Source organism: Mesorhizobium sp. USDA 3734 (assembly GCF_056279665.1).
In genome coordinates, this window is the sequence record NZ_JBWCCW010000001.1 from 5,260,507 (window position 1) to 5,491,192 (window position 230,686).

Consider the following 230,686-nt stretch of genomic DNA (forward strand, 5'->3'; position numbering starts at 1 on the left):
GCGATAATAGATCAGCAATGGCCATTTGCAGACGTGGTCTTCCCGCTGCCCGATTCTCCGACGAGCCCAACGGCCTCTCCGGCCCGGAGCGCGAAGCTCACGCTGTCGATCGCACGCGATGAAACACCCTTGAGCCCATAGTCCACAGAGAGGCGGTCGACTTCCAGAAGCGGAGGCTTCTGTTGGGAGGAGTTTGTCATGGAATTATCCGCCGCCGTGGATTGAACGTGTCGTCGAGGGCATTGCCAATGAGGACGAAACTAAGCGAAACCGTAAGCGCGCATAGCCCGGGGGCGCCAAGATACCACCAGGCTCCAGCAGTGGCGGCGCCGGCGCGCTGAGTCTGTGAAAGCAAAGTCCCCCATGAAGGCTGCAACGGATCGCCAAGCAAGAGCGACGTCTCGACATAAATCGCGCCGGCGACGACCCAGGGCACCATTCGCTGCAATTTGCGGCACGAGATTGGGCAGGATGTGCCGCACCATGATGTTAAAATTGCTGCTGCCAACAACGCGCGCGCGATCAATGAACGTTCGCTCCTTAAGCGACAGTGTCTGGCTGCGAACAACACGCGCGACGAACGCCCAGCTTGTCATGCCGATAACGACAATGATCACAAAAAGAGAAGGACGGCATGACAAAAAAGAAGTCCCGTCAAGCGCATAAGCCAGACGTCAACCCTGCTACCATAGTAGCCAGCCGACATGCCGATCGTAGTGCCGAGGATGAGGCTGATCACAGTCGCCAACAGCGCGATCGTGAGGGATATGCGAGCACCATGGACGACGAGATTAAGCACGTCCCGACCCACCTCGTCGGTCCCAAGCAGATGCTGGCTTGATGGCGGTGCGAGGAAGTCACCAGTTGCGGTGGCTACAGTCCCAAGCGGACCCACGAGAATATTGGGCACGGCAGCCAGCACAAGGAACAACACCAGACACAGCAGCCTGAGCTGAGCCCCACCGTGGCCAAGGAATTGGAATAGAAAGGCCTTGATCGCTCGCGCCCGACTGCGCGGGGAATATCGAACACACTTTCACTCATTGCCGGACTCGCGGATCAAGAGGGCCGTAAGCAAGATCGGCCAGGAGGTTTGCAACAACGATCGAAGCACCAAGCAACAGGAATATCCCCTGAAGGACTGGATAATCTCGCGCATTGAGTGCCTCGACCGTGAGGCCACCAATCCTCGGCCAGGAGAACACGGCTTCGACCGTAATAGCACCGGCGACCACGTAGCCAAGGTTCAGCGTCAGAGGGTCACGACCGGTAGCATTGCGTTACGGAATGCATGACGCATCAGCATCTGACCCCCGGTAAGCGCCTTAGCCCGGGCGGTCACCATGTAATCCTCAGTAACGACGTCGCTCATTGCGGCACGAGCGACCACGACGTATTGGCCGATGAGTCCAAGGGACACCGCGGTGACCGGAAGCGCGAGATGCCGCAAGTAGTCGAGGAACCTATCAGCGGAACCGATGCTAGCGCCGGGTGAATAGATACCATAGGCCGGAAGCCATCCCAATGTCGTGCTGAAGATCACCACCAGGATGATCCCGAGCCAGAAAGACGGTGTTGACCGTCGAGGTCCGACAGGAGCTCGTCGAATTTGTCATTCGACCAGTACGACGTGTTGTCGATGCCGATGCGCTTGCTGCGGGCGAAGCGGAGCAGCGAGCCAGGAAAGGCAGACGGCCAGCTGTTGGAAATGAGCAGGTCCCAGCACCTCCGCCGCCATTCGTCGGCGCTGCCGTGCGGGCACCGAGCGCGCCGGACTCTAGCTGGGTCACAGATACCGGAATGCCAATCTGTCCCAACCATCCAGCGACGAGCTGCACGGCCGCGATTGGAATCTCGACGTTGCCCGAGCCGTTCCCGGTGAGCAGTTCGCGCTGGAAGCTGTTGCCCTCCTTGTCCTCCCGGGCGCCGTCGCCGTTCGTATCCCGGTAGCCGGCAGCATCAAGTCGGCGGCCCGCCTCGGCGAGATCGAAGTGGCGCCTGATGTCGCTCAGGTCCGAATAGTAATCGGCCGCAACGGGTGCGATCGCTCCCACGCCAGGGTCGGCGACCCCGTGGAAGGCTCGATCGACGATAGCCTTCTGGTCAATCGTATAGCCAATCGCATCGCGAAACGCCGGATCCTGTAGGGCCTTGGTGCTGCCTCCCCCGTCCCCCCGCGGTGTTAAAAGCCAAGTAATTCCGCTGCGGAATGCGCACTTGACCGACCCTGATGGCGGGATCCTTGGATAAGTTGGCCATTGGGCATACGTCAGGTTCATGCCGTACTCGAGGTTACCGCTCTTCAGACTTTGTGCGATGGGATCAGGCGTACTGAAGAAGCTGAAGATCATGCCGGCGGTCGCAGGCTTCCCCGTACGAAAGTGCGGGTTCGGTGTGAGACGAGCAAATTGACCCTGGTGAAACTCCGAAACGATCATCGGCCCCGTGCCCACCAGCGGAGGGTCATTGCGGAAGGGACCGAGTGCATCGGCGTAGCTAACATCCTTCCAGATGTGCTCAGGAACTATCAGCTTGTAGTTGTCAATTGGCCATCGGGTCGGCACCTTACGATTTGCAAAGTCTCGTCGTCGACGGCGGTAATCGAGTCGACGAGATCAAGGCCGCTAGTGTTGTTTTGACGGGCGATTAGCTCGTGGGGCGTGCCTATAGAGCCGCGCAAATAATTGTAGGTAAACGCGGCGTCTCTAGCCGTGGCGGGCTGTCCGTCCGACCACTTCATGCCAGGCCAGATCTTGAATGTCCACGTGACGTTGTCGTCGGCAACGGACCACTCCTTCGCGAATCCCTTCCGGTCGGGGTGGCTCTGGGCGTCCCAACCGACCAGCAAGTCATAGACGAAGATCAACGGCCAAAACGAGGACCAGGTGGCGAACGGATTCAATGTGGGGGGCGATGATTCCGCCCATGCGCACGATGTTATCGTCGCACGACGAGGCGGCAAATGCCGTGGAACTCATAATCCAAGGCGCAGCCGAACCTACCAGCATTGCCTGCACGACCGCACGGCGACTGAGTGGCCACTCGTTCATTCTGTCTTCCTTTGAAGCTACTTCAATGAGGTCGCGTCGAGAAATTGTCATATTCTATTCCCCTTTTTGGTCTCTTTTGCGTAATCGAGGGACTGGCTGACCAATGGCAGGTTCTACGCAATCACAGCCTCTTCCCTTTACTTCACTAGGCTCCCAGCTCGGAGAACCGCTTGCATGTTGCAGCCAGTTCGTCGATCGCGGATTCGTCGTCTTCGCTAGGATTGTCCGCGTCGGCGGAAAGCCCTGCCGCAGCGGTCGTCTGAGAGATTTTCACCAGATTTCTCTGTTCCCCGACGTGCTGGTTGTTAATATCATTCGGATGCAATACCCTCGGCGACGATTGATCCCGACCAACGGGGCGGAATCAAATAGACTGCTTCAATAACAGCTATAGGTCTGCTGAATGCAGGCAGTACTGCGAGCCGTTTTTCTTAGCGCGGGTTGAGGCAACCGGCGGAGGCGCGGAGCCTTCCATCAGCACAGCGTCGGAGCCGGTTGCGGTGATGATCTCGGCATAGGCTGTCGGGGTCTGGTAGCCGAGAGAGGAATGGGGCCTTGCGGTGTTGAAGTCCTCCCGCCATTCGGCGATGGCGCCACGGGCGTGGTCTAGGCCGAAGAGCAGGCTCTCGTTCAGGAGCTCGTCGCGCATTCGATCGTTGAAAGATTCGACATAACCATTATCCGGCATGATGTTCTCGGTGCCAGCGTTTGTTCGGTCGTCAGGTCGGGTAGGCTTGCCGCATCCGGGCCACCGGCACCGGGAGCACGCAAGTGCGGGCAGGCCGTCGTATGCAGATGGACTGAGAGTTCGAGCACATTAGCTGGCCGCCCCTACGACTCGCCCGGATACGCTGCGAGCGCGGATCCGTATTTGTCGTGTTGCGCGCTGGCTCCCTGTTCGTGACCAACGATGGAGGGAACCGTGCGGTATTACGAATGGGACATCCACCGCGTAGCCGCCGAGGTCGTGTCGCTTGACGGCGAGATCGTCAAGCTCGGCCGCGTTCAAATGCTGCGCGACAAGCTTGAGGAGTTTTCGCCAGTAAGGAACTCACCCACGATGATCATGTAGTGATCGAGCCGACCGGCAATGCCGCGGCCGTCGCTGAAGTGCTTTCGCCCTATGTGGATCGCATCGTGATCGCCAATCCCAAGCAGGTGCACATGATCGCCCATGCGAAGGTGAAGACCGATACGATCGACGCCACTGTCCTTGCGAAGCTCTACGCCTCGGGTTTTCTGCCGGAGGTCTGGTCCCAGACCCTGAGACGCTTGCGCTTAGAAGACAGGTCACCAGGCGGACACAACTGGTTCGCCAGCGTTCGCGGTTGAAGAACCTTATCCAGTCAATCCGCCCATGCCGCCTCGACCATCCGCAGGCAATGTTTGCCTCGCCAGCCATTTGCGCGAAAGGCCGAAGACTGTGGAAAAAGCCGCCGAATGAGAAGAGGGGGCTATTCTACAACATCCGTCTGCATCGGCTTGTCTGGCGCGATGTAGTGCCAATCGATCCCGCGATCCTTTGACCATGCGAGGATGGCGTTCGAGATGAACTCGGTGCCATGGTCGGAGAGGATCATGCGCGGCTGCCGCGGTGAGCGATCAGTTCCGTCAGTTCACGGGCAACTCGACGGCCGGCGATCGAGGTGTCCGGGATCGCGGCCAAACATTCGCGCGTCACCTCGTCGACGATGTTGAGCACACGGAAGCCGCAGGCGAACTGGTCATGCACGAAATCCAGCGACCAGCGCGCATTCGGCTTTGCCTCGACCAGGATTGGCGCCCGCGTGCGTCGCGCCCGACGCTTGCGCACCGTCAGTCCTTCCTCGCGGTAAAGACGATAGATACGGTTGATCCCCGATATCTCCCTCTGCCGGCTGAGCAGAATTAACAGCCGTCGATAGCCGAATCGCCGGCGCTCGTTCGCGAGGTCACGCAGGCGACCATGCAGCTCCGCCTCTAGCGCTCGGCGAGACTGGTAGCGGATCATCTTACGATCCGCGCCGACGAAGGAACAGGCCCGACGCTACGCTCCGATAGTCCCATGACGGCCTGCAGATGCGCGACGGCTTCGCGCTTGGCGGCGGGCCCTACCTTTTTTGATAGAAGCTAGCGCAATGCCTAGGCTTCGAGCATCTGGCCTGCGAGCACCTTCTTCAGCTTGGCGTTCTCGTCTTCCAAGGCCTTCAGGCGCTTGGCGTCGGATACGTCAATCCCGCCATGCTTGGCCTTCAGTTATACAGCGGTTCTGCACGAGCATGAAGCGGGTGCGAAGGAGCGCGATCTTGCCCGCAAGCACGGGACCTCCGAGGCGACGCGATGATCTGCTCTTCCGTAAACCGCTTTCTCTTCATCAGTCCGTCCTTCAATCAAGGCTCGGACTCTAATCACCGGTTGGCGAGCGGAGAGCGGCGTCCCTCTAGGCATCGACTACCGTCAGTGTCGTGTCATGAAGGGTAAGGATTTCGCATCCTGTCTCAGTGACCGCCCATGTCTCACTGAATCCTACTCCCGGGGTCCCTGGCATTAGTTCCCCGACTGGTGAATGGAACGTCATGCCAGGTTTCAACTCCAACTCATTACCTTCGCGTATGTAGCAGAGGTCTTCGCACCACGTAGGGGGTGCCCCCGATCCAATTGAATACCCGTATACGGCTGGCTCCGGCCAAACTTCTCTCAAGCTAATGCTCACTTCCCGTGCGACCTCGTGAATGGTTCGTCCCGGTCTAACGGCACCAAACAGGACGTTGAGACCCTCGTTGATTACCTTGGCCTGTTCCCGTGCGACCTCTGAATGGTTCGTCCCGGTCTAACGGCACCAAACAGGACGTTGAGACCCTCGTTGATTACCTTGGCCTGTTTCTCTACTCCCGAAGACGGCTTCCCGATTGCGACGGTATGATAAATCGCACTGGTGTAGCGCTGGTAGGCGGCCCCGAATTCGAGGACCACCGTATCCCCCAGTTGAAGGGGCGTGCGCTTGAAACTCGCATGGACTATGCCACTCCGGTGACCCGCCGCAACGATTGGCTGCGTGCTGAAAAACTCGCTGCCTTCACGGACCATCGTCTCATAGAGCGTGGCGGCAATCTGATTATCAGTGACCCCAAGCTTGATCACGGGCAACGCTGCGTCGAGGCCCTTTTTGGTGATTCTCCCCGCCTGGCGCATGTAGTCCAGCTCAGCTGGTGATTTGATCATTCGGGGCTTCGCAACCACTTCCGAGGCATCGACAAAAGTAGCCCCAGGCAGACCACGTTTCAGGCCTTCATAAAGATCAAGGGTAAGGCCGGGCCTTCTCCGCTCAACGCCAATCCGCCTCCCTTCCAGCTTCCGCTCTTTCAATATGCCCACGAGCTTGTCAGCTTCTCCTCCCTCGGCCCAGCGAACGCCTCGAATGTCTGATACCCAGGAAGTAAGCAAAGCGGGAGCGAACTCCAAGTGGGCCATATGAAGAATTGGCTCCCCCTGGCGAGGTAAGATCATACACATATACCAACACGAACCAAAACTTTGGTAGCCACTCAAATAGCTTAGGTTCGGCGGGTACGTGATAAGAAGGACGTCAAGGTCCTCCTTATCCATGACCTTCCTGACTTCTTCAATGCGATGGCGAAATTCCGCCTCCGGAAAAGCTAGCTCCTTTGAAACTGGACTGCTCGTGCGAATTTTATAAAACTGGTCGTTATCCATTCGAAGTTTCCTTGATCTTCTTTTCAGGTTAATTTCAACCGATTGGGGAATGGCTACCCACGCAGAAACCGCCCAAGTTCAAGCATTTGCGGAACAGTGATCACGTCGCTAAATGCAGAGGTGGCCAGCGGGTGGGACGCGAACAGCGCAATCACCATCTCTGCTCCTGGCGCGATATATAGCCGCTGACCGTGAATGCCCTGAGCTTCGATGGCGCTAAACTCGTCGTGCGGAACCCACCACATGCTGCGGTAGGAATAACCGGGCATGCCCTTGTAGGTGAACTTTGCCCGGTCTCCACCGCGCCGGATGTCGTCTATGACTGACGCTGGAATGATTTGCTTGCCATTGCATTCGCCTTCTTGCCGGATCATCTCGCCGAAACGCCAAGTCTCGCAAACTTGCGTACAATCCCCCGCTGGCAGATGGCATCCCGTAGCCAACATGGTTTGGATTCCTGACGGCGGGCTAGCAGCCATCGTCTTCATTGGAAGTTAACCTGATACCACCTCTTGTTTAAACTACCGTTCTGCGACCATCACCTCTTGCCCGGCACCACCTGCGCAGGTGCGGCGATTTCAGGCGCCGCGGGTTGCTCGCTTTCGCCGACGGTCGGAGATGGTGTGATCGACCAATGGATCAAGTCGATGGCACTCCGAAGTACTGCCTCAGTCCCAGCAGTGGTCGCTGAAGCAGCGATGACATATCCGATGCGGTCTCGCCAATCACCTTTCCTGACGATCGGCTTCTTGGGTTCGGCAAACAGTTTAACCTCGGCGACACCTGGTATAGCAGCCGCCTGATTTTCGCCCTCAATCCAATTGAGGATGCCATCGCGATCAGGAATCAGGGAGCGCGCGGCCGCAGCGTGCGAATGCCTTTTGCACAAATTCCATTCATCGCCGACGACAAGCTTGATATGTTCGGTGATGAGATCGACGCCGTAAGCCAACTTAACCAGTTGAGGAGTGGGCGTAGCAGCAAGACGTGGATTGACTTCAATGACGACTGGGCCATGCTTGGTCCATCGGAGATCAATGTTCGTTGGGCCCCAGCCAAGGCCAAGAGCCCGTAAGCACCCCATCGAAACATCGGCGATACGTCTATGCTCGTCATCCGTCAGCACGGCTGGATATGTGTACTCACGACAGACGAAATGCGGTGGGTGGCCGAAGTCAGCGGCAGCTATTCCAAAAACGTCATTTCCCATTACGTCAACGCTGTAATGAGAGCCTTGTGCGAATTCTTCGACCAGTATCTTTGGCGAAGATTGCGATATGTGCTGCCCCCTCAACAGATAGGTGGCATGTTCGACCAACTCATCGAGGTTGCGGCACAATCGGACGCCGGTGCTGCCAACGCCAACGATTGGCTTTAGAATTACCGGTAGTCCGATCTCCGCGGCGGAGCGTTTTACATCAGCCTCATTCGCTGCCAGGCGAAAAGCAGGGATCGGAACAGCGGCCGCTAGGAGCTGACGTTGAACGGACTTGTCGCAGCATCGTTCAACGGATGCGGGGCTTGGTCCCGGCAAATCGAAATGCCGACAGAGCTTGGCAACCATCACATAGACCGACTCAGCCGGGCTGGGAAAGCCAGTAATACCGGCAATGTCATGAGTTGAACGTATCCGAGAACATTCCTGGATCAGTGCATCGAGATTATCTGTATCGACACGGATTGCCTCAACCCCTTCCGACGCAATGTAGTCATACTGAGCCGGGTTAGCCGACAGGGTAATCGGATGGAGATTAAGACGACGGGCCGCTCGAACGTATAGCAAACCATAACCCGTTTTACTGCCTTCAACCAAGATCAACGCTCTTCTTGCCATCGATTCCTCCGATGTTGCGTTTTGTGCGGCGGTCCGAGCGCAAATCGGCATCAGGCGTTCAGACGACCCGCTACTCAGATTGAAGTGAAGGTACCATCGTCGGCGATTGAGAGGTGCAAAGTTCTGTAAAGTTTATTTTGAGGTTTTGTTGCCGCGGCTAACTTTTTCTCGAAATCCTCAGTAGTGACGGCATTGCAGGGCTCATGCCCGGTGCCTGCCACGCACCGAGCGAAGCAGAGACGTAGACGGGTTCGGGCCAATGCCATATTGGCGGTGATGTCCGGTTGATTTGGCGAAGGCGAGCTTGGGCGTTTTGTTTGGAAATTATGTTGGCTATGTCAGTTTGGCTATGTCAGTCATGACTTTCAATGAGCAATCGCCCTGAGACGATGCAGATAGGTGGCGAGGCTGAGTTTTTCGAGCGAGGCCCTGCGTCGAACAGTATCACTTGCCCAGATTTCCGGCAGATAGAGCTGATAGGCAAGTCGGCAGGCTCGCCTGTTCGGCTGCCGACAGACTGACGCGACCATCGAGTTCGTCCTGTTTGCCGAGTTGCCCGCAAATACTGCCGCGACCCCAGCAACCCTATTGAATGTTTGCCTTTCTTGGAAAGCCGGTGTCGTCGACGATGCAGGCGCGGATCGGACCCCGACCTCAAGGGCGGCAGAACCTGTGCCTTCACGATGCCAAATACGGCATCATCCGACCAATCCACCTTAGCGACAAAGTCACGCAGATACTGGTGCGCCGTCCGGAGACGTAGAATAGGCACTTAACAACCTCCATCCATGTAAGAAGTTCATGCAGAAATGCAGGAACATCAGCGACCATTATTGCGAGCACATGCGCTGGTACGAATAGGTAGGAGCCGCTCAGTCCTGTTCGGTCGGAAATGGTATGATCGACCAATCGATGAAATCGACGGCACGCTGAAGAATCGCCTCAGTCTGCGCGCGGCTGGGTGAAACCGCGATGACATATCCGAGAGGATCGCGGTAATCACCCTTCCTGACGATCGGCGTCTTAGGTTGAACATAGAATTTGACCTCGGCGACGCCTGGAACAGCGGCTGCCAGCTTGTCCCCATCGATCCAGTCGAGAGTGCCGTCGATACCAGGAAGTAGATTCCGCCAAGCCGCAACGTGCGAATGCGTTTTGCGCAAATTCCATTCATTGCCGATGACAAGCTTGAGGTGCTCGGCTATGAGATCGACACCACAAGCCAGCTGAATGTGTTGTGGGCCGCCACCAAGACGCGGATTGACTTCAATGACCAGTGGACCAATATCAGTCCACCTGAGTTCAATGCAGGTTGCCCCCCAGCCAAGGCCGAGAGCGCGCAAACAGCTTACCGAAACATCGACTATACGTTTATGCTCGTCATCGGTCAGAGAGGCTGGAAAGATGCCCTCACGAAAGACGAAATGCGGCGGGCGACCGAAATCAGCGGCCTCAATCCCAAAGATCTCATCTCCCATTATATGAACGATACAATGGCGGCCTTGCGCGAATTCTTCGACTAGCACCCTGGGTGTACACCGCCATGTGTGACTCCCGCCGAACAGATAGGTCGTGTGTTCGGCCAACTCGCCGGCATTGAGGCTCAATCGACGCCGCTGCTGCCGACGCCCACAGCTGGCTTAAGAATTACTGGTAGGCCGATCTCCGTGGCAAAGCTTTCAACCTCCGTAACGGTAGTTGCAAGCGATAGGCCGGTATTGGAACACTAGCCTCGGCGAGGAGCTGACGTTGAGCGAAATTGTCGCAGCATCGTTCAATCGAGGCAGAGTTCGGTCCCGGCAGCCCAAAGTGCCGGCACAGCGTGCCAACCATCGCGTAGACTGTCTCGTCGGCGTTCGTGATACCCGCAATGTCGTAGATCGTATTTAGCCTGAAACATTCGCGGACCAGCGCATCGAAATTATTTGTATCGATCCGGATTGCATCAATCCGTTCCGCCGCACCATAGTCGTACTGGATTGGATTATCCGACAGATTGATTGGAATAAGTCCGAGACGCCTGCCGCTTGGACGAACAGCAGACCGCTGCTCCTTGTACCTTCAAGCATGACAACCGCTTTTTTCATTCGCGTCGATCCCTGTCCTTGTGGTTCGATGGTCTGAGCCGTAAAGTTTTAGCCGTGCCTAACCTCACACTTTGCAGCGAAGATAGCATCATCGCCGATCTGCTTTCGTGAAGATTGTATGAATTGGTTTTGACGATCGAGCTGTGCCAACAGCACTGTTCGTCGGGACTCGCTTGAAGCAAAATCCTGTCTGCGAAAACGGGAGTGGCTGATGCAGCGGTTCGTTCGCCAGGCGCACCTCAAGGCTTCGCCAATGTCTTCTCGGCCGTCCGCAATCTCTTTGTTCCGCCTCACTCGAAACACTCAGCCCTCGCCACGCGTTTGCATCATCTCAGGGCCATTGGAATTGGAAATGCTCGTGACTGACGTAGGCACATGATTTTCAAACAAAATGTCGAAGCTCGCGTTCGCCAAGTAACCTGACATCACGGCCGCCATTTATCGGCGCTCACCGGAGCTTAGTGATTTCGCCAAGCACGGATCTTGCAAATGTACGTGCGGAGGTGTCGAGCGGATCGCTGGACAAGGAGCGGCAGATGCCTGAAAATGTTCCGCAAAGGTGGAGGTAGAGAATGATCCAAGTGCGGCGCCGTTTTGTCTGGGAGATCGACTGGAACCTCCTGAGAACGTTCACGGTCATCGTGCAGGAAGGAAGCCTGACCGCTGCCGGAGATAAACTGTCCCTGTCGCAGCCCACAATCAGCAACGCGCTGCGACGGCTCGAGGAGCATTTGGTCTGCCATCTCATTGACAGAAGCTCGAACTATTTCAAGATCACGCCGGCGGGAGAGACACTCTACGGGGAATGTATGGCAATGTTCGAGATCGTCGCGGGACTGCCGGAACTCATGGAGAAGGATCGAAACCACGTTTCCGGCCACGTCGACATGGCTTTCGCCAGCCATGTCGAATGCCCCTTCCTCGATACTTTCCTTGCCGACTTCCACAAGACCCATTCGCGCATCACATTTTCCACAACGGTTTCCTCCAGCAGGTCTGCCGCTGAAGCCGTGCTTAACAGTGAAGCCGCCCTCGGCATTTTCCTCACGCAGGAGAAGCTCGATGACCTGGAATACACCCCGCTCTATCGCGAGCATTTCGGCTTCTTCTGCGGACCAAACCACCCGCTCTTCCAACGACGGATTTCTGGTTTCGATGAACTGAGGAGGCTCGACTATGTTTCCTTTACTACCGACGAGCTTTCAGGAGCTCTGGCGCCCGTCGCCGCATTGCGCAAGCAAGAGCAGCTAAGTGGGAAAATTGTGGGGCAGTTCACAAATCTCGAAGAGGTGAAACGCCTGATCAAGGCGGGTTTTGGTTTCGGTCCGCTGCCGCTTCACGTCGTCGTTCCAGACGTGGAGGCAGGGCAGCTCTGGCAACTTCCGCCCTACACGAATCCGCCTTCTGTGGAGGTTTATCTCGTGACGAAGCGCACTGCCAAGCGCACCCGCGCCCAATCCACCTTTCTCGAGGCGCTGTCGGCGGCAATCGAAGCCATCCCCCTCGAGAACCGGACATACCCACAATCCATGAGCGGCTTTAAGCATGCCGAAGTGTAGCGTGTCGCAAGATCTATAGCATCTTTGATTGGGGATTCACGCGATAGGTCTCATTCACTGTTCCGGCGATTTGCGAGCAGGTGATACTGACGAGGAGCCTGAGCGCGGACCTTCGTGGACGCGTCATTAGGCCATTGAAGACGGGGGTTCGACGCGGAAGTAACGGCACCTACTATCGCGTGCCGGCGATCCGCGACGGATACTACATGCCAATGCTGGCGACTGCGGATCTGGGTGCGCGCAAATATCGCTTCGCCGGCGCGGCGCAGGATGAACTGGTCAGCCACAAGCGCACCGCCGCCGTCAGGAAGCGGGACGCTTCGCCGAGGAGGTTTCTATCTTCGGCATGGATTCGAACCGGCGAACGATGAGACGAGCTACAGGCTCTATGGCCCGGCATTCGAGGAGTTTTGTCGCAGCGGAAACTAACGCCGCTCTCGAGGCTCAATAGCGCGCTCCAAAAACACAAGGTGATGAGCTACGCGCGAATGAAGAAGCAGGAAGCAATACTTGCGGCCGAGGTTGACCCTGGCTCACGCCGCCGGGGTGGTCGATGCCGGGGAGAACGAGCTCTACGGCCGCAAGCATGCGATGAGATGCCCGATGGGGCGCCAACAAGCGGAAGCGGCTTCAGAAGATCCTTGGGCCAAGAGGTGGAAGCAAGGCGAACGCGTCCAAAATGTTACACCGCCTTCGTGAAAATCATTAAGTTTAACCCGATGGCGGATAGGCGTGCCTGCCGCTCTTGAAGTCTGAGACCATATAGCAGCCTGTATCCACTTGCCGAATGGCGTCCGGTCCGATCATCGCCTTCCCGTGCCCGCCCGGGATGTCGAGTATGTAGCTCGGCTGGCACAGTCCCGAAATCCGGCCTCTCAGGCCTCCGACCAGAGTGCGGCCTTCCTCGATGGTCAGGCGGAAATGGCTCGTGCCGGGGGCGAGATCCGGATGGTGCAAGTAATAGGGCTTCACCCTCGTCTCCACGAAGGCGGTCATGAGTGCCGCGAGCGTGTCGGGATCAGCGTTGACGCCCTTCAACAGCACAGACTGGCTGATCATGACGATGCCCGCATCGACGAGCCGGGCGCAGGCGGCGCGCGCCGCGGGCGTCAACTCGCGCGGATGGTTGGCATGGAGAGCCACATAAGCGACTTTTCCGCTCGCCTTCAGGGCCGCAACCAAAACCTCGTCAATCCGCTCCGGCTCGACCACGGGGACGCGGGTGTGGAAGCGCACGATTTTCACGTGATCGATGCCGGCCAGCCGCTGCATGATTTCCCCGAGGCGGCGGGGCGAGAGCATGAGCGGTTCCCCACCGGTGAGGATCACCTCCCAGATTTCAGGATGGCCGGCGATATAGGCAAAGGCCTCGTTCATGGCCTCGGGCGAGAGGGTGCCGAGCCCCTGCGGACCCACCATCTCTCGACGGAAGCAGAAGCGGCAATAGGCCGGGCAGACATGGGCGGCTTTGAGGAGTACCCGGTCGGGATAGCGGTGGACGATGCCCTCGACCGGACTGTGCGCGAGATCCCCGATGGGATCCTCACGCTCTTCGGATGTCACTTTCAGCTCGGCCGCAGCCGGCACGAACTGACGCGCGATCGGATCGTTCGGATCGTTCCGGTCGATCAGCGCGGCCATGGCGGGGCTGATCGCGATGGCATAGCGCTCGGCCACGGCGTCGATACCAGCAAGGTCTTCAGCCGCGACGAGGCCGGTTTCAACCAGCTCCGCCGGCGTACGGATGGGACGAGCGTTTATCGGCTTAAGTTGATGGTGCTGCCCTGACATGTTGCTTTCTTTCCTTCCTTCGTTTCAGCGACCGCGATATCTCTCTCGCCATGAATGCCAGTCGGCAGTTCCTGCCGCTCAACGAGAGAACTTCAAGAGTCGTGCCAACTGCGCAGAAAGTGCCTCAGAAGAAATGTTCGGCAGCTTATTCAATGGCTTCCATGAGCGTGCGGCAGGACGTCGAGCCGCGCAGCACGTAAACTAACCCACAAAGCCGACAAGGAGGTGTCGGACCCAACGTTTTCCATGGATGGCTGAGTTCTGTTGCAAACTTTTGCATTACCGCTTATCGGGCAAAGCCCTTCAACGCTGCTTATAGTCGCAAACCAACGTTGCTATGTGCTTACAAAGCCCATTGCTGTTTCGGTTGATGGCGGGCAGCGATTTCGGAGGATAATGGGCGCGCATTTCGCGAAATGATGGGCAGCACTTTTGTGGGATCGTAGGCGAGTCAGGTCGAGACTGATGATAGAATTTCTGGCTTGAGGGAGGGGCGAGGTGCCGACGGAAGACTGACCATGTGGAGAATACGGCGTGGTGCCCTGCTGGGCGGGTGAAGCGACGGGCGCTGGCGCGGAGCCTTTCGCATACCGCAGCGCGACAGTCGCGGATTAAGGTGGTGGCGAACGCGGCCGGTGTTTGCCAGGCGATTTGGGAGTGCGGCCGCGCGGTGTTGTAGTCGGAGCGCGATGGAGCGATGGCTACGCACTCCTAAGCCAGCCAAGTAAACAGCGTCTCGTTGAGCAGTTCATCGCACGTAGGCCGGTAAAGCTTTTGATGAAGCCAATATCCGGCATGTTGTTCTCGGTGGCAGCGTTTGTTCGGTCGTCAGGTTTCGTTAAGCTTGGCGCATCCGGGCCACGGGGCACCGGGAGCACGCAAGTGCGGGCAGGCCGTCGTATGCAGATGAACTGACAGTTCGAGCACATCATCTGGCCCGCCGCTTCAGCGATCCACAGAGGCTTGTCGCCTATCTTGGCTTCAATCCCAGCGTGCGGCAGTCCGGCGAGGGGCCAGCCTATTACGGGCGCATAACGAAGCAGGGCCGAGGGCACGCATGGGGAATGCTGGTCCAGGCGGCATGGGCGGCTGCCGCTAACCGGGTCCTCTGCGCGCCTTCTACAAGCGGATCGCCTCGCGTCGGGGGAAGCATATCGCGGCCGTCGCCACCGCGCGCAAGCTTGCGATGATCATCTGGCGCATGCTGAGCAAAAATGCCGACTACATCTGGGCCCGGCCGGTCTTACTCGCCGCAAGTACAGATCGGTCGAGCTGCGTGCCGGCCTCCCTACGGGCCATGCTAATGCTAGGCGCGGCCCCGCCTTCGACTACAACATCCCGGCCAAGCAAGCCGAAGAACGATCCCGAATGGAGAAGGCGGAAGCTGCATACACAGCAGCGACTTCCCATGGCGAAGGCTGTGGAAAAAGCAGCCGAATGAGACGAAGAGGCTATTCTACAATGCCGCGGTTCTGATCAGCCTAGGAGAGAATGGCGTTCGAGGTGAACTCGATGCCATTGTTGCTGACGATCATCCTCGGCCGGCCGCGCTCGGTGATGAGCCGGACCAATTCGTGGGGCGACCCACATGCCGTGAGAGACGTATCAAACGATGAGTGCCAGGCACTCTCTCGTGCAGTCGTCGACGACGGCCAGGATGCGGAAGCGGCTCCCGTCGGTGAGCTGGTCCGATACGAAGTCGAGCGACCAGCTCTCGTCGGGTCTCAGCGGCACCAGCATCGGCGCCCCGGTCCCGATCGCCCGCCTACGGCCGCCACGGCGGCGAACGGCAAGCTTCTCCTCCCGAAAGAGCCGGAACAGCTTCTTGTGATTCACGACCAGGCCCTCCCGCCTCAGCATCACAAGAAGACGCCGGTAGCCGAACCGGCGACGCTCCTGCGCGATCGCCTACATCTGCTCGCGAAGCTGGCGGTCGTCCGGCCTGCTGGTCTCGTAGTAAATCGTCATGCGGCAACAGCCGATGGCTTTACACGCCCGCCGTTCGCTCATCCCGAAGCTTTCCTTCAGGCGAGCGACAGCTTTCCGCTTGGCCGCGGGCGTCACCATTTCGTTCCCTCAAGTCCTTCAACGCGGCATTGTCGAGCATGGCGTCGGGCAGAAGCCGCTTGAGCCGCGTGTTCTCGTCCTCCAGCGCCGTCAGTCGCCGAGCATCGGAGACATCCATCCCGCCGAAGCGGGCCATCCAGTTGTAAATCGAGGCGTGGCTGATCCCGTGCTTGCGGCACAGATCGGCAACCGACACCCCGGCCTCATGCTTCTTCAAAATTCCGATGATCTACTTCTGTATTCGGTGTCCTCCAGTCAAGGCGTGACGATTGATGCAGGTTCTTTGCTTCTGTTCGCGGTCGGCACGCAGCCGCCGGTGTCTGTGGGTCCGATCGGTTCAAAGCTCTTCGGCGTGCTCGGGAACCGGCAACGACAGATCATGCGAACTCGTCCGGACCGCGCCCTGCATCGAGCGTCGCTAATCCGTGGACGGCTCAGCCTAAGCTGCCGACCAACGGAAATCCCTGTTCGTCAATTACTGCCATTCGTTTGGCCAGGCCGACCTTCGCGCATCGGGCAGCCTCTCGATTGGCAATCTTCATTGCCCCAGCCTTCATGCTCGTCCATCGGGTCGTCGGGCGCAGGATGACGTTGGCCGCCTGGGACAAGGCCGTTCGCGTCTCACTGTCACCCACTTTGGTGATGCGACCGACCCTGTCGACTTCAGACTGGTATCTTCGCGATGTGAGGCCGAGATACGCACCGACCGACCTAGATCGGCGGAAGCAGTGCTGTGGCAGGGGAAGGTGGTCGGTGACCCGGATGCTGTGACGGCTGCACTTCGGTGATGGCGGGACGATCTAGTTCGCGTTGGCTTGGAAGCCGGTGCGACATCGGAGTGGATCGCGGAGACTTTGTCGACGAGGGATTCCCTGTCGTGTGTCTCGAGAGTCGACATGTCAAAGCGGCTCTGGGCGCGATGACGTTGAAGACGGACCGGAATGACGCGAAGGGATTTGCACAGATTGTGCCCAAAAGGCAGTTCATCTGAAGTCCGCTGCCGGCCAGAGGCTGCGCACGCTCACCGCGCGCGGAAGGCTGCCGTCAAGGCGTGGCCACTGCCAACGAGCACGTCATCCGAGGCTTGTTGCGCCGCTTAGGATCATCGATCGTTGCCCTGTAGGTGAGCGCGGTAGGGTCCTATGCCAGGCATGGTCATGAGGCGACGGCAGATGGGATCCACTCGAACGCTCTCAGGACGAGCCGGTGCAGATCCGCCAGGTTCTCGCGCAGACACCTGTGCATCTGCAGGAGCGGTTCAAAGATACCCAGCAACAGCCGATCCGCTCCGACCAGCTGTCGAACCCTTGCCTCGAACCGAACGCGCGTGACGGCGCCAATCTTTAGCCCCAGCGGACGCCGCCCGACCTTTATTTTGCCGTCGGCATCTTCGGTGCCATCCAGCACCTTGCCGGCATGAAGGATTCGAAGGTGATCGTCGCCATCAACAAGGACGAGGAGACGCGATCTTCCAGGGTCGCCGACTGTGGCCTCGTCGCCGATCTCTTCGAAGCGCTGCTGGAATTGTGCCGGTCAATTTGAGAGCGCGTGACGCGCGCTCCGTTGAGGAGCCCGTCAAACAGTATTTCTGAGCATCGTCCCTGAGAGTACGCCGCTCAGGATTTGGAGCAGACGGCGCCTGGGCCGTCTGCTCTGATTGAATAGAACTTGAGAAAGAGGAGAAGTATGGACCTTGCCCCTCTGCTCTAATCCGGTTTGAAGCTCGTGCTGGCCCATCGAGAGAACCAGGACATGAAACATAGCCGCTTCTCTGAAGGATGGGGTATTCGGTTCAGCTCGCTGAACGCGTGGCCCCTTTTCGGATTATGACGGCATAAACGCTCATGCCGATCTCCTCTTGCAGGTTCGGCTCTGAGCATCAGACGAACGCAGGTCAGCTCTGGACGGTCTCAGAGAGCTTGTTCTCGACAAAGCTCGACAGGCCGGGATTGGCCGCCGCCTGAACCGTCTCGACCGGCGCGGAACCGCCCTCGAGTGCTGCCTGGAAGGAAGCAGTGCGCACCGTGATGACCTTCTTGGCGTCACCCGACTCCACCGTCTGGATGGCGTTGCCGGCATAGATTTGAAGGTGTCGGGCGACACGACTTCGATAATTTCCAATAGCTGGGCGACATCGAGCAGGGCTGCCACGCGGGGCGCGACGTTCTTGCCCGATGATGTCGCCGGCGCGACGATCGTCTCCGAACCGATCTGTAGCGTCGCCGAAAACGCCTTGGCAGTCTGGTCGAAAGGCGCCGCGTTGTCTTGTTCGGCATCAGAAGCATTGTCATTTTTGTCCCTTCCTGGCCTTACAGCACGCTGGCTTCGTTTTTTTCAGCTTGTTTACCAGTTCGGCGACCCTCTTGACCTTGACGCCCGCCTTGCGGCCGCCCGGCTCCTCGGTCTTGATCACCTTCAGCCGCGGCTTGACGTCGGCGCCGTAGTCGGCCGGGCTCTTCTCGTCTAGAGCACGTCCTGTTTAATCCGGTTCATATCCTGCGGCTTTGAAGTAGTTGGCACATTCGGCTGGGGTGAAGAGGTCGACCACCGCGCCGACCGAGTCCCACAGAGCCTTGATAGTTCTCTCGGCCTTTGCTCGCAGCAGCGCCTTGAGTTTGGCGAAGGCGTTCTCAATCGGATTGAAGTCGGGACTGTAGGGCGGCAGGTAGAGCAGGCTCGCGCCTGCGGCCTCAATCGCGTCGCGCACGCCGGCGGTCTTGTGAGCGGGCAGGTTGTCCATGACAACTACGTCGCCCTCCGCCAATGTCGGGACCAGCACCTGCTCGACATAGGCCAGGAACACGTTGCCGTTCATAGCGCCGTCGTAGACGAAGGGCGCAGTCATGCCCGTCAGCCGCAGCGCTCCGGTGAAGGTCGTGGTCTTCCAGTGGCCATGCGGCACGCCGGCCCGGCAGCGCTCGCCGCGCGGCGCTCTTCCACGCAGGCGGGCCATCTTTGTGGAGAGGCCGGTCTCGTCGATGAACACGAGCTTCGCCGGATCAAGATCGAGCTGGCCGTCGAACCAGTCCCGGCGCCGCTTCAGCACGTCGGGGCGATTCTGCTCCAATGCGTGCGCGGACTTTTTTTGAATGTCCAGCCGTGGCCGCGAAAGCCAGGCGCTCAAGGCACTGCGGCTGATCCGCACCGACTGCTCGGCGACGAGTCGCTCCACCATCTCGTTCAGCGTGATGTCCTTGCGTTCCTCGATCAGCCCGACGATGAAGGCTTCATGCGCATCGAGGCTGGAGGCGCGGCGGCGGCCCTGCGGGCGTGGCGCCAGTTCGCCGATCTTCGCCCGCGCAACCCAGCGGATCGCGCTGGACACTCCCACGCCGAACCGCGCCGCCGCTTGCCGCGCCGACATGCCCTCGCCCGAAGCCTTCAAAACCCGCGATCGAAGATCCCCGCTCAATGCTCTTCCCATCGTCCACCTCCATCGAGGTGGATGTTGAATCAGCACAAAACGCAGCTGTCACATCACAATCGATTCATCGATCACAGGACGTGCTCTAGCGGCTTCTTCTTGGCCTTCATGATGTTGGGCAGCGACGCGTAGCGTGGCTGGTTCAGCCGCAGATCCACTGTCACGATGCCGGCATCTTCAGTTCAGCGTCTGCAGGCCGCCATCGACCTCGCGCGTTACCGTGGCCTTGTTACCGTCGAGCACGATCTTGGAGGCGAAGGTGCCCTGCGCCCAGCCGAGAAGTGCCGCCAGCCTATGGCCGGTCTGGTTGGAGTCGTCGTCGATCGCCTGCTTGCCTAGAATGACGAGACCGGGCTTTTCCGCCTCGACCACGCGCTTCAGCACCTTGGCGGCGCCCAGCGGCTCAGTCTGCTCATCGGTCTTGACCGGGTGGCGCAATCGGTGCCCGTGGCGAGCGCGTTGCGCAAGGTCTCCTGTGCCTGCTGCGGCACGAGCCGGCCTGCCCAGCCTTCCGAATACTCTAGCGATAGCACTAATACCGTGCCCATCTGGTGCTGGCCCAACCACGTAACGTAGCCGACTTAAGCATCGTCGGACCAAATTGGGGCGTGAACTCGCACGGCACCCAGCGTAGGCTCGGTGGTTTGAAAAGCAACAATCCTGGCGAACTGAGTGTCTGAATCAGCCTCCCCAAGTACAACAGGGAGATACGCGTTCACATCCCGCCCCATCGGGCGACCCCGTGGCGGTTAGGGGTGGAGACCTAATAACTCGCCGGTTCTTTTAGGCATCAGCTAGATTAGCTAAGCTAGGTTCCGCTCCCTTTGCTGAGCACTAATTTCAGCACAAAATCTCTGGGCGCGGATTATCCCGTTCGCGGTTGTCTTGCCGCTTCGTGTCTGATGACATGTTCTTGAGTCAGCCTAAGCAACCACAGTCTTCAAAATCACAAAAACTGTCAAATCGCGCGCCAACCAGCTTGAACGTGGTTTCATCGGTGGAAGGAATGAAACCGTGGCGCTGATAGAACTTTACGGCACCGTCGTTTCCGTCGTCGACGGTAAGTCGCATGTGCGTGCTGCTCCCTTCGCGCGCAATGCGCGCGACCTGACGGAGAAGTCGCGCGCCAATCCGCTCGCCTCGGTACTGCTCATCGACGAAGAGGTCCTGGATATACAATCCAGGACGACCAATCCACGTGGAGTAGTAGGGAAAGAACAGGCACATTCCGACAGTTTTTCCCTGAATCTCAGCAAACAGAACTTTGAAGTGCGGATTTGGACCGAACCCGAAACTCTCCAAATCTTGCAGGGTTGTTTGAAAGCGCGCCGTGAGGCCTAACGAATCAGCAAGCCGTTGCAGGATGCCATGAATAGCTCCGCAATCTTCCTTGCATGCAAATCGATATGTAAGGTTTGCGTTCTCAATTGCCATGGCGGAAACTCTTCATGACGAGATCGGTAGGTTCAACTCACGCGCCAATCGGAGGAGCATCGCACCAAGCATACCAACGATCTCATCGACTTGTTCTTTCGTGGTGATCATAGGTGGGCATACTAGAATGTGGTCGCCATCAACTCCCCCACGTGTCCGGCGCGAATAGATGATCAGCCCTAGGTCATAGGCGATATCGACCGCCCTTTGATATGCGTTCAACTCCTTAGGCAGGGGCGCCATCGTTTCGCGATCGGAGACAAACTCAGCGGCGAGCAGAAAGCCAAGCCCTCGCACATCACCAATGAAAGGAAATCGCTCCGCTAACCGTTCCAGTTCAGCCTTCAGCTGGCCGCCGACAGTGGCAGTATTTTCGACAAGTGCTTCCTGCTCAATTTCGTTGAGGACGGCAAGCCCCGCCGCGCATGCCAAAGGATTTCCGGCATAGGTGAACCCGTGTTGAAAGCCCCCAGACGCCTGTACCGCATCAACGATCTGGTTGCTGGCAACCATTGCGCCCAGCGGCATGTAGCCGGAACCGAAACCCTTTGAGAGCGCGATCAAGTCCGGGACGCATCCCCAGTGATCTCCACCGAGAAATCGACCAGTGCGCCCGACGCCGGACATCACTTCGTCATGGATCAACAAAACGCCGTACTTGGTACAGATATCGCGGACGCGCGAATAGTAGGCGTCCGGCGCGACGAGGGCGCCCGTGGATGCCCCACCGATCGGTTCCATTACGAAACCCAGCACTGTTTCAGTGCCTTCGGAAAGAATTTTCTCCTCCAGCATGTCGGCGTACCGTTCGCCGCGCTGTTCCATGGAGAGATTGTCACGGTCAAGATATGCAGTCGGCGCAGCTATCTTCGGCATCTCCTGGAGCATAGGAGCGAAAGGCTTTGTGAGGGCATCGTACCCAGTGACTGCCAACGATCCGAAGGTAGCTCCATGATACGAGGGAAACCGCGAGATAATTTTGTAGCGGGTGGTCTGACCGATCGCTAGCGTGTATTGGCGGGCCATTTTGAAGCAGGTCTCGATCGCCTCTGATCCGCCCGAAACGAAAAAGAGCTTCTTTAGGTCGCCAGGCATATGCCCTGAAGTACGTCGTGCTAGCTCCTCCGCCGGCTCGTTCTCGAAATGCAGACGGTAGGCGAAGGTCGCCCTTTCCATCTGGTCCCGCATGGCATCAAGAACACGCTTGTTACCGTGGCCGATGTTCATAACCATCGCACCACTTGAACCGTCTATGTAGCGCTTCCGGTTTTGATCCCAGATGTAAATCCCCTCCGCTCGCTCAACGAGCGGTCGTCGCGGTTTTGACTGATAAAAGAGATGAGACGGGCTGGTTTGCAAAGCATGACCGAACATGGGGGAACCTGCATTTGGTCTGAAATCGACTGCGACAGCAATTCGCAACTCCAACTCCGTGGAAATTGTTGTCCAATGGCCTAGATCGCGATGACCATTCTCCCCAACCGAGCCGTATGAAGCAAATAGATAGAATATATACGGCCCATTAATTGGGGGAATGAGCGACTGCATGAAACGGTCGACAAGACGTCCACCCTCGGGGCGCTCGATCAAACCTGAAATGTACCCTAGCGAGTGACCCGAGCCCTGTAAACTGCATTGGCACCCCAGGTTTTCGCATATTCCATTCATTTAACCCTAAGCCACTCTCCGAGTTCGAATAGTTTTGGCGGACGCTTCTGCGTGAAAACATCGCCCATTGCGGCAATTCCTGCCGCCATTGTCATAACGTTGTTGTTGAAGGTCCCGGGCATCTTGCTTGCAAAAAGATGCATAATCTCACCCTTTCCGCCGGATGCGCCAAAATGCATCCCGCCGCCCACATGTTGCCGAGCGCAGTTAGATCGGGATCAATACCAAGGCGGACTTGTTGCCCACCGCCGACATGTCTAGCGCAACGATCGGGATCGATCCCGTGCTGGAAAGTGGAATTCACTGCAATGGTAGCCGCCGCTAAAAGACCATTATCTTCGCCCGCATGGTCGCAACGCGCGCTGAATTTATGGGCATCATATTAACTTCGCTCCCAATGTTACAGACATGATCAGTAACCTCTCCACCAGAGCAAGAGAGAGCCTGTAAGGGCGGCCGCTATGATTGACCGGCGCAAACATATTGGTGTCGAGCAGGTCGGAAATGGCGACATCTTGCTCACACTTGCGATCTGACTCCGTCGGACTGCCGAAAGACTCATCCAGCGATACTGCGGTCACGCGAAAATCACTTGAGGCTGCACACCCTCCTTTTAGTGCGTCGGCAACACCAACTTCCTTCCGCCAGGATGTGGCTCCCCCCGAAACTAGTCCGGCGACAGCCACGCGCCTGGGAGGCTAGGAGTCTGACCTCTGTAATAAGACCTGCCGAGGCGATCGGTGGCGGCAAGCGTTTTGGCGTGGACGCTGGATTGGCTCCGCTCGGGCCGCAGTTGTGTGACAATGGTTGCTCCGTTCAGGCTGGTTTCATCGATCTTTGCGCCCCTGCCAGCTTGAGGATGTTGTGGACGGTAATAGCATCGCCCACTCGGCGGCAACCTTGTTCAGCCCCCGCATCAGGAACTGGTGGAAGCCGCGGGCGTGCTTTATCTGGCCGAAGACGGGTTCGATGGTCTGTTTGCGCAAGCGATAGGGGTTTCCGAATCCGTCCGGCGCAAGCGCTCGCGGATCTGCTCGCCCTCCGCTCCCTCGGCTTTGCCGCCGTCGCTGGCCGCCTCGCCATGCTTCTGACGGCCCGTTGCGATGAAGGCCTCGATCTGGCGGTCCTCCGTGGAGCTACGCCGAACGCTTAGCGACCTCCCCGCCGCGCTCGCCAGGTCGACCAACGCCCGCTTCTCGGTGCAACTCCACAGCCTTCGTTGCCGCACGCGCCCCGGGCACCGTTGCAAGATCTTCGGCCGCCGCGCCGCCGCTTAGCTCGGCGACCAGATCGCCCCTTGCATGTTCCAATGTCATGGCCCAAACTCCATGTTCATCGGCTTATTGCAAGGTGCCTGGGCGCATCGCTTACTCCACAAGACGGTGCTGGACGAGTTTCTACCGGGTCGCCTTCCTTCCTTGTCACGGCCCCGCTGGCGAAGGAGAAAATGATCGCTGCCTGATCCTATCGGACAGGCAAAACCGACCATTCTCAGACGCCAACTGTCTGATCAAGTGCAAACTTCTACAGATTATATCCGTGACGACCGGCCCTTCGGCGGTCGTGCACCGCCCGCCGCGCTCAACAGCTGCCGCGACCGGCATTGTCCCCGCTGCCAATCACTGGCCCGCGCGCAATGGCCGGAGCGGGTTAGTCCAAACCTGCTTATGCCGCGCGCGGCATAAGCAGGTTTGGATCAGCGAGGCGATGACTGCCCAGTGTTCGGCGCCGCCGTCAGAGCCTGCGAAGAGCGCGTTCTTGCGGTTGAGCGCCATCTCGGGGTCATTCTGCCCATGTTGGGCAGGAGCTCGAGGTCCATTACCGTTGGCACCCGTATTTCGGACGTCGGCTTCGCTGCGAGAACAGCGAAGAGCGCGCCGACGGCCGGATCATTCATGTCGTCGTCGCGCCCGGTCATGTCATTACCGCTCCGGCCTGGATGATCGATCCCGTGGCTTGCGCGGCGATGGACCTGGGCCCCCCGCGCGTATCGCTTGCCGCGCTGCTTGAGCTTAACAAGCTCTTGATCGAACGCCGTTTCCGGCGAGGCTCTCCGGATGGTTTCACCCATCGCGGAGGCGCATCATGAGAACCCTGCCACCCCCGACACGATCTCTCGTGGTCGTTCGCCAACTCAGCTTGCCGCTCGACTCGCAGAAGCTGAACGGGCTGAGTTCAGCCCAACGGACCATAGTGATCGCCCGGCGCCAACGTACTGATGGCCGCCGCCGGCGTGGCAACGGAGGAGGAGAGCTGCGATGACGAGCGGTAATCTGATTCCGACTGCCGTCCTCAAGCGCAAGGCCGTCGTCTATGTGCGTCAATTCACTCAGGCGCAGGTCCAGCTCAACCTTGAGAGCCAGCGTCGGCAGTATGAGCTTGTCGACGTCGCGCGGCGTTGGGGATTTCGCAAAATAGAGGTGATCGACGAGGATCTGGGACGAACCGCAAGCGGGGCTGTGGAGCGTCCCGGTTTCGAGCGCCTAGTCGACGATCTGTGCACCGGCCATGTGGGCGCCGTGCTTTGCCTGGAGGCGTCCCGCCTGTCGCGCAACGAGCCGGACTGGCATCGGCTGCTCGAGTTGTGCGGCGAAGTCGATGCACGCGTGATCGATCTGGACGGAGTCTACGATCCGGGATTGCCGAACGACCGCCTGCTGCTGGGTATGAAGGGCAGCATCAGCGAGTTCGAGCTCGGCGTGCTGCGTGCCCGCATGTACGAGGCCGCCCGCGCCAAGGCACAGCGCGGAGAACTGCGCATCTCCGTGCCCTTCGGCTATGTCTGGCACCGCGATCACGGTCTCGGGTTCGATCCCGACATGCGCCTGCAGGAGACCATTCACCTGATATTCGCGCGCTTCCGCGAACTCGGCAGCGCGCGCCAGGTCCTGATCTCGATGATCGACGATGGCGTGCATTCCCCAGACCCTCCGACGGCAAGAAGATGGTGTCCTTCGACTGGGTTCCGATCCGCTACCGCAACGTGATCTCGATCCTGAAGAACCCATTCTACGCCGGCGCCTATGTCTATGGTAAAAGCGAGAAGCGCACTGAGATCGTCGATGGCCGCGTTCGCAAGAGCTAGGCCATTACAAGCCGGCTAGCGAGTGGGCGGTGGTGCTCAAGGACCATCACGAAGGCTACATCGGATGGAGCGAGTACGAACGAAACCAGGAACTGCTCGCGGCCAACGCTTATGGCAAAGCCGGCGGCGTCAAGTCGGGCCGCGGCGGTCGCGCGCTGCTCCCGGGTCTCATCTCCTGTGGTCGATGCGGGCGAAGACTGGTTGTCATGTATGCCGGACGCGGCCAAGGTTATCCGGTATATCGCTGCGAGCGCGGCAACCTCATGATGGCACAGGCGCGATGCATGTCGTTCAACGACTTTCGCACCGAGGCGGCGGTGGCCCGCGAAGCGCTGGAGGCGGTTGCGCCGATGGCGATCGAAGCGGCGTTGGAGGCTGAACGGATGCAGCTGGAGAGCGAAGCCAAGCGGCGGCAGATGATCGAGATGGACCTGCAGCAGGCGCGCTATGAGGCATCGCTCGCCGAGCGGCGCTATGCCGCTTGCGACCTGGAGAACCGGCTTATTGCGGCCCAGCTCGAGAGGAGTTGGGAAGCCACGCTCAGGCGCGTGGAGACCTGCGAGGCCCGGCTGAGCGAAGTCCAGTGTGTGGAGCCTGTCGACGCGGTTCCGGACTTCACGGGCCTCGCCCAGGATCTCGAAGCCACCTGGAATGCGCCGGGTGTCGACATGCGCTGTCGTCAGCAACTGCTGCGCGCGCTCATCAAGGACATCGTGGCGGATGTCGATGACGATGCGCGCGACGTGATCTTGACCACCCACTGGCATGGAGGCCAGCACTCGCAGGTACGGGTTCGCAAGCCCAAATCCGGAGAGCATGGCCAGCGTACGCCTGAGGAGGCTCTGGCGATCATGCGATCCATGGCAACCCGGTGGTCGGATGCCGAAATCGCTGCCACACTCAATCGCATGGGCATGCAGACCGGTCAGGGAAAGACCTGGACCGCGCGTCGCGTCCAATCGCTGCGCACGGTGCACAAGATCAGCGGCTATCGCTCTTCCGACAAGAATGGCGAGTGGCTCACCATGTCGGATGCGGCCGCGAAGCTCGGCGTGTCGCACGTCAAAATCCGCCGGTTCATCAGGGATGGCCTCTTGCCGGCCGAGCAAGTCATGCGCGGCGCGCCCTACCAGATCCGCGCCAGCGACCTCGAAAACGAACGGATCAAGGCCGATTTGGCGCGCAATACTCCGCGTCGCATCCACGACGACAACCAGGAATCGCTGTTTTCCGCCATTTGAAAGGAGGTGCATAATGAATCAGTCTTCGCGATCGGACGGATCGAGCGTTCGACGGTGTTGCTGTCGATCTCGATGCGGCCGTCGTCAAGGAAGCGCGAGAGGCCTTCCCAGCGCGAGAGCGTGTAGCGGATCGCCTCGGCGAGCTTTGTCTTCTGGCTGATCAGCCCGAGCTTTTCGCGAAGCCATGGTTCGAGTTCGACGACGATCGGGCGGCTCCTGTCCTGGCGCACGACACGGCGCTGCTCGGCCGATCGTCCACGGACGTCGTCTTCGACGCGATAGAGTTCCGCGATCCGTCTCAGCGCCTCGCTGGCGATTGGCGCGGGACCGGCCGCGGCGAGCTCGTAGAAGCGCCGGCGCACATGTGCCCAGCAGAAGGCGAGCGTCACGCCGCTCTTGTCGGCGAGCACGCGATAGCCGCCATAGCCGTCGACCTGCAGGATTCCGGCAAAGCCCACCAGATGAGCGATCGGACGCTCGGCCTTCCGGTCCGGCGCATAGACATAGGCGACGCCCGGCGGATCGCTCCCCTCCCATGGTCGGTCATCGCGGGAATAGGCCCAGAGTTGACCTGTCTTGGTCTTGCCGCGGCCGGGATCGAGCACTGGCGCGGTCGTCTCGTCGGCGAAGAGTTTTGGCGAGGACTTCAGCTTGCCAAGCAGCCGCTCATGCACCGGACGCAGATGCCAGGCGGCGCGGCCGACCCAGTCGGCGAGCGTGGACCGGTCGAGATTGATGCCCTGCCGGGCATAGATCTGCGCCTGACGATAGAGCGGCAGGTGGTCAGCATATTTTGAGACCAGCACCTGGGCGACCGTCGCCTCGGTCGGCAGGCCGCCCTCGATCAGCCGGGCGGGCGCCGGAGCCTGAACCATTACATCCTTACAGGCGCGGCAGGCATATTTGGGCCGGCGCACGACGATCACGCGCAGCTGCGCCGGAACGATGTCGAGCCGCTCGCTCATGTCCTCGCCGATCCGATGCAAGCCATTGCGGCAGCACGGGCAGGCATGATCCTCGATGTCGACGACCATCTCCACGCGCGGCAGATGGGGTGGCAGCCCGCCGCGGTTCGCCCTGCGCTTGGCGACAGGCGCCTGACGTTCGCCAAGAGCGGTCTGTGCCTGCTCTTCGTCACCGGCGGCCTCGATCTGTTCGGCCTCTTCGAGCCCCAGCAGCAATTGATCCTCGGGGAGCGTCTCGGCACGCCGGCCGAAGCGATGACGCTGCAATTCCTTGATGATCTGAATCAGACGGCATTCTCGACGTCGCGCGCCAGGAGGAAGCTGGTCAGCCGTCATCGCCATGAGCGGATCAGACCATATTCGCCGACAGTCCGCGACAGCGGAATCCAGGCTGATTCACTTCGTCGCGGGTCAGCCCGCCTGGGCTGGAACGCGAGTCCGGCGCGCCTCGTGGACTCGCCGCCAGTCGAGACCTTCGAGCGAAGGCCTACAGGAATATCCCTGTTGGTGAGTCCGACGAAATCGGGCGAGCTGGTCCGGGTTCTGGCCACATCATCCGCTTTACGGGCGATCCTTCCGCCTGATCCGCCGAGTGGCGCATGGAGGTGGCAACTTTCCACGATCATATGAAGTCGAGCATCGTGATGGATCAACATTGCTGATCGCGGTGGCAGCAACGCAGAAGTATGTAGATGACGCGAATCAGACTAAATTGAGCGTCGAGGCGGTTCGGGATCTTGTCGCGATGGCGGAATGTCTCGAAGGTCATGACCATAGACCCCAAGAGCCTGTGGGCGACGCTGTCACCAGCTTTGCGGCGTCAAATCCTCGACGACGTCGCCGCGGTTCTGGCGGAGGTGTCCCGTGAAGTCCGAACTGGTCAAGCCAACCCATCTACCTTCATCTTGACCTCAAGTTCCGTGACCGCGCCGCCTCGCCAGACAATGCCATACCCCGTGCGCAATGATCTCGGCGGGATTCATTGCTTCCGTTCCCAGTGTATATGCTGACCCGGATGTTCCGCGCTCAGCGTCTCCTCGATGTTGTTCTCCACCCAATCCACCAGCTTCGGGTATTTGGCCTGCCATTGGCGATCCATTGCGCCAGGTCGCGCTTGACCTCGGCTAGGTCGCGCCGGTCATAGAACCATCTGAGCTCCATCAGGCAGTCGTCATCGACCTTGCGCGGCACATAATTGAGCGCGCTTCTGAGGAAGTGCACGTAACAAGCGTTGCCAGACTGCCTCGGGCAGGACTTCCCGGATCGCTGCCCTGAGCCCCGGATGGTCGTCGGAGACGACAAACTCGACGCCGGCGAGCCCGCGCTACTTGTCACGAACGCGCGCCGTCGAATGGCTTTCACGGTTGGCCAGCTCGACACCGAGCACCTGGCGCCGGCCCTCCCAGTCGACCCCGATCGCCACCAGCACCGCCTGGCTGGCGATCACGCCGGCCTCGCGCGCCCGCTCGTAGCGCGTCCAAAATGAGATAGGGATAAGGTTCGGCAAGCCGCTGCTCAAAGAACGCCTTCAGCGCCTCATCCAGCCGCGCCGTCGCCTGGCTCACCGTCGAGGCCGAGGAATGGCCGCACAGCTCCTCGGTGATCGCCTTGACCTTCCGGGTCGACACGCCTTGCACGTACATCTCGACCAGCGCCGACACCAATGCCTTCTCCGAGCGCTGATAACGCTCAAACAACTCCGTCGAGAACCGGCCGGTCCGATCCTGCGGAACCCGAAGCTCCAGCACGCCAACCCGCGTCACAAGCTTGCGTTCGTAATAGCCGGACCGGTAACCAACCGCTCCGTCGTCCGCTCGCCTTTCTCGGCCCCGATCGCCTCCGTCATCTCGGCTTCCAAAGCCTCCTGCACCACAGTCTGCAATACCTTGCGAAAGCCATCCTCATCCGACAACAGAAACGCTTTCAACTCGCCTCTGCTCAGTCTAACTTCTCGATTGGTCATGGCACTTACCCTTCCACGGGAATCGGTGATCGCAACGTCACCAGCGTGCCATGGCCGCCTCGCCTCAGGGCAAGGCTGTTCTCTCTCCAGAGCTTTTTGCAGAACCTCAGGACACTATCTGAATGCGGACAGTACTGCGAACGGTACCGTCGCCTTAAGTCGGCGTGAAGGTTGGCGTCGTGGGTAGCGTCATGACCGAACGTCCTGCCGACCCCGCAACTCAATCTCTACAAGCGCCATCGCTTTCCGGCTGAAATCATCAGCCCTGCGGTGTAGCTCTGCTTCCGCTTTCCGCTCAGCCTTCGCCATATCGAGGACATGCTCGCCGTTCGCGGCATCGCGTCTCCTTCCAGACCTTGGGCGAATGGCAGGCAAGTTCGGAGCCGCATATGTCCGCCAGATCCGACGGATGTTCAAAGGCGCCTTTGCCGACAAATGGCACCTCGATGAGATGGTCGTTTCCATCAAGGGCAGGAAACACTATCTGTGGCGAGCGGTCGATGCAAACGCCCATGTTCTCGACGCCCTTGTGCAAGCCGAAGAGACCGTAAAGCTGCGCCGAGGCTGCTGCGAAAGCTGCTCAAGCAACATGGCATCGCGCCACGCGTCATGATTACAGACAAGCTTCGTTCATACGGCGCGGCAAAGAACGAACTCATGCGGTCAACACGATCCGGACCCGTTGCCCACTCATCGGCAGATCGGCGAGACGCCGCTCGTAACGGCTGTGGACTCGATCGGTGGCCGTCCGCAACCCGGACAGATCGCCGTCTGCGCCCGCGGACGCGCCGAAATCAGCAAGCCCACCGCGTCCAACGCGGTCGCCTCGACGACGAACCCGCGCGGGACAAACCCTGACGTGGGGAGCATTTGGCCCATGCTGTTGATTCTCCTCATTGAATCAACGTGAGCGACACCGCGATTTCACCAAAAGTGAGTCCGAGGCAAATTGGACGTCGGTCCGGCGTCAGTTTTGGAAGCCGTTTGACACATCAATCCGCTGATAGCTTTACAGTGCCAGTTTGAGGTCGTTATTGCGACGGGTGGTTACGTCTGCATATTCGATCATACAGGTCGCCGAACGTCGACGCCTCAATTATATCCTCCAATTGCGGCGATCTCCAGCAGTCGCTTTTCTCCAATTGGGCTTGGAGTTCTGCTGCGATAAGGCTGTCTCCACCAACATCAAAGAAGTTATCGCTCCAGCCTATTTCTTTGTCGCCCATAAGATTCCTGACTTCATCAATGAAAAAGCTCCTCGGATCTGTCAAAACGTTATCCTTTCCGGCTTCGACTTCTTCTTTTGGCAGAGATATTTTCTCTTCATCTGTCTGCCCGACTGGCGTCGTGAACACTTCCTCCCCTTTGCGGCTCGCGCTCCCCGGGCTGCCGCGGAACCGCAGGCTGATCGTCCGGCCAGCATCGGTGACCGTCGAATGAGTACGTTGGAAGGGGAATGCGACGCCGAGTACCGAACGGTTCCAATTGATCACTTGCCCGTTTCCAATCCACCGCAACACCTGCGGCCCACAGTGCCCCAAGGCATTCCAGAAGGACATGGCGGTCAGTGGACGCTTCATCGTTCTCGTCGCGCGCGGCTGGGACAATCGATGGAATTCGGGTCTTGCGATCCTCCGGGTTGATCGCCCCATGTGCGAAACGTGCCAGATTGCGCGACGGGCCAAGGTCAATGAGTGCAGTTACACCAGCCGCGACCATAGTCTGGATAGAGCGATCGAATCGGATAGTCTCAGTCGCGTGCCCACTCCAGTGGCTCTCCGGCAAGGGTACTTTCACGTCATGCAGAGATCCTGAATTCAGAGCTATGGCGACATTCGGCAGACCCTTTTCGAGCTTGCGGACCTGCGCGTCGATGATGTCAGTCGCTCGTTTCATCAGCGGAGAATGGCTGGGGACACCAGCTGAATTAAGGAGGTTGTTGGGGATCTGTCGCTGTTCGAGACTTTCCTGAAACCTTTCCAGAAGTTCCCGCTTGCCGGTGAACACGACGCCGGTATTTGAGTTCACGACACCGACGCCGATCTCGCCAGCTTCAGCTCGATCACGCCAGTCGTCCTCCGTGAGAATACGCTCAGCCCCGTCTGGGCCGCATCCGGCCGCAAGCATAGCACCGTCGACACCAAGATTCGTCATCGCGCGGCTCCGAACGACCGTCAACCCAACAGCATCTTCTAGTTTTAGAATGCCCGCTAGGGTGGCCACGACGCATTCGCTCATGCTGTGTCCGACAAGATAACCGGGCCGCACTCCAAACAGTTCTAGCAAATGCGCCATGGCGTATTGCACGGCGAAAATCATGACATTGATTTCTTCGAAGGAAGCCGTCCGGTATGCGTCGTCTTCCCCAAACATGACCGTCTCCAGGTCACGATCAAGAACCCGGCGACTAGCGGCGGCACAAGCCAGAAAAGCATTGCGAAAGTCTGGCACGTGATCAAAGAGTTCCTTGAACATGCGCGTGTGCTGCACTCCGCAGCCCGGCACCATGAACCCAATCGACGGCGAGGAAAGGGCCCGATCAGCCGCACGATCCCCCTCTTCTTCTAACTTGGCGATGGCCATGTCCAAGTTGCGCGCCACAACGACGGTTCGATGATCGAATTGGCACCTCGCCACGCGCAGCGTGTGGGCGACGTCACCGAGATCGATATCGCGGTTGCGCCGCAGGAACACGGCTAGATTCCGGCAGGCCCGGCGTAGCGCCGAGGGTGTCTTTGCCGATAGGCAAAGGGCGTGAGATCCCCGCGAGACCGATCCGGGCCAAGCCCTGGCGTTGTCACTGTTCCATTCCTGCAGCACGACATGGCAGTTGGTTCCGCCGATACCGAGGCATGTGGCTCCGGCAGTTCGGAGACGTCCCTGCGGACGGGGCCAGGGTCTGAGCTGCTCATTGACGAAGAAGGGCGTGTCTTCCAAACCGAGATCTTCGTTCAGCCGGTTGATTTTGATGGTCGCGGGGATTACTCCATGCTGAAGGGTAAGAACTGTCTTGATAAAGCTCGCGACCCCTGCGGCGATGTTGGCATGGCCGATATTCGGTTTAATGGACCCCAGCGCACAGGCATTGCCCGTTTTCTCTTGCCCCGCGAAAACCTCTGCCAGAGCGCGAACCTCGATCGGGTCGCCGATCTTGGTGCCAGTCCCATGAGTTTCGATATATTCCACATCTTCAGGGCCGAGCGCCGCAGAGGCAAGTGCTAGACGCACAACTTCGGCCTGGCCTCGCGCGCTAGGCGCCGAGAAGGACGATTTGGCGCGGCCATCGTTGTTAATGGCACATCCTTTTACCACCGCGTGGATCGGGTCGTTCGCCGCAAGCGCGTCTTCAAGGCGCTTGAGAACGACGACCCCTAGGCCATCTCCGAGCACAGTGCCACTGGCATCGGCATCAAAGGCTCGGCACACGCCGTCCGAAGAATTAATGAAGCCCTTGACAAACTGATACCCCGCTTGAGGAAAGGTGATACTCGAGGCGCCTGCCAGCGCCATGTCGCAATTGCCGGCCGCGAGCGACTGCGCGGCGACCGCGATCGCCACTAACCCAGTTGAGCATGAGGTTTGCACCGCAATGCTTGGGCCGTTAAGGTTCAGCATGTAGGACACGCGCGAGGCAAGGTAATCCTTCTCGTTGCCGAGCTCCGTCAGGAAAGCTAGCGGCGCGTTGGTGGGATCGCTGAGGCCGCCCTTCAAATGGTGCAGTAGATAGAGTGGGGAAGAAGAACCTGCGAACACTCCGGTCCGGCCTTCATGCTGGGTCGGCGCATACCCGGCCGACTCAAGTGCCTTCCAGCAGCACTCGAGAAACAGGCGATGCTGCGGGTCCATTAACGTTGCCTCACGCCTCGAAAGGTTCCAGAAATCCGGATCGAAAAGGTCCACATCGTTGAGATGCGCGCCCACGCGCACATAATCGGAGCGCTTCAGGACAGCCTCCGGAATGCCGCGGGCCTTAAGCTCCTGCTCGGAGAGCGGGGCGATCGAGCAGACTCCTTGGCAGAGGTTTTCCCACAGTGCATCGACTGTTTCCGCGCCGGGGAAACGCGCGGCCATACCAATCACCGCAATGTCCATACCGGGGCCGCGTCGCCCTTCGAGCGCCTTACTCTGCGCCCTGCCCGTCGGGACTGGCGGTGTTTTGGAGAGCTTCCGGTTTTGGGGACGTTCCTGCTCGCCGCCGCGCTTGCGGAGAAGAGCCACGAGTTCTTTAAAGGTCGGGTTGAGGAAGACCTCCACTACGCGGAGGTCCACCTTCAGACTTTTGCGAAGTTGCGTGCAGAGACGCGCAGCCAGGAGGGAGTGTCCGCCGCAGTCGAAAAAGTTGTCGCCCGGATCGGCAGCCTCAGCCGGGAGGAGGTCGCGCCAAGCTGCGAGAAGTGCCGATTCGACCTCGTCAGCACCTTTCACTGGGGGGCACGGCTCTTTCGCGAGGTCGCGGAGGCGCGACCGATCAAGTTTCCCGTTGGCCGCAATGGGCAATTCCGTCAAGGCAACGAACTCTGACGGCATCGCGTAGTGCGGCAGCTCAGACTTCAAATGCGCTCGCAACGCAGCCTCCCAGCCCTTGCACCCGTTGCGCAAGACTACATAGGCGATCAGTCGATCAGGCTGGCCGGTCGTCGCATCGAGCTCCGGCAACACGGCGGCGGAGCAGACTCCGGAGTACCGAAGCAAAGCAGCTTCAATCGACCCGGGCACGACGCTAAAACCTCGGATTTTCACCATGAAAGCGCAGCGCCCGATAATCTCCAGTTGGCCACCGGGCAGCAGGCGGCCAAGATCGCCGGTGCGGAACATCGTGCCACCAGCTCGGAACGGGTCCGGAAAGAACCTTTCCCGTGTCATCTCCGGGCTGTCGAGATATCCATGAGCCAAGACATCGCCGCCGACGAAGACTTCGCCCAAGAAGCCCAGTGGGACGGGATCGCGTTGCTCCCCGAGGATATAGACACTGACGTTGTGCTGAGGCGGACCGACCGGCACGACCTTTTGTAGTTTCGCAGGATCGATCTCGCTCAAGTCAATATGTGTAACATCATGTGCCTCCATTGCGCCGTAGTAATTGATGATTCTGACGTGGGGCAGCGCATCTCTCACACCCGCAAGCAACGCTGCTGTTAACACCTCGCCTGATAAATAAATCAATCGGAGATCCGGAAGGCGGGAGGGGACGTCAAGCAAGCCGCTGCTGAGAACCACATCCAACAGTGAAGGGGTCAGCAATATTCTCGAAATTCGATTTCGTTCCAGGTAGTCGACCAGCTGGTGCGGATCGTAGATAACGTCGTCAGGGATCAGATAGGCTGGAATCCCGGCGAGGATTGGGCGCATTATCTCCAAGAAGATATTGACCGCCTCCCGCTCATCAGGCGCATATGGCAGCGCGCAATAGCGCCACTGGTAAGAGGATACAGCGCTTCGGTGAGGGCAGACGACCCCTTTTTGTTCGCCAGTCGTGCCAGACGAGAATCCAATCTGGGCCGGCGCATCGAGATCCACCGCGTGCGGATTGGCCGGACTGGCCTTGCCGAGTTGTGCTTCCCAACCCTCGTCCAGCGACAGCGCAATACCAGACCAGTCAGGCGGAAGCTTAGCTGCGAAACGGTTGTTGGTGATAACGATTTCAACACATGCTTTTTCAAGTATCCGCAGTAGCGCAACCATGGGCTGCGCCTTGTCAAGCCTGACGTAAGCAGCCCCTGTCTTAAGGATACCGAACATCGCGACGGCGTATTCAGGTGAAGTATCCATCAAGATACCGACGCGCGAACCTTGGCTCTGACCATGTCCGAGGAGGTGCCTGGACAGAACCTCGCTCAGGTCGTCGAGCTCACGATATGTCATGGTCGCAGCCTCTGACACGACGGCGGGACTGTCGGGGGTGAGAGCCGCTTGTTTGCGGAATTGCTCATGCAGCGTTAGGTTAGTATAGGGGAAGACCTCGCCGTGTTGGATGGAAGCTGGAAGTTGTCCCTTCACCTCGCCAACTTCGCGTAGTAGGCTAGACACCACCTCCTCTGTCATGGAATGGGTGAAAAAGTGATCGCTATCAAACATAATCCGGGCGAAGCGCGACGTTGTAAGCCGACGCCATTCGTCTAGGTCATCGGCATTGATCATTTCGTCTTGAACTCCCCCCATCGCGGTGATTGCCGCGCCGAGAGGCCTTGGTAAGTTCCGGTCGTAGGTCTCCACAAGTTCGAAGTCGGCCCGCAGCGGTGGCAAAATGAAGTCCTGTAGGAGTACCTCATTTGCCAGCGCTTCTTTGGGGACCATGCCAAGGATACGGATCACATCGGTTAACTTGTCGTCCGTGTATCTATACATGGGCGGCTCATCCGGGGGCAGATCCGCCGACGGGTGAGCAGACACGACAACATGGAAGGGAGATGGCCGACCGGCCTTCTCCAGGGAGCGGGCAATCTCGTAGGCCACGAGGGCACCTGCACTATGACCGAAGAAAACAAAAGGCATACCGCTGTACGCCTGGAGCGCCTCAATGACCATGGGTACCAGTACGTCCATGCTGCGGATGGCGGTCTCCGCTGACCGTTTGCCGCGCCCGGGAAGATCCAGGCAAATAAGCTCAACGTCGTCGGGGAGATATTCAGACCAATTACGGAATGACTGTATACTGCCACCTCCATGAGGGAAACAAATTATCCGATACGACGGATCAAGTGAACTCTTTACGACGCTAAGCAGCGGTTTGGCTTTACCAGGAATTTGTTCCATATCTCAAACTACTCCATTAAGATTCCGCCCGAAATAACCATCTCTAAGCGGATGTTATTGATTTGCACATATTCTTGTCTGATGTATATCTTTCTGCATAGACATGTGGAACGAAGTAATTTGCATACTATTCCTCAAGGAAGGCCCACAGTTTATACGCCGCAGCGCAGTGACGTATTCTGTAGATATCGCACCTAATCTACAAAGTATCTGGCCGCCCGCATAGCCGTTGCGAGCGCTCACGATAACGAAACCGTTCTAGTGCGGCTTCCTCAAGTGCGGTCTGTCTATCCAGGTTCGTGACAGCTCCTCCCATAGGCAGGATGGGTGTGAAAGGGGTGGGGCGCGGTCTCGTGGCTGAAGGCACAACCTGCACCTCGCCGCTATGCGGGCTTTGGCTATCGAACAGGCCAACGCACCCAGAGTCTGCGCTATTGCCCCCATCATCGAAGACCATGACGCATTCGAGTTCGTAGGGCTTCTCGATGATCAGGCGGCTGACGTGGGTTCGGTCGCCAGACAAAAACTCGAATGAGCGTATCCGAAAGTCGCTCAGCGGGACGTATTCTAGCGGAAACATATTTCCACCCCTCGGGTTGATCCCGTCCGACGGGATCAGGGAGGATTCTTTGACTGGCTGATGCCGGTCTTGCATCGAAGTTCTCCAGTGTAAGCCGTCAACGTTCCTCAAGATACGGGAGGAACTGGCCGAAACGGAATGGTTCAAATGTCAACAGAACCATAACAGCAGCACGAGGCAATCAAAAGGTGGTTTTTGCGAACTTTACGTTACATTGCGTAAAGCTATTTAGCTACATTCGTTATTTTCATAGTATTTTTGAAAAGACTAGACAGGTAGGCTTAATAATTATTCTCAAAATATTGTTCTATCCAACATTGTATTTTAAACGAATATACCTCGAACGGCTCCATTCAAGCTTCCGACCATCTGTGCGTTAGATTAGCATGGCTATAGACGTGGGGAGGTAGATGATGAAGTAGCGTCTCGCCAGCGACTGTCAGCCGTGTTCTGCGCCGGTTGGGCTTGAACAAGCTGAGCGTCTTGGAGCCGGAGCCCGTGCGCCGCTATGAACGGGAGCATCCGGGCGAACTCATCCATCTCGACATCAAGAAGCTCGGCCGGATCGGCTCCGTGGGACACCGCATCACTTGACGGCAAACTGGCGTGGTCAGCCGCCACCTCGGCATCGGCTGGGACTTCGTCCATGTCTGCATCGAGGATGCTTCGCGTGTCGCTTTCGTCCAGGTCATACCCGATGAGCGCAAGGGGAGCGCTGTCGCCATCGAGCGGGTGATGACCGGTAACGCTCCTGCTACCGGTCAAAGTCTTTCCGGGCAGCCTGCAAAAGTCTTGGTCTGCGTCAGATCTTCACCAAGCCCTACACTCCCAGGACCAACGGGAAAGCTGAACGCCTCAATCCGACAAGCTTGCGCGAATGGGCCTGCGCTCGCGCCTACAACACCTCGGAGGAGCGCAACGCCGAACTGCCACGATGGCTTCACCGCTGTAGTTGGCATAGACCGCATGGCAGTATCGGCTCAAAAACACCCATCAGCCGACTCGGCCTGACCGAGGACAAGCTATTGAGGCTCCACAGCTATCTCAGGCGCGCGTCACCATCGCCCTGTGGCGCGCCGACTACTACAACCGCGCGGCCGCACTCCCAAATCGGCTGGCAGACACCGGCCGAGTTCGCCACCACCTTCAATCCGCGACGGCCGCGCTGCGCTATACCAAAGGCTCTGCGCCAGCGCCCGTCGCTTCACCCGCCCAGCAGGGCACAACCCGCGCCGGAAACGAACTCAAAACTTGATAGAAACTGGGGGCAACGTCAGGTGAGTTGGCAGCAACGCGCTGCGCCGGCTCGAGGAGCATCTGGTCTGCCATCTCATTGACAGAAGCTCGAACTATTTCAGGATCACGCCGGCGGGGAGACACTCTACGAGGAATGTATGGCAATGTTCGAGATCGTCGCGGGACTGCCGGAACTCCGGCCACGTCGACATGGCTTTCGCCAGCCATGTCGAATGCCCCTTCCTCGATACTTTCCTTGCCGACTTCCACAAGACCCATCCGCGCATCACCTTTTGCACCACGGTTTCGTCCAGCAGGTCCGCCGCTGAAGCCGTGCTCAACAATGAAGCCGCCCTCGGCATTTTTCTCACGCAGGAAAAGCTCGACGACCTGGAATACACAGCGCTCTATAACGAACATTTCGGCTTCTTCTGCGGACCAAGCCACCCGCTCTTCCAACGACGGATTATTGGTTTCGATGGACTGAGGGGGCTCGACTATGTTTCCTTTACTACCGACGAGCTTTCAGGAGCTCTTCACCGCCGCCGTCTTCGCGACCCTTGTGGGCGCTGGTGGAAAGTCCTGAGATTTTTCACCAGATTTTCCTGCTCCCCGACGCGCTGTTTGTAAATATCATTCGGTTGCAACGCTGCCAGCGAAATTGATGCGCCGACCAACGAGGCGAATCAAATAGACTGTTTCAATTACCGCGAGCCTTTTTCGTGCCAGGAGAGCCCCCCCGCGGCACTCACGGGCCCGATCGGCGCCGAACTGCGTCGCGCGCCAGCGCCATAGGCTCGCGCAATGATACCCATCCAATTTTTCTATTTGCGCGGCGCACGCCCGCGGGCAACGATCCGGAAGTCGAGCCGCGCCGCAGGTGAAAACATGCCGGCTGCGGCGACAGACGGAGATTTTCATGCGGCGAGTAAAGCGGCTACCCGGCAACGATCCGACCTGCGGATGGCTAAGCCAGTTGCCCGAGCGGTCGACACGTCCGACGTTGAACGGCACGCAAAAGGCGGATTGGGTGGTGGTGGGCGGCGGCTACACGGGCATGGCCGCGGCGCGGCAACTCGCGACGCTCAAATCCCACGAGCGCATCATCCTCCTGGAGGCCAACCGCGTGGGAGAAGGTGCAAGCGCGCGCAACTCCGGTTTCCTTGTTGATGCGACTCTCAACGAAGGGACGGGCACGGTGTCTGACGTCGAGGTCTTCCGGCAAAAATACAGACTCGCCCTCGCCGCCATCGCGGAAGTCAAATCCTCGTCGACGGGTACGGCATCGATTGCGACTGGGATGCGTGCGGAAAACTCTATGGCGCCCGCGACCCGCGCTACCTCGACAGGCTTGAGAACTTTGCACGCCTCCTAGGCGAACTCGGCATCGCCAACGAGGTCCTGACCGGGACAAGGCTTCGCGATCACATCGGCACCGGCTTCTACACGACTGCCGTATGGACGAAGATGAGCGTTATGCTGCAGCCCGCCAAACTCGCGCGAGCCTTTTCCGACAATTTGCCGCCATCGATCACGGCCTACGAGAACACGCCTGTCATCGCATGGCAGTCCAGCAATGGCGGGTATCGACTGAAGACGCCTTCCGGCGAGGTCGTCGCGCGCAACGTCATCATGGCAGTCAATGGATTCATGCCCGAAGTCGGTATTCGCCAGGACCGCAGCTTCGCCCTGCAGCTTACGGCGAGCATGAGCCGTCCCTGACGGACGGCGAATACGCAGCGAGCAGTGCGCCCAAGCCGCATGGCCTTCTGTCTGCCGATGCCATCGGAGCGACGATCCGGCTGACACGCGACCAGCGCATCCTCGTCCGGAACACCTGCGAAGTACCGCGGCGCATGTCACTGGATCCCACGGCGCTTGTCCGCCGAAAGGCTGATCATGCCCGCACCCTCACGAAGCGGTTTCCGGCGCTAAGCCCACAAGTTTTCACCCATTCCTGGTCGGGCATCGTCTGCCTGAGTACGAATGGGCATCATGTATTCGGCAAGGTAGCCGACGGACTGTTCGTTGCCGGATGCTACAACGCCAACGGGCTTGGCCTTGCCAATCTCCTGGGGCGTGAAGTTGCCAACCTCGCCGCCCGTCAGGACAGCGAATGGATACCGCTGATCGAACAGCGCAGCCGACCACAGCGCTTGCCGCCGCAGCCGCTGCTCGGCTGGGGCGCACGCCTGCGCCTCGCCCGCGACCGTTTCCTCGCACGCAGCGAAGCGTGAGAAAAGGGAGATCACCCATGAACTACGATATCACTTATGACGTATCACTTATTATTGAGCCCGGCCCACGCTACAGCCAGGCCATCGTCCATAACGGCATCGTCTATCTCTGTGGCCAGGTCGGATCTCCGAATACTTCCATCACCGGACAGACCGAAGGAGCACTTGCCAATATCGACCGTTTGCTGGCCCTGAGCGGTTCCGATAAGTCGCGCATCCTGCAGGTGACGATCTGGCTCACCGACATGAAACACTTGGCAGAAATGACGGCCGCCTACGAGAAGTGGATTCCGCAGGGGTCCGTGCCGGCGAGCGCGAGTGTCGGCTCGGCGCTCGTCGCGAACTACGACGTGGAAATCATGCCAACGGCGGCGCAGCGCCGCACCGCATAGAGATCCGGGCTACAATGACCCTAGACGCAGCTATCGCGCCCGAGGGCACCGAAGTCGAAATCTCGATGAAGACGCTTGAGTTCACTCGAGAGAACTGGGGTGCACTTGGCCAGCACAATGGCAATGTTGGCCTGTTGCTGCCCCTCACCGCTCCATTTCTATCGCTACCTTGTCGATAGGATCGGACGCAAGTGGCACTGGCAGGACTATCTTTGCCTGAGCGACGCAGAATTAGCTGCCCGCATCCATGGACCGCAACGCGACATACGTCTGCTGATGATAGAAGGCGCGCCGGCAGGCTTCTTTGATCTCGACCGTCGCGACAAAGAGGCCGTCGAGGTTGTCTACCTCGGCCTGATGGAGCACGTGGCCGGGCGCGGGTTCGGCAAATGGCTACTCTCCGAGGCAATCGCGGCGGCCTTTTCCGGGATGTGCGGCGCATCGTGCTCAAGACCTGCTCGCTCGACCATCCGGCGGCGCTGGCAATCTACCAAAAGGCCGGCTTCCGGATCGTCGCAGACGTGCCGATGGCAATGCGACTTCTGACGCTGGATCAAAGGGCAGGGGAATCGCATTTGAGTAGATGGGAAATGGCTTGCCAATTGGCGGGTTGTGGATTCTTGGGAGGACTCCGTTATTGTGGAGTTCTCGATGGAAACGATCCAGGCTGTGTTCGGTCATCTCGATCCGCGCGACCAGAACGCTCGACACGATTTTTGCGAGATACTGTTCATTGCCTTCGCCGCGATGCTGTGCGGCGCCAAGACTTGTTCCGACATCTTGCGCTTTGGGCAGGAAAAGGAAGCGATGCTGCGAAATGTGCTCACTCTGGCGCATGGCATCCCGTCGCACGACACCTTCTCGGCGCTGTTTCGCAAGCTTGTCCCTACGGCGTTCGCCGAGGCCTTCGCCGGCTTCATGCGCCATGTCGCGAGCGCTTCCGGCGGCGCGGGGCAGATCGCCCTCGACGGCAAGTCGATGCGTGGCGCCTTCGAGAAGGGCCGCCAGTTCGCGCCGCGCATGATGGTGTCGGCCTGGGGCGCGCAGTTGCGCATGACATTGGCGGCCTTGCCGGCACAGGGCGGCAACGAGGCCAGGGCGGCCATCGAACTGTTGCGCCTGATCGACCTGCGCGGCGCCGTGGTTACGGCCGATGCGCTGCATTGCTCGACCCGCATGGCCGAGGAGATCACGCGGCGCGGCGGCGACTATGTGCTGGCCCTGAAAGGCAATCAGGGGCTGCTTCTGGCCGATGCCGAGCGCCTCATCGCCGGCCGCCCAACGCGGCGCTGGCCGTTACCGAGGAGGTGGGCCACGGGCGCCTGGAGCGACGGGCGGCGCGTGTCGTGCGTGCGCCGGGGCTTGGCCGCAAGCACGGCTTTGCCGGCCTCGCAGCCATCGGCGAGGTCAAGCGCACGCGTGTGATCGATGGCAAACGGCAGGAAGAGTGCTGTCTCTATGTGCTCTCGCGACCGATGTCCGCCAACGACCTGCTCGCCGTCGTGCGCCGTCACTGGGATGTCGAGAATGGCCTGCACTGGCAGCTCGACGTAGTCTTCCGCGAGGACGACTGCCGGACCAGAAAGGATCACGGCCCCGAAAACCTCGCTCTGCTTCGGCGATTCTGCCTCAATACCTTTCGAGCCGACAGCAAAAAGGACACCATGCGTGGCAAAATGATGCGTGCAGGCTGGAACGATGCTTATCTCTTCCAGCTCATGACTCAAATGCGATAGCCCTGGATCAAAGGGGGGCGATCCTACTTCGGTGAGCAGGTGAGACCCGCCTGATCGTCTCATCACCTTCGCCTCAACCGAAGGGCACCAATCGCAATCGGGGCAGCGCCATTGCCTTTCGAAATGGCTTCATTCAGCAGACTTCGAAAAGTGCCGCAGCACCCTGCCCGCCACCGATACACATGCTGACGACCGCTAACTTGGCCCCACGGCGCTGGCCCTCGAGAAGTACATGTCCCACCAGACGGGCCCCGGTCATGCCGTAAGGATGGCCGAGCGCGATACCGCCGCCATTGACGTTGAGGCGTTCGGCCGGGATCTCCAGGCGATCGGTGCAGGCCAGGACTTGCGCCGCGAAGGCCTCGTTAATCTCCCATAGATCGATATCATCAATTCCCAGCCCATGGCGCGCGAGAAGTTTCGGGATCGCAAGGATGGGGCCGATGCCCATCTCCTCGGGCGCGCAGCCGGCGACCGCGATGCCGCGGAAAATTCCAAGCGGCTTCAGGTTTTCGCGCGCGGCGGTTTCGACATCCATGACAACGAGAGCGCTTGCACCGTCCGAGAGCTGACTGGCATTGCCGGCCGTCACATACCGCCCATCCTCCAGTGCGGGTTTTAGGGCCGCTATTCCCTCATAGGTGCTATCGCGCGGGCCTTCATCCCTGTCCGCAGACAGCGTCCTGCAGGACATGGCGCCGCTGTCACGATCCTTCACCAGTTGTGAGACGACGATCGGAACGATCTCCGCATCGAACCTTCCCTGCCGCTGCGCATTGAGGGCGCGCTCCTGGCTCTGCACGGCGAAGTGGTCCTGACGTTCACGGGCGATCCCGTACGTTTCGGCCACCCGCTCGGCCGTCTGCAGCATCGACAGATAGTAGAGCGGGTAGGATGCCTCCACTGCCGGATCACGTTCGCGATACCGGTTCATGTGCTCATTCTGCGCAAGACTGATTGATTCAACCCCGCCGCACAGGACGACCCGGCTGCTGCCGGACGCGACCTGCATCGCGCCGGCCGCTATGGCCGACAGGCCGGAGGCGCACTGGCGGTCGATGGTCATGGCGGCGACCGAGACCGGGAAGCCGGCCGCGAGAATGGCGTGGCGCGCGACATTGACGCCGCTCGTCCCCTGGGTCACGGCGCAGCCGAGTATGACGTCGTCGACCATGCCCGGGTCAATGCCCGCCCGGGTGACGGCCGCCTTCATGGCATGGCCGGCGAGCGACGGCGCCTCGGTGTTGTTGAAACAGCCGCGATAAGCCTTGCCGACTGCCGTGCGTGCCGTTGACACGATGACTATGTCCTGCATCCCTAAACCCTTTCGATCGGTTCGAGCCCGCACCAGGCAGCGATGAAGAGCGCAATCGACTGCGTGACACGCTTTACGGAGTCGAGGTGTACGCGCTCGTCGTAGCCGTGGATGCGCTCTGCGACCGGCCCGTACACCAGCGCCGGCATGCCGGCGTAGAGACCGAAGTAGCGTGCATCGGTCGTGGCGGTGATCGGCGTGCGCGCCATGGCGGATCCGTTGACGATCTGGTGCATGGCAGCCAGCAGCTCTATGGCATTCGTCGCCGCCTCGGAGCAATCGCGCCCCAGACTGTAACCCTCCGCACGGAAGCCATGGCAGATGACCTCCGGCGGGTTCTGCCGCAGATAGTCGGACCTGTCCGCAGCCGACGCGATGCATTGCCGAAGCTCCCGCTCGGCCGCGTCAATATCGTCTCCCGGATAAATCGCCATGCGTACGTCGAAAGTCGACCAAGCCGGAACGCTCGACGCCCAATCTCCGCCTTCGATTCGTCCTATGTTGAGGTTCAAGGGGTGATCGACGCCTTCAAACTCCGTCGGCCGACGCGCTGCGTCGTTCCACCGCGTCTCCAGCTCTCGAAGCGCAGAAATCAGGGGGAGTGCCGCTTCGATCGCGTTTACGCCTGCACTGGCATGGGCAATGTGCGAGGGAATGCCATTCAGCCGTACCTGGAGCCATAATACACCAATCTGCGCGCTGACGAGCGCCTCTCCGAACGGTTCGGGAATGAGCGCGGCATCGGCTGTGTACCCCCTTTGCAGGCACGCGAGCGCACCGTTGCCCGTACACTCCTCCTCCACGACGAATTGCAGGTAGCAATCGGCAGCCGGTCGAAAGCCGAGCGAGGCAAGGGCTTCTAGCGCAAAAAGATTACACGAGAGGCCGGCCTTCATGTCGCCAGCGCCGCGCCCGTAAAGCCAATCCTTCTCGATATAGGGTTCGAACGGCGGATTGCTCCACATGGAAACCGGACCGGTAGGTACCACGTCCACATGTCCGTTCAGGATAAGGCTGCGCCCCCTGCGGCTCCGGCTGGTGCTTTTCCCGACCACATTCAGCGCCTGCGCATAAGGCTCGAGCACCGGCGAGAAGCCGGGAAGATCGACAAGATCTTGCTCGTTGATCTCCCAAACGTCCGTCTCGTAACCGCGGCTGCGAATCGCGTCCGCCAAATAGAGCTGAATCGACTGCTCATGGCCGCGTACGGATGGAAAGCGGCAGAGTTGTTTCAGGAAGTCTGTTTGTCGATCGAACGCGCTGTTCACCGCGTGCAGGACGGTCTGGCGAAAGTTCGAATCCATTAGATCCTCAATTGAAAACGACAGGGGGGTGCGGGATTATGAACGGTGCACCGGTCTTGGCCTTCACCTCTTCGACCGAAACGCCAGCAAACAGTTCGACAAGTTCAAAGCCGCCCGATGACACGTCGACGACGGCAAGGTCGGTGATGATCCTGTGAACGCACCGCTGAGCAGTCCGAGGCAGTGTGCATTGATCTACCAGCTTCGGTTTTCCGGCCTTGTCCACGTGTGTCGTCAGCACGACGACGCGTCGTGCCTTCTGGGCCAGTTCCATCGCGCCCCCTGTCCCCGGCGTGAACTTTCCCGGTATCATCCAGTTGGCGAGATCGCCGTTGCTCGCAACCTCAAACGCCCCCAGCATCGCGAGATCGAGATTTCCGCCGCGGATGATCGCGAACGAGACCGCACTGTCGAAGTAAGAAGCACCGGCCAGCGTGGTGATATAGTTGCCGCCCGCATCGATGAGGTTCCGATCAGCTGCGGTATATTCCGCCCGAGGGCCCATGCCGGCCACTCCGTTCTCAGAATGAACGCACACCGTTGTCGAGGGGGCGACATAGGCCAGCACCTTCGTAGGCAACCCTATGCCGAGATTGACCGTGTCGCCATCATTGAGTTCGAGCGCCGCACGGCGCAGCATCATTTCACGAGCGTCGGACGACATTGTATGCCTCGCTGATAACGCGGAGACCGACGATCCTTTGAACGAACGGCCCAGGTGTATGAATATCGTCGGGCGCAAACTCACCGAGCGCGACGATTTCCTCCGCCTCGACGACCGTTGTCCCGGCGGCCATCGCCATGAGCGGCGAAAAATTGCGCGCCGTCGCGGCAAATTTCAAATTGCCGAAAGTATCTGCCTGCACGGCATGAATCAAAGCGTAGTCCGCTTTAAGTGCAGTTTCGATCAGCGCAGTCGCGCCGTCTATGTCAATCGCAGCCTTGCCATTCTGCAGCATTGTGCCAATCCCTATGTCGGTCACGATCCCCAACAAGCCAGCGCCGGCGGCGCGGATGCGTTCGGCCAGAATGCCCTGAGAGTTGAACTCGACCTTCAGTCGGCCGGCATTCATCTGCTCGACCGCCCGCGCGTTCAGGCCAATGTGCGACGCGATCAGTTTGTCAACGAGACCGGCCTTCAACAGAAGGTCAATGCCCATCCCGATCTCGTTTGCGTCGTTCTTGATAATCGTGAGGTTCTTGGGCCCCTGACGCACCAATTCTTCCAGCAGGGTGAAAGGCGTTCCCGGCACGCCGAAACCGCCGATCATAATGGTCATCCCGTCACGTATTCCTGCAATCGCCTCTTCTATTTCCGTTAGTTTGTTACGCACCCAATTCTCCCATCCGGGCTGCCTCCGACAAATACTTCATGGTCACGCCTCCCCTCCCTGGCACAATTATGGATTGTGAGAACATCATGCCGAAGAGGATAGAAGCAAATAGATACCGTGAACGGAGTATATAAGTTTCGACAATGCTGGGCGGTCGACGCTCGCGATTTCTCGGCGCTGCACCGGATTTTAGAGACGGTTTTGAAAGTCGTGTCCGGGCTATGGGCAGATCGCGACTGTGATTATGGATGGCCCGCCTCTCTTTGGCTGCCGATTTTCCTGGTAGAGTGTAGAATGGCTCTGTGCATCCCTGTCGAAGACAACTTTCCACGGTCGTGTCCACCTTGTTCTCTTGTCCCTTCTGTCAATGCGTCGAACGACTTCCAAAAGACCCCTAATCCGGCGTCCAATTTTTGCACGCCGATTTTGCCGGTCAGCACGCGTCAGTCGTCACCACACGGCATGCCTCTTCGCGGCCGTCGCGATTCAGGCGAAGGTTGGCCGCTGCGACAGAACGTCTCAAACACGCTAACCTCAGCCTGACGCAGCCGTGTGCTCGGTCCCCGAAACCATATTGGGCGCCACATGCCGCTTAGTTGGGTCATTCAAACTGCCATCGATTTTGCTCGAGCGGCCTCAACGGCATCGCTCAGTATGCGTTTGGCGCGCTGGGGATCTAACCATGCCGCCTGCGCATCTGGAGAGAGAGACTGCAAAGGATCCGGATATGTGAACAACTGGTTAGGCCGGACAGATGGAGCCCGGTACACAGCAATCCCTGTTTGTCTGTCATAATGCTCGAAGCTGTGGACGTCGCGTTTCCCCCCGCCTCCCGGCGTGTCGACAACGAACAATGGCGTGTTATAGCCAGCCGTGATCCCGCGTAAGGCTTTTTCTAGCTCACATGCTAGCCTTGCCGAGCACCGCATGTGCTCGATTCCGTCTGACAAGATCACAACTATATACGTAGTACGGCTGAATATGTAGGTGTAAGAGTTTTTTGACTAGCTGTTTCATAACCTCGGGATCGTCATTGACACCAGCCAGCAGAACCGACTGATTGCGCATCCTTATTCCCCGCTTGAAAAGAAGCTCTGCAGCCGCAATCGTGTAGTCGGTGATTTCTCCAGGATGGTTGAAGTGGGTGTGAAATGAAATCTCTACGCCCTGATCCCGGCCAACATCGCTAATGTTAACAAGAGCATCAGTCCATTCGTGATCGCTTGTGACTTTCATAGGCAGTACAGCGAGGCCTTTCGTCGCGAATCGGATGCGGCGAATTGAGGGGATGGACAGAAGGCCCATGCCGACCGCCAAAAGTCGGGAAGGTCTGAGCCGAAAGCAGTCTCCTCCCGACATCTACTACGTCAACGATGACTGGGGTCGCACGAAGATATGCCAGGATAGTATCCCACCGCATCCGGAATGGCGACGCCCTTTTCTTTGAGACCAATTCCCTGTCTAGACCCACGCTGTAACTGCGGGTGCAAAAACGACAATAGACCGGGCAGCGATCCGTTGCGAGTAAAAGCGCCTTGTCATGATAACGATGCACCAGTCCATCAACAGGTGAACTTTCTCGTTCATGTAACGAATCCATTTTTTAATAACGGGTGAGATGGAAGAATTTCGCTTCCAACAGGAATGAATCGCTTGCGGATTGGGTCATGAAGGAAGTTCGACCAGTCAATCAAGTTCAGCACATAAGGCGTGATCCGCATCGCCATCGGCGCACGCGCGAGGCCGAGCTCGATGTCTCGCATCAGACAGCCGTCGGCGTCGACCCCCATCCATTCGCGCAACTGGTCAACGCGAGTAACAACATGGCGCTCTTGCCATGCAGCGTCAGCGAACTCGTGCCTCACCTCATGCGCAATACGGCTCATCGGAACTTCGCTCGAGCTGAAAAGAGGAAAGATGCTGATCTCTTGGATGGCGCCGCCGTCAATCGGCAGCTTTTCGCGACCTCCGACTTGACGGCGGCAACAGCATAGCCGGTGAGCCTGATCATGGAGGGTTCTCCCAGTCGCTGACACGTTTGCCGATATCGGCGCATGAATCGTGCCAGAGAAGACAATCTTTTTAAAACAATAGCATAGCGCTAGTACTGCTATTCGCATGTCCGACTTTGTCGGACATACGACAGCGAGAAATCGCTGACCAACGCGAGAGTTCCCGTCGCCTCTGAAGGATCCTATCCGGATGGGGGGCGACGAAACGCAGCCTTCGGCTTCTTTGACAATCCGCGTGTGTCCGAAGATAGCGTTCTCGCCGACCATTTCGCCGCGGCCGCGGCGCGCGTTTCTGCGAGTGAAGGACCATCGTTATCCTGCAGGAAACGACCGAATTCAAAATCGGCTTCACCAAAACCATCAACGTCGGGCACGACGAGGCCGGGCGGCCCCGCATTCGAGCCTGGTCGTCACCTCACCGGCACGCCCCTTCTGTCTTACGGCGGCGAAGTTCTGGACCCGAACCAAGGGAACGCTCGCGCTCAAGCGCACATCAAATCCCACGCGCGTGCCGATCTAATCTAGACGAAGACGAAGGAGAGCTACCGCTGGGGGAGAACCTGCGCCAGTCCATCGCGCTTGCACGAAAACAGCTCGCGGCACTGTCCGCATTCAGCAGACCTATAGCCGTTATTGAAACAGTCTATTTGATTCCGCCCCGTTGGTCGGGAATCAATTTCGCTGACGGTGTGCATCCGAATGATATAACAAGCAGCGCGTCGGGGAGCAGAGGAAAATCTGGTGAAAATCTCCCAGACCATCACCGTTGCCGCAGGGCTTTCCGCTGGCGCCGACAAGCGTCGCGAAGACGGCGAAATCCTCCGGGTGCGCATGCCCAAGGGATGGACATTGTACGATCCACGTCTGGCGTGGATGCTGGTCGCGCCGGTGCTGTTGCTGCTGATCATTTTCCTGGTGCTGCCGATCGCCCTGATGGTGGTCTACACCTTCTTTACCTTCGTGACGGCCGGTGTGGAGGAAAGCACGCTGACGCTGGCAAACTGGCACGAGTTCCTCACCGACAGCTACTATCACGGCTTCCTGTTGAAGACGCTGAGGGTCGGCGCGATGACGGCGCTGCTCTGCGGGGTGTTGGGCTATTTCCCGGCGTATTTCATCTGGGCCACAACCTTCAAGCACAAGTGGCTGCTGTTGCTTCTGCTCATCGTGCCATTCTGGATCAGCTTCACCATCCGCACCTTTTCCTGGATTAACATCCTGGGCGAACAGGGCGTCATCAACGTTGTGCTGCTGAAAGCAGGCATCATTAACGAGCCGTTGCCGATGCTCTACAACGAGGGCGCGGTCACCGTCGGGCTGCTGCACTTCCTGCTGCCCTACATGATCCTCAACGTTTATGTCAGCTTGGAGAGCATCGACCGCACGCTGATCTCGGCGGCCCGCTCGATGGGCTGCACCAGCGCGCAGGCGTTCCGCGAAGTCACATTGCCGCTGTCGCTGCCCGGCCTGGCCGCGGGCCTGTTGCTCTGCTTCGTGCTGGCCGCCGGCAGCTATGTGACGCCGCAGCTTCTCGGCTCCGGCCGCGACGCGCTGTTCGGCAACCTGATCTCCGAGACCATCATGGGCGAGCTGAACTGGCCGATGGGCGCCACGCTCTCGATCGTGCTTTTCGTGGTGCTCGGCTTCTTCGCCGCCATCTACACCCGTTACATGGGCATGTCGCAGATCGTCAAAGGACTGGGTGGATGATGAAGCCTAGGCAAATGAAGGCGGAGCGGCGCAGCAAGGAAGGCAGATGGGCCTGGCGGCTTACCGGCTTCGTCACGCTCTGCGTTTATATCTTCATGTTCGCGCCGATCGTGGCGACAGTGATCCTGTCGTTCAACGCCTCGATGTTCGGCGGCTTCCCGATGACCGGCTTCAGCCTGCAATGGTATGGCAAGCTGATGGCCAATGAGCAGGTGCTGGCCGCCTTCCGCACGTCGCTGTGGATCGCGCTGGTCACTGCCGCCGCCACCACCGCCATCGGCGTCGTCACGGCGTTTGCGCTCGTGCGCTTCGAATTTCCCGGCAAGCAGGCGCTGAGCACGCTGGTGATCCTGCCGGCGCTGGTGCCGGAAACCATCCTCGGCGTCGGCCTGTTGGTGCTGATCAAGGCGATCGACCAGCCGCGGACCCTGCTTCTTCTGGTGTTGGGCCACATCCTGCTCGCCGTGCCCTATGTGGTGCTGATCACCCAGGCGCGCATGGTCGGCATCCGGCGCGTCTATGAGGAAGCGGCGCTTTCGCTGGGCGCCTCGCGGTTCTCGTCCTTTCGCGAGATCACGCTGCCGCTGCTCGTCCCGGCCATCGTGGCGGGCGCGTTGCTCGCCTTCACCATTTCGTTCGATAACGCCTCGGCCAGCCTGTTCTGGCGGCCGGCCGGCGTCGAGACCATGCCCACCCAGATCCTTTCGATGCTCAAGATCTCGATCAGCCCGGAGATCAACGCACTCGGCACCGTGATGATCCTGGTGACCGTCGGCATCCCACTGATCGGCGGCCTGATCCTTCGAAGCCTCACCCGGTTCAGAAAAAAGCAACGTAAATGGGAGAACTGCAATGAAACTGACCAACACCAAACGACTGGAGCGGCTCAATGACCGCTATGCGAACGGCGATATCAGCCGGCGCTCGTTCCTGACGTTGGCGGCGGCGGCGGCCGCCGCCACCGGATTGTCCATGCCCTGGATGGGACGCGCGCTGGCCGCTGTCTCGGAAGTGCGCTTCGACGGCTGGGGCGGCGTGGTGCAGGAAGCCATCGATAAATACGCCCTCCAGCCCTACTCGAAGAAGACCGGTATCAAGGTGGTCCAGGGTACGTTCGGCGACGAGAATGAGATTATCACCAAGATCAAGACCTCGAGCCCGGGGGACTTTCAGGTCGTGCATTCCTCCGGCATCGACTACTACATCAAATATGTGAACGGTGGCTACAACTCAGAGATCAACGAAGCCAACATTCCCAACCTGGCGAATGTGCTGCGGCCGATGATCGCGCCCTTCCGCAAGCTGACGCCGAAGCTTTCCGGCGTGCCTTACGACTACGGCACCACCGGCATCGCCTACAACACCAAGGTGATCTCGCCGGAGGAGGCGAAGGAGAAAGGTGCCGGCCTGCTGCTCGACAAGAAATATGTAGGCAAGATCGGCGCCGTTGCCGGCATGCAAACGCGCATCTGGTACGCGGCTCTGGCCACCGGGCAGGACCCCAACAACATCAAGGACATGGACACGATCTGGGCCAAGGTGCGCGAGACGCGCGACCTCGCCAAAAAGTTCTGGAGCTCCGGCGCGGAACTGATGGATCTGCTGTCGAAGGAAGAGATCGTGGTAACCGATGCCTGGTCGGGCCGCGTCGCTTCCTTGCAGAACCAGGGCCATCCGATCGGCTATCTCGATCCGGTCGGTTCCCTCGCCTGGATGGAGGACATATTGATCCTGAAAGGCTCGCCGATGGGCGAGTGCGAGGAACTGATCAACTTCATGCTTGAGCCGGTGACCGCCATCTCAGTGGCCGAGGCCCAGGGCTATCCGCCGTCGCTGGATCCGACGAAGGTCAAGCTCACCGAGAAGATCAAAAAGCTGCCGGCCTTCGACCCGACAGGCATGATGAAGTCGTTGACCTTTGCCGATCCGGTCTATTGGGCGACCAACGGCGAGGCGTGGACCAAGCAGTGGAACAGGATCTCGAAAGGTGCGTGAGTGCGTTGAAACCATGCAGGCGTCCCGGCCGAGCTCGGCTGGGACGGGCCTTTCGATCGCAGGTGTCGAACGCCCGGCGGTAGAGTTCCGCAACATCGACATCGCCTATGGCAAGTTCGTCGCGGTGCGCGATTTCTCGCTGTCGATCCGCAAGGGCAGCTTCGTCACGCTGCTCGGGCCGTCAGGCTGCGGCAAGACGACGATCCTGCGCTCCATCGCGGGGCTGGTCGACATTTCGGGCGGCCAGATCATGATCGACGGGCGGCGAGTCGACGACGTGCCGATCTATAAGCGCAACATCGGGCTGGTGTTCCAGAGCTATGCGCTGTTTCCGCACAAGAGCGTGTTCGACAACGTCGCCTTCGGCCTGAAATACCACGACGTGCCCAAGGCTGACATCGCGCGTAAGGTCGGCAAGGCGCTGGAGATGGTCAGGCTTCCTGGTAGCGAAGCGAAACTGCCCTCGCAATTGTCGGGCGGGCAGCAGCAGCGCATCGCGCTCGCCCGCGCCATCGTCTTCGAGCCCCAGGTGCTGCTGCTCGACGAGCCGCTGTCGGCTCTCGACGCAAACATGCGCGAGGAAATGCGCGTCGAAATCAAGAAGATCCAGAAAGAGACCGGCATCACCGCCATCTTCGTCACGCACGACCAGGAAGAAGCGCTCTCCATGTCCGACCGGATCGTCGTCATGAACGCCGGATCCATAGAGCAGATCGGTACACCGGAGGAGGTCTACGAGACGCCAGATACGGCTTTTGTAGGCGATTTTCTCGGCAAGGCCAATATGCTTACTGGCACAGTTAGCAAATCCGACGGGTCAACCGCTGCGGTAACCCTCGCGGCGGGACAAACGGTCAAGGTCGTTTCGCCGAAGCCACTAAGTCCCGGCGCTGCAGTTACAGTCGTGGTTCGGCCACAGAAGTTGTCTTTGGGATCGGGCGCGATGGCCAGCCAGCTGTCGGGTCGCGTCGTCTCGACGTCGTATTTGGGCGGGAGCGCGACCTACGAGATCGACATCGGCGGCAAGAGGCCGGTTCGAGCAAACACGCAAATTAATGGCCAGGTTGTTCGCGAAGGTGAGACAATCAATATCGGCTTCGACCCTGCCGGCTGTGTTCTGCTGGACGAGAAGGGAGTCCGCATTTCGTGAAGGCGAAGTCGGCCTCATGGCTCATTCGGCGGGCCGCCGATGAAAGTATACTCGGGGGCGAACTCACGTGCATGAGGTCCAAACAATTGATACGATACCAAAGTAGGAGTTTTTGATGTCGCGGAAAGTCATTGTCACGTGCGCAGTCACCGGCGGGGGTTCCGCAGTGCTTGCGAAGCATCCAAATATCCCCAAGACGCCATCGCAAATCGCGGAGGCTGCACTGGAAGCTGCAAAGGCTGGGGCTGCGATTGTGCATATTCACGTCCGTGACCCTGACACGGGGGCTCCATCAAACCGAATTGAGCTCTATGAACAAGTTGTTAAAACGCTCAGGGACGCAGCGACGGATGTCATCATCAACTTAACCTGTGGGATGGACGGCGAAATTGAACTTGATTCTTTGGATCCTTTAAAAATAGGAAAGACTGGCACACTTAAGAGCGCAATTGGACGCTGCTCCCATGCCGTCAAACTTCAGCCTGAGCTGAGCACCCTGGATTGCGGAACAATGGCTTTTGGGGAGCGGATTTTTGTTGCGCGTATGTCCGATCTGCGGGAGATGGCGTCACTTATGCGCGAGGCTGGTGTCAAGCCGGAGCTCGAGTGCTTCGATCTAGGCCACATTGAAACGGCTAAACAGCTTATAAAGGAAGGTACCATCGACGGTCCGCCACTCTTCCAGTTTTGCCTGAGCACCGGTTATGGCGCCCCAGCCACTGCGACTGTAATCCAAGCAATGAAAGAGCTTTTGCCGAAGGGCGCTGTTTGGGGCGGGTTCGGTTGTGGCATCGATGAAATGCCTGCAGTTGGTCAACTGGTAGCGATGGGGGGACATGTACGCGTGGGCTTGGAAGACAACATCTATCTCCGGCGCGGCGTGCTGGCATCGAATGCTGACCTAGTCGACAACGCCGTCGGGATCATCGAGCGGATGGGAGCTAGCGTCGCTTCACCGGCTGAGGCCAGAGCGATCCTTAATGTAGTGAAGCATGCTTAGTCCTCCCTCACTCAGCATGCACACAGATGGAAAAGGACCCCCAATTGAAGCTTCAAGCGCCTCGTTTTGATAAATTTGGAGAACTAGTATGAAGCCCTTAATCTCCCTCAGAGGCCGTCGCGCAATTGTTTCAGCGGCAGCTTCCGGCATCGGTCGGGTTATCGCTGAAACACTGGCGCAGGCGGGAGCTAGCGTCGAGGTCTGCGATGTGAATCAAGAGAAGATTGCGGAAGTCAACAGCAGCGACACCGCAGTTAGGGCATCTTACTGCAATCTAGCAATGCCGGACGAAATAGAACGCTTCTTCGCCGACGCCGTTAAGCGCCTAGGGGGTGTGGACATTCTCGTCAACAACGCAGGTATTGCCGGCCCAATCGAGACCGCAGAAACCATGACCTTGGAGTCTTGGAACCAGACCCTAGCAATAAATCTAACTAGCCACTTCCTCCTTGCACGCCTCGCGGCGCCCCTTATGCGGCAGGTTGGCGGTGGAGCAATCGTCAACATATCTTCGACAGCTGGATTGGAAGGGTATGCTCTGCGATCTCCCTATAACGCATCAAAATGGGGCGTCATTGGGTTGTCCAAAAGCCTTGCGAAAGAATTAGGGCCGTCGCATATCCGTGTAAACGTCATCTGCCCCGGCTTAGTTGAGGGTGAACGCATAGAACGCGTGATCGCTGAAACAGCTGCAAAAGAGGCGGTCGAACCGGCGGAAATGCGCGCTCGCTTCCTTGCTGAATCCTCCATGGGAATTGGGGTTCTGCCCGATGATATCGCAGCCATGGCCCTCTTTCTAACATCGGAAGCGGGAAAGCGCATGTCGGGTCATGTGTTCATCGTCGACGCTGACACGATGTAAGGGGTTGTCTAGTTCGAACATCGGCGGAGATAGCGAGGCGGGTAGAAATAGCCTGCGCTGTTCACTTCCGCTGGATTGCCGCAGGTAACGCCGTACTCCGTCGTATGGCAGGGGAGCCCCTATCTACTACATCACAGCCCTACATCGCATGGCGAGTGAACCCGTTGCTAAAGACACTGCGTTTTGCGGATCAACCTTTTGATGTTAATGGAGAGTATAAATGACTGAGCAGAAAGCACCAGGGATTGCGCACGGGATCTCCAAGATCACTTGCATCGGCGGTGGGCTGATTGGGGCTGGTTGCATTTTATGAGGGCAGGATTACGCAGGTACGGGATCCCAGTTCGGGTGGCTACAAAATTGCCGCTGACGTTAACTGCCATAGTGCCCGCGAAATCAACCTCCGAGACAGCCTCAGGTGCTCCGACAGGTCCGGCAGTGCCCACGTTGTTTACCAGGATCTCGAGTCCTCCCAATACCGTGGTGTCCAGCTCCATCATCGCTGCCAGTCCATCGATATCAGCAAGGTCGCAAACCGCAGCCAATAATCCTTTCAGATTGGGCAAATAGATGGATGCGACCCAAAAATTTGCAACAATGGTGACCGACGATCTTATCGACGGATTTGGGCACATGAATATGGTGCACTATCTGGACGCGTTCAGTAGAGCTGCGGATGTACGGCTCGACGCTGCGATACGTCTAAGTCCGGATGGCTCGATGATCTCTGGCCTCGTCACCGCCGAAGCGCGGGTCGCTTACAAGAAAGAAGCGATGCGCGGCGACGATTTGCTCCTCACTACTTGGATAGCCGACCTTGACGAAAAACGAGTCCATGTCGCGCAAGCGATGGTGCGCGGCGACGGAACATTACTGTCGACAGCTGAACAGCTTTTCCTGAATTTCAACCTGCTATCGCGCCGCGTAGAACCATTCCTACCAGTTGTGATGGCCGAGCTTAGACGCCGTGTCGAGGCGGACAGTGGTACATTTGATCCGGGCATTGTCAGTCGCCGAATGGGCATACCGAGAATAGTATGAACTTACCTGATCTTCGTCAGTCTGTGTCGGCGGCACCTTCATGTGTGTTCGTGAGGAACGATCAAATCTGAGACGGCTGATACGACCCTTTCAGAGGTTACGCTTGAATCCAGCGATCACGAGCACGCGGCGGGTTCGAGGTGTCCACCGGCTCCGTTGCTTGGGGTGAAAAACTCGGATCGTGGCGAAAGCTTTGATACCACGAGACCGTGAGCGCGCAGGCGATACGCCGGTCGTCAGTGGGCTGAGCGGCCGATCAGGCTGACGAAATCGTGGGCGCGCCAACACGCCACCAGCCCGATGACCGTGAGCAAAGCCACAAATCCCTAGGCCCGTAAAAAGCGAAGCGAGGCATTGAGGGGGCGCATTGCCTCGCGTTGATTGTTACCGATAAGGTCCCCGTCCCGAGGGGATGAAGCCGTCGTTGTCATCCTGGTTCGGGGATGAATGGCGAGGCGGGGTTAGCATGGCGACACGGTCGGAATTGGTCGATGCGATTGGCGACCAATATCGATCGAGTTGCCGGGCCAACAAGCAACGGATTCTGGATGAGTTCGTCGCAGTCACCCCAATATCACCGCAAGCATGCGATCCGGGGGCGATGTCCCGTTGTCTGCATATAAACGCGTTGAGCGGCCGGCTGACCACGGCCACGGCTTTCCATTGCGCCGTACGCCTCCGGCGAGGGCCGTCCTGCGCGAGCATGGCACGATAGCGAGGCTGCGCTCTTATGGTCGTCCTTACGAGCGTAGTTAGCAGCACAGCATGAGCCATGTGACGATATTGACCGGGCCTGAGCGTCGTCGTCGTTGGAGTCAAGAGGATCAGTGCCGGATACTGGCCGCGGCATTCGCGCCCGGGGCAACAGTGGCGGCGGTAGCGCGTCAGTACGATGTCGCGACCAGCCTATAAGTGGCGCCGCACGGTGAGAGCGCGCGCGACGGGCTTTGCCGAAGTTGTCTTGGTCCGAATGAGCCTGTCGCCGCTTCGGTGTCGGCGGCATCACCAGCGGTGATCGAGCTGGAAGTCGCCGGCAAGGTCTATCAGTTCCTGCTGGTGCCGTGGACAGGTGCGTGCAGCCACATGCCGACGCCGCCGCCCAATCAGATCGTCCTCGTCACGCCCGCCCGCCCCTACAGGGCAGCTGCGGATTCCGCTGACCGCGCCGCCGACACTGGCGGCGGCGATGGCGAAGGCGCTGGGCGTTCATGATCCCGGTTCCGAGCCAGGTGCGGATTTGGTTGGCGGTCAGCCGGACCGATATGCGTCGCGGGATGCAAGGCCTCGCTCTGCAGGCTCAGGATTGCGCCATGGCCTGCAGTCGGTGAATATGTGTAGCGAAAGCGGAGCGTTTTGAGCGGGGCGGGACCAAGAGATTGCGCAGAGCCGACAAGATCAAAACGAAGCGTTGCAGTGCTCCTGGTGATCGGAAACCTTGCATCATCCGCTCCCGTTTTCGCAGCGGCACATATGCATTCTCCGGCCGGTTGTTCAAATCCCTTGTGCGACCAATGCTCGACGTCCGGCATCACCTGTCGCCTGGCTGCTCCATAGGAGCGCAACGATGGCGATTGTAGCTGACGGTCGCGGTGTTCATGACATCGGTCTATGCTGCAAGTCCCTGAACGCGAGTTAAGTTGATAACGCCCGAACGTGGAACACCGTTCGCATAAAGGCTTGAACAACCGGGCGGAAATTCTCACCTGCCGTTCCAAAAACGGGAACGAACGCGACAGGGTTTCCGGTCGGTCGTCATTGCAGCATTTCGTGTCGATCTTCTCCGCCAAGCGACAACACGTGACTTGAGAGTGGCCTTGATTGGAAAGCGGCGCTTCACGAATTTTTGTAGCGCTGCAGCGACGCCTTTTTCACCTCGCTCATGATCCAGGCTTCCATTTGTTCCTGCTCAGGCCCCTCAGTAAGCAGGGTTTCGACCATGTCTATGGGAACTATGACCGCTCCGTCCTGATCGACGACGATCATGGTCATCAGGAAAGATCGCCACGCCTCCGCAGCTCACCGGCTGCTGCCAGGCCACGAAGGTCAGTCCTGCCACCGAAGGCGGCGCAGCGTAGCCATTACACCACACGGGCAGCCTAGTGCCGAGGACACCATCGACGTCGCGCATTACGCCATCGGTCGCCAATGCCGCGACGCCACGTTTGACCTTGCGCGCACACAGTATGTCGCCGAGGATCCCAGCATCGGTCACGCCCATAGCATCCACGACTACGACGCATCCAGGCGGCATGTCCTCAATCGCCGCCCGCGCTCGATATTGGAGAAGCCCAGGACGCTGGGATGGCGAGATCCTCGCGCGCCGGCACGAAGCGTAATGTAAAGGCGGGACCGGCGATCCGCGGCTGGCCGGGCAACAGGGGTTTCGCGCCTCGAACCCAGATGTTCCTGAGACCTTTTTGAGCAGGATGGTTGTGATTGTTGCTGTTGATATGCCTTTGAGGGCTTCGATGTCCTGATCGCTGAGTGCCATGTAAGTCTCCATCAAATGCTCGGGATGAGGCCGCCGTCTACACGGACGACGCTGCCGGTGATGTAAGATGCGCGCCGACTGGCCAGGAAGGCGACAACATCGGCGTATTCTTCAGGGTCGCCGTAACGCCCAAGCGGTATCGAGGCCTTGCTTTCGCTACTGACGCTTTCCACATCGCGTCTTTCGCGCTTTGCCTTCTGTTCATCGAGGGCCTTTATGCGCTGTGTAGCTATCCGTCCCGGTATCACGATGTTGGAGGTAACTCCGTCCAGGCCCACCTCGCTGGCCAGCGTCTTCGACCAGCCACAAGCGGCAGTCTAAGTGCATTCGACAAGCCTAAATTGGCGATCGGCGCCACGACTCCCGAAGAGGTAGAGGTGACTACACGCCCCCGCGCTTGCGCATGCTGGGCAGGACGGCGTCGGTGAGGGAGATCACCGAAAGCACCAGAACCTCGAAATGCTTCAGCCACGCCGAGGGCATCAGCGCGACCACACGACCAATATCCTTGCCGGCGCCGGCGACCAGCACCGATTATCCGGAAAACTCTTGCGAAGTCATGAGGTCAGTTCACCGGTGCGTTTTACCTGCAGATGATCGGCGCAATCAGAATAGCGAAGGGTCATAGGCGTGCGCCGCTTTGCCTGTCAAAAATGTGAGCCCGGCGCGGATCGATCTTCAGTCTTACTTCTTCACCAGGTCGGACCGTAAGTCGATCCTTGACGATAGCGTCGATAGGATCATCGCCAAGTTTGGCGAATATCTGTGTCTCGGAGCCGGTCGGCTCCAGCACCGAAACCGTTGCCGACAAACCGTCGGGCGCGATGTCGATATGTTCGGGACGTATGCCGTAAATGACCGGCTGGCCGCCCTGCGCCCTCGCCCCGTCAGCCGGCAGCACAGATCCGGTATCCGACACAAATATCTGCCTGCCGTCCTTCGAATCGACCTTGCCCTTGATGAAGTTCATCGCCGGCGAGCCGATGAAGCCGGCGACGAAGACGTTCCCCGGATTGTCGTAAAGATCGAGTGGTGCGCCGACCTGTTCCACCTTGCCGTCCCGCATCACCACGATCTTGTCGGCCATGGTCATCGCTTCGATCTGATCATGGGTAACATAGACAGTCGTAGTGCCGAGGCGTTGATGCAGTTCCTTGATTTCGACACGCATTGCAACACGAAGTTTGGCGTCGAGATTCGATAAAGGCTCATCGAACAGAAAGACTTGCGGGTCGCGCACAATGGCGCGTCCCATAGCCACACGCTGGCGCTGTCCGCCCGAAAGCTGTTTCGGGAACCGGTCCAGCAGCTTGCCCAGATCGAGAATTTCAGCCGCCTCGTTCACCTTGGCATCGATCTCCGCTTTCGGCCTGCCCTTCATTTTGAGCGAGAAGCCCATGTTGTCGGCGACGTTCTTGTGCGGATAGAGCGCATAGTTCTGGAACACCATCGCTATGTCGCGGTCTTTTGGCAGAACATCGTTCACCACCCGGCCGCCGATGCGGATCTCACCGCCGGATATCGCTTCGAGACCGGCGATCATGCGTAACAGGGTGGATTTGCCACACCCCGATGGGCCGACTAGGATGACGAACTCGCCATCGGCGATATCGACATTCACACCATGGATGACCTGGACGCTTCCGTAGCGCTTGACGATGTTCCTAACGGTGACCTGAGCCAACTGGCATCTCCTCTACTGTGGCAAAGCGGTCTGCATCTTGTCTTCAGCCCTTGGGCAGATGCGGCGATTTCATCTCAACACTGTCTTCGAATTCGAACGTGCGTGTGATTAGCGGGTTCACCTCAATTGCACCTGAAGAGAGCACGGCTACGCCGCGTGGAAAACATGCTCATAGCGGAACACGTGTTCGGCACGTGCTTCGCGCACCATCGCTTTGCCGACGTCATCGGCGATCTGAATATGACGTCGAGTTCTATTGGGCTGAACCATGCGGCCTCCTCAAGCCGAGTCATTGCTATCACACGGCGTGTTGGCTAGCAATATTCGGATATTGCATTGTTGCAATAAATGATTTAGCGTGCACCTGCTTCTTTACCGACTCCATCGCGATGGCGGCGAAGATAATCACGAGGATTCGCATGACCATAAGATTGCTTCACCAGACCGACCTCTTTCGTCCCCATATCGATCCGGACGATCACTGGGACCTCGCTTGCGTTTATGCTCTTGCCGCATCGGGCCAACTCGAGCTCGGCGGCGTACTGGTCGACTTCCCGCCCGATGATCCGCCAGGCGTCAGTCCGGACGTCACCGGCATTGCGCAGCTAAGCTACCTCACGGGGTTGCCAACCCACATGGCGGTCGGCTCCTCCGTTCCCTATACCCATGACCGGGCGTCGCTTGCTGCCCTTCCCAGACGCGACCGCGCCGGTGCGGAGTTCCTCCTCGACTATCTCCGCGACAGCGAAGGGCCGGCCTACATCAGCATCGTGGGCTCCTGCCGCGACCTCGCCATTGCGGCCAAGCTTGATCCGGATCTTTTCCGTAACAAATGTGCCGGGATCTACCTCAACGCAGGCACGGGCCATCCCGATGTCGCGAAGCAGGGAGGGACAGAGTACAATGTTGAGCTCAATGCGGCCGCTTACGCCGCCACGTTCGACATCCCGTGCCCGATTCATTGGATGCCATGCTTCGAGACCCTGAGGGATTACACGGAGAGAAAGGTCGAGCAGTACGGTACTTTCTACCGTTTCAAGCAGAGCGACGTTCTGACAAAGTTGTCGCCCGTCCTGCAAAGCTACTTCACCTATTCCCTCGAGGCACGAACGGATGCGCGCTACCTACAGCCGCTGCTGGCGCCGCGGGGCGATGCATCGAGCTACTTGACCCTCCGTGCCCATCGCGACATGTGGTGCACCGCCGGCTTTTTCCACATGGTGTCCCAAGCCGTGGACAAGGCGGGCAAGATTATTGCGGGGTCCAACGCAGACGATGCCATTTTTGGCTTCCGCCCCGTCGACATTAAGTGCGATCGGAATGGGGTGACGACGTGGACGAACGCCGGTGCGGACTCCAATCGTTTCCTGTTCGAGGTGAAGGATACCGATAGCTATGCTAGCGCCATGACTGTTGCCATGGCGACGTTGCTGGGGAATATTCGTTAGCCGTAAGCCGAACCAGTGGTTGCCACTTCCAATTAGAAGCCTTTCCGCCGTTCTCGCGAATGAGTGGTCGGGTTTCTGGCGCAGTAGCGGCGGCCCTCGCCGTTGCCGCGAAGCGAACGAGTCGGCGCTATCAACGTGTTATCCTGGCTGCGTTGCGGCGCAGACAGGAAGCTGGTGCAGCGCCCCCAGTTGCCCGCCCGCCCTCCGGCCCACGTCTCGAGATGCGAGGTGCCGTCGCGACGGGCGCCTCCTTCGTTCAAGCTATGGCTCTGCGGTGGCTTCCGGCGCCAATGGAGAACCGCTAAGTCAAACTCCAGCTCAATCACGAGCAGTTCGAGGTCGCGTACTAAGGGAGGAAATTGGCGGGTCCGTCGCTAGATCTTCGAAAGGTTCGCTACGTCTTGGCGGTCGTGGAACAAAGGCAGCTTTGACAGGCGGCCTCGAAGCTCGATATCCCGCAATCGACGATCTCTCGGCGTGTGGCGCAGTTGGGAACGAAGCTTGGGCATTTCTATCTGCGACGTACTACCAGGGCGTGGGGCTGACGCCTGCCGGCCAACGTTTAGTTGAAGGCGCGCGGGTGCTTTGCACTTCACGAATGCATTAATCACGCAGAGATGCTGAATGCGCCGAGCCCCCTCTGCCGAGCGGGGCTGAACGCCTTCGCGGAAAATCAGTCGGCGAGGGAGGCGGCGTTCAGAGGATGCGAGGTCGTGCTTTCAGACGAAGAGCGCTACGGCATCTTGTCGAGAGCCGCGAAGATCGATGTCACACACTGTCCCTCCGTTTACCGCCACGATGCCCGGTTTCATTCCGCCTGCGGCGGCCGAACCGGAGGTATCATAAAGGATGGCGCATTGAGGTCCCACGCGAATAAATCTGTGCACGGACACAAACCGCGTCCTTGGGGTCTTTCGCGGCAGTCGAACACTCGACTGCACCCAGAGCTAGATTCTGCAACTGAAGGGCGGTCGGCCAGCCTGACCGACCTCAACGCGGAAGAGGTTGCCGGACTCGGGAAATCGAAGAAGTTCATCAGACGATTGCCTGGTTCGCCGTGAGGTTATGAACAGTGCTCTCAGATCTTCGCCGCCAAGTGCCACACAGGTCGGGGCCATACTCGGCATATCCACGCGATCTGTTAGGTGACCGTTTCGATCGATACGAACGACACAGCCGCCTCGTAGCCTGGCGCTCCAGTAGCCCCCTTCAATGTCCACGGTGGCGCCATCAGGCGATCCCGGGGCGATGTTGGGGCCTGCCAGCGGGCCTATCTCGGCAAGATCCGAAAATTGCGGAGCCAGGGCGAAACGCCGGATGGTGCCTTCCGTTGTGTCGGTGAAGTACATGATCCGGCCGTCGGGCGAAAAAGCCAGTCCGTTGGCCGCCGCTACGCCACCGAAGAGCGTGACGACCTCGCCATCGGGAGCGACGCGATAGACGCTTCCGACTGGCTCACGGCTGCGTTCATTGTATGTGCCCAAGACGATCCCGCCGTAGGGATCGATCGCGGCGTCGTTGACACGGGTTTGCGCAAGACACGGCTCGATCTCGGCCACTTGTGAGAAGTGGGTGAAGGTCGGGTCCGTGATAACAATAGACTTAGGAAAGCCAAGCAAGAAGCCGCCACGCGCGCGTGGAAAGACGAACGCAGCACGATTGGGAAGTTGCCGCACTGCTGCAACCCTCCCGTTGTCGTCCCAGCGGAACACGCACTTTGCTTCAATATCAGTCCACCATAGGCTCTGGTCCGATGCGCTCCAGTTGCATCCTTCGCCCAGCAGGTTGCGGCAATCGAACGCCGTGTACGCGTGATGAAGCCGCATTCACTTTGCACTCTGCAGATTCCGCTTCCGCAGTTCGGCAGGATCGACAGCGAAGGGTTCGAGCTTTTCGTGTTCGAACACCACCCCATGTCCGGGTGCCTCAAATGGTAAGGCCACTCCGTTCTCGAGGCGAAGCGCCGTCTGAAGCACGCCCATCTCGGAGAAGCTTCCGCCGTGCACGCATTCGAGGATGTCCGCGTTGTCGATCGCACACATCACCGCGACGGACAGTTCGGACATGTAGTGGGGCGCCATGGTGCGGTGGAAGGACGCTGACAGATTGGCGATCTTCAGCCACTCGCTGATACCTCCGACGCGGCACACGTCCGCTTGGACGACGTCGACGGCGTCGGCCTGGAGATAATCGGCAAACTGATGCCGCGTATATAGACTCTCGCCGACCGCAATGGGCAGCGCTACGAAGCCGCGGAGGTCGGCGTGCCCGCGAATATCCTCGGCATGGAGAGGCTCTTCGATCCAGCCAAGATCGAACGCTGCGAGCTTCTGCAGGCGGATCATGCAGTCGGCCACATTCCAGCGCTGATTGGCATCGACGAACAGTCGTCGCGTGGGACCGATCAGTTTCTTCACGGCTACGATACGATCGAGATCTTCTTCGGCGTTGTCTCGACCGATCTTGATTTTCACCGCCTTGTGGCCCGCTGCCAGGAATCCATCGACCTGGTTGAGTAGAGCGTCGCTGTCGAGGAAGAGGTCTATGCCACTGCCATAGGTGGGGATGCTGTCACGCCGCGCGCCGAGCAGACGGAATAATGGAACGTCGTACCACTTGGCCGCGATATCCCATAGCGCGATGTCGATCGCGCCCAATGCGAGGGTGTTGATGCCGCCGGTGCCGCTGCGATGCAATTGGCCGTGGAGAAACGACCAAAGCCGTTCGATCTGTCGCGGATCTTGTCCGACAAGCATCGTTCGGCAATAATCATCGATCAGGGCGAGGACGGCGCTTCCGCCGATCCCTGTCGTGTAGGCAAAGCCCTCGCCAACGATTCCGGCGTCTGTGGTGACCCGGGTGATGATGAATTCGAGGTTCGCGACGCGGTGTGTGGCGTCCTCCCAGGAGACTGTCGGCGGTATGTGATAGAGACGCGAGGCGACATCGATGATCTTCAAGGCACGGTCCTCCCCGCCATCGTGAGAACCTCGGGGTTCGACAGATTGCCGGGTTTGCCGGCCAAGACCCGTTGCAGATTTTGCACAATGCTGCGGGTGTGACGTACGCGCATTTCCTCGGTCCACGCGGCGATGTGAGGCGTCGCAAGGACGCGCGGATGAATAACAAGCGGATCCCTCGCCGAAGGCGGCTCCGTGTCAAAAACGTCAAGCGCGGCACCAGCGATCTGTTCGCGATCCAAGGCTCGTAGTAGCGCGCCAGTGTCGATGAGTCCTGCCCGACCGGTGTTGATGATATATGCGCCGCGCCCCATCCGATCGAGCTTATCTGCACCGATCATGCCGCGCGTTTGCGTGCTGAGCCGCGCGTGCAACGTCACGATCGCCGAGCGTGCCAGAAGTTCGTCGAGGGAGACCGGTTCGACCCCGAGGGTTTTCAACTCGGCGGTATCGACGTAAGGATCATGGGCGATGATACTCATGCCAAAGCCGGAAAACTTCTCGGCGACGACACGACCGATTGCCCCAAAGCCGACGATACCAAGTGTGCGACCATGCAGCTCGATGCCCGTGAATGCGAGTTGGGGAGAGCCCGCGCCGCGCCCCCACACCGTGCCACGATAAAAGTTCTCCCCGACGTCGAAGTCAGGGGAGCGGGACCTAATCCATGCAGCGGCAGGGATAAGGTGTCGAGTAAGCCCCAGCGCGAGAGCAACCGTGAACTCTGCAACCCCGTGATCCGTTCGCCCGACAGTGTGCAAGACGGCGATCCCCCGCGCCGTGGCGGCCGCCACATCGATGTTCGCTTGCGGGGCCGAGCGCACTGACAGGATGGCGCGAAGGTGAGGTGCGGCAGCCAGCAGTTCCTCATCGAAACACTCGTATCCCGCTATCACCACTTCCGCACTAACTATTGCGTCCATTAGCTGCTTGCGATTGCCGAACCACTCGCCGGCTGCCCAGCCGAGCAACTTGAGCTCACTCATTTCGCGGAGCGAGGCAATACCCTCAGGGCTGAGGTCTGCTGTGGCCAGGACGCGAGGTCGGCCACTGACCAATCTGATGGCGGCTGTGCTACTGGGCATCTAGGAGATAAACCGGGTGATCGTTATTTTCGTATTGCGCGGTCACGACAGGAACGATCGTCGATTCGTTGATGCGCGCACAGAACTCCACGTCGTGCTGCCGACCATTGACAATGAAGCGGCGCCCGGTCATCGAGCTCAGCAACACCTTCACGGCATTATTTTGTGAGGTTGTGAAGCCGCGAGCCAGCGACGCAGAGTCGTCGAGTTCAACAGCGCCATCCTTCGCAAATTCACAAAACTGTGAAACGATCATTCCGGCGCAATAGCTATCTTCAATCGCGATACGTGAGTTGCGCAGTTGGCCCGAGCAGATGATCGTGATGTCTGCATTGCGCGATGACGCCTCCGCGAGCGCGCGCCGGGCAACCGCATCCAGGTTTCGCAGCGAACCAATCAGCACCAAAGCCGCACCTTCTGCCGCGAGAATGGCTGGCGTGCCATTGGCCGTTGCCAGCATCGCAGAGCGGCCCAACAGATCTAGTCGGGACAGGAGGGACGGCGAGGGCTCATGATCGAATCCAATGGGTGGGGATCCATCATCCTGCTCCGCGCAGATAACGCCATTCTCGCCCACGGCGGCGCGCGCTTTGGCGACATCCGAGCGAAATCCGCCGACAAACACACGTTTGCTGCCAGCGTCGAAAAGTCCGACGAGAGCTGTCGTGGCGCGGATCACATCCACGATAATGCACACGTCTCCGACAATAGCCAGTGGACGGGTGGGAAGGAAAGCAACCTTAATCTTCATGCGCAAGCGGTTCGGTTTTTCATCAACTCTGCAATCTGTCTCTCATCGGGCAATGCCGGAACCACAAGCTTTCTCGTGACTGCGAGGGCGCCCGCGGCGGTGCCGCGGCGAACGGCGTCAGCGAGGGTCAATCCACGCGCCAGCCCTGCAGCGAGTGCCCCGTTGAATGCGTCTCCGGCCCCGGTAGTGTCGACGACGTCGACTGGGTAGCTCGCGATCTTGGTCAGTCCGTCGGGGCCGGCAATCAAGGCACCATCCGTTCCCAGCGTCATGACGACGTGCCCCACACCGAGGCCGCGCAATCTTGCCGCCAAATCGGCGTCGGCCTGCCTGTCGTCCGCGTCGAGCCCCAGCAGGATGCGCGCTTCTGACTGGTTCGGCGTGAGGATGTCAACGTCAGCAAGGATCTCCTTCGGGAGGGCGCAGCCAGGTGCGGGATTAAGGATAGTCGTCAGGCCCCGCGCCTTGCCGATGGCAAGCGCGCGGGCCGCCGTCTCGACTGGAATTTCGAGCTGCGTGAGTAGGATGGCCGGGCTCCTCCAAGAGGCGGCGAACGTTTCGACATCGGTCGCCGTGAGCCGCGCGTTGGCGCCGGGATCGGTGATGATGCGGTTCTCGCCTGCGGCGTCGAGAATGATGATCCCGGCCATCGTGGGTGTTTCGGCCGTCTTCACCACCGCCGAGCAGTCGACGCCTTCGGCGCGCCAGAGTTGCAGTGCCTCGTCACCGAATTTGTCGGCGCCAACGCCCGCCAGCAGTTTGCATCTGGCACCGAGTCGCGCAGCTCCGATAGCCTGATTAGAGCCCTTGCCGCCATTTCCGAAGGCAAACCCCGACCCCAGCAGGGTTTCGCCCGGCGCTGGCACGTCGCCTACAATCCAAAACGCAACTCCGTATGAGCCGACGACATAAACTTCGCAGGTGGACATCATCTCCTCCGGCCGATCAATTGGCGTGGTTGAGCGATCGAGGCGCACTTGCGCTCGATCCAGCCGGTGTAAATGTAGCGATCGGCTCGGTAGGACGAGGACGAAAAGTAAATAGCGCGATCGGCCGTGTCGAAGGCGGTACGGTCGATTTGCAGCACCGCAGTGCCGCTCGGCACGTCGAGTGCTTTTGCCAGTCTGGCACGCGCGGTGCCGGCCCTTATCTCCTGCCTCGCTCGCGCAAGAGCCACACCAAGCTGCCGCTCGATGACCGCGGTGAGAGAGGTGTCGTCAAGGTCGAGCTTTTCCATCTGGCGCCCGATCGCCGCGATGAACGAAACTGTCTCAACCGCTACGACCTCGTCGTCGATCGTTCGCACGCGTTCGATGGTCAAGACGCTCTCAGCGGTCGGCACGTTAAGTGCGGCTGCAACCACGGCGTCAGCGGAACGCCAGTCGACCGTCACATGCCGAGTACCGGGCCGGAATCCGCGCGCTACGGCTTCTTCCGAAAATCCTGAAAGAGTAAGCAGGTCCCGGCCGATGTGACGTTTCGCAACAAACGTCCCTTTGCCAGCGCGTCGATATAGCAAGCCTTCACCGACAAGGGCGAGCACCGCCTGGCGCACAGTGCTGCTGCTGAGCTCGTGCTGCTTCATCAACTCCATCTCAGTGGGGAGTTGATCGCCAGCATCGAAGACGCCGCTTTCGACCTGAGACCGAATGATATCGGCGAGCTGAATATGAAGTGGAGTTCTACGGGGCATGAACCATGCGGCCTCCTCAAGCCGAGTCATTGCTATCACACGGCTTGGGTGGGTGGCAATATTCGGTTATTGCATTTTTGCAAGGAAAGGCCTAGTTCAGGGTTTCGGAAGTCAGGAGGCCGTCGCATGACTTCCATCCTGATTTGCCGCGCGGCGCCTGATGAGGGCCGTACGCAATGGCAGGGCATGGTGTATGTTCGATGACAGTCTTCGATTTGGGCCGCTGCATTAGGTCAATCGCTCGAAGATGACGTTGATGTCAGTCATTGCAGCAAGGCGATATGATCTGCATTCCATCAGATGGATGATCTGAGCCCTGTTGCCCTCACTTGGCTCGCATTGGACGACTGCAGGTCTGATGCGTTCGTAGTCAATGGCCTTAATGAGATCGTGATCCAGTCCTTCGCAATCAATCGATAAGAAATCGACCTCATTGGCATATGGGGTCAATAGTTCATTGATGCCGATCGCGCTGACCTCGATATGTTCTCGGATACCTCCTATACCGTTGAAGTCGCCGAAACTTTCAACATGTGCCTGATCCACTGAGGAAAGCTCATGGGCGTTTCCGATGAAGAGCGTGGCAGACGCTTGCGGAGCGGGCAAGACAACGGATCGCACGAGAATGTCTTCCGGGCGCGCAGTGCGGATCAGCGCTTCCAATTGCGGATTGGGTTCAACCAGAACACCTCGTGCGCCTCTTTGGTACATAAGAAAGGTACTTGAGGTAGAAATGGGGTGATTAGCGCCGATCTCGACATAGAACACACTGGCCCAAGATCTTTGGCTCTTGCAGAGTTTTGCAGCCAAGATTCCCTCGACAATAACGTCTTCTCCGGCTTGTGCGTAACTAGCCGGCGCAAAGTGCTTGATCCGAGAGTTCGGCAGATTGAGCCTTGTGACCTCTTGGTTTATGGACTGGTTTTCAAACTGGGACAGCATAGCTCGCACTCCGATGTAACCTGCGATGTGGGACGGACCGCTACGACCGGTTTGTCGCAGCGGCTCTTGCTGATCATTCCAGCAATCGCCGTGCCACGTGCGGGATGCGGTGCTCCTTACTTAGCAAGAGTGAGCCACGCGCGCCCGCTGGAATGACCGCGACACTTTTGTCGGGTTCGCTACTTCGGCGCCACCAACGTCTGGCGACTTGCCGTAGTGGTTCAGTGTTCAGTGCTTCTTTTGCAATGTTCAAACGGCTGAATGGGAGTGCAAAGAAGCCTGATCCGAGGATCCGAGGCCAATTATGCGGCAAGAATTTCGAACTGCTACACCAGGGACGGATTCGGACTGAAGGCGTATTTCGCCTGTCGCTTGCCCATCATGTGGACCATCTCGATGCCGTTTAAGATTTCGCGGCTGAGGCTGGTGATTTGGTGATTTGAAGCCAAGCAGTGACCGGATGCGGCGATGCGGCGTGACCTGAGACCCTAATCTCCTCCGGTTTGAGGGAGAGTTTTGGGTTTCATTTCTGGCCTTAGGCAGTCTGTTTTTCCATTGTGGATTTCAGTGCGAACTCGGCCGGTGTCATGTCGCCGGGCCGAGTGTGGTCGGTAATGGTTGTAATCCTCCTTCATGAGTTGATGGCGCTGCGGGCCTCGGCGAATGTCGAGAACAGCGGGTCATTGAGGCATTCGTCCCTGAAGCGTCCGGGCATTTTGCATGGGCTTTCCGGGTGCGATGTAGTGCCATTCGACGCCAGTCTGCTGGCACCATGGCAGGATCGCCATCGAGGTCAGCTCCGTGCCGTTGTCGGAGACGATCGTGTCCGGTCGGCCGCCAGCGGATGACGGCGTCCAGCTCGCGCACCACGAGCGGCCCAGACAGCGAGGTGTCGGCGACCCCGCGTTCCGCTTCGCATCGGGCGCCACCAATAATGGGATGTCCGCCCTGTCCTCCTCGCTCATCATGCGGAGGTCAGATCAATGGAGGGAAGTAGCATGGCGCATCGCAATTTGCCGCGACCCGCGGCTGTCTAGGGAATCGATATTGGCAAGAACATCTTCCACGTCGTTGGCCTGAGCTGCGACGGCACGCCTGTTCAGAAAGCTCGCTTTCGGCGAGACACCCCTTCTGCAGTTCTCTACACGCGCAGATCCGAGCATAGTCGGCATGGAATCCTCCGCAGGTTCACAGTGGCTCGCCCGGAAGGAATGCAGGCACTTGTCACACGGTGCGCTTGATCCACGCGCAATTCGTGAAGCCCTACGTGAAGTCGAACAGGAACGACATCATCGACGCTGAGGCCGATCGCGGAGGCTACGACGCGGCCGACAATGCGCGCCAAGGCGCTGGATTGTTCAAGCTTGACCTGCCGTATGCTTTGAACGACGAGGAGAACGATTTGGCGCCGACAATGCGCCGGCTGCTGGGCGATTTAAACGCCGATCTCTCTCGCCTTGAAGAGCGTATACGCCAAGTGACGAAGGAGATCAAAGCGATAGACGATCGAGAGGACGTCGCACGCCGACTGATGACAATCCCTGGTATCGGCGCATTAGGTGCGACTGCGTTGCTCGCCGCTATCGGCAACGGGCGGCAGTTCCGCACAGCCCGTGATCTAGAGCGGGATGAATTGAGTCTGAATCGAAAGGGGATCGGACGAAGCCGCTGACGCGGCATTTGGCGGGTCGGTTTGCGGATGAAGCTTCGGTTTTGAAGGATTGCTGCTGTTGAAGCGCAATCTTGAGAACAGGAGCAATAAGATGGCCGAGATGAGCCCGCTTCGCCGGCGCATGATCGAGGACATGACGACATCCCGGCCCGGAAACAGCCAGCCCTGCGGCTTTGCCAGCCGCCAGTAGACCCGCAGGATGCGCAGAAGCTGCGCCGATAGGATCACCGTGCGGTCCTTGCCGCCCTTGCCGTGCTCGACCCGGATCGCGCCGCGTCCGCTGTCGATGTCGCCGACCTTCAGTAGACAGTCTGCAAATCGACCCATCGACGTTCAGCGCTTCATCGCCGTGAAGGAAACTGATCAGGTCGATCTTCAAGCGCTGCATCGGATCCAAGACCAAATGATCGGCTCCAGGACTCGCTTGATCAACCAGATGCGGGCTTTCTGCCTCGAATACGGCATCCCTTGCGATCCGCAATCTGTCGCCGGCACGCAACAATCCTACGTGCACGCAGTGGCGAAGTTCTCCCGCTACTTTGGCCGATCCCCGGACCGGCTTGACCTGGAGGACGTCGCGCCTTCCAGGTGTACCTGATCTCGACCGGAATCTCGTGGCCAGCGCTAAACCAGACGGTGTGCGCACTGCGGTTCTTTTAGGGCGTGACGTTGGGTCATGCGGAGATCCCTGAGCGGATCGCCTATGCCCGCGCTCCACGCACGCTGCCGGTGGTTCTCAGCACCGACGAGGTTGTCCGCTTTCTCGAGGCGGTGCCGAGCCTGAAGACGCGCACCGCCCTGACGACGGCCTATGCCGCGGCCTTCGAGGTATTGTACTCGGCCTGCCGCTCGGCGCGTGCGGCCGCCGGCATCGACAAGCGCGTGACGGTCCACACGCTCAGGCACAGCTTCGCCACGCATTTGCTGGAGAACGGCACCGACATCCGCATCATCCAGGTGCTGCTTGGCCACAATAATCTGTCCTCGACCGCGCGCTACACCAAGGTTTCGAACCGCCTTATCCGGCGCACGACAAGCCCGCTTGACCGGCTGAACATCGAAGTCGTGCCGCCGGGCTGATCGTTTCCGCCCATGTCGGCGAGACTGGAGGTGGCGGATATCTTCCGCCGCCATGGCGAGGCGTATCGGCAGGCTCATGACGGCCATCTCGGACGCGTCGAGCGCCGCACGATGAGCGCCATCGAACTGTGCCGGACCGCCGAACTGGGCGGCCATGTGGAGGGCTGCCGGTCCTGCGGGGCGATCCGCGTGGCCTACAATTCCTGCCTTATGGGCAAATCCAGTAATGGGGAGCCGGGATGTCGGTATCGATATTTTCGGTGAATTGTAGCGCTCTTTGTCTCCATAACGGAGCGGTCCTGCGCCTCCGTCGACTCGGCCACCGATGGCCGGTCACAAACGGAGACGAACATGTTGGAGACTTACTTCTCGGCATCGAAGCTGCTTGGGCATCTGCGGATCGGGCCAAGCGGACCATACCTTGACGATTTCGCAGCTGCGCTCGAGCGGCAGGGCTATAGTGCTGGCACGGCCGCGCATATTTGCGGGCGGCAGCGCACCTCGGCCATGTCGTGGCTCGGCAAGGGGCAATGCCCAGCGACATTGATCTGGCGGTGTTCAGCGAGCACTTGCGTACTTGTCGATGTCCGCGCGCCATGGGAGGGCGTCGCAACCACCACACCATTTTCGGCGCCAGGCTCTTTCGCCAGCACCTTGTCGAAATCGGCGTTTGCCAGTCCGCCGCTGCCGCATTGCGGCGTGCCGAGCCGTGCCTGGTGGCTCACTTCAAAGTGTGGCTGCGCAAGCACCGCGGGGCGTCCGATCCCACCATCAAGCTCTACGCCCGCGACGCCGCCCAATTGATGGCGGCACTCGGGGACGATCCAGAAAGGTGGGAACCAGCCGCTATTCGCAGCTTTTTCCTGGGTCGCGCGAGCCATTGCGGCAATGGAACCGTCGAGAAGTTGACGACCAGCCTGCGTGCGTTCTTGCGGTATCTTGCCGTCGAAGGCCGCTGCCGAGCAGGTCTCGCCGATGTCGTTCCTGGCTATGGCGGCTTGCCGCTTGCCGCGATATCTGGCGGCGGAGCAGGTGAACCGGCTGATCGCGGCATGCGATGGCGAAGTCGTTGCGCGCCGGCGTGATCGCGCGATCGTCCTGCTCTTGGTGCGCCTCGGACTGCGGGCCGGCGACGTGGCGCAACTCCGCCTTGACGACATCGAGTTGGAGACGGGCTCGCTGCGGGTCTCGGGCAAGTCGCGCTACGAGGTGCGTCTGCCGCTTCCGCAAGATGTCGGGGATGCGATCGCCGACCACCTCGCGTGTCGCCCTTCGACCTGCCCGAGCGATCATGTGTTCCTCCGCAATATCGCGCCGTTTCGACCGTTCCGGAACGGTGACGGCATCTCGTCGCTGGTGAAACGCCTCATGCAGCGGGCCGGCATCGTGGCGCCAGGAGGCGCACGTCCTGCGACACACGGCGGCGACCGAGATGCTGCGCCATGGCGTTCCGCTTGAGAAGTTGGTCCTGCGGCACCGAAGCATCGACACGACGCCCGTTACGCCAAGGTCGATGTCACGCTCCTGAAGCAAATCGCGCAGCCCTGGCCGGAGGTTCTCTGATGTTGAAGGCCATCGAGACTTATCTGGCGCTCCGCCGTGCCACGGGATTCGCAATGCTGAATGCGGAATATCTGCTCAGGAGCTTTGCCGCCTTTGTGACCGAGCGCGGGCAAACGCATGTCCACACGCAAACCGCAATCGATTGGGCGGCGCGGGGACCGTCTGTCGCGCAATGCGATGCTCGACTGAAAGCCCTCTGCCGCTTTGTGCGTCATGTGAGGGTTGAAGACGCCCGGCATGAGCTGCCGCCCGCAAGACGCGGCGCCCGCCGCATATCTACTCAGCAGCGGAGATCGATCACCTCATCGAGGCCGCTCTTCGGCTTCGACCCAAAGGCAGCTTGCGTTCACGGAACTACGCGACATTAATCGCACTGCTCTCAGTCACCGGATTGAGGATCTCCGAAGCGCTGAAGTTGACGGTCGCCGACGTGACGCGCGACGGTCTCCTGATCCGCGAGACCAAGTTCCGGAAAACCCGCCTGGTGCCGCTGCATGATACGGCAGTAGTGGGCTTGAAGGCTATCTGGAGCGTCGCCGGGCCTGTTCCGAGACTGATCCGGTGTTCGTTGTCGCGCGTGGTCTGCCGCTGCGCTACATTGCTGTCAAAGAGACCTTCGACAGGCTGGTCGGCAGGGCAGGTGTCGTACCGGCGGCGAAGCGCCGCCCGCGTCTGCACGATCTGCGGCACACGTTTGCGGTGCGCGCGCTGCAAGGCAGTCCGGCGGATCGAAGCCGAAGCGGCGTGCATATGGCGGCGTTTGCGACCTACATGGGTCACATCAACATCTATGCGACCTACTGGTACCTGGAGGCCACCGCCGACCTCATGCGCGACGTCGCCGCGGCCGGTGAAGGGTCATTACCGAAGGGAGGCAATCGTGACGCCGATTGCTCCCCTCATCGAAGCGTTCCTCAATGAGACACTCGCCCGCCAGCGGGGCGTCAGTCGGCATACGCGCGACTCCTATGCCCTGAGCTTCCAGTTGCTCTTCATGTTCGCTGCAAGCGGCTGAAGGTCTCGCCATCGGCGCTGACGCTGGAGGAACTCGACGCCGGCCTCATCAGCGCCTTCCTGGAGTATCTCGAGGATCAGCGCAAAAACGCGCCGGTGACCCGCATGTCCGGCTGGCGGCCATCAAGTCCTTCTTCCGCTTCCACGCGCGATGGCATCCGCGAGCGGGCCATGCTGCATCTGGCGGTTTGTGCGGGTCTGCGCGTGTCCGAGCTGACGGGGTTGAAGCTCGAGGACATCGACCTGTCGTCGGCGAGCATTCGTGTCCTGGGCAAGGGACGGCGGGAACGGACACTTCCCGTGTGGAAGACCACGGCCGCAGCCCTGCGCGCCTGACTCGCCGTTCGCGGGCGGGTTGCAGCACCCGAGGTGTTCGTCAACGCCCGGGGAGAGCCGCTGAGCCGGATGGGGCTTCGCCTATCTGCTCCAACAGCATGCAGCGACCGCCGCTCGAGCGCAGCCCGGCCTCAACAAGAAACGCATCTCACCTCACGTGCTCAGGCACTATCTACCCCGCCCGACTATGTCGAGTAGCTTTGACCGCAACAGTAAGTGTCTGAAGAATAGAGATATTTCCTGCAGAAACGCACGGGCCACCCGACATAGTCAGCTCAATCTACAGGCTGTTCAAGAAGCCCAACAAATTGTCGCCGGGCCGGAAGCGGGATGATTTGCCGGAATATTCGGACGTCTTTGCCAACGCCGCCTCCTTCATCGCCAACGTCGCCTCGAGATAGATCTGTGTGGTCTCGACCGATTCATGGCCGAGCCACAGAGCGATGACGGCGCGATCGACGCCCGCCTGCAGGAGGTCCATGGCCATCGTGTGCCTCAAACGATGAACAGTGACGCGCTTTCGATTCAGCGACGCGCAAATGGCAGAAGCGGTCTGGCGGTGTTTGTTCAGCATATACTGAACGCCATGAACGCTCAGCCGCTCACCTCTGGCGCTGGGAAACAGGATACTCTCTTCTCCGCGCTGAGGCTCTTTCAGCCAGCTTCTCAAGACTGCGGTCGTAGACTTGGCGAACGGGGTGCAGCGTTCCTTGCGCCCTTTGCCAATGACGCGCAGGTGGGCGCCCGTGCCGAAGAACAGATCGTCGCGCTTGAGACCCGTGATCTCCGATAGCCGCAATCCGGTCTGCACGGCGACCAGCAGGAACGCATGATCGCGTCGCCCGGACCAGGTCGATCGATCCGGTGCGGCCAGCAAGGCATCGACCTCTGGGCGGGTCAGGAAATTAACGAGGGTTCGAGTGAAGCGCTTACTGGGGATTGCAAGCACGCGTTGGATTTGGGCGGAATGCTCGGGTACCTCGAATGCCGCGTAGCGAAAGAAAGAATGAATTGCCGTGAGGCGCAAGTTGCGGCTGCGGACGCTGATACCCTGATGGTTCTCCAGGTCATCAAGGAAGGCAACGATCAACGGCGCATCGACTTCCGCGAAGTTCAGGCGAGACGGCGGCTTATGCAATGTTCGTTCCGCGAACTTCAGCAACTGCCGAAATGTATCACGATAGGAACTGATCGTATGAGGGCTTGCCTGCCGCTGTTGCATCAGGCGTTGGGTGAAAAAGCGCTCCAAAAGCGGCGCCAGGCTGGCATGCTTGATCATGTCCGATCCTCCCAGCGGCACTCAAGGTGGCGCATTGCCTCTTTCATCAGCTCGGGCGAACCGGTGAGGTACCATTGGGTGTCGGCCACGTGGACATGACCGAGATAGGTGGACAAAATGGGCAGCAGCCGCTCGGGATCCTGCTCGGCTTCGTACCAACGCACCAGCGTGTTCGTCGCGAACACATGCCGCATGTCATGCAGGCGCGGGCCGTAGCTGTCGGTTGCGCCTCGCAGGCCGATCTGGCGAGACAGAGCATAGAATGTTCGATGAATGTCTCCCACATCAAGGCGGTTGCCCAACTGGGACGTGAACAAATAAGGAGACGCCGCCTGGGCTGCACAATGCTGTCGGCGGCGTTTGAGATAATCCTGGAGCACTGTGCTGGTTGATGCGTGCATCGGCACAAGACGGGATTTGCCGAACTTCGTGCCGCGGATCGTCAGCACCTCGGCATCGAAATCGATGTCCGAGAGCTTGAGGTTGCGGGCTTCGCCGAGGCGCAGGCCGGAAACGCTCAGCAATCCGAACAGGCAATAATATGTCCATGGCCTGAGCTTACAGCGGGTATATCGGCACGGCATCTCAAGCGCCGCGGACAGGAGGCGCTGGATATCTTCCTTGGAGTAGAGATACGGCCGTGCCCGCTTCGGGCGAAAGGGCAGCAAACCATCTGGAGGAACCTGGGTCCGCGGATCAGCGGCAGCCCGATGACGGGCAAATACGCGGACGTAGCCCAGCCGTGTCGCCCAATGCGAAGGCTGCGCATGGGATGGTCGCTGAGCCCAGGCAAGGGCCAGTTCCGTCGTGACATATGGCGTGGCATTAGCCTCCAGGAAGGTGACGAAATCGATCAATCCCCTTTCGGTCTCTCGCAGCTTGAACCCCAGCCCTCGCCGCATCTCGATGTAGTCCTGAACAGCCTGTCGGAGTGTGCTCATTGGGCTTCTCCCGGCCACGGCAACGCCAATGTTCGCAACGCGCTAAGGTTGACCTTGGCGTAAATCGCCGTTGTCTGAACATGACGGTGGCCCAGAACTTCACCGATCTCACCGAGCGAGGCGCCGCCACGCAACATCTCTGAGGCAAGCCCATGTCGGAACTGGTGCGTTCCCTTTGTGGGAGCGTCGATCCCGGCCCTTTTGAGTGAGCGTCGGATGACGGAACCGAGTCCACACTGGCCGGTGAAACCCCGGATCGGGGCCTTGTCGCGCAAAAAGACGCGACGACTGGCATTGCGTGGACGCGACTTCTGCAAGTAGTCGGCAATCGCCTCGCCAACATCCGCCGGCAACGGAAGATCGTTGCGCTGCCCGTTCTTGCCAACCACATGGATCTCTCCGGCTACCCAATCGATATCATCGAGTTCGAGCGTCACCACCTCGCTCGACCGCAATCCCAACCGCGCCAATGCGAGGATCATCGCATAATCGCGGCATCCGATAGGCGTTTGCCGATCGATGCTGGCGAGCAAATGGGTGACCTCATCGCGGCCAATCGCACGAGGAATGGACGACAGTGACCAATTGGCCACGATCGGAACCGCTGCTGCCAAGTCTGACGTGATGTCCCCACGATAACGCACATAGGAGAGAAACGACCGCAGTGCGGTGGTCATGATCTTCGCGCGTCGCATGTTGAGGCGCGAAACCCTCTTTCGTACGAAATCGGTCACGTCGACGGCACGCAATTGTGCGAGCGAGACCTCGCCATCACTGAAGCGGAAGTTGAGAAAATCCCGCACAACTGGCCGGTAATTTATGATCGTTTGACGAGACAGCGCCCGCGCGTGATGCAAATACCGCTCATATGCCTGCACATGTTGTTCTACCGGCGATGGGTTGTGGTCGGCCTCAATCTCTTCGGCGATTGCGTTCTGGCTTCGCAGAAAAGCCAGTAGATGTCGAAGAGCGGCGGTATCTCCAAGCTTTGGCCGCTGCGCTCGATCCAGCAAATAACGCCCAGGATGGTCTCCACTTATGTCGCTTAGCTCAATCCCCTTTTGCCCGAGCCACTTGCTGAAGCCTGCGGCCAGCAGCACCTGGTTCCTCATGGAAACAAGACCGTAGCCTCGATCACCGAGCCATTCGGCAAACGGAACGATATAACTCGCCACCGGGCCCTCTGGCGACCGCGACAACGCAAAATCATCATTGATGAAATACTTCATTGTTTGCTCCCTCTCCAGGCTGGATTGCTGGAAGGGCTACAAACTATCTCTACATGCTATCCTATAAACCCTTGGAATCGTGGGGCATCATCCTGCCTACTCGACATAGTCGGGCGGGGTAGATAGTGCCGGCTATGTCTTGATCGATATAGGAGACACACATGCGCGATGATCATCCTGCAGGCAACGCAGGACATCCGGAAAGTGTCGCTGTGGTTGGGACACGCCACTCTGACGACCACTGAAATCTACACGCGTGGTGATCCGACAGAGAAGCTCGACGCCATGGAATCTCGTTCCACCGCATCTGCGGCGCGGCGCGTTCCAGCCGTCCGATAGGCTGATCGCGCTCTCAAGCGCCCTTCGTAATGGTGAGCCGGGTTGGCGGCGGCGGACACTAGAGCGCGATCAAGTCGCCGCCAGCTCCCCATTACTGGATCTGGCCATAATGCAGAGCGTTTTTAGCTTGGCGTCGCGCAAAACGGCGGGTGGCGAGAGCGCACAGGGGCCGATCGCGACGGTGAGCTAAAAACGTGTTGGACTAAGCCGCCGGCACGGGTGGCCGCTATGGGCGTTCAATCGAGGCGGTGCCCATGAACAGGCGTCGTGTGGTTTGGGGATGTCGTCGCGGAGGGTGCGATTGCAAGGGGTCGCGTGCGCCGAAGCGGCACGGATATAGGTTGCGGCATGTGAGAATTGCCGCCGCGCCCTGCCGACAGAGGCAGCCGAGGGTGACGGGCGCAGCTTCCCGGGACCGGCTCGGTTGTCGCCGAACGGCTCGTGCGATGCGGTGATGGCGAAAGCGGAGCGGTTCTTTCATGATGTATCCCAGTATGGCGGGGGTCCGGTGGCGCCGTCGAAGATTTCGACGATGATCATCTGGCCTTGACGACAGGCCGGGCATTGCCTGAGGGAATGCCCGGTGAGGTCCTCGTAGCGGTCGCGGTAGTCCCTTTCGGATGAGCCATCCGACGGCTCGGGAACCGGCATGCCGAGCAGGTCGCGGCAGTGGGCGAGCTTTTGCGCGCGGTAGCGGTTGCCGAGAAAGCCGTAGTAGCGGATGCGATGGAAGCCCTCGGGCAGGACGTGCAACAAGAAGCGGCGAATGAACTCGTCGGACGCGACGGTCATGACCTTTTGCCGATTGCCGTGCCGGTAGTCCTTCCAGCGGAAACGAACGGCGTTGTCCTCGATGTCGATGAGACGGTTGTTGGAGATGGCAACGCGGTGCGTATAGCGCCCGACATAGTCGAGCACCTGGGCAGGTCCGGCGAAGGGCGGCTTGGCAAAGACGACCCACTCAGCCTTTCGTAGCGGCGCCAAATAACGCCGGAAGGCGTCGCGCTCGCTCAGGTGCTGCAGGCCAGAGAAAAACTGCAACTGGCCAGCGTCGAAGGCTTTCTTCAGATGTTCCAGGAACAATCGTCGGAACAGGCGCGAGAGCACCCGGACGGGCAAGAAGAAGCCGGGCTTGCAGGCGATCCACCGACGACCGTCGGCAGACAGGCCGCCGCCGGCGACGACGCAATGCAGATGCGGATGATGAAGCAGGTTCTGGCCCCAGGTGTGCAGCACGGCGAAGAAGCCGATCTCGGCACCCAGGTGCTTGGGGTCGGCAGCAATGGTGCGCAGGGTCTCGGCGGCGGCACGGAAGAGCAGGCCGTAGACGAGCGCCTTGTTGTGATAGGCGATGGCGGCAATGTCGCCGGGCAGCGTGAAGACGACGTGAAAGTACTGTGTGTCGAGAAGTTCAGCGCGACGATCCTCCAGCCATTGCGCGCGGGCCAGCGACTGGCACTTCGGGCAATGGCGATCGCGGCAGCTGTTGAACGCAATGCGGCTATGGCCGCAGTGATCGCACGCTTCGACGTGCCCGCCGAGCGCGGCGGTCCGGCACAGTTCGATTGCCGTCATAACGCGGCGCTGGGCGGTCGACAGCGACGCGTCATGCTGCTCGCGATAGGCTTCGCCGTAGTAGCGGAAGATATCCGCCACTTCCGGCCCCGAGCGGGCTATCGGCGCGAGCTCAGAAGTATTGAGGTTTGGCGGGTGGCGGCAGGATGGGCGCCGGACGCGGTAAGAGCTCGAAGGGGCTCGACGTGGCGCAGACCTTGTTGGTGGCGATCCGCAGGTAATGGGCGGTAGTCGCGAGGCTGCGGTGACCGAGCAGCAGTTGAATGGTGCGCACGTCGGCGCCGGCCTCCAACAGATGGACGGCGAAGGCGAATCGCGCAACCAAGCACCACCTGTGCCGCAGGCTGCTGGCCGGATCGCAGCAGAACGAGCTCGAACCGGAGCCGAAAGCGCCGCTGTCGCCGCCGAGCGCCTTGCGGTGGCGCATCGCTGCCCATGCTGCGGAGAGCCAATGATCACGCTCGCCATCTGGCGGTGCGGCCACGCGCCGCGCCCCTTCTGGAACGACACCTCATGACCACGCCGGGTGCGTCGACATCACCCGGAACGGTACCCGTCGCCATGCGCGCCGGCACCCCGACCCTTGTCCCGCCGACGCCCGTCGCCTGAAGGCTCTGGAGGACGAGAAAGCCCGGCGTCCATGCCGCCGAACTTGGCCTTGAACATGTAGAAGGTCGCTGCCGAGATGCCATGCTTGCGGCAGACATCCGCGGTCTTCGCCCCGGTCTCCTGCTCCTCTAGCAATCTGTTTCTGTATTCGGTATCCTCCGCGCTGCTTCGTCGGCGCATAGGCGAGCGCTTTGCGCATCCAGTGAATGCGGCAGCGCTGGTGCGTGGCGTTGAACACCCGGCGGGCGGCCGCGCGTAGACCCCTTGTGGTCGTCGGCGATGACCAGCTGCACATCGCGCAGACCGCGATCGGCGAGAGACCGCAGGAAGTCGGTCCAGAACGTCTCGGCTTCGGACGGGCCGGTGGCCACACCCAGCACCTCGCGCTTGCCGTCATCGTTCACCGCCACGGCGATCATCACGGTACGGTTGACGATCCTGCCGCCCTCGCGCACCTTCAGGTAGGTCGGCGTCCAGCCAGAGGTAGGCCAGACGCCCTCCAGCGGCCGCGTCAGGAAGGCGTTCACCCGCTCGTCTATGTCGGCGCAGAGGCGGCTCACCTGGCTCTTCAATATGCTGCCCGCGCCCATCGCCTTGACCAGATCGTCGACCGAGTGCGTCGAGATCCTATGGACGTATGCTTCCTGAATCACCGCCACCAGAGCCTTCTCGGCCGTTCGGCGCGGCTCGAGGAAGCTCTGGAAATAGCTTGCCTTGCGCAGCTTCGGGATCTCCAACGCGATCCGCCCGGCGCGGGTGTCCCAGTCCCGGTCGCGATAGCCGTTCCGCTGCACCTCCCGCAGCGGCGAGCGCGCGCCCTTCGCCGGGCCCGTGCGCGCTTCCACCTCCATCTCATGAGGCGATCGGCCGCAAACGCCGGCATGTCGGCACGAAGTCGCTGTCGGCCTGCTTTTCAATCAGCTCGATCAGGGCCATTCTCTCGTCCGCCATCGTCGTCTCCGTTTCAGGTTCCAGGTGTTGCAACCCGAACCTTCTCGAAGATCGGCGATGACCGCCAGCGTTACGATCGACCGCGCGCTGCGACGCCGACGGCTCCGCGCGCGGCCTCCTACACCACGTTCAGCGACGTCACCCCGAATCCCTTCGGAGCCAGCGAATCACCGCTGCACCGGCGGCACCATCTTTCCTCCTAGGCGCCTGGCCTCTGCGGCGGATCAGACGCCCTCAAAACCAATGGGCGAAAGATCACATGATAGTAATGAGGCGTTTTGAACTGTTGCAAATCAACGGGACGTATTGTCGCGACACTTGCCTGTGACAGGCACTGGTAAATCTCTCCCTCCCGGTTGACTTCTTCCAGATCGAGTGAGCTCGACACATCACTACACACCCTTCTTGCGTCATTTAAAAGTTGCACACCTTCGATCTGCAACCATACGTAATGCTCGCCCAGAAGCATTTTCACACTGGTGCCGCTTTCATATGGCAGCATAATGGAGAAATATCCGTCATGCAGATGGTGCGCTCTAAGCAAGAAGACCTTGGACTCTCGTATGCTCCCTATCGAGACTTTCAGAGGTGAAAACCGCACATTCATATCTTCTGGTCTTAGATCAAGTTGAAATCTTTTTTGCACCAGACCGCTGAATGCGAAGTCAAGCCCCAAGCTGCGCGTTTCAAATGCACCCAGCCGATAAGGTGAGGGCAGGCACCTCACATTCTTCCAAGCACTGTCTAGATGATAGAGCGTCTTCGTGCGATCTGGCCCCATAAACTTGTCGTTCTGGAAGCCCTTGAAATATTCCAACTCCGCTTCAATAGGCATGTAGCTATGACGAAATAGAGCTGCGTGGGCGGCCCGCTGCAATATAGAATACTCATGTGTTACACCAGACTTCGAAAAAAACGACCTCGCATCATTGATGAACCGCAAGCATTCATCTTGAATTTTGGCAACCTTCTCGTACTGCCTCTCGCTAAGTTTTATCTCATCGAGAACTGGCTCGCCGTCCACTTCGTAGTCAACAACCATTCCTTCCTTAATGACGCAACATTGCTCAAATAAATCATAATTCCAACAGGACGAGGTAATAAGTGCTTTATTGTTCGCAGGGCGGTAAGGTTCGCCTGAAGCAACCAAATAGCGTCCTAGTATTTCTATTTTGTATTCTTCTTTAAACGTCCTAGTCAGATATTCCTGCGTTCTGCCGTGATAGCCTATGTCCGCCAAAATAATGGTATCGCCTTCCTCAACCTCGAGTTCTCTTGATAAATATCGCTTTAAGCGGGCACGTAAATCAAATGACTTCTTGAATATCAACTCCAACACATCGGCGTCGCGCAGCAACTGGTAAAATGCCGTTTGCGGATCGGCAGATTGATGGGCGATCCGTATTAATAATTCAGTCACTTCAGGCGGAAGCAAAAGCTGTTTTGCAGTGGCGTGAAAATCGTCAACTTCGTGTTCGATCCCGCTTATGTAATAATCGACATCGGCGCGGGTTTTGAAAGAGGCCGCAACAGCAAGAAATTTGCGGATTCGTACCGGTTTGCCAACGGGCTTGCGCGCATAGGCCTCACACGCAGCTGAAAGAAGATAAGCGTCACGCAACAGAAAGAAGACTTTTACTCGCTTGCCCTGCTGTTGTAGTGCCTCCACCTCGTCAATAAGAAAACGGGCATAGGAGTATAGCACCGGGCCAAACGACATGTAGCCGATCATCGTCTCAGGCGCGTACGGCTGCAGGTTTGCTACAGCAAATATTGGCCGAAACGGACTATAGCATGGCAGAACAACTGCTCCCGGCGCCGCCTCATCGAGTACAATCAACGACGATGCCGCGTGCTGTAGGCGCAAGAAGTCTGCGACCTCATGATCAAACGGCTGGAAATGCAGCGCACGTACGCCCAATTTCCGCGGCGCTTGCGCATCGGCTACATCATTATCTCCGATGTGAAGCAGTTGCGACGCAGACACGCCGCACTCCTTGATTACAATCCGAAAAAGGCCACTGCTCTTCGACGTCTCATAATCGACAGAGCAGTAAATCTTGTTAATTGACTGCATAACGTCCTCAGGCAAATGCCGAGCCAAGAGGCGCCTTAACTCGTCCTCGCGCAAATACATATCGCTCACAATGATAATTTTGATACCACGGGCGTGCGCCAGCCTGATCAGTTCTACGTACGGTGAGAATGCAAAGCAAACATCCATTTCGGTTCGGATTTCAGCCTCGGCCATTAGCTCCCGTTCCTCACCAGAAAGCGATGTAAAAAGCCGATAAATATCACCGAGATCCGCCCCCCTCGATCCGTTCTCTAATGGCTTCGCTCGATAGGCACGCGCAGCAGCGCTAACGCGTTGGTGAGGAGCTATCCCTAACCTTCGCGCGACGGGATTATCGGCGAGCACGGCAAAAACATCACTAGGTGTCGATGTCTTTCGCCATAGCAACGTATCGAAACAGTCAAGCGATAGTACCTTTACGGAATCCCCAAAGTCGTCTAGAATCGTGGGAATGTCGTGAACTTTTATGTTAGTCCTATGGTGAGTATCACGCATGTTGCTCTGGAGCAGGCGATCCTCCGATTTATTTCCTATCAGACTACCCCCGTCTACCATTGCATTAGGGTGACCGGTAGACCGATAGAGGTCGTCTCCGGGAAGACGCGGCAAGATCTCGCCAAATAGGTCATGATCCAACAGATTTTCCAAACGGAACTTGTCGCAAGACTGTTGGTCACCATCGGTTTGCCTTATCTTGGCGGTTAATTTATCCAGTATATGCTGCATATAACGTCTCCTTCGCGCGATCCTTCTGGGGAGAACTTCTTACTTAATGTGCAAGCACTGGCGTCGCTTAACACATCAATGAACGTTTCAAATTTCATGCCAGCCCGGCTGATCGAGTGAATGAAGACTTCTTTAGTGGCTTTTCAGTTGTTTAGGTTGAAGCGACACGGATGGCTAAATAGGCCTTTTGTGCCGAATCCGACAAACATGACAGAGTTCGGGGGCCCGGTTCGACCGCCGTGTCACATCGGCAAATCGCAGCAGCCGAGTTGCGTGCGTTAAGTTTCTGTAAAAATCACCTGATGATGTGGTCGTCCGCCACGGCACATCGTTACCAAGGACTCAGGACGCCGAGCACGGCGGGTTTGGAGTATGTCTACCGGCGAGAAGCTGGCTGCTGCGCAGGTGCTAAACCGGCCCGACTGGCTGGCCGAAATGAACTACACGCTCGCTGGAGTCGGTCCGGAATGGCTGTCCCTGATTCCTGAAGTCGCATGTGCGCTGGCATACGAAGAACGCGCGGCAGGTAAAGCATGATCTCCAGCGGGCAGATGCTATGGGGCGAGCGGCGAGGGTGTGGCATCCTTCGGCGCTGTCAAAACCACCATCAGAAGGAGGCGCCCCATGTCGCAATCTTTTGACACGAGCCGGTCCCTTACCGCTCTCGAACAGGATAACACGATCATCGCCGTCATCGAAATGAGCAAGGCGAAGTGGCTCGTCGCCGCGCTTGTTCCGGGTCTCAAACGCCAGCCGCTGAAGAAGATCGATGCCGACGCCCCAGCACTGTTGAAGCTGCTGCAGCGCTGGCGCGACGAAGCCGGCCGGGCCGGGCATACGATCAAGCGGATCGCCGTCGCCTATGAGGCGGCCGGCGACGGCTTCTGGCTGGCGCGCTGGCTGCGGGCGCACGGCATCGATGCCTATGCCATCCATCCCTCGAGCGTTCCAGTGTCGCGCGAGCACCGCCGCGCCAAGACCGATCGTCTCGACACCGAGCTTTTGATGCGTGCTTTTCTCGGCTGGCTGCGCGGCGAGAAACGTCATTGCTCCATGGCTGCGATCCCGACACTCGAAGAGGAGGACGCGCGGCGGCCGAACCGCGAGCGGGGGACTCTGGTCGGCGAGCAGACGCGGCTCATCAACCGCGTCAAGGCGATCCTCGCCCGCTTCGGGGTCCGCAGCTTCCGGCTGAGCCTGCGCCAGGCGGCGGACAGGCTGGAGAGCATCCGAACGGCGGAGGGAACGCCGCTGCCGGACAACACCCGCGCCGAGCTCTACCGCTTCCTTGAGCGCCTCAACCTCGTGCGCGCGCAGATCCGCGCCATCGAACAGGAGCGCCTGCGCCGGCTGGCGGCGGCTCCGGCTGCGGCGAACGGTCACGCGATGGTTCGCCTGCTGGCGCGGATCATCGGCATCGGCGTCGAGACCGCCGACATGCTGGTTCACGAGATCCTGTCGCGCCCGTTGCGCGACCGCCGCGCCGTGGCGCGCTATGCCGGGCTGACAGGGTCGCCAGACGAGAGCGGCCAACGCCGCCGCGAGAAAGGGCTGGCGCGCGCCGGCAATGCCCGCGTGCGGCGCGGCATGATCCAGTTGGCGTGGCGCTTTCTCCTGTTCCAGAAGGACAGCGACCTGGCCCAATGGTTCCAGGCGCGCACGAGCGACGGCCGCAAAACCACGCGCAAGACGATGATCGTGGCGCTGGCACGCAAGCTGCTGATTGCGCTTTGGCGTTTCGTCACCGCGGGCGAGGTGCCGCAGGGCGTCATCGTGCGTGCGGCGTGATGGAGGCACGTGGGAAGAGGGAGAACAAGGCACACCCCAATTGGCGGGCCCGCAGCAGGGTCTGCCGATGACGATCCGAGGTGGCGGCCACCCGAAGCTACACATGGTCCTTCGGACCGCCGGCGTAGAATGGGCCCCGCCGCCCCGGAGCTTCGCCACCGATGCGCATGCTGCATCATGGTCAGATCCCACTGCGATCTACCGCATACAAGTCTGCCGCGCGACCTTCGCGCCTGGCTCGGCGAGCTCGCCTCGGAAATCTGTCGTCGGCATTTGGCCCCCACTGGAAACGGCTCACCCGACCCGGCAAAGCCTGCCGCGTGCTCGTGACCGTCAAGGACAAGTCGCTTCGCGATGGGAGCCTGCGGCCCACCCTTGACCGTCACTGCGCGCGGCGGCCAGTTCGAAGCCAGGTCGGCACGAGGAGATGGTCGCCAATCGGCCCGAACGAGGAGATGAGGAAACGAACCAGGAGCAAGCTTGACAATCATCGCCCCATACAAGTGTAGCTCTTCGCGAAGGACTACTTGGAGTGTCATTTCGCCCTCTCCCGGAACTGACCCGCAGTTCCTTGGTGATATCCGCCAGCAGCGTACGCCAATCGGGATAGCCGGCGCGCCGCGACAGGCCGGCACCGATGAAGGCGGCCGCCGAACCTATTCGACTTTTCGCCCAGCGTTTAATGATTTCGGCAGCTTCCGACGCCCTTCTGGTCGGCCCAGGCGAGAATGGCGTTCGAGGTGAACTCGCTGCCATTGTCGCTGACAATCATCGTCGGCCGGCCACGCTCGGCAATGAGCTGATCCAACTCGCACGCCACACGAATGTCCGAGAGCGATGTGCGGCCACCAGCGCCAGGCATTCCCGCGTGCAGTCGTCGACGACGGCAAGGATGCGGAAGCGGCGCCCGTCGGTGAGTTGGTCCGACACGAAGTCGAGCGACCACCGCTCATTGCGACGCAGCAGCACCAGCATCGGCGCCATGGTTCCGGTCGCCCGCGCCCGCCACGGTGGCGAACGGCCAGCGCGACGCTCGCCGCTCGCGATCAAACTACCAATATTAAGGGCGTATCTATGCTGGATCGAGCCGCCGCCCAACAAGTTCCCCGACCGACCGCGGATGACGTGCCGGCGAGGTGAATCCGGCGCGCGCAACAGTATGACTGGTATAACGTGATGCAAAGTGTTGGGGTGTGTAGCGGGCACGATCTCCGGACCTGCCTGAGGCAGCGCAAGCCATTCATAGATGCCGTTCTCCAAAAATCGAGATAACGCGCTGTATGCACACGCCTCAGCACCGAGGCGTCCGTTGGCTTCAGCGCCTCGTGTCCGGCGGAGAGGGCCGACGCAAGTAGCACATCCGCGTTCTGGCCGTTCGGGGCTTGGCTCCAACCTGCCGTGAGAAATGAACATTTGCGGATCGTGACTACGATGACCGTCCCGAATGATTTTCATCTTTATCGCCTCCTTGAGCTCCCCAGCCAGGCCCGCCTTCGGCAGACGGCCCGATCTCTGGTGAGAACGGACAACGGCGAAGTCACGTTGTCTGCATATAAACGCGTTGAGACCTGCGGCCGCTGATGTCAGCTGACCATGGCCACGGCTTCCATTGCGCCGTGGCCTGCAGGCGGTGAATATGTGTAGCGAAAGCGGAGCGTTTTGAGCGGGGCGGGACCAAGAGATTGCGCAGAGCCGACAAGATCGAAACGAAGCGTTGCAGTGCTCCTGGTGATCGGAAGCCTTGCATCATCCGCTCCCGTTTTCGCAGCGGCACATATGCCTTCTCCGGTCGGTTGTTCAAATCCCTTGTGCGACCAATGCTCGAATTTGGTGTTGCGGCGGTTCTGGACGATCTCGTCGAGCACATAGCCATCCTGGTCAACGACGCGCCACAACCAGGTTTCCTGCCGGCGATGGTAATGGCGACCTCGTCCAGGTGCCAGACATCGTTTCGGCTGTGCTGCTTGCGGCAAGCGCGTAATGCGGACCGAACTTGATGCCCCACCCGCCCTTGAAGCTGACGGTCGCGGTGTTCATGCCATCGGTCTATGCGCAAATCCCTGAACGCGAGTTAAGTTGATAACGTCAATTCCCTTTGCCACTTTTCGGCATACGCATGCATCAATTCCCGATCTGGCTGGAAGCCTGGTGGCGCCAGGTAATACCCCCAATCCATCTCATCAGCGATGACCTTCTATAAAGTTGCCGTAAGGGTTGGATCTCGCACCCCAAGAAAAATTCAGACGATGGACCCATAACAGCCCATCTTAGGGCCGGACCAGCAGCAATAGCCGTGTCAATTGCTTGAAGGTCAGCCACTCCTTGAGGAGCGTGGCTGACGGCGCGGAAGATGGCGCGATTGTCCTCGCGCAGCACCTTCAGCCATGAGCCGATTTAGTCGGCGTGGCGCACGGTCGGCTCGATGCCGAGACTGCTGCAGACGAAGCGGCAGAGATTTCGGCGACGAGTTCCTCGCGCGCATAGGTTTTCGTACCGAACGAGCCGGATCGTGGAGGTGCTCGGGCAGGCTGTCGCACTGCGCGACGAAGACGGGTAGAAGCGTTGCAAAAAAGGCACGGCCTGCGGTTCGTCGCCCTCGGCCTTGGCGCGTTCCTTTTCGTCCTTGGGAACGAAGCGGTCGGCATGCACGATGGTCGTGCCGCGCTCGCCCTGCTTGACATTGCCGCCAAGGACAAGCGCCTGCCGGAAGGTCAGCCAGTACTGGCTGGGGTAGCCGCGCTCGATGACCGCGCCCACAGGATAGGATGTTGATGCCGGAATAGCAGCGGCCAGTGGCGGCATTCCTCGGCAGGCCAAGGTCCGCCTCGCCCTGCCCCACGGTTTGACCCATGGCACGGTGCCGCGCTCCAGTTCGGCAATGATGCGGTCGGTGATCTCCTGATAAAGGCTCGCGCCCGGGCGGCCGCCCTTCCTTTGCGCCGGGCTTGCAAGGGCAGAACGCTTTTCGGTTGCACGCATCGTTTGTCCTCCGCTCCAAATCTCCCACGCCCTCCCCCGGAAGCGGGGTGGGCGGCGAAAGCGACCGGAAAGGCCTGCCGTAGAAGGCGGACCGCATCCGAAGGACCGGAACGAAGAGGAGGACCCGGAGCCGCAGGCGAAGGGTTGCGGGATGCCGCGGCGGGCCTAGAAGGGAGTGCCGCCCACTCCGCATCCGGGGAAAGGCCAACAGATTGACCGCGCCGGCCAAATGGGTCCATCAGCAGCCGACGGGCTGCCCGCGCCAGGGGGTAAGGCCGGATGGCCGAGACCGCCTGAGCTGGCGAATGAAAGCGGGCTCGGTTCACGAGCATCCGGCGAGCAAACGTCGTCGGAGCGGACGGACGGGGATCTTCGTGCTTCACTTCCGTTCACCCTCGACTATGCAATCATGTCAATCAGGCTGCGATGCCGTCTGCCAATTTGGGTGTTGGGCCACGTAAGGTAGTGTCGCTGAGAGTTCTGCAAATTCGCTGAGAGGGGGCGGTCATGGCAGGCTGGTGATGTTCAACGTCACCTGATTCCCGCGAAGGAACGCCACCATGACCAAGACTGAAAGTAAGACCGCCAGCGCCGTCGTCAAAGACATTCTGCTTTCGGACCCGCAAGGTCTGCACGAAGTGATCCGGGCGGTGATGCAGGAGGTGCTCGAGGCCGAGATGGACGAGGCGCTGGGGGCTTCGAAGGGCGAGCGCACACTGGAGCGGCTCGGCTACCGCTCGGGTTATTATGGCCGCACTCTTGTCACCCGTGTCGGCAAACTTGAGCTGCGAGTTCCGCAGGACCGGGCCGGCCGCTTTTCCACCGAGCTTTTCGAGCGTTACCAGCGTTCGGAGCGGGCCTTGGTGGCCACGCTTGCGGAGATGTATGTGCAGGGCGTGTCGACCCGCAAGGTCAAGGCGATCACGGAAGAGCTGTGCGGTCATTCGTTCTCGGCCTCGTCCATCTCGGCCATCAACAAACGCCTGGATGAGAGCTTGAAAGCGTTTGCCGAGCGCCCGCTTCAAGAGCCTTTTGCCTACCTCATCCTCGAAATGCTCGCTACGAGAAGGTGCGCGAAGCCGGCATCGTCATGAGCCAGGCGGTGCTGATCGCGGTTGGCATCGACTGGGACGGCCGGCGTCAGATCCTGGCCGTGGAGATGGCCAATCGCGAGAGCCGCTCGGCCTGGAGGGACTTTCTCGTCGGCTTGAAGGCGCGCGGCCTCAAGGGCGTCGAGCTGGTCGTGTCCGACGATCATGCCGGCCTGGTCGCGGCGATCGGCGAGGTGATCCCGGAAGCGGCATGGCAGCGCTGCTACGTGCATTATGCCGATGTCCGGATTATGTCGACCTTGGGGGTGGATGTCGGCTTCGGAGGCGGTGATCGCTGCGATGGGGTCGGCATAATCACCGGCGGTCTGACGGATCGTGCAAACTCCTCTTCTTGTTTCCAAAGAAGGGGATGCTTTCATGTCAATCGATCCGTTTCGCGTTCGCGTCCAGGGTCCACTTGCCCCGTTTGCGGCTGGGTTTGCCGGCGAACTCGCCCGACAAGGCTATACGCCGCTTTCCGCTCGCGAGCAGATGCGGCTGGTGGCGCGATTGAGCCGCTGGCTCGCCTTGGAAGGCATGGATGTGGAGGGACTGGGTGCGAGCGAGGTCGATCGGTTCGTCCGTACCCGTCGTGCCGCTGGCCCGCAACTCCACTCGATCAAAGCATTGCAGCCCCTGTTGGCCTATTTGCAGTCTCGCGGCGTGGTGCTGCCGTCGCCCCGTGCACCCGAGGATCCGGCAGATCAGCTGCTGGAACGATACCGACGCTATCTGGCGATTGAGCGCGGTTTGGGGAAAGCGACCGCCGATGTCTATGCCCGGTGGTGCGCCCCTTTCTGCGTCATCGATTGTCGTCCGACGGGCGTGCCCTGGACCTTGCGGGTTTGGCCGCGACCGACGTCGTCACCTTTGTCGTGGCACGTTGCCCTCAGCTGAGCCGCGGCGCGGCAAGCCTGACTGTAACGGCGCTGCGGTCGCTGCTCACGTTCCTTCATGTCGAGGGTCTCATCGCGCGATCTCTTGCCGCTTGCGTGCCCTCGGTCGCCGGTCGGCGATTGGCTGGGTTGCCAAAGGGACTGGATTGCGACCAGGTTCAGCGCCTGCTGACGTCCTGCGGCCGCGATACGTCGAACGGCTGCCGCGACTTCGCGGTCCTGACCATATTGGTTCGTCTTGGCTTGCGGGCGGGGGAAGTCGCCAAGCTCAAGCTTGACGACCTGGATTGGCGGACCGGTGAGATTCTCGTACGGGGCAAAGGAAGCTGCATCGAACACCTTCCCTTGCCGGCCGATGTCGGCGAAGCGGTGGCGGCCTATCTGCGCCACGGCCGTCCCCGGACCGCCCAGGGCCGGACAGTATTTGTGCGAGTCAGGGCGCCCCACGATGCCCTCACAAGCGCTGGCGTGTCGCAAATCGTGGCCGCCGCCGGTTGCCGCACCGGGCTCGGCCGGATCCACGCCCACCGCCTGCGCCATACGGCGGCGTCGGCGATGTTGCGCGCCGGCGCGTCGCTGCCGGAGGTCGGGCAGGTCCTGCGTCATCGCCGCGCCCTGACAACGGCGATCTATGCCAAGGTTGATCGCGAAGCCCTGCGAACGATTGCCCGCCCTTGGCCGGGAGAGGTGGCATGAGCGCCCTTCGCCAGGCCCTGGCCGATTACCTGGCCATGCGTCGCGCCCTCGGCTACACGCTTGTTGGGTCCGAGAAGCTTCTTGCCCAGTTCCTCACCTACCTCGAGGCGCAGGGCGAAGACCACCTGACCACCAAGACGGCCCTCATTTGGGCGATGCTGCCGGCAGGCGCCGATCGAAGCTGGATGTCGGCGCGACTTTCCGTCGTTCGCCGCTTTGCGACCCATCTGCGCGGGATCGAGCCGGCAACCGAGGTGCCGCCGTGTGATCTGCTGCCGGGGCGATCTTGCCGAGCGACGCCCTACCTCTATTCGCAGGAGGACGTCATCGCCTTGATGACGGCAACCGCGGCCTTGCGCACGCCGCATCGGGAAGCAACCTACCGGACCCTGATCGGCTTGCTGGCCGTGACCGGAATGCGGGTTGGAGAAGCGATCGGCCTGGACCGCGACGACTTCGATGCGGTCGGCGGCGGCCTCACCATTCGGCGCGGAAAGTCCGGAAAATCCCGCGAGTTGGCGTTACATCCGAGCACTGTTGCGGCCCTCGGCAATTATCTGCGCCGGCGCGATCGACCCCGCCGGCCGCCGAACACGCCCGCCCTGTTCGTCTCACCGGCCGGCACTAGTACCTTTTCACAGTGGTTCTGACTCTTTGACCACTTGCGGATAGGCCCGACCCATTTTGGCTCGGGCCTTGTCGGTTGTGAACATCCAATCGATACGAGCTCCGGCAGCGTTTCGCTGGCGCTCCCATGCGGCGATCTCGCTGGTTAGACGCTCGGCATTGTCGATACGTCGATCCAGGCACTGGCCGTTGAGGACGCCGATCTCGATCTCAACCATGTTGAGCCAACTGGCGTGCTTGGGCGTGTAGTGGAATTCCAGACGGCGCAGGATGCGGCGGGCTTCGGCCGGCGGGAAGGCTTCGTAGAGGGTGCCCGCCGTGTGGGTCGACAAATTGTCCTGCACGACGCGAATGCAGCTTGCCTCGGAATAATGGACATCGACGAGGTCGCGCATGCAGTGGGCATAATCTCGTGCGGTGCGCCGCGCGGTGACCTTGACCCTTCGCCAAGGCCGGTTCACGTCAAGAAAGACGAACAGATTGACGGTGCCGTTGCGGCGGTACTCATAGTCGTAGCGCTCCAACTGGCCGGGCTCGGCGGGGATGGGCTGACGAACCTCGTCGATGAGCTGCACCGGGGTCTCGTCGAAGCAGACTACCGGGCGCTTTGGATCGGGCGCTTCGGCATAGAGATCGAGCACGTCTTCCATGCGTGCCACATACTCGCCGTTGATCTGGGGAATGCACCACATGTCCCTGCGCCACGGCTTGAGGTGGTTCTCGGCCAGCCGGCGGCGCACCGTCTCGTGCGACAGACTATTGTGATCGGTCAGCTTGACCATGGCGTCGGCAAGCAGTTCCAGCGTCCAGCGGCGTCGGCCCGCAGGCGGGTTCGCGCACGCCGTCGCCACCAGCAAGGCTTCCTCCTTGCCGGTCAGCTTGCGCTCGGCCCCCGGACGCGGCAGTTCGCTCATTGCGTATTCCAGATTGCCCTCCACAAAACGGCGCTTGGTGCGATAGACGGTCGAGCCGCCCACCGCCGCCACCCGGGCAATCTCCTCGTCGCTGCTTCCGGCATCCGCGGCAAGCAGGATTTGGGCTCGCTTGAGCTTACGGGCAGCATGCCTGCCTCCCTTCAGCATGGTGTTCAACTCGTCGCGTTCGGCTTGGCTCAGTTCCACTCGATAACGTATGTTCATTGCAGCCTCCTCGTCGGAGGCACCGGACGAATCCAAAGATGAGTCAAAAATCAGACGCTGCACAGCGGCCCGCCGACAAGGGCTTCACCGAAAAGCAGGGGCAGTACCTGGCCTTCATCTACACCTATTCGCACATGTTTCGGTGCCCGCCCGCCGAAGCCGACAGCCAACGCCATTTCCAGGTCAGTCCGCCGTCGGTCCATCAGATGATCGTCACCCTCGAACGCAACGGCCTCATTCGCCGTCAACCCCGCGTTCCAAGAAGCATCGAGATCCTTGTCCCTCCGCAACGCCTGCCCATTCTCGAATGGCTGGAAATCAACCAGTCAACATCACTGTGAAAAGGTACTAGGCTGCTCTATGTGAACGTTCAAACACGTTCCAGAAGCTCGTCTGTCGCGTCGGCATCGCCCCGCGCTCGGCAGGTTGCCGACCACGGCTCCACGACCTGCGGCACGCGTTTGCCGTTCGCACGCTTCTTGATGCTTATCGCGACGGCGGCGACCCGGGGCGCCGGCTTGCCCTGCTGTCGACCTATCTCGGTCACGCCGTCCGGGCAAGACGTACTGGTATCTCTCGGCGGCTCCGGAATTGCTGCAACTGGCCGGTGATCGTCTGGAACGACGGATCGGAGGCGGCGCATGACCGCCCTCAGCGCGACCTTGCAGGCGTTCTTCACCGACCGCCTGATCCGGCAGCGGCAAGCCAGCCCGCATACCCTCGCCGCCTATCGGGACACCCTGCGGCTGATGCTGGTCTTCGCCGCCGCGCGGCATGACACAGAGCCTTCCAGGCTGGAGTTCAACGACCTCGATGCCGCGTGTGTCGGCGACTTCCTCGATCACCTCGAGCGTCATCGAGGCAACAGCGCGCGGACCCGGAATGCGCGGCTTGCCGCAATCAGGTCGTTGTTCCGGTTCGCCGCCCTTCGTTACCCCGAGTACGCCGCGACAATCGAGCGGGTGCTCGCGATTGCGCCTAAGCGTTTTGAGCGACGGCTTGTGACGTTCCTGACGGAGGAGGAACTCGATGTATTGCTGTCCGCCCCCGCGCGGTCGACCTGGACCGGGCGGCGCGACCACGCCTTGCTTCGGCTCGCCGCCCAAACCGGCCTGCGGGCGTCCGAACTGATCGGCCTTCACTGCGCCGATATCCATCTCGGTTCCGGCGCTCATGTCAGCTGTATCGGAAAGGGGCGAAAGCAGCGGATCACACCCCTTACCTCCAACATGGCCGCCGTGCTGCGCGTCTGGCTGGCCGAACGTGCCGGGCAGCCGGCCGATTCTTCTTCCCTACACAGACCGGCAGGATGATCAGCCGCGACGCTATCGAGCACCGGCTCGCGAGGTATGTCGAAATCGCTGCCAGAAACTGTCCGTCGCTGCAGCGGAAAAGGGTCACACTGCACACCTTGCTCATACCGCGGCAATGCGACTGCTGCGTGCCGGCGTCGACACCTCGGTGATCGCGCTGTGGCTTGGCCACGAACAGATCGAGACCACCCACATCTACTTGCACGCCGATCTGGAGCTTAAAGAACGCACCCTGGCGAAAACCACGCCGGCCAACACGGCGCCAGGACGCTACAGACCGCCCGACAAGCTTCTCGCTTTCCTCGAGGCGCTCTGATTATGCCGACCCCATCGCAGCGATCACCGCCTCCGAAGCCGACATCCACCCCCAAGGTCGGCATAATCCGGACATCGGCATAATGGACCTTGGACTAACCCGCTCCGCGGATGCGGAGCGGCAAGGAGGATGTGTGCCGCCGGCGTGGTGTTGATCGCGTCGTCTGTCGCGCTGGTCATGTGTCCACAACAAGCTCCGACTGCGTCAGCATGGAGTGGCTGCTTGCAGCCCATTCCATCGGACAAAGGAGGAGTTTGTCATGACCCAACTTCGCCAGCGCATGAGCGAGGACATGGAGGTGCGCAACCTTTCGCTCAATACCCAGCTTTCCTACCTTCAGCAGGTGTCGCTGTTCGCCCGCTATTTCGGCAAGTCGCCGGCCTTGCTCGGGCGAGAGGACATTCGGACCTACCAGGTCTATCTGACCAATGAGAAGAAGCTGTCGCCCGGCTCGATCCACACCGCCATTGCGGCGCTGCGCTTCCTCTACAAGGTGACGCTCGAGCGGGATTGGGCGCCTGAAGAGGTCCTGCCGCTTCCCAAGAAGCCGCAGAAGCTGCCGATCATCCTCAGTGCCGAGGAAGTTCAGCGGTTCCTCGGTTGCGTCCTCGACATCAAACACCACGCCATCCTGACCACTTGCTATGCCGCCGGATTGCGCATCTCGGAAGCGGTTCAGCTGACGCCTACGGGCATCGACAGCCAGAGAATGGTCATCCGCATCGAGCAGGGCAAAGGTCAGAAGGACCGCTATGTGATGCTGTCGCCCAAGCTGCTGGAGATCCTGCGCAACTATTGGAAGCTGCGCCAGCCAAAGGCGTGGCTCTTCCCCGGCGACCGCGCCGACCAGCCGATCACCAGGAGTGCGGTGGGACAAGCCTGCGCGAAAGCGCGCGACCTCTCCGGATTGTCCAAATCGGTCACGCCACACAGTTTGCGACACGCCTTCGCCGTCCATCTGTTGGAGGCCGGCGCCGACGTGCGCACCATTCAACTGCTGCTCGGTCACCCGCAGCCTCGCGACTACCGCCCATTACCTGCGGATCGCCACCAACAAGGTCTGCGCCACGTCGAGCCCCTTCGAGCTCTTACCGCGTCCGGCGCCCATCCTGCCGCCACCCGCCAAACCTCAATACTTCTGAGCTCGCGCCGATAGCCCGCTCGGGGCCGGAAGTGGCGGATATCTTCCGCTACTACGGCGAAGCCTATCGCGAGCAGCATGACGCGTCGCTGTCGACCGCCCAGCGCCGCGTTATGACGGCAATCGAACTGTGCCGGACCGCCGCGCTCGGCGGGCACGTCGAAGCGTGCGATCACTGCGGCCATAGCCGCATTGCGTTCAACAGCTGCCGCGATCGCCATTGCCCGAAGTGCCAGTCGCTGGCCCGCGCGCAATGGCTGGAGGATCGTCGCGCTGAACTTCTCGACACACAGTACTTTCACGTCGTCTTCACGCTGCCCGGCGACATTGCCGCCATCGCCTATCACAACAAGGCGCTCGTCTACGGCCTGCTCTTCCGTGCCGCCGCCGAGACCCTGCGCACCATTGCTGCCGACCCCAAGCACCTGGGTGCCGAGATCGGCTTCTTCGCCGTGCTGCACACCTGGGGCCAGAACCTGCTTCATCATCCGCATCTGCATTGCGTCGTCGCCGGCGGCGGCCTGTCTGCCGACGGTCGTCGGTGGATCGCCTGCAAGCCCGGCTTCTTCTTGCCCGTCCGGGTGCTCTCGCGCCTGTTCCGACGATTGTTCCTGGAACATCTGAAGAAAGCCTTCGACGCTGGCCAGTTGCAGTTTTTCTCTGGCCTGCAGCACCTGAGCGAGCGCGACGCCTTCCGGCGTTATTTGGCGCCGCTACGAAAGGCTGAGTGGGTCGTCTTTGCCAAGCCGCCCTTCGCCGGACCTGCCCAGGTGCTCGACTATGTCGGGCGCTATACGCACCGCGTTGCCATCTCCAACAACCGTCTCATCGACATCGAGGACAACGCCGTTCGTTTCCGCTGGAAGGACTACCGGCACGGCAATCGGCAAAAGGTCATGACCGTCGCGTCCGACGAGTTCATTCGCCGCTTCTTGTTGCACGTCCTGCCCGAGGGCTTCCATCGCATCCGCTACTACGGCTTTCTCGGCAAGTGCGCGCCGTCACCCTCGGCTGCCTCTGTCGGCAGGGCGCGGCGGCAATTCTCACATGCCGCAACCTATATCCGTGCCGCTTCGGCGCACGCGACCCCTTGCAATCGCACCCTCCGCGACGGCATCCCCAAACCACACGACGCCTGTTCATGGGCACCGCCTCGATTGAACGCCCATAGCGGCCACCCGTGCCGGCGGCTTAGTCCAACACGTTTTTAGCTCACCGTCGCGATCGGCCCCTGTGCGCTCTCGCCACCCGCCGTTTTGCGCGACGCCAAGCTAAAAACGCTCTGCATTATGCCGACGTCGGCATAACGTGCACTTCCTCAGGAACGCGCTCGATCACCTGCCGAGAAAGCATGGCGACGATTGCCTGCAGGAACTGCGCTGGCTCTACGACCGGCGCGATCTCGCCGAGGCCAAGGCCGATCTCGCCGCATGGCTTTCCAAATGGTCGGCCCGCTACCCACGACTGACGACATGGGTGGAGGAGTCGAGTACACGCTGACCTTCTTTCGTCTGCCACGCCAGCAGCACAAGCATCTCAAGAGCACCAACATGCTTGAACGGCTCAACGAGGAAATCCGACGGCGCACCTATGTCGTGCGCATCTTTCCAAACTCACAGAGTTGCCTGCGCCTCGTCAGGGCGCTGGCCGTCGAAACCAACGAAAACTGGATGGAGGCCAACCGCTACATCAACATGGACGACCTGCGCGAGCACAAGAAGCTCGCTCTGCGCCAAGCCGCATGACCAGCACCATGGCGCCCCTTTTTGCAGAACTTGACGCACACAACCCCACGTACCGAATTAACGTGGCAGCTAAAGTGCTTTTTTATCCGACTGGCTGGCTTGCCTCCGAGAACCGTAGCGTACCGGCAGATACGACTTACGGAATACCCCGATAGGACAGCTCCCGATAGCACAACCCATCGGTGCGAAAGTGGATTGCGGAACGACAGCACGACTGCTCTCGGTGGAACTCGCGGAAAAAACTAATCTGCGCATGATGTTATTGCGCTGCACGGTTTCCCTTGTACCTGTGCGCCAAGCTCAGCAGTTTTGGGCGCCATGTGCTAATCTAATCATGCGCGTTTGGCCAAGGGCGAGTTTTTTTGCGCCCTCTGAGGACGCGCGGGCGCCATTCAACTGCAACTCAGGTCCAAAGATAAGTTTTGGGGCGACCGGACACTGCTTCCATTTCTACGGCGGTCTGATCAAGTCGCAGGGATCAACGTTCAGTGCGACCGCCAGTAGCCCGAGCGCGCTTACACTCGCAGAAGCACGGGCGCGTTCGATCGAGCCTACGTAGCGCATGCTAAGCTCAGCGCGCGCAGCCAGGTCTTCTTGCCGGCCCTGCTATTCAAGTACTTAGCTCCTTACCAAACCGCTCCGCGGCAATGCGAGGAATGTCGCGCCTCAAAGTATGGTCATGCGAATCTCCTGATTATTCTTTGGCGCCCGACATCGCGACCGAGTCGGTGAAGAAGCGTTGAAAGCCCAGCAGAATGACTGCAGGGATGAGGCTCAGAACGGTCGATGCAGCGAAGATCTGGCCGTAGTCGGTGGTATGCTCCCCCGCCATCAAGGCGAGGGTGATCGGGGCGAGGAACATGTCCTGGCGCGTCGTGACCAGAAGCGGCCAGAGATAGGCCTGCCATTGCCCATTGAAGAGGATGACCCCGGCGGCGATGAGAGCCGGACGCGAAAGCGGCAGGAAAATCTCGAGGAAAATCCTTAGCCAGCTTGCTCCATCGACTTGAGCCGCTTCAATCAGCGAACGCGGTATGGCGCGGAAGAACTGCCGCAGTAGGAAGATCACCATGCCGTTGCCCACGAAAGGCACGATCAGTGCGATGTAGGTGTTCTGCAGCCCGCCCCGTGCGAAGATGGCCGACAACGGGACAGCCACGACCTCCTCTGGGATCAAAAAGCTGAAGACGATGAGGGCGAAGACGACGTCGCGGCCGCGCCACTGCATCGCACTCAACGCGAAGGCTGCGGCTGCGCACACCAGCAGGGCCACGACCACCGTACATGCCGCCACGACGAAAGAGTTAATCAATCCAGTTCGGAACGACCCGCCGAGCGCGCTGCCAAAATTTTCCAGCGTCGGCCGTGGCGGAATAAAGGAGCCAATGGAAAGCGGATCGAGCGAGGTGAATATCTCGCTACCGGGCCGGAGGCTACCTGCAATCAGCCAAGCGATTGGCAGCATAAAACCGGCGGCGACAACGATACCGAACAGCAGATGAACGATGCGTCCCGCCCCGGCCGAGTTTGTTTCTACGGCGCTCATTGCTGCTTCTCCCGCGACAGCAATCGGAACTGGATGAGGATGATCACCATCATGACGACCATCAAAGTTAACCCTTCCGCAGCAGCCAGTGGCACGTCATTGAAAAAGTAAGCCTGCTGATACACGTCGAACATGACGAGCTGCGTGCTGCCATTGGGCCCGCCTCGGGTAAGTATCGCGATCGGAGCGAACAGCAAAAATGCGGCCACCGTGTCAGCGACGATTACGAAGGCCAGCGGCCGACGCATCAGCGGGATAGTGATGTGCCATAGCGACGAAAGTTTCCCAGCCCCATCGATCGATGCTGCCTCATAGAGATCGCGAGGAATGTCCTTTAGGCCACTGATGAGGAAAATCATCCAGAAGCCGCATCCGATCCACGAACTCATCACAGTGATCGACATCAGTGCCTGGTCTGGCGACGTGAGGAACGGTTGAGCGCTCACGCCTACAGACCTCAACAGAGCATTTGCCAATCCCTGCGGGCGGTATGCAGCGCCCCACAGTATGGCTGCGACGCTCGATGGGATTAATACCGGCAGGAACACCAAGACTCGCAGCAGCGAGATGATCCGTGAGGTTTCGGCAAACAGCAAAGCGAGGCCAAAAGCAATTGCCGTCTGCAGCGGCACGGTCACCGCGACAAAGGTTAGGGTCGCCTGGAGGGTCTTGGCAAATGAAGGCGCCGTGAAAAGAAACTCGAAATTATCGAGCCAGACAAATTCGCCGTCGGGGCCGGACAAGCTCTGTTGAACGAGCCAACCTGCTGGCAACAACCGAAACAGGATGAGGGCAACCAGAGCCGGAGACAGGAAGAGGAGCGGCGCTATGGCGGCCCTCCATTTTGACAATCGACTGGTTATGAGTGCAGCCCTCACAATTTCTCCCTCAGAAATCGCTTCCATCGCCATCTCTTAATCCTTGATGCGCTTGAAGCTGCGCTCGAGTTCACGTTGAAGCTGCGGAAACGTCTGAGCAGCATCACTGCCGTTGCGGATATCGCTCCACGCACGCGTGACCAGCTCCTCCAATTGGAGATATCCGAGTGTACGCGGTCGCCGGATCGCCGTGTTCGCCAGCTCGTACTGCATCAAAACATCGATACCCTTCAGGCTTGGATTTTGCTGGGGAATGCGGCTTAACACCTCGGCCGCAGCGTCGATGTTTGCGGATAGATGGCCTGTGCTGTCGGCGGCAACCAGCGCCCCATCTTTATCCAAGCCCACGTAATTCAAGAATTGCATGGCCAGATCGGCTTTGGTTGTGTCCGCCGTGGCTCCCAAATGGAATGATTCTGAAGGCGTCACTGCTTTGCCACCGGCGAAATACGGATGAGGCGCCGCTGCGTAGTCAAGACCATCGACCTTGTTGAATTCGTCGATCAACCAGGGACCGCCAACAAGAAATGCAAGCCGGCCGGATTTGAACAGGTCGATCAACTCTTGCTCGGTCGGACCACTCGGAGCCACGCCATCGGCGAAGATGCTCCCATACCATTTTCCTGCCTGCAGCCAAGCATCGTTGGCCACGTCTACGGTCAGCAGGTCGTCACCCTTGACGCCTGGCCCACCGCCAAGCGACTCTGGAAGGACCTGTAGCTGGTAGTAGCGATCGACTTGCTCGAATCCGAAGCCCCACTCGGCTCCGGCCGCCTGCACCTTCTTGGCAAGCTCGATGACTTTGTCCCAGGTCATGCGCGCGTCGGGCGAGATACCCGGCGCTTCAACACCGGCCTTAGCCAGAAGCCCCTTGTTGAAGAACAGGAGCTGCGTTGACTCCCACATCGGCATTGACAGCATCTTCCCCTTGTAATTAGCTCCCTGGATATCGCTAGGGAGCAGTTTGCCTTTGCTCTTTTCTCCGAAGGCGCTCGTCAGGTCTGCCAAAATGCCGAGCTTGGAGAACGTCGGGACATAAGTCGGGTCCACGAGGAAGACATCGATTCCGGAATTCCCCGTCCGGAAGCGCTGGACTATCGTGTTCTGAAGGTCGGGAAAGGGCACACCTTCGAAAGTAACCTTCTTGCCAGACGCCTTTTCGAAGGCATTGAAGAACTCCTTAAAATTGGCGCCGTCTCCATAGCCGAAGAATCGCAACGTCTGGTCCTGCGCCATGGCCGGCAACGACCCAAGCAGTGGCAGCGACGACACCCCCAACATGCCGGTCAAGAAGCCGCGCCGACCCAAGCGATATCCCGTTCTACTCATCTTGTTTCCTCCCGTTCGTTCTGCGGACCCGCGCGGACCCGCATCGAACCGCTCTCTTAGGTTCAACGCGTTACGCTAAGCCAATTCTTGCAAGAATGCAATAACCCAATATTGTCAGCCACCCAAGTCCTGTGATAGCAATGACTCGGCTTGAGGTGACCGCTTGATTCAGGCCCGGTATCCGTGCACGGATCTAGAACCATTTTCCGTCCACAAACGCACACCTTTTGCTGCGTTTACGGGCGCTTACGCTCGTCGAGAAGCGATTGCAGAGGCATGAGCGGCATAAGCGCGCCTGCTTTTGGCTAACACGGCGCGAGCAAAGCCCCGGCCGGGCGAGATCACCTCGGAATCCGGGGGCGCGATCAAATGGAACAAGGGAACCACTTCGTCGGAATCGGCACATCGGTCCAAGGCCGGCCTCGCGGCGTGAGCCACCGCCCCCATTAAAGTTGGTGGAACAACTCCACTCTGCCAGAGAGCAGATCGCTATCCACCCGCCCATGGGATCTGACAGTCCCCGGGGTTCCTCGGCAAGCTTTGCCGACATTGATCTTGATGTTCTTGCCGCTGGCCTTGAAGTACGCCGGTAGGCCGAGTTGCCGACCAGTGCGTCGCTGACGAACCGATATGCAGATATCGGCCAATCGAGTGCAGGTAGGCGACGATCTCCAGCTTGAGGAAATCGCGATCGCCGCAGGTTTCGTCAATCCGCTGCAGTTCCGGCAACACAGATCCAACTCACTCGCGGACAGGTCGGCATCGCCGAGCAAGTAACTATCATGGCCGACAGCGCAGATATCGCAGCCTGCCTTGATCACCTCCTTAACGGACGCCGGAATTTCGCTCGCATTCATAAGCCTCGTGCTACTTGCGGCCATAAGCACCCTCTCCTTTCAAGGTACTGGCAGCGGCCGATAATGACGGCGCGGATTGCGCCGCGCCGTCATGCTCTGGGCTGTTCCATTCGTCTTCACCTGAACATGCTGCAGAAAATCGAGAATGGCCGTTACCGTCGAACAATTCTAGCTTATCGATGATGGATTTTCGGGCCTCAGCCTCCGCTAGTACCTTTTCACAGTGGTTCTGACTCTTTGACCACTTGCGGATAGGCCCGACCCATTTTGGCTCGGGCCTTGTCGGTTGTGAACATCCAATCGATACGAGCTCCGGCAGCGTTTCGCTGGCGCTCCCATGCGGCGATCTCGCTGGTTAGACGCTCGGCATTGTCGATACGTCGATCCAGGCACTGGCCGTTGAGGACGCCGATCTCGATCTCAACCATGTTGAGCCAACTGGCGTGCTTGGGCGTGTAGTGGAATTCCAGACGGCGCAGGATGCGGCGGGCTTCGGCCGGCGGGAAGGCTTCGTAGAGGGTGCCCGCCGTGTGGGTCGACAAATTGTCCTGCACGACGCGAATGCAGCTTGCCTCGGAATAATGGACATCGACGAGGTCGCGCATGCAGTGGGCATAATCTCGTGCGGTGCGCCGCGCGGTGACCTTGACCCTTCGCCAAGGCCGGTTCACGTCAAGAAAGACGAACAGATTGACGGTGCCGTTGCGGCGGTACTCATAGTCGTAGCGCTCCAACTGGCCGGGCTCGGCGGGGATGGGCTGACGAACCTCGTCGATGAGCTGCACCGGGGTCTCGTCGAAGCAGACTACCGGGCGCTTTGGATCGGGCGCTTCGGCATAGAGATCGAGCACGTCTTCCATGCGTGCCACATACTCGCCGTTGATCTGGGGAATGCACCACATGTCCCTGCGCCACGGCTTGAGGTGGTTCTCGGCCAGCCGGCGGCGCACCGTCTCGTGCGACAGACTATTGTGATCGGTCAGCTTGACCATGGCGTCGGCAAGCAGTTCCAGCGTCCAGCGGCGTCGGCCCGCAGGCGGGTTCGCGCACGCCGTCGCCACCAGCAAGGCTTCCTCCTTGCCGGTCAGCTTGCGCTCGGCCCCCGGACGCGGCAGTTCGCTCATTGCGTATTCCAGATTGCCCTCCACAAAACGGCGCTTGGTGCGATAGACGGTCGAGCCGCCCACCGCCGCCACCCGGGCAATCTCCTCGTCGCTGCTTCCGGCATCCGCGGCAAGCAGGATTTGGGCTCGCTTGAGCTTACGGGCAGCATGCCTGCCTCCCTTCAGCATGGTGTTCAACTCGTCGCGTTCGGCTTGGCTCAGTTCCACTCGATAACGTATGTTCATTGCAGCCTCCTCGTCGGAGGCACCGGACGAATCCAAAGATGAGTCAAAAATCAGACGCTGCACAGCGGCCCGCCGACAAGGGCTTCACCGAAAAGCAGGGGCAGTACCTGGCCTTCATCTACACCTATTCGCACATGTTTCGGTGCCCGCCCGCCGAAGCCGACAGCCAACGCCATTTCCAGGTCAGTCCGCCGTCGGTCCATCAGATGATCGTCACCCTCGAACGCAACGGCCTCATTCGCCGTCAACCCCGCGTTCCAAGAAGCATCGAGATCCTTGTCCCTCCGCAACGCCTGCCCATTCTCGAATGGCTGGAAATCAACCAGTCAACATCACTGTGAAAAGGTACTAGTTCCTCGCCCCAAAGATGCGGCGCTACCGGGTACAGGATCTCCACCGGAGAAATATTCAGCACCTCGCAAATGTGGAGCACTCGGCCGACGGTCAGCCCCGAAATCGCGTTTTCGTAACGATTATACACTTGGTCGATGAGCCCGAGCATGGGGGCTAGCTTCGAACGGAGGATTTTCCGTCGGTCGCGAGCGTTGCGTAGACTAGTGCTGATCTTTTTTCGATTTGGCGCTGAATTCCAGTTCGAAAAAGCCGGGTTTTCAATAGACCGGTTTGTCAACATGCGGATCGTGAATCTGCTGCAAACCGAGTTCAAATATCCATTCCTCGAAAGAAGGTCCCGCCATTTATCCTGCCAAATAGCGTTTGATCTTAGGGGTTGGTTCGAATCAATGTAACCGAATTTGGTGTCCTGGATGCAACTTGGAATCTGGTGGGACTGGCAGAATTTATGGGCGCGTCGCTTCACGAATCCGCTCTATGCCTACGGCACGGGAGCCTTGCCTACGGCCAGTCTCCGCCCATTCGGGTGACGATCGGACGCGCAGGCTGCTTCGCAGCCAGAACGCCGCAATCAGTGCACCAAAAATGGCGACATCAGCCGTTTACAGGAAGGCCGAGAAAAGCATAGTGCCTGCTGGCAAATGCAGAGTTGGTGTTGGCAAGTCCCTAGCCCTTCTTGTCATTCACCACGGGAGCCGTCTGGCACTAGGCAGTGGCGGCTCCTTTCATTTGCGAGTGACGGCCGCGATCGGCCGACTTTGTCTGATTCAGAGAGGGAAAGAGGGCTCTGCCCTCTCCCCCTCGCAAGCAAAAAAACGATCTCCCCGTCCTTTCTCCGTTTCTTCGGCTGCGCTACTTGCAGGATCGACGCGGATCCGCATCCGCGGATCAGCGTCGCCCCTTCGGCTTTGCCTCGGGCGGGCGAACACCCTCCGTTTTTTCTCTTGCCTCCCTCTCTCCCGCTGCTCCGCGCGAGCTCGGGAGCAGGAGCGGGGCTCCTGCCCGTCGGGCACGCGACCGCTTCGCGGAGAAAGAAAGGGCTAGATTCATGAAACAGACTGCTTACCTAATGGCCCCCGAAACCACGACCTTTCGGGCCGTAGTGCTTCCGGGCGGGATCAGCTTCAAGCCGATTTATGACCTGATCGGGAGCCGCTTAATCGAACTCGTGCGTTTCGATGACGGCATTCCCTGTTCGTAGACGAGGAAGGCTTGCGCGACGGATTGACCGCCTTCACCATCTTTGAAGGCTACCCGAGCCACTTGCCGGAGAATCGTTCTCGTCGGCGGGGATGGACGCGAACCATACACCTCCCCCTGATCAGCCTTGAGGACTCATCAGCACAATTCAAATGCTGCCGCCCGGTGCTGGACCCCGTATTTGCGACCGGCGATGAGATACCGCCGGGAGGGCTGATTATCGCAGGCGCATTGATAGGCTTGCAGGTGCGCATTTAACGACGTGCCCCGACCTTTATTGAAGGAGAGGCACGATGAAAATCGCCATCGTGGAAAATAGATGCCTTGCTTATCGTGACGGGAACCATACCGCAAACATTGCGGTGAAGGATTTCGAACACCAGTTTGACGACTGACCCACTTTCCAGACCGGCGTGTTGACTCCGAACTTGACGGAGTTGGCCCGGCGACTAAACGAGTCTGCTGGCTCTGTCGTGGAGCTGTGGGAGAAGGCGAGCGCACCGAACCTCGAACCAGAGATCGAGGCTTTCACCCGCCGCCACGTCGAGTTGACGCGGCGCTATTGGACGGCGGAAGGCCGCTGCATGAACTGGTTTATCACTGGACCGACCCGCTTTCCCGTTGCCCGCAACGAAAAGCGGATGAAGATTTCCGATGCTCGGCGCGCCGATCTTGCCCCGCATTCAGCAGCGGCCCGGAAAGCGGTGACACGGAAAAGCCTTTCCCCACGGCGCAGATGACGATCCGATCCGCTCGGGCGATCCATCAGCGTTGCAACGGATCATGGCTAAGATCGAGGACCTGGCCTTGTCGATCGACAAAATGAAGGCCGCGAACTCCATTATCCGGCGCATGGAGAAAGACGGCGCCGACGAAGCAGACATGGTTGCAGTGATCGTCGCCCGGACCGGCCTTTCGGCAGAAGCGTGCTGGCCGACTGGTAATGGAACCGCGGATTCATACGGCGGGCAACCGTGCAGAAATCCGCCGCCTACAAGGACGCCTGAAATCTCTGACGCGGATGCATGAGCGCGGAACGCAAAGCCAAGAGGTCGAGACAAAGCCCGGAGCCGTCGAGATCAAGGAAAATCCCGATAGGCGCGCATTCAGATAATCTTTCCCGGCAAGCCCGACGAGGCGATGCGGCGGGCGCTCATGCATGTCAGGCGAGATCCTCGAAACGGCATTGATCGAGCCGGTGGCCCTGACCAAGCGCGGCAAGGAAAAGCTCGTCATCCTGTCCGCTGCTCAGTACCACCAGCTTGTTGGCCAGCCGCATTCTGTCGCCTATACGCTCGAGGAGGCACCGGATGAAGTCCACAATGAACTCATGACTGGACTGGATGCAATAGTTTCCGGCAACACGCCCCATGGTTAAAGCCGGCGATCTGCTCCGCCTATGGGCGCCGGAAGCAGTCGCCGGCGAGGAATCTTTGTCACCCAATCACCTGGGAGAAGCCGACGATCATGCCTGCATGTGTTGAACCCGTAACAGTGCAATCGACAAAGTAGTCGAAGGCAAACCCGAGCTGTTTCTGCTGGGCGCGCACCTCGTCGGCGAACCCGACATAGCCGAGGCCGCCGTTCGGGTGAACAGACGCCCCGGTTGGTATCGCATAAGGTCTGTCGCCCCTCGCCTTGACCTCATAAAGCGCTTTTTCCCAACTATGGCGGATCCCGATGTCAAAGCCCTCGTCGACCAGGCGCACCTCAGCTCCCAAGACGCGGCTCAAAAGAATGTTGCCGACCCGGTCGTAGACGACATCCTCTGTGGAACACAGCTCTCCTGAAACAGGAAACATTTCATGCGATCTAGGCGGCGACCGCTGCGACAATCCGGGTGTGGTTGGACTGCACGCCGCCGACGGAGACGAGCGTATCGGCATCTGACGCGATCGCATCGGGGATGATGTATTCGAGCTTGCGCACCTTTGTTTCCGCCGAATGCGAGACCGGAGTTGCAGTCCTCGCGTTTGGCGTAGATTTTCCACCTTGCCTCCCAGATGCTTGCCGAGGCGGTCGAGCTTCTCGGTGGGCGTTGGTGCAAAGGTGAGCGGATAGCGTTCGAACCCTTCCAGCATTCTCCAGCAAGAGGTGATTATGCTGAACCAGCTCCGGCCTCAGTCATGAGCGTGTTTGGTTCAGCCAGCGGCATCTGAGACCGTGCAGAAGAGCCTCATCATCATTGTCAGCGTCTCATTCGTTCGATCGAACGAAGCTACTCGCATGCCCGCGTGCTGCGACGTCGCCTTATATACCTAGACAACTCGAACGGTTCCCTCCCGCCATTGGACTGTCAAAGGATACGCCTCTGCCCGCTTCAAGCGCACCAATTCTTAAACGGTCAGCTCTATGTTCAGGTTGATCCGAAGTGGCGTGAATCTAAGTTCTGAACTTCTCAATTCGCCACAACGGAGCGGCGGGCGTCGCGACAAGAACTCGGGAAATGAGTTCGCGATATCGTACGCCTACGGCGAAGCGTTCACCGGATGGTTACGCGATTGCTTCTCAGCATTCGCGGATGACGGCTCAGGGCGAGACCCGGGCGCTGCCGCGGACGAATCAAACGCGGCCGAAGATGATGCCCCTTTCTGATCGCGGCGCCGCAACGAAGACTGCAGTGAGGATCAGTCCATTGGCGATGACGAACCGCCCGCAAAGCTCCCACGCATGATCCTCGGCCGGCAGGAATGTCTGGGGGAGGCGAGCACGAAATGTGCCATCGTCGGGAATGATGGTGACCACCGCGTCTTCGAAGCCCAGCCATTCACGTGTGAGCGGAAACCATGCCTTGAAGATGCTCTCCTTAGCACTGAAAAGCAACCGGTCCCAATTGAGGCGCCCGGGTGCCTTGGCCAGCCAACACCGTTCCTCGTCAACCGAAATGAGCTCCAAAACGCCGGATGGCAACTCCTCGTCGACTTCTGCATCGATTCCAAGCGCAGCGTAGTCCACATGCTGAGCGACGGCGGCAGCATAGAATCCAGCACAATGTGTTATGCTGCCGATTACACCAGGTGGCCAAAGCGGCTCACGGTGAGGTCCGCTCGGGATCGCGCAGGGAGGAAAGCCGAGCTTGGACATTGCCGCTCTGGCACATGCACGTCCAATCGAAAATTCACGCCTTCTGCTCTCGACCGCAGTGGCGATTGCACGCTCTTCTTCGGCCATCACCAGGGCACGGCTGAGATCTCTTGCTCGATAGGTTTGCACAGCAACGTTTGGGGGGAGCAGCGCGTTCAATGTCCTCGCTCCTTGACCGCGATCCGCTGCTGGGCGGCTCATGCAGGTGGTGTTGCGGCCAACAACGCACCCTTTGTCCTCGCCGTTTGTGTCGGATTGACCATTCGTGCGCCCGGTCGAGCATGCAGGGATGCGTCCTGTATTGGATCTGGCTCTTCAACCACGATCAGCGGGCAGAATCAAAACTGATCAACTGTTCGCCCTCTACGTCAGCTTTAGCGTCGATGCGATGCCTAGCTCAGCGAGGGCATTTGCTTTAAGATCGCCGAACTGCCCGCTAAGTACAAACACAGCAACCAGCCCCGCCACCAACTCAGCAACTGCCTGGTTGGCCAACAGTCCGTCGGCTCGCACCCTATTCATCGAGCTTTGCTCCAGGGCAAGATCGCGTCGGTCGATTCACACCGACTTCGACCTTGACGGCAACATCAACCTTGACATAGCAGGCCGAGACTTAGTAATCAAGGATGCCGCGACTATCAACCTGCACGGCGGGGCTTCCGGTGCACACAATCCAAAGCACGGCCTCCATGACGCGGCGGTTGTCGCTGCCGTTTCGACCAGGTTCGATTGGCTTACCCAGGCAATGCGGTTCCATCTTCGCCCATTGGGCAATCAGTCAGCACAAATCGTTCTGATCGCCCCTCGCGTAAGGCGCCGGACAGACGTGGGGCATGTTTCAGTGGAGACGCAATCGACGCCTCGCGCCAGCGTGCTGGCAAAGTCTGCGCCATGATCGCATCGGCCGTAGCTCAAGCGTGAGCGAAGTCCGGGTGCGGGCGGAATAGAGCCGTCGCGCCGCGCCGTAGCATAGTCTTGCGCCCGACCGTACATCACCGATTGCGCACGAAATCGCAGGCCTGCGCGTTGGAGCACTCGTTCTCGGTGCAGCGTAAGTCGCACGCTCGCTCGACGTGAAAAGGCAATGATTTCGCCGGATGGCGAAGGCATTCCCAGTCTAATCTGGCCAGTCATCTGAATTCTTGGCTACGCCCTGCGGGCTGTCCGCCGGGAATCCAGTCAGCATGCGGTCCGTTGGGTCAGCAAAATTCGCACATTCTACAGAGCAGAAAGCCATCCGCTCCGTTCATGCGATCAACGATTTGGCAAAAAACCGGGCTCTCGAAAAGACCGGTGTACTCGTCGCATAAAGGGTTTTACCCAACACATGACGCCGTTCAAATCCATCGAGCAGAGGGTAATGTCACCGTTTGGAGGAAGGACATTCCGATGCTGTCGCTCGTCGACGCATGTCAGTGCTCCGACTATCGGCCGCCGCGGTTCAACCATCTTCGGGTCGATGCTTCCACCCCTGCTACACATCGGTCGCGTGCGAATTAGTGCTTCGGTAGGGATCATGTCGATGATGCCAGGATGCGCCTCCCCCAGAACGACAAATTGAATCGAAGGGATATTAGCGTCAATTAGTTGACGCACCAAAGCGAGATACTTGTCGCCGACAAGGCGGCTGTTCATGCAGGCGCCATCATCGAAAACATGTACCACGAATACTCCAAAGCGCAGCGCTTGCAAGCGTTCTAGATCTCGCGGCTCCATTCCATTGAGCGTCGTGAAAACCCGGATGCCGTGGCCTCTGGTGGAAGCGTGTTCGACCATTTCGGTGCAGTCCGGATTGAGCCAAGGCTCGGAGTAGCCGGCGAAACTGATGTCGACGGAAGTTGGTACGGCCTCCAGACACCGCTTGAAATCCTCAAGGCTAAGATGCTTGGAATGAGATACTTTTCTTAACAAGGCCGCGAACTTGTCTTGCGGACAATATGAACATCCAACGATGCATCCTGTGGTCGTCGTTATCTCCAACACGCTGCCCCTGGCCGGGTTAGCAGAGCGCAGTTCCGATAAAATCTGTTAGACTCCCACTCCTCTGGTTCTGCATAACGTCCAAAGCAGTCTCCTTTTGAATTCTTGAGACGGCTAAAGAACGCTTCGAATGAACCCCAGCCATCTTCGCCCTGGCAGCAATCGGCCGGCTTGCTCCGAGCGCCTACCAAGTTTGAGCATCGCCGGCACGGCAGGGCTGCGCAACGCGAGCTGTCGCGCCTCAGCCATTGCGAAACGTGTAGCCGTAACCGTTGATTGCGGGCGCGCCACCAAGATGGGCGTAGAGGACACTCGACCCCTCTGGAAAGAAGCCTTTCTGGACGAGGTCGATCATCCCTTGCATCGATTTGCCCTCATAGACCGGATCGGTAATCACACCCTCGAGCCGCGCGCACAGACGGATCGCCTCCTTGGTTTCCTCGGATGGAATGCCATAACGCGGGTACGCGTAGTCCTCGAGCAACACCACGTCAGCCTCGACAAGTTCCGTTCCGAGCTCGACGAGCATCGCTGTATGTTGGGCAATGCTAAGCACCTGAGCCTTGGTCTTTGCTGGAGTGGCGGATGCATCGATACCGACGACGCTGCGCTGTCGACCGTCCTCGGCGAACCCGACGATCATGCCGGCATGCGTTGAACCTGTCACCGTGCAAACAACGATGTAATCGAAGGCAAAACCAAGCTGTTTCTCCTGGGCACGCACCTCCTCGGCGAACCCCACATAGCCAAGGCCACCGTATTTGTGGACAGAGGCCCCGGCAGGTATCGCATAAGGTCTGCCGCCCCTTACCTTGACATCATGAAGCGCTTTTTCCCAACTGCGGCGGATACCGATATCAAAGCCTTCGTTGACCAGACGCACCTCTGCGCCCAAGATGCGGCTCAAAAGAATGTTGCCGATCCGGTCGTAAACGACATCCTCATGTGGAACCCAGCTCTCCTGAACCAGGAGACATTTCATGCCGATCTTGGCGGCGACTGCTGCCACCATCCGGGTGTGGTTGGACTGCACCCCCCCGACGGTGACCAGCGTATCGGCATCTGACGCGATCGCGTCGGGAACGATGTATTCGAGCTTGCGCAGCTTGTTTCCACCGAACGCGAGACCTGAGTTGCAGTCCTCGCGTTTGGCGTAGAGCTCTACCTTGCCGCCCAGATGTTTGCCGAGGCGGTCGAGCTTCTCGATCGGCGTTGGGCCAAAGGTGAGCGGATAGCGTTCGAACTTTTCCAGCATGTTTTCTCCAGCAGAGGTGATCGAGCTGAACCAGCACCGGCCAAGGTCATCGGCGTTCTGTAAGCGGTGTTCTTAGGCCACAGCCTTGAGCTCGAGCTTGTGTGATGTAGACCCAAGGCAGGAGATCGTCGATCTGGCTGTTGGGGTGGCCGTTGACGATCCTGGTGAGGACATCGGCGAGATAGCCGAGCGGTTCGACACCATTGAGCTTGCAGGTTTTGATCAGCGAGGCGATGACTGCCCAGTGTTCGGCGCCGCCGTCAGAGCCTGCGAAGAGCGCGTTCTTGCGGTTGAGCGCGATCGGACGGATCGAGCGTTCGACGGTGTTGCTGTCGATCTCGATGCGGCCGTCGTCAAGGAAGCGCGAGAGGCCTTCCCAGCGCGAGAGCGTGTAGCGGATCGCCTCGGCGAGCTTTGTCTTCTGGCTGATCAGCCCGAGCTTTTCGCGAAGCCATGGTTCGAGTTCGACGACGATCGGGCGGCTCCTGTCCTGGCGCACGACACGGCGCTGCTCGGCCGATCGTCCACGGACGTCGTCTTCGACGCGATAGAGTTCCGCGATCCGTCTCAGCGCCTCGCTGGCGATTGGCGCGGGACCGGCCGCGGCGAGCTCGTAGAAGCGCCGGCGCACATGTGCCCAGCAGAAGGCGAGCGTCACGCCGCTCTTGTCGGCGAGCACGCGATAGCCGCCATAGCCGTCGACCTGCAGGATTCCGGCAAAGCCCACCAGATGAGCGATCGGACGCTCGGCCTTCCGGTCCGGCGCATAGACATAGGCGACGCCCGGCGGATCGCTCCCCTCCCATGGTCGGTCATCGCGGGAATAGGCCCAGAGTTGACCTGTCTTGGTCTTGCCGCGGCCGGGATCGAGCACTGGCGCGGTCGTCTCGTCGGCGAAGAGTTTTGGCGAGGACTTCAGCTTGCCAAGCAGCCGCTCATGCACCGGACGCAGATGCCAGGCGGCGCGGCCGACCCAGTCGGCGAGCGTGGACCGGTCGAGATTGATGCCCTGCCGGGCATAGATCTGCGCCTGACGATAGAGCGGCAGGTGGTCAGCATATTTTGAGACCAGCACCTGGGCGACCGTCGCCTCGGTCGGCAGGCCGCCCTCGATCAGCCGGGCGGGCGCCGGAGCCTGAACCATTACATCCTTACAGGCGCGGCAGGCATATTTGGGCCGGCGCACGACGATCACGCGCAGCTGCGCCGGAACGATGTCGAGCCGCTCGCTCATGTCCTCGCCGATCCGATGCAAGCCATTGCGGCAGCACGGGCAGGCATGATCCTCGATGTCGACGACCATCTCCACGCGCGGCAGATGGGGTGGCAGCCCGCCGCGGTTCGCCCTGCGCTTGGCGACAGGCGCCTGACGTTCGCCAAGAGCGGTCTGTGCCTGCTCTTCGTCACCGGCGGCCTCGATCTGTTCGGCCTCTTCGAGCCCCAGCAGCAATTGATCCTCGGGGAGCGTCTCGGCACGCCGGCCGAAGCGATGACGCTGCAATTCCTTGATGATCTGAATCAGACGGCATTCTCGACGTCGCGCGCCAGGAGGAAGCTGGTCAGCCGTCATCGCCATGAGCGGATCAGACCATATTCGCCGACAGTCCGCGACAGCGGAATCCAGGCTGATTCACTTCGTCGCGGGTCAGCCCGCCTGGGCTGGAACGCGAGTCCGGCGCGCCTCGTGGACTCGCCGCCAGTCGAGACCTTCGAGCGAAGGCCTACAGGAATATCCCTGTTGGTGAGTCCGACGAAATCGGGCGAGCTGGTCCGGGTTCTGGCCACATCATCCGCTTTACGGGCGATCCTTCCGCCTGATCCGCCGAGTGGCGCATGGAGGTGGCAACTTTCCACGATCATATGAAGTCGAGCATCGTGATGGATCAACATTGCTGATCGCGGTGGCAGCAACGCAGAAGTATGTAGATGACGCGAATCAGACTAAATTGAGCGTCGAGGCGGTTCGGGATCTTGTCGCGATGGCGGAATGTCTCGAAGGTCATGACCATAGACCCCAAGAGCCTGTGGGCGACGCTGTCACCAGCTTTGCGGCGTCAAATCCTCGACGACGTCGCCGCGGTTCTGGCGGAGGTGTCCCGTGAAGTCCGAACTGGTCAAGCCAACCCATCTGGCGCGCAGAGCGGTTGTTTACGTCCGGCAGTCGACGCCGCACCAGGTGGTGAGCAATCAAGAGAGCCTGCGGTTGCAGTACGCGCTTCGTCAGCGCGCCCGAGAACTCGGCTGGCATGATGCCGACGTCGATGTCATCGATGCCGATCTCGGCTTGAGCGCAGCGTCTGCTGCAAAGCGGAATGGCTTCAAGGAACTCGTCGGACGGGTTGGCCTCAGCGAGATCGGGTTGATCCTATCGATCGATGTGACGCGGCTGGCGCGCAACTGTTCAGATTGGTACCCGCTCCTGGATATCTGCGGCCTGCGCGGCTGCCTTATTGCCGATCGCGATGGCGTTTATGATCCCGGCAGCGCCAATGGCCGCCTGCTTCTCGGCCTGAAGGGAACGATCTCAGAGCTCGAGCTGCATACGATCCGCAGCCGTCTGACGGCTGGTCTGCTTGCCAAGGCCGAGCGCGGCGAGCTTGCCCTCATGCTGCCTGTAGGCTTGACGCGCGATCCGAGCGGGGTGGTTGTCAAAGATCCGGATCTTGCCGTTCAGGAACGGCTTGAGCTTGTGTTCCAGACATTCCTGAAGTTCCGCACCGTTGCCAAAGTTATGCGTGTGCTGAACGATCGGAGCCTGGCTTTGCCGCGCCGCGACCGGCACGGCGAGCTGCGCTGGGCGCGAGCGACGGCAATCCTGAAGAACCCCGCTTATGCCGGTGCCTTCGTCTATGGACGAACCAGGCCCAGGGCCACCGCGTGCGAAGGCGGTTCGCCGGCAAAGGTGGCGCGGCCGATCGATGAATGGCGGATCGTCGTGAAGGACCGGTATCCGCCTTACATCGACTGGCCAACCTATGAGAATATCCGTGACGTCGTGCGAGACAACCGAGCCGAATACATGCGCATCAAGACGAGAGGTGCTCCCCGCAACGGCGAGCTTCTGCTGCATGGCATCGTCTGGTGCGGGCGGTGCGGCCACAAGATGTACGTTCGCTACAAAGGTGGCGGAGAGTATGTGTGCAATCATCTGCGCTCCCACACTGGCTTGCCGGCCTGCCAGCACATCCGCGCTTCACGCGTGGATGCCGCAGTGGCCGACGCATTCTTGGCGGCGCTGGCGCCTGCCGAGATTGATGCGCTGTCGCGAGCCCGCCGGGCGCAACAGCAGGTCGAAAAGGCCCTGCGCAGCAGCGCGGAACGCGAGCTTGAGCGCAAGCGCTATACTGCAGCGTTGGCCGAGCGCCAGTTCAACCGCGTCGATCCGGACAATCGTCTTGTCGCCGGCGAACTCGAGCCTCGATGGGAAGCGGCGTTGAGCGAGGTTCGCGCTGCCGAAGAAGCCCTTGCCCGGCAAGCTTCGGCCGAGCCCGTCATGCAAATGGCGCTGGGCAAAACCCTCAACAGCAAGGTCGTCACCCTTTCCGGTCGCCTGCCGCAAATCTGGGCGGACGACGCCACGACGGACGCGCATCGCAAGGCGCTGTTGCGGTGTCTGGTCGAAAAAGTCGTTCTCGATCGCGGCGAGCACGATGTTGCTGTGGCCAGAATTGTCTGGCGAGGCGGCGCGGTCACGGAACTTGAGGTCAAGATGAAGGTCAACTCCGTCGCCAAGCTCACGCGCGGTGAAGAAATGCGTGCGCGTCTGCTCGATTTCGCAATAGCCGGCATGCCTGATGATGAGATTGCCGCCGTCCTCCCCCAGGAGGGGCACCGCTCGCCCAATTGCGCCGAAAAGGTCCTGTCGATCACCGTGCAGCGGATCCGGCTCGGCGCCGGGATCAGGATAACGACACAGCGCAACCGATGGACCCACAAGGCCACTTCGCTGAGCGCCACACAATTGGCCGCACGGCTGAACATCCCCGTCAATTGGATCTATGTGCAAATCAGACAGAAGCGCCTCCTGATCGACCGTCAGCCGACCGGAGCCTATCTGTTCCAAAACTCCCCTTCCGTAATCAATGCTGTCCGCGACCTCCGCAACCACACCATCCGCCACCTTGATCTGACAACAGGAGGGGTATCAACATGTGTGATCGAGCAGCGCCGACAGTTGCGCGGCCGTCAGCCGGATCATGCCGTCATGCACTTTCGGCCAGCGGAACTCCCCATCCTCCAAACGCTTGGCATAGAGGCAAACCCCGGTGCCATCCCAGAAGATCAGCTTGATCCGGTCAGTCCGCTTGGCCCGAAAGACATAGACCGCCCCATTGAACGGGTCAGCGCCCATGGTCTCGCGCACAAGTGCGGCCAATCCCTCCGCACCCTTGCGGAAGTCCACCGGCTTCGTCGCCACCATGACCTTGACCGCACCCGTCGGCCCGATCACGACGTCGCCTTCAGCGCGCGGATCACTGCGGCCACCGTCTTGGTATCGGCGCCCCGGCCGACGCGCATCGAGATGCCGTCGATCTCAAGCTCGATCATGCCGGCACCTCGGGTGGCTTGCCGTTTCCGCTGCTTCGGTGAACGGCTGGCTACAGGTTCCGCCGCCGCCAAAACCGCCGGCACAAAGGCAGGAGAATCTTGCTGCACCGAAGTGGCCTGTTTGCGCGCTTCGCGGCGCCAGGCGAAGACCTGCTGCGGCCTAGGGCCATACCGACGGGCTACCTCGGAAATGACTGCGTTCGGCTCCAGCGTCTCCGCGATGATCCGCGTCTTGTCATCCACCGACCAGTGACGCCGACCGCCGGCACCGTTGATCACCTCGAAACGCCGAAGCTGCCGCTCCGGGTCAAGCGTAAGGTCAAGTCCAGACACAAGCCGATCTCCGATCCCAATACAGGATCGGCAACCTCACAGATCGCGACCACTCCCGAAAGGTGGTCCGGAAACACCGCTTACGGCGTTCTTGCTGAAGCCAGCTGTGTTCCGAGATGTTGTAGAAGTGTCTCATCATCGTCGGCAGCGTCTCGTTCGATGGACCAGAATGCCGGTGTGGTGCGACGCCTCCTATGTGCCTGCCTAACCCAACAGCTTCACCGAGGATGTGGCCACCTCTGGCCAGTTCAAGCCCACTTACATTATTGACCTGTCAGCTCGATGTCCCTTGTTGGTCCAAAGTGGAGTGAACGTGAGTTCCGGTCTGTCACTACGCCAACAGAGCGTCGACACACCGCCGTCAGAACAAGCTGAGGCACATTTGAACATTCATTCCTCAACTCGTCATCTTATGGCGAGTTTCCAACTGCGTTGTGAAAGAGGCTTACCCTTACCTCTGCTCGACAAGCACAGCTGGACCGCCAGAGCAGAAAGAGCACGCTGCCGAAATAGACCACCTAGAGCAGCAGCGAGCAGGCCAGCGCCATGACGACTGCTAGAGGGATCGAATGCGAAGCTAAGTAAACAATCATTGCATTGCCGCAAAGGACCAGACCTAAGAGCCGGCAAAAGATCATGAAGGGCAACTCCGTTCTCCTGGTTTTGTCTCGTCAAATCATGCTGCTCATGCTCCGATCTGGTCGGCCGCCACATGGGTCTGGCAGTTCTTCGGGCACACGCGGCCACAGGCTCCACAACCAATGCATCGGCCGGCATGGTCGACGACCATGATCATGCGATTGAGCTCACCATCGAAGTCGTCGTCACCGCCGTCGCAGGCGCCGAGGATTTCACCGGCGTCATCGACGCCGTAAAGATGCATGACCTCGCGCGAGCAGACCTTGAAACAGCGGCCGCAGCCGATACAGATCTTGCCATCAATAGCGGTCAGATATTCCGGCACCCATATGGAGCCGTCGCGGCTGATGAATTTGCTCCTCATCCTAAACTTTTCATTTTGGCGAGCTCTCTCCTGGCACCATCCAACTCAGCATAAACGGCGTGCGCTTTCTCGGCGACCTCCTCTATTTCAGTCCACTTGACCGGGAGACCCTCAGCAAGGTCGCGCAAGTTCGTTTTAGCAATTGCTGCGCGCAGCTGAAGCTTTCGGACTTTCTTCATCATCTCATCCAGGTTCGACATGATCCTCCCTCGAAAATCGGTTTCTTCGCACCCGCGCCACGTCGGCTATAGCTGCAGTCGCATCGTCGACCAGTTTCGTATCGGCATCTGCGAGTTTCCGGAAAGTCTCGAAGCCGAACCGGTGGATGTCTCGACAGAACGACCAACTGCCGACCGTAAAAAGCACGCGCCCCGAAGCCCCGATCGGTTTCATCTCTGTGTTGACGATGCCATTACGCCGCGCTCCTCGATCGCAAGCCCACTGCGGTGTAAAACATGTCGAGCCTCCACAGCGCGTCCGGATCAGATCGCCAATGATCGAATTTCCAGCGCAGTTCCTTCGTGATGATGAAGTCGGCCGGCAGCTCGGGATCCGATTTGCCTTCGCGGGACCCGGAGGACTCGTGAGCACGAACCAGCCGCGCAAGGAATTCAACGAGCGGGGTGGCCAGGGCCGCCTGGTCATCGTTGACAGCAGGGCCAAGCGCTGCGTGAGACATTTCGTTTTCCTCAATTCGGTGCTCGTCATCGAAAGACGATTTCTGCTTTCGTGTACGCGGATGTCGGGCCCGCTTGCGCAGCCGAGGTCCGGCTTGGCCGGGCCGTTTCCACGTAAATGCCGTCCTTTTGGCCGAACTTGAACAAGTCCTGGACCGTGACGTCTTCCACGACGGGCCAAATTCGCGTCGAACATCGCGCCCGCGGCGATCCGGTTGAAGGTCATCAAGAACCCGAGCCTTGACCTGCAGCGAACGATCCACCCTGTGCTGCATGGACATACTTACAGCGGGCACGCCGCAGAAAACTGGCGAACTGACCAGGGTTCCATTCCACTAGTGATCCCTTTGCGATCTTTTGCTCATCAGGCGATTGCGCTTTGATGTTCAGGAGCCTTGTTTTGCGGAACCACGCAAAGCTGCGCGTAGCAGGCGTTCTCACCCGTGTAGTTGGCCAGGGCTTGGAGTAATGGGGTAAGGTAGTACTGTTTGATGTGGTCCGGCATCGTCTCCGGAAAATCCAGCGATTTCAGTGCGACCTCGATCAACTCGATGGCGCGAACGTTGTTGCCACACTCAAAATAGTACTGAGCGAGCGGAACGTACCAAATGAATTTAAGGGGGCCGTCGCTCTGTGGGGGACTCAGTGTCAAGATCTGTTCGGACAGCTCTTTGCCCATCGCGAAGCGCTCAGCAGAGGGAAGATGGGAGTTGTCCGTCGCGGGATCGAAGAGTTGCTTCAGGGCCATAACCATCCAAGACACGGCGTCGAACTTTTTGTCGATCGCGTCCTCGACTAACTGTCGCATGGCTGGCAAGCCGGTCTGCATGTCGCGCAGCTTGTGAAGCAGTAGATCCGCATGAGTTTCCCGGAACCCGAAATAATCTGGCATCAAGGCGAGGCCTTCTTCGATGGCCGAGAGTGCCGCCGTCCAATCCTCGGCCTGCATAGCCGGCCGAAGTTTGGCGTATATCGGCTCGCTCAGCGATAGTTCGCGCGCTGTACGTTGGTTGCTAGCGATCCGCCCTAGATCGGCGGCTTTCGCTTCATGGGAGCTGCGCCAGCTGCCGTTGAGGACCTTCGGTAAAACGTCATCGAGTTCCGACGGCTGTCCGATGAAAGCGATGTGGCCGTCGCGGTCGACCACGAACGAGGTGGGAATCCCGAGAGAAGAACTGGCTTCCATCCACAGAATGTTCATTTCGCCGGTGTAATCGAACGCGATCCGATAATTCAGATTCGGGAACCTCTCGGTCAGCCACGCATCCAACTTGGTCCGCGCCTCGTGCGCGGTTGGAGCCTGTTCGCTAGCTGCGACTCCGACGACCTCAAATCCGCGGTCTTTATATTTCTCTTTCAGTTCCACCAAATGCGGCATAGCCGCCACACAGGGTCCGCATCCGGTCGCCCAAAATTCAACAAGATACACCTTGCCGGACTGAAAGTTCGTAAGGGGCTCGCCACGCAGCCAGTCGTCCACTTTGATTGGAGGAGCCGGGGACTCCATACGCAACACCATGTTGTTCTCCAAAGCTCTATTCTCCACACCGTTCTGGCGTTTATGCGCGAGTTGGCTCTTCTCTCAAAAAGGAACACACCGGTGAGGTGACTATCACTGGGTCTTGCGCGTTCGTGCGGTCAGCCCTCACCCATTATTGCCGCATCTCAACCAGCAAAGACTATGCCAGCGCGCTTAGCGCGCTTAAGTGTATGATCGGACTTGGAAAAAGGTCAAAGGACACCGACACGGCCGGTTGTCTTGAACCTGACATGTTTTCTGCCGCTGTCGAGTTCTGGACACGCATCACTCATGCGTCAGTCGCCTCGGAGCTTGGCCATCTTGCGTACGGGGAGATTGGCACCAGCTCGTAAAGCAGCAGCACTTCGGCGTCCCTCGAAAGGGCGCTGACGGCTGGGTCTCGCGTGCAGCGAATGCCCCACGGCTCATGGCTGATCTTTTCTCCTAGCCCCGATGAGCCCAGCGCGTCGGGTGCGAGTTGCCGAATGTTGCGTAGCAGTTTCGCTAGATGCAGAACCAGCATTCGCGATCCGATTTTTCGCCACAGACTTAGGAAGCATTGCAGGTTCCGACACCGGGGTGCTCGGCTTAGCATGTGCTCCGCTCGTGGGCGAAGGGGATGCCGCCGTCGCCGCGAGGGGTAACCCCGATGATGATGATGGTGATGATGCGGCCCAGCCTGCTTTTCCCTGCTTTTGCCCGTCGAGGAGGTCGTGATCTCTCCCCGCCCCATGCGGAACGTGACATCGCGCAGCACGCGGGGCAAGATGTAAAACGTTTCGATTCGGTGGCCTGGATCAGCATGTGGCTGGCTTATCGCTTCCCATCGGCGCCGCGTCCCTCACTACTCCCTCACTACCACGGGGCGGCATTGGACTCGGAAACGGCTATGCCCCCGCGATGACAGCCCGACACCGGGATCGACAGCCACCCGCATTTGAAGGGCCGACACAGCCTGGTGGTTGCGCAATTTGATGCCCATCACGCTCCCCTGCGCCCGGCGCCTCATGCATCGAGCGAACCGCCCTGGGGCGGCCGATCCAGGCAACTGAGGATCGCTTTGGTGGGGTTGTAGGCTGGCTTACGAGTTCGGCCTTTGTTGGGAGGACCGGCTGGGGCCGCGCCTACGAAACTGGACGTGGCAAAGCCACCCTGGTGTATGCGTTCCCTGAGATGGGACTGCGCTAAGTCAAAGCCAATCCTATCCATGACAACACTGCCTCGCAGAAATGCTTGCAAACCAAAGCTTTCAAGCTTTCACCAATGTGATTAGGGATGGAAGGTGCGCGGCTCGCAAGAAGCAGGTGCCGGTGGTCAGACATGCAATGAGCCGGTTTGATGGCAGCGATTACAAGGCATCGATGGTTTGCGAGTTTCCGCTGCCACCCTCAGCTGGAGTTTCCCTTGCGGGAGAGCGATCAACTGCTTCCTCATGCGAAAGCGGGGTCTTTTGTGGAGAGTTTTGCCGCATCTGCCGAGGTGATCTCGTCGAAGCTAGCGGCTTGCACTACGCAGGGCCTGCATCTCCGTCCAACCGCGACTGTCTCAGCTGCTCCTAGGCGTCCAGCGGCAGTCCGCTGAATCAGCTTGTCCAGTTTGCGACCCACAGAGCCTCCTGTTCAAGCTTCAGCTGAGCAAAGTAAGCAATTCTCGCCCGGGCATAAATATCTATGATTCCTTAGCGCGCGAGCAAGCGCTCGCATCTCATCGCTCACGTAGCTTACTTTCTGTTCCTTGAACCGGTTACGGGTTTCCGACGAATCGAGGCCGACCACGACATAGGGATCAGGCTCAAGCGGAAACGCGCCATGGATTTTCCGACGTTTCCAAGGAGCCGCGCTTGCCCTGGTCATCGACAAGAGCGGGCGTGAACCTTGTCGCCGAGGCCAAAGCTGTCCAGAAGCTCGGCCGCCGCCGCGTATGGTTGATTGCTAGCCCCATAGACATAGTTCACCACCCGGATGCCAGGTGTCCTCATATCGATTTCTGGTGATTGAGAACAGAATTGTCGGATCTGTCGTAGAACCCTAGCACAGGTCCGAGATCAAAGATCGTCCCCGGCGCAAGGCGCCGGACGGACGTGGGCCATGTTTCGATTGAGAGGCCATGGATGCCTCGCGCCAGCGTGCTGGCAAATCGGGGCATCAGCGGTGCGAGTGTCTGCGCCAGGATCGCAGCGGCCGTAGCCTGAAGCGCGAGCGAAGTCCGGGTGCGGGCGGGAAAAAGACGTCGCGCCGCTGCATAGTCTTGCGCCTGACGGTAGATCACGCAATCGCGCACGAAATCGCATGCCTGTGCGGCCGCGCGCCGGACCGAGAAGCCATCGTCCGAATAGGCGCGTTCGATCGCCGCGCGATGGATCTCTATCCGAGCAAAGAAGGCGCGGTCGGCCGGAGCCCAATCGCCTGCGTCGGGCACACGGCCACCAAAGTCTTGCTTGATTTCCTGGTCCAGCCCATCAAGCCAACTCAGCCAGATCCGTTGGAATATCTCGTCCTCGGTGCGACGTAGCGCGTCCAGCGTGAAGTTCGTCCGCTCACCTTCCGGACGTGTCAGGCCCAAATGAAGACGCACGATGTCGACTGTCTTTGGGCTCAGAACTTCCTTGCCCCAGACCGCATGGCCGCGGCTGGTTGAGAACTTCTGGCCGTCGAGCAGGTAGAACTCGTTCACATGATAGCGGATGCGCGGCGTCCAGTGGGAGAACACCTCGGCATAAAGAGCGGGGTATAGTAGCGCGTGGTAGAAGGAATTGTCGAAACCGAAGAAATGGACAATCTGCCAGTCATTGCTGGGCATCGCCGCATTCCAGTCGCGACCAAGCAACCGAGCTAGCGCCTGGATCTTGTAAAGAAAACCGAAGGCCATCTCCGGCCAGACCCAGATCACCTGCCCCGGGAGCCCTTCGGCCGGCAGGCCCCAGTCCGAGGGGTGGGTAATGGGCACGGAAAAGTTGCCGCGTTGGCGTAGACGCGCGAACAGGTCCATGATCCGAACGGGGGCTCCCGACGCACTTAAATGCCGGTCGATATTGTCGTAACATCGTTCCAGCGCAAGTTCGGCACGGAGCAGGGAGCCGACCACCGGCGCCTCGGCCGATTGACGAGACCGGGCTGCACGTAAGTCGTGGCATAGGTTCGGCGAGCCGCATTCCTCACAGATGTTGCCGCCAGCGGAGCCGCCGCAATCGGGGCAGAGGCCGCTTACATCCGGTTCGTAAAGGTAGTCGCCTGTCACTGCATCGAAAAGCGCAGGGCTCTGGCGCAGATCTACCGCCGTGCTGCTCAGAAGACAACGGAAACACGCGGCTTGAAACTCTGCATAAGCTTCATCGCCCAACGTGGGTAGGAAGCTGTGGACCTCGCAATCAAGAAGTGCAAGCGTGGTGCGAATCTCTTCCGCGTAGTGGCGCGCCACCTTTGAGGGCGTTGATTGATCGGCGTCGGCACGCGTGGCGACGTAGCTCTGGTAATCGTCGCTTCCAGTCAGGTGATAGGCTTCGGCCCCTTTCATGCGCAGGAAACGTGTGTAGACATCGGCGCCAAAATAAGGGCCAGAAAGATGCCCTAAATGCAGATCGCCATTAGGCGTCGGCGGCGTGGAAAAGACGAAGATCGGCCGGCGCGGAGTCGGGACCTTCGCAGCGGCATCGAGGGCGGCCTTGCCGTCACGCCAGTAGACATCGACAAAATTTAGATCTTCGTCCCCGTCGTTGCGCAGCACATGCGCTTCAAAAGGGTGGAACAGGACGACATCGCCGGCCTCGACCGGGATTTCCCCAAGGTCGGTCCTGACCTTGCCCGCGCCAGATAGGACCACGAAGGCCTCGATTTCGTCGTGCCGATGGGGCTCGGATGTGACTCCCGGTCCAACCTTTCCGAATGAAAATCCCGTACCAGCGCTTCCCGTTCCAAGCGTGGCCATGTCGATACCGAACGCCCGTGACAGCTCCGTTCGAGAAAACGTGGATTTGCGCATGACGAACCTCAGCTGTTGAAGCAGTGGTATCTTCGTGCGAACGCAACAGCCTCCTTTGCAAGTTGCGCAGCAGAGGCGGTAGCCCGACCCGTGGGCGGCCCCGCCAGAATAGTCCGGCTCTGGCCCCCAGGCGGGCGACGACGGGCGCGCCAGTTAGGGCTTTAGGCGTCACAGAAGACCGCCCGGCGACCACCCCACAATCGACATGCCGAAGCGTCGTAATGGGGTGATGCTCCATTAGCCGGCAATCAGAACCCCATGCTCCCGCGCATTTTTTGCGGTCCATCGGTTCCGTGTGCATGCCTCGTTGGCCCCGTGGGCTCAATCTCGATAAAAAATGCCGTTGGGGGCTTGAGTTTGTCGAGATCGGCCACTTTGCCCTCGGGCGGGTTGAGGGCGCGCTTAAGCACGTTATATTCAGCGCGGGTCGGTCCACCGGTTGAAGCACGCTGAAACACCAAGTAGAGTGTCCGCCGCGAACGATTGCTTTTGTTCGGTAGTGAGTAATGCGGTGCGTAATCGTCGAAGATGAAGATGTCGCCAGCCTTCCATACTACGGGTTTCCAGGAAAACATTTCGGCGACTTCAGGATCGATCACCCCGCCGGCATCCATGGGAAATACCCCCTTTTTGTGGTTGCCGGGTCTGAAGAAAAGCCCGCCGTTGTCCGGGTCGGAGTCGTCAATGCCAATCGGAACGACCGCATGGACCATCCGCTCGGGCAGTCTGTGTGGAATGTGGTAAATGTCCTGATGCGGGCGATAGCCGCCGCTGTCGGGATAGTGGAAAATCAGCAACTCCTTGAGCCTGCGCGACTCTTCGCCAAGCAAATCCTCGACCGCAGACTTTATGCGCTGATCTTCCAGGAAGCAAATGACGCAACGGATCATGGAAGTCGAGAAAATTCTCGGCCTTAGAGATGATCTTTCGATTGTCCGTCGTCCTCTCGAACCACATGAGCCATTTATCATCGCTGACCTCCCAGCGTGATACGTCTTCAACAAAGCTGGAAATGCCTTCCAGAGCCGCGGGATCGAAGAAACTTTCGACTCTGACGTATCCGTCCTTCTGCCACTTTTCTCTTTGTGCATCAGTCAACATGCGAAAAGCCTCCTGTTGGAAAGTCTGGTTGGTTGAACATTCCGGCGATCGGGCGCTGGTCAGGTGGTGGTCGACGGAGACGGTCCTCCACGGCATGTGAGACGACGAGGCTAAGTGCATCCCGCTCTCCGGCCTCCGCTGCAGCGAAGGCGGACATCATTCTTAGGATGCTACCGCCGATGATCAGTAGTCGGCCGGTCATATTCCGCTGCCCATTTCTTCCGCCACCGGGTCGGACCAGCTCTCGATGGAGGTAGGGCCGATGAAGCCGGGATGCTGGGGGTTTGCTCGCGGCACGCGCCCCAGAAGGCTGTCGAGGATGCGACGCGCTCGCCAGGCCAGCAGGCTTAGATTCGGATCAGCCAGCCCACGTTGTCCTAGGCTCGCGTTCTGTACGAAGATGCGTCTGTCACGCGGCCCGTCCCAGCACACCGAAAAATCTTCGCGAATAGCCAATTCGTTGTCGATCTTTTCCAGCCGGTCCGCCATCGGTTCCAAGAAGCCTGGCACCGCGTTCTCGTAACCGGTGGCCAGGATGACGATGTCGGCCGTGACTTCTTCGACCTCCTCCATACCGTGCTGGAGGGTCAGCCGGTGACCCGCGCCGAGGTTGATGCAGTGTGAGACGCTGCAACCCGGCAGCAGCGTGATTTCGCAGTGGTTTGTTAAAAACGCGTGGCGATACAGCGCCTGATAGACCGCGCGCAACGTGTTTTCCGAAATGCCGTCGGAAGCAAGCACGAAACGCCTCAGGAACACTTTGCGCTGCGACTCGCTCATTGCCGCGAAGCGATCCGAAAAGCAGGCCATGAACAACTCGTTGGTAAACTGGCTGTTGTCGATGGGCAGATAGTTTTCGCGCTCCGAGACCCAAGTGATCGATCGAGGCCGCCGCGCTTTTGGCTGGCCGACAAGGCGCAACAGCACCTCGGCTCCCGACTGGCCTCCACCAACAATACAAACGTCCTTTTTCCAAACCTCAGGATCGATGTGCAGTAATTCCGATGAGTGGAAAAGGTTACGCCCAGTCCATCCCTGAAAATGAGACGGAATCCGCGCCTGCTTGCCGACGCCGACCACGAGGTCTCTAGCGCCAAGAACTGCGTTGTCGGTCCACACCCGAAACTCGCCGTCAAAGCGGATTTCGCGCACAGTCTGGCCGCCGCGGACAAGCGGGTTCCTCTGGAAGGCCCAGTTCAAGTATTGCTCGAACTCAGCTCTGAGCACGCCCTCGAACTGTGCATTCAAGAAGTGGTACAGACGCCCGTTCTCGTGCAGGTAGTTTACGAAAGTGTAGGCTGATCGCGGATTCACCAGCGTGACCAGATCCTTGAAGTGGCTGACCTGGAGCTCCGAGGAATCGAATGCGCGGCCTGGGTGCCAGCGGAAGTCGACTTGCCGATCCAAGAACAGTGCCCCTCGCCCGATCTGCTCATGTGTCTGACACGCAAGGCTCAGATTAGACGGTCCAGCACCCACCCCAATGCAAGAGAGCTCCATTTTCTTCCTCCTGTAGGTGTTTCCCCATTAGGCGATGTTCGGTCATTGGGCCTCTCCTCTACGCGGGCATTCTTGACCTCGGTGCCGCTGGATTCGCTAGAGTGTGCCCCCGCTTTCGTGTGGTCGGCTTTAAGGCCAAGGGATCCCAGCCAAATGAGGAGATCGACACTCATGTTGGCGACGTGTGGGGCCTGGGCGGGATCGACGTATCTCCGCCCGCTTCGATGATAGCGGCTCAGTCATCCAGATGCTTTCCAACCTTGTTCGGCGTTTGAAACAGGCGCAGTCGCCCGACTCCAAGATGATGCGCCGACTTTTGATCGGCTGGGGGTGAGCGAAGGCGCGATATCGAGTGCGGCAACAGCATTCTTCAGTGAGCCTGATCATAGGAGGACATCCGCTTGTGCGTTCACAAGATCCCCTGCATCGGACGTGCCAGAAGGAAAATATAATCAAAACAACTGGCAAACTGGTGTGATCCTGTCGGGTATCCGACATTGCGGGGAAAGCGCCAGCGGCAGATTTGCACGTCGCCGTCCTCTTGCCGGTAGGGCCAATAGGCCGGCTCCGCACCGGAAATTAGGGGCGGCCGGCAACCCAAGTTTACGGACTGTGGCGCGGAAACGGCTCTTGCCACCTCCTCGCAGCGCGAATCGGGAAAAACGCCTTTGGAAGGCGCGGCCTCCAGGAGGTCTCTCCCGTCTTGCGAAAGATCGAGGCGAGATTCGGATGCCTACTTCACTCACTCGAGGCGCAGCGCTAAAGATGGTCACACAGCTATGTGTCGGGGGCATGTATGTGGCCCATCCTGCAGCATCACGAGCCTGACGATTTTCTCCTCGCGACCGGCGAGACGCATTCGGTCCGCAGCTTTGTCGAGGCTGCCGTCAGGAGGTTCGGGAAGGAGATATTCCGGGAAGGCGAAGGCGTTGACGAGGTGGGCCGCGAACGCAGGAACAACCTGGCACTGATCCAAATAGACAAACGTTTGTTTCGGGCCGTACTGCTCCCATGATCCGCTCAAGAGAAAATGTCGCCGACCCGGTCGTAGTCTGCATCCTCATGCGGACCCAGCTCTCCTGAAGTAGACGACATCTCATGCCGATCTTGGCGGCAACCGTCGCGATCATACAGTTTGGACTGCCAGTCCGCGATGGAGACAAGTGTGTCGACGTCTGACGTGGTCGCGTCAGGAATGACGTATTGAGCTTACGCCGCTTGTTTTCGCCGAATGCAAGATTGCCGTTGCCGAGAAGCCCTTTAGATCCTGTCGTCTTTGCCTCCATCCACCGCCGGTTGTCGAGTCCGTGACAATTGTGCTTGGCCTGCCGGACTCTCAACGCGTTGAGCAACATGCAGAAGTTTTGAGCCCTTTTTGTAGTTGGCACAACTTTTGATGCTGACCGTTTGAGGGGCAGCAGAGGCTGCCCACCGATCTTATTGTGGTGGGTGATGTCGAAAATTCCAGTTTTGTCATTTAATTTCCTTAGGACGGAGCGTGTTGATGCGCCCGCTTTAAAACAATGAACCGTTTCCCCGTCCATCAGCGCGGCGCCACTTCTCGTGGCGTTCTCGCCTTCACTGTGCACCACTGGCACAGGCAGCCGGCCCGGTTCGCGATCATCATGGCCGCGATGCTCGCCTCCACGCTGGCTGACGTGCTGATGCCGATCTATTCGGGCCGTCTCATCGATGCTGTTGCAGCTGGCGCTGCTGTGGCAGCACCAGCTTGGGATTCGGCCCTTGCAGCCTTCTCTGTACCGATTGCGCTAGCGCTCGCTGCCATCGCCATGCGCCACATCGCCTTCATTGGCATTACCGACCTTTTGCTGAAGATGATGTCCGATGTCGCGAACGAAGCGTTCCATCATGTCCAGCGCTTTTCGACAGACTGGCATGCGAACAGCTTCGCCGGCTCGACAGTGCGCAAGATAACGCGCGGCATGTGGGCGCTGGACCTCCTAAACAGCACTATACTACTCGCGCTGTTTCCGTCCTTTATCATTCTTATAGGTTCGACGGCAGTGCTCGGCTGGCACTGGCTGATCATGGGCGTGATCTTTGCTTGCGGCTCCCTCATCTACCTTGCATTTTCGATTTCGCTGGCGCTCAGCTATGTCGCGCCGGCGGCGAGCCTTGCCAACAGATGGGACACAAGGCTCGGCGGCGCGCTTGCGGATGCGGTTAGCTGCAACGCTGTGGTCAAAGGCTTCGGCGCGGAGGTCCGCGAAGACGAGCGCCTTGCAAACATCATGACCAAATGGCGGCACCGCACGCGCCGGAGTTGGGTGCGCGGAACGATCATCGGCTCAACCCAAGGCGTCACTTTGGTTGCGCTCAGGGTGGCGGTGATCGGATATGCCCTGCTTCTGTGGACTCACGGACAGGCAACGCCGGGCGAGATAGCATATGTTGTCACGTCCTTCATCATCCTACAGGGCTATCTGCGTGATGCCGGCATGCATGTCCGGAACGTGCAGCGCTCGGTTAATGATATGGAAGAACTGGTTGCCATCCACAACCAGCCGCTCGGGGTTGCTGACAGTCCAGAGGCCAAGCCGATCCGGATCACGAAGGGCCGCATCGATTTCGAGAACGTCCATTTCCGCTACGGCAACCGTCCTCTGCCGCTCTATAGCGAATGTTCGCTGTCGATTGAGCCTGGCGAAAGGGTCGGGTTGGTTGGTCCCTCCGGTTCCGGCAAGACAACATTCGTGAAGCTCATCCAGAGACTCTATGACCTGAGCGGCGGCCGGATCCTGATAGACGGCCAGGACGTCTCCGAGGTGACGCAAGAGTCGCTTCGTTCGCAGATCGCAATCGTGCAGCAAGAGCCAATCCTGTTTCACAGGTCGCTCGCCGAGAACATTGCCTATGGCCGGCCTGGCGCGAGCCAGGCCGACATCGAGCAAGCGGCACGACTGGCCAGTGCGCACGAATTCATCGCGCCCCTGCCAAAAGGCTATGGGACATTGGTCGGCGAACGAGGCGTGAAGCTCTCCGGCGGTGAGCGCCAGCGGGTGGCGATCGCGCGCGCCTTCCTCGCGAATGCGCCGATCCTTATCCTGGACGAGGCCACATCGAGCCTCGATTCGGAATCCGAGGTTCTCATTCAAAATGCAATGGATCGGTTGATGGTTGGTCGGACCACGCTTGTCATCGCACACCGGCTGTCGACGGTCCGCGCGCTCGATCGGCTCCTCGTCTTCGATCGTGGCCGCATCATCGAGGACGGCGATCATGCCGCGCTGATCGGTCTCGATGGCGGCATTTACCGCCGCCTCTTTGAACGGCAGGCGTTGGAACTAGCGAAGGGCCTTGCCTGAGCGCCAACCGGATTGCGCGATGCGCTGGCCCGTTGCCGGAGAGGCGCGTGGCCTGTGAGCGCTTACCGAACGAGCGCGGGTGGCGACTGCCGGCGGTCGGCGGGGCCGGAAAACGGCGGCAATGTCGCCGGTCATTTGGGTGTGGTAAATGCGCGGCGCCCTCCCTGCCGCCGTTACCCACATCTCGCCAAAGGAATCGAAGTCAGCGCACATTGAAATGGGGCGGTGCTTTCCGGCCGGCTGGTACCCTGTCGCTGGCCCCACCCTGCCCAGGACGTCAACGCATCAAACTCCCTCCGGTTCGCAATGTTGTCTCTCAGAGTCTGGAAGCGCAGGAATCTCCGACCGCAGCCTTCGCTCAGATCTCGTCATTTGCTCCGGCGGATTGGATCCCATCCTCTTGCTCACGAGTGGCAGCGGAGCACGAACTCGCCGGCCTTGTGTCTTCGATTACAGCCAACCGTAGGAAGGAATTGGGAATCGCCTGCCCTCTGCGGAGAGACTGAACAGTCCGCAGATCATCGACGTCGCGAGATTTATCGCGGCCTCCGGCTCAGCGCTGACCGAGGTTATGCACGTCCGGTACGGCAGGACGGCGGAATCGTGGTCTGCCGAACGTCAGCCGTTGCGAAAGGTGTAGCCGTACCCGTTGATCGCCGGCGCGCCGCCGAGATGTGCGTAGAGGACCCTCGATCCCTGCGGAAAGAAGCCCCTCTGGACGAGATCGATCATCCCTTGCATCGATTTGCCCTCGTAAACGGGATCGGTAATCATGCCCTCGAGCCGCGCGCACAGACGGATTGCCTCTTTGGTTTCCTCCGATGGGACGCCATAACGCGGGTACGCGTAGTCCTCGAGCAATACCACGTCTTCCTCGACAAGTTCCGTTCCGAGCTCGACGAGCAGCGCTGTCTGTTGGGCAATACCAAGCACCTGAGCCTTGGTCTTTGCGGGAGTGGCAGAAGCATCGATACCGATCACGTTGCGCTGTCGACCGTCCTGGGCGAACCCGACGATCATGCCGGCATGCGTTGAACCTGTCACCGTGCAAACAACGATGTAGTCGAAGACGAACCCAAGCTGTTTCTCCTGGGCGCGCACCTCCTCGGCGAACCCGACATAGCCGAGACCGCCATTCGGGTGAACAGACGCCCCCGCTGGTATCGCATAAGGCCTGCCTCCCCTTGCCTTGACCTCATAAAGCGCTTTTTCCCAACTATGGCGGGTGCCGATGTCAAAGCCCTCGTCGACCAGGCGCACCTCTGCGCCCAAGATGCGGCTCAGAAGAATGTTGCCGACCCGGTCATAGACAACATCTGCATGTGGGACCCAGCTCTCCTGAACCAGGAGACATTTCATGCCGATCTTGGCGGCGACTGCTGCGACCATCCGAGTGTGGTTGGACTGCACGCCGCCGACGGTGACGAGCGTATCGGCATCTGACGCGATCGCATCGGGGATGATGTATTCGAGCTTGCGCAGCTTGTTTCCGCCAAACGCGAGACCGGAGTTGCAGTCCTCGCGTTTGGCGTAGATTTCCACCTTGTCGCCCAGATGCTGGCCGAGGCGGTCGAGCCTCTCGATGGGCGTGGGCCCAAAGGTGAGCGGATAGCGTTCGAATTTTTCCAGCATGCTTTCTCCAGCAAGAGGTGATTGGGCTGAACCAGCTACGAACCGGTGAGCCCAAGGGCTTATTGCTTGAAGCCAGCCCCATTTCGAGACGAGTGCAGAACAGGTTCATCGTTGTTCCAGCGCCGAGCTCGTCATTGCGATGAAGCAGCCCCGCATCCGGCGTGCTGCGATGACTTATGTGCCCAGTCGACCAACACCTGCATCTCCTGGCGTAAGAACAAACCGAATGCGGTCGCGGCCGACTAACAAACACAGTTTCCCTATACGGTCAGCTCAGTGATCAGGGCGATCCAAAGTGATGTCGACTGAGCACTTCTCTGGCGACCGCGCCCCAAAGCAACAGCGCTATGCTGGGCAGCTGGGACACAGCTGAAATTTGATTCCGCAGCTGATCAGAGTCAGGCGACTGATATCGAGCTTCCTTGAAACCATCGACATGATGGCCCCTGTGGCGAGCTGTGAAAGCGCGGCTAGACCGCCATCGAAAAGAGCACGCTGCCGAAATAGCCGACCTGAAGCAGCAGCGAACATGCCAGCGTCGTGACGACTGCCAGACGGATCGAATCCGCAGCGAAGTAAACAATCTACAGATTGCTGCACAGGACCAGCCCCAGGAGTCGACAAAAGGATATGAAGTGCAACGCGTTCTCCTGGTTTGTCCGCCAGATCATGCTGCGAGCTCGTCGGCCGCGACATGCGTCTGGCAGTTCTTTGGGCAGACTCGGCCGCAGGCTCCGCAGCCGATGCAGCGGCCGGCATCATCGACAACCATGATCATGCGATTGAGCTCGCCGTCGAAATCGTCGTCATCGTCATCGCAGGGGCCGAGGATTTCACCCGCGTCATCGACGCCGTGAAGATGCATGACATCGCGCGAGCAGACTTTGAAACAACGGCCGCAGCCGATGCAGATCTTGCGGTCGATGAAGGTCAGGTACGACGGCATCCAAATGGAGCCGTCACGAGTGGTGAACGTGCGCCTCATCGTACATTCTTCATTGTAGCGAGCTCTCGCTTGGCAGCATCCAACTCGGCATGAAGGGCGTGGGTTTTCTCGGCAACTTCTTGTATCTCGGTCCACTTGACCGGAAGATCCTCGACAAGGTCATGCAATGCCATCTTAGGAATAGCTGGACGCAACTGAAGCTTTCGGACTTTCTTCCTCATCTTATCTAGGTCTGACATAGATCCTCCTCGAACAATGCTTTTCTTTACGCGCGCTATCTCGGGCTAGGCTTCGAGTAGCTGCAGTTGCATCGTCGACCAGTTTCGTACCGGCCTCAGCGAGTTTGCGGAAGGTCTCGAAGCCGAACCGGTGGACGTCTCGACAAACCGACCAACCTCCCGAAGCCCCCACGGGTTTCATTCCAATTATTGGCGACGTCGACACGCCGGAGCGCTCCTCGATCGCAAGCGCCACGGCGGTGTAAAACATGTCGAGCCTCCACAGCGCGTCCGGATCGTGATCGCCGATGACCGGGGTCGCACGTCGCTGTTCCTTGGTGATGATGAATTCGGCCAGCAGCTCGGCGTCCGAATTGCCTTCCCATAACCCGAAGGAATCCTGAGTACGGATCAGCCGCAGGAGGCATTTGACGAACGGGCGAGCAAGGGCCTCGTCGTCCTTGTTGACAGCAGGGCCAACCGGGGCATGAGGCATTTCGTTTTTCCTCAAGTTTCAGTCTCGTCTTCTTCAGAGGACGATTTCTTGCCTACTTTGGGCCCACTTGCGTGGCCGACGAATGGCTTGGGCGGGCCGGTCGCAATAGTATCCCGTGGCCGACCTCGACATTGCCACGCGTGCGAGACCTTCCACCGTGGCACGAATTCACGGCGAACATCACCTGCGCCGCGATCCGACCGGACGTCAACGCAATTGAAATCCAACCTGCCGCAAGCCGTCCGCCCTTGCTGCACGACATAGTTGCTAGAAACGGGCCACGACTGGGCGGATCGGCCAGTGTTCAATTCCAATTGTCATCCCCTGCGCGACCTTGCTCAGGAATTGACTGCGTTTTGAGTTTCGGATGCCTTGTTTTGCGGAGCCACACAAAGATCCGCGTGACAGGCAGGCTCACCCGTGTAGTTGGCCAGTGCTTGGAGCAATGGGGTAAGGTAGTGCTGTTTGCGGTCCGATATTGGCCCCAGATGGTCCAGCGATTTGATTGCCACCTCGATCAACTCGATCGCGCGATCTTTGTTGCCGCTCTCGTAATAATACTGAGCAACCGGGAGGTACCGGCGGTATTTAGACGGGCCATCGCCTTGTGGGGGATTTAGTGTCAGTATCTGTTCCGAGAGCTCGTTGCCCATCGCAAAGCGCTCAGCGCGCGGAAGATGGGAATTGTCCATCGAGGGATCGAAGAGTTGGTTCAGGGCCATCCAAGACACGGCCTCGGACGTTTTGTCGATCGCGTCCTCGACTAATTTTCGCATGAGCGGCATGCCGGTCTGCATGTCGCGCAGCTTGTGAAGCAGTAAATCCGCATGAGTCAGCCGGAAATCGTAAGAGTCTGGCATCAAGGCGAGGCCTTCTTCGATGGCCAAGAGTGCCGCCGTCCAATCCTCGGCCTGCATCGCCGGCCGAAGTTTGGCGTATATTGACCGTTCGCGCGCTCTACTTTGGTTATTCGCGATTCGCTTTGCATCGGCGGCTTTCGCTTCATAGCTGCTGCGCCAGCTGCCGTTGAGGACTTTCGGCAAAACGACATCGAGATGCGCCGCGTGGCCGATAAAAGCGATGTGGCCGTCGCGGTCGACCACGAACGGGGCGGGAATCCCGAGTGAAGAACTGGGTTCCATCCACAGTCGCTTCATTTCACCTGTGTGATCGAACGCGATTCGATAATTCAGATTCGAGAACTTCTCGGTCAGCCAGGTATCCAACCTGGTCCGCGCCTCGTCTGCGGTTGGGCCCTGTTCGAAAGCGGCAACTCCGACGACCTCAAATCCGCTGTCTTCATATTTCTCTTGCAGTTCAATTAAATGGGGCATGGCCGTTACACATGGTCCGCACCAAGTCGCCCAAAATTCAACGAGGTAAACCTTGCCGGTTTGAAAGTTCGTGAGGGGCTCGCCACGCAGCCAGTTCTCCACTTTGATCGGAGGAGCCGGGGACCCCATACGCAGTTCCATGTTCGTATCCAAAGTTATCTCACCTTTTCGTGGCTTTTGTCGCGAGTTGGTTTCTCTGTCAGAATCGGAACACACGAGGCACGAGGCCATCGCTCCTCTTGCGCGTCGCTGCGATCGGCCCTCTCACAGTGTTGCCTCCCATCAAGCTGCAACGGACGTGCCAATTCCCTCAGCTCCGGTAAGCGGCGGGGAATGCTTTGAAAATTCTCCACGAGCCCAAATACGGCCGATTGTCGTGAACCCGACATGTCTTCTGCCGCTGTCGGGTTTCGAGCCAGCCGCCATAAGAAGGTACGATTGGGTCGGATAGGCATTCTGCCAGCAAATGAGGTCCGCTGTATTTCTCGCGATGGATGACAGGCGTTGTCGGGTGATCGGGCACTATGCAAGGCGCGCCACGCTGACCAGCGCCTCGGACCGCACCGGTAAAGACGGCCAGGGTAACAGGACGGATATCGCAAGTTCCCTTGAAATGTCTCGTCCCCCTGCGGCGGAGCGCGTCCAGCGTGAACGCTCACCTTCCGGGCCTGGCAGCGCCGAATGGGTACGCACGACGTCAACCTGCCTCTGGGCCCAGAGCCCCCTTGCCCCAGCCGCATGGCCGCGGCTGGTCGAGAATTTCTGGTCGTCGAGCTGGTAGAACTCTTTCACATGATGGCGAATGCGCGGCGTCCAGTGGGACAACACCTGGGCATAAAGAGCGTTAATTCCCGGGCCGACGGTGGTGAAGCATAGCGCCCGGTCGGAGCTATTTGCCTGAGGGGCGGAGATCCTCTTGCGCACGAACGAGACGTCCTCCCAATCGGCAAGCGGTCCCGTTCGGCGCTATCCGATTTCCGACAACGTCGGATACATAACGTAGCTGAGCAAGATCTATTGCTTTGCCTCGAACGATTTCTCATTTGGCATGGCGCATGCGCGTTGATCCGCAAAACCCCGTCATGAGGAGAAAATCGGAGCTGGCGCCACTCCACTTCCTCCTACCACGAGGGCAGACGGGAAGCAGCGCCTTCAAAAGAGGAACAAAATCACTTTACCTCGAATCTTGCCTTCAGAGCCATGGAACCGCGTCCGCGACCATCGCCAATGAGTGCGCCCCAAGGCAATTGCCCAGCGCAAAATGGTCTACGCGCGATCACGCCATGCATCCCTTACGAGGCTAACGAAGGCACCTCGGAGAGCCTCGCCGCCATCATGCAGACCGATCTAAGCCCACTTGATCCAGCACAAAGGCAGTTCAAACATGCACCAAGATACCGTCCGTGGGAGAGCTTTCGCCATGCCCCTGACCAGCCCGGCCTACCCGGCCGGCCCATATCGCTTCCGCAACCGGGAGTATCTGATCATCACATATCGCACCGATCCGCAGAAACTGCGCGACCTTGTGCCGGAGCCGCTTCAGGTGTGCGAGCCTCTGGTCAAATTCGAGTTCATTCGCATGCCGGACTCGACGGGCTTCGGCGACTACACGGAAGGCGGACAGGTCATCCCTGTCTCCTTCTGTGGCCGCAGGGGGAGCTACACCCACTGCATGTTTCTCGACGACCATCCGCCGATAGCGGGCGGACGCGAGCTTTGGGGCTTTCCCAAGAAGCTCGCTAGCCCGACGCTCCGAACGGAGACGGATACCCTTGTTGGCACGCTGGACTACGGGCCGGTCCGTGTCGCGACGGGTACCATGGGCTACAAGCACCGAGCCGCCGACCTCGCGAGCGTGAAGGCCTCGCTCGCTGAACCGAACTTCCTCCTCAAAATCATCCCGCATGTCGACGGCACGCCGCGCATCTGTGAGCTCGTGGAATATCATCTGGAGGAAATCAATCTGCAGGGCGCCTGGACCGGCCCGGCAGCACTGAACCTTTGGTCACACGCGTTGGCCCCAGTCGCCGAGCTGCCGGTGCTGGAAGTCGTTTCGGCCGTACACCTCGTCGCAGATCTCACGCTCGCGCTCGGGAACGTCGTCCATGACTATCTCGCGGAAGCCGAGCCTCGCCATCGGAAAGGAAGAAACCATGAACTTTACAATGATATCTCATTGAACCAGCGCGACGGGGAGCCGGTGGCCGGCTTCTTGACAAGGTGGCGCTGATCACCGGAGCCGCGAGCGGGGTCGGCAAGGATAGCGCGGTTCGCCGGCGAGGGAGCAAGAGTGGTCCGCGCATCTTGATCACAGCGAAGTCCAACAACGGCGTCCGGGATCGATCGATTGACAAAAGATGGTTGCCGGAGTGAGGGGCAGTTGGAAAGCGGCTGATGCAGACGATCGAAACCTTCGGGCGCCTCGATGTCCTGGTCAGCAACGCCAGCGTCCAGAACGTAGCGCCGTATGTCGAGTTCTGCCACCAGGCACTTCCCGCCCGTGATAGGCTGCATGTCACGGTGTCGGCGAACTCAATGCCACCAAAATCAGTGTAAGGCTTGCCTAGAGGCAGACGCTCGCCCCTGTCGCCGATATCGCGTAAAGACTCGGCCGGCAGGGGAGGTGGACTACGACCTACCTTGGACTTTGCTGCTGGTTTTTACCGCGTCGTCAGACGAAGCGAGCCGAAATGTTGCGCCGCGGTGCTGATGAACGAAATTCCCGGCGGCTCGAACTTTACCTCGCCTTTACGAGGAGGTTGCACGAAAAGCGCGGCCTTGCCCACTCGTCATCACAAGAGCGACACGGGCCGACATGGCGGCCGAAACGCTCACCTCATGGGTAACCTGGTTAAGAAGCTGGCGCAAAACGGGGCCGAGCGAGGCGGAACTCGAGGGGACGAGGATGAAACGCCCAAATCCTCAAAGAGACGGCCCGCGTCGAGAAAACCCGTGCCTGGCCGAGATCGGGCAAGGCCCGGTAGCCAAGGCTACCCAGCCGTAGCGAAGCCCGTGATCACGCTTTAGGCACCCAATAACAATAATTATAAAATCTGCGCGAAACGGTCGCACCGGTATTGACATTAATTGACACACCCCGCGAACACTTGCATAAGCCACATAGCGGTAGTGACTAGATGCATGCCGCACCCAATTTTTCCCTAGGGGCGAGGTCTGATCTATGGCGGCACTGGCGAAATTCAGACCAGTTGATTCCGGCCAACACGACAAGGACGAACTCCGCGAGATTGTCCGTGAGCGCTCTTTTCGTTTCGGACGCTACACGCTCTCGTCGGGCATAGAGAGCGACATCTATTTCAACATGAAGCCTACCATGATGGTGGCGCGAGGCGCGCAACTTGCCGCTCTTGAGTTCCTAAAAATAGCTGAGCAAGTGAAAGCAGAGTACGTCGGCGGCCTTGAAATGGGAGCGGTCCCCGTAATCGGATCGATGGCGGCTGTCAGCTCGGTGATGAACAAACCCATAAACACGATCTTCGTTCGCAAGGCTCCAAAGTCCCATGGCACAAAGGACGTGATTGAAGGTCTTGGGCCTAAAGAAGATCTCGAGGGAAAAGTGGTCCTGATCGTTGACGACGTTGCCACAAGCGGCAATTCGATATTGAAGGCGATTGAAGAGGTTCGCCGCGTCGGCGGCATTGTGGGTGACGCTGCTTGCCTCGTGGACCGTGACGAGGGAGCTACGGCGCTGCTAGCCCAACATGGCGTCACGCTGCACTCCGTACTGCTTGCGAGCGAATTTGTGGAACGCCACTGACAATCTCATACAACGTCTTTCCGGCGACCTATCCTTAGAGGACATTCCGCCGCTTTGCAGCGAGTGCAGGCGCCTCGCGAGTAAGAGCGATTGCCCTTGCCCATCCTCCCTGCTTTTGGTGCAACATATGCTCGCTGCTGTTCACCAGCGGCTTGACGCCATTGACTACCTCTCAGAGCAAGGCGCCATAAGACTGAAGGCTTTTACCGATTATCTGGCGGCCGTCGTTCGAACAGCTTCAGAGAGCCGCGACGCGGCACCCTGGATTGATCTAGCAACCCGGTTTAACGCTCTTTTCGGTCCCGACGAGGTTGCCCATTAATCTCGCGCTTATCGCTTTTTCGTGGAACGAGCAGCCTCGTCGGCAGTGCGTCATCGATCGCTAGCGGCGTGCCGACGCATATGCGAGCGTAAAAGCGCCGAGCAGCCGCTGCTGAATCTCGGACGTGACGACGCCGATTGGCGCGATGCGCATTGGCACGGGGCCCTCGTGCCCAAGCATGGGTGCGTTCCCATTCCGCGGCATCATGCTCGCGATCCCGTCTGTGCCGAGCTCAAGCAAGCGAGCCCGAGCGAACCGCCCGGGTTGCGGATTTAGACAATCGTTGGTGGAGTTGGCTGGCGAATTGGCTCGTTCGGCCTTCGGTTGGAAGACCGGCTTGAGGCGGGCCACCGAAACGGAATTGGGCGAAGACACGCTGGAGTATGCCTTCCCTGGGTCGCGTCCCTGCACGCGCTGTAGCGCAGCGTTAGCGAAGCCGCTCGCGAGCGCGCCCTCGATAGCGCTGAGCGGGCGAGCGGCTTCGGGGCGGGCGCAGAGGCTGGGTAGACTGGGCCGGACTCACCTCACCCGGTCCAGCCACGACATGCATCGCCAAAGGCAAGGACCCTCCCCGCTGACCGCGGGCTCAGCCATGGCCGCTAAGGCCGCTGCACTCTTTGCGAGTGAACGTAAGGTCTTGTCGAGCGTAGGGGAAAGGCACGCCCGCAGAATAATACGATGTGCCGCTGGGTCCGAGCACTTGTTCGGTCAAGATGCTCTCGGCTAAGGCTCCCGCCCTCGCCGCAAAAAGGCGGACATCATTCCGCGGATGCCACCGCCCATGATCAATAGTCGAACATTCATATCCCGCTGCCCATTTCTTCGACTTGGAGATCACCGTGGATCGTTGAACAGCATCTTTGCGGCTTGGAACCAGTCAGCGAGCCAAAAACAGCGGCAATGTCGGTTTCTCAACCATCCATCTCGTCACACCGCCAAAGAGCCGCTCACGCAGCCGACGGCTGCCATAACCGCCCATGACTATCATGTCGGCAGAAATGTCGATTGCGTGCTGCGCAAGCACCGTGGCCGCCGGTTTGCCGGCACTTGGCAGTAGGTCAACCGACACCCGAGCACCATGCCGGGTGAGATAAGCAGCGATGTCGGCTCCAGGCTCCGCCCCGTTCCCGTTGTGGTTCGCCTTCGGATCGACCAGGGCAACACGAACTTCCTCAGCAGCGCATAAGAGACCCAGCGCTTCCCGAACCGCACGGCACGCCTCAAGTCGTGAATCCCAACCGACCAAGACGCGCCGTGGCCACAGGGTCGCCTTAGCGCCGTTCGGCACAATAAGCACCGGTTTTCCCGTATCGAATAAGCTGCCGTTGATGACGACAGGTCCGACAATACTGTCGTTGAGAAGTGCGGGGCCGACAATTGTCAGGTCGGCGCAGAGCGCCCGCTGTCGCACCACCTCACCCACGCTGGTCAAATCGCAATAATCCGTATCGACGTCATAGGAAAGGCACATGGCCCTCAGCAGTTTCTGGATGTCCTTGGAGCGTCTTTCCAGTCTGAGCACGTCCTGTGTAAATCTGTCTTGCCGAAACCGATTGTTGAATGTGGCCATTGCCGGTCCACGTCCCGTAGGCCACTCGGGGACACCATCTCCGATCGGCGGATATGACATAACGAGCATCAGAGCCGGTATGATCCGTACGGAAAGATGCGCGCCGACTTCGGCACACAAGCGGGCAGCAGTTCTGATGTCCTGATCGGAATGGTCGGCGTCTGTCACGCAGAGTACGGTTTTAAAACCCATTTGCCTGCTTCTTCCTGAGTAATCGTTTAGGGGCGCTTCAAGCCGCAAGACCGGCCCAAAGCGCGACGGAAAGGGAGTGGCGCCACATCCGGCACTTGATTCAGTCCTCCGGCTTCTCGAGCGAGTAGCCGGCCGACCTGACGGTGTGTATGAAGCTGTCGGGCGAAGCCGTTTTCAGGGCTTTTCTGATCCGGCTGATATGGACATCGACCGTGCGTGCACCGACATGGATGTTGGCCGGCCAGGCCGCTCCGATAAGCTCGTCCCGGCTAAAGACCTTCCCGGGAGCTTCAATCAGAAGCCGCAGCACGTTGAACTCGATCGGTCCGAGATGGATGTCGTGCCCATTGCCGCGAACCCGGTGGGCATCCAACTTGATTTCGAGGCCGCCACAGGTGAGCCAGCCGCCGTTTGCAAGACCATTTGCACCCCGCTTCGTCAGCGCCAGCCTCTCCCGTAGACAGTCGAGAAGCTTGGCCGGGGCGATCGGCCGCACAAAGCTCTCGTCAATGCCAGCCTTCAGGAGATCGAGGTGCTGGTTCTCGGCGCCGGGCGCGATCAGGGCAACAATGGGCAGGTCGGCCGTCCGCGGCTCCTCCTTGAGGCGGGCGCAGATTGTGGCTCCCGTCGCGCTTGCTGGCACGCAGTCCAGCACGACGGCGTGGAACTCCCGTTGTTCGGCCAATACAAATGCTTCCTCCGCGCAGCCTGCCAACTCACTCGCGAAGCCGTCCGCCTCCAGAATGTGGCTATAATTCAGATAGAACTCCGCATCGTCCGAACAGATCAGCACCAGTGGCTTCATCGGTGCTACTCGAAGAGCTTCATCCGCCTGGATGGCGTCGGCTGCGACGGCTGGCCACCGCGGCTGCTCAAGATTGTCATGGCCCCTTTGCTCGAAACCTGCTTCATCACGCACGCGCCACCTCGGGATAGGTCTCGATGGTGGCGATTGCGTCGCCGACCAGTTTCGTGCCGGCCTGAGCAAGCTTCCGGAACGTCTCGAAGCCGAACCGGTGGACGTCGCGCAGCGTCTTCGACAGAGCTACCAACCGCCCCGCCGTGAAAAGCACGCGCCCAAAGCCTTCATGGCTCAGCTCCATGATCGGCGATGCCATCAGGCCGCAGCGCTCCTCGATCGCAAGCCCAACCGCGGTGTAAAACATATCAAGCCTCCACAGCACGTCCGGATCGGGATCGCCGATGATCGGGATTGCACGGCGCTGTTCCTTAGTGATGATGAAGGCGGCCAGCAGCTCGGGGTCCGCTTTGCCTTCCCACGCCCCGTAGGAATCCTGAGCACGGATTAGCCGCACGAGGCATTTGAGGAACGGGCTGGCAAGCGCCACCTCGTCCTCGGCGACAGCAGGGCTAACCACAGGGTCGGACATTTCGCCTCCTCATTTCAGTCGTCGTCCTCAAAGGACGGTTTCTTCTCCGCGATGCCTGCCTCAGCCAGCACCTTTCGCAGCCAGGGGGGAGGACAGGCCCTTAGCTTCATCTGCGTGCGCAACAGCACCTCTTGGATACTCTCAGGCTGCTGAACCTTGATCGGATGGATTTTTGCCGAAACAAGCTTGGCTGCCGAAGGTCCGCCGATTGCCAGACAAAACAGGAGATGGCAGCCCTTCAGCGCTTCCACCTTCGGTGTGATACGGTCATCGCCCTCGGTCCGATGTTGTCCGCTTTCGTCGGAGACGTCGTCGAACGCCACGGCTTCCACGAGGTTCCACTCCTCGCGCGTCACATCGTAGATAACAAAGCGCTTGGCCGACCCGAAATGCGCATTGATCTCCTTCATGTCTTGTGTTGCGATTGCCACGCGCAAGGCGCCTGCTTGTCTTTCACGCATTGGACCTTGGCCCTCGTCAGTAACGAGTGAGAGGCGACGAACGGGGCCCATCTTGCGTTTCTCGCTTCCGGAATGGATCAACTTCTTGAGGCGTTGGCGCGAGCCGGTTGGCCTGGAAGATGTTCGCAACTTCGAAAACCAAATCGCGGGTTCCCTGATAGAGGATGGTGAGCTTGTGCTGGCGGCCGAGCCGATCGAAGAGCGGGAAGCCGATGCGCATGAGCGGAATGCCAAGGCGTTGCGACGCCTGCGCTCCATGTGAATGGGTGACCAGAAGATCAGTGCCGGCGGCAAGCGTTTCCAGATCGCCGAGATCGCCGATCTGAACCGACTCCGTCGGTACCTTTTCCAGAATTTTCGACATATCGGTCGTGGTGACCGCCGCAGCGATTTGGGAGCCCATGCCCGCGAAGAAGGTGGCGAATTGATAGAGTTGGTCTGGTTCAGCAGCGATAGCAATTCTCTTGCCTCCGAAATGGAAATGTCCGTCGAGCAACGCATCCTGCAATTGCGCCCGCCGACGGCGCACGCTGGCCGGCACAGACTCGCCAGAAATCGCGGACAGCAGGGAAACGAACTGATCGGCGCCCTTCAATCCGGTCAGCGTCTCGAAGAGCGCGTAAGGGACGCCGGTCACCTTGTGCAGAACCTCGGCCGGGCGGCGCATATGCTCGCCGATGGCGATGCAGTGCTCGACCGCGCCGAGCTCGCGGATATCCTCGACGCTCGTGCCGCCATAGGTGGTCGGGACCCAGTGGTCTGGTACAGTGCCGTCAAGCGAGCCCGAGACGTCCGGCAAAATCACCGGCTGCAGCCCAAAGCTTTCAACCATCTCGCGCAAATGCTCGATGTCAGCCACGGTGAGATTCCAGCCGGGCAGGATCGCGATCTTCTTTGACTGGCGCGGCCGCTCGCCCGGTCGCGTAATGCCTTCGATCATCGCGGTGACAGCCTTGGCCCAGCCCTCTTCGAGGGCGCCGCTGAAATCCGGCGTGTTGGCCAGCACGATCTCCGTACCCGCGAGTTCTTCCGCCCGTTTCAGCCTGATGTCGGCAATGTCGCCTGCGCAATCTTCGCCACGGGTTTCCACCAGGGCCGTCGTGCAGACCCCGATCAGCTTTGGGTTCGTGCGAGTCTTGAGGTTGAGGATCGCCTCTTCCAGATTGTCTGACCCGCCGAGGATGGTTGTCACTTCATCCATCGCGGTGGTCTGTAGGGGAATCGCTTCCTTGAAATGTCGCACGAAGAGCACAAGCGCGAAGCTGGTGCAGCCCTGGGCGCCGTGAAACAGCGGCACGGCGCCATCGATCCCGAGAAAGGCCAAGGCGGCACCGAGCGGCTGTGACGATTTCAGCGGATTGATCGAAGCTGATTTGGCCTGGGAAAGGACGCGGGTCATCGGATTTCCTCAACACTCGCCGAAATCGTCGGCGTCGTGCCGGCGAATTCCTGGACAGCGTGCATCGTCCAGGTCGCGTTCTTCATGCTCGGCAGTTCATCCTTCGGATCAGGCCGGCAATCCCACTGCGCCCGCGTCCGCACCTGGGACCAGATCGGGTTGTGAATGGCGAGGTCGATTTGGTGTACAAGTTCCACCATGCCGTCATAACCGGCGTAAGGGTGCTGGCGCTCCTGGTTGATGTCGAGCCAGGGCGTCCTGGCCTTGAGCGCCACGAATTGCGTGCGCCCGCCCGACAGCATGATATCGGCCTTGCCTCCTGAGAGCATGGCGTAAAGGTCACGCGCTGCCATCTGCTCGAACATGTGGTTGTCGTCCTTGAAGATCTGTTTGATCCGCACCTTGTCTTCGACCGTGGATTTCTTGACCGAGGTGCCCACGATCTCCATGCCGATCTCCATCAGCGCATGGGCGACCGACCAGGACTTCACACCACCCGTGTTGAGCAGTACACGCTTGCCTTGGAGCCGCGGCCGGTAGGCTTCGAGCTTCTTCCATGCAACCGCCTCCTGCTCGGCGATCAGCGTCTCCGTGCGGCCGAGGATCTCCGCATCGGCGCCCTTCCTAACCAGCAGCTCAGCAATGCTTCGGAGTGCTTCCGACGTGTCGGAGATGCCGTAGAAGGAGCCCTCGAAGAAAGGGATGTCCCAGCGCTCGTCCATCTTGCGGGCTAGATTGATGAGGGCCGTCGAGCACACCACCATAGCCGCCCGGGCGCGGTGCGCGGAAGCAACGTCGAGATAGCGCGCGTCGCCCGGAATGCAGGCACGCACCCGGATCCCGAGCCGATCAAGGAGCGGCTTTATCAGCCAGAATTCGCCGGAAAGGTTGAATTCACCAAGGATGTTGATGTCGTACGGCCCGGCGTCGTCGGGTTCCACCGTGCCGATGACATGATCGAGCAACGCCTCGGCGGCGAGCTTGTTGCCGAGGTTCTTGGAGCCGGCCAAGCCCGGCGCATTGATCGGCACCACCGCCAGGCCGAATTTTTCGGCGGCGCGTTTGCAGACGGCCTCGATATCGTCGCCGATGAGCGCCGTCACGCAGGTCGAATAGACAAAGATCGCCGGCGGCGCATAGGTCTCCTTGATTTGGCGGATAGCCTTGAAGAGCTTCCGCTCGCCCTGCCCCATCACCACATCGAGTTCAGTAAGGTCGGTCGTGAAGCTTGTGCGCCACAAGGTTGGCCCAGACGAAGCTGCACCGCGGTTGTCCCAGGAATTGCCCTCGCAGGCGAGCGGCGCATGGACCAGGTGCGCAACGTCAGTGATCGGCTGCAGGACGATCTTGGCCCCGTCAAAGGCGCAACCGCCCGCTGCCGCTCCCGGCGTCAGCGGCATGGCGCAGCCTTCCTTGCGGGCCTTGGCGTCCTTGCCACGGTTCTTGTCGCAGGCAGGCTCGTCGAAAACGTCCTGGATCTTGGCACTGAGCGAGGTCATTGCGTCAGTCTCCAAAGTCCACTCGGGCAATGAACAGCCTGGGCGAAAAGCCGGCCGGGTCTTCTAGCGGGTGAGGTCATAGGAATAGTCCGTCACGCCCGTCTGGCTCGTTTCGCGATCGAGCTTGTCGAAGATCTTGTCGAGGATCGTCGTCAGCACGCGTAACCCGCCCTGGTAGCCCATGAGCGCAAAGCGATGGTGGTGGTGCCGGTCGAAAATCGGAAACGTCAGCCGGATCAGCGGGGTGCCGGTGTCGCGCTCCAGATACTTGCCATAGGAATTGCCGATCAGCAGGTCCACTGGCTCGGTGAAGAGCAGCGACCGCATCGCCCAAAGGTCCTTGCCCGCCCAGACCTGAGCGTCCTTGCCGAAAGGCGAGGATGCAAGCAGTTCCTTCAACTCGGCTTCCCACGCCGAACTGCCGTTGGTGGCGAGGCAATGTGTCGGCTCGCCGCCGGTTTCCATCACGAAGCGGGCCATGGCGTACACGAAGTCCGGGTCGCCGTAGATCGCGTATTTCTTGCCGTGCAACCAGGACTGGCTGTCCGCCATGGCATCAATCAGTCGGCCGCGCTCCAGGCGGATTGCCTCGGGGATTTCCTTCCCGGAAAGCGCCGAGACCTTCATCAGGAATTCGTCAGTCGCCTGGATGCCGAGCGGGTAATGGAACGAAGCCGTGGCCTGCCCGACTTGCCCGCAGTAGTCCAGCGTTTTTCGGGTGTTGTAGTACTGCAGTGAAAGCGTCGCCTCGGCGTTAAGTGCCCCCTTCACATCTTCGATCTTCGTGCCGCCGTCATACATTCGGTATTCCCCGTCTGACGGCGTGTCGAACTGGTCAGACGCGTCCTGGATGAAGGTGTAGGACACGCCCATCACATCGAGCAGGCGTTTGAGTTCCCGGTTGTTGCCAACGCAGAAGCCGTCGAAGCCCGGAATGACGTTGATGGTTCCCTTGGCTTCCGTGCGCTGCTGGCCTTTCCAGAAGTGCTCCAGAATGCCCTTGAGCATGCCGTCATAGCCATCGACATGGCTACCGACGAAGGCCGGCGTGTGGGCAAAGGGCACGTCAAAATCGCGCGGGACCGAATTTTCGTCCTTGGCGTTCTCGATAAAGCTGTGCAGGTCGTCGCCGATGACTTCCGCCATACAAGTCGTCGAGACTGCGATCATCTTCGGGTCGTAAAGTTGGTAGGTGTTGGCGAGCCCGTCGACCAGGTTCTTCAGGCCGCCGAATACTGCCGCGTCCTCGGTCATCGAGGAGGAAACCGCCGAAGCAGGCTCCTTGAAATGGCGAGACAGGTGCGAGCGGTAGTAGGCTACGCAGCCCTGGCTGCCGTGGACGAAGGACATGGTCCGCTCGAAGCCCGCGGCCGCGAACACCGCGCCGAGCGGCTGGCAGGCCTTGGCGGGATTTATCACAAGCGCTTCTCGGGCGAGGTTCTTTTCGCGGTATTCCCAGGTCTTGGTGAATTCGCCTTGATCGGTAACGATCTGATCCGGGTGCGGACATTCGAAATTCAGCTTCTTCTCGGCTAGCATCTGCCTGTATTCCGGCTCGCGGAACAGGGGAGCGTGGTCGAGAATCTTTTCGGCCGACTGCGGCATTGGTGTTACCTCTTTTACATCTGGCCGCGCCATACGGCAGCTCAGGTACGTCGAGACGGTTGCGGTTTCCCGAGGCTCACAAGCCGCGGGGGTTCATCGTCTCTCTGGGGGAGACTAGGCCAGGGACAGGGCGTCTATTCGGCAGCTACCGCCCGCCCATGGGACGGGCTTTCTGTTTTCCAGGGGGCCTGGTAGAGGCCCCAGACCGGATTGTTGATGGCAAGATCCACGTCGCGCGCGAAAATGGCGAAGCCGTCATAGCCGTGATAAGGGCCCGAATAGTCCCAGGAGTGCATCTGACGGAACGGGATGCCCATCTTCTGCACGGGGTATTTTTCCTTGATGCCAGAGCCAACGAGGTTGGGCCGAACTCCCTCGATGAACTTCTCCAACTCGTATCCGGTAACGTCGTCGTAGATCAGCGTGCCGTTCTTTACGTAATGGCCCGTGCGCTGATAGTCGTCGTTGTGAGCGAACTCGTAGCCGGTGCCGACGATGACCATGCCGAGATCCTCGTAAGCTGTGATGACGTGCCGGGGACGCAGGCCGCCGACGTAGAGCATGACGGTATTGCCTTCGAGGCGCGGCCGGTACTTTGATATGACGGCGTCAACAAGCGGTCTGTACTTGGCGATGACCTTCTCGGCTTTCTCCTCGATTTCCGGCCCGAAATGCTTGGCGATGTTGCGCAGGGAAGCTTCGATCTGGGACGGTCCGAAGAAATTGTACTCCATCCAGGCGACGCCGTACTTTTCCTCCATATGCCGGCAGATGTAGTTCATCGACCGGTAGCAGTGGATGAGATTGAGCTTGGCCTTTGGTGCGCGCTCAATCTCGGCGAGTGTGGCGTCGCCAGACCAGTTGCCGACGACGCGCAATCCTATCTCCTCGAGCAGGATGCGCGAGGCCCAGGCGTCGCCGCCAATATTGTAGTCGCCGATCACGTTGACGTCGTAAGCACCGGCCTCGAACTCGACGTCCTTCTTGTCGAAGACCCAATCGCGGATCGAGTCATTGGCGATGTGGTGGCCGAGTGATTGCGAGACGCCGCGGAAACCTTCGCAGCGCACCGGCACGATGGTTTTTTCGTACTCCTTGGCCTTCTTACGGGAAACTGCCTCGGTGTCATCGCCGATGAGACCGATCGGGCATTCGGACTGCACGGTCATCCCGTTGTTCAGCGGAAATAGCACCTCGATCTCATCGATGATCTGTTCCAGTTTCTTGTCACCGCCGAAGACAATGTCTTTCTCCTGGAAATCGGAGGTGAACTGCATCGTCCCGAACGTGTCGATGCCCGTTGTTCCGACGTAGTAGTTGCGGCGCTGCGACCAGGAATATTGGCCGCAACCGACGGGGCCGTGCGAGATATGGACCATATCCTTGACCGGACCCCAGACCACGCCCTTTGAGCCGGCATAAGCGCAGCCGCGTATGGTCATCACACCGGGAATGGACTTGATGTTCGATTTGACGTCGCATTCGGAAAGGGCCTCACTTTCCCCGCCAGCCTCATCCCCGCTCCTTGCGATGCTGAGGTGTTTTTTGCGGCGCTTGGCCGCTTTGTCGGGATATTGCGATAGCACCTCCTGTATGAGCTTCGCATGGAGAGCACCATCATTCTCGTATTCCAGGCTCATGGGACCCCTTTCAAGGTGTCTGGTGACGCCTCACCGACGAGGCGCCGTTCTTTGCAGGGCGCGCCACCTCGAGGAGGCGCCCAATATCGGTCGTTACTGGGCGGCCGTCTTCGCAGCTTCCTTGGCCTGAAGCTCGGCAAGCATCTGCTCGTCGGTTTTCATGATGCCGAAATCGAGCAGCATGTCCTCGAGCTCCTCCATGGTGATCGGGGTCGGGATGGTACCCTGGCCAGAATTGGCATGGATCTTCTCGGCCAGCGCGCGGTATTCCCCGGCCTGCTTGGAGTCGGGCGCATATTGGATCACTGACATCTTTCTGAGTTCGGCGTGCTGGACGATGTTGTCGCGTGGCACGAAGTGGATGAGCTTGGAATTGAGCCTGGAAGCAAGTGCTTCGGCCAGGTCAAGCTCACGGTCGGTCTGACGCTCGTTGCAGATCAGTCCGCCGAGCCGCACGCCGCCCGAATGGGCATATTTCAGGATGCCCTTGGCGATATTATTGGCGGCATAGAGCGCCATCATCTCCCCGGACATGACGATGTAGATTTCCTGCGCCTTGCCCTCGCGGATCGGCATCGCGAAACCGCCGCAAACCACGTCCCCGAGCACGTCGTAGGAGACATAGTCGACATCGTCGTAGGCGCCGTTCTCCTCGAGGAAATTGATTGAGGTGATGACGCCGCGGCCGGCGCAGCCCACACCCGGCTCCGGGCCGCCGGACTCCACGCACTTGATGCCTCTGTAGCCTACCTTGAGCACGTCCTGCAGCTCGAGGTCTTCCACCGAACCTTCCTGTGCCGCGAGATGCAGGACAGTATCCTGAGCCTTCGAGTTCAGGATCAGGCGGGTGGAGTCGGCTTTGGGGTCGCACCCTACTATGAGGATTCGCTGGCCGAGGTCGACAAGGGCGGCGAGCGTATTTTGGGAGGTGGTGGACTTGCCGATGCCGCCCTTGCCGTAAAAGGCGATCTGACGCAGACCTGACATTATAGGTTTCCTTCCTTCGTTCCATCGGTCGCGGCTGCCCGCGACATGAATGTCGATGGGCAGCTCTTGCCACCTCACACCGAAGGGTCTCAAGACTCGTGCCAACTTTCCCGATGGATAGCCAAAATGGAATTTTTCCTTTTTGGTTCAGCTAGTTAGCTTGTGCTCTAACAAGTGCTCGCTGCGAGATAGATTATTGTTGGAACAAGCCGTGTAGCGGACCCGACAATGTCCGACACAAAGCGTCGGCTTCGAGCCGCTACCGAAGAAGTTGGCCTTTCGAGTCAGAGTCGATTTTTTGGCTGTATACAGGCGGCGGGCATAGCGACTGGCGTGCGTCGTTCCCGCCGCGGGACATCAGACGTCCGTGCGAGGTAGCTGCTTTGCGCATGGCTGGTTCGAGACGGACCGGCGAAGTCGGCCTGGAACAGCCTGACAGGATGCCTTCCGACGATGACATCCTCGTCCGGCTCGGAGAAACCGGCACCGATATTGCAGCCCGCACTATCAGAACATGTCGGGAGCGATCAACATTCCCGTCGTGCAACGGCGCCGGCAACGGCGCGCTTCTGGCTTTAATTCGGGTCAACGCAGCCACCCATGTTGCAGCGCACGCAAAACTGACGAGCATATTCATGACCGAATCCGCGACGGGCCTTACGGAGGCTGTTCTGCATGGCCCAGAAAAACCGGATCAACGGTCTCGTCCCGCATGGGGTGCGGTCATTTCGCTTGCCTTGGGCACCTTCGGGCTTGTGACCGCAGAGTGTCTGCCTATCGGCGTGCTGACGTCGCTCGAGCATGGTCTCCGTATCTCAGAGGGTGCAGCTGGACAGATGATGACAGCGACGGCGATTGCTGCGGCGATCTCGGCGCCAACGATGGCCATCATCACAAAGCGCCTGGACCGCAGGATCGTCCTGTGGGCGATGATGCTGCTTCAGATCCTGTCCAACGTTCTGGTGGGAGTCGCGTGGGCGGGAGTCGCGCCGTCGTCGCAGATTTTTCTGGCGGCACGCGTCGTGCTCGGCATTGCGCTAGGAGGCTTCTGGTCGATTTCGGCATCGCTGCCGATACGGCTCGTTCCAGATCACCTTCTGCCGCGCGCCATGTCAATCATCCTCGCCGGCGTTTCGGTCGCTCTCGTTTGCGCGCCTTCAATGGGCGCCTATGTCGACGACATGTGGGGATGGGGAGCGCCCTTCATGATCACCGCGGTCATTAATGCCGTTACACTGCTGGTGCAACTCGTAACGATACCGGCGCTGCCTCCGGTTGAAATGGCTGAATTCCGAAGTCTGTTGGATGTGGCCAAAAAGCCGGCCATCAAGGTCCCACTTTTGGTCGTACTGCTGGTCGGTTCTGGGCACTTCGCCAGCTTCACCTATATCCGGGGCTTCCTCGAGAAGAGTTCCGCGCTCGATCACCATGCGATCTGGCTACTGTTGCTCGTTTCTGGCATAAGCGGCTTCTTTGGCAATTTAGCCGGCGCATTTCTGGCCAAATACAGTCTCAAGGCAGTCGCGGCCCTGCCATCCCTGCTCATGGCGATAGCCGCTATCTCGTTGCTAATGCCTGGAGCATCGACCTTTGCCTTGGCGATTGCGGTTTCAGTATGGGGCTTTGCCTTCGGTGCGGTGCCGGTCGGATTACAGACGTGGATGGTGCAGCGTGCCGTTCCCGAGCAGGCCGAAAGCGCCGGTGTGCTAATGACCTCAACGTTCCAGGTAGCCATCGCAGCCGGCGCGTTTTTCGGTGGACTACTGGTGGATCATGCCGACCTCCCCAGTGTCTTTGTCTACACCGCGATAGCCACATTGCTCGCGGCCCTCACAGTGTTCCTATTCGGCCCGAAACGCACAACCTAACCTCCTGACGGAAAGAAGCTGAGAGGCAATCGCACCAGCCGCGCGACGCGATCCTGCCCACGATTTTTTTCGGTCCAGGCCTTCGTCTCGCCTAGGATAGGCCGCCTGGATCGCGGTACTGCCTCTTCCAGGTCGGCTCTTCAACGGGCATGGACCGGCGCCGGTGCCTTGCCGGCCTTCACCGTCCGAGACTACAGGGAGCGATCAGCGGTCGGCCGGGCGGAGTTGGTCAGGTTGCGCAGCCCGGCCGAGCGCGGTGCGCGTTTGCCAGCTGATGGGTGACGACGCGCGGTTATTGAAGCGATTTGGAACCCGCCACGAGAAAAGCCGGGCCGGCACTAGGTCGACGGTTGCGCCCGCCATCATCGTGCGCACAGTCGAGAGGGCGGCATTCCCGACAGCACGCCGGCATGATCTGAAAGTTAATTCCGATCCGCGATGAACTGCGCGAGTGCCGTAGGCGACCGAATTCGACGGCCCTGAGAGCAAAAGCGCACGCAGTATATGCATCGCGCCGCCGGAACCAGCTTACAGCGCGTCAGCTCGCCGTCAGCTCCTTCGAGTAGCCCTCTTCGAGAGCGATCTAACAAACTTAAAATCATATTGAAAGACTTCCGCCAAAAGAAGGGAACGAATGCCATGTACGGTCGGAAAAGTGGCTCATCCGAAAGCTCCAACCAAGCTAACAGCTCGGTACGGTCAAAGGGCAGCGACGGCTTTGGCAAGCACTTGCGCACGTGGCGCCGCCTGATCTCAATGCGAGTTCGGCTTCAGCGCCGGCACCCCCGTACTCGCTAGTTTCGCGGCATCCATCGTGGGAGATCGACGGGTCGTCGCGTGTTTTGCATTGGCTTCAGACTGGACCGGCGCGGAAGGGTCGATCCGGGCTGGCCATGGGGATTGACGAAAACATGCCACTGGTTCTCAGACGTTATGCCACCTGTCATCTGGGCGATAGCACTTACCCGCCAAAGCCCTGATGCACTACGGCTGAGACATTAGTCCCAATCCATAGACAACGCGTTCTCGCCTATATCGGAGATGAAAAAATGACGGGCATTGGCCGATCTGGAAAATCGCGCATTGGAGATGCTGGAGCCGGATCGAGCAGTTCGCGCTCGCAATCAAGTCTTGCCTCCGGGGAAGGCAGCCAAGCCTTCGGTTCCGTCCTGGAGCGGATGCGCTCTGAGCCAGGTAAAGGTTCACCCCCGGCTGGCGCTGCGAGCGGTGCCCATGATGACCTTGGCGGCAGATCTTCGGGCCCTTCCGTTCGCCCACATCCAATCCCCGCGGCTGCGCCACGTGCAGCCGCCGGGCCACGTGCAGCCCGTTCGCGGCAGCGCAGTGTTCCTTCAACGTCGGATGGTGAAGCCCTGGCGCCGGTCGCCAGCCAGCCGTCAACTTCGGGTGTGGCAGTCCACACTTCCTCGTCAGGCGAAGAGATCAACGAGGTAAGGCGACAAATGCGCTCGCTGATTCACGAAATCCAAGTTCTCGAGGAGAAGAGCCTGCATAGCGGAACACCGCTGGAGGGCATCCGAGACGAGCTCGATCAGCTCGCTAATGCGGGCGCAGAACTTCTGCAATGCTACGCGAGCCTGCCCCCGCATGTGGCGCACCGCACTCTGTCCGACGCTGATGTGCGCCAGTACCGCGCCGACGTGCTTCATCGGGCGGACAGTGCCAACGATGTGGCCCAAACGATCTTCGATAAGGCGGAAAAGGACCGGAAGCGGGTGGAGGACATTCTCCACAACTTGGTCAAATCCAATGCCACCCTCGACCAGCTGAGCCGATCTGCTCCGAGTGCGACGAAGTATCACGTGGCCCGCACGGAGCATTGGGACAAGAAAGTACAGCGCTACGAGTTGATGCGGTCCGTCTGCGCCGCGACGGCCAACTTGCCAAGCTCGACAGCCGAGATGCGGCAGGAAGAAGAGGCCACGCTGCGGCTGCACTCCGGCTGGGTTGCCAATTCAAAGGTAATGCAGCTGCAGTCGCGGATCGCTCTCGCACAGGTCAGCATGGCCCCGCAGGCGATCATGTTCGAAGCACCCGTCAGGCAAATCCTCGTCGGTGAGGACGGGCAAACGCGCCTGATGGGTAACTTTATCGGCGACGTTTTTCCGGCATTCCTCTCGACGAGCGGGGCTGTACTGCACGAGAGAGGGCGCCCGCTCGACCCAGAGCACTGCGCCGTCCTGGAAGGAGTTGTGGAGCGGCTTGCGGAATTTGCGTCGGCCTCGCACGCCGTGGTAGCCAGGTTGAGGGATTACCAAGCAGGTGCCGGCCTCCCATTGGAACTGTTGAGCCGGATCGTGGACGACGCCTGGATCACTGCGGACGAGGTCATCCACCTTCTCGAACTGCAGCCGAAGCCGCCAGCCACTGCACTGCCGGCCGTCGCTGGCGCTGCGATACCCGCCGAAAATGCCGGCAAGACTACAGTGGGCGAAACCACTACTGCGTCCGGAAAAAAGGGAAAACGAAAGAGCAAGCGAACCGTTGGCGCCAGTAGTTCGGCCGCGGGGGGGCCTGAACCGCAGGTCGCTGCGGCCGTCAGCGACCCTGCGCCAGAAGCCAAGGTTCTCGTGCGCTCGGAGCTAGGCACGAAGAAACTCGTGAGTCCAAAGGAGGCGCAGAACAGCGCGTCGTCCGTGGCAGCACGCTTGGCGGTCTTGCAAATAACGACGGGGGAGGACACCAAGTCACTAATCGCACGGTCGAAGGAACTTTTGAAGTTCGATCTGGCTGCTCAGCAAAGTTTGGTCTCGCGAGCGCACCACATGAAACCCGAGGACGCCGAATACACCGTCGGCGCCGCGGTCCAGCGCCTGCAAACGCAGGCTGAAGGGATGGAGGCCTGCCTCTCAGCGTTGGAGGCCTCTCTTCGCTCCAAGCTGCACGAGGGAAAAACGGCCGAAGTGCACCGACAAACAGGTCAGCTCAAGGTCAGGTTGTCCGAAGTGCGGGGATTGGCAAAAGCTTGGGACGAACAAAAGCCAGCTATGACTATAGATTGCATGAAGAGCTATTCATTTCCCTCGCAGAACTATCTTGAGCACTTGCGGACGGCCGGGGAGTTGACGCGTGCGGATCGCCCGTGCGCGTTGTCACCAGAGCCGAGCAATCTGTTCGAGATCAGGCTGCAGCCCAACGCGCTGCGCAACCGTACGATGCCGAGTCCAATGTGGGTGCACATCCATACTACACGACCGGTTTATGCGCAGCAGTTGGCAACGCTGGACACCACCGAGTTCGCCGCTTGCCACGTCAAATCCAATGAACAGCGCGGCCATAATCGGCAGTGGCAGGACGCCCGGGCTAGGGAGGGTTACGACAACGTCGTAATCCACCGCGGCAAGCTCACCCCTGCGTTCTGCAAGTCCTTGTTGACCGACCGGGCCGATATGCGAAATGGGCCGGCATAACCTCGGCATTTTGTGGACAACCAACCAGCTTGGTAGACACAGGCGCGATCTGGGAGGAGCCCTGGCGGGGCGGCAGTGGCCTGGATCAGGTGTGGCTGGTTCTCGCGGTGGCGAACATCGAGCATCGAGCATGCTCCTCGCGGGGTTCTCCGGGCCCTGCCAGACACCCTGCCGACCCGACAGGACGCCTGCATCACCCGAAAGTTTTTCCGATCAGCGATGTTCTGGGCGAGTGCTGAAGACCGAGAAATTCGACGGACCCTGAGAGACAAAGCGCATGCAGAATGCGCGTTGCCCCCGGAGGAACTTACCGCGTTTCAGCTCACTGTCAGCTCGTTCGAGAATCTATCCTCGAGAGCGACCTAACCAGGTCAAACTCTCGAAAGACTACCGCCAAAAGAAGGGAACGAATGCCATGTATGGTCGGAACAGTGGCTCATCCGCAAGCTCCAGCCAAGCTAATGACCCGGTACGGTCAAAGGACAGCGACGGCTTTGGCGAGTACTTCCGCACATGGCGCCACCTGATCTCATGCGAGTTCGTCTTCAGCCCCGGCACCCCCGTACTGGCTAATTTCACGGCCTACTATCGTGGAGATCGACAGGTCTTCGTTCAGTCGCAAAGCGAGAGACTTTTGCGGCGAATCGCACAGAGTACTCGGATCTCGTGGCCTCAAAGGCTGCGCAAACGGCAATGGTCGCAAGGCTCGGCGGTGGCACCCTCGATGATACCGACGAGGCGTGATATTGTAGCTATCAGCTATGTCGGACCATCGGTCAGGTGCTTTCGTTGGGGAGCGTCACTTTAGATCCGGATCTCGGGGCCACGTGATGCTTAGGGGACGTCGCGTCGCTGGATCTGCGATCATACCCATCAGCGCTTCCATTATCGGCCCTCGCTGGAAGAAGCGCAGCCACAGCACCGCGAAAGCGCTTACAACCACGATAAAGCCAAGGAGCGCGGACGGCGAGTGAGGTAATTCTCCGAGCATATACCCAACCATATACATTGCCGGAATGTGCAGTAGATGGGCCGTCAAAGGCATAGAGCCGACCGCGATTATTGGCCAGACCAGCTTTCGCAGAAGCGGGAGCGGCATCCAAAGCGAGCGAGCAAGCCGCCAAGACGATCATTGCGCAACCGGAGCTGCCAAGGATCCAGAAGGTCGCCTCGCTATGAGGTGAGGCGACCCATAGCCAACTTGTGTGAGCGCGTCCATTCTGCCACCAGGAGCCCCGCAAATGCGCCAACTCGGCGCTTACACCAGGCAGTAAATGCAGCGCGAGTGAGGATCCCCCAAAGCCAACACGGCCAGCGCGACGCCAGCTAGACCAAGGCGCCAATGCATTGCGCGCGTGCGGAGGTCAAAGCGCGCAATGGCCATGCCTGCGAGCAATAAGGGAACCCACGTCAACGCGGGATAGTGGCCGCTGACCAGGAGCTCGAACGCCACGGAGTTCGAGCCCTCGGAGCCAAACGTTGAGAGAAAGAGGTACCGCACCTGCGGTAGAACCAATGCTGTCGCCGCGGCGAGCAGTGCGAGCTGGCGTGAGCTGAGCCGACATAGTGGCAGGACCAGCAGGAAGCAGACTCCGTAGTATGCCAGGATGACGTAGACCGGCGCTCCAAGGTGGGTCAGGATTTGGCCAAGGGCGAGCAAAATAAGGGCACGAATTGCGACCTTGGCAATGGCCTGTCTACCGGCTATTCCCGATTTCGGCAGGTTGCGGCCGGTAATCAGGATGAGCGAAAAACCTCTTAATACGGCAAACAGGACTGACGAGCGCCCATTGGCGAGTTCCATCACACGCCCGACCAGTCCTTCGCCGTTGCGTGGCCCGACATGGGCGGCATACATGCCGAAGACAGCCTCGGCGGGCGCAAACCCTTCCGCCTCGGTGTGACCAGTGGCAAGCACACCCGGCCGGAATTGAGATCATCGGCTCACCGGGGCATCCAGCTGAGTCGGAACGGACTGCGCAGATGGAAGCGCGTCGTGCTCGAAAAGGGGCGCATCGCTAAGTGACCTGGCGGGGGGCAGGACGCCCGAAAGGGCCGCACGTATGCGGCACTTTCAGGGCAGTGCAAGAGCTCAGCATTAAGAATCCAGAAGGCGAACTCTGGTCGCAGAACATTAGCCGCAGCAGTCACTCTCATCTTCTTCGGCTCCTTGTCTTCTTAAGGTTTTCTCTCCGAGGCCGACAAGGCGCCTATTGAGACGGCTCGACAATGTTCGGGTGTCGCCGAAGACCATCTCCACATCCTCGCGCGAGACGACATCATTGCTATCCCGTGCCAAGCTCCGTTGAGCCAAACGGCGGACCATTTCCTTGACATAGGCCGCGCTGCTGTTCTCCGAGCGCGCGACGGCGTCCGCCACCGCTCCGTTTTCGAAGACGAGTGCACGACCATAGAGCGCGATCAGCCGCTCGCGACAACCGGCGTCCGGAAGCGGGATCTCAATAGCTTCGTCGACGCGGCCCGGGCGCGAGGCGAGCGCGTCCTCAATGTCCTCAGGCCGGTTCGTCGTTAGAAGGAAGAGGATATCTGCGTTTGGTTCAAGACCATCCATCTCGTTCAACAGGCGGTTGAGCAGACGTTCGGCTTTCGGGCTATAAACGTTTTCTCGCGACCGACCCACCAGGTCGACGTCCTCGAGCACGACGATGCTCGGCTGAAGGGTGCGTGCCAACGCGATGTAGAACCCAATCTCCGCTGTCTGCTCAGCCGTAACCAGAACGGTAGTGCGTCCGGGCAGGTTGGCAGAAACATAACGGATGACGTGTGTCTTGCCTGTGCCAGGGGGACCATAAAGCAGAATACCCTTTTGCGCGTGTTGGCCGAGGCGCTTCAACCCTTCGCGGTGTCGATCAAGGTCGAAGATGTGGGCATCAAGACGCCCCATAGTTGCTTCCGAAAGCACTATGTCGGTCCGGGGTACGGCAGGAAGGCGATGAACGCGCATCGCTCCCAGCATCCCGAAGTTGTTTGCTTCGAAAGAGAGAACCTTGTTGCGGTAGTATTGCGAGCTTTCGCCTGCCGCCTGGATTTTGCTAAGAAATCCACGCGAGAAGGCGCAGGCCTGCTCGCCAGGCAGATAAGCGATTTCCACTTGAACCGTTCGGCCGCCCCTCAAGCGGTCAAAAAACTGCGACAGGAGGACCGCAACAGGCTCTTCGCCGATAAGGAATAACCACAGGCCATTGTGCAGTGACGCGTAGGGCATGTCTTCGCCGACATCGATGTCCTGATATTGCAAGGGTGTCAGCGCAACGACCGTTCCACCCTCGCGAATGACCATGTCCGACAGCTTCATGGCTTCGAACTCGTCCCGCTGGTGGACGCCGACGAGCTTGGGAGATAAGGGCGCAATCTGCTCTTCAATGACCGTTTGAACGTCCGGCAGCAAATGGGCAGCAAACTTTCGGCGCGAGCTAGCGAGAGCCGTCAAATCATCGGTTTTGAAATGCCGATTTAGTGCCTGCCAAGCATAGCGGTCGATAAGCGGCATAGCAGAATCCTTTTTTGTGAGTCGAGGTGAGCGGAAAATAAATGCGTTCCTGCATCAGGTGTCGTTCAGGCGCCGCCGAGCTCCCCCTTCGAATTCGGACGTCCAACCGACAAACATCATCGTCGCAATTTGCGTACCCGGTTGGCGCTCCGTTGCGTTCTGCCGCTTCCCGCCAACCAGCGGCGCGTCTCGGCGACCTATTGGGTCGGCCTTGCGACAATTCTGGTCCGGTTCCCGACACAAGAAGATTTCGATAGACACGCTCGGCAAGACCAGTTGGAACATCAAGCCCGTGCTAAAGGTCGCACCCGAGCCGAATTCGATCCTCATCGAATCCGGACCATGGCGCTCGCTGAAGAGGGGCTGCGACGGGCGTGGTTCGCGTTGGTCGCACGCAAAAATCGCGCTACGTCAGACACTATGCAGTCGCTGTAATCCCCGCCGGTGTGCGGTATTGCATGAGCTTGCGCTGTCTGGCCCCTCTTTTTCCAGCCGGTGCGGAAGCGTGAATACCCGCGCTACACAGGACTTTTCTTCAGTGTGATGACCTCGCAGTTGATCGCGCGGAGCCGGCCTTGGCGAAGACGTCGCCGCAAAGCAAAGGGCTCGCGCAGAAGCACCTTAATCGGAATGGCATGCCGCTTGCTGCTCGTGGTCAGAGCCCATCGAATTACGAAGAAAGCACCATGGCTGACACACGAAGCTCTCTACGATCGCCCGAGGCCGAGCAAGGGGCAGCGGCAAACAGGCAAGTCCAGACAATTGCGCCGACTCAGTTCAGTCGCGCCGGTCTGTTGCGTGGTTCCGTTGTTGGTACCTGCTTATCCGATGCCTGAATAGCCGGGCCGTTCCCATTCAATGGGATGGGGAAGGGAGATTTGGAGCCGCGAGGATATCACCTCGTGCCCGGCATGCGGGCCAGGGGCGCCGTATTTCGCCAGGCCCAGCCAAATCCAGTGCGCCAGTTTTTTCTAAAGGAGCAAATTGAATGATCGGTCAAAAGAAGGTTCCCTTCGTCACGTTTCTCACGCGTGTTCGCGACGATTCAGTCCAGGGGCCGAATCCATACCGCTGGGAAGAGAGAACATCCAACGACTATTTTGCCGGCAAGCGCGTCATCCTATTCGCGCTGCCTGGCGCTTTCACCCCGACCTGCTCGACCTACCAACTCCCCAATTTCGAAGATCTCTATGAGGAATTTAAGAAGGAGGGGATTGACGCGATCTACTGCCTCTCCGTCAACGATGCCTTTGTCATGAATGCATGGGCGAAATCCTTGGGCCTGCAGAAAGTCGAGCTGATCCCTGATGGGTCAGGCGAGTTCACGCGCAAAATGGGCATGCTGGTTGCCAAGGACAATCTGGGCTTCGGTATGCGCTCCTGGCGTTACTCGGCTCTGGTCAATGATGGCGTGGTGGAGCAGTGGTTTGAGGAGGAAGGTTTCTCTGATAACTGCGAGACCGACCCCTATGGCGTCTCATCCCCGCAGAACGTCCTCCAAACATTGAAGGCGGCTGCATGACCTGGTCGCTCATCGACAATATCCAGCGGCGTTTTTTACGACACCGTGCACAAAACACGAAACGCTAAGGCGTGTCCCGCGAGATCGTTCAAACGTGACGCGCTTCAGAAGCGTCGACCTGTGAGAGATCCAATTACCCACGGCCAAGAGTCTTTGACAGGAATACCGAATTGACCATGAATTCGTCCTTCAGCCTGCTGCAGAAACAGTCTCTTGCAGCATCGCCTCAACTAATCGCGTCGATTCGTCTGCTGCAACTGACGCATGCCGAACTGCATCAGTTTGTGGACCAGGAACTCGAGAAAAATCCCCTTCTGGAGCATGCGTCAAACGACGACGACGACGGGCTGTCTGGCGAGGTTGAAGGACCGACCTCGGCAGGGTCCCCGGACCTGCCCGGGCAAGGGAAATCTCAGCCGAACGCGACGAGCACCGCGCCTGGTGATCCTTCTGACTTCGAGGATTTTGTCGCCCTACCTGAGACGTTGCATGACCATGTCGCTCGTCAGATCTCCCTCACTGCCTTCACCCCGCACGAGCGGTTGATTGCTAATGGGCTTGCCGGTCATCTGGATGACACTGGCTATCTTCAGGCAAGTCCTTCGGACATGGCCGGGAACCTGAACATTCCGCCGGCCGATGTGGAACGGGTTCTTGGTATCGTGCAGCACTTCGATCCGCCGGGAATTTTCGCACGAACTCTTGGCGAATGCCTTGAGATACAGCTGCGCCAGCGAAACCGGTTCGACCCGGCCATGGCGGTTTTGATTGCCAATCTTGAGATGCTTGCGCGACGTGATTTTAAGACTTTGAAGCTGCGTTGCGGCGTCGATGACGAAGATCTTCGCGACATGCTGCAGGAAATTCGTGCGCTCGACCCCAAGCCGGGAAACGCATTCCAATCGGGCGCGCCGGAATGCATCGTACCGGACGTCTGGGTCACGCCCTCGCGCGGAGGTGGATGGCAGATCGAGCTTGATCCGAACACACTGCCCAAGGTGCTGATCGACAAAAACTATGTCGCGGAGGTTTCATGCCGAGCCGCCAAAAAATCGAAAGACATGACATTTCTCAACGAATGCTTGCAGAATGCGCACTGGTTAATTCGCAGCCTCGATCAGCGCGCCAAGACCATCCTCAAGGTTTCGACCGAGATCGTGCGCCAGCAGGAAGCCTTTCTGGAACATGGCGTCGCCCACCTACGGCCCCTCAATCTCAAGGCGGTCGCTGACGCGATTAACATGCACGAGTCGACTGTAAGCCGGGTGACGTCGAACAAGTACATGCATACCCCACGCGGGGTGTTCGAACTCAAGTACTTTTTCACTGTCGCGATCGCCTCCTCCGAAGGCGGTGACGCGCACTCGGCCAAAGCTGTCCGCCATAGGATCAAAGCAATGGTCGCCGAAGAATCGTTTGATAACGTGCTTTCGGACGATGACATCGCTGACCGGCTCAAGGAATACGGAATTGATCTCGCTCGCCGCACCGTCACAAAATATCGCGAGGCGATGAATATCCCCTCCTCCGTACAGCGGCGCCGGGAAAAACGCTTGTGGCGCAACGGTAATCAAGGCCTCAAGGCCATATGCGCTAAGATAGTTTTGGCATGGACTGAAATTTGCGCTTTCGTGGTGGCTCACGCCATCGATGTCGCAAGGCAGGGAGATTTTGGCGCAGGATTGCCAAGGGAGGTTGAGCAAAGATCGCTGCGATCAGAGAGGCGACGATCTGGCGGGTGGCGCGCCACAGTAGCGGGCGCCCGTCGCTCAAGGGGGAGAGACACCAAACTCCTGCGAGAGGGGTTCGGTCACAAGCGCGATGAGGAAGTGGGCAAGAATCCAAGGCTTTGCGATCCTTGGGTCTTTGGCGGGGGGAGCGCGCAGTCCGATCAGGCTCTTCAGACGTTTGAAGGCGAGCTCGATGCGCCAGCGCATGCGATAGAGCTTGAGAACTGTGTCGGCGTCAAACTCATCCTGGTCGAGCGAGGTCACAAGGATCACGAAGCCGGCAGCAATCAGCGTCTCCTGTCGAACCTGCGTGCCCTTGGCCTTGGCTTCCTTGTTGATCTTGCGTCGTGCTTCTTGTGCCGCGGCCTCGGATTTGCGCAAGGCGATCAGGCGCATCTTCAGGGGATCGCCCTTCTTGAGGCCCAGCCAGACAGGCGTTTCGATGACCTCCTCGCGGCAGCTCTTCAGGTGGCCGATGAGATCGAACGCCGTGCCGCTGGCGTCGAGCCATCGCACATTCTTCCACGCCGCGCGCACGAGAACGTCGCCGCCTTGCGCCAGGACCTTTGCGATCCGCTCGGCCTGCAGATAGGCGCGGTCGCCGATGCGGATCTCGCCCGGTATCACCGGCACGCGGTCGATCAGCTCGGCCTCGCTCTGGTCGGTGATCTCGATGAAATCGAACTGCTCGCGCTCAAGCTCGAAGGCGCAGTGCATCCGCCAAAGGCCATTGTTCTTCTTCTCATGCACACCGGCCTTGGCAACCGCCGTCGCATCGAGGATGCGGATCAGCCGGCCTTTGGCCAGGCCTTTCTCCTCGCGCTTCAAAAGATACCCAATCAACTGCTGCAGCCACGGCCCTGCATTGCGCAGCCGGCCGAGCAACGCCACATCCGAGATGTCGGCGATCCCGCTTGCCGCCGCCCAGGCCACGACGCCCCGCATGCCCACCTTGCCAAGGCAATAAGCCAGCGTCAGGCGCAACAGATCAGTAGCCGACCTGACACCCCGCGGCCGCAGGAACGCCCTCGTCTCGCGAGCACTCCCTGTGATCAACTCTTCACCGCCGAGGAGTTCAATCGTCTCGGCCCAGCCGTCATCTACAAGCGATTCGTGAGTCATCGCAGCGTAGAATCACAACCGATTCCCCGCTGCAACACCTATCTTAGCGCATATGGCCTCAAGGCCTCGTGACGAAAAGCGGCGCTTAAACCAATGTGATGCGTTCTTCACATTCGCCTTCCTCGGGGCCGAAGCAATTTTCGAAATCACTGCATTCCCGGCAATTGGGCGCAACGCATAGCGAAAACCCTTCGGCCTCGCAGAGTTTGCGATAAAAGTACTTTTTCCATTTCATGTTTTGGGTGTTGCCAGCCGCCAGCGTTGGAAAATGCGTGGCAAGAAGGCGGTTGAGCTCGGCCCGGTTGAGAAGCCCAAGGTCCTGCCACAGATGGCCATCACGCATGGCGCGCCGGGCCAGGATCTTAGCGAAGCGGGCGCACGCTGGGTCGCCCGGCCGGGCATGTGCCAGTAGCATGCCGCGCAGAAGTTCTTCCTCCATGCCCGGCTCAGGATCGCTGACGTCTTCCAAGGCGAAGGTCGCCATAGCGGCAGCCGGGAAATTGCGGGGCAGCACCTCGCACAGCTCGGCAACGGAAAGTCCGGTTGACTCAGTCGCTGTCGCCTCGCCGCCCTCGACCTCCTTGAGCGCACACGACAGGACGCACGCAAGCACATGGTCGTCGAACCCGTTCTCCGGCTCGATAGGGCATTGACCGGTGCCGACACACGCATCGTTATGGGCGGACATGGTCCCGTTCTCCTGGTTTGTCTCGTGATGCAACGACCCTGCCGCGGCCAAACATGGGTCAGACAGTCTTCGGGCGCGCGCGGGCGCAGGCTCAACGCCAATGCAACTGCCGGCGGGTCGACCGCCACGATCACGATTGAACTCGCCTTCGAAGTCACCGTGCAGCCCGTCGCGAAGTGCGAGGATTCCACCCAGACATCGGCGCCGTGAAGGCGCCGCGCGCGAGCAGACTCCAGCAGCGGCCTTAGTCCCTGCAACCGGAGCCCTCGGCAGGTGAGATGTCTGGCACACGTCTGAGCCGTCCAGGTGACGGAAGCGCTACTGATGCACATCAGGTTCATTCATGATCCTGCGGTTGACCGTGCTTACGCCAACTGAAACGACGAAGAAGCTGCTGCAAGAGGTTTAACCCGTCGCGAATTCAAGCCCGCGCACGACCCAGCGCCTTGTTGATCGCGGGAATGATCTTGTCTCCCCAGAGTTCGATCTGGCGCAGCATTGTTTTTTGGTCGAAATCTCCCAACTGGGTCTGGATTGCGATCTGATCCGGTTTCAGAATGTCGATCTCTTCCAGCAAGCGATCAATCACGCGATTTATACTTCCGATCGGCAGATTGTTGCGCATTGCCTCGAAGGAGAGATCCTGCCGGGTGGGCGTTTCCTGCAGGAGATAGCCGTCCTGGCTCTGCTGGCGACGCTGATGCAGCGCCTCGGACAGGCGGCGCTGGAAGCGGGCGTTGTCGAGATAACTGTTTATCTCCTCTTCGTCGTCGCTGGCGTAGCAGCAACGCAACAGCGATATCCTGGCGTCGGTGACATTCCTGTCCTCGGAAGCGGCCGCCTCCTTGATTGCTCCGCGCAACGTGCTCAAGCTCTCCAGGCCGTCGTGGAATGCGGTGACAAACAAATTGTGTCCCTCGCGGTAGGCCCGTTTCATGCGGGCCGGCCCGCCGGCCATCCAGATCGGCGGGGCTGGCCTTTGGAAGGTGGGTACCGAAATCGCCGTCGGGGGTATCTTCTCATAGTGGCCATCGTGCTCGAAGATGTTCTGGTTGAGACCCTTCACAAGAATGTCCAGGTGTTCCGAAAAGACGGCCGGCGCCTCATCGATATTGACGCCGAAGCGCTCGAACTCGAACTGCTGGTATCCCGAGCCCACGCCGAGCTCCAGGCGGCCCTTCGCTACGATGTCGGCGAAGCCGATCTCGGAGAGCAGGCGCTGCGGTTTGTAGAGCGGCAGCACGCAGACGGCAGTGCCGAGGCGAATGGTGCTCGTCACGCCGGCGCAGTGGGCCACCATCATCAAAGGCGAGGGAATCAGACTGTAGTTATTGAAGTGGTGTTCTGCGAACCAGGCTGTGCCGAAGCCAGCCTGTTCCGAAACGACCGTCTGTTCGATGGAGTTTCTGATGATGATGTCGGGGGATTGATGATAGCCACGTTGGGCGGCCAGGATGAAGGTGGCGAATTCCACGGTGTTTCCTTGTTTGCTAATGGTTGGCCGATCTGCGAATGCGCTCGGCCGGGACACCGATCACGTCGGATCTGGCTCTGGCAGAGCACCGTGTTGTCTGCGATCCGGGGTTGCGGGCACGCCCGGAGAGCTTGTCTCGATCCCGAGGGACGTTGCCGCGCCGACATCTTCGGTTGGGGCCGCGCTGCGGGTAGGTCCCAGGCCTGGGTCCCAGGCTTGAGATACCCCGCTTCGTGAGCGACACCCGGGCGCCTGGCGAATGGTTGATGTTCAACCAGTGCCCTCCGCAAAACATTCGTCGTAGAGTTCGCTGGCGTTTCCCGCGTCACCGAAGGCGGTCCAGCCGCCGTCCACATAGAGGATCGAGCCGTTTATGTATGAGGCGTCGGACGAAGCAAGGAAAAACGCTGCATCTGCAACGTCTTCCGGCCTTCCCATCCTGCCCAAAGGGATCCGTCGGCCGATCGTTGTCAAGTCGATGCGGCCGGCTTTCGCCAACTCGCCAATGGCAGGAGTGCGGATATAGCCAGGAGCGACGGTGGCTGTGCGAATGCCGGCGGGCCCCAGCTCGGCCGCCATGCATCGGGTCAGCATGTCCATCCCCGCCTTCGAGGCGCCGTAGGCGTGACGCGGCGCGAAGGGCAGAAAACTGTTGATCGATCCGAGATTGAGGATCACGCCGCCGGGGCGCATTGCTTTGATCGCTTCACGCGAGCAAGTGAAGGCGCCGGTGAGATTGACACGCAGGACACGTTCGATCTCTGCAGGCATTTGTTCAACGCCGGCCACAAAAGTGTCGACGACAGAAGCGCCGTTGACGAGGATATCGACGCCCCCGAAGTGGCCCCTCAGCTCCTCAAACAGCGCCACCACCTCGCTCTCGATGGCCACATTCACTGTTTTCGCGATGTTCTTTCCGCCGAGCAATGCAGCCAGGAGCGTCGCTGCGGCGCGGTCTTTATCAGCGATCACGACGGTGTCACCGTTCGCGGCGAAACGGCGAGCAACGGCGGCGCCTATGCCGTTCGCGCCACCCGTGACGAGCACGACTCGCGCGTCGGTGCGTTGGGCCGCACAGGAGAGTTCGCTTCGGGGAGCCCCTTCCACGTCAGGGCGGGCATCCCCAGGTTGGTTGAATGACATCCAGCCGCCGTCGACCGCCAGCACGGATCCGGTGACGTAGCGCGCCTGCGCGCCGGCCAAAAAACGCACAACCCGGGCGATCTCGTCGGGGCGAGCCATGCGCCCCATTGGCACGCGACGGCGCATCGCCGCGAGGTCCATTTTGCCTGCTCGTTCCAATTCTGCAGTCATAGGCGTGCGCACGCAGCCCGGCGCTACGGCCGTCACGCGGATGCCGCGAGAAGCCCACTCGCAAGCTAGCGACTTTGTCAACGAGATCAGGCCCGCTTTCGAGGCTGCGTAGGCATTGCGCCTGGGGTTGCCCACCACGCCCGCTATCGAAGCGACGTTGACGATGGCACCTCCCGGCCTCATGCGTCTCGCGGCTTCGCGTGCCGTGAGGAACGGCCCAATCAGATTTACTGCCACGCCGCGTCGGAAGGCGTCGACGTCGGTGTCGACAGTGGCAGCCATAGTGGGCCCCACCCCGGCGTTGTTGATGAGCACGCCGATCCAGCCCAACTGTACTTCGACCCGGTCATAGAGCGCGGCGATATCTCCCTCTTGTGAGACGTCGCACTCAAGGCCAAGGTGCGGCTCGCCGAGATCTCGGGCCAGTTCAACCACGCCGCTCCCCGGAAGGTCCACCGCAACAATAGTGTCTCCGTCTCCGGAAAGAATATCGACCAGGGCACGGCCGATCCCGCCCGCGGCGCCTGTTATCATGACGATCCGCCCTGACTGCTTCATTAGAACTCCGTGGGCCTCAGAGAACGCTGCCTACCGACGATGGGCGGCAGAATGATGCGCCGCGGCGTGCAAGATTTGCTGACAGCCGAAGGTGATGAGGGACCCGTTGGGGGCAGGCAATTGCATCGATGAGCGGCTCTGCCACGATCCAGAAAATCGACGCAGACCGACGTCCCTGGCGCGCTCGCGGCGTCAGAGCAGAGCGATGTCGCGGTCCCGCTGTCGCGGGGCAGAAAGGCAACCCTGCCGGCCGCATCTTTACGGTGCAGGGTGTCGCTGAGGTCGCGGTGGCGTGGCAAAGTTGTCATAGCCCGTGGTCCGATTGATGCGGCTCCCCCGTTCGGAAGTTGCGAAGGCACTCGCGCGAGAAGCAATGCGACGCTTCCCGATCGCGTAGACCGGATCGTCCGGATACGGTGCTCCAATCGGCTGTCGCGGGCCGAACCGTTCTGACTCAAGCACCGCCGCCGGGATCTGCTCCTCGAGCCAATCGTAGACGACGGTCCGTTCGGCAATCCGCCACTCCCCTTCCCTCCTTTGAAACAGATCGCAGTAGCGCCCGCTTAGCAGCATCTGGCGCATTTCTCCGTATTTGTCCGGTCCGCGTTGCAGCGCGGTGAAATAGCTCTCCACTGCGGCCTCTGCGGGGTTGATGAATTCCATAAGGATGTTCGTGATCTGATGGATGTTGCGCGGTCGGGTCTTGAAGACACCGAGCGCAAGCCGGATGAAGCCCTCGGCTGAGCCGCGATAGACGCCATGACTGTCATGCGCATCGGGCCAGTACGCGCTGCGCAGTGCCGCCTCATCGGCGCGGTCTATCCCGCGGCAGTACCGATAAAGGCAGTCACGGATCGCCTCACGGTTGAGTAGTTCGGTAATTTTTTCTTGGTCCGTCGGCTCTTCCGTTGTTCTGAGGTGCTCCGGGACGCCAGTCTTCGGTTTGAGGCCGGCCTCCGAAACGATTCGCGCAGCGGGTGGATCGTCGATTTCCAGCGCAAGTTCGGGGCAGGATCGCACCCCATCTGACGCAAGCAGTTGCTCCCCGTCCGCAACATCAATGTCACCGGGTAGGATGTAACCCGCCTCATCCAGCTTGAAGACTCCCGGCGCTCGGGCCGCGCATCGCGCGTGACCCTGGCATCTGGCTTTGTGAACGATAATGCGCAAGGCGACCTCCGTGTCTGTGCCCGCTCAGGGGCGGGCTTGGTCAAGCCCAGTCCAGGATCAGATTTTCGATCCCGAACACATGGCCGCCATGGGTGATGGGTGCTGTTCCCTCCTTGATCCGAAAGGGCGGTATGCGCGCCAGCCACTCCTCCAGGCCAATGACAATTTCCCGCCGGGCGAGATGTGAGCCAAGGCAACGGTGGGGACCATAGCCAAAGGCGGCGTGGCGGTTGCCCTCTCGCGTCAGATCGACCGTGTTGGGGGATACGAATTCCGCCGGGTCACGATTCGCAATCATCGTGGCACAGGAAACATAGTCCCCCTTGCGGATCGGCGCGCCTTCGAAATCGATATCTTTCCTTGCCACGCGGATCATCTGAACGCTTGGATAGGCGCGCAGCAATTCTTCGGCTGCGAGCACGATCCGGTCCGGTTCATTGCGCAGCAATTCCTGATCTTCGAGGCTGCGCGCGAGATAGGCCAAGTCAAAGCCTATGGCTGCAGCGACCGCGTCGAGCCCCGCCACGAAGATAAGCACGCCAATGCCACGGACCTCCTCGTCTGTCAGCCCGCGACCTTCGACCTGTGCCTGCACGATGAAGCTCATGAAATCGTCTACGGGCTTTTTGCGGCGCATCGCCGCCAGTTCGTCAATGAACGACACGATCGTCCGAGCCGCCGCCGGCCGTCTCACATCGTCCCCGTGGAGCAGATCTTTCGCCCAGCCGACAAATGTATCGAGACGGTGATCCGGCAGTCCGAGAAAGCGAAGGAAGATGTTGACCGCGAAAGGAAACGCGAAATCCTTCATCACGTCGCAGCTTGTGCCCGACGAGGCGATGCTGTCGATGACCGTTATCGCTCGCTCGCGGATAGTCGGTTCAAATTCCGCTACACGCTGCGGCGATAGCAGCGGATTGAGCAATGAGCGAAAGGCTCCATGGTACGGCGGATCGAGTTCGAGCGGGATCATCGGCCAGTCTTCGCCCAGTGCGGATGCGAAGATGCTGCGATGACTGGAAAAGGCCTCGGTCTCCTGCAGCACCCGGCGCTGATCTGCGGCGCGAGTGATGACCCAAGTACCCTGCCCGGCCTGCGTGTTCCACGGCGAATAAAAGATCGATGGTCCGGCATGCACGCAGGCGACCGCTGCGTGCGGATCGCCATTGGGCGTCGGGGACATGCCTGGTGACGTAAAAAGACTGAAGTCGCCCACCATTTCCGGCGGGACATGATCTGGAACCGGGTTGGTCGCCATTTCGGGTTCTCCTGCGTTCAGGCGTTTACGCGCTCGACTGAGATCGCAAGGCTGTTCATCAGATCACCGCTCCTGCGGAACGCACTGCCGACTTCGCCTCGGATGACATCGAGCAAATTGCGTGCCGAATAGGCGCACCGTTGGCGCTGCTCATATATCCGCAGTAGCGACCCGGTGTGAGGGCCACGCTTGGTAGGGCTTTCGACATTCTTGTCCGTTCCAGACACGACACGTTGCGCCCAGAAAGCTAACGAGGAGCCTAGTGGAAGCAGACTAAGGTCGAACCAGGTCACCTGTCAGACCGGGTGTAGTTCGGCGGTAGCGAAGCCGCTCGCGAGCGCGCCCTCTACAAAGCGCTGAAGCGGGCGAGCGGCTTCGCGGTGTTCGCAGGTATGGTTTGGGTTGCTTACACTATTAATTCGTAGAAACGATCGACGACCGACGAGATGATGAGCCTGCGCGCTCGTGGAGAAGAGCCCGAACCCCGATCTCTTGCGCGAGATGATTGGTTTGCCGCCGAGCTGCGGAGCGAGTTGGCCGTTGGGCCCGCGCCACCGGCACCGCCAATGGCGAGCAGAAGGCCTACGCCAGCCGGGCCCGAGGCTATCGCGGGGCCGCAAATTGCTGATCTTTGAAGATTGGCCCCGACATTCCTCTGCGTCAGGATCACCTCGCCTGGCGGTGACGATCGCCTCGTCGGACATCTGATGCTAGCCGGAGAAATCCTCGACCGCACTGGTCGCACCGGCAACCGGCCATCGACTGCTGCGTCGCCGTCCTGGCCAAGAATTTAGCCGCCCCGCGCCGATAGCACGAACAGGATGCGCTGGCATTCTTTGATGATACGGTTTGCTCTTGGCGGCGTTCAGCTTTGCATCCATCTCGGACGCTACCCTTTTTGGGGCTTGGCATTAGACGCCGAGGGCCCTGCCGGCGACATGGATCATTCGAGGATGCCTTTGTGGAGGCCGTCCTCTGGAAATTTAATGGAGGGACCGATCGATTTCACCTCGATCGCTTGCTGCCACCCGCCGCCGTACAGGGCCGGGATGTTGGACGTTCGATCGACATAACACTCCTCCGCGGGCCGCTGACGCATTAGCCCACATTGGGCAGCTTCCGGTTCTGGCGCATCACAACGGAAGCATTGATGGCGATCCTCGCCAAGCGTGTAGGTGCACTGTGGAATCGAGCCTTCAATCCAGGTGATCGGCCGCGCGCCGTAAAAGCCAACTGTGCCCTCGTTGGCCTCGGCAGGCGTAGTGGTGGTCACCAGAATCCAAAATAGCGGCAGAATCCAAAATTGCGGCGCGGACGCCGAGCGAAAACTGAAATCAATATGCATCGGTATTACCTCAAGCGGCGGTTGAATTGGGAATGCGCGGCAGGTTCTCGGTCAGTAACCGCCATTCTTCGCGCTCGGGTTCGCCTTCCTCGCGCGTCCCGAAGAACTGGATGATCATCTTGCCGTCGGCGCCATAGGCTTCGAGCGACGTGACATGGCCGTCCCTGGTCGGCTTGCGCACGGCCCAAACCTCGCGGATGTGGTGGGTCCTGAGATGAAGGCGGAAAGTCTCGTCGAGTACGTTGATCCAAGGCCCGATCTGCTTGACCAACTTGATCGGGCCGGAATGGATTTGGATGCAGCCACGATTGCCGACAAAGCACATGATCGGCATCTCGTCCTCGGCGGCACGATGGAACATGGCGGCAACGGCAGCATTGTCGAGCAGCCAGGCGAAATCCTGGCCGACCATACGGACCGCCTGGCGGCGGCTGAGGTTCAGCGCCTTCAGCATGCCGAAGAACTGGTGCACGTCGGTCAGCTGGCTCCAGTGCTCCCGCAGGTCGTCGACGGTAGCGGCTTGGTCCGGAATCTTTGCCTCATTTTCGGCTGACCTCGACTTTAGCGACACAATCGGCTCCTGGTTCGAGGATTGGAGCTCGTCTGTCAGTTTTTGATAGGCATAGAGGTTGGAGGACGGCCTCAAATGCACCTTGTGCACTGCCTCGCCTGCGGCGTCGAAGAATTGCAGGCTGCTGTGGATCTCCCCGCCTTCGCGTGTCTCGACGGCAAAGCCATGCGCCCACACCTTCGGGAAGATTCGCAAATCAATGTCATTGCCGAGCACCATGGCGTGATGTTTGCCGGTGAGCACCTTGTCGTAGATGCCTATCTTCTCATGCACGGCACTGTCATTGCTGGTCAGCGCCATCACCCCCCCGACCGCCTCGAGACCGGTTAGCACATCATTGACGCGCGGCTCGATGCGCACCGTGCCGAAACCGCAATGTGCCGCGAAGAGCTCCGCTTCCGAAATGCCCAACTGGCCAGCAAGATCGCGGCCGCGGATTTTGGGGCTGTCTTCGCGTGCTCGCCGGATTCTCTCCGGCGAAGGTTTGTCGCGCTGGTGCATGTCTTACCTCTGCTTGCCCATACTGTCGGTCAGGAGCCTTGGTCCTCGCCAAAAGGGAGCCTCAAAACTCGTGCCAATTGCTGGAAGCATCTCGGAAACTGGCTTACGTGCCAGTTCAGCGGGAACTCGAGCCCAACCCCTGTGGCGGACTCGACAAATCCGACAATACGTGTCCAAAGCCGACGCCTTAGCGACAATAGCCGAACCAGAATCGTGGCCGTCTAGCGAAGTTCCATTGTTCGGAAACGGTTTTTTCCCGTTGGCACGGTTCATGCGCGGTGATGTCCAAACCGTCACGCACCGAGGAGAAAGGGAGCAATGATTACGCTCACCGAGAAGGCCGTTGCCGCCGTTAAAACCGCTCTTTCCGCCGCTAGTGAGCCGGCAGAAGGCTTTCGCATCATGGTCGAGCCCGGTGGCTGCTCTGGCTTCAAATACTCAATGGGTTTGGAGAGCGTCTCGCGCGAGGGCGACGCGATCATCGAGACCGATGGGATCAAGGTTTTCATAGACGCCGGCTCCCAGCCTCATGTCGGCGGCCTGGCCGTGGACTTCGTCACGGGTCTCGAAACCTCCGGCTTTGTCTTCGACAATCCGAATGCGAGCAGGAAGTGCTCCTGCGGCAAGTCCTTTAGTTGACTGCCGAAGAAGAGAGAGGGCGCCTGAGGTGAGCTTGTCGGTGCGACGGCGGCCCAGTCTACGCTAACCTGTGGGGCACCTGCACCGGCTCTAGATCGTCTCCGCCAGCAACGGCATGCAAAAGGCTCAGTGAAACCGGGTTGCGCCTTCACGTCATTCCGCTCGATTGGAGACCCCACCGATGACAGTTGTCTATCTCGACAACAATGCAACGACACGGGTCGATCCCGAGGTCATTCAAGCGATGTTGCCGTTCCTTACGGATCAATTCGGCAACCCTTCGTCGGCGCACGGTCTTGGCACCCTTGCCGGCGCCGCGTTGAGGAACGCGCGGCGGCAGTTGCAGGCACTGATCGGCGCGGCGTCCGATGACGAGATCACCTTCACCTCGGGTGGGACGGAAAGCGACAATGCTGCCATTCTTTCGGCGCTCGAGGTGCTCCCTGACCGGACAGAGATCGTGACTTCCGCCGTTGAACATCCGGCCGTGCTGACGCTTTGCGCGCATCTCGAGGAGACTCGCCGGGTCAAGGTGCACAGGATCCCGGTGGATCGCCATGGCCGGCTCGACATAGACGCTTACCGGGACGCTCTCACCCCAAACGTGGCAATCGTCTCGATCATGTGGGCCAACAACGAGACTGGTACGATCTTCCCCGTCGCCAAGCTCGCCGAATTGGCCAAGGAAGTGGGCGCCCTTTTCCACACCGATGCGGTGCAGGCAGTCGGCAAGCTCCCGATGGACCTGAAATCGACCGCTATCGACATGCTGTCGCTCTCCAGCCATAAATTGCATGGACCCAAAGGCATCGGCGCACTTTTCGTGAAGCGCGGTGTGCGCTTCCACTCACTGATCAAAGGGGGCCACCAAGAGAGAGGCCGGCGTGCGGGCACCGAAAACACGCCCGGCATAGTCGGGCTCGGCACGGCAGCCGACCTCGCCCTGAAATTCATGGATGACGAGACCACACGGATAAAGTGGCTCCGTGACCGGCTGGAGAACGGGCTTCTCCAGCGTGTCCCAAACGCCTTCGTCAACGGCGATCCCTTGGAGCGCTTGCCGAACACCGCAAACATCGCTTTCGAACGTATCGAAGGTGATGGAATCCTGCATCTCCTCGACCGCATGGGCATCGCCTGTTCCTCCGGCTCCGCCTGCACCTCCGGCTGTGCGGAGCCGAGCCATGTCCTGAGGGCGATGAACATCGCACATGGGGCGGTCCGTTTCTCTTTCTCGCGTGACAACGACCAAGACGACGTGGACCGGGTGCTCGAGGTTTTGCCTGCCATCGTGGAGAAGCTGCGCGAGCCCCTCAGTTCTGCGCCGGAAGGGCGGAGTGCCGAAGACCTTCAATGCGGTCCAGGTCTCAGCGCCGGAAGCACCGGCGACCATTCATGAGCAGTCAGGTCTTTCTCAACGACACGACGCTGCGCGACGGCGAGCAGGCACCCGGCGTTGCCTTCACCGTGGCGGAAAGACTTGAGATCGCTGAGTCGCTTGCGGCAGCCGGCGTCCCCGAGATCGAGATCGGCACGCCGGCCATGGGCGCCGACGAGATCGACGCAATTCGCGCCGTGGTCGGGCGGAGTCTCCCGGTGCGGCTCACGGCCTGGTGCCGGATGACCTCACCGGATCTCAATGCAGCGATCGAGAGCGGCGTCCGCGCCGTCAATCTGTCGTTGCCTGCATCGGAGATCCAACTTGCCGCCAAGCTCGGCGTGGATCAGGCAGGAGCGCTCCAGCTCATCGAGCATATGGTCGAGCGCGCAGTGGCCAGCGGCTTCTCCGTCGCCGTGGGCTGCGAGGATGCTTCGCGGGCCGACCGGGATCATCTCGTCCGCGTTATCAAGACGGCGGCGCGCGCCGGCGCAAGCCGCGTGAGGCTGGCTGACACAGTCGGCGTTCTCGACCCCTTTTCGACCTTCGAACTTGTCACCCAGCTCGCAGCGCAGTCTCCCGTTGATCTTGAATTCCATGCGCATAACGATCTCGGCCTCGCTACCGCCAACACGCTGGCTGCGATCCGCGCCGGCGCGCGCCATGCCTCGGTCACCGTCCTTGGACTCGGCGAGCGCGCGGGCAATGCCGCGCTGGAAGAGGTGGCTGCCGCGATAGCCGTGCTCCAGGGCGCAGATACCGGCATCGACCTGACCGCATTGCCCGCTCTAGCAACCAAAGTGGCGCAGGCAGCCCGCCGACCGATAGCCGCCACTAAGCCGATCGTAGGGGCCGATGTTTTTGCCCATGAATCCGGCATTCACGTCGCAGGGCTGCTGAAGGACCCGCGTACATATCAGGGGCTCGATCCAGCTCTCGTGGGCCACAGCCGGCGTATCGTAATCGGTAAGCATTCTGGAGCCACCGCGATTGCCCATGTGCTGAGCGAAAGCGGCCGCGATCTCGACCCCGTTCTGGCAGCCGCGATGCTTGCCTGCGTCCGCCGCAAGGCGGCCGAGATCAAATCGAGCATCACCGCGATTCAACTGGTCGATCTCTACGACAGAATGTGCAGCGAGCCAGTCGGCCGAGACCTTGGAATTGGGTGAAGGTGATGATGTCGGCTGTCCTCGCCATCATCTCAAATCGGAATAGCAGCCACGCGGCGCGACGCAGAAGACGTTCCGCCGTCCCATCGGCTATGACGTCCAAACATTGCGGAGATCAAGGCGCGCGATCCGGCCACAGCCGGCCCGTCTTCTTATTGGTGCTGGCGGCAAGACCCCCGGTCGGAGCCGAGCGCAAGGCCGAAGGCCAGTGCGGAGATAGTCCATCCCGCTCCCATGGTGCTGCGGGCATTGCCGTCCGGACGCCCAGCCTTGTTCATGAAGCGATTGCCTCGCGGGCTCCCATCAAGCTGAGGATTTCGCGACTGCACAATCGAGCGCCTATTTTGACCCCACAGTTTTCCGACAAAGGGAGAATGCAATGACTTGTTCCGCTGACAGCCGTCCCATCGATGTCACCGACGTCCTCGCACGACTTAAAGGCCTGTCGGCGGCGGAGGAGTTCTTTGCTGTCCTTGGCGTCTCATATGATCCGAAGGTGCTCAATGTCTCACGGCTCCATATCATGAAGGGCGTGGGCCAATACCTTGCCGAAGAAGATTTCTCCGGTCTGCCCGACCAGGTGATCGCCGCGCGCGTACGCGCCATGCTGGAACGCGCCTACGAGGACTTCGCGGTTTCCTCGCCGCTCACGCACCGGGTCTTCAAGGTGCTCAAAGATCACGATCCGGATAAACCTTGCACGACAGGCCGCCCCTTCGTTCCTTTCGATTCAGTCCTGAAGCGGTTCGGCAGGGAATAATCGCGACATAGTTGCGATGCGACAATGTCAAGAAGTCGACAAATTCGGGGATCGCAAAGGCGCCTTCCGAAATGAGCTGCCCGAACTTAGGGGAATAGGGCCGCAAAACACTTGGCACGAATGATGCAGCCAAGAACTCGCACCGCCAGCCCGCATCGGGATAACAGCGTAGAGAACGCCAATGCACATCGTCGTCAGCATCAAGCAGGTGCCGGACTCGGCACAGATACGGGTCCATCCGGTGACGAACACCATCATGCGCCAGGGTGTGCCGACCATCATCAACCCTTACGACCTATTCGCCCTCGAAGAAGCACTCAGGCTCCGCGACGCTTATGGTGGGGAGGTCACCGTGCTCACTATGGGTCCACCGATGGCAGAGGACTCCCTGCGCAAGGCGCTCGGCTACGGCGCTGATCGCGCGGTGCTTTTGACCGACCGCTATTTTGCCGGTTCCGACACACTGGCGACCTCCTTTGCACTTTCCCAGGCAATCGCGAAGATCGGCGAGACGTTCGGCACGCCGGACGTGGTCTTCACGGGCAAACAGACGATCGACGGCGACACCGCCCAAGTCGGGCCCGGCATAGCCAAGCGTCTCGATCTTGTGCAACTCACCTATGTCGCGAAAATTGCCTCCATTGATCTTGCTGCGCGCGAGATCACGGTCGAGCGCCGTTGCGAGGGCGGCACCCAGAAGCTGAAGAGCAGCCTGCCTTGCCTCATCACCATGCTGGAAGGCACAAACGAGATGCGTCGGGGCTCGATCGAAGACGCGTTGTGCGCCGCGCGCAGCCGGATTGTGAAATGGAGTGCGGCCGAGGCAGGCATTGAGGACCTCACCAAGTGCGGCTTGCGTGGCTCGCCAACGGTCGTCAAACGCGTTTTCGCCCCTACCGCGCGGTCGGAAAAGGCGGCGCAAATTGACACGGCCGAGAAGACGCTGCGCGATCTCGCCGACGAACTGGTTGTTGCAATTTTCACCCGCCAGCCGGCACTGGAACCGGAACTCGCCTTCGACGGCGCCTGACGGCAAGGAGCAGACCATATGTCGAGCGCGAACCCAGACACCCCCCGCCCGCCCGCCGGCCGTGCCGGGATGAAGAAGGAGCTGCCCGAGCGTTTCAGGGACTATCGGCACGTTTGGGTTTTCATCGAGCTCGAACGCGGCCAGGTCCACCCCGTATCCTTCGAATTGCTTGGTGAGGGCCGCAAGCTAGCAGATAAACTTGGCGTCCAGCTCGCGGGCGTTGTGCTCGGACCGCCGGAAGAAGCCACCCAGAACGCAGTCGCCGAAGCCTTCGCCTATGGCGCCGACCTTGTCTACTTCGTCGAGGCGCCGCTGCTCGCCGACTATCGGAATGAGTCTTTCACCAAGGCGATGACCGATCTGGTTGACACTTACAAACCCGAGATCCTGCTTCTCGGTGCGACCACGCTCGGGAGGGATCTCGCTGGGTCCGTCGCGACGACCTTGCTGACAGGGCTCACGGCCGACTGCACCGAACTCGATGTCGATGCCGATGGTTCGCTCGCAGCGACCCGTCCGACTTTTGGGGGATCCTTGCTATGCACGATCTACACGCTCAACTACAGGCCGCAGATGGCGACGGTGCGACCGAGGGTCATGCCCATGCCGCAGCGGGCGGACAGAGGGATCGGGCGTATCATCACGCACAAGTTGTCGCTGGCCGAGGATGAAATTGTCACCAAAGTCCTTGGCTTCCTGCCGGATAGCCAGTCGGGCACGGCCAATCTTGCCTATGCCGATGTGGTGGTTGCGGGAGGGCTCGGTCTCGGCGGGGCGGAGAACCTGCAGCTTGTGAAGAGTCTCGCGCGAGCGATCGGCGCCGAATTTGGCTGTTCGCGGCCGCTGGTCCAAAAGGGCTGGATGCCGGCCGATCGGCAGATCGGCCAGACTGGCAAGACAATACGGCCGAAGCTTTACATAGCGGCTGGTATTTCCGGCGCGATCCAGCACCGAGTTGGAGTTGAGGCAGCCGATCTCATCGTGGCCATCAACACCGACCCGAACGCTCCGATTTTCGATTTCGCTCACCTCGGGATCGTCACCGACGCGGTCCGCTTCCTGCCCGCGCTGACCGAGGCCTTCACCCGGCGGCTGTCACCGCACAGTCGCGACAAGCTTGCGAGCTAAGGGAGATGGAGATGATCAACGAAGAGTTCGACGCCATTGTCATCGGGGCCGGCATGTCCGGGAACGCAGCGGCTTACACTATGGCAAGCGACGGCTTGAAGGTCCTCCAGTTGGAGCGAGGTGAATATCCGGGCTCCAAGAATGTCCAGGGCGCCATCATGTACGCGAACATGTTGGAGAAGATCATCCCAGACTTCCGGGATGATGCACCGCTCGAGCGGCATCTGGTCGAACAACGCCTATGGGTGATGGACGACACCTCCCACACCGGGATTCACTATCGGTCGGAGGACTTCAATGAGGTGAAGCCCAATCGCTATACGATCATCCGTGCGCAGTTCGATAAATGGTTTTCGCGCAGGGTGCGCGAGGCCGGCGCGACGGTTTTGTGCGAGACGACCGTGACGGAACTCGTGCGTGACGACAAGGGCAAAGTGATCGGAGTCCGGACAGATCGGGCCGGCGGAGCGATCTACGCGGACGTCGTTGTTCTTGCAGAAGGTGTCTGCGGGCTGCTTGGCACGCGGGGCGGCCTGCGCAAGATGCTGAAGCCGGAAGCCGTGGCGCTGGCCGTCAAGGAAATGCATTTCTTGCCCGAAGAGGTCATCGAGCAGCGGTTCGGCGTCAAAGGGAGTGAAGGCTGCGTGATCGAGGCCGTCGGCACAATATCCCACGGAATGGCTGGGCTCGGGTTCCTCTACACCAACAAGGAATCTATTTCACTGGGGATCGGCTGCCTCGTCTCAGATTTCACCGCGAAGATGGAGAGCCCTTATGCCCTCCTGGACGCGCTAAAAAACCATCCTTCGATCCGGCCGCTGATCGCCGGTTCGGAGATGAAAGAATACTCGGCGCATCTCATTCCTGAAGGTGGCTACAAGGCAATTCCGCAGCTCTTTGGCGACGGTTGGGTCGTTGTTGGCGATGCTGCGCAATTGAACAACGCCATTCACCGCGAGGGTTCGAACCTCGCCATGACCTCCGGTCGCATTGCCGCTGAGGCAATCATCCAAGTCAAGAGACGCAACGATCCTATGACCAAACGTAACCTCGCCTTATATAAAACGATGCTGGATGAATCCTTCGTGGTGAAGGATCTGCGGAAATACAAAGACATGCCAGCCTTACTCCATAATAACGCCGGCAATTTCTTCACGACCTACCCTCGGTTAATGTCGCAAGCCGCGCAGAACTTCATGCGTGTCGACGGCACCCCAAAGATAGAGAAGGAAAAGGCTACCACGGCAGCCTTCATCAAGGCGCGATCGCGGTTGGGGCTGGTCAGCGACGCGATCCGCCTGGCATTGGCGTGGCGGTGAGGCACTGACGAACATGACGAACCCAGTGACGAAATTTCGCGTCGAGGACAAGCTTTACCAGAACCGCTATCTGGTGGACTCCGGCCGTCCGCATATAAAGGTGCGACCGCACGAGCAACCAAGCGCGAATCTGCTAGCGCTGACCCGCGTCTGTCCCGCGAAATGCTACGAGTTGAACGACAAAGGTCAGGTTGAAATCACCGCCGATGGCTGCATGGAGTGCGGCACCTGCCGCATCTTGTGCGAGACCAGCGGCGAGATCGAATGGAACTATCCGCGCGGTGGCTTCGGTGTCCTCTTCAAGTTCGGATGATCGGCGTTCGCACCGTTTAATGGGTGCGCACCTGTGTACTCCTGACGTTACGACCAAGCGCCAACCCTTCCTGGCACCATCTCGCAAAAGTGGGGAGCGGGTGAACACTGTGCTTGAAATGCCGAAGGCGCTTGGGAGGAGCATTCGGGACCACAACTCATGAGGTGTTTCCATGGCTCACATACCGCCGGATCGCTTTAACGAAGTAGGACCTCGAGACACCCGCCGCGAACCGGGCAGCGATCCGCTCTCCCAAGCAGATGTCTGGCTCAGGGGAATCTACGAGATATCGAAGGCCCTGACCGCTCCGGCGCGGCTGGAGATTACGCTTGCCAATGTCGCGAATATACTCCCATCGTTTGTGCAAATGCGTCACGGAGCAATCGTTGTACTGGACGCTGAAGGTGATCCGGAGATTGCCGCGAGTGCTGGCGACGCCGATACGGCCCGATCAGGCACTCACCCCATCGTACCACAGGCCGTGATAGACCAGATCGTCGCTACGAGGACGCTTCTCATGATACCGGACGTCAGCACGTCTGAGCTATTTCAGGCTGACCCTGAAACATATCCCAGCGGCAATTCCCTCCCAATTGCCTTTATTGGCATCCCGGTGAAGGCTGAGCATAAGATCATTGGGGTGTTGTCGCTCGACCGCGTAAGGGACAGCCCCACCGGCTCCCTCTACGATGAGGACATAGGGTTCCTGACGATGGTCGCCAACCTCGTCGGCCGAACTGTTCGCCGCCATCGCGCCCTGACTCCGGATCGTGAGCGGCGCGTCGATTCGCAATGGACACTGAAGGGTTCGTCCGATGAGGACAAGACCGACTCCGTCCCGCATCCGCCTGTCAAAATGGAGGGGATCATCGGGGAAAGTCCCGCACTCAAGCAGGTGCTCGAAACCGTATCCATCATTGCAAGGACGAATTCTACCGTGCTTCTGCGGGGCGAAAGCGGCACGGGCAAGGAATTTTTTGCGCAGGCCATCCATAAGCTCTCACCTCGGAGGAGGAAGCCTTTCGTCAAATTGAACTGCGCCGCACTGTCTGAAAGCATTCTGGAGTCGGAGCTGTTCGGGCATGAAAAAGGTGCCTTCACAGGGGCCGTCTCGCAGCGCGCCGGCCGTTTTGAACTGGCGAATGGCGGAACGCTGCTACTGGACGAAATCGGCGAGATTTCGCCTGCCTTTCAAGCCAAGCTGTTGCGCGTCTTGCAGGAAGGCGAACTGGAGCGTGTCGGCGGCACCAAGACGCTACAGGTGGATGTCCGCCTCATATGCGCCACCAACAGGGATCTTGAGACGGCTGTTGTAAACAGGGAGTTCAGGGCCGACCTTTACTTTCGCATCAATGTGGTGCCAATCATCCTGCCTCCGCTCCGAGAGCGACCCGGGGATATTCCGCGCCTTGCGAACGCCTTCCTAGATCGATTCAACAAGGAGAACCATCGCGAACTCGCCTTCGCGCCGTCGGCGCTGGAGCTGATCTCGCAATGCTATTTCCCCGGTAACGTCCGCGAGTTGGAGAACTGCGTGCAAAGGACGGCCACGCTAGCGCGTTCAAGGACAATCGCTCCGTCGGATTTTGGCTGCAACAATAACCAGTGCCTGTCTCGGCTCCTCTGGAAAAGAGCTGATCATTGGCACGGCGGCAATACCGGCAACGAGCGGGCTCGAAGCAACATTACGCCCGTTGGATCGCGGATGCCGGCCGGGCGCTTCGGCGACCCACAGGACAGCGTATTGCCTCATACGGCCGACGCTCCAAACGATCCTGCTTTTCCTGCAACAGGCCCGCGCCTGACGGAACGCGACCGGCTGATCGAAGCGATGGAGAAGGTCGGCTGGGTTCAGGCTAAGGCCGCTCGTATCCTCGGCGTCACGCCGCGGCAGGTCGGATACGCTCTGCGCCGACATAATATCGAGGTGAAGAAATTCTAGCGTGCTCGTGACCTGGAGAACAAGACTGCGCCAGGTTCGCGAGAACCTGTCGGAGCCCGAGCCAAAGCTACGCGACCGTGCGACGATCGTCATGCCTTCATCGCGGTGACGCCACCGGGGCTTCTAGCGTCTTGACAAGCGTAAGGGGGCGCACGACTAATCCTTGTCCAAACCATGCCGACGCGGATATCGGGCGATAACTTCACCACGGACGAGTTTGCCGTCGCCGGGACCGACATCTTCGTCTCAGACCGGTCGAGCACGTTGTGCCGAGGCGATCACGGGTGAAGGGTCGACTTTCTCTCTCGGAATCATGTCCGGCCGGCGTCGTCTTCCTCACGTTGTGTGCGTAGCCACTGTCGGAGGTCCGACAAAGTTATGTCGGAGCAACCCCACGATATCCGATACGGAAGCCAATTCGTGATCTAGCGGCACCTTTTGAGTTGGCATTGCGCTTGCGCTTTGAACGGCGACGTTAACCCGCAACGGAGCCGTTCAATGTCCGCACCGGTAATTTCGGTTGAGCGCCTGACCGGCAGGTTCTCCGACCAGTTGCTGGCGAGCGCGCATTCGGGTGGCTGCGCATCTTCCTCCTGCGGCTCGTCGACAAGGCCGGACGATGTTGATCCGGCTATCTGGGACAAAATCAAGGATCACCCGTGCTTTTCAGAAGAGGCGCATCACTATTTCGCGCGCATGCACGTCGCGGTCGCACCGGCCTGCAATGTCCAGTGCAACTACTGCAATCGTAAATATGACTGCGCCAACGAAAGCCGGCCTGGGGTAGTATCGGAAAAGCTGACGCCCGACCAGGCAGTACGCAAGGTGATCGCGGTCGCCAACGAAGTGCCGCAGCTTTCCGTGCTTGGCATCGCCGGACCGGGCGATGCCTGTTACGACTGGGAGAAGACGAAGGCAACGTTCGAATGCGTTGTTAGGGAAATCCCCGACGTCCAACTTTGCATCTCTACCAATGGGCTCGCGCTGCCAGACCACGTCGACGAGCTTGCCGACATGAATGTCGATCACGTGACGATCACCATCAACATGGTCGATCCGGAAGTCGGCGCAAAGATCTATCCCTGGATCTTTTACGACCATCGCCGCTACGTCGGCATCGAAGCCGCCAGGATTCTTCACGGGCGGCAGATGCTGGGCTTGGAGATGCTGAGCGCGCGCGGCATCCTCACCAAAATCAATTCGGTGATGATCCCCGGGGTGAACGACCAGCACCTGATTGAGGTGAACAAGTGGGTCAAGCAGCGCGGCGCGTTCCTGCACAACGTCACGCCCCTGATTTCAGACCCGGCGCACGGCACGCACTACGGACTGACCGGGCAGCGCGGCCCAAATGCAATGGAGATGAAGGCTCTTCAGGATCGACTTGAAGGCGGCGCCAAGTTGATGCGCCACTGCCGGCAGTGCCGGGCAGATGCCGTCGGCCTGCTCGGCGAGGATCGTGGCCAGGAATTCACACTCGACCAGATTCCCAGCGAGCTCACGTACGATGCCAGCAAGCGCGAAACCTATCGGGAGCTGGTCGCGGACGAGCGTCGCGATCACCTGGCGGCCAGGAGCGAAGCGATCGGAATGGTCAAGACAGCGAGCTCCGGCAAGTCCCTCCTCGTCGCGGTGGCGACTAAGGGCGGCGGCCGCATCAACGAACACTTCGGCCATGCCAAAGAATTCCAAGTGTATGAAGCCTCGCCGAGAGGGATCAATCTCATCGGGCACCGCAAGGTTGAGCAGTATTGCCTTGGCGGTTGGGGCGAGAATGCCACTCTCGACGGCGTCATCGCTGCGCTGGAAGGCGTAGATTTCGTGCTTTGCGCCAAGATTGGAAATTGCCCCAAGGATCAGCTCGCGGAGGCCGGTATCCAAGCAACCGACGCTTACGGTCATGACTACATTGAGACGGCAATCGGCGCCATTTACGCCGCCGAGTCTGGCGTCCCGGCACTCGCGGCGACCGCCTGAGCCGTCTCATTCCACTCGAACCAGGAGTCAAAATGGCTTTCAAGATCATCGCATCCCAATGCACGCAATGCGGCGCCTGCGAATTCGAATGCCCTTCCGGAGCGATCAAGTTCAAAGGCGAGAGCTACGTGGTCGAGCCGCAGAAGTGCACCGAATGCGAGGGGGCCTTCGATACCCAGCAATGTGCCTCGGTATGTCCGGTGCCGAAAACCTGCGTTCCTGCCTGACCCCAATCAGACTACCGCCTAGCGGCCGCCTCCGGGGGCCTGCGAACACTGTAGCCTCAAAGAAACAAGGAACCGCCATGTGGCTCGCACGCGAACAGGAGGTCGAAATCCACAGGCCTCCCCGATTTAGGCCGGGAGAGCGGGTCCGTGCCATTCGTCACATAAAGAATGACGGCACGTATCCTGGCAGCGAGATCGGCGAAAATCTCGTGCGCAAGGGTGAAGAGGGCTATGTGCGCGACATTGGCACGTTTCTACAGCAGTTCTTCATCTATGCGGTCGAATGGATCGACCGTGGCACCGTCGTCGGCATGCGAGCGCGTGAATTGATGAGCCTCGACAAAGGCGACGCTCCCTGCAGTGCCAAAGGAAACGCGAAACAAGGAACGTCCGGATGAAAGTAATGATCCGCAGGACCGATGCCGGGTTGTCAGCGTATGTCCCCAAAAAGGATCTCGAAGAGCCGATTATCAAGTTCGACAACCAAGATTTGTGGGGCGGGGTCGTAACGCTCAGGAACGGCTGGCGGCTCCTCTTACCCGATCTCCCGCCACATACGCGTCTGCCGATCACCGTCGAGGCAAGGAAGCTTTCCGACGAGGTTTAATGCTGCCCCTTATGAGAGGCATCGAAAGGAAACGAGCATGAACACGACCCCGACCTCGGGCCACCTCGTCGTCGTCCGGGACAGTTTTGCCAGGAAGCTGCTTGAGCTGGCAAGACAAGCACTCGTCTCCGATCAGGTGATTCCTTATCTCGGTCCGGGTCTCCTCCGGCTCGGCTCTGCGGAGCCGCCTGTACCGTGTACCCCCGAAGCAGTTGCCGCGGCACTCAACACGCGCGCGCCAGCCCCCTCGAAGATCCGCACCAATATGTGGTCAGTCGCGCAATTCATCGAACAGCGCCGGCATCGCCGCACGCTTCAAGCTTGGATGACTGATATATTCGCGGCGCAGGCCGCGCCGAACCTCCTCCACGCCTGGCTCGCAAGACTCCCGCTCTCCCTCATCATCGACAGCTGGTACGAAGGCGCCATGCGCGCGTCGCTAGCAGAGGCCGGCCGAACCGACGTCATCGAGATACAAGGCGTCACGCGGGCGAATGAAGTCGGTAACATTTGGACCAGAACTTACGACTTGTCCGGAAGGGAACTCGACGCCGGAGCAACGACAAAGACGGTTCTCTATACGCCTCATGGCAGTATCAGGCCGGCTGCCAATTTTCTCATCGCCGATTCCGACTATGTCGAAGCGCTGACCGAAATCGACATCCAGACGCCTATCCCTGATGTGGTGAAGCAACGGCGCACCAATCGGGGCTTTTTCTTCGTCGGCTGCCGCTTCAACGATCAGATGCTGCGCACTTACGCCAGGCAGATCATGAAGCGCTCAGAAGGCCCACGTTACGCGATAATGGACGGGCAAACGCTGACCAAAAACGAAGCCCGTTTCCTTGGGGCAAGCGGGATCACAGTGATTGACATGCCAGCGAGCGAAGCCGTGGCGCAACTCGCCGGGTCAGCGTCTTGAGCCGATAGTGGTCAGGATCAACTTGAAGGGCGCCTTTGATGTGAGTCGACCGGCTTGCTTCCGAAGGCGCAAAATTCAGTCGGGAACACACCGTGAGCAGAGATGCTGTTGGGACGACCTCTCTCAAATCGTCCGGGCATGTGAAAGCGGCGGGGTGGGGCCGAGGCTTGAGCACTCTGCTGCGCATTACGCGCATGAATTTGAGGCACCCGTGGCAGGTCGCGCTTGCTATCAGTGCGACGATCATAGCCGTGATCCTGCAGTTGCTAATACCCCGGCTTCTCGGCAGGGCTGTCGACCAGACCCAGGAGGCAATCGGAAGTAGTGTCACTGGGACGGATGCAGCACAAGCGCCATTGACTCTGGCTCTCCTGCTTCTCGCCGCGAGTACGCTGCGCGGCATCTTCACGATGGCGCAAAACTATTTTGCCGAAGCCGTCGGGCATCACGTCGCGTATGGACTGCGGCTGGCTTGTTACGACAAGGTTCAGCGCCTCAGTTTTTCCTTTCACGACCCGGTGCATTCAGGCGACCTGATCACTCTCGGCATCCTCGATCTCGACGGCGTGCGGATGTATTTTTCCACCGCCCTGGTTCGCTTGCTTCTGCTCACCATGCTGATCGGGATCGGCGCCTACATGATGATCTCAACCGACCCGGTGCTCGGTCTCATCGCGCTAAGCTTCGTGCCTTTCGTGGCCTGGAGATCGTCGGTCACGCAGCTTAAGTTACGCGTCATCTGGCTCGACCTGTAGGACCGGCTTTCCGTCCTAGGCCGCGTGATGGAGGAAAATCTCGCGGGGATCCGCGTTGTCCGGGCGTTTTCAGGTCATCTTACCCGAGCTGGATTTCCCACGACCTTCGCCCCTTCGGGGACGTCTCGCGTGACCACGCTGCCAGCGCCCACGACCGCATCATTGCCAATCGTAATGCCCGGCAGGATGATTGCTCCACCGCCGATCCAGGCACGACTGCCAATTCGGACAGGACGCCCGAATAGCAGACCGCGCTGCCGCTGCTCGGGATCATGTGGATGTTCGGCGGTATAGATCTGTACTGCGGGGCCAATTGTCGTTCCTTTGCCAATCCTCACCTCTGCCACGTCAAGGATGATGCAGTTGAAGTTGACGTAGACGTCGGCCTCGATGCGGATGTTGAAACCGTAATCGCAGAAAAAGGGCGGACGGATGACCGCTCCGGGTCCAACTTCTCCGAGCCGCTCGGACAAGAGCGTATGCCAATGCTCGGCAGTTTGGCCCAGCATATTATTGTACCGCTTTAGCCAAGCCCCCGTAGCTAGCAGGTCGGCTTGGATCTCCGGATCCGAAGCATTGTACAACTCGCCTGCGAGCATCTTCTCTTTTTGACTGCGCATCATCGTTCCTCGTCAGACCGTGCCCTCAGGGGTGGTGTAGGAGTACACAACGGATTACCTCGATCAACTTTGTGTCTTGGTCTTGCCGCCCGGCTTGAGAACCGGGCGGAGCCTCTGCACAGCCTTCAGGCGATGAAGCGTTGCTGAGAGCCGGACGCAGGTGCCAATTAACCATCCAGTCGGTCAACCGTCCAGCCGGAGAGATTGATTCTCTGCCACTTTGCAGATTTGGCGTCTGCCAATAGGACGGTGAGCGATCGGCGTATGTGTCAGACCGGCATTGGAGCCACGGTGACTGCGCGCCTTTCACGACACACGATCGGGCAACCCAAGGAACATGTCACTCTCCGGCCTGATGCGCGGGATCGTCTGGCAGACAGCCCAAGGTGATGGTGCGCTGGGCTCAGAAGCTGTTTGCCCGAAGATGACGTTGTCGTCTTCCGGATCTAAACACCGCCGTTCGAGAGCCGCCATTGCACTTTGCATTATACCTGCCCGCTACGGAAACGGGTCCTCGTTCGTATTTAGCTTGATGCAACTTAGCATCCGGCGCCGGTTTGTCGGACAGCAGAACACCTAACTGTCTGCCACTCAATAAGGTCCATCCTCCGCAAATGGCTTGAATATATATCATACAATGATATATAAGCTGACGGGTGCTAGCGGAGTTGCGGCAATCCAACCTTGGGGTCACAGTTGGACCAAAGGGCAACGGACGAAAAGATGAACAAGATCGACACTTTGATCCGCCGAAGAGCTGACAACCGCCGGAAGACCGCGCAAGCCTGTGTATCGCGCATTCTCTGGAACGCCAAAGCCCGCGGCGTCGATATCTCCGTCATCGGATCCCTCGCGAAAAACCGTTTCCGCGTCCACTCGGACGTAGATCTGCTGGTTCACGGAAGCACTGATCCTGCGCGCCGGACCATGGTAGAGCGCTTGGTCGCAGACCAGCTGCGGGGAACGAACATTCCCTATGACCTGATCTTTGCCTCAGACGTTTCGTCCGAACGAGTGCAGGATTTGCTCAATGACAGCGTTTAAGCATCCGGCATTCGCAAAACTGTCGCCGAAAATCGACCGCGCTTCTAAGGAACTGCAGAAAATCGAGGAATACTTGTCGGCTCATGGGAGTGAGATGTCACTCGGCGAGTGGGGAGCGGTCGCAGCTGTTTCGCTGGGAGTCCACAACGTCTACAACGGCATCGAGGAGATCCTGCTCAGCCTGTCCAACGACATAGACGGCCTCGTTCCCCAAGGGCCTACGATGCACCAGGACGTGCTCGATCAGATGTCGGCGGAAATTGCTGGCATCCGCCCGGCTGTGCTCGACCCGGAGCTTTATGAGTCCCTGAGTGAGTTAAAGGGATTCCGTCACCTGGTGAGGCGTCGGTACGGTTTTGACCTGAAAACAGACAAGGTGCAGGAAAACCTCGACAGGGTAAAAGAGGCATTTCCGTCTTTCATCGAGGCCATCGTTTGCTTGGAAAGCTCTCTTACTGAGGAAAACGCGCACGACAGTGATGGCGGCGACGGCTCAGGAGGCGGGGGTGGTCCGTGAACCAATGGCTCAGTGTGCGCCGGAAGAGATTCTGCGGGCGTTGACCCCTGAGAATTGTCGGCTGGTGGCGCTGATCCATCGGTATCGACCGCAAAGCATCACGGAACTGTGCAGGTTGGCGGCGCGTCCGCAGCCGAACATATCCCGCTCCTTGGCGGCCCTTGAGCGGGCGGGAATTGTCTCAATGGTGGGCTCCAGGCCGAAGAGACCCGAACTCGCCGTGCAACGAGTCACGATCGAACTCCTTGAGCTTCAGAGCGGCTGACGCACACTTGGTGGCATCTGCGCCTAATGCCGCATTTTTCTCCGTTTCAGTTCCAGTGCACAAGCTGCGATCGAGGATGATAGCGTCGCTGCCTCCACACCCAAGTGCGTCGTGAACGGCCGCGGCGTCATGCCGGGCTGTGCTATCGGATCGGAAATTGGCACTGACGCGGGAGCCCCGCATCAGTCGTCTCAAGGCGCCAAGCACGAATGCTTAACTTGTTCTAGCTACTCGCTTCGGTCGATTGTTTCACCAACGCTTGACCTCGATGCCGTGCTTCCTCAATACGTAGCCAATCTGGCGCGGCGTCAGTCCAAGCAGGCGTGCCGCCTTTGCCTGGACCCAGCCACATCTTTCCAGGGCTGCGATAACACGTTCGGCATCGGCCGTTCTCGCACCAGGGCCCAGCGGCGGCGATCCTGCGGTCTCAGGAGGCGGGACTGCGACGGCGGCAGAAGTGTTGGCAGCAGCCGGCGGTGTGGCCGGAACCACTGGCGCCGGCAACATCGGCGGGGGTTGCAGCGCGAGGTTGTCAGATCTGATCTTATGCAGCGCCGCTGCGAAGCATTGGCCCTGGCGGCATGCAAAGTCGCCTCTCCCGATTGATGCTCCCGCCGCCAGAAGCGCTGTCCGTTTCACGCAGTTTTCGAGCTCGCGAATGTTGCCGGGAAAACTACAGTTTATCAGCACTTCGATCGCACTGGGATCGAGGGTCAGCGTACGGCCGTTCTCATCATTGAAATTCTTGAGAAACTCGGCTGCGAGGAGCGGAATATCACTGCGCCTTTCGCGTAGCGCCGGCACCGGCAGGGGAACCATATTGATGCGGTAATAGAGGTCCTCACGGAACTCATTTCTGGCAACTGCCTCTTCGAGGTTCTTGTTAGTGGCAGCAATGATGCGAACATCGACTTTGATGGTCTGGTTGCCGCCAAGGCGCTCGAACTCCTGCTCCTGCAGTACGCGCAAGAGCTTTGCCTGGAACGATGGCGAGATCTCGCCGATCTCGTCCAGGAACAACGTCCCCTTGTCGGCGAGCTCAAAGCGCCCCTTGCGCGAGTTGAACGCGCTTGTGAATGCGCCCTTCTCGTGACCGAACAATTCGGACTCTAGGACTGTCTCGGACAGCGCCGCGCAATTGAGCTTGATGAAGGGCCGCTTGGCGCGCGGCGACAAGTCGTGGAGGGCTTTGGCGATCATCTCCTTCCCGGTACCGGATTCGCCTCGCAACAGAACCGCAACCTTGGCCTTGGCTACGACCTGGACCTTCTCAAGCAGATCGCGCAACGCCAAACTGTCGCCGATTATCCCTTCGACGTGAACCTTGTTACGCTGCCGCGCCGGGTGGTTCTGCTTTGGCTGCAAGTCCTGCTGTGCCATCGGTTGCTCGCGGTCGCCCACTAAAGAGCGATGCAACTTCACTGTCTGTCCTACCAGGTTGGCGATTAGGGTGAGCAGATGAAGGGTGTAATCGAGCCAAACTCTTGGGCTATCGTCCAGTACGTGGTCGATGGTCAGTGTGCCGACGACATCCGGATCGACGCGAATGGGAACGCCGATGAAAGATACTGCCACGTTGTTGGAGAGCCCGAGCACGTCCATGTCGGCGGCGGTGAAAGCCGAATGAACCGCGATGTTCTCGGTGACCAGGGGCGCGCCCGTGGTCATAATCTGGTCGATTGCCTTCCGCGGCAAATACATACGGCAGTCCTCACTGCGGCTTTCGCTCCAGCCGGCGCCGACGGCGATTTTCAGTTCGCCATCACTGTCGAAGAGAGAGATGATGCCGTGCCGCATCGGCAGAAACGATCGCAGTACATCTAGGACTTTGGTCAGCCTGACTTCGAGCCCGGAGTCGGCGTGCAGCGCTTTCAATATTTCCCATATGCCGGCATGCTCGCTCTCGCGCGACGGCAGAATGGCGGATTCTACCTCATCCCTTTTCGCGTCACGGAGCGACGAGCAGCATGACGGCGTCTGCTCAGCACTTTCTTCAGATTGGCGATTCTTGTCGTGATCTAGCATGTCATCCTCGATCTTGGGCAGCGAAAGCAACGTCGCGCCATCTGGTCCCGCGACGTCCCTGGAGCGTAGACGGCTCACGTGAAATGGCATCGGAGCCCGAGCCACGGTTGGCCGGGAAGTGGGCGCTCTACAGGCTCCTCCCGAGCGCAGCCACGCTGCTCGGAACGAGCTGGCTAGTCAACCGAGCTTCCTTGCATTTGTGAAAGGTAAGTAGAAGGCCATGATAGAATTCCACCAATTTAGATGTGGCCAGCGGGTCGATTGGAAACGGCAAACATGTTTGCCCCGCGTCTCGCGAGTGCATGGCGCGCTGAGCGAAACCGAGCGCATTTGCGCGGCTTTTATCGCCCAAAAGTGGTGCGGAAGCGGCAAATCGCTGCCGACGTCCTCCTGGCCCGGCTCGCTGAGTGGATGGCGACAATCGTTCATTCCGCCGCTATTTGATGCCATTGACGCGAGAGCGGGCTGGCGCGTGCGATCACGCGAAGTTGTCTTCCTGCCGGGCTTCAGTTTCGTGCCGAAGCATCTCCTCCCTCACACCAATTGCGCCAGCACCGGCGAATCAATCGGTCTGTCGACGGCCCTTCGAGACGCTCTGCATCGGCGGGAGCGCGGCCAAAGCACGCTCGTGTAGGGAATCCTCCACTCCGGTGCGCGGTCGGTCGCAATACGGCAAGGAAGCGAGGGGGCATCGGGGCGCCAGAGACACGACGGGCGGCCGCTCTACCAGGCAAAGGAATCAGTGCACAGGGCCCTGCCAATCCTGCCTCTTCTAGCGACCGCATTGCTTCAGACACGGAATAATGTCGAGCCTCATGTGCGAGATTTCGCCCATGATGGAGGCAATCAGTGCGGAAACCTGCACAAGCCCTCACGGAAACCCGGGTGACCGAACGGATGAACACGCATGATTGGGCGCGGGTTTCCACTTGGCACGACGCTTGCGGCGAGATGCCAGCAGCGCTGGACCGGAGCGCCGCGATGGGAGAAGCGCGGGAGGGGAGGAGGCCCACCCCGATCCGGTCAGGGAGAAGAAAGCTGTTAGCTCCACCAATCCGAAGCGCGGGTCCCGCGCCCCGCAAGGCCTTTTACGCCCAGCTGTATGTGCAGGTGCTTGCCGCCATCGCACTCGGTGTCGCAGTTGGCTATTTCTATCCGGGAACTGGAGAGGCTCTGAAGCCGCTCGGCGATGCGTTCATCAAGCTCGTCAAGATGATTATCGCACCGGTGATTTTTCTAACCGTGACGACCGGCATTGCCGGCATGAACGATCTCAAGAAGGTCGGCCGGGTCGCCGGCAAGGCGATGATCTATTTCCTCACCTTCTCGAGCCTCGCACTGATTGTCGGTCTCATTGTCGCAAATGTCGTTCAGCCAGGTGCCGGCCTCAACATCGATCCAGCCTCGCTCGATGTCCAGGCCGTGAAGGGCTATGCCGCCAAGGTACACGAGCAGTCCGTCACCGGCTTCCTGATGAACATCATCCCGTCCACGATCGTGAGTGCCTTCGCGGACGGCGACATCCTACAGGTCCTGTTCTTCTCGGTTCTGTTCGGCAGCGCCCTCGCGATGGCCGGCGACACGGGCAAGCCGGTGCTTTCTTTGCTTCAGGCGCTCCTCGCGCCAGTGTTCAAGCTGGTCGGCATCCTGATGCAGGCCGCGCCTGTCGGCGCTTTCGGCGCCATGGCCTTCACCATCGGCAAATATGGCATCGGTTCGTTAGCCAATCTCGCCATGCTGGTCGCGACGTTCTATTTCACCGCCTTGCTCTTCGTGTTCGGGATTCTCGGCGCGGTCTGCCGATACAACGGTTTCTCGATCTTTTCTCTCGTGCGCTACATCAAGGAAGAGCTGCTGCTGGTCCTGGCAACGTCCTCCTCGGAGGCCGCGCTGCCCTCGCTCATGGCGAAGATGGAGAAGGCCGGCGCCAAGCGCTCCATCGTGGGTCTCGTCATCCCGACCGGGTATTCCTTTAATCTGGACGGCACCAATATCTACATGACGCTCGCAGCCCTCTTCATCGCGCAGGCGACAAACACTGATTTGTCGGTTGCCGATCAGATCCTCCTGTTGCTCATAGCAATGCTTTCCTCCAAGGGTGCCGCAGGTATCACAGGGGCCGGCTTCATCACGTTGGCTGCTACGCTCTCCGCAGTACCAAGTGTTCCCGTTGCTGGGATGGCTCTAATCCTTGGCGTGGACCGCTTCATGTCCGAATGTCGAGCGCTGACGAACGTAGTTGGCAACGCGGTGGCGGCGCTCGTTGTCGCCCGCTGGGAAGGCGAATTGGACGAAGCGCGCATGAAAGCCGCCTTCTACGGGAGCTTGCCGAGAGATTAAGCCGGCTACACCGCCCCAGTAAGATTGCTGCAGCGCGACCTATCACGGCGCCGGGCTGTCACCAGCACGAAACAATCGCCCGGCTGGCTCTACCAGCGCTTCGCGGGCCAATGAATCAGAAGCGCCAAATGGGGTGAGTACAATAAATATGGACGCCTTACGCAAACGAACCGTGGATCGACAAGCGCCCGGTTGCCCCTGGAGAGCTGTTCATTGGATAGGCTGTCGATCGTGGAGAATGCCGAAATCTTCACTTTGCCGCCGCGAACCGTCACCGGGATGCGCCGGATGACAGAGAGACAGCCGATCAGAATTGGAGCGGCGGCCAAGCGCCCCACAATTGCCGATCTCGCTCGCGAAGCAGGGGTGAGCGTGGCAACGGTCGATCGCGTCCTGAACGCTCGCCTTCCGGTGCGGGTGGAGACGGCGCGCCGGGTCCACGAGGCCGCCCACGCGATCGGCTATCACGCTGCGGGTCTCATCAGACAGCGCTTGCAACGGGACCTGCCGCGCTACCGGCTAGGCTTCATCTTGAGAAAACCGGCCCAGCATTTCTACCAAGAGTTCGCGCGCGAGGTCGAAGCGTCGGTCAGTTCTGCCCAGTGCTTCCACGGCATTCCGCTCATCGAATTCGCCCCGTCACATTCGCCTGGGGACCTGACGGCACTCCTTAAGGATCTTGGTAGCCGATGTCAGGCGATCGCCATGGTGGCGCCGGACCACCCGAAGATCACGGCAGCTGTCGAGGAGCTCAAGGCGAAAGGCGTCCCGGTTTTCTCGCTGCTTTCTGACTTTGCCGCTGGCGTGCGCGAAGGCTACATCGGTCTCAACAACCGCAGGGTCGGGCGGACGGCAGCTTGGATGTTCTCTAAGGCCGCTAAACGGCCCGGCAAGGTCGCGGTGTTTGTCGGCAGCCATCGTTTCCAGGGTCATGAGCTGCGGGAAAGCGGCTTTCGTTCCTACTTCCGTGAGAACGAGCCAGCATTCGAGATGCTTGATACACTCGTGAACCTTGAGAAACGACAGATCACTTACGAGGCGCTACTGGATCTTATGCAGCGGGAACCTGAGCTCGTCGGCTTCTACATGGCTGGCGGCGGCATGGAGGGCGCCATCTCCGCGCTCCGGGAAGAGGGCAAAGGTCAGGATCTCGTCGCGATCGTGAATGAAATCACGCCGGAGTCACGGGAGGCCCTTGCGGATCACATCATCACGATGGCGGTCGCCACGCCACTGCGCCGACTTTGCCAGGAGCTGATGCTGCTGATGGACCGCGCCATCAGGACCGGCACGGCGGAGACACCGGGGCAGACATTTCTGCCGTTCAATATCTATCTGCCGGAAAATATCTGAAATGATGTGATTCTATCAGTGGGTGCCGATTTCCTTTCATAAATGCAAGAATCGCTGGATTGACTAGCTTGCTTCAATCAGGTCTGAGCAGCGCCTGCGGTGGGGGCGCGCGGAGAAGCCAGACATTAACTGGCGCCGCACTTCTGAAGGAAAGCCAACCCCATGCGCCAGGTAACTCCCCGCTTTGCGCTCGAACACATGGCGGCGCCCCCACTAGACATCAGTGCAATTTTCGCGCTTGCGCGTGATCAGGGCCTGACCGACGTTCAAATCCGTGACCATCATTTCAGCAATCCTGCTACACGCGACATTCCGGCTGCGGAAGTCCAGTCTGCCGCCACCGAAGCGGGCGTCACAATAATCTCGATCAACGAGTTGCAGCGCTTCAACGACTGGACTCCCACCCGTCAGGCTGAAGCGATCAAGCTCGCCGACTATGCGGCGGCGTGCGGAGCTAAGACGGTCGTGCTGGTGCCGGTCAACGACGGCTCGTGGGCCGGCAATGGCGAGCGCCATGACAGTCTCCGCGTCTCTCTAAACGCGCTCAAGCCGATCCTCCAGTCGAGAGGTCTAATCGGTCTCCTCGAGCCTATGGGGTTTCGAACCTGCTCGCTTCGATCAAAGAGGGAAGCGGTCGAGGCCATTGCCGCGGTTGATGGCCAGTCCGTATTCCGCCTCGTGCACGATACGTTCCACCATACCCTGACCGGCGAGACATCCTTGTTCTGTGAGCTTACCGGCCTTGTGCACATTTCTGGCGTGAATGACCCGACCTTCTGGATTTACCCGGATCGCTTCCTTGGAGGTTCCGACAATGGCAGCCAGATCCAGGCGCTGCTTGATGGCGGCTACGCCGGCCCCTTCTCGTTCGAGCTGGTCGAGGAAGTGCGTACGCTGGACGATCTCGCAGGCGCACTTGCCGCCAGCATTGACTTCATTCAGCGCGGACTGTTGACGCGAAAGCAGGTGGTTGCAGAGATAGTCAATGTAAGTGCACGAGCTTCCCGCGGTATCACAGCAGAGCAGCCATCCGGGATGCCTCCTGCATCATTATCTCCCGCATCCAGATGCTTGCCGGATCGCTATTGTGGAGAGCCGGCCACTGGGCGGCTTCGGTGAAAGCGGGAAGCGGCAGCGGAAGTTCGACAATCTGAAGGGGGAATGTTTTCTCGAAATGCCTGACCAGCCGGGAGGGCATGGTCGCTATACGAGCTGTGCCGGACACCATGGGCGGGATCATGCTGAAGCCCTGCACGACAACTTCGACGCGTCTTTTAAGACCATGCTCAAGCAAGAACCATTCCTCGATGGAGGGCATCAGCAAACGTCCGAACCTGACCGAGACGTGTCTCATCGACATGTATCTCTCGAATGTAAGCTGCCGTGGCAGCTGTTTATTCGTGGGACAGCCTACGCATACGAGCCTCTCGTCGAACAAGGTCACGCTTGAATGCGCGCTCGACGTGAACAAATCCGGAAGAATTAAAAAGTCGATGTCACCGCGCCGGAGGAGCTCTTGGGGGCTATCGTCGATAGGCAGCAATTCGAAGCTGACGGCGGGGGCTTCGCGGGCAACACGCTCCACGACTTTTTCAAAAAACACGAGCGTGGCGAAATCGGAGATAATGATCCTGAAGCGGCGATCGGATCGAGCTGGGTCAAACGGATCCGATGAGATAATCGAGCACTGGATGTGCAGGAGAGCGTCGCGGACTGCGGGGGCAAGTGCTGCCGCACGTGACGTCAGAATACGTTCGCGGCCGCTTATGCTGAATAGTTCATCGCCGAAAAAATCGCGCAGCCGGGCGACGGCCGCACTCATGGCCGGCTGACTGAGGTTGATGCGGCGTGCCGCCGCCGAGAGGTTGCGCTCGGCCAGCAGCGCGTCGAGCACGACGAGGAGGTTTAGATCAAGCCCCTTGAAACGCATGTCGGCGTTTATCCATAGAGTGGATACCATCCATCGAAACAAACGATTTTATCATTTTTCTGAAATCTTGCATGGACAAAACACCTGACGCACCGATGAACCGCTGCCTCTATGCCGTGACGAGCGTCTTAAGGACAACCCGAAAGGAGAAATCTTCCATGCGCTCTGCCGTGCAGTGGAGATTATGCTGGGAAAACGACCTGCAATTGACCGACCATGTCGAACTCTCCGACTTCTTCCGAAACACCTATGGACGGACTGGCGCCTTCCACGCAAAGCCGTTCGAAGGCGGCCGCAGTTGGGCTGGCGCGAGGCCAGAACTCCGCCTAATCGCCAGCGACGCCGAGGGTGTAGCAGCACACCTCGGCATACTACGCCGCTTCATCAAGGTTGGCGAGGTCGATCTTTTAGTGGCTGAGATGGGGTTGTACGGCGTTCGTCCGGATCTTGAGAAGCTCGGAATCAGCTTTTCAGTGCGAATTGTGCATCCAGTGCTGCAGCAGCTTGCGGTTCCATTTGCTTTCGGCACGGTTCGGCACGCAATGCGTAACCACGTTGAGAGGTTCTGTAGAGAGGGCGTGGCGACCATAGTGTCGGGAGTTCGCGTACGGTCGAGCCGCCCGGATGCGCACCCCGACTTGCCGCCCACACGCCTGGACGACGTGCTCGTCTTGGTTTCGCCGATTGGACGCTCGATGGACGAGTGGCCGTCCGGCACGCTGATCGACCGGAACGGTCCCGAGCTATGAAACATCTGCCCTACACCAGCGAATTGCCGAGTGAATTTGCTGGTGGAGGCCATCGCAGCGTCTATTCGACGTTTGACGACGGCCCCAATTCATTTTTTACACCGCAGATCATTCGATGTTCTGGCGCAACATCAGGCTCCAGCGAGGTTCCTCGTCATCGGAGCCTGCGCCGCAGACCGGCCGGAACTCATCCGGCTTTTATGAACACGCTTAAAGGCTAATTTTCGCGACGCAGCGCGACTCAGGAGTTGGGTCGCGCCCACATCAAAACAAGCTGAAAATGGAAAGAAACAGAAATGGCTGATCAACTCACAACAGAAATCATAGAAATAATCAAGAAGCGCATCGAATCGGAGAACGCCGGGGGAACGCCTGCACCATCCGTCAGCGAAATAACGACTGCGACGGAAGTGACTGGGCTCGGCATCGATTCACTAGGATTAGCGGACGTGCTCTGGGATCTGGAGCAGGCCTACGGCATTAAAATCGAAATGAACACGGCCGAGGCCTGGTCTGATCTCCAAACGGTCGGCGACATGGTGGAATCCATTCGCGGCTTGCTCAGTAAGGCGGCTTGAATGGATCGGCGCGTCGTCATCACCGGACTGGGCGGGCTGTGCGGACTGGGCACCGATGCCGCCTCCATCTGGACAGGCATGCGCGAGGGGCGATCGGCCATCGGTCCGATCGTCAATCCAAAGCTTCACGGGCTGGAGGGCACGATCGGCGCCGAGATCAAGACGCTGCCTGAGCACGACATTGACCGTAGGCAGCTCCTCTCCATGGACCGCTTCAGCCTGCTTGCCGTGATTGCAGCGCGCGAAGCCATGCGACAGGCCGGACTTTCCAGCGATGAAGGCAATGCCCATCGCTTCGGCGCAACGGTGGGCGTCGGCTTCGCCGGCTACGACGCGACCGAAAAAGCCTATCGCGCCCTCCTTTTGGGCGCCGCGACCCGCGTTGATCTGTTCACTGGAGTAAAGGCGATGCCGAGCGCGGCTGCCTGCCATGTCAGCATGAGCCTCGGCCTGCGCGGGCCGGTCTTCGGCGTCACCTCCGCCTGTGCATCGGCCAATCATGCTTTCGCCTCGGCGGTAGACCAGATCAGGTACGGCCGGGCCGACGTGATGCTTGCGGGAGGCAGCGACGCGCCGTTCGTATTTATCGTGGTGAAGGCATGGGAAGCAATGCGCGTACTCGCTCCGGATACTTGCCGGCCCTTCTCCGCCGACCGGAAGGGCTTAGTGCTGGGTGAGGGTGCAGGCATGGCCGTTCTGGAAAGCTATGATCATGCTGCCGCCCGCGGTGCAACGATTCTTGCCGAGGTCGCCGGCATCGGTCTGTCTGCCGATGCTTTCCACATCGCCGCGCCGGCAGTCCACGGGCCGGAGGCGGCGATGCGCGCCTGCCTTGCCGATGCGGGGCTGAATCCCGAGGACGTGGAGTACCTGAACGCGCACGGCACCGCCACCAAGGCCAACGATCAAATCGAAACGGATGCGATCAAGCGCGTCTTCGGTGACCATGCTTATTCGATGTCCGTGTCTTCCACCAAATCTACCCACGGGCATTGCCTCGGTGCAGCGAGTGCGCTTGAAATGATCGCCTGTGTGATGGCGATCCAAGAGGGCGTAATACCGCCGACCGCCAACTATCGCGAGCCAGACCCCGATTGCGATCTCGACGTTACGCCAAACGTGCCGCGCGAGCGTAAGGTGCGTGTGGCGATGAGCAACGCGTTTGCTATGGGCGGCCTGAACGCAGTTCTAGCATTCAAACAGGTGTAGGAGCCTGCGACATGCCTCCTGCAAAGTCCTTCCGGTCGCGGCCGCCTGCTGAGGTAGGCTGACGGCTGCATGTCCTAGCGTAGCGCCTGGGGTACCCAGCAAGCATCAGATCCAAGTGATCAGGTCGGTCGAGTGGCGCCTGTGCCGCGGCCAATTGGGTGGGCGAGCTCCTCCGCGGTTTGGGCTGCATAGACGATTATACCTCGCAGCCGTGGTCCTAGCGCGGATCAGGAGCGGCGAGGAAGCCACCCCATCGAAGCCGAGGGCTCCCGGCTCGGCGAACTTAAAAGTGACTGAATTCACCGGCTTGCAGGATTTGAGAAAGGACAGAGAAATGTTTGAATTGACCGGCCGCAAGGCGCTCGTCACCGGCGCATCGGGAGGCATCGGCGAGGCGATCGCCCGCGTGCTGCACGGCCAGGGAGCTATCGTCGGCCTGCATGGTACACGCATCCAGAAACTGGAGACACTGGCCGCTGAGCTCGGCGACCGGGTCAAGCTGTTCCCGGCGAACCTTTCCAATCGCGACGAGGTCAAGGCGCTCGGCCAGAAGGTCGAGGCCGAACTCGAAGGCGTCGACATTCTTGTCAACAATGCCGGCATCACCAAGGACGGGCTGTTCGTGCGCATGTCGGACGCCGACTGGGATTCAGTGCTCGAGGTCAATCTGACCGCCGTGTTCCGGCTGACCCGCGAACTCACCCATCCGATGATGCGGCGCCGGCATGGCCGCATCATCAACATCACTTCCGTCTCCGGTATCACTGGTAATTCGGGCCAGACAAACTATTCAACCTCCAAGGCCGGCATGATCGGCTTTTCCAAGTCGCTGGCGCAGGAGATCGCCACGCGCAACATCACCGTCAACTGCGTCGCCCCGGGCTTCATCGAATCGGCGATGACCGACAAGCTCAACGACAAGCAGAAAGAGGCGATCATGGCGGCGATTCCGACGCGGCGCATGGGCACCAGCGCCGAAGTCGCCTCCGCCGTCGCCTACCTCGCTTCCAACGAGGCGGCCTACGTCACCGGCCAGACCGTTCACGTCAATGGCGGTATGGCGATGATTTGAGCACTGGCTGACCCGAGTTGATCTGTCCCAAAACCCTTCCATGATCAACGTGGTCGCAGCCTCCGCATCACGTGTCAGAGACGCAATCAGCTTCACCGAAGGGGCATCAACATGCTTGATCGAGCAGATGCCCCAGCTGAGCGGGAGTAACCACCCCTTGGCCGCCTGCCTATGGCCAAGAAAACAGGGGGGTCGCGGCCGAGATTGTGCGGGCGACCGTGTTATAGGCACACGCGAGAGCGTCTAACCATGGGACTGCGGGGGCAATTGCTGCCGCAGCGGGGAAAAAAAACGTTCGCGGCCGCTTGTCGAACAATCGCGCAGGCGGGCGACGGCCGCACTCATGGCCGGCTGACTGAGTTTGATGCGGCGTGCCGCCGCCGCGCAAAACTCATGACTACCAAGATTCTTGCGCTCACCGATGCGCTCGGCAATCTCGCGCGCTTCGTCTCCTGCCAGGACATCGCTTCGATACGGTGGTCGTCGCTCGGCTCATCGACGGGGTTGAGCTTCACTACTCCCCTCGTGAGCCTCACGGGATCCAAGCGCAACACCTGCCAATCAGCTGGTCTCGAGATCTGTCGCCCTGATTCTTGGTGGGGGAACATGAGAGTGGGCGGCCATGGCAGGAATCAATCCAAGACCGCCGGGAGCCTCTCGTGGTTTCAGCGGAGCAGCCACCCGAGATGCCTCCTGCATCATTATCTCCCGCATCCAGATGCTTGCCGGATCGCTATTGTGGAGAGCCGGCCACTGGGCGGCTTCGGTGAAAGCGGGAAGCGGCAGCGGAAGTTCGACGACCTGAAGAGGGAACGTTTTTTCGAAATGCCTGACCAGCCGGGAGGGCATGGTCGCTATACGAGCTGTGCCGGACACCATGGGCGGGATCATGCTGAAGCCCTGCACGACAACTTCGACGCGTCTTTTAAGACCATGCTCAAGCAAGAACCGTTCCTCGATGGAGGGCCTCAGCAAACGTCCGAACCTGACCGAGACGTGCCTCATCGACAAGTATCTCTCGAATGTAAGCTGCCGTGGCAGCTTGTTGTTCGCGGCACAGCCTACGCATACGAGCCTCTCATGGAAAAGCATCACTCTTGGATGCGCGTTCGACATGACCACATCCGGAAGAATTAAAAAGTCGACGTCACCGCGCCGGAGGAGCTCATCAGGGTTATCGTCGATAGGCAGCAATTCGAAGCTGACGGCGGGGGCTTCGCGGGCAACGCGCTCCACGACTTTTTCAAAAAACACGAGCGTGGCGAAATCGGAGATGATGATCCTGAAGCGGCGATCGGATCGAGCTGGGTCAAACGGATCCAATGAGATAATCGAGCACTGGATGTGCAGGAGAGCCTCGCGGACTGCGGGGGCAAGTGCTGCCGCACGTGACGTCAGAATACGTTCGCGGCCGCTTATGCTGAATAGTTCATCGCCGAAAAAATCGCGCAGCCGGGCGACGGCCGCACTCATGGCCGGCTGACTGAGGTTGATGCGGCGTGCCGCCGCCGAGAGGTTGCGCTCGGCCAGCAGCGCGTCGAGCACGACAAGGAGGTTTAGATCAAGCCCCTTGAAACGCATGTCGGCGGCTATCCATAGAGCGGATACCTTTCATCGAAACAAACGATTTTACCAGTTTTGCTGAACGTCGCATAGGGACCTCTCAAGAATGTAAGCCCCAAAGGAACTTGATGTTTGCGTCGGTGCCGAGCAGCATTTCTGGTGCACGCCTCCCGGTGTCAGCCGGATCGGATGTCCATTGCAGCTAAAGTTTTTCGGTGACCTACGCAAGCCACATCGCGTCGGTTCGGCGCAACAAGCTCCCCAATGCTTAGGCGCTTACCTCAAGAAAACACGAACACGTATGAGGTCTTTCCATGCGCTCTGAAGTGCGATGGAGGCTGTGCTGGGAAAGTGAGTTGCAACTGGCTGAGCATAACGAACTCTCCGACTTCTTCCGAAACACCTATGGCCGGATGGGTGCCTTCCACGCAAAGCCGTTCGAAGGCAGCCGCAGTTGGGCAGGTGCCAGGCCAGAGTTCCGCGCAATTGGCAGGGACGCGGACGGTGTAGCGGCACACGTCGGTCTACTACGCCGGTTCATCAAAGTTGGCGATGTCGATCTGCTGGTGGCCGAATTGGGCTTGTACGGGGTGCGTCTGGATCTTGAGGGCCTCGGAATCAGCTTTTCAATGCGCAGTCTGTATCCAGCGCTGCAGCAGATGGGGGTTCCATTCGCTTTCGGCACGGTTCGGCCCGAAATGCGGAACCATGTTCAGAGGCTCTGCGGTGCCGGCCTGGGGAACATAGTGTCGGGCGTTCGCATCCGGTCGACCCTCGCCGACATGCATCCCGACCTGCAGCCCACACGTCTGGACGACGATCTCGTCTTTGTATCGCCGATTGGGCGCTCGATGGACGAGTGGCCCTCCGGCACCCTGATCGAGCGGAACGGTCCGGAGCTATGAAACGTCTGGACTACATATGTGAAGTGCCTGGTGACGGCACTGACGGCACCGAAGAGCGCAGCGTCTACCTGACGTTTGACGACGGTCCGAATCCAGTTTGGACACCGGAGATCCTCGGTTTGCTGGCGCAACATCGGGTATCGGCGACGTTCTTCGTCATCGGTGCCAACGTTGTAGACCAGCCGGAACTTATCCGACGAATGATTGCAGATGGGCACGAAGTAGCCAATCACACGATGACTCATCCGGACCTGTCCAGATGCGAACCCCGCGAAGTCGAATGTGAAATAGTTGAGGCGAACAGAGCCATCAGGATGGCGTGCCCCCAGGCCACGGTGCGGTACTTTCGTGCCCCGTATGGGAGCTGGACCGAAGAAGTTCTCACTAGTTCGGCGAGCGCTGGATTGGCGGCCCTGCATTGGTCAGTAGACCCGCGAGACTGGTCTCGCCCCGGCACCGATTCGATTGTCGATGCAGTACTCGCCGGTGTCCGGCCGGGCGCAATTGTGCTCTTGCACGATGGGTGCGAAGGCGCTCATCGCGATCCGCGCGACCAGACGGTTACGGCGCTGTCCCGCCTGATTCCAGCGCTGCATGACCTCGGATTTGTCGTCCGATCCCTTCCTCAACATCATTGAACAACAGAGATCATATGGACCTGCTCATCACAACCAGTACTGTCGCCGTTTCGTGTTATGCACTGCTCTCGACTGTCTATAAAGGCACGCAAGCCGTTTACGCCCAGCCGGCAAACGTTGCGTTGACGTCGGACGACTTGCTCGGACCCGACCTTTGGCCCAGCGTGGATGTCATCATCCCCTGCTACAACGAGGATCCGCTCACGCTCTCGGCGTGTTTAGCTTCCGTTGCAAACCAGGAATACGCCGGAAAACTGCATGTCTATGTGGTTGATGACGGTTCTGGAAATCGCAATGCCCTCATGCCGGTACATCACGCCTACGTAGACGACCCCAGGTTCACGTTCATTCAGCTCGGCGAAAATGTCGGCAAACGCAAGGCGCAGATCGCCGCGATCCGCATCTCGTCTGGAGATTTCGTGCTCAGCGTCGACTCTGACACGACACTCGAGTCCGAGGTCATTACCAAGCTTGCGGTAAGGATGCGCGATCCAGCGATCGGCGCGGCCATGGGCCAGTTGGTGGCATCCAACCGGAGCGACACTTGGCTGACTCGGTTGATCGACATGGAGTACTGGCTCGCTTGCAATGAGGAGCGCGCAGCGCAGGCTCGCTTTGGTGCTGTCATGTGCTGTTGCGGCCCATGTGCAATGTACCGCCGGTCTTCTCTTCTTTCGCTGCTGGATCAATACGAGACGCAGCTGTTTCGGGGCAAGCCAAGCGACTTCGGCGAGGACCGCCATCTTACGATCCTGATGCTGAAAGCAGGCTTTCGAACGGAGTACGTTCCAGACGCCATCGCGGCAACAGTCGTTCCGGATAAGCTGCAGCCCTATCTGCGCCAACAACTCCGCTGGGCACGGAGCACTTTCCGCGATACGCTGCTCGCGCTGCGCCTATTGCCGAGCCTCGACCGCTATCTCACGTTGGACGTGGTTGGACAGAATCTCGGCCCATTGTTGCTCGCCATCGCTGTACTAGCCGGGTTCGCGGAGCTCGTACTGACAAATACAGTGCCTTGGTCAACAGCGATTATTATCGCCGGTATGACGATCATTCGATGCTCCGTTATAGCTTTTCGTTCTCGCCAACTTCGGTTTTTCGGCTTTTCTCTGCACACGTTCATCAACATATTTCTTTTACTTCCCTTGAAAGCTTATGCCTTGTGTACATTGAGCAATAGCGATTGGCTGTCGCGCAAAAGTGCTACCCTGCCCCACGAGAGCAAAAAGCCGATCATCCTCGCAAACCCGATCGCCAAAGCATATGGTACAGGCAGTTCGGGAACTGCGGAGCCAATACAAATGGCGGCTCTTACGCGCGATTCTTCACAACTGGTTTAGTCTGGCAGCGTTCACAGCGCCGACCGACCGAGTACTTTGGGTAGCCGATTAGTCGTGAGCTTTGGCAAGATACATCATCGGTTAGAACGGGAAGTATCCGAAGGCGATCCGTAGCCTTTCGACCCTGTTTTTTGGGCAGGAGCGACACGCGTTTCTTCGGCTGTCATTTTCCAAAGGGGCCAGCACGGCTGCTCTGGACCAGAACCTCGAAAGTAAGCTTCCGGCCGGCCGATTGGCCTCCTTCAGCCTGAGATAGACCCATGTCCAATGTAGCAATCGACCTTAACGGCGTAACCAAGTCATTTGGCAACAAGCTCGTTGTGAACGGCTTGTCGTTCGCCGTTGCTTCGGGAGAGTGCTTCGGCCTGCTGGGGCCGAATGGTGCAGGCAAGAGCACGATTGCGCGCATGCTCCTCGGTATGACACGGCCTGACTCAGGTAAGATCAAAGTGCTAGGGGTTGCCGGTGCCGGCACGAAGCCGCTTGGCCCGCAAGGGCATAGGCGTTGTTCCGCAATTCGACAATCTAGACCTGGAATTCACGGTGCGCGAGAACCTGTTGGTGTTCGGGCGCTACTTCGGCATGAGCACACGGGAGATTAAAGGGGTCATTCCATCTCTCCTTGAGTTTGCCCGCCTTGAGAGCAAGGCGGATGCCCGTGTCGGCCAGCTATCCGGCGGCATGAAGCGGCGTTTAACGTTGGCACGTGCGCTGATCAACGATCCCCAGCTCCTCATAATGGACGAGCCGACCACCGGCCTCGACCCGCACGCCCGCCACCTAATCTGGGAGCGGCTCCGTTTTCTGCTGGCGAGCGGGAAGACGATCATTTTGACTACCCATTTCATGGAAGAGGCTGAGCGGCTATGCGATCGGCTATGTGTCCTCGAGCAGGGACGCAAGATCGCCGAGGGCAGCCCTCATGCTCTGATTGAAGAACATATTGGATGCAATGTGATCGAGATCTTCGGCGGCAATCCACAGGAGCTGATTCCGCTGATCAAGCCATACGTTCAGCGCATTGAGTTAAGCGGCGAGACGCTCTTTTGCTATGCGCCCGATCCGGAGCAGGTGCGTGTCCAGCTTCGTGGGCGCGCGGGTCTGCGTTTTCTGGAGCGTCCACCTAGTCTGGAGGACGTTTTCTTGCGGCTAACCGGACACGAGATGGAGAAGTGAATAATGGGTGAAGGTTTTGCGGCGGCCCTACCCGCCAACGGGTGGAATTGGATTGCGGTGTGGCGCCGCAACTATCTTGCGTGGAAGAAGGTCGCACTTGCGTCGCTTCTCGGCACTCTTGCCGATCCTCTGATCTACCTTTTCGGGCTCGGCACTGGCCTTGGACTATTGGTAGGTCGCGTTGAAGGTGCCTCGTATATTGCTTTCTTGGCAGCCGGCATGGTCGCGACAGGAGCGATGACCGCATCGACTTTCGAAACGATATACGCGGTTTTCGGTCGCATGCGCGACCAGGGCACCTGGGAAGCAATCCTCCATACACAACTTACCCTAGGCGACATCGTTCTCGGCGAATTGGCATGGGCAGCCACCAAGGCCTTTCTGGCCGGTACGGCAATTACCATTGTTGCTGCCACGCTAGGCTATGCCGCGTGGACGTCTGTCCCCTATGTGCTGCCGATCGTCGCTCTCACCGGGTTCGCCTTTGCGAGCTTGGCGATGGTCGTCATCGCACTCGCGCCCAGCTATCACTATTTTATATTCTATCAGACGCTCGTCATCACACCCATGCTGTTCCTGTCTGGCGCGGTCTTTCCAGTCGGCCAGTTGCCAGGCGCCTTTCAGCGCTTAGCGGCCTTCTCGCCACTGGCGAACTCTATCGACCTAATTCGTCCGCTGATGCTTGGTCACCTGGCAGACAATGTCGGGCTGCATATCGGCGCACTTTGCGTGTACGCGGTATTGCCGTTTTTCATCTCGGCTGCGCTGTTTCGTCGACGCCTGCTGCGTTGACACTACTTACGACCGGCACGAGAAGGAGGCCCGCAATGCCGCATCGCGAACTGGCCGTCGGAGCTGGAGCCAAGCGTGGTGGCCTGGGGATTGTGGGTGGCACAGCAACACTAAAGCGGAGGCGCACTCAGCCATTGATGCAGGCGCGCTCCGATCTTCGCTACTTACATGAGCGCGGATCTAATCCGCGTCGAGGACATGTCAGCCGAGCTTCTTGTGCCTGGCCTTCCCTCAACCCTCGCGATCACTATTAGCTGGAATTACATGCAATGACTCACCGCACGCCGACGCCTCAGCCTTTTGTCATTCTTGCTATGCCAAGGACCGGCACACATTATTTGGAAGAATTGCTAAACGAGCATCTGACGGTATTGAGTAACGGTGAGCTGCTCAACGAGTATGATACCAATTGGCCCGGAAAGGATCGCCTGCTACGCACCGATCGCGAGCTCCTCGAACAAGCCTACCTGAGCTATCCCACGCAAGACAAGAATGTGACGCATATTGGCTGCAAGATCAACGAACCCCAGTTTCGCGATCGTCCAGCTTTTTTTGCGGAACTGACTCGTTGGCCAGCACTCAAGGTCATCCTGGTAACTCGAAACGTATTGGAATCGCTGCGATCCTTTGTGCAGGCAAGGCAAAGCGGCCAATGGCTGAAGTTCAGTTCAGACAAGGAAGCCGCTCGGCCGCCGCGCGTCAGATTGTCAATTGATGACTGCGAGGCTTACTTCAAAGCCGCGGACGATTTTCACGCACGCGTCGAGCACTCCTTCACGTCGACCAACCTGCTTGTAGTCGAATACGAGAGCCTTCTCCATGAACCCTCTGCTTGCTTAAGAAAAGTTTGGGATTTCCTGGGCGCTCCAGCGCTTGAGCTATCTGATCGCGCCATCCTTCAGCGCCAGGAAACGCGACCCCTGGACCAAACGGTGCAGAACTTTGATGAGTTGCTGCTCCACTTCGCGGATACACCTTACGCGCGATTCTTTGACGTCAGTGACGGTGTCTGACTGCCCCCTCGCAGCCAGCAGTTCGCTCGCTGCCAGTGTCACATTCCATCGCTTTCGGTGAACGCTGAAGGTTTCACACCGAGCCACCCGTGGGCTGCCGCCGTTGAGCTCAACAGGAATGGCGGCCGTTGCGGGTCCGAAGATCTCCCAGCCGAGTCATGACGCGTGGAGCGCCACGCGCCGCGAAGAAATCAATCAGTCGACCACGAACAGGCATGGCGAACGTCGTTGATGGTGTCTGGCGGGGTGAGAGCCTGCCGAAGCCAAGCGTCCCGCCTTCTTGCCGTGACCTGCGAACCAAGGACTTAGTGAATGAAATACAGGCGCGATATCGACGGGCTCCGGGCGGTTGCGGTGCTGCCGGTTGTACTCTTCCATTTCGGAATCTCAGCAATTCCCGGTGGTTTTACCGGCGTTGATATCTTCTTCGTGATATCCGGCTACCTGATCAGCGGGAGTCTGCTGGACGACCTTGAAAACGGCCGGTTTTCGATCGTCAGCTTCTACTGGCGCCGTGCCCGGCGCATTCTGCCGGCACTGGTCTTTGTCGTGCTTCTCACTAGCATTTCGGCGTTGTTCATTCTTCTACCGTCAGATCTGCACGAGTTCAGTCTCAGCGTAATTGCAGCCTCGACATTTTGGTCGAACATTTATTTTTGGAAGACGTCAAACTACTTCTCCGTCGATGCCGCGCTCCGACCGCTATTGCACACGTGGTCTCTCTCAGTCGAGGAGCAGTATTATATCTTTGCCCCGATCCTGATATCCCTGATCTATCGCTATTTTGGGAAGCGTTGGCTGACGATACTGCTGCCGATTATTCTTGGCAGCTTCGTGCTGGCGGTCATGGCCACATCGGTTGCGCCAACGGCCGGATTCTATCTGCTGCCGACACGAATCTGGGAACTTATGCTGGGCGCCCTGCTGATGTTGAAACGGCCCTCGCCGCTTAGCAACCCTTTCCATATGGAACTGGTCGGGTTGGCCGGAATCGGCCTTCTCGCCATCGGATTCTTCGCGATTTCGGAGAACGACCCATTCCCCGGCTACAACGCTTTGTACCCGTGCCTCGGAACGGCCCTCCTTATTTATGCTGGCCAAAACACCTCTACGATCGCTACCCGGATGCTCGAAGTTCGACCGCTGGTCGGGATCGGCCTCATCTCCTATTCGCTGTATCTTGTTCACTGGCCCATCAATGCATTCGCGCAGTATCTTTCATTGCAAAAACTCGACCCGTCGATGACGGTCGCGATGACGGTTGCAAGCCTCGCACTGGCTGCATTTTCCTGGAAGTACATTGAGCAACCGTTTCGGCAGAAAAGGGCCTTCACCGCCCCGGTGCCCATCTTCGCCTTTTCAACGGGCGCGATCGCTCTTCTTTGTGTTGGGGGCGCGGCGGGGGCGCTCGGCAACGGATTTCCGCAACGGTTCCCGGACTATGCGCAGCAGCAGATACCTGCCGGCGATTGGGGGAATGGCATCTGTTTCAACGAGGGCTCCAGCCCGATCGAAAACTGGAATATCGAGCATTGCACGCGCACTCGCGGCTTTCCTGCAACTGTTTTGTTGTGGGGCGACTCCTTCGCCGCTCATTACGTTTCAGGCCTAGATGCCAACCAAAAGCAAATTCAAGCCAACATCGTGGAATATACTTATGCGGGCTGTCCACCCATTCTCTCTTACTTCTCCTATGCACGCCCGGATTGCACCCGGTTCAATCGGAAAGCCCTGAAGATCATCCAGGACGCCGGCATCAAGACCGTTGTTCTCAGCGGCCGGTGGACCGACTACGAGGCTAGAGGTTTCGACGGTCTCCAGCAAACGATCGATACGCTTCGTGACCTTGGCGCGCGTGTGTTTGTCATTGGCCAGTCGCCGCAGTTCATAACCGACGTTCGGAAAATCGCATTCTTCGCAAACCGCGAACATCTCAGTGATACGTCGTGGCCAATGGCCATGGATCCCAACATCAACGACCGTGTGCGCTCATTTACAAAAGGCGCCACTTTCATCGACCCGTTGAAATTCCTCTGCGATGCAGAACGCTGCGCGTACAGCGACGCCGGCCAGTTTCTCTATTTTGACTATGGTCATTTCTCTTCGACTGGGGCCGCGCTGGCAATTTCGAAATATTGGCCGGCTTTTCCTACAAACAAGGCCCCAGCCACGACGAAGTAGCGACTTGTGGCGGGCAAAAGCGAGCGCGCCAAGAGAATCTCGACGTAATTGGGGGCTCAGTATCCGCGTGGTGCGGAGGTGATCTTTTGCTTGGGAGTGCGAGGCTTTACACAAGTGCCGTTCTCGTTGATCAGGCATAATCAACTGTCTTACGGACCGAAAACAATGCCTTACGAGCTATGTCTACAATGGGACTGTTCGCCAGACCGTCCACCGCTGCCGCAGTCGTCAAGTTTGCGACCAGAAGCGTTCTTCGGTCTCTCCGCGAGCTACACCACGCCGCCGGGACATGATCCGAATGCACCCTCTGTGACCGACATGCTGCGCAAAGCGGCCATCCCTTCCAATTAGTCGTTAATGGTCAGAGGCGGTCGTCGTGTCCCAAGCAAGCCCTCGCTTGCCCGTATCTGCAAAGGTCTGTGTTTTCAGTGGTACAGGCATGGAATCGAAAAGTGGCCGGGAGAGTTTTCATGACAGAAGAAGCCGTCAGCAACATCGACACCCTCATCGAGCTCACCGCCGATGTCATTCCTTTGCCTTTGGAGCATCGGCAATTATGTCTGACGTGCGCCCACGCCGGCGCCTGGTCAAATGCCGTATGACCGATCTTTTTCATCAGCCCCGCCTCTTCCATGGAACTCCGGGCAATCCGCTGCCGGCAAACGCAGCCGGCGGCTTCTTCACCACGAGTGACGGCAAGAAGATCCGCTATGGGCTGTTTGCCGCGGTTAGCCGTCCGTTGAAGGGAACCGTGGTCATCCTGACCGGCCGCAACGAGTGCATCGAGAAGTATTTCGAGACCGTTCGCAACCTTGCCGACCGGGGGCTTGGCGTGGCAACCCTCGACTGGCGCGGCCAGGGCGCTTCCGACCGGCTGATCGGTGACCGCCAGCGCGGCTACGTCAGGAGCTTCTTCGACTATACCGGCGATCTGGAGCAGTTCTTCGAAGAGATCGTGCTGCCCGATTGCCAGGGACCCTACTACATACTGGCCCATTCCACCGGGGCGCTGATTGCGCTGCTCGCAGCGCCCTCGATGGCGAACCGCGTGCGTCGCATGGTGCTGATCGCGCCATTCCTCGCCGTGCCCAACCAGTCGATTTCGGTTAAAACCGTTCGCCGCATCTGTTCGCTGTCCTGCCTTCTCGGCCTTGGCCGGGTCAATGCCGCATGGGGTCCGCCACCGAAGGAATCTGTGCCCGTCTCCATGAACAAGCTGACCAGCGATCCGGCGCGCTATCGGCGCAACACGCTGATCTATGAAACCTATCCGCAGCTGGCGCTCGGTGGCCCGACGATCCGCTGGCTGAAGGCGGCCGCGGAGGCGTCCCTAATCGTCAGCGACCCGGATTTTACGGCGAAGATCCAGGTGCCTTTGCTGATGATCGCCGCTGGCGCCGATCAGGTCGTCTCGACCAGGGCAGTTGAAGCTTATGCGAGGCGTCTGCGAGTCGGCTCGTTGCTGATGATCGACGGCGCGCGCCATGAGATCCTGCAGGAAGCCGACCTCTATCGCGGGCAGCTGCTTGCTGCATTCGACGCTTTCATCCCCGCAGCCGGTGACGCCTGAGTTAGTTACCAGTGCCGGCTTCAGCCCATGCGGGCGAAATCCATGATCCGGTTGGTTCCCATGTCTTGGCGCCGACCGGCGAAAAAACCTGCTCCTAGCGCGACGACCTCTCGGCGGCGGCACGCCGCATCAAAGGCGCAGGGAAGGCACGGCACCCTGCACCGCCATGTCGGACGTAACGACGCGGTCTGGCTGGACGTGTGGACCGACGCCCATGCACACGGACGGATCACCGTCCGTGACGACGGGAGATAGGTGCGGCACAATGTTACCAAGCTGACGCGCAGGCACGAGGCGGCCCAGCCTGTCCCGTGGACGATGGGTGACGCGCCGAGGGACTAAACGCGATGGTCAGGCAATCGTCGGACTGGCGATCGAAATCACCCGACTTGCCGGCAAACCTAAGCGCGGCCAGAAGGGAGGTCCATGACATCCGCAATGCAAAGCGAAAATGCTGAACGCCTAAGGCGACCGGCGCGTCAGTCAGGCGATGCTTGCAGCCGCTTCCCCGAGTCGTGGTAGGCTGAGCGCGCCCAATCGCACCTGATGAATATTGGCGGGGCTTCCGCACGCGGGCGGCTTGGGCGTCTACGATGTCCGCAGAAAGTGATCTGGCGGCCGAAAGCCGCGTTAATCGATTGATTGATATGCGGCTGCCTTAATAGAGACCAATTTAGTTGAAATCCGAATGCTGAATTCGGTGCTGGAACATGGCGCAGACGAGCCAGCGAGAGAAGAAGCCGGTTCCGCTTCCATCAGGTTCGACCACGAGTGTTCGGCGACTTGCCTTTCGACAACAGGCTTTTTACTGAACAGACGCCATGCGCCGCCGTCCGCGCGTATTTGGCTTCAAGGCCGCATCCGATCACCTGGTGCGTGCATGGAATAGAATTTACCGCCTGCCGATCCTCTTTCCATCCGGGGCGGCTGAAGATCACGCCTGTTGATGAACGGGCCTCCTGTGGATTGGCACGAGAGAACGCTTAAAGTCCATGAACATCGCGCTTACGCATCTGCAGCGGCTTGAAGCCGAATCCATCCATATCTTTCGCGAGGTAGCGGCGGCCTTCGCCAAGCCGGTCATGCTCTATTCGGTCGGCAAGGATTCCTCCGTGCTGATGCATCTTGCGATGAAGGCGTTTTATCCGGCCAAGCCGCCCTTTCCCTTTCTCCACGTCGACACAACCTGGAAATTCCGCGAGATGATCGCCTTTCGCGATCAGATGGCGCAAAAACTCGGCTTCGATCTCCTGGTCCATGTCAACGGCGACGGTGTGCGCGACAATATCAATCCCTTCGACCATGGCTCGAACACCCATACGCATGTGATGAAGACCGTGGCGCTGCGCCAGGCGCTCGACAAATACGGCTTCGATGCAGCCTTCGGTGGGGCGCGGCGCGACGAGGAGAAATCGCGCGCCAAGGAGCGGATCTTCTCTTTCCGCAATGCCCAGCACGTCTGGGATCCGAAGAACCAGCGGCCGGAGATGTGGAAGATATTCAACACCCGCGTCGCGACCGGTGAATCGATCCGGGTCTTTCCGTTGTCGAACTGGACCGAACTCGATATCTGGCAGTACATTCTCCAGGAAGACATCCCGATCGTGCCGCTCTATTTCGCCAAGGAGCGGCCGGTCGTCGAACGTGACGGCATGCTCATTCTGAGGGATGACGACCGCATGCAGTTGCGTCCCGGCGAGACCGTGGAGAACCGGCTGGTGCGGTTCCGCACGCTCGGCTGCTATCCGCTGACCGGCGCGATCGAATCGGCCGCCGACACGCTGGAGGCCATTGTTGGCGAAATGCTCACCGCGCGCACCTCAGAACGGCAGGGCCGCCTGATCGACCGTGATGAAGCCGGCTCGATGGAAAAGAAGAAGCGCGAGGGGTATTTCTGAGCATGCGCCACATCACGGCCGAGAGCCTCGCCCCCACCGACGGCATTCGCGACTATCTGGCGGTGCAGGAACAAAAATCGCTGCTGCGCTTCCTGACCTGCGGTTCCGTGGACGACGGCAAGTCGACGTTGATCGGGCGCCTGCTTTCGGACACCAAGCAGATTTTCGAGGACCAGCTTGCTGCGCTCGAGCGTGATTCGCGCAAGCACGGGACGACGGGTGACGACGTCGACTTCGCGCTGCTGGTCGATGGCCTCGAGGCCGAGCGCGAGCAGGGCATCACCATTGATGTCGCCTATCGCTTTTTCGCCACGCCAAAACGCAAATTCATCGTTGCCGACACACCCGGCCACGAACAATACACGCGCAACATGGCGACGGGCGCGTCGACGGCCGATCTGGCCATTGTGCTGATCGACGCCCGGCAGGGCGTGCTGCGCCAGACAAGGCGCCACTCGATCATCGCCTCGCTGCTCGGCATCCGGCACATTGTGCTCGCCGTCAACAAGATCGACCTCGTCGGCTTCGACAAGGCGGTGTTCGAACGGATCATCGAGGACTATCGGCAATTTTCGCACAAGCTTGGCTTCGAGACGATCGTGCCCATCCCGATGTCAGCCCGTTACGGCGACAACGTCACCAGCCGCTCGGATAAGACGACGTGGTATTCCGGCCCGACGCTGATCGAACATCTGGAAGCCGTGTCAGTCGATGAAGCCGTGGTCGAACTGCCGTTCCGTTTTCCGGTGCAGTATGTGAACCGCCCAAATCTCGATTTTCGCGGTTTTGCCGGCACGATTGCGTCCGGCTTGGTCTCACCAGGCGACGAGGTCGTTGTCGCCAAATCCGGCAAGTCCGCTCATGTCAGGCGCATCGTCTCGCATCGCGGCGATCTGAGCCAGGCGGTCGCCGGCCAGGCCATCACCCTAGTTCTCGACGACGAGGTCGAGGTCTCGCGCGGTAACATGCTGGTGTCGCCGGCGGCGCGGCCGCAGGTCGCCGACCAGTTCGCCGCCAACATCGTCTGGTTCGACGAGCACGCGCTGCTGCCGGGCCGCTCCTATATCCTGCGGACCGAGACCGATCAGACCAGCGCCACCGTCACCGACCTGAAATACCGCGTCAACGTCAACGATTTTGCCCATGAGGCGGCCAAGTCGCTGGAAATGAACGAGGTCGGCATTTGCAACATCTCGACGCGGGCGCCGATCGCCTTCGATACGTTCGCCGAGAACCGCACGACCGGCGCCTTCATCCTGATCGACCGCATCACCAACGCCACGGTCGGCGCCGGCATGATCCTGCATTCGCTGCGCCGCGCCGAGAACATCCACTGGCAATCGCTCGATGTCGGCAAGCACGGCCGCGCCGATCTGAAGAACCAGCGGCCTGCAGTGTTCTGGTTTACCGGGCTCTCTGGGTCGGGCAAGTCGACCATCGCCAATCTTTTCGAGAAGAAGCTGTTCGCCACCGGCCGCCACACCTACATCCTGGATGGCGACAATGTCCGCCACGGGCTCAATCGCGATCTTGGCTTCACCGACGCCGACCGCGTCGAAAACATTCGCCGCGTGGCCGAAGTGGCGCGGCTGATGGCCGATGCCGGGTTGATCGTCATTGTTTCCTTCATTTCGCCATTTAGCGCCGAAAGGCGCATGGCCAGGGAATTGATGGCCAGCGGTGAATTCGTCGAGGTGTTTGTCGACACACCCTTTGAGGAATGCGCCAGACGCGATCCGAAGGGCCTCTATGCGCGGGCATTGAATGGCGAAATCAAGAATTTCACCGGCGTCGATTCGCCGTATGAAGCCCCGGAAAACCCCGAAATCCATCTCAAGACACTCGGCAAGTCTGCCGAGGAGATGGTAGAGGCCCTGGAACTCTGGCTGAACGAGCGTGACATTGCCGAAAACCAATACAATAGCGGCGGCGGTATCTGACGACGAAGCGATGCTGCATAACGCGCACGCTCGACGGTGAGCCGCTGGCCTACGGCAAGCGCAACGAGAGCGATGACGAGGACTACGCCAATCCGCATTTCATCGCCAGCGGCAAGCGCTAAATTTTGACTGGACCCGGACCGAGCCCCTCCGTCTAGAAAAGAAAAGAAAGGCGCCTCGGCGAAGAATACTATCCGCTCCGATCGGCGATTCAGCGTTATTACAGCCCCAGCTTCCTCTTCAGTTCCGCGTTCTCCTTGCGCAGGCGTTCCGCGAGCAAACTCTTCAGTCGCTTGTTTTCTTCCTCAAGCGCGACCAGGTTCTTCAGATTGTCACCATCCGATGCAGGCGCCGCAGCCTTCTTCCATTGATAGTAGGTCTGTTCCGAGATGCCGGCCTGCTTTACGGCGCTCTTGTGAGTGGCGCCGCCACTGATAGACTTCTCGATCTGCGCGAGCATCTGGGCGCGCTCCTTTTCAGAGTATATCTTCCGCCGCACGGCCGCTGCTGGTGCTTCCTCCGCCTGAGACGGCGTATTGGCGGCATTCTTCCGAGCAGGCGGCTTGGGCTCAGCCTTCGCCTTCCGCGATCGTGGGGCTTTCTTCTTTTCAGGCGTCTCCACTTTGGCTGCCGATTCCGTTGCAGTTACTGATTCAACTTCCAGGGGATTTGCCATGAGGTACTCCGCTCGCGATTTGTGTATTTGTTCAGCATCAATCGCCACGACACTAGAGTCAATAAGGCGACGATTTGGCAACTCCATCTCGTTGAGTTCCCTTGTTGTCTCAGCCATTGCTGCGGAGAGATCGACATCACTCCAGATGGAACGGCTCCGTTTTTGAGAACTGCGCTTTTGTCTGATCTCCACAGTGAACGCTCGGGTCTGCCGCCTCATAGTTTCTTCCTTGTTGGACAAGAACTGCGCAGGAAGTCGGCAAATGACGATTGAACGTCTGGCGCTTCCTCTGTCGCCCGAGGTATATGGATCCGACCGTCCGAGCAAGCCTGCTGGCGACGCACCCCAGAACAGACCGGTTCCTATGAGCAAGCAGGATATTTTCTAGCTTCAAATTAGCCACTGGTCGTCCGTCTCCCAATCATCCGCGTACACAGTTCAGCATTTGTTGGGCCACAGAGAGCGCGCCCGCCGCATCTTGGAAGCGGGATCCGCGTCCTGCACACGGCTGCCCGGCTGGATGCCCATAGCTTGGTCTCGATAAGTACGGTATGAGCCATCCAAATGACTTGAACGGGCGGAGCAAAAAGCATCTGGCGGCCAATGCTGTAAAAGTCTGTAATTGAGCTACTTGAGGAGCCTGATTATTGCGTTCTCGCAATATCAGCAATCGCGAGCTCTAGTAGACGCCTCCTGACAAGTTCCTTCAGCTTCTTTAGCGCTATCTGTCCATCACTGGGGGAACTCAAGCTGCAACACGTCCGGGAACCAATCAATGAATGAGGAGCGTAGTTCCAGCCCACCGGTCGGGGTGGAGCCGGTATCTCCATCGAGGCGAGCGTTGTATCTTGCTGCAATGCCGCACCGGGCACGAGACTTTCCACACGCCTACATCGAGCGCGGCCAATTTCAGGGCATGGATCAGGGGTACGCGCTCTACGATCTCGCCATCAGACACTCCAAAAAGGAAATGTCACCGAGATCCAATCCAAGCGGACGAATACCTTCGCTCCAAGGGACCCGACTCGGGAGGTCTGCGGACAAGTCGCTAAAAGCAAGCCCGAAAGCCAACCGAGTGACTGACATCTGCTCGCGGTCGCGATACGGCGGACCAGCGCCGCGATTTTCGGACCGAATCAAGGCGTCCCTTCGAAGGGCGGCTAACATCGGAGACCCTAGGCCAGTTCGCATTGAACTGCATGTCGGCGAGCGCCGCGATCCAAATCGTATTGTCCATGACCTATAGAGGGTCCCAATCTGGGCATATTGACAGGGTTGAACGACATCGGTGCGACGATCGTCGATCAGCCGGACGCCAAGCCGATGTCCGATCAGGCGGGAGGGAATGGCGTAGTTGACCTTGCGCAAGGTGCAGCCACTCGTCCGCAGGGCGCACATTCCAAAAGAGCCATACGAGTTGGAAGGGGTTTGTCCCCTGCAGGTCGAAACTCAGAGCGTCGCTCTCGTGTTGCTGACCCTCCTCCTAATAGCGAAGGGATCAACGCGAAACAGCTGGAACCCCGCTCCCAGTGGCCGCGCTTAGCGTACGGTCCAAGCCATGGAAGATCGAAAGGCACCAAAGTCGCCGCTGGTTTCAATAGTCGCGCGATCCAACTTTGATTCGGCTTCCGCGCGGCGCCCTTCGCCGAAAACTCACAGAGCGAACTACCATTCAGGCACTTCCCGCCGACCAAACTGGGCGGGCGTCGCTGGCGAGACTAGGCCGGACGAACGACTGGCACGAAAGGTGCCGAAAGAGCCTTCCCCTAACGTGAAGGGGCTGTGCTTTCGCGCCGATTCCAAACCTTTTGCTCTTCGCCCCTCCCCTTGCCGTCTTGACTAGTATGAGCCTACAGCCTATCTGACCGCCACGTTAGCACTCGCCATTGGTGAGTGCTAACCCGCTCCGGCAACGGACAACATTCAACCTCCGCACCAGGGACATCCCAAAATGGCAAAGTCGAATTTCCGGCCGCTTCATGACCGCGTGGTCGTTCGCCGGGTCGAATCCGAATCCAAGACTGCCGGCGGGATCATCATCCCCGACACGGCGAAGGAAAAGCCGCAGGAAGGCGAGATCATCGCCGTTGGTTCCGGCGCCCGCGACGAAGCCGGCAAGCTCGTCCCGCTGGACGTCAAGGCCGGCGATCGCATCCTGTTCGGCAAGTGGTCGGGCACCGAAGTCAAGCTCAATGGCGAAGACCTTCTGATCATGAAGGAAGCCGACGTGATGGGCATCATCGGCTGACACGCCGCCATTCATCTCCATCCAATCTCAATTTAGGGCGAAATGCCCAGGAGTAAAAAATGGCTGTTAAGGACGTAAAATTCTCCCGCGACGCTCGTGAGCGCATGCTGCGCGGCGTCAACATCCTCGCCGACGCAGTGAAGGTCACGCTCGGCCCCAAGGGCCGCAACGTCGTCATCGACAAGTCGTTCGGCGCACCGCGCATCACCAAGGACGGCGTCACCGTCGCCAAGGAAATCGAGCTTGAGGACAAGTTCGAGAACATGGGCGCGCAGATGGTCCGCGAAGTTGCTTCGAAGACCAACGACATCGCCGGCGACGGCACCACGACCGCGACCGTTCTGGCGCAGTCGATCGTCCAGGAAGGCCACAAGGCGGTTGCCGCCGGCATGAACCCGATGGACCTGAAGCGCGGCATCGACCTCGCGGTTAGCGACGTCGTCGCGACGCTGATCAAGAACGCCAAGAAGATCAAGACCTCGGAAGAAGTTGCCCAGGTCGGCACCATCGCCGGCAATGGCGATGCTTCGGTCGGCTCGATGATCGCCGAAGCGATGCAGAAGGTCGGCAATGAGGGCGTCATCACGGTCGAGGAAGCCAAGACCGCCGAGACCGAACTCGAAGTCGTCGAAGGCATGCAGTTCGACCGCGGCTATCTCTCGCCCTACTTCGTCACCAACGCCGACAAGATGGTTGCGGATCTGGAAGACGCCTACATCCTTCTCCACGAGAAGAAGCTCTCCAACCTGCAGGCCATGCTGCCGATCCTCGAGGCTGTCGTGCAGACCTCGAAGCCGCTGGTCATCATCTCGGAAGACGTCGAAGGCGAGGCTCTGGCCACGCTCGTCGTCAACAAGCTGCGTGGCGGCCTGAAGATCGCCGCCGTCAAGGCGCCGGGCTTCGGTGATCGCCGCAAGGCCATGCTGGAAGACATCGCCATCCTCACCGGTGGCCAGGTCATTTCCGAAGACCTCGGCATCAAGCTCGAGAATGTCGGCCTCAACATGCTCGGCCGCGCCAAGAAGGTGTCGATCTCCAAGGAGAACACCACCATCGTCGACGGCGCCGGCAAGAAGGCCGAGATCCAGGGCCGCGTCGCCCAGATCAAGCAGCAGATCGAGGAGACCACCTCGGACTACGACAAGGAGAAGCTGCAGGAACGTCTCGCCAAGCTGGCGGGCGGCGTTGCCGTCATCCGCGTCGGCGGTGCGACCGAGATCGAAGTCAAGGAAAAGAAGGACCGCGTCGATGACGCCCTCAACGCGACCCGCGCGGCCGTCGAAGAAGGCATCGTTCCCGGCGGCGGCGTCGCACTGCTGCGCGCTTCGCTGAGCATCAAGGCTGTCGGCGCCAACTCCGACCAGACCGCTGGCATCGCCATCGTGCGTCGCGCGCTGCAGGCTCCGGCCCGTCAGATCGCGGCCAACGCCGGTGCGGAAGCATCGATCGTTGCCGGCAAGATCCTCGAGAACAAGGGCCCGACGTTCGGCTTCAACGCCCAGACCGGCGAATATGGCGACATGATCGCCATGGGTATCGTCGATCCGGTCAAGGTCGTGCGCACGGCTCTCCAGGACGCGGCCTCGGTCGCCGGCCTGCTGGTCACCACCGAAGCCATGATCGCGGAGGCTCCGAAGAAGGAGTCGGCTGGCGGCGGCATGCCAGGCGGCATGGGCGGCGGCGGTATGGGCGGAATGGGCGGCATGGGTGGTATGGATTTCTAAGATCCACGCAGCTCAACAAGCTCGGAAGGGCGGCAGTGATGCCGCCCTTTTCTCTGGCGCGGAGCCAAGCCGGAGCCCGATCCACAAGGCTACATACGGCTGCACTTTCACGACGGAAACCAATGACTGACTTCATCCTGTTCGCCATAGTCGGCTTCCTCGCCCAGGCGGTTGACGGCGCGCTAGGCATGGCCTATGGCGCGATCTCCTCCACCGTGCTGCTCTCCTTCGGTGTTCCGCCGGCGCAGGCTTCCGCCGCGGTGCACGCGGCGGAAGTGTTCACCACGGCCGCTTCCGGCACGGCGCACCACTACCACCGCAATATCGACTGGAAGCTGTTCTGGCGGCTTGTACCGTTCGGCATTCTCGGCGGCTGCCTCGGCGCCTTCGTGCTGACCTCGTTCGACGGCGACATGGTGAAGCCCTACGTCACGACCTATCTCGCAGTGATCGGGTTCTGGCTGTTCCTCCGGTCGTTCCGGAAGATCCCCAGCAATCCGGTTCCTACCCGCCTTGTGGCGCCGCTGGGCACCATCGGCGGCTTCCTCGACGCGGCAGGCGGCGGCGGATGGGGTCCGATGGTCGTGACCGGGCTGCTCGGGGCCGGCGCGCCGCCCCGCTACGTGATCGGTACTGTCAATGCGGCCGAGTTCCTGATCACGCTTGCGGTGTCCATCGCCTTCATCGTCGCGCTCGTCACCGGGCACTGGCAGGAAGCGGGGGCGCTGTCGACACATGCAAGCTCGGTGCTGGGGCTGATCGTGGGCGGCATAGTCGCCGCCCCGCTTGCCGGATGGATGCTCAAGGCGATCGCCGAGCGGACGCTTTTGCGGCTCGTCGGCTGCCTGATTATGCTGCTCGCTTTGTTCCAAACCGCCCAACAACTGGATTAGTCTGACCTAAGCAAGCCGACTGCCCTCATGACCGGCGTAACCGAAATGAATGGCGGAGGCGACTTGCCACCCTGGAACCTGATCCCACCGCTCATGACACAACATTGGATCCGCAAAAAGGCGCCGCCGGGTTGGTAACGTTGGGATAGCGCAGATGGCTTGAGGAGCGGCGACAACCGTGGGGCTGAGGGGAGAATCAGACTCCGTTTGCGCATTTCGTAGGTGCGATGCTGCGGCACGGACGGCGGTGGTGCGAGTTCACCAAGCTCAATCGCGAGATGCTGAAAGTTACGCCGTTTGGTAGATCTGCCGATGCGCTTTGGAAAATCCAATACGCAGGAGCGTATTTCGCGCTTACGCCCACAACATCAAACCGGTGGAACCGATCGAGACGGTGGTGTCAGCAAGGCCGGCGGCACCATGATGCGAACCGGGCTGCTTTCTTCCAGGGAGACATCGATTCCCACATGGCATCCAATGGCTGTTCCTCTCATAACGCTGGAGCCGATCGCTCGGACTCCGGTTCAACACCTTCATTCTGAGGGACAGCCACCCAACCTGGCAAAGCTCGGGAAACCGGCCATTACGGCATCTAGGCGCGTGCACCATGCGGCCTTAGCGGGCATGTTGTCGTCAGGTTCTCGACAGCTCTATGGCAGATGCAAGCCCAGCTTCAAACGGGCTTATATTACTGAAAGTGACGACGGATGGATTTAACCTCGACCAAGCGGGTACGCGGACAATCGAACAGGGCCGGCCTGCAAGGGAGCTCACCGGCGGCTCCGTCCGCAGGTACGGCGGCCTTTGAGCGGCAACTGAGTGAGATCGCCAATTCAGGCGGAGGTGGTGGAGCAATGCCGGCCGGCTCGGCGCCGCAGCCGAGTCAGTCAAGTCGACTTTTGAAAAGGCTCAGCAAGCTCCCTCTTCATCCCGAGGATCCTCCGCTTATTTTGGGGTTTGAGGAGGCGCTCATCAAGGCTAATGCCGCCGAGAAAACCGTCAACTCCTATGTAGGTGTTCTTGTGAGCTTTGGCCACTGGCTCTTCGCCAAGAATAAAGATCCCATTAAGGATCGGCTCGATAAGCAGTCGCTGGTCAAGGATGCGCGCGAGTTCATCGGAAAGGGTGACTCCGCAAAACTCTTTGCGGCGATTGGTCACCTCTCGACGGGGGGCGTAGTGCGGATCCGCGCTAATAGTCCGTATCCCCAAGACGCGGCTCTCATCAAAGAGTATAGAAACGAAGCCCGGATACGTAGCGGCGGGAGGATTGTAACTGCTCTTAGGAGCTTCAGTGACTATCTGCGTCAAAACAACAAGAAGGGCATTGTTGGTCGGCTTTCCGACGAGGCGTTGGATAGAGATGCCGAGGGCTATAGGAAGGACTGCGCTGATCCAACGATCGGATCCGCACTGGCTCAGCTCCGAAAATCGGACGCCGGCGCTACAGCGATGGAGCTCGAGCGCCATATTCCCCCCGTTCCTGATCCCGAAGACGCGGCACTGATGGAGCCGAGGCGGGGCGGCGAGGCGATTGCGCAGCATAGCGCGTCGCAGGAAGCCGGCAGTTGGCCAAAGGAGCTTGCTGCGGCAGCCCACGATCAGGATGTGCTTTTGGGGCTGATGGACGAACAGGGCCTGTCGTCTTCGGCGCCGCAGCCGGCTCGGTCAGCTCGGCTTGGCAGGAACCAGCCTCTCTATCCCGAGGATACTCAGCTTATTTCCCAGGAAGCGGCTCTCATCAAAGAGTACAGAGACGAAGCAGCGATACCGACCAGCAAAAGGAATGCAACTGCCGGCAAGGCGTTGGCCGGTGGTGATCAAAGGATCGGCTCCGCACTGGCATCTCTCCGAAAACCGGACGCCGGCGCTAAAGCAATGGAGCGCGAACGCCATATTCCCCCGGTTCCTGATCCCGAAGACGCGGCACTGATGCAGCCAAGGCGGGTCGGCGACGCCGCTGCGCAGCACAGCGCGCCGCACGAAGCTAGCAGTTGGCCAAAGGAGACGGCTGCGGCAGCCCACGATCAGGACGTGCCTTTGGAGCTGATCGACCAACCCGGCCAGTCGTCTTCGGCGCCGCAGCCGGCTCAGTCAACTCGGCTTCGCAGGCAGCGGCCTCGGGAGCAGAAGCCTCTCTATCCCCAGGATGCTTCCCTTATTTTGGACCTTGAGAAGGCTTTCATCAAGGCCAACGCCTCCGACCACACCGTCAAGAATAATGTAGGCATTCTTGGCCGCTTTGGTGGCTGGCTCTTCGAAAAGAACAAAACGAGCATTGGTGCTCGGCTCAACAGCACGTCGCTGTCCGATGGCGGTGGGGTGCTCGAGTTCATCGGAGAGGGTGATCCCAGCAAACTCGTTGCGGCATTAGATCATCTCCGGACCTTTCAGTCGACGGGCAGAGTCGTGCTGCGCACACGCCGCGCTCGCAATCCTCGCCCCCAGAACGTGACGCTCATCAATTCCGAAGGCGCGGCGCCGACGGAGTCGAGGCGGGTCGCCGCTGCGCAGCACGGCGCGTCGCACCAAGCTGGCAACTGGGCACAGGAGTTTCCTGCGGCAGCGCACGATCAGGATGTGCGTTTGGGGCTGATGGACGCAGCCGGCCCGCCGTCATCTCTCGAGCCCGCAGCGCGCCATGACCAGGCACCAGATCCCGGAGTGTCCAATCACCAGCGGTCCCCGGACGAGCTGATGGGTGCACCTGCCTGGAGCAACCTCCTGCCAAGCGAGGAGGTCCTCATCGAGGATGAGCTTGACACAGCTGAGTTGAGGTCATCGAAGAGGCGGCGGACCCTGGACGATCTGCAAGGCCTTGCCGCCGAGCGGCAGCTGAGCGAGATCGCTAATTCAGGCGGTCGCCTGCTGACGCCGGCCGCCACCCATCAACTGGGTGCATCGCCATGGGAGGCGCGGCCGATGATGCAGGGGAGCGGGTACGAAGACGCCGCGGCGCCGCATGCGATCGCGACGTCCGTCGGGGACGCCGCTGCGCAGCAGGGACCTGTCAGTTGGCCATCGGTCGGCGCGGAAGGTTACGGTCAGGATCTGATGGTTGAAGACGGCCCACCCTGGTCCGGAGTTCCCCCTGAGCAGGCGCAGGACATAGTCCAAGCTGGATGGCAGGAAGCTGCCAGGTCCACGTCAACCTGGTCGCTGCAGATGCCGCTCAACTTTGATTGGAGTATGTGGCCAACCTCGGAACCAGCGCCAGTGCACTATGTCAGGGCTCGCTCAGAGACCTACGGCGATTTTGAGGCAGCGGTTGATCCCAATCCGCCCGGGCCAGTACCGGGTCATCACCAGGACGCTCGACAGCCCGGCTCGCCGCTGGCGCTTTCTCCACTGCCAGACTCCTCGGACGAGGAAGCTATGGCGTGGTTGAGCGAGGAATTGGAACGGCGGCAGATGCTCCGCGATACGGAGTGGCAGTCCATGATGCAAGGGACAGGGTCCGCCGCCGTTCCGGGGGCGGGAGAACCCAATGAGGTTCAGCTCATCCATCACCCTCGACCTCGGCCCATGAGTGAAGCTGCGCCAGCGGCAGCGGCAAGAGCTCCCCAACCCGCCTCGCCAGCAACCGCCAGCCTGCCAGGCACCTACCGCGGTCTTCCAGTGGTTGATGTGACGACGCTAACGACCACCTCCTCCGATGCTCAGATCGGGGCGTTCGATCCGACAGCCTCGTCCAAGGTCGCCAACGGATCGGTGCTCGGCGCCACCGAGTGGCTGAGCGACGCCCATATCCAGAGGGATTACCATTTGCTGGAGGGGCAACTGCAGGGGATCAATCCGGAGCTCGCCGCCCGGACACGGCTGGTGGATCCGTCGGTATCCCATCTCCTGCGTCACGTGGGGTCGAACACCGCGCAACACACATTGCAGTCCATCTATAATCAAAACACCGCCCCGGCCGACTTCCTGTTCCTGCCCGTGAACAATGGCACTCTTGATAGGCCCGGCACCCATTGGTCGCTGCTGCTCGTTGATCGCCGCAACCGGGAAAGATCGGTCGCCTATCACTACGACTCCCGCCAGCGAGAGGGATACAACGACGGGCCTGCAACACAGCTCGCAGGACTGCTGAACGCCACCTTGGCGCCAGCCCCCATGGCCCGACAGCCGAACGACTATGATTGCGGCGTCTTTGTGCTGGACGGCACGTGGGCGCTGGTTGGACGATTGGTGGAAGGGCAGCGGCCAGGCCGCGAGCCGCTGCCCCTCGACAACCTCGTCGCCGATCGGCAGGCGCTGCAAGACCGGCTGAGGAGGCGCTTGCCGCACGAGGAAGAGCCCCGGCAGCTGTTGGATGATGAACCCGCCTCCCCACCAATGATGGCATTCGAGCCAGGGGAACTGTGGCGACTGTTGGAGGACGAGCCCGCCTCCCCACCAATGATGGCATTCGACCCAGCGGAACTCCGGCAGCTGTTGGATGATGAACCCGCCTCCTCCTCGCCACGAATTAATTCAACCCGACATGCGCGAACGGACGGTGTTCATCAGCCAACCCAGGCGCCGTGGCCCCCTCAACGCAAAACATAACTTTGCGGTAGAGGAGCGGTCATTATTGGTGGCGCCGTGCGCCTTTCCACCCGGACGGGCGGGTGGGAGAGGATGGAGTGACTGATGACGATCCTGTCATCGCCGGCGAGGACTTCCCTCGCTAGAAAGCGCAGCACGCGTGCTGGTGCTGATCGGCGCGACACCCGGAATGCAAGAAGGAACCGATCGGCTTCAAGGTTGGCGTGCGCGAGAGTGTGCAGAGCTGGCGTGAGCTGTTGATCGGGATGTGTTGCAACATTTTGCCACTCGCGAGTGGCAGGAATGCTTCAACAATTTCAGAGGATTGCGAATGCCAGCAGGCTCGCACGGCGTCAGATATCAGCTCAAACTGAACGGGGCGACCTGTTTTTTGCTGCCATCGCACGTGCGCGATCTTGAGGCCGACGACCACTGCGGGGCGGCTGTCATGGTAACGATTTCCTGGGTAGCCGCCAGACGAACGACCAAGGAAAATCGAGCCGGCATAGCTGCCTCGACGGGCATCGATGCGGCATGATGAGGCAGACGAAGCGCAGCATCTCGGTGGAATGCTGATTCTCACGCATCCTCGTATCGGACATTCAAGGACACAGCCGACATTGCCTGTGCCGGTTCGATCCTCGCTGCAATAGGGGCGAGTGTCGATGAGCCTGATCGTTCGCGCCCACTACAGCAGTTGATTGGCACGAACCAGCAGGGAACGCGCGTGTTCAGATTTTCTAGAAAACCACCGCGAGCACGAGTCAGATATTCGGGATCAGGCATGAGGCCACAAGGCAAAATTCTGGAAAACGAAGCCGATCTTCCTCTTCCAGACAGGGTCGTTTGTTACTGCTTGAGGGTATAGAGATGAGTTTTGCGGTATCCCTCGTCGGTCCAATTCTTCGGTCAGGCAGCGTTTTCGGAGCGCCCCCATAAAGGTTCGCGTGGGCAATTGCACTCATTGTCGGCTTTATGACAACAACGGACATGAAGCGCGAGCCTATCAGAGTGGTCCCATTGTTATAAATGGATTTCCTGGATTGGTTCGCCATTTGCTTGGCTAATGCACCACTTCCCGATCAGCAGGATACTTCCGTGAACAGCCCTGGCAAACATATAGTCGTCACCGCGACATACGAGACACTTCGGCTCCACCGCGAGGGTCAGGCAATGGCCTTCGACGCCATCGGCGATCGCTATGACGAGGCCTTTCCGCACAAGGAACGCCAAGTCCTGGCGGGCGAATGGCTGATCAAGTCCTTGCCGACGGGTTCCCGGGTTCTGGATCTTGGCTGCGGGACCGGCGTCCCAACCGCACGTCAATTGCTCGACGCCGGTTTGGAGGTCGTGGGTGTCGATCTGTCTGCCGTGATGGTGAAACTCGCCCGCGAGCATGTTCAGGGCGCGACGTTCCATCAACTGGAGCTTGCTGACTTGCGACCCGGCGGGCCGAGGGACCTCGGCCGGTTCCAGGCCGTTGCGGCCTTCTTCTCTCTGCTGATGCTTCCACGAGTGGAGATTCCCCTCGCGCTAGCGACGGTCCGTCATCTGCTCGCTCCTGGGGGCTTGTTCGCCCTCTCGATGGTGGAGGCGGATGTGGACGATTTCCCAGTCCCATTCCTCGGAAATACTATCCGGGTCTCAGGCTATCTGCGAGAGGAGTTGCGTATGGTGGTCGAAGCGGCAGGGTTCACAATCGTGCAGGAGACGTCTTCCGCCTGCGTCCCTGCAGTGGCCGACGTGCTGCCGGAGGAACAGATCTTCCTCTGCTGTGAGTTGCGCGGCTGAGTGCGCGCCAGCGTTGACCATTCAGCCCGACGAAGGCACGGCTGTAGCTCCGCTTCGTATCGGCCACCTGCAGCTTCGCGAGAGCGCGCCTTGCCTCACCGTGGAATGCGCCCGCGCAACGACCCGACGGCCTGAAGACTGTCGGCGAGGGCCGCCGAATCGCTCGCAAGCTTATCCACCGTCACATGCGCCCTCTTCGACCTTGTTGAGATGGTCCTTCATTTCCGGCGAAGTCGCGGCCGCCAGGATGCTTCTGCCTCCCAAGGCACGTGGACCAAGCTCTGCGCGGCCTGCAAGGAACACTACAGGCTTGTTGTGGGCGAGCACGCTGGCAAGTTCTGTCAAGCTGCAAGCAGCAGCCTGCCATCCAGGCGGAACCTTGCCATGGCTCATATTTGGCCCGCTGTAGACTGACCAGTCGAGATGCACGAAATCTTTGTCGGCGGCCGCGCGCAGCAAGCGGCACCGATCGCCGATCCGCTGTCGTTTGGAAACGGAGGCACCCAGACTGCGTCGAATAAACCGCTCGCTCGAAGGGCGCTGTTCCATTTGATATTCAGCCCGCATCCGCCGGCGATGCACAGGTTTCGCGTTTCGGGAACCGAGTGCCCACGCAACGCGCTTGTCATCTCCCGGACGAGAAGACGCTCTACAAAGGCATGGAACGAAGCAAGTATGTCCTCGGGCGTTTCGGGGATTAGCCGCGACGCGCTTGCATCGAAGAAGTCGTGCACAGCCGTGAGTAACGCGTCTTCGCTGTGGCTGTTGTTCCTGTAGCCAAAGGCAAGGTCCGTGTCGCCTGCGAAATGGTCGTCGTAAAGCTCCTGAAACACATCTACGATGTGTTCATGGACCGCCCCGAGCGCGATATAGGCCATCAACTTGCCGGCGATGCCGAGATTCCAGCCAGTCCGCAGTTCTTGCCTGTAAGGACCGAAATGTTGGCCCGCGGCGGCATAGGCATGACCTATCATCGGAAACAGGCATCCGATAACTCGGACTCCGCTTGGCTCGACATAGTAAAGCCGCGGAAAGATGCAGCCGTCCCATACCAGACAAAAAGCCGGTTCCTCTGCTTTGGCGAATGAGCTGGTGCAGTATGCGGAGGCCACGTGGCCAAGAACATGCGGGTAGCTTTCATAAGAAAATACCCCATTGTCGAGCACGAGACCCGAACCTTGATAGGTCTTCAGGGGACTTTCGGCATCGATCTGGAAAACCAGGTCCTCCGATCTTGGAAGACCGCTTATCGTCGGTCAACGCGGATCAAATGCTGGTCGCGAGAATTCGCGAGCAGCATTTGATCATGCGTTCCGATGTGGGGCGGACGCCGTCAAAACGGATATTCGCCTCACATTGGACGGGATACCGATCTGCTACCATGATGAGCACGTCGTCATAGCCGATGGCCCATATGTACAGGTTTCGTCTGCCTGCCTGCAGGAATCGAACCGATAGATCCGTTGGCAACGCCGTTTGCCGGCTCCGGGCTACACCACAGTGCAGTCTATCTCGACGTCAAGGAAAGTGCCCTTCCCGATCGGCTGAGACTGCTCCAAAACCTTGGCTTAGCTCACGCGCACCTGGATGGTCTGTGGAATCGACAGTCTGGAAGGTGCGCAACTCTTCGCCGAAAGCTTTCCAGCGCTTCATCGCGTGGCTCTGATGCATGATGAGCAGGAGATTTTGCGTCTGGCAGATGAACTGCCGGGCAGTTGGGTTCGACTGCATCAGAAAAATTCCTCTCCAGATTGGAAAAATACCGAGTAGAAGGGCTCCGCATCATGATCACCAGTTTGGCGGTGATGGACGTCAGACTGGCGATATTCCTGCAGCCGAACTGCGAGCGCTTGCTGAACTGAAGCCATATGCGGCGATCGTCAACGACGTCGTCACCGCCGCTCGAATTTTCAAAGACAAACTGATCGAACACACGATCCTCGTTCGATCCTTTCGAAAGACGCATCACATGCCAGCTCCTTTAACGGCAAATCACTCTGCGTCTTGCGGCGCCGATCCATCCATCCTGTGCCCGCAAGCTTCGCATCCGCGATTTCGGATACGTTCAAGCAGATCTCGATGAAGGACGCCGTGTCGTTGCAACTGAGGAACGGTATTGCTGGCGGCGGCAATGCGAATCGCGCGTCAGTTGTCAAATGGCTGCGGTCACGTTTTGGCGATGGCCTGGACGAAAGAGGCCTCCTGCTCACTAACGGGACGCAAGGCGCAATCCTATTGGTTTTCGAACAGCTGATCGGCAAGGACGTTGGTTGAAGATGATGATCCCGCCGCTTGCGCGGTCGGCGCTTCTTTCGCTGATCGGGCAATTGCGGGAACTGCACGAGATCGTCAGCGAAATGGATCGCCAGATTCATGCCTGGCATCGCTAAGAACTGAGCCGACGCCTGGAGACAGTTCCGTCATTCGATCTGTCGGAAATGCGCGAGGTCGCGAGATGCGCGCAGCCCCGACGAAGTGCTAGCTTGGCGAAGCGGTGCCGCGCCTCACCCGGGCCATTCTGGATGCGCCGACGAAACGATCCGGCAGCGAAAAAGGGCAGGCATCCGGGCCTGGGAACTGGGAAAGGCGGTGGGCAACCGACACTACTGCCGGGTTTGTCGAGTGAGCGACACGGGTTGTCGGCTTGGCTCCTGCTCTCCCCATCATTCAAGTCATTGAATAGTATCGAGAACACTTTTCTGGGGCTTTTCCTGCGCAGTTGGCACGACTTTTGAAGCTTCCTTCTAGAATGGCGGCAGGAGCTGCCGACCGATTTCACGTCGTGGATAATATCGCGATCGGTGGAACGAAGGGAGGAAAGCAGCATGTCACATCTGCGTCGGCTGCCTATACCATCGGAAAGAGGGCGTGACATGCGGAACCCGGGCGGCAATACAAGCGAATGTGTATCTACGCTTCGTGACCTCATTTGCACCGGTGACGGACCGTCATTCCTTATGGAAGCCCACGACGCGCTCTCCGCGGCGATCGCGCAGCGGTCCGGCTTCAAGGCGCTTTGGGCGTCCGGCCTCTCGATCTCCTCCATCCTCGGGTACCGCGATGCGAACGAGGCCTCTTGGACCCAGGTGGTCGACGTCGTGGAACGGATGGCGGACGCAGCGGAAATTCCAATCCTCGTCGACGGAGATAGCGGATTCGGCAATTTCAACAATGCCCGTCTTCTCGCTCGCAAGCTGCGGCAGCACGGCGCGAGCGGCGTTTGCCTCGAAGACAAGGCGTTCCCGAAGATGAACTCCTTCGTCGGTGACCGCCATCCGCTGGCGGAGATCGGCGAGTTCTGCGGTCGCCTGAAGGCGGTCAAGGACCAGGTTCCGGATCCGGAGTTCGTTCTCGTCGCTCGAATCGAGGCGCTGATCGCCGGATACGGTCAGCAGGAGGCGCTTGCACGAGCGAACGCCTATGCGGACGCCGGCGCCGATGCGATCCTGATCCACTCCTGCAAGTCCGATGCGGAGGAGATCTTCACCTTCACGCGAGCCTGGCAGAACCGACTGCCCGTCGTGATCGTACCGACAAAGTACCACCGTACGCCCGTTGCTGATTATCGGGCGGCCGGTATTTCCACCGTCATCTGGGCCAACCACAACGTGCGCGCCGCGATCTCGGCGATGCGTCAGGTGTGCGACCGCATCATCCAGGAAGAGAGCATTGCCGGTGTCGAAGGTGAAATCGCGACGCTCGACGAGCTGTTCGAACTGATGAACTACGGCGAGCTCTCAGCGGCAAAAGAGAAATACCTTCCGCGGGCAGTGGACGGCCAAGGACCGCAGCGAGCGGTTCCTTCGAAAAGGATGGATGGAGACGCGCATGTTGGCGCAACGGACAAACTTGTTTAAATCGTCGGGGACTGCGGCCGCCCGCGCCGCGGCGAAGGCT

177 protein-coding genes and 60 pseudogenes (2 of these 237 running past the window's edge) are annotated in these 230,686 nt (G+C 59.6%); 116 read left to right on the top strand and 121 right to left on the bottom strand.

The window, feature by feature from the left end; genetic code table 11:
• Positions 1-200, bottom strand: a pseudogene (locus ACZ89F_RS25200) (ABC transporter ATP-binding protein) (it extends 813 nt beyond the left edge of the window).
• 60 nt (positions 201-260) lie between these two features.
• A complete protein-coding gene (locus ACZ89F_RS25205; protein ID WP_476094713.1) occupies positions 261-596 on the bottom strand; it encodes an ABC transporter permease subunit in 336 nt (111 codons plus the stop codon).
• A 38-nt stretch (positions 597-634) separates the two neighbouring features.
• Here ACZ89F_RS25205 and ACZ89F_RS25210 point away from each other — a divergent pair, with 38 nt between their 5' ends.
• Positions 635-841, top strand: coding sequence for a hypothetical protein (locus ACZ89F_RS25210; protein WP_476094715.1), 207 nt, complete (start codon positions 635-637; stop codon positions 839-841).
• Positions 842-1,040: 199 nt separating this feature from the next.
• Here the strand turns inward: ACZ89F_RS25210 and ACZ89F_RS25215 are convergent, their stop codons facing one another.
• The 6 genes and pseudogenes from ACZ89F_RS25215 to ACZ89F_RS25240 all read right to left on the bottom strand — a co-directional run.
• The gene (locus ACZ89F_RS25215) at positions 1,041-1,235 is read right to left on the bottom strand and encodes an ABC transporter permease subunit (RefSeq protein ID WP_476094716.1); all 195 of its coding nucleotides are present in this window, start codon (positions 1,233-1,235) and stop codon (positions 1,041-1,043) included.
• A 17-nt stretch (positions 1,236-1,252) separates the two neighbouring features.
• Positions 1,253-1,546: an ABC transporter permease subunit gene (locus ACZ89F_RS25220; RefSeq protein WP_476094718.1), complete on the bottom strand. Its 294-nt coding sequence runs from the start codon at positions 1,544-1,546 to the stop codon at positions 1,253-1,255.
• Positions 1,482-2,438: an ABC transporter substrate-binding protein gene (locus ACZ89F_RS25225; protein WP_476094720.1), complete on the bottom strand. Its 957-nt coding sequence runs from the start codon at positions 2,436-2,438 to the stop codon at positions 1,482-1,484. Before ACZ89F_RS25225 ends, ACZ89F_RS25220 begins: the two co-directional genes overlap by 65 nt.
• Before the next feature lie 89 nt (positions 2,439-2,527).
• On the bottom strand, positions 2,528-2,902 hold the full coding sequence (locus ACZ89F_RS25230) for an ABC transporter substrate-binding protein (protein ID WP_476094722.1): 375 nt from the start codon (positions 2,900-2,902) through the stop codon (positions 2,528-2,530).
• Positions 2,850-3,050 (bottom strand): hypothetical protein, encoded by a 201-nt coding sequence (locus ACZ89F_RS25235; RefSeq protein WP_476097485.1) that lies wholly within the window; start codon positions 3,048-3,050, stop codon positions 2,850-2,852. The genes ACZ89F_RS25230 and ACZ89F_RS25235 overlap by 53 nt, the downstream gene beginning before the upstream one ends.
• A 388-nt stretch (positions 3,051-3,438) precedes the next feature.
• Positions 3,439-3,729: pseudogene (locus tag ACZ89F_RS25240) on the bottom strand (integrase core domain-containing protein); the annotation flags it as partial.
• Positions 3,730-3,972: 243 nt separating this feature from the next.
• Between ACZ89F_RS25240 and ACZ89F_RS25245 the strand changes: the two are divergent.
• A pseudogene (locus ACZ89F_RS25245) lies at positions 3,973-4,426 on the top strand (IS110 family transposase); the annotation flags it as partial.
• 81 nt (positions 4,427-4,507) lie between these two features.
• Here ACZ89F_RS25245 and ACZ89F_RS25250 read toward each other — a convergent pair.
• The 6 genes and pseudogenes from ACZ89F_RS25250 to ACZ89F_RS25275 all read right to left on the bottom strand — a co-directional run.
• Positions 4,508-5,404, bottom strand: a pseudogene (locus ACZ89F_RS25250) (DDE-type integrase/transposase/recombinase); the annotation flags it as partial.
• A gap of 65 nt (positions 5,405-5,469) precedes the next feature.
• Entirely contained in the window at positions 5,470-5,742 is a 273-nt protein-coding gene (locus tag ACZ89F_RS25255) for a hypothetical protein (RefSeq protein ID WP_476094724.1), read from the bottom strand.
• Positions 5,743-5,813: 71 nt separating this feature from the next.
• Positions 5,814-6,743, bottom strand: coding sequence for a M24 family metallopeptidase (locus ACZ89F_RS25260; protein WP_476094725.1), 930 nt, complete (start codon positions 6,741-6,743; stop codon positions 5,814-5,816).
• 53 nt (positions 6,744-6,796) lie between these two features.
• Entirely contained in the window at positions 6,797-7,231 is a 435-nt protein-coding gene (locus tag ACZ89F_RS25265; RefSeq protein ID WP_476094727.1) for a hypothetical protein, read from the bottom strand.
• 50 nt (positions 7,232-7,281) lie between these two features.
• The gene (locus ACZ89F_RS25270) at positions 7,282-8,577 is read right to left on the bottom strand and encodes an ATP-grasp domain-containing protein (RefSeq protein WP_476094729.1); all 1,296 of its coding nucleotides are present in this window, start codon (positions 8,575-8,577) and stop codon (positions 7,282-7,284) included.
• An 872-nt stretch (positions 8,578-9,449) separates the two neighbouring features.
• Positions 9,450-10,664, bottom strand: a pseudogene (locus ACZ89F_RS25275) (ATP-grasp domain-containing protein).
• A gap of 190 nt (positions 10,665-10,854) precedes the next feature.
• Here ACZ89F_RS25275 and ACZ89F_RS25280 point away from each other — a divergent pair.
• From ACZ89F_RS25280 to ACZ89F_RS25290, 3 genes and pseudogenes are all read left to right on the top strand, one after another.
• Positions 10,855-11,030 (top strand): annotated as a pseudogene (locus ACZ89F_RS25280) (IS6 family transposase); the annotation flags it as partial.
• A gap of 206 nt (positions 11,031-11,236) precedes the next feature.
• Complete coding sequence (locus ACZ89F_RS25285; RefSeq protein WP_476094731.1) at positions 11,237-12,223, top strand: LysR family transcriptional regulator; 987 nt, start codon at positions 11,237-11,239, stop codon at positions 12,221-12,223.
• Between the two features lie 333 nt (positions 12,224-12,556).
• Positions 12,557-12,652 (top strand): annotated as a pseudogene (locus tag ACZ89F_RS25290) (GNAT family N-acetyltransferase); the annotation flags it as partial.
• Positions 12,653-12,934: 282 nt separating this feature from the next.
• Here the strand turns inward: ACZ89F_RS25290 and ACZ89F_RS25295 are convergent.
• Together ACZ89F_RS25295 and ACZ89F_RS25300 are read right to left on the bottom strand one after the other, a co-directional pair.
• Positions 12,935-14,014: a lysine-2,3-aminomutase-like protein gene (locus ACZ89F_RS25295; protein WP_476094732.1), complete on the bottom strand. Its 1,080-nt coding sequence runs from the start codon at positions 14,012-14,014 to the stop codon at positions 12,935-12,937.
• A gap of 554 nt (positions 14,015-14,568) precedes the next feature.
• Positions 14,569-14,796: pseudogene (locus ACZ89F_RS25300) on the bottom strand (integrase core domain-containing protein); the annotation flags it as partial.
• 150 nt (positions 14,797-14,946) lie between these two features.
• Between ACZ89F_RS25300 and ACZ89F_RS25305 the strand changes: the two are divergent.
• Positions 14,947-15,204, top strand: coding sequence for a transposase (locus ACZ89F_RS25305; RefSeq protein ID WP_476097373.1), 258 nt, complete (start codon positions 14,947-14,949; stop codon positions 15,202-15,204).
• A gap of 294 nt (positions 15,205-15,498) precedes the next feature.
• Here ACZ89F_RS25305 and ACZ89F_RS25310 read toward each other — a convergent pair.
• Together ACZ89F_RS25310 and ACZ89F_RS25315 are read right to left on the bottom strand one after the other, a co-directional pair.
• A pseudogene (locus ACZ89F_RS25310) lies at positions 15,499-16,310 on the bottom strand (IS3 family transposase); the annotation flags it as partial.
• Between the two features lie 205 nt (positions 16,311-16,515).
• Positions 16,516-16,821 (bottom strand): annotated as a pseudogene (locus ACZ89F_RS25315) (transposase); the annotation flags it as partial.
• A gap of 466 nt (positions 16,822-17,287) precedes the next feature.
• On the opposite strand from ACZ89F_RS25315, the gene ACZ89F_RS25320 reads away from it, so the two are divergent.
• Together ACZ89F_RS25320 and ACZ89F_RS25325 are read left to right on the top strand one after the other, a co-directional pair.
• Positions 17,288-17,428, top strand: coding sequence for a hypothetical protein (locus ACZ89F_RS25320; protein ID WP_476094734.1), 141 nt, complete (start codon positions 17,288-17,290; stop codon positions 17,426-17,428).
• Positions 17,429-17,443: 15 nt separating this feature from the next.
• Positions 17,444-17,623 (top strand): annotated as a pseudogene (locus ACZ89F_RS25325) (electron transfer flavoprotein subunit alpha/FixB family protein); the annotation flags it as partial.
• A 311-nt stretch (positions 17,624-17,934) separates the two neighbouring features.
• Here the strand turns inward: ACZ89F_RS25325 and ACZ89F_RS25330 are convergent.
• The 9 genes and pseudogenes from ACZ89F_RS25330 to ACZ89F_RS25370 all read right to left on the bottom strand — a co-directional run.
• A pseudogene (locus tag ACZ89F_RS25330) lies at positions 17,935-18,355 on the bottom strand (adenine nucleotide alpha hydrolase family protein); the annotation flags it as partial.
• A gap of 13 nt (positions 18,356-18,368) precedes the next feature.
• Positions 18,369-18,554: pseudogene (locus ACZ89F_RS25335) on the bottom strand (hypothetical protein); the annotation flags it as partial.
• A 6-nt stretch (positions 18,555-18,560) separates the two neighbouring features.
• Entirely contained in the window at positions 18,561-19,505 is a 945-nt protein-coding gene (locus tag ACZ89F_RS25340; RefSeq protein WP_476097374.1) for an IS630 family transposase, read from the bottom strand.
• Positions 19,506-19,588: 83 nt separating this feature from the next.
• A pseudogene (locus ACZ89F_RS25345) lies at positions 19,589-19,993 on the bottom strand (adenine nucleotide alpha hydrolase family protein); the annotation flags it as partial.
• 430 nt (positions 19,994-20,423) lie between these two features.
• Positions 20,424-20,939, bottom strand: coding sequence for an N-acetyltransferase family protein (locus ACZ89F_RS25350; protein ID WP_476094736.1), 516 nt, complete (start codon positions 20,937-20,939; stop codon positions 20,424-20,426).
• A gap of 12 nt (positions 20,940-20,951) precedes the next feature.
• A complete protein-coding gene (locus ACZ89F_RS25355; protein ID WP_476097375.1) occupies positions 20,952-22,313 on the bottom strand; it encodes an aminotransferase family protein in 1,362 nt (453 codons plus the stop codon).
• Positions 22,314-22,603: 290 nt separating this feature from the next.
• On the bottom strand, positions 22,604-22,786 hold the full coding sequence (locus ACZ89F_RS25360) for a hypothetical protein (protein ID WP_476094737.1): 183 nt from the start codon (positions 22,784-22,786) through the stop codon (positions 22,604-22,606).
• A gap of 198 nt (positions 22,787-22,984) precedes the next feature.
• Positions 22,985-23,188 (bottom strand): UPF0262 family protein, encoded by a 204-nt coding sequence (locus tag ACZ89F_RS25365; RefSeq protein ID WP_476094738.1) that lies wholly within the window; start codon positions 23,186-23,188, stop codon positions 22,985-22,987.
• Positions 23,189-23,423: 235 nt separating this feature from the next.
• Positions 23,424-23,599, bottom strand: a pseudogene (locus tag ACZ89F_RS25370) (transposase); the annotation flags it as partial.
• A gap of 585 nt (positions 23,600-24,184) precedes the next feature.
• Between ACZ89F_RS25370 and ACZ89F_RS25375 the strand changes: the two are divergent.
• A pseudogene (locus ACZ89F_RS25375) lies at positions 24,185-24,274 on the top strand (transposase zinc-binding domain-containing protein); the annotation flags it as partial.
• A 591-nt stretch (positions 24,275-24,865) separates the two neighbouring features.
• Positions 24,866-26,933, top strand: a pseudogene (locus tag ACZ89F_RS25380) (recombinase family protein).
• Positions 26,934-26,953: 20 nt separating this feature from the next.
• Here ACZ89F_RS25380 and tnpC (ACZ89F_RS25385) read toward each other — a convergent pair.
• The 3 genes and pseudogenes from tnpC (ACZ89F_RS25385) to ACZ89F_RS25395 form a co-directional block, all read right to left on the bottom strand.
• Positions 26,954-28,227 (bottom strand): annotated as a pseudogene (tnpC, locus tag ACZ89F_RS25385) (IS66 family transposase); the annotation flags it as partial.
• A 697-nt stretch (positions 28,228-28,924) separates the two neighbouring features.
• On the bottom strand, positions 28,925-29,119 hold the full coding sequence (locus ACZ89F_RS25390) for a transposase (protein ID WP_476094740.1): 195 nt from the start codon (positions 29,117-29,119) through the stop codon (positions 28,925-28,927).
• Positions 29,070-29,861 (bottom strand): annotated as a pseudogene (locus ACZ89F_RS25395) (IS256 family transposase). Before ACZ89F_RS25395 ends, ACZ89F_RS25390 begins: the two are co-directional and overlap by 50 nt.
• A gap of 204 nt (positions 29,862-30,065) precedes the next feature.
• Between ACZ89F_RS25395 and ACZ89F_RS25400 the strand changes: the two are divergent.
• Positions 30,066-30,719 (top strand): annotated as a pseudogene (locus ACZ89F_RS25400) (IS6 family transposase).
• A 173-nt stretch (positions 30,720-30,892) separates the two neighbouring features.
• Here ACZ89F_RS25400 and ACZ89F_RS25405 read toward each other — a convergent pair.
• Positions 30,893-31,216 (bottom strand): acyl carrier protein, encoded by a 324-nt coding sequence (locus ACZ89F_RS25405; RefSeq protein WP_476094741.1) that lies wholly within the window; start codon positions 31,214-31,216, stop codon positions 30,893-30,895.
• The gene (locus tag ACZ89F_RS25410; RefSeq protein ID WP_476094743.1) at positions 31,185-36,614 is read right to left on the bottom strand and encodes an alpha/beta fold hydrolase; all 5,430 of its coding nucleotides are present in this window, start codon (positions 36,612-36,614) and stop codon (positions 31,185-31,187) included. Before ACZ89F_RS25410 ends, ACZ89F_RS25405 begins: the two co-directional genes overlap by 32 nt.
• A 1,003-nt stretch (positions 36,615-37,617) precedes the next feature.
• Here ACZ89F_RS25410 and ACZ89F_RS25415 point away from each other — a divergent pair.
• From ACZ89F_RS25415 to ACZ89F_RS25450, 8 genes and pseudogenes are all read left to right on the top strand, one after another.
• Positions 37,618-38,234: pseudogene (locus ACZ89F_RS25415) on the top strand (integrase core domain-containing protein); the annotation flags it as partial.
• A 319-nt stretch (positions 38,235-38,553) separates the two neighbouring features.
• Positions 38,554-39,060: a substrate-binding domain-containing protein gene (locus ACZ89F_RS25420; RefSeq protein WP_476097376.1), complete on the top strand. Its 507-nt coding sequence runs from the start codon at positions 38,554-38,556 to the stop codon at positions 39,058-39,060.
• A gap of 427 nt (positions 39,061-39,487) precedes the next feature.
• Positions 39,488-40,152, top strand: a pseudogene (locus ACZ89F_RS25425) (NAD(P)/FAD-dependent oxidoreductase).
• Positions 40,149-40,667 (top strand): FAD-dependent oxidoreductase, encoded by a 519-nt coding sequence (locus tag ACZ89F_RS25430; RefSeq protein WP_476097377.1) that lies wholly within the window; start codon positions 40,149-40,151, stop codon positions 40,665-40,667. The pseudogene ACZ89F_RS25425 and the gene ACZ89F_RS25430 overlap by 4 nt, the downstream one beginning before the upstream one ends.
• A 17-nt stretch (positions 40,668-40,684) precedes the next feature.
• Complete coding sequence (locus tag ACZ89F_RS25435) at positions 40,685-41,059, top strand: RidA family protein (RefSeq protein ID WP_476094744.1); 375 nt, start codon at positions 40,685-40,687, stop codon at positions 41,057-41,059.
• Between the two features lie 117 nt (positions 41,060-41,176).
• Positions 41,177-41,605, top strand: a complete 429-nt coding sequence (locus ACZ89F_RS25440; RefSeq protein ID WP_476094746.1) for a hypothetical protein — start codon at positions 41,177-41,179, stop codon at positions 41,603-41,605.
• A gap of 105 nt (positions 41,606-41,710) precedes the next feature.
• Positions 41,711-42,319: pseudogene (locus ACZ89F_RS25445) on the top strand (ISAs1 family transposase); the annotation flags it as partial.
• Positions 42,202-42,795, top strand: a pseudogene (locus ACZ89F_RS25450) (ISAs1 family transposase); the annotation flags it as partial. The pseudogenes ACZ89F_RS25445 and ACZ89F_RS25450, both read left to right, overlap by 118 nt.
• Before the next feature lie 133 nt (positions 42,796-42,928).
• On the opposite strand, the gene ACZ89F_RS25455 reads toward ACZ89F_RS25450, so the two are convergent.
• From ACZ89F_RS25455 to ACZ89F_RS25485, 7 genes are all read right to left on the bottom strand, one after another.
• A complete protein-coding gene (locus ACZ89F_RS25455) occupies positions 42,929-44,110 on the bottom strand; it encodes an acetyl-CoA C-acyltransferase (RefSeq protein WP_476094748.1) in 1,182 nt (393 codons plus the stop codon).
• 2 nt (positions 44,111-44,112) lie between these two features.
• Complete coding sequence (locus ACZ89F_RS25460; protein ID WP_476094750.1) at positions 44,113-45,414, bottom strand: ArgE/DapE family deacylase; 1,302 nt, start codon at positions 45,412-45,414, stop codon at positions 44,113-44,115.
• Between the two features lie 7 nt (positions 45,415-45,421).
• The gene (locus ACZ89F_RS25465) at positions 45,422-46,078 is read right to left on the bottom strand and encodes a 3-oxoacid CoA-transferase subunit B (protein ID WP_476094752.1); all 657 of its coding nucleotides are present in this window, start codon (positions 46,076-46,078) and stop codon (positions 45,422-45,424) included.
• Complete coding sequence (locus ACZ89F_RS25470; protein ID WP_476094753.1) at positions 46,059-46,748, bottom strand: CoA transferase subunit A; 690 nt, start codon at positions 46,746-46,748, stop codon at positions 46,059-46,061. Before ACZ89F_RS25470 ends, ACZ89F_RS25465 begins: the two co-directional genes overlap by 20 nt.
• A 605-nt stretch (positions 46,749-47,353) precedes the next feature.
• Positions 47,354-47,677: a hypothetical protein gene (locus ACZ89F_RS25475; protein WP_476094755.1), complete on the bottom strand. Its 324-nt coding sequence runs from the start codon at positions 47,675-47,677 to the stop codon at positions 47,354-47,356.
• On the bottom strand, positions 47,649-48,053 hold the full coding sequence (locus tag ACZ89F_RS25480) for a hypothetical protein (protein ID WP_476094757.1): 405 nt from the start codon (positions 48,051-48,053) through the stop codon (positions 47,649-47,651). Before ACZ89F_RS25480 ends, ACZ89F_RS25475 begins: the two co-directional genes overlap by 29 nt.
• Before the next feature lie 278 nt (positions 48,054-48,331).
• Complete coding sequence (locus tag ACZ89F_RS25485) at positions 48,332-48,634, bottom strand: hypothetical protein (RefSeq protein WP_476094759.1); 303 nt, start codon at positions 48,632-48,634, stop codon at positions 48,332-48,334.
• Positions 48,635-49,591: 957 nt separating this feature from the next.
• Between ACZ89F_RS25485 and ACZ89F_RS25490 the strand changes: the two genes are divergently transcribed.
• The 6 genes from ACZ89F_RS25490 (at position 49,592) to ACZ89F_RS25515 (ending at position 55,477) form a co-directional block, all read left to right on the top strand.
• The gene (locus tag ACZ89F_RS25490; protein WP_476097378.1) at positions 49,592-50,470 is read left to right on the top strand and encodes an ABC transporter permease; all 879 of its coding nucleotides are present in this window, start codon (positions 49,592-49,594) and stop codon (positions 50,468-50,470) included.
• Positions 50,471-50,484: 14 nt separating this feature from the next.
• Positions 50,485-51,363, top strand: a complete 879-nt coding sequence (locus ACZ89F_RS25495) for an ABC transporter permease (protein ID WP_476097379.1) — start codon at positions 50,485-50,487, stop codon at positions 51,361-51,363.
• Positions 51,323-52,465 carry an extracellular solute-binding protein gene (locus ACZ89F_RS25500; protein ID WP_476094761.1) on the top strand — a complete coding sequence of 381 codons (1,143 nt, stop codon included), beginning with the start codon at positions 51,323-51,325 and terminating at the stop codon, positions 52,463-52,465. The genes ACZ89F_RS25495 and ACZ89F_RS25500 overlap by 41 nt, the downstream gene beginning before the upstream one ends.
• Positions 52,458-53,615: an ABC transporter ATP-binding protein gene (locus ACZ89F_RS25505; RefSeq protein ID WP_476094763.1), complete on the top strand. Its 1,158-nt coding sequence runs from the start codon at positions 52,458-52,460 to the stop codon at positions 53,613-53,615. Before ACZ89F_RS25500 ends, ACZ89F_RS25505 begins: the two co-directional genes overlap by 8 nt.
• A 115-nt stretch (positions 53,616-53,730) precedes the next feature.
• Complete coding sequence (locus ACZ89F_RS25510) at positions 53,731-54,615, top strand: beta-keto acid cleavage family enzyme (protein WP_476094765.1); 885 nt, start codon at positions 53,731-53,733, stop codon at positions 54,613-54,615.
• A gap of 88 nt (positions 54,616-54,703) precedes the next feature.
• Positions 54,704-55,477: an SDR family oxidoreductase gene (locus ACZ89F_RS25515; RefSeq protein WP_476094767.1), complete on the top strand. Its 774-nt coding sequence runs from the start codon at positions 54,704-54,706 to the stop codon at positions 55,475-55,477.
• Positions 55,478-55,743: 266 nt separating this feature from the next.
• Here the strand turns inward: ACZ89F_RS25515 and ACZ89F_RS25520 are convergent, their stop codons facing one another.
• A complete protein-coding gene (locus ACZ89F_RS25520; protein WP_476094768.1) occupies positions 55,744-56,112 on the bottom strand; it encodes an SDR family NAD(P)-dependent oxidoreductase in 369 nt (122 codons plus the stop codon).
• Between ACZ89F_RS25520 and ACZ89F_RS25525 the strand changes: the two genes are divergently transcribed.
• The 3 genes and pseudogenes from ACZ89F_RS25525 to ACZ89F_RS25535 form a co-directional block, all read left to right on the top strand.
• Positions 56,048-56,518: a thioesterase family protein gene (locus ACZ89F_RS25525; protein ID WP_476094770.1), complete on the top strand. Its 471-nt coding sequence runs from the start codon at positions 56,048-56,050 to the stop codon at positions 56,516-56,518. The two genes, ACZ89F_RS25520 and ACZ89F_RS25525, sit on opposite strands and share 65 nt — an antisense overlap.
• A 765-nt stretch (positions 56,519-57,283) precedes the next feature.
• A complete protein-coding gene (locus tag ACZ89F_RS25530) occupies positions 57,284-57,430 on the top strand; it encodes a transposase (RefSeq protein ID WP_476094772.1) in 147 nt (48 codons plus the stop codon).
• 126 nt (positions 57,431-57,556) lie between these two features.
• A pseudogene (locus tag ACZ89F_RS25535) lies at positions 57,557-57,658 on the top strand (DUF3299 domain-containing protein); the annotation flags it as partial.
• 157 nt (positions 57,659-57,815) lie between these two features.
• Here the strand turns inward: ACZ89F_RS25535 and ACZ89F_RS25540 are convergent.
• A pseudogene (locus ACZ89F_RS25540) lies at positions 57,816-58,083 on the bottom strand (DDE-type integrase/transposase/recombinase); the annotation flags it as partial.
• Between the two features lie 82 nt (positions 58,084-58,165).
• Here ACZ89F_RS25540 and ACZ89F_RS25545 point away from each other — a divergent pair.
• Positions 58,166-58,309, top strand: a pseudogene (locus ACZ89F_RS25545) (DDE-type integrase/transposase/recombinase); the annotation flags it as partial.
• Between the two features lie 42 nt (positions 58,310-58,351).
• Here the strand turns inward: ACZ89F_RS25545 and ACZ89F_RS25550 are convergent.
• The 4 genes and pseudogenes from ACZ89F_RS25550 to ACZ89F_RS25565 form a co-directional block, all read right to left on the bottom strand.
• Positions 58,352-59,009 (bottom strand): annotated as a pseudogene (locus tag ACZ89F_RS25550) (ribonuclease activity regulator RraA).
• Positions 59,010-59,020: 11 nt separating this feature from the next.
• Positions 59,021-59,462 (bottom strand): annotated as a pseudogene (locus ACZ89F_RS25555) (SDR family oxidoreductase); the annotation flags it as partial.
• Between the two features lie 169 nt (positions 59,463-59,631).
• Positions 59,632-60,693: an ABC transporter ATP-binding protein gene (locus ACZ89F_RS25560; protein ID WP_476094774.1), complete on the bottom strand. Its 1,062-nt coding sequence runs from the start codon at positions 60,691-60,693 to the stop codon at positions 59,632-59,634.
• A gap of 147 nt (positions 60,694-60,840) precedes the next feature.
• Positions 60,841-60,963: a hypothetical protein gene (locus ACZ89F_RS25565; protein WP_476094776.1), complete on the bottom strand. Its 123-nt coding sequence runs from the start codon at positions 60,961-60,963 to the stop codon at positions 60,841-60,843.
• A gap of 149 nt (positions 60,964-61,112) precedes the next feature.
• Between ACZ89F_RS25565 and ACZ89F_RS25570 the strand changes: the two genes are divergently transcribed.
• A complete protein-coding gene (locus tag ACZ89F_RS25570; protein ID WP_476094777.1) occupies positions 61,113-62,141 on the top strand; it encodes a hypothetical protein in 1,029 nt (342 codons plus the stop codon).
• 443 nt (positions 62,142-62,584) lie between these two features.
• Positions 62,585-62,686 (top strand): annotated as a pseudogene (locus ACZ89F_RS25575) (hypothetical protein); the annotation flags it as partial.
• 402 nt (positions 62,687-63,088) lie between these two features.
• Here the strand turns inward: ACZ89F_RS25575 and ACZ89F_RS25580 are convergent.
• The 8 genes and pseudogenes from ACZ89F_RS25580 to ACZ89F_RS25615 form a co-directional block, all read right to left on the bottom strand.
• Positions 63,089-63,967, bottom strand: coding sequence for an SMP-30/gluconolactonase/LRE family protein (locus tag ACZ89F_RS25580; RefSeq protein ID WP_476094778.1), 879 nt, complete (start codon positions 63,965-63,967; stop codon positions 63,089-63,091).
• On the bottom strand, positions 63,968-65,101 hold the full coding sequence (locus tag ACZ89F_RS25585) for a mandelate racemase/muconate lactonizing enzyme family protein (RefSeq protein ID WP_476094780.1): 1,134 nt from the start codon (positions 65,099-65,101) through the stop codon (positions 63,968-63,970). It lies immediately after the preceding gene.
• On the bottom strand, positions 65,098-66,186 hold the full coding sequence (locus ACZ89F_RS25590; protein ID WP_476094782.1) for an NAD(P)-dependent oxidoreductase: 1,089 nt from the start codon (positions 66,184-66,186) through the stop codon (positions 65,098-65,100). Before ACZ89F_RS25590 ends, ACZ89F_RS25585 begins: the two co-directional genes overlap by 4 nt.
• Positions 66,176-66,937 (bottom strand): 2-phosphosulfolactate phosphatase, encoded by a 762-nt coding sequence (locus tag ACZ89F_RS25595; protein WP_476094784.1) that lies wholly within the window; start codon positions 66,935-66,937, stop codon positions 66,176-66,178. Before ACZ89F_RS25595 ends, ACZ89F_RS25590 begins: the two co-directional genes overlap by 11 nt.
• A complete protein-coding gene (locus ACZ89F_RS25600) occupies positions 66,934-67,866 on the bottom strand; it encodes a ribokinase (protein ID WP_476094786.1) in 933 nt (310 codons plus the stop codon). Before ACZ89F_RS25600 ends, ACZ89F_RS25595 begins: the two co-directional genes overlap by 4 nt.
• A complete protein-coding gene (locus ACZ89F_RS25605) occupies positions 67,866-68,630 on the bottom strand; it encodes a GntR family transcriptional regulator (protein WP_476094788.1) in 765 nt (254 codons plus the stop codon). The genes ACZ89F_RS25600 and ACZ89F_RS25605 overlap by 1 nt, the downstream gene beginning before the upstream one ends.
• A gap of 228 nt (positions 68,631-68,858) precedes the next feature.
• Entirely contained in the window at positions 68,859-69,572 is a 714-nt protein-coding gene (locus tag ACZ89F_RS25610; protein WP_476094789.1) for an FkbM family methyltransferase, read from the bottom strand.
• Between the two features lie 596 nt (positions 69,573-70,168).
• Positions 70,169-70,472: pseudogene (locus ACZ89F_RS25615) on the bottom strand (integrase core domain-containing protein); the annotation flags it as partial.
• Positions 70,473-70,612: 140 nt separating this feature from the next.
• Here ACZ89F_RS25615 and ACZ89F_RS25620 point away from each other — a divergent pair.
• Positions 70,613-71,193 (top strand): annotated as a pseudogene (locus ACZ89F_RS25620) (transposase); the annotation flags it as partial.
• Between the two features lie 192 nt (positions 71,194-71,385).
• Here the strand turns inward: ACZ89F_RS25620 and ACZ89F_RS25625 are convergent.
• Positions 71,386-71,547 (bottom strand): annotated as a pseudogene (locus tag ACZ89F_RS25625) (tyrosine-type recombinase/integrase); the annotation flags it as partial.
• Positions 71,548-71,551: 4 nt separating this feature from the next.
• On the opposite strand from ACZ89F_RS25625, the pseudogene ACZ89F_RS25630 reads away from it, so the two are divergent.
• From ACZ89F_RS25630 to ACZ89F_RS25660, 7 genes and pseudogenes are all read left to right on the top strand, one after another.
• Positions 71,552-71,710: pseudogene (locus tag ACZ89F_RS25630) on the top strand (IS110 family transposase); the annotation flags it as partial.
• Positions 71,711-71,717: 7 nt separating this feature from the next.
• A pseudogene (locus ACZ89F_RS25635) lies at positions 71,718-72,324 on the top strand (tyrosine-type recombinase/integrase).
• Positions 72,325-72,336: 12 nt separating this feature from the next.
• Positions 72,337-72,531 (top strand): annotated as a pseudogene (locus ACZ89F_RS25640) (transposase zinc-binding domain-containing protein); the annotation flags it as partial.
• A 323-nt stretch (positions 72,532-72,854) separates the two neighbouring features.
• Positions 72,855-73,409, top strand: a complete 555-nt coding sequence (locus ACZ89F_RS25645; RefSeq protein WP_476094791.1) for a hypothetical protein — start codon at positions 72,855-72,857, stop codon at positions 73,407-73,409.
• Positions 73,357-73,782 (top strand): tyrosine-type recombinase/integrase, encoded by a 426-nt coding sequence (locus ACZ89F_RS25650; protein WP_476094793.1) that lies wholly within the window; start codon positions 73,357-73,359, stop codon positions 73,780-73,782. The genes ACZ89F_RS25645 and ACZ89F_RS25650 overlap by 53 nt, the downstream gene beginning before the upstream one ends.
• 445 nt (positions 73,783-74,227) lie before the next feature.
• Positions 74,228-74,808, top strand: a pseudogene (locus ACZ89F_RS25655) (tyrosine-type recombinase/integrase).
• Between the two features lie 198 nt (positions 74,809-75,006).
• Positions 75,007-75,237 (top strand): tyrosine-type recombinase/integrase, encoded by a 231-nt coding sequence (locus tag ACZ89F_RS25660; protein WP_476094794.1) that lies wholly within the window; start codon positions 75,007-75,009, stop codon positions 75,235-75,237.
• A 280-nt stretch (positions 75,238-75,517) separates the two neighbouring features.
• On the opposite strand, the gene ACZ89F_RS25665 is transcribed toward ACZ89F_RS25660, so the two are convergent.
• The 3 genes from ACZ89F_RS25665 to ACZ89F_RS25675 are packed head-to-tail and all read right to left on the bottom strand — an operon-like array spanning position 75,518 to position 78,686.
• The gene (locus ACZ89F_RS25665; protein ID WP_287307091.1) at positions 75,518-76,516 is read right to left on the bottom strand and encodes a site-specific integrase; all 999 of its coding nucleotides are present in this window, start codon (positions 76,514-76,516) and stop codon (positions 75,518-75,520) included.
• The gene (locus ACZ89F_RS25670; protein WP_476094796.1) at positions 76,513-77,457 is read right to left on the bottom strand and encodes a tyrosine-type recombinase/integrase; all 945 of its coding nucleotides are present in this window, start codon (positions 77,455-77,457) and stop codon (positions 76,513-76,515) included. Before ACZ89F_RS25670 ends, ACZ89F_RS25665 begins: the two co-directional genes overlap by 4 nt.
• Positions 77,454-78,686, bottom strand: coding sequence for a site-specific integrase (locus ACZ89F_RS25675; RefSeq protein ID WP_287307087.1), 1,233 nt, complete (start codon positions 78,684-78,686; stop codon positions 77,454-77,456). The genes ACZ89F_RS25670 and ACZ89F_RS25675 overlap by 4 nt, the downstream gene beginning before the upstream one ends.
• A 168-nt stretch (positions 78,687-78,854) precedes the next feature.
• On the opposite strand from ACZ89F_RS25675, the gene ACZ89F_RS25680 reads away from it, so the two are divergent.
• On the top strand, positions 78,855-79,025 hold the full coding sequence (locus ACZ89F_RS25680; protein ID WP_476094797.1) for a hypothetical protein: 171 nt from the start codon (positions 78,855-78,857) through the stop codon (positions 79,023-79,025).
• 477 nt (positions 79,026-79,502) lie between these two features.
• Here the strand turns inward: ACZ89F_RS25680 and ACZ89F_RS25685 are convergent, their stop codons facing one another.
• Together ACZ89F_RS25685 and ACZ89F_RS25690 are read right to left on the bottom strand one after the other, a co-directional pair.
• Positions 79,503-80,702 (bottom strand): IS91 family transposase, encoded by a 1,200-nt coding sequence (locus tag ACZ89F_RS25685; protein ID WP_476097380.1) that lies wholly within the window; start codon positions 80,700-80,702, stop codon positions 79,503-79,505.
• A 10-nt stretch (positions 80,703-80,712) separates the two neighbouring features.
• Positions 80,713-80,916: pseudogene (locus tag ACZ89F_RS25690) on the bottom strand (tyrosine-type recombinase/integrase); the annotation flags it as partial.
• Between ACZ89F_RS25690 and ACZ89F_RS25695 the strand changes: the two are divergent.
• A pseudogene (locus ACZ89F_RS25695) lies at positions 80,903-81,117 on the top strand (IS91 family transposase); the annotation flags it as partial. The pseudogenes ACZ89F_RS25690 and ACZ89F_RS25695 sit on opposite strands and share 14 nt — an antisense overlap.
• Positions 81,118-81,236: 119 nt before the next feature.
• Here ACZ89F_RS25695 and ACZ89F_RS25700 read toward each other — a convergent pair.
• From ACZ89F_RS25700 to ACZ89F_RS25710, 3 genes and pseudogenes are all read right to left on the bottom strand, one after another.
• Positions 81,237-81,389, bottom strand: a pseudogene (locus tag ACZ89F_RS25700) (transposase); the annotation flags it as partial.
• Positions 81,370-82,160 (bottom strand): annotated as a pseudogene (locus ACZ89F_RS25705) (IS256 family transposase); the annotation flags it as partial. The pseudogenes ACZ89F_RS25705 and ACZ89F_RS25700, both read right to left, overlap by 20 nt.
• 199 nt (positions 82,161-82,359) lie before the next feature.
• A complete protein-coding gene (locus ACZ89F_RS25710; protein ID WP_476094798.1) occupies positions 82,360-84,963 on the bottom strand; it encodes an HAD family hydrolase in 2,604 nt (867 codons plus the stop codon).
• Between the two features lie 372 nt (positions 84,964-85,335).
• Here ACZ89F_RS25710 and ACZ89F_RS25715 point away from each other — a divergent pair, with 372 nt between their 5' ends.
• Together ACZ89F_RS25715 and ACZ89F_RS25720 are read left to right on the top strand one after the other, a co-directional pair.
• On the top strand, positions 85,336-85,500 hold the full coding sequence (locus ACZ89F_RS25715) for a hypothetical protein (protein ID WP_476094800.1): 165 nt from the start codon (positions 85,336-85,338) through the stop codon (positions 85,498-85,500).
• An 87-nt stretch (positions 85,501-85,587) separates the two neighbouring features.
• Positions 85,588-86,751 (top strand): IS110 family RNA-guided transposase, encoded by a 1,164-nt coding sequence (locus tag ACZ89F_RS25720; RefSeq protein ID WP_476094680.1) that lies wholly within the window; start codon positions 85,588-85,590, stop codon positions 86,749-86,751.
• 700 nt (positions 86,752-87,451) lie between these two features.
• On the opposite strand, the pseudogene ACZ89F_RS25725 reads toward ACZ89F_RS25720, so the two are convergent.
• From ACZ89F_RS25725 to ACZ89F_RS25735, 3 genes and pseudogenes are all read right to left on the bottom strand, one after another.
• A pseudogene (locus ACZ89F_RS25725) lies at positions 87,452-87,756 on the bottom strand (DDE-type integrase/transposase/recombinase); the annotation flags it as partial.
• Between the two features lie 532 nt (positions 87,757-88,288).
• Positions 88,289-88,755: pseudogene (locus ACZ89F_RS25730) on the bottom strand (DDE-type integrase/transposase/recombinase); the annotation flags it as partial.
• 390 nt (positions 88,756-89,145) lie between these two features.
• Complete coding sequence (locus ACZ89F_RS25735) at positions 89,146-89,730, bottom strand: ArdC-like ssDNA-binding domain-containing protein (RefSeq protein ID WP_476094801.1); 585 nt, start codon at positions 89,728-89,730, stop codon at positions 89,146-89,148.
• 560 nt (positions 89,731-90,290) lie between these two features.
• Between ACZ89F_RS25735 and ACZ89F_RS25740 the strand changes: the two are divergent.
• The 4 genes and pseudogenes from ACZ89F_RS25740 to ACZ89F_RS25755 form a co-directional block, all read left to right on the top strand.
• Positions 90,291-91,057 (top strand): annotated as a pseudogene (locus ACZ89F_RS25740) (IS256 family transposase); the annotation flags it as partial.
• A 142-nt stretch (positions 91,058-91,199) separates the two neighbouring features.
• A complete protein-coding gene (locus ACZ89F_RS25745; protein WP_476097486.1) occupies positions 91,200-91,718 on the top strand; it encodes a hypothetical protein in 519 nt (172 codons plus the stop codon).
• Positions 91,667-92,413, top strand: a complete 747-nt coding sequence (locus ACZ89F_RS25750) for a site-specific integrase (protein WP_476094802.1) — start codon at positions 91,667-91,669, stop codon at positions 92,411-92,413. Before ACZ89F_RS25745 ends, ACZ89F_RS25750 begins: the two co-directional genes overlap by 52 nt.
• A complete protein-coding gene (locus ACZ89F_RS25755; RefSeq protein WP_476094804.1) occupies positions 92,410-93,063 on the top strand; it encodes a tyrosine-type recombinase/integrase in 654 nt (217 codons plus the stop codon). The genes ACZ89F_RS25750 and ACZ89F_RS25755 overlap by 4 nt, the downstream gene beginning before the upstream one ends.
• Here ACZ89F_RS25755 and ACZ89F_RS25760 read toward each other — a convergent pair.
• Complete coding sequence (locus tag ACZ89F_RS25760; protein WP_476097381.1) at positions 93,049-94,179, bottom strand: IS630 family transposase; 1,131 nt, start codon at positions 94,177-94,179, stop codon at positions 93,049-93,051. The two genes, ACZ89F_RS25755 and ACZ89F_RS25760, sit on opposite strands and share 15 nt — an antisense overlap.
• A gap of 38 nt (positions 94,180-94,217) precedes the next feature.
• Here ACZ89F_RS25760 and ACZ89F_RS25765 point away from each other — a divergent pair, with 38 nt between their 5' ends.
• The 6 genes and pseudogenes from ACZ89F_RS25765 to ACZ89F_RS25790 form a co-directional block, all read left to right on the top strand.
• On the top strand, positions 94,218-94,520 hold the full coding sequence (locus ACZ89F_RS25765) for a LexA family protein (protein ID WP_476094805.1): 303 nt from the start codon (positions 94,218-94,220) through the stop codon (positions 94,518-94,520).
• 300 nt (positions 94,521-94,820) lie between these two features.
• Positions 94,821-95,492, top strand: coding sequence for a tyrosine-type recombinase/integrase (locus ACZ89F_RS25770; protein ID WP_476094806.1), 672 nt, complete (start codon positions 94,821-94,823; stop codon positions 95,490-95,492).
• A gap of 115 nt (positions 95,493-95,607) precedes the next feature.
• On the top strand, positions 95,608-95,808 hold the full coding sequence (locus ACZ89F_RS25775) for a hypothetical protein (RefSeq protein ID WP_476094808.1): 201 nt from the start codon (positions 95,608-95,610) through the stop codon (positions 95,806-95,808).
• A 259-nt stretch (positions 95,809-96,067) separates the two neighbouring features.
• Positions 96,068-96,950 (top strand): annotated as a pseudogene (locus ACZ89F_RS25780) (tyrosine-type recombinase/integrase).
• Between the two features lie 10 nt (positions 96,951-96,960).
• Entirely contained in the window at positions 96,961-98,160 is a 1,200-nt protein-coding gene (locus ACZ89F_RS25785; RefSeq protein WP_476097382.1) for an IS91 family transposase, read from the top strand.
• Positions 98,161-98,245: 85 nt separating this feature from the next.
• Positions 98,246-98,694 (top strand): annotated as a pseudogene (locus ACZ89F_RS25790) (transposase); the annotation flags it as partial.
• A 450-nt stretch (positions 98,695-99,144) separates the two neighbouring features.
• Here ACZ89F_RS25790 and ACZ89F_RS25795 read toward each other — a convergent pair.
• The 5 genes from ACZ89F_RS25795 to ACZ89F_RS25815 form a co-directional block, all read right to left on the bottom strand.
• A complete protein-coding gene (locus tag ACZ89F_RS25795) occupies positions 99,145-99,282 on the bottom strand; it encodes a helix-turn-helix domain-containing protein (protein WP_476097383.1) in 138 nt (45 codons plus the stop codon).
• A gap of 106 nt (positions 99,283-99,388) precedes the next feature.
• Positions 99,389-100,240, bottom strand: coding sequence for a carbohydrate ABC transporter permease (locus tag ACZ89F_RS25800; RefSeq protein WP_476094809.1), 852 nt, complete (start codon positions 100,238-100,240; stop codon positions 99,389-99,391).
• Positions 100,237-101,151 carry a carbohydrate ABC transporter permease gene (locus ACZ89F_RS25805; protein WP_476094811.1) on the bottom strand — a complete coding sequence of 305 codons (915 nt, stop codon included), beginning with the start codon at positions 101,149-101,151 and terminating at the stop codon, positions 100,237-100,239. Before ACZ89F_RS25805 ends, ACZ89F_RS25800 begins: the two co-directional genes overlap by 4 nt.
• Before the next feature lie 3 nt (positions 101,152-101,154).
• The gene (locus tag ACZ89F_RS25810; protein ID WP_476097384.1) at positions 101,155-102,399 is read right to left on the bottom strand and encodes a sugar ABC transporter substrate-binding protein; all 1,245 of its coding nucleotides are present in this window, start codon (positions 102,397-102,399) and stop codon (positions 101,155-101,157) included.
• A gap of 1,123 nt (positions 102,400-103,522) precedes the next feature.
• Positions 103,523-104,653 (bottom strand): IS630 family transposase, encoded by a 1,131-nt coding sequence (locus ACZ89F_RS25815; protein ID WP_476097381.1) that lies wholly within the window; start codon positions 104,651-104,653, stop codon positions 103,523-103,525.
• Between the two features lie 38 nt (positions 104,654-104,691).
• On the opposite strand from ACZ89F_RS25815, the gene ACZ89F_RS25820 reads away from it, so the two are divergent.
• The gene (locus tag ACZ89F_RS25820) at positions 104,692-104,994 is read left to right on the top strand and encodes a LexA family protein (protein WP_476094805.1); all 303 of its coding nucleotides are present in this window, start codon (positions 104,692-104,694) and stop codon (positions 104,992-104,994) included.
• Here the strand turns inward: ACZ89F_RS25820 and ACZ89F_RS25825 are convergent.
• Positions 104,898-105,287, bottom strand: a complete 390-nt coding sequence (locus tag ACZ89F_RS25825) for a helix-turn-helix domain-containing protein (RefSeq protein WP_476097385.1) — start codon at positions 105,285-105,287, stop codon at positions 104,898-104,900. The two genes, ACZ89F_RS25820 and ACZ89F_RS25825, sit on opposite strands and share 97 nt — an antisense overlap.
• Positions 105,288-106,055: 768 nt before the next feature.
• Here ACZ89F_RS25825 and ACZ89F_RS25830 point away from each other — a divergent pair.
• The 4 genes and pseudogenes from ACZ89F_RS25830 to ACZ89F_RS25845 all read left to right on the top strand — a co-directional run bounded on the left by ACZ89F_RS25830 (position 106,056) and on the right by ACZ89F_RS25845 (position 107,585).
• Positions 106,056-106,526: pseudogene (locus ACZ89F_RS25830) on the top strand (DUF3846 domain-containing protein).
• Positions 106,527-106,680: 154 nt separating this feature from the next.
• Positions 106,681-106,947, top strand: coding sequence for a hypothetical protein (locus tag ACZ89F_RS25835; RefSeq protein WP_476094812.1), 267 nt, complete (start codon positions 106,681-106,683; stop codon positions 106,945-106,947).
• Between the two features lie 43 nt (positions 106,948-106,990).
• On the top strand, positions 106,991-107,236 hold the full coding sequence (locus ACZ89F_RS25840; protein WP_476094814.1) for a hypothetical protein: 246 nt from the start codon (positions 106,991-106,993) through the stop codon (positions 107,234-107,236).
• A 130-nt stretch (positions 107,237-107,366) separates the two neighbouring features.
• Positions 107,367-107,585: a prevent-host-death protein gene (locus ACZ89F_RS25845; RefSeq protein WP_476094815.1), complete on the top strand. Its 219-nt coding sequence runs from the start codon at positions 107,367-107,369 to the stop codon at positions 107,583-107,585.
• Between the two features lie 70 nt (positions 107,586-107,655).
• Here ACZ89F_RS25845 and ACZ89F_RS25850 read toward each other — a convergent pair.
• From ACZ89F_RS25850 to tnpC (ACZ89F_RS25870), 5 genes and pseudogenes are all read right to left on the bottom strand, one after another.
• Positions 107,656-108,288, bottom strand: a pseudogene (locus ACZ89F_RS25850) (pyridoxal-phosphate dependent enzyme); the annotation flags it as partial.
• 481 nt (positions 108,289-108,769) lie between these two features.
• Positions 108,770-109,450, bottom strand: coding sequence for a 4'-phosphopantetheinyl transferase family protein (locus ACZ89F_RS25855; RefSeq protein ID WP_476094816.1), 681 nt, complete (start codon positions 109,448-109,450; stop codon positions 108,770-108,772).
• A 1,095-nt stretch (positions 109,451-110,545) separates the two neighbouring features.
• A complete protein-coding gene (locus ACZ89F_RS25860) occupies positions 110,546-111,271 on the bottom strand; it encodes a radical SAM protein (RefSeq protein WP_476094818.1) in 726 nt (241 codons plus the stop codon).
• Positions 111,272-111,512: 241 nt separating this feature from the next.
• Positions 111,513-112,526 (bottom strand): 1-aminocyclopropane-1-carboxylate deaminase, encoded by a 1,014-nt coding sequence (locus ACZ89F_RS25865; protein ID WP_476094819.1) that lies wholly within the window; start codon positions 112,524-112,526, stop codon positions 111,513-111,515.
• A 46-nt stretch (positions 112,527-112,572) separates the two neighbouring features.
• A pseudogene (gene tnpC / locus ACZ89F_RS25870) lies at positions 112,573-114,089 on the bottom strand (IS66 family transposase).
• Between the two features lie 535 nt (positions 114,090-114,624).
• Here tnpC (ACZ89F_RS25870) and ACZ89F_RS25875 point away from each other — a divergent pair.
• A pseudogene (locus tag ACZ89F_RS25875) lies at positions 114,625-115,740 on the top strand (recombinase family protein); the annotation flags it as partial.
• 1,232 nt (positions 115,741-116,972) lie between these two features.
• On the opposite strand, the gene tnpA reads toward ACZ89F_RS25875, so the two are convergent.
• The 10 genes from tnpA to ACZ89F_RS25925 all read right to left on the bottom strand — a co-directional run bounded on the left by tnpA (position 116,973) and on the right by ACZ89F_RS25925 (position 127,185).
• Entirely contained in the window at positions 116,973-117,407 is a 435-nt protein-coding gene (tnpA, locus tag ACZ89F_RS25880) for an IS66-like element accessory protein TnpA (RefSeq protein ID WP_476097386.1), read from the bottom strand.
• 685 nt (positions 117,408-118,092) lie between these two features.
• A complete protein-coding gene (gene fdxB, locus ACZ89F_RS25885; protein ID WP_476094820.1) occupies positions 118,093-118,410 on the bottom strand; it encodes a ferredoxin III, nif-specific in 318 nt (105 codons plus the stop codon).
• Positions 118,407-118,610 carry a CCE_0567 family metalloprotein gene (locus tag ACZ89F_RS25890; RefSeq protein ID WP_476094822.1) on the bottom strand — a complete coding sequence of 68 codons (204 nt, stop codon included), beginning with the start codon at positions 118,608-118,610 and terminating at the stop codon, positions 118,407-118,409. The genes fdxB (ACZ89F_RS25885) and ACZ89F_RS25890 overlap by 4 nt, the downstream gene beginning before the upstream one ends.
• Positions 118,594-118,803 carry a DUF269 domain-containing protein gene (locus tag ACZ89F_RS25895; protein WP_476094823.1) on the bottom strand — a complete coding sequence of 70 codons (210 nt, stop codon included), beginning with the start codon at positions 118,801-118,803 and terminating at the stop codon, positions 118,594-118,596. The genes ACZ89F_RS25890 and ACZ89F_RS25895 overlap by 17 nt, the downstream gene beginning before the upstream one ends.
• Before the next feature lie 19 nt (positions 118,804-118,822).
• Entirely contained in the window at positions 118,823-119,089 is a 267-nt protein-coding gene (locus ACZ89F_RS25900; RefSeq protein ID WP_476094825.1) for a hypothetical protein, read from the bottom strand.
• 362 nt (positions 119,090-119,451) lie between these two features.
• Positions 119,452-120,606: a TlpA disulfide reductase family protein gene (locus ACZ89F_RS25905; protein ID WP_476094827.1), complete on the bottom strand. Its 1,155-nt coding sequence runs from the start codon at positions 120,604-120,606 to the stop codon at positions 119,452-119,454.
• A gap of 1,974 nt (positions 120,607-122,580) precedes the next feature.
• Positions 122,581-124,584: a class I tRNA ligase family protein gene (locus ACZ89F_RS25910; RefSeq protein ID WP_476094829.1), complete on the bottom strand. Its 2,004-nt coding sequence runs from the start codon at positions 124,582-124,584 to the stop codon at positions 122,581-122,583.
• A gap of 248 nt (positions 124,585-124,832) precedes the next feature.
• Positions 124,833-125,297, bottom strand: a complete 465-nt coding sequence (locus ACZ89F_RS25915) for a phytanoyl-CoA dioxygenase family protein (RefSeq protein ID WP_476097387.1) — start codon at positions 125,295-125,297, stop codon at positions 124,833-124,835.
• The gene (locus ACZ89F_RS25920; protein WP_476094830.1) at positions 125,266-125,805 is read right to left on the bottom strand and encodes a phytanoyl-CoA dioxygenase family protein; all 540 of its coding nucleotides are present in this window, start codon (positions 125,803-125,805) and stop codon (positions 125,266-125,268) included. The genes ACZ89F_RS25915 and ACZ89F_RS25920 overlap by 32 nt, the downstream gene beginning before the upstream one ends.
• Before the next feature lie 78 nt (positions 125,806-125,883).
• Positions 125,884-127,185, bottom strand: a complete 1,302-nt coding sequence (locus ACZ89F_RS25925; RefSeq protein WP_476094831.1) for a lysine N(6)-hydroxylase/L-ornithine N(5)-oxygenase family protein — start codon at positions 127,183-127,185, stop codon at positions 125,884-125,886.
• A gap of 796 nt (positions 127,186-127,981) precedes the next feature.
• Here ACZ89F_RS25925 and ACZ89F_RS25930 point away from each other — a divergent pair.
• On the top strand, positions 127,982-128,200 hold the full coding sequence (locus ACZ89F_RS25930; protein WP_476094832.1) for a GDP-mannose 4,6-dehydratase: 219 nt from the start codon (positions 127,982-127,984) through the stop codon (positions 128,198-128,200).
• On the opposite strand, the pseudogene ACZ89F_RS25935 reads toward ACZ89F_RS25930, so the two are convergent.
• Positions 128,190-128,432: pseudogene (locus ACZ89F_RS25935) on the bottom strand (1-aminocyclopropane-1-carboxylate deaminase); the annotation flags it as partial. The gene ACZ89F_RS25930 and the pseudogene ACZ89F_RS25935 sit on opposite strands and share 11 nt — an antisense overlap.
• A gap of 276 nt (positions 128,433-128,708) precedes the next feature.
• Between ACZ89F_RS25935 and ACZ89F_RS25940 the strand changes: the two are divergent.
• Positions 128,709-130,511, top strand: coding sequence for an ABC transporter ATP-binding protein (locus ACZ89F_RS25940; RefSeq protein WP_476094834.1), 1,803 nt, complete (start codon positions 128,709-128,711; stop codon positions 130,509-130,511).
• 618 nt (positions 130,512-131,129) lie between these two features.
• Here the strand turns inward: ACZ89F_RS25940 and ACZ89F_RS25945 are convergent.
• The 6 genes from ACZ89F_RS25945 to ACZ89F_RS25970 all read right to left on the bottom strand — a co-directional run bounded on the left by ACZ89F_RS25945 (position 131,130) and on the right by ACZ89F_RS25970 (position 135,278).
• On the bottom strand, positions 131,130-132,143 hold the full coding sequence (locus ACZ89F_RS25945) for a 1-aminocyclopropane-1-carboxylate deaminase (RefSeq protein WP_476094835.1): 1,014 nt from the start codon (positions 132,141-132,143) through the stop codon (positions 131,130-131,132).
• Positions 132,144-132,613: 470 nt separating this feature from the next.
• A complete protein-coding gene (locus ACZ89F_RS25950; protein ID WP_476097388.1) occupies positions 132,614-132,727 on the bottom strand; it encodes an exopolysaccharide production repressor protein in 114 nt (37 codons plus the stop codon).
• An 83-nt stretch (positions 132,728-132,810) separates the two neighbouring features.
• Positions 132,811-133,128 (bottom strand): ferredoxin III, nif-specific, encoded by a 318-nt coding sequence (fdxB, locus tag ACZ89F_RS25955; protein ID WP_476094837.1) that lies wholly within the window; start codon positions 133,126-133,128, stop codon positions 132,811-132,813.
• On the bottom strand, positions 133,125-133,328 hold the full coding sequence (locus tag ACZ89F_RS25960; RefSeq protein WP_476094839.1) for a CCE_0567 family metalloprotein: 204 nt from the start codon (positions 133,326-133,328) through the stop codon (positions 133,125-133,127). Before ACZ89F_RS25960 ends, fdxB (ACZ89F_RS25955) begins: the two co-directional genes overlap by 4 nt.
• Positions 133,312-133,803, bottom strand: a complete 492-nt coding sequence (locus tag ACZ89F_RS25965; protein WP_476094841.1) for a DUF269 domain-containing protein — start codon at positions 133,801-133,803, stop codon at positions 133,312-133,314. Before ACZ89F_RS25965 ends, ACZ89F_RS25960 begins: the two co-directional genes overlap by 17 nt.
• A gap of 338 nt (positions 133,804-134,141) precedes the next feature.
• A complete protein-coding gene (locus tag ACZ89F_RS25970; RefSeq protein ID WP_476094843.1) occupies positions 134,142-135,278 on the bottom strand; it encodes a TlpA disulfide reductase family protein in 1,137 nt (378 codons plus the stop codon).
• 1,243 nt (positions 135,279-136,521) lie between these two features.
• On the opposite strand from ACZ89F_RS25970, the pseudogene ACZ89F_RS25975 reads away from it, so the two are divergent.
• The 3 genes and pseudogenes from ACZ89F_RS25975 to pyrE form a co-directional block, all read left to right on the top strand.
• A pseudogene (locus ACZ89F_RS25975) lies at positions 136,522-137,262 on the top strand (acetoacetate decarboxylase); the annotation flags it as partial.
• Between the two features lie 269 nt (positions 137,263-137,531).
• Positions 137,532-137,693 carry a hypothetical protein gene (locus ACZ89F_RS25980; RefSeq protein ID WP_476094845.1) on the top strand — a complete coding sequence of 54 codons (162 nt, stop codon included), beginning with the start codon at positions 137,532-137,534 and terminating at the stop codon, positions 137,691-137,693.
• 625 nt (positions 137,694-138,318) lie between these two features.
• Positions 138,319-138,915, top strand: coding sequence for an orotate phosphoribosyltransferase (gene pyrE, locus ACZ89F_RS25985; RefSeq protein ID WP_476094847.1), 597 nt, complete (start codon positions 138,319-138,321; stop codon positions 138,913-138,915).
• A gap of 1,199 nt (positions 138,916-140,114) precedes the next feature.
• Here pyrE and ACZ89F_RS25990 read toward each other — a convergent pair.
• From ACZ89F_RS25990 to nifH, 9 genes are all read right to left on the bottom strand, one after another.
• On the bottom strand, positions 140,115-140,999 hold the full coding sequence (locus ACZ89F_RS25990) for a universal stress protein (RefSeq protein WP_476094848.1): 885 nt from the start codon (positions 140,997-140,999) through the stop codon (positions 140,115-140,117).
• A 100-nt stretch (positions 141,000-141,099) separates the two neighbouring features.
• Positions 141,100-141,918: a response regulator transcription factor gene (locus tag ACZ89F_RS25995; protein WP_476094850.1), complete on the bottom strand. Its 819-nt coding sequence runs from the start codon at positions 141,916-141,918 to the stop codon at positions 141,100-141,102.
• Positions 141,911-142,390, bottom strand: coding sequence for a NifX-associated nitrogen fixation protein (locus ACZ89F_RS26000; RefSeq protein WP_476094852.1), 480 nt, complete (start codon positions 142,388-142,390; stop codon positions 141,911-141,913). Before ACZ89F_RS26000 ends, ACZ89F_RS25995 begins: the two co-directional genes overlap by 8 nt.
• 14 nt (positions 142,391-142,404) lie before the next feature.
• Complete coding sequence (gene nifX, locus ACZ89F_RS26005) at positions 142,405-142,902, bottom strand: nitrogen fixation protein NifX (protein ID WP_476094854.1); 498 nt, start codon at positions 142,900-142,902, stop codon at positions 142,405-142,407.
• Positions 142,868-144,250 (bottom strand): nitrogenase iron-molybdenum cofactor biosynthesis protein NifN, encoded by a 1,383-nt coding sequence (nifN, locus tag ACZ89F_RS26010; RefSeq protein WP_476094856.1) that lies wholly within the window; start codon positions 144,248-144,250, stop codon positions 142,868-142,870. Before nifN ends, nifX begins: the two co-directional genes overlap by 35 nt.
• Positions 144,247-145,749, bottom strand: a complete 1,503-nt coding sequence (nifE, locus tag ACZ89F_RS26015; protein WP_476094857.1) for a nitrogenase iron-molybdenum cofactor biosynthesis protein NifE — start codon at positions 145,747-145,749, stop codon at positions 144,247-144,249. Before nifE ends, nifN begins: the two co-directional genes overlap by 4 nt.
• Before the next feature lie 63 nt (positions 145,750-145,812).
• The gene (nifK, locus tag ACZ89F_RS26020) at positions 145,813-147,354 is read right to left on the bottom strand and encodes a nitrogenase molybdenum-iron protein subunit beta (protein ID WP_476094859.1); all 1,542 of its coding nucleotides are present in this window, start codon (positions 147,352-147,354) and stop codon (positions 145,813-145,815) included.
• Positions 147,355-147,488: 134 nt separating this feature from the next.
• On the bottom strand, positions 147,489-148,994 hold the full coding sequence (nifD, locus tag ACZ89F_RS26025) for a nitrogenase molybdenum-iron protein alpha chain (RefSeq protein WP_476094861.1): 1,506 nt from the start codon (positions 148,992-148,994) through the stop codon (positions 147,489-147,491).
• A gap of 93 nt (positions 148,995-149,087) precedes the next feature.
• Positions 149,088-149,981, bottom strand: a complete 894-nt coding sequence (gene nifH / locus ACZ89F_RS26030) for a nitrogenase iron protein (protein WP_476097389.1) — start codon at positions 149,979-149,981, stop codon at positions 149,088-149,090.
• Between the two features lie 635 nt (positions 149,982-150,616).
• Between nifH and ACZ89F_RS26035 the strand changes: the two genes are divergently transcribed.
• Both ACZ89F_RS26035 and ACZ89F_RS26040 read left to right on the top strand, forming a co-directional pair.
• Complete coding sequence (locus ACZ89F_RS26035) at positions 150,617-151,849, top strand: MFS transporter (protein WP_476097390.1); 1,233 nt, start codon at positions 150,617-150,619, stop codon at positions 151,847-151,849.
• Positions 151,850-153,027: 1,178 nt separating this feature from the next.
• The gene (locus ACZ89F_RS26040; protein ID WP_476097391.1) at positions 153,028-155,280 is read left to right on the top strand and encodes a hypothetical protein; all 2,253 of its coding nucleotides are present in this window, start codon (positions 153,028-153,030) and stop codon (positions 155,278-155,280) included.
• A gap of 1,258 nt (positions 155,281-156,538) precedes the next feature.
• On the opposite strand, the gene ACZ89F_RS26045 is transcribed toward ACZ89F_RS26040, so the two are convergent.
• Positions 156,539-157,138, bottom strand: a complete 600-nt coding sequence (locus tag ACZ89F_RS26045; RefSeq protein ID WP_476094863.1) for a heparan-alpha-glucosaminide N-acetyltransferase domain-containing protein — start codon at positions 157,136-157,138, stop codon at positions 156,539-156,541.
• 276 nt (positions 157,139-157,414) lie between these two features.
• Complete coding sequence (locus ACZ89F_RS26050; protein ID WP_476094865.1) at positions 157,415-158,791, bottom strand: AAA family ATPase; 1,377 nt, start codon at positions 158,789-158,791, stop codon at positions 157,415-157,417.
• 988 nt (positions 158,792-159,779) lie between these two features.
• Between ACZ89F_RS26050 and ACZ89F_RS26055 the strand changes: the two genes are divergently transcribed.
• Entirely contained in the window at positions 159,780-160,313 is a 534-nt protein-coding gene (locus tag ACZ89F_RS26055; protein WP_476094867.1) for a redoxin family protein, read from the top strand.
• Positions 160,314-160,489: 176 nt separating this feature from the next.
• Positions 160,490-161,884 (top strand): annotated as a pseudogene (rpoN, locus tag ACZ89F_RS26060) (RNA polymerase factor sigma-54); the annotation flags it as partial.
• A 198-nt stretch (positions 161,885-162,082) separates the two neighbouring features.
• On the opposite strand, the gene ACZ89F_RS26065 reads toward rpoN, so the two are convergent.
• The 8 genes from ACZ89F_RS26065 to ACZ89F_RS26100 all read right to left on the bottom strand — a co-directional run bounded on the left by ACZ89F_RS26065 (position 162,083) and on the right by ACZ89F_RS26100 (position 172,044).
• Positions 162,083-163,165 (bottom strand): transposase, encoded by a 1,083-nt coding sequence (locus tag ACZ89F_RS26065; RefSeq protein WP_123150424.1) that lies wholly within the window; start codon positions 163,163-163,165, stop codon positions 162,083-162,085.
• Between the two features lie 85 nt (positions 163,166-163,250).
• Positions 163,251-163,853 (bottom strand): nitrogen fixation protein NifQ, encoded by a 603-nt coding sequence (locus ACZ89F_RS26070; RefSeq protein WP_476094869.1) that lies wholly within the window; start codon positions 163,851-163,853, stop codon positions 163,251-163,253.
• Between the two features lie 421 nt (positions 163,854-164,274).
• Positions 164,275-165,327 carry an LLM class flavin-dependent oxidoreductase gene (locus ACZ89F_RS26075; protein WP_476094871.1) on the bottom strand — a complete coding sequence of 351 codons (1,053 nt, stop codon included), beginning with the start codon at positions 165,325-165,327 and terminating at the stop codon, positions 164,275-164,277.
• 270 nt (positions 165,328-165,597) lie between these two features.
• On the bottom strand, positions 165,598-167,199 hold the full coding sequence (locus ACZ89F_RS26080; protein WP_476094873.1) for an SDR family oxidoreductase: 1,602 nt from the start codon (positions 167,197-167,199) through the stop codon (positions 165,598-165,600).
• A 258-nt stretch (positions 167,200-167,457) separates the two neighbouring features.
• Positions 167,458-168,369, bottom strand: coding sequence for a nuclear transport factor 2 family protein (locus tag ACZ89F_RS26085; RefSeq protein WP_476094875.1), 912 nt, complete (start codon positions 168,367-168,369; stop codon positions 167,458-167,460).
• 40 nt (positions 168,370-168,409) lie between these two features.
• Positions 168,410-169,627 carry a cytochrome P450 gene (locus ACZ89F_RS26090; RefSeq protein ID WP_476094877.1) on the bottom strand — a complete coding sequence of 406 codons (1,218 nt, stop codon included), beginning with the start codon at positions 169,625-169,627 and terminating at the stop codon, positions 168,410-168,412.
• Positions 169,628-170,570: 943 nt separating this feature from the next.
• The gene (locus ACZ89F_RS26095; protein ID WP_476094879.1) at positions 170,571-170,972 is read right to left on the bottom strand and encodes a hypothetical protein; all 402 of its coding nucleotides are present in this window, start codon (positions 170,970-170,972) and stop codon (positions 170,571-170,573) included.
• 10 nt (positions 170,973-170,982) lie between these two features.
• Complete coding sequence (locus tag ACZ89F_RS26100) at positions 170,983-172,044, bottom strand: hemin-degrading factor (RefSeq protein WP_476094881.1); 1,062 nt, start codon at positions 172,042-172,044, stop codon at positions 170,983-170,985.
• 318 nt (positions 172,045-172,362) lie between these two features.
• On the opposite strand from ACZ89F_RS26100, the gene ACZ89F_RS26105 reads away from it, so the two are divergent.
• The 15 genes and pseudogenes from ACZ89F_RS26105 to ACZ89F_RS26175 form a co-directional block, all read left to right on the top strand.
• Positions 172,363-172,683, top strand: a complete 321-nt coding sequence (locus ACZ89F_RS26105) for a HesB/IscA family protein (protein WP_476094883.1) — start codon at positions 172,363-172,365, stop codon at positions 172,681-172,683.
• 181 nt (positions 172,684-172,864) lie between these two features.
• Positions 172,865-174,082 carry a cysteine desulfurase NifS gene (nifS, locus tag ACZ89F_RS26110; RefSeq protein WP_476094885.1) on the top strand — a complete coding sequence of 406 codons (1,218 nt, stop codon included), beginning with the start codon at positions 172,865-172,867 and terminating at the stop codon, positions 174,080-174,082.
• Positions 174,079-175,230: a homocitrate synthase gene (gene nifV / locus ACZ89F_RS26115; RefSeq protein ID WP_476094887.1), complete on the top strand. Its 1,152-nt coding sequence runs from the start codon at positions 174,079-174,081 to the stop codon at positions 175,228-175,230. Before nifS ends, nifV begins: the two co-directional genes overlap by 4 nt.
• Positions 175,231-175,609: 379 nt before the next feature.
• The gene (nifW, locus tag ACZ89F_RS26120; RefSeq protein WP_476094888.1) at positions 175,610-175,990 is read left to right on the top strand and encodes a nitrogenase stabilizing/protective protein NifW; all 381 of its coding nucleotides are present in this window, start codon (positions 175,610-175,612) and stop codon (positions 175,988-175,990) included.
• Positions 175,991-176,171: 181 nt separating this feature from the next.
• Positions 176,172-177,020, top strand: coding sequence for an electron transfer flavoprotein subunit beta/FixA family protein (locus ACZ89F_RS26125; protein ID WP_476094890.1), 849 nt, complete (start codon positions 176,172-176,174; stop codon positions 177,018-177,020).
• Between the two features lie 18 nt (positions 177,021-177,038).
• Positions 177,039-178,148 carry an electron transfer flavoprotein subunit alpha/FixB family protein gene (locus ACZ89F_RS26130; RefSeq protein ID WP_476094892.1) on the top strand — a complete coding sequence of 370 codons (1,110 nt, stop codon included), beginning with the start codon at positions 177,039-177,041 and terminating at the stop codon, positions 178,146-178,148.
• Between the two features lie 11 nt (positions 178,149-178,159).
• A complete protein-coding gene (locus ACZ89F_RS26135) occupies positions 178,160-179,467 on the top strand; it encodes an FAD-binding protein (RefSeq protein WP_476094894.1) in 1,308 nt (435 codons plus the stop codon).
• Between the two features lie 13 nt (positions 179,468-179,480).
• Complete coding sequence (locus ACZ89F_RS26140) at positions 179,481-179,780, top strand: ferredoxin family protein (RefSeq protein ID WP_128176693.1); 300 nt, start codon at positions 179,481-179,483, stop codon at positions 179,778-179,780.
• 172 nt (positions 179,781-179,952) lie between these two features.
• The gene (gene nifA, locus ACZ89F_RS26145) at positions 179,953-181,722 is read left to right on the top strand and encodes a nif-specific transcriptional activator NifA (RefSeq protein ID WP_476094896.1); all 1,770 of its coding nucleotides are present in this window, start codon (positions 179,953-179,955) and stop codon (positions 181,720-181,722) included.
• Between the two features lie 498 nt (positions 181,723-182,220).
• Positions 182,221-183,699, top strand: a complete 1,479-nt coding sequence (gene nifB / locus ACZ89F_RS26150; RefSeq protein WP_476094897.1) for a nitrogenase cofactor biosynthesis protein NifB — start codon at positions 182,221-182,223, stop codon at positions 183,697-183,699.
• A gap of 32 nt (positions 183,700-183,731) precedes the next feature.
• Complete coding sequence (locus ACZ89F_RS26155; RefSeq protein ID WP_038655036.1) at positions 183,732-183,926, top strand: 4Fe-4S dicluster domain-containing protein; 195 nt, start codon at positions 183,732-183,734, stop codon at positions 183,924-183,926.
• 77 nt (positions 183,927-184,003) lie between these two features.
• Positions 184,004-184,324: a nitrogen fixation protein NifZ gene (locus tag ACZ89F_RS26160; RefSeq protein WP_476094899.1), complete on the top strand. Its 321-nt coding sequence runs from the start codon at positions 184,004-184,006 to the stop codon at positions 184,322-184,324.
• Positions 184,321-184,533: a putative nitrogen fixation protein NifT gene (gene nifT / locus ACZ89F_RS26165; RefSeq protein ID WP_476094901.1), complete on the top strand. Its 213-nt coding sequence runs from the start codon at positions 184,321-184,323 to the stop codon at positions 184,531-184,533. The genes ACZ89F_RS26160 and nifT overlap by 4 nt, the downstream gene beginning before the upstream one ends.
• A gap of 37 nt (positions 184,534-184,570) precedes the next feature.
• Positions 184,571-185,455, top strand: coding sequence for an SIR2 family NAD-dependent protein deacylase (locus tag ACZ89F_RS26170; RefSeq protein ID WP_476094903.1), 885 nt, complete (start codon positions 184,571-184,573; stop codon positions 185,453-185,455).
• 194 nt (positions 185,456-185,649) lie between these two features.
• Positions 185,650-186,285: pseudogene (locus ACZ89F_RS26175) on the top strand (ABC transporter transmembrane domain-containing protein); the annotation flags it as partial.
• Here the strand turns inward: ACZ89F_RS26175 and ACZ89F_RS26180 are convergent.
• A complete protein-coding gene (locus ACZ89F_RS26180) occupies positions 186,285-186,833 on the bottom strand; it encodes a sugar O-acetyltransferase (protein ID WP_476094905.1) in 549 nt (182 codons plus the stop codon). The pseudogene ACZ89F_RS26175 and the gene ACZ89F_RS26180 overlap by 1 nt on opposite strands.
• Before the next feature lie 720 nt (positions 186,834-187,553).
• On the opposite strand from ACZ89F_RS26180, the gene ACZ89F_RS26185 reads away from it, so the two are divergent.
• From ACZ89F_RS26185 to ACZ89F_RS26195, 3 genes are read left to right on the top strand one after another with little or no spacing between them, the layout of a single operon-like run.
• Positions 187,554-187,874 carry a nucleotidyltransferase domain-containing protein gene (locus tag ACZ89F_RS26185; RefSeq protein WP_476094907.1) on the top strand — a complete coding sequence of 107 codons (321 nt, stop codon included), beginning with the start codon at positions 187,554-187,556 and terminating at the stop codon, positions 187,872-187,874.
• The gene (locus ACZ89F_RS26190; protein ID WP_476094909.1) at positions 187,861-188,391 is read left to right on the top strand and encodes a ribonuclease toxin HepT-like protein; all 531 of its coding nucleotides are present in this window, start codon (positions 187,861-187,863) and stop codon (positions 188,389-188,391) included. Before ACZ89F_RS26185 ends, ACZ89F_RS26190 begins: the two co-directional genes overlap by 14 nt.
• A gap of 4 nt (positions 188,392-188,395) precedes the next feature.
• Complete coding sequence (locus ACZ89F_RS26195; protein ID WP_476097392.1) at positions 188,396-188,656, top strand: HVO_A0114 family putative DNA-binding protein; 261 nt, start codon at positions 188,396-188,398, stop codon at positions 188,654-188,656.
• Positions 188,657-188,905: 249 nt separating this feature from the next.
• On the opposite strand, the gene nifA (ACZ89F_RS26200) is transcribed toward ACZ89F_RS26195, so the two are convergent.
• Positions 188,906-190,681 carry a nif-specific transcriptional activator NifA gene (gene nifA / locus ACZ89F_RS26200; protein ID WP_476097393.1) on the bottom strand — a complete coding sequence of 592 codons (1,776 nt, stop codon included), beginning with the start codon at positions 190,679-190,681 and terminating at the stop codon, positions 188,906-188,908.
• Between the two features lie 1,038 nt (positions 190,682-191,719).
• Between nifA (ACZ89F_RS26200) and ACZ89F_RS26205 the strand changes: the two genes are divergently transcribed.
• The 3 genes from ACZ89F_RS26205 to ACZ89F_RS26215 all read left to right on the top strand — a co-directional run bounded on the left by ACZ89F_RS26205 (position 191,720) and on the right by ACZ89F_RS26215 (position 195,493).
• A complete protein-coding gene (locus ACZ89F_RS26205; protein WP_476097394.1) occupies positions 191,720-193,021 on the top strand; it encodes a dicarboxylate/amino acid:cation symporter in 1,302 nt (433 codons plus the stop codon).
• Between the two features lie 288 nt (positions 193,022-193,309).
• Positions 193,310-194,374 carry a LacI family DNA-binding transcriptional regulator gene (locus ACZ89F_RS26210; protein ID WP_476097395.1) on the top strand — a complete coding sequence of 355 codons (1,065 nt, stop codon included), beginning with the start codon at positions 193,310-193,312 and terminating at the stop codon, positions 194,372-194,374.
• 162 nt (positions 194,375-194,536) lie between these two features.
• Positions 194,537-195,493: a TIM barrel protein gene (locus tag ACZ89F_RS26215; protein ID WP_476094911.1), complete on the top strand. Its 957-nt coding sequence runs from the start codon at positions 194,537-194,539 to the stop codon at positions 195,491-195,493.
• Here ACZ89F_RS26215 and ACZ89F_RS26220 read toward each other — a convergent pair.
• Positions 195,387-196,304: a LysR family transcriptional regulator gene (locus tag ACZ89F_RS26220; RefSeq protein ID WP_476094913.1), complete on the bottom strand. Its 918-nt coding sequence runs from the start codon at positions 196,302-196,304 to the stop codon at positions 195,387-195,389. The two genes, ACZ89F_RS26215 and ACZ89F_RS26220, sit on opposite strands and share 107 nt — an antisense overlap.
• A 158-nt stretch (positions 196,305-196,462) precedes the next feature.
• On the opposite strand from ACZ89F_RS26220, the gene ACZ89F_RS26225 reads away from it, so the two are divergent.
• From ACZ89F_RS26225 to fabG, 5 genes and pseudogenes are all read left to right on the top strand, one after another.
• Entirely contained in the window at positions 196,463-197,053 is a 591-nt protein-coding gene (locus ACZ89F_RS26225) for a NodA family N-acyltransferase (protein ID WP_476097396.1), read from the top strand.
• A pseudogene (locus ACZ89F_RS26230) lies at positions 197,050-197,248 on the top strand (polysaccharide deacetylase family protein); the annotation flags it as partial. The gene ACZ89F_RS26225 and the pseudogene ACZ89F_RS26230, both read left to right, overlap by 4 nt.
• A 101-nt stretch (positions 197,249-197,349) precedes the next feature.
• Entirely contained in the window at positions 197,350-197,631 is a 282-nt protein-coding gene (locus ACZ89F_RS26235; RefSeq protein ID WP_476094915.1) for an acyl carrier protein, read from the top strand.
• Positions 197,632-198,840, top strand: coding sequence for a beta-ketoacyl-[acyl-carrier-protein] synthase family protein (locus ACZ89F_RS26240; protein WP_476094917.1), 1,209 nt, complete (start codon positions 197,632-197,634; stop codon positions 198,838-198,840).
• A 334-nt stretch (positions 198,841-199,174) separates the two neighbouring features.
• Positions 199,175-199,912 carry a 3-oxoacyl-[acyl-carrier-protein] reductase gene (gene fabG / locus ACZ89F_RS26245; protein ID WP_476094919.1) on the top strand — a complete coding sequence of 246 codons (738 nt, stop codon included), beginning with the start codon at positions 199,175-199,177 and terminating at the stop codon, positions 199,910-199,912.
• A 258-nt stretch (positions 199,913-200,170) separates the two neighbouring features.
• On the opposite strand, the pseudogene ACZ89F_RS26250 reads toward fabG, so the two are convergent.
• Positions 200,171-200,293, bottom strand: a pseudogene (locus ACZ89F_RS26250) (LysR family transcriptional regulator); the annotation flags it as partial.
• A 180-nt stretch (positions 200,294-200,473) separates the two neighbouring features.
• The gene (locus tag ACZ89F_RS26255; protein WP_476094921.1) at positions 200,474-201,493 is read right to left on the bottom strand and encodes a LysR family transcriptional regulator; all 1,020 of its coding nucleotides are present in this window, start codon (positions 201,491-201,493) and stop codon (positions 200,474-200,476) included.
• Positions 201,494-201,789: 296 nt separating this feature from the next.
• Between ACZ89F_RS26255 and ACZ89F_RS26260 the strand changes: the two genes are divergently transcribed.
• From ACZ89F_RS26260 to ACZ89F_RS26315, 12 genes and pseudogenes are all read left to right on the top strand, one after another.
• The gene (locus ACZ89F_RS26260) at positions 201,790-202,380 is read left to right on the top strand and encodes a NodA family N-acyltransferase (protein WP_476094923.1); all 591 of its coding nucleotides are present in this window, start codon (positions 201,790-201,792) and stop codon (positions 202,378-202,380) included.
• The gene (nodB, locus tag ACZ89F_RS26265; protein WP_476094925.1) at positions 202,377-203,018 is read left to right on the top strand and encodes a chitooligosaccharide deacetylase NodB; all 642 of its coding nucleotides are present in this window, start codon (positions 202,377-202,379) and stop codon (positions 203,016-203,018) included. The genes ACZ89F_RS26260 and nodB overlap by 4 nt, the downstream gene beginning before the upstream one ends.
• A 14-nt stretch (positions 203,019-203,032) precedes the next feature.
• Entirely contained in the window at positions 203,033-204,361 is a 1,329-nt protein-coding gene (gene nodC, locus ACZ89F_RS26270) for a chitooligosaccharide synthase NodC (RefSeq protein ID WP_476094927.1), read from the top strand.
• A 260-nt stretch (positions 204,362-204,621) separates the two neighbouring features.
• A pseudogene (gene nodI / locus ACZ89F_RS26275) lies at positions 204,622-205,537 on the top strand (nodulation factor ABC transporter ATP-binding protein NodI).
• A 3-nt stretch (positions 205,538-205,540) separates the two neighbouring features.
• Positions 205,541-206,329, top strand: coding sequence for an ABC transporter permease (locus ACZ89F_RS26280; protein WP_476094929.1), 789 nt, complete (start codon positions 205,541-205,543; stop codon positions 206,327-206,329).
• Between the two features lie 269 nt (positions 206,330-206,598).
• Positions 206,599-207,342 (top strand): sulfotransferase, encoded by a 744-nt coding sequence (locus tag ACZ89F_RS26285; protein ID WP_476094931.1) that lies wholly within the window; start codon positions 206,599-206,601, stop codon positions 207,340-207,342.
• A 312-nt stretch (positions 207,343-207,654) separates the two neighbouring features.
• The gene (locus ACZ89F_RS26290; protein ID WP_476094933.1) at positions 207,655-209,523 is read left to right on the top strand and encodes an acyltransferase family protein; all 1,869 of its coding nucleotides are present in this window, start codon (positions 207,655-207,657) and stop codon (positions 209,521-209,523) included.
• A gap of 470 nt (positions 209,524-209,993) precedes the next feature.
• Entirely contained in the window at positions 209,994-210,125 is a 132-nt protein-coding gene (locus ACZ89F_RS26295; protein WP_258120329.1) for a hypothetical protein, read from the top strand.
• Positions 210,122-211,093, top strand: a complete 972-nt coding sequence (locus ACZ89F_RS26300; RefSeq protein ID WP_258120330.1) for an alpha/beta fold hydrolase — start codon at positions 210,122-210,124, stop codon at positions 211,091-211,093. Before ACZ89F_RS26295 ends, ACZ89F_RS26300 begins: the two co-directional genes overlap by 4 nt.
• A gap of 992 nt (positions 211,094-212,085) precedes the next feature.
• On the top strand, positions 212,086-212,991 hold the full coding sequence (cysD, locus tag ACZ89F_RS26305) for a sulfate adenylyltransferase subunit CysD (RefSeq protein WP_476094935.1): 906 nt from the start codon (positions 212,086-212,088) through the stop codon (positions 212,989-212,991).
• A 2-nt stretch (positions 212,992-212,993) separates the two neighbouring features.
• Positions 212,994-214,931 (top strand): sulfate adenylyltransferase subunit CysN, encoded by a 1,938-nt coding sequence (cysN, locus tag ACZ89F_RS26310; protein ID WP_476094937.1) that lies wholly within the window; start codon positions 212,994-212,996, stop codon positions 214,929-214,931.
• A gap of 17 nt (positions 214,932-214,948) precedes the next feature.
• A pseudogene (locus ACZ89F_RS26315) lies at positions 214,949-215,053 on the top strand (3'(2'),5'-bisphosphate nucleotidase CysQ); the annotation flags it as partial.
• Positions 215,054-215,151: 98 nt separating this feature from the next.
• On the opposite strand, the gene ACZ89F_RS26320 reads toward ACZ89F_RS26315, so the two are convergent.
• Positions 215,152-215,826 (bottom strand): transposase, encoded by a 675-nt coding sequence (locus ACZ89F_RS26320; RefSeq protein ID WP_476094939.1) that lies wholly within the window; start codon positions 215,824-215,826, stop codon positions 215,152-215,154.
• A gap of 1,732 nt (positions 215,827-217,558) precedes the next feature.
• Between ACZ89F_RS26320 and groES the strand changes: the two genes are divergently transcribed.
• The 5 genes from groES to ACZ89F_RS26345 all read left to right on the top strand — a co-directional run bounded on the left by groES (position 217,559) and on the right by ACZ89F_RS26345 (position 226,789).
• A complete protein-coding gene (groES, locus tag ACZ89F_RS26325) occupies positions 217,559-217,855 on the top strand; it encodes a co-chaperone GroES (RefSeq protein WP_476094941.1) in 297 nt (98 codons plus the stop codon).
• A 59-nt stretch (positions 217,856-217,914) separates the two neighbouring features.
• Positions 217,915-219,579, top strand: a complete 1,665-nt coding sequence (groL, locus tag ACZ89F_RS26330) for a chaperonin GroEL (protein ID WP_476094943.1) — start codon at positions 217,915-217,917, stop codon at positions 219,577-219,579.
• Between the two features lie 122 nt (positions 219,580-219,701).
• Positions 219,702-220,472, top strand: coding sequence for a sulfite exporter TauE/SafE family protein (locus ACZ89F_RS26335; RefSeq protein ID WP_476094945.1), 771 nt, complete (start codon positions 219,702-219,704; stop codon positions 220,470-220,472).
• Between the two features lie 854 nt (positions 220,473-221,326).
• On the top strand, positions 221,327-225,019 hold the full coding sequence (locus ACZ89F_RS26340; RefSeq protein WP_476094947.1) for a hypothetical protein: 3,693 nt from the start codon (positions 221,327-221,329) through the stop codon (positions 225,017-225,019).
• A 1,152-nt stretch (positions 225,020-226,171) separates the two neighbouring features.
• On the top strand, positions 226,172-226,789 hold the full coding sequence (locus ACZ89F_RS26345) for a class I SAM-dependent DNA methyltransferase (RefSeq protein WP_258120349.1): 618 nt from the start codon (positions 226,172-226,174) through the stop codon (positions 226,787-226,789).
• Positions 226,790-226,984: 195 nt separating this feature from the next.
• Here the strand turns inward: ACZ89F_RS26345 and ACZ89F_RS26350 are convergent.
• A pseudogene (locus ACZ89F_RS26350) lies at positions 226,985-227,982 on the bottom strand (carbamoyltransferase N-terminal domain-containing protein); the annotation flags it as partial.
• A 55-nt stretch (positions 227,983-228,037) separates the two neighbouring features.
• On the opposite strand from ACZ89F_RS26350, the gene ACZ89F_RS26355 reads away from it, so the two are divergent.
• Positions 228,038-228,247: a glycerophosphodiester phosphodiesterase gene (locus tag ACZ89F_RS26355; RefSeq protein WP_476097397.1), complete on the top strand. Its 210-nt coding sequence runs from the start codon at positions 228,038-228,040 to the stop codon at positions 228,245-228,247.
• 60 nt (positions 228,248-228,307) lie between these two features.
• On the opposite strand, the gene ACZ89F_RS26360 is transcribed toward ACZ89F_RS26355, so the two are convergent.
• A complete protein-coding gene (locus ACZ89F_RS26360; protein ID WP_476094949.1) occupies positions 228,308-228,520 on the bottom strand; it encodes a hypothetical protein in 213 nt (70 codons plus the stop codon).
• A gap of 348 nt (positions 228,521-228,868) precedes the next feature.
• On the opposite strand from ACZ89F_RS26360, the gene ACZ89F_RS26365 reads away from it, so the two are divergent.
• The 4 genes and pseudogenes from ACZ89F_RS26365 to ACZ89F_RS26380 all read left to right on the top strand — a co-directional run.
• Positions 228,869-229,063 carry a hypothetical protein gene (locus ACZ89F_RS26365; protein ID WP_476094951.1) on the top strand — a complete coding sequence of 65 codons (195 nt, stop codon included), beginning with the start codon at positions 228,869-228,871 and terminating at the stop codon, positions 229,061-229,063.
• Between the two features lie 5 nt (positions 229,064-229,068).
• Positions 229,069-229,176, top strand: a pseudogene (locus tag ACZ89F_RS26370) (IS110 family transposase); the annotation flags it as partial.
• A gap of 486 nt (positions 229,177-229,662) precedes the next feature.
• On the top strand, positions 229,663-230,646 hold the full coding sequence (gene aepX / locus ACZ89F_RS26375; RefSeq protein ID WP_476094953.1) for a phosphoenolpyruvate mutase: 984 nt from the start codon (positions 229,663-229,665) through the stop codon (positions 230,644-230,646).
• Positions 230,618-230,686, top strand: the 5' portion of a protein-coding gene (locus tag ACZ89F_RS26380; RefSeq protein WP_476094955.1) for an aminotransferase class I/II-fold pyridoxal phosphate-dependent enzyme. Its footprint extends 1,158 nt past the window's final position; the window shows 69 of its 1,227 coding nt (coding positions 1-69); the start codon lies at positions 230,618-230,620; its stop codon lies off the right edge, out of view. The genes aepX and ACZ89F_RS26380 overlap by 29 nt, the downstream gene beginning before the upstream one ends.

Bases quoted from the DNA above. Each gene is read 5' to 3' on its own strand.
- ACZ89F_RS25205 (WP_476094713.1), bottom strand. From the start codon at position 596: ATGACAAGCTGGGCGTTCGTCGCGCGTGTTGTTCGCAGCCAGACACTG.
- ACZ89F_RS25210 (WP_476094715.1), top strand. From the start codon at position 635: ATGACAAAAAAGAAGTCCCGTCAAGCGCATAAGCCAGACGTCAACCCT.
- ACZ89F_RS25225 (WP_476094720.1), bottom strand. From the start codon at position 2,438: ATGATCGTTTCGGAGTTTCACCAGGGTCAATTTGCTCGTCTCACACCG.
- ACZ89F_RS25235 (WP_476097485.1), bottom strand. From the start codon at position 3,050: ATGAACGAGTGGCCACTCAGTCGCCGTGCGGTCGTGCAGGCAATGCTG.
- ACZ89F_RS25260 (WP_476094725.1), bottom strand. From the start codon at position 6,743: ATGGATAACGACCAGTTTTATAAAATTCGCACGAGCAGTCCAGTTTCA.
- ACZ89F_RS25265 (WP_476094727.1), bottom strand. From the start codon at position 7,231: ATGAAGACGATGGCTGCTAGCCCGCCGTCAGGAATCCAAACCATGTTG.
- ACZ89F_RS25270 (WP_476094729.1), bottom strand. From the start codon at position 8,577: ATGGCAAGAAGAGCGTTGATCTTGGTTGAAGGCAGTAAAACGGGTTAT.
- ACZ89F_RS25285 (WP_476094731.1), top strand. From the start codon at position 11,237: ATGATCCAAGTGCGGCGCCGTTTTGTCTGGGAGATCGACTGGAACCTC.
- ACZ89F_RS25295 (WP_476094732.1), bottom strand. From the start codon at position 14,014: ATGTCAGGGCAGCACCATCAACTTAAGCCGATAAACGCTCGTCCCATC.
- ACZ89F_RS25340 (WP_476097374.1), bottom strand. From the start codon at position 19,505: ATGGGAAGAGCATTGAGCGGGGATCTTCGATCGCGGGTTTTGAAGGCT.
- ACZ89F_RS25350 (WP_476094736.1), bottom strand. From the start codon at position 20,939: ATGGCAATTGAGAACGCAAACCTTACATATCGATTTGCATGCAAGGAA.
- ACZ89F_RS25355 (WP_476097375.1), bottom strand. From the start codon at position 22,313: ATGTTCGGTCATGCTTTGCAAACCAGCCCGTCTCATCTCTTTTATCAG.
- ACZ89F_RS25360 (WP_476094737.1), bottom strand. From the start codon at position 22,786: ATGCATTTTGGCGCATCCGGCGGAAAGGGTGAGATTATGCATCTTTTT.
- ACZ89F_RS25410 (WP_476094743.1), bottom strand. From the start codon at position 36,614: ATGGAACAAATTCCTGGTAAAGCCAAACCGCTGCTTAGCGTCGTAAAG.
- ACZ89F_RS25435 (WP_476094744.1), top strand. From the start codon at position 40,685: ATGAACTACGATATCACTTATGACGTATCACTTATTATTGAGCCCGGC.
- ACZ89F_RS25440 (WP_476094746.1), top strand. From the start codon at position 41,177: ATGGCAATGTTGGCCTGTTGCTGCCCCTCACCGCTCCATTTCTATCGC.
- ACZ89F_RS25455 (WP_476094748.1), bottom strand. From the start codon at position 44,110: ATGCAGGACATAGTCATCGTGTCAACGGCACGCACGGCAGTCGGCAAG.
- ACZ89F_RS25460 (WP_476094750.1), bottom strand. From the start codon at position 45,414: ATGGATTCGAACTTTCGCCAGACCGTCCTGCACGCGGTGAACAGCGCG.
- ACZ89F_RS25465 (WP_476094752.1), bottom strand. From the start codon at position 46,078: ATGTCGTCCGACGCTCGTGAAATGATGCTGCGCCGTGCGGCGCTCGAA.
- ACZ89F_RS25475 (WP_476094755.1), bottom strand. From the start codon at position 47,677: ATGCGGTGCTCGGCAAGGCTAGCATGTGAGCTAGAAAAAGCCTTACGC.
- ACZ89F_RS25480 (WP_476094757.1), bottom strand. From the start codon at position 48,053: ATGGGCCTTCTGTCCATCCCCTCAATTCGCCGCATCCGATTCGCGACG.
- ACZ89F_RS25485 (WP_476094759.1), bottom strand. From the start codon at position 48,634: ATGAGCCGTATTGCGCATGAGGTGAGGCACGAGTTCGCTGACGCTGCA.
- ACZ89F_RS25490 (WP_476097378.1), top strand. From the start codon at position 49,592: ATGCCCAAGGGATGGACATTGTACGATCCACGTCTGGCGTGGATGCTG.
- ACZ89F_RS25495 (WP_476097379.1), top strand. From the start codon at position 50,485: ATGAAGGCGGAGCGGCGCAGCAAGGAAGGCAGATGGGCCTGGCGGCTT.
- ACZ89F_RS25500 (WP_476094761.1), top strand. From the start codon at position 51,323: ATGAAACTGACCAACACCAAACGACTGGAGCGGCTCAATGACCGCTAT.
- ACZ89F_RS25510 (WP_476094765.1), top strand. From the start codon at position 53,731: ATGTCGCGGAAAGTCATTGTCACGTGCGCAGTCACCGGCGGGGGTTCC.
- ACZ89F_RS25515 (WP_476094767.1), top strand. From the start codon at position 54,704: ATGAAGCCCTTAATCTCCCTCAGAGGCCGTCGCGCAATTGTTTCAGCG.
- ACZ89F_RS25525 (WP_476094770.1), top strand. From the start codon at position 56,048: ATGGATGCGACCCAAAAATTTGCAACAATGGTGACCGACGATCTTATC.
- ACZ89F_RS25520 (WP_476094768.1), bottom strand. From the start codon at position 56,112: ATGTGCCCAAATCCGTCGATAAGATCGTCGGTCACCATTGTTGCAAAT.
- ACZ89F_RS25530 (WP_476094772.1), top strand. From the start codon at position 57,284: ATGAGCCATGTGACGATATTGACCGGGCCTGAGCGTCGTCGTCGTTGG.
- ACZ89F_RS25565 (WP_476094776.1), bottom strand. From the start codon at position 60,963: ATGGTTCAGCCCAATAGAACTCGACGTCATATTCAGATCGCCGATGAC.
- ACZ89F_RS25570 (WP_476094777.1), top strand. From the start codon at position 61,113: ATGACCATAAGATTGCTTCACCAGACCGACCTCTTTCGTCCCCATATC.
- ACZ89F_RS25580 (WP_476094778.1), bottom strand. From the start codon at position 63,967: ATGCGGCTTCATCACGCGTACACGGCGTTCGATTGCCGCAACCTGCTG.
- ACZ89F_RS25590 (WP_476094782.1), bottom strand. From the start codon at position 66,186: ATGCCCAGTAGCACAGCCGCCATCAGATTGGTCAGTGGCCGACCTCGC.
- ACZ89F_RS25595 (WP_476094784.1), bottom strand. From the start codon at position 66,937: ATGAAGATTAAGGTTGCTTTCCTTCCCACCCGTCCACTGGCTATTGTC.
- ACZ89F_RS25600 (WP_476094786.1), bottom strand. From the start codon at position 67,866: ATGTCCACCTGCGAAGTTTATGTCGTCGGCTCATACGGAGTTGCGTTT.
- ACZ89F_RS25605 (WP_476094788.1), bottom strand. From the start codon at position 68,630: ATGCCCCGTAGAACTCCACTTCATATTCAGCTCGCCGATATCATTCGG.
- ACZ89F_RS25610 (WP_476094789.1), bottom strand. From the start codon at position 69,572: ATGCTGTCCCAGTTTGAAAACCAGTCCATAAACCAAGAGGTCACAAGG.
- ACZ89F_RS25645 (WP_476094791.1), top strand. From the start codon at position 72,855: ATGCCCAGCGACATTGATCTGGCGGTGTTCAGCGAGCACTTGCGTACT.
- ACZ89F_RS25660 (WP_476094794.1), top strand. From the start codon at position 75,007: ATGTCCGGCTGGCGGCCATCAAGTCCTTCTTCCGCTTCCACGCGCGAT.
- ACZ89F_RS25665 (WP_287307091.1), bottom strand. From the start codon at position 76,516: ATGATCAAGCATGCCAGCCTGGCGCCGCTTTTGGAGCGCTTTTTCACC.
- ACZ89F_RS25670 (WP_476094796.1), bottom strand. From the start codon at position 77,457: ATGAGCACACTCCGACAGGCTGTTCAGGACTACATCGAGATGCGGCGA.
- ACZ89F_RS25675 (WP_287307087.1), bottom strand. From the start codon at position 78,686: ATGAAGTATTTCATCAATGATGATTTTGCGTTGTCGCGGTCGCCAGAG.
- ACZ89F_RS25680 (WP_476094797.1), top strand. From the start codon at position 78,855: ATGATCATCCTGCAGGCAACGCAGGACATCCGGAAAGTGTCGCTGTGG.
- ACZ89F_RS25710 (WP_476094798.1), bottom strand. From the start codon at position 84,963: ATGCAGCATATACTGGATAAATTAACCGCCAAGATAAGGCAAACCGAT.
- ACZ89F_RS25715 (WP_476094800.1), top strand. From the start codon at position 85,336: ATGTCTACCGGCGAGAAGCTGGCTGCTGCGCAGGTGCTAAACCGGCCC.
- ACZ89F_RS25720 (WP_476094680.1), top strand. From the start codon at position 85,588: ATGTCGCAATCTTTTGACACGAGCCGGTCCCTTACCGCTCTCGAACAG.
- ACZ89F_RS25735 (WP_476094801.1), bottom strand. From the start codon at position 89,730: ATGCGTGCAACCGAAAAGCGTTCTGCCCTTGCAAGCCCGGCGCAAAGG.
- ACZ89F_RS25745 (WP_476097486.1), top strand. From the start codon at position 91,200: ATGTCAATCGATCCGTTTCGCGTTCGCGTCCAGGGTCCACTTGCCCCG.
- ACZ89F_RS25755 (WP_476094804.1), top strand. From the start codon at position 92,410: ATGAGCGCCCTTCGCCAGGCCCTGGCCGATTACCTGGCCATGCGTCGC.
- ACZ89F_RS25760 (WP_476097381.1), bottom strand. From the start codon at position 94,179: ATGAACATACGTTATCGAGTGGAACTGAGCCAAGCCGAACGCGACGAG.
- ACZ89F_RS25765 (WP_476094805.1), top strand. From the start codon at position 94,218: ATGAGTCAAAAATCAGACGCTGCACAGCGGCCCGCCGACAAGGGCTTC.
- ACZ89F_RS25770 (WP_476094806.1), top strand. From the start codon at position 94,821: ATGACCGCCCTCAGCGCGACCTTGCAGGCGTTCTTCACCGACCGCCTG.
- ACZ89F_RS25775 (WP_476094808.1), top strand. From the start codon at position 95,608: ATGCGACTGCTGCGTGCCGGCGTCGACACCTCGGTGATCGCGCTGTGG.
- ACZ89F_RS25800 (WP_476094809.1), bottom strand. From the start codon at position 100,240: ATGAGCGCCGTAGAAACAAACTCGGCCGGGGCGGGACGCATCGTTCAT.
- ACZ89F_RS25805 (WP_476094811.1), bottom strand. From the start codon at position 101,151: ATGGCGATGGAAGCGATTTCTGAGGGAGAAATTGTGAGGGCTGCACTC.
- ACZ89F_RS25810 (WP_476097384.1), bottom strand. From the start codon at position 102,399: ATGTTGGGGGTGTCGTCGCTGCCACTGCTTGGGTCGTTGCCGGCCATG.
- ACZ89F_RS25815 (WP_476097381.1), bottom strand. From the start codon at position 104,653: ATGAACATACGTTATCGAGTGGAACTGAGCCAAGCCGAACGCGACGAG.
- ACZ89F_RS25820 (WP_476094805.1), top strand. From the start codon at position 104,692: ATGAGTCAAAAATCAGACGCTGCACAGCGGCCCGCCGACAAGGGCTTC.
- ACZ89F_RS25825 (WP_476097385.1), bottom strand. From the start codon at position 105,287: ATGTTGACAAACCGGTCTATTGAAAACCCGGCTTTTTCGAACTGGAAT.
- ACZ89F_RS25840 (WP_476094814.1), top strand. From the start codon at position 106,991: ATGGCTAAGATCGAGGACCTGGCCTTGTCGATCGACAAAATGAAGGCC.
- ACZ89F_RS25845 (WP_476094815.1), top strand. From the start codon at position 107,367: ATGTCAGGCGAGATCCTCGAAACGGCATTGATCGAGCCGGTGGCCCTG.
- ACZ89F_RS25865 (WP_476094819.1), bottom strand. From the start codon at position 112,526: ATGCTGGAAAAGTTCGAACGCTATCCGCTCACCTTTGGCCCAACGCCG.
- fdxB (WP_476094820.1), bottom strand. From the start codon at position 118,410: ATGAGGAGCAAATTCATCAGCCGCGACGGCTCCATATGGGTGCCGGAA.
- ACZ89F_RS25890 (WP_476094822.1), bottom strand. From the start codon at position 118,610: ATGTCGAACCTGGATGAGATGATGAAGAAAGTCCGAAAGCTTCAGCTG.
- ACZ89F_RS25895 (WP_476094823.1), bottom strand. From the start codon at position 118,803: ATGAAACCGATCGGGGCTTCGGGGCGCGTGCTTTTTACGGTCGGCAGT.
- ACZ89F_RS25900 (WP_476094825.1), bottom strand. From the start codon at position 119,089: ATGTCTCACGCAGCGCTTGGCCCTGCTGTCAACGATGACCAGGCGGCC.
- ACZ89F_RS25905 (WP_476094827.1), bottom strand. From the start codon at position 120,606: ATGGTGTTGCGTATGGAGTCCCCGGCTCCTCCAATCAAAGTGGACGAC.
- ACZ89F_RS25910 (WP_476094829.1), bottom strand. From the start codon at position 124,584: ATGCGCAAATCCACGTTTTCTCGAACGGAGCTGTCACGGGCGTTCGGT.
- ACZ89F_RS25915 (WP_476097387.1), bottom strand. From the start codon at position 125,297: ATGGTCCATGCGGTCGTTCCGATTGGCATTGACGACTCCGACCCGGAC.
- ACZ89F_RS25920 (WP_476094830.1), bottom strand. From the start codon at position 125,805: ATGCACTTAGCCTCGTCGTCTCACATGCCGTGGAGGACCGTCTCCGTC.
- ACZ89F_RS25925 (WP_476094831.1), bottom strand. From the start codon at position 127,185: ATGGAGCTCTCTTGCATTGGGGTGGGTGCTGGACCGTCTAATCTGAGC.
- ACZ89F_RS25930 (WP_476094832.1), top strand. From the start codon at position 127,982: ATGTGGCCCATCCTGCAGCATCACGAGCCTGACGATTTTCTCCTCGCG.
- ACZ89F_RS25940 (WP_476094834.1), top strand. From the start codon at position 128,709: ATGAACCGTTTCCCCGTCCATCAGCGCGGCGCCACTTCTCGTGGCGTT.
- ACZ89F_RS25945 (WP_476094835.1), bottom strand. From the start codon at position 132,143: ATGCTGGAAAAATTCGAACGCTATCCGCTCACCTTTGGGCCCACGCCC.
- fdxB (WP_476094837.1), bottom strand. From the start codon at position 133,128: ATGAGGCGCACGTTCACCACTCGTGACGGCTCCATTTGGATGCCGTCG.
- ACZ89F_RS25960 (WP_476094839.1), bottom strand. From the start codon at position 133,328: ATGTCAGACCTAGATAAGATGAGGAAGAAAGTCCGAAAGCTTCAGTTG.
- ACZ89F_RS25965 (WP_476094841.1), bottom strand. From the start codon at position 133,803: ATGCCTCATGCCCCGGTTGGCCCTGCTGTCAACAAGGACGACGAGGCC.
- ACZ89F_RS25970 (WP_476094843.1), bottom strand. From the start codon at position 135,278: ATGGAACTGCGTATGGGGTCCCCGGCTCCTCCGATCAAAGTGGAGAAC.
- ACZ89F_RS25980 (WP_476094845.1), top strand. From the start codon at position 137,532: ATGCAGACGATCGAAACCTTCGGGCGCCTCGATGTCCTGGTCAGCAAC.
- pyrE (WP_476094847.1), top strand. From the start codon at position 138,319: ATGGCGGCACTGGCGAAATTCAGACCAGTTGATTCCGGCCAACACGAC.
- ACZ89F_RS25990 (WP_476094848.1), bottom strand. From the start codon at position 140,999: ATGGGTTTTAAAACCGTACTCTGCGTGACAGACGCCGACCATTCCGAT.
- ACZ89F_RS26000 (WP_476094852.1), bottom strand. From the start codon at position 142,390: ATGTCCGACCCTGTGGTTAGCCCTGCTGTCGCCGAGGACGAGGTGGCG.
- nifX (WP_476094854.1), bottom strand. From the start codon at position 142,902: ATGGGCCCCGTTCGTCGCCTCTCACTCGTTACTGACGAGGGCCAAGGT.
- nifN (WP_476094856.1), bottom strand. From the start codon at position 144,250: ATGACCCGCGTCCTTTCCCAGGCCAAATCAGCTTCGATCAATCCGCTG.
- nifE (WP_476094857.1), bottom strand. From the start codon at position 145,749: ATGACCTCGCTCAGTGCCAAGATCCAGGACGTTTTCGACGAGCCTGCC.
- nifK (WP_476094859.1), bottom strand. From the start codon at position 147,354: ATGCCGCAGTCGGCCGAAAAGATTCTCGACCACGCTCCCCTGTTCCGC.
- nifD (WP_476094861.1), bottom strand. From the start codon at position 148,994: ATGAGCCTGGAATACGAGAATGATGGTGCTCTCCATGCGAAGCTCATA.
- nifH (WP_476097389.1), bottom strand. From the start codon at position 149,981: ATGTCAGGTCTGCGTCAGATCGCCTTTTACGGCAAGGGCGGCATCGGC.
- ACZ89F_RS26035 (WP_476097390.1), top strand. From the start codon at position 150,617: ATGACCGAATCCGCGACGGGCCTTACGGAGGCTGTTCTGCATGGCCCA.
- ACZ89F_RS26040 (WP_476097391.1), top strand. From the start codon at position 153,028: ATGCGCTCTGAGCCAGGTAAAGGTTCACCCCCGGCTGGCGCTGCGAGC.
- ACZ89F_RS26045 (WP_476094863.1), bottom strand. From the start codon at position 157,138: ATGTATGCCGCCCATGTCGGGCCACGCAACGGCGAAGGACTGGTCGGG.
- ACZ89F_RS26050 (WP_476094865.1), bottom strand. From the start codon at position 158,791: ATGCCGCTTATCGACCGCTATGCTTGGCAGGCACTAAATCGGCATTTC.
- ACZ89F_RS26055 (WP_476094867.1), top strand. From the start codon at position 159,780: ATGATCGGTCAAAAGAAGGTTCCCTTCGTCACGTTTCTCACGCGTGTT.
- ACZ89F_RS26065 (WP_123150424.1), bottom strand. From the start codon at position 163,165: ATGACTCACGAATCGCTTGTAGATGACGGCTGGGCCGAGACGATTGAA.
- ACZ89F_RS26070 (WP_476094869.1), bottom strand. From the start codon at position 163,853: ATGTCCGCCCATAACGATGCGTGTGTCGGCACCGGTCAATGCCCTATC.
- ACZ89F_RS26080 (WP_476094873.1), bottom strand. From the start codon at position 167,199: ATGAAGCAGTCAGGGCGGATCGTCATGATAACAGGCGCCGCGGGCGGG.
- ACZ89F_RS26090 (WP_476094877.1), bottom strand. From the start codon at position 169,627: ATGGCGACCAACCCGGTTCCAGATCATGTCCCGCCGGAAATGGTGGGC.
- ACZ89F_RS26095 (WP_476094879.1), bottom strand. From the start codon at position 170,972: ATGCATATTGATTTCAGTTTTCGCTCGGCGTCCGCGCCGCAATTTTGG.
- ACZ89F_RS26100 (WP_476094881.1), bottom strand. From the start codon at position 172,044: ATGCACCAGCGCGACAAACCTTCGCCGGAGAGAATCCGGCGAGCACGC.
- ACZ89F_RS26105 (WP_476094883.1), top strand. From the start codon at position 172,363: ATGATTACGCTCACCGAGAAGGCCGTTGCCGCCGTTAAAACCGCTCTT.
- nifS (WP_476094885.1), top strand. From the start codon at position 172,865: ATGACAGTTGTCTATCTCGACAACAATGCAACGACACGGGTCGATCCC.
- nifV (WP_476094887.1), top strand. From the start codon at position 174,079: ATGAGCAGTCAGGTCTTTCTCAACGACACGACGCTGCGCGACGGCGAG.
- nifW (WP_476094888.1), top strand. From the start codon at position 175,610: ATGACTTGTTCCGCTGACAGCCGTCCCATCGATGTCACCGACGTCCTC.
- ACZ89F_RS26125 (WP_476094890.1), top strand. From the start codon at position 176,172: ATGCACATCGTCGTCAGCATCAAGCAGGTGCCGGACTCGGCACAGATA.
- ACZ89F_RS26130 (WP_476094892.1), top strand. From the start codon at position 177,039: ATGTCGAGCGCGAACCCAGACACCCCCCGCCCGCCCGCCGGCCGTGCC.
- ACZ89F_RS26135 (WP_476094894.1), top strand. From the start codon at position 178,160: ATGATCAACGAAGAGTTCGACGCCATTGTCATCGGGGCCGGCATGTCC.
- ACZ89F_RS26140 (WP_128176693.1), top strand. From the start codon at position 179,481: ATGACGAACCCAGTGACGAAATTTCGCGTCGAGGACAAGCTTTACCAG.
- nifA (WP_476094896.1), top strand. From the start codon at position 179,953: ATGGCTCACATACCGCCGGATCGCTTTAACGAAGTAGGACCTCGAGAC.
- nifB (WP_476094897.1), top strand. From the start codon at position 182,221: ATGTCCGCACCGGTAATTTCGGTTGAGCGCCTGACCGGCAGGTTCTCC.
- ACZ89F_RS26155 (WP_038655036.1), top strand. From the start codon at position 183,732: ATGGCTTTCAAGATCATCGCATCCCAATGCACGCAATGCGGCGCCTGC.
- ACZ89F_RS26160 (WP_476094899.1), top strand. From the start codon at position 184,004: ATGTGGCTCGCACGCGAACAGGAGGTCGAAATCCACAGGCCTCCCCGA.
- nifT (WP_476094901.1), top strand. From the start codon at position 184,321: ATGAAAGTAATGATCCGCAGGACCGATGCCGGGTTGTCAGCGTATGTC.
- ACZ89F_RS26170 (WP_476094903.1), top strand. From the start codon at position 184,571: ATGAACACGACCCCGACCTCGGGCCACCTCGTCGTCGTCCGGGACAGT.
- ACZ89F_RS26180 (WP_476094905.1), bottom strand. From the start codon at position 186,833: ATGATGCGCAGTCAAAAAGAGAAGATGCTCGCAGGCGAGTTGTACAAT.
- ACZ89F_RS26185 (WP_476094907.1), top strand. From the start codon at position 187,554: ATGAACAAGATCGACACTTTGATCCGCCGAAGAGCTGACAACCGCCGG.
- ACZ89F_RS26190 (WP_476094909.1), top strand. From the start codon at position 187,861: ATGACAGCGTTTAAGCATCCGGCATTCGCAAAACTGTCGCCGAAAATC.
- ACZ89F_RS26195 (WP_476097392.1), top strand. From the start codon at position 188,396: ATGGCTCAGTGTGCGCCGGAAGAGATTCTGCGGGCGTTGACCCCTGAG.
- nifA (WP_476097393.1), bottom strand. From the start codon at position 190,681: ATGCTAGATCACGACAAGAATCGCCAATCTGAAGAAAGTGCTGAGCAG.
- ACZ89F_RS26210 (WP_476097395.1), top strand. From the start codon at position 193,310: ATGACAGAGAGACAGCCGATCAGAATTGGAGCGGCGGCCAAGCGCCCC.
- ACZ89F_RS26215 (WP_476094911.1), top strand. From the start codon at position 194,537: ATGCGCCAGGTAACTCCCCGCTTTGCGCTCGAACACATGGCGGCGCCC.
- ACZ89F_RS26220 (WP_476094913.1), bottom strand. From the start codon at position 196,304: ATGCGTTTCAAGGGGCTTGATCTAAACCTCCTCGTCGTGCTCGACGCG.
- ACZ89F_RS26225 (WP_476097396.1), top strand. From the start codon at position 196,463: ATGCGCTCTGCCGTGCAGTGGAGATTATGCTGGGAAAACGACCTGCAA.
- ACZ89F_RS26235 (WP_476094915.1), top strand. From the start codon at position 197,350: ATGGCTGATCAACTCACAACAGAAATCATAGAAATAATCAAGAAGCGC.
- ACZ89F_RS26240 (WP_476094917.1), top strand. From the start codon at position 197,632: ATGGATCGGCGCGTCGTCATCACCGGACTGGGCGGGCTGTGCGGACTG.
- fabG (WP_476094919.1), top strand. From the start codon at position 199,175: ATGTTTGAATTGACCGGCCGCAAGGCGCTCGTCACCGGCGCATCGGGA.
- ACZ89F_RS26255 (WP_476094921.1), bottom strand. From the start codon at position 201,493: ATGCGTTTCAAGGGGCTTGATCTAAACCTCCTTGTCGTGCTCGACGCG.
- ACZ89F_RS26260 (WP_476094923.1), top strand. From the start codon at position 201,790: ATGCGCTCTGAAGTGCGATGGAGGCTGTGCTGGGAAAGTGAGTTGCAA.
- nodB (WP_476094925.1), top strand. From the start codon at position 202,377: ATGAAACGTCTGGACTACATATGTGAAGTGCCTGGTGACGGCACTGAC.
- nodC (WP_476094927.1), top strand. From the start codon at position 203,033: ATGGACCTGCTCATCACAACCAGTACTGTCGCCGTTTCGTGTTATGCA.
- ACZ89F_RS26280 (WP_476094929.1), top strand. From the start codon at position 205,541: ATGGGTGAAGGTTTTGCGGCGGCCCTACCCGCCAACGGGTGGAATTGG.
- ACZ89F_RS26285 (WP_476094931.1), top strand. From the start codon at position 206,599: ATGACTCACCGCACGCCGACGCCTCAGCCTTTTGTCATTCTTGCTATG.
- ACZ89F_RS26290 (WP_476094933.1), top strand. From the start codon at position 207,655: ATGAAATACAGGCGCGATATCGACGGGCTCCGGGCGGTTGCGGTGCTG.
- ACZ89F_RS26295 (WP_258120329.1), top strand. From the start codon at position 209,994: ATGACAGAAGAAGCCGTCAGCAACATCGACACCCTCATCGAGCTCACC.
- ACZ89F_RS26300 (WP_258120330.1), top strand. From the start codon at position 210,122: ATGACCGATCTTTTTCATCAGCCCCGCCTCTTCCATGGAACTCCGGGC.
- cysD (WP_476094935.1), top strand. From the start codon at position 212,086: ATGAACATCGCGCTTACGCATCTGCAGCGGCTTGAAGCCGAATCCATC.
- cysN (WP_476094937.1), top strand. From the start codon at position 212,994: ATGCGCCACATCACGGCCGAGAGCCTCGCCCCCACCGACGGCATTCGC.
- ACZ89F_RS26320 (WP_476094939.1), bottom strand. From the start codon at position 215,826: ATGAGGCGGCAGACCCGAGCGTTCACTGTGGAGATCAGACAAAAGCGC.
- groES (WP_476094941.1), top strand. From the start codon at position 217,559: ATGGCAAAGTCGAATTTCCGGCCGCTTCATGACCGCGTGGTCGTTCGC.
- groL (WP_476094943.1), top strand. From the start codon at position 217,915: ATGGCTGTTAAGGACGTAAAATTCTCCCGCGACGCTCGTGAGCGCATG.
- ACZ89F_RS26335 (WP_476094945.1), top strand. From the start codon at position 219,702: ATGACTGACTTCATCCTGTTCGCCATAGTCGGCTTCCTCGCCCAGGCG.
- ACZ89F_RS26340 (WP_476094947.1), top strand. From the start codon at position 221,327: ATGCCGGCCGGCTCGGCGCCGCAGCCGAGTCAGTCAAGTCGACTTTTG.
- ACZ89F_RS26345 (WP_258120349.1), top strand. From the start codon at position 226,172: ATGGCCTTCGACGCCATCGGCGATCGCTATGACGAGGCCTTTCCGCAC.
- ACZ89F_RS26360 (WP_476094949.1), bottom strand. From the start codon at position 228,520: ATGCAGTCGAACCCAACTGCCCGGCAGTTCATCTGCCAGACGCAAAAT.
- ACZ89F_RS26365 (WP_476094951.1), top strand. From the start codon at position 228,869: ATGAAGGACGCCGTGTCGTTGCAACTGAGGAACGGTATTGCTGGCGGC.
- aepX (WP_476094953.1), top strand. From the start codon at position 229,663: ATGCGGAACCCGGGCGGCAATACAAGCGAATGTGTATCTACGCTTCGT.